The sequence below is a fragment of the Pseudomonas trutticola BRTCR10 genome (genome assembly GCF_056155105.1).
Window position 1 is genome coordinate 5,021,623 of sequence record NZ_CM149552.1, and the last position, 230,686, is coordinate 5,252,308.

At 59.5% G+C, this 230,686-nt stretch carries 190 protein-coding genes, 1 tRNA gene and 2 pseudogenes (1 of these 193 cut by a window edge); 99 read left to right on the top strand and 94 right to left on the bottom strand.

The features are described 5' to 3' along the window. Window positions 1–49 precede the first annotated feature (49 nt). The 4 genes from ACVVH8_RS22865 to edd form a co-directional block, all read right to left on the bottom strand. Window positions 50–1,519 (bottom strand): ATP-binding protein, encoded by a 1,470-nt coding sequence (locus ACVVH8_RS22865; RefSeq protein WP_103303986.1) that lies wholly within the window; start codon window positions 1,517–1,519, stop codon window positions 50–52. Beyond that, window positions 1,509–2,240 carry a response regulator gene (locus tag ACVVH8_RS22870; RefSeq protein WP_025112821.1) on the bottom strand — a complete coding sequence of 244 codons (732 nt, stop codon included), beginning with the start codon at window positions 2,238–2,240 and terminating at the stop codon, window positions 1,509–1,511. The genes ACVVH8_RS22865 and ACVVH8_RS22870 overlap by 11 nt, the downstream gene beginning before the upstream one ends. Before the next feature lie 290 nt (window positions 2,241–2,530). Then, window positions 2,531–3,481, bottom strand: a complete 951-nt coding sequence (locus ACVVH8_RS22875) for a glucokinase (RefSeq protein ID WP_401302371.1) — start codon at window positions 3,479–3,481, stop codon at window positions 2,531–2,533. Beyond that, window positions 3,478–5,304: a phosphogluconate dehydratase gene (edd, locus tag ACVVH8_RS22880; RefSeq protein ID WP_315445613.1), complete on the bottom strand. Its 1,827-nt coding sequence runs from the start codon at window positions 5,302–5,304 to the stop codon at window positions 3,478–3,480. The genes ACVVH8_RS22875 and edd overlap by 4 nt, the downstream gene beginning before the upstream one ends. Before the next feature lie 220 nt (window positions 5,305–5,524). Here edd and gap point away from each other — a divergent pair, with 220 nt between their 5' ends. The 9 genes and pseudogenes from gap to ACVVH8_RS22925 all read left to right on the top strand — a co-directional run bounded on the left by gap (window position 5,525) and on the right by ACVVH8_RS22925 (window position 16,331). Next, window positions 5,525–6,526, top strand: a complete 1,002-nt coding sequence (gene gap / locus ACVVH8_RS22885) for a type I glyceraldehyde-3-phosphate dehydrogenase (protein WP_047300149.1) — start codon at window positions 5,525–5,527, stop codon at window positions 6,524–6,526. A gap of 188 nt (window positions 6,527–6,714) precedes the next feature. Continuing rightward, entirely contained in the window at window positions 6,715–7,233 is a 519-nt protein-coding gene (locus ACVVH8_RS22890) for an RNA polymerase sigma factor (RefSeq protein ID WP_103303982.1), read from the top strand. A gap of 125 nt (window positions 7,234–7,358) precedes the next feature. Further along, complete coding sequence (locus ACVVH8_RS22895; RefSeq protein ID WP_475226504.1) at window positions 7,359–8,324, top strand: FecR family protein; 966 nt, start codon at window positions 7,359–7,361, stop codon at window positions 8,322–8,324. 122 nt (window positions 8,325–8,446) lie between these two features. Next, complete coding sequence (locus tag ACVVH8_RS22900) at window positions 8,447–11,032, top strand: TonB-dependent hemoglobin/transferrin/lactoferrin family receptor (RefSeq protein WP_315445611.1); 2,586 nt, start codon at window positions 8,447–8,449, stop codon at window positions 11,030–11,032. 111 nt (window positions 11,033–11,143) lie between these two features. Further along, window positions 11,144–11,740, top strand: a complete 597-nt coding sequence (locus ACVVH8_RS22905) for a biliverdin-producing heme oxygenase (protein ID WP_475226507.1) — start codon at window positions 11,144–11,146, stop codon at window positions 11,738–11,740. A gap of 162 nt (window positions 11,741–11,902) precedes the next feature. Then, window positions 11,903–12,298, top strand: coding sequence for a YbaN family protein (locus ACVVH8_RS22910; RefSeq protein WP_213026394.1), 396 nt, complete (start codon window positions 11,903–11,905; stop codon window positions 12,296–12,298). Between the two features lie 675 nt (window positions 12,299–12,973). Next, window positions 12,974–13,981 (top strand): annotated as a pseudogene (locus ACVVH8_RS22915) (methyl-accepting chemotaxis protein); the annotation flags it as partial. 102 nt (window positions 13,982–14,083) lie between these two features. After that, window positions 14,084–14,839, top strand: a complete 756-nt coding sequence (locus tag ACVVH8_RS22920) for a methyl-accepting chemotaxis protein (protein WP_371919311.1) — start codon at window positions 14,084–14,086, stop codon at window positions 14,837–14,839. A 145-nt stretch (window positions 14,840–14,984) separates the two neighbouring features. Further along, window positions 14,985–16,331 carry a CoA transferase gene (locus tag ACVVH8_RS22925; RefSeq protein ID WP_475226509.1) on the top strand — a complete coding sequence of 449 codons (1,347 nt, stop codon included), beginning with the start codon at window positions 14,985–14,987 and terminating at the stop codon, window positions 16,329–16,331. Window positions 16,332–16,466: 135 nt separating this feature from the next. Here the strand turns inward: ACVVH8_RS22925 and ACVVH8_RS22930 are convergent, their stop codons facing one another. After that, window positions 16,467–17,330, bottom strand: a complete 864-nt coding sequence (locus tag ACVVH8_RS22930; RefSeq protein WP_475226511.1) for a DNA-3-methyladenine glycosylase family protein — start codon at window positions 17,328–17,330, stop codon at window positions 16,467–16,469. Next, window positions 17,327–18,754, bottom strand: a complete 1,428-nt coding sequence (gene arcD, locus ACVVH8_RS22935; protein ID WP_103303974.1) for an arginine-ornithine antiporter — start codon at window positions 18,752–18,754, stop codon at window positions 17,327–17,329. The genes ACVVH8_RS22930 and arcD (ACVVH8_RS22935) overlap by 4 nt, the downstream gene beginning before the upstream one ends. Window positions 18,755–19,357: 603 nt before the next feature. Here arcD (ACVVH8_RS22935) and arcD (ACVVH8_RS22940) point away from each other — a divergent pair. From arcD (ACVVH8_RS22940) to ACVVH8_RS22995, 12 genes are all read left to right on the top strand, one after another. Next, complete coding sequence (arcD, locus tag ACVVH8_RS22940) at window positions 19,358–20,785, top strand: arginine-ornithine antiporter (protein WP_103303973.1); 1,428 nt, start codon at window positions 19,358–19,360, stop codon at window positions 20,783–20,785. 35 nt (window positions 20,786–20,820) lie between these two features. After that, window positions 20,821–22,077 carry an arginine deiminase gene (gene arcA, locus ACVVH8_RS22945; RefSeq protein ID WP_103303972.1) on the top strand — a complete coding sequence of 419 codons (1,257 nt, stop codon included), beginning with the start codon at window positions 20,821–20,823 and terminating at the stop codon, window positions 22,075–22,077. Between the two features lie 68 nt (window positions 22,078–22,145). Continuing rightward, a complete protein-coding gene (locus ACVVH8_RS22950; RefSeq protein WP_064588896.1) occupies window positions 22,146–23,156 on the top strand; it encodes an ornithine carbamoyltransferase in 1,011 nt (336 codons plus the stop codon). Window positions 23,157–23,316: 160 nt separating this feature from the next. Continuing rightward, the gene (arcC, locus tag ACVVH8_RS22955) at window positions 23,317–24,246 is read left to right on the top strand and encodes a carbamate kinase (protein WP_475226514.1); all 930 of its coding nucleotides are present in this window, start codon (window positions 23,317–23,319) and stop codon (window positions 24,244–24,246) included. Between the two features lie 62 nt (window positions 24,247–24,308). After that, complete coding sequence (locus tag ACVVH8_RS22960; protein WP_103303970.1) at window positions 24,309–24,671, top strand: DUF5064 family protein; 363 nt, start codon at window positions 24,309–24,311, stop codon at window positions 24,669–24,671. A 253-nt stretch (window positions 24,672–24,924) separates the two neighbouring features. Continuing rightward, entirely contained in the window at window positions 24,925–26,433 is a 1,509-nt protein-coding gene (locus ACVVH8_RS22965) for a sigma-54-dependent transcriptional regulator (RefSeq protein WP_475226517.1), read from the top strand. Between the two features lie 431 nt (window positions 26,434–26,864). Further along, window positions 26,865–27,248, top strand: coding sequence for a glycine cleavage system protein GcvH (gene gcvH / locus ACVVH8_RS22970; RefSeq protein ID WP_103303967.1), 384 nt, complete (start codon window positions 26,865–26,867; stop codon window positions 27,246–27,248). 10 nt (window positions 27,249–27,258) lie between these two features. Next, window positions 27,259–30,111, top strand: a complete 2,853-nt coding sequence (gene gcvP / locus ACVVH8_RS22975; RefSeq protein WP_475226520.1) for an aminomethyl-transferring glycine dehydrogenase — start codon at window positions 27,259–27,261, stop codon at window positions 30,109–30,111. A 200-nt stretch (window positions 30,112–30,311) separates the two neighbouring features. After that, entirely contained in the window at window positions 30,312–31,688 is a 1,377-nt protein-coding gene (locus ACVVH8_RS22980) for an L-serine ammonia-lyase (RefSeq protein ID WP_475226524.1), read from the top strand. A gap of 141 nt (window positions 31,689–31,829) precedes the next feature. Continuing rightward, window positions 31,830–32,954 carry a glycine cleavage system aminomethyltransferase GcvT gene (gcvT, locus tag ACVVH8_RS22985; RefSeq protein WP_475226526.1) on the top strand — a complete coding sequence of 375 codons (1,125 nt, stop codon included), beginning with the start codon at window positions 31,830–31,832 and terminating at the stop codon, window positions 32,952–32,954. A 405-nt stretch (window positions 32,955–33,359) separates the two neighbouring features. Next, window positions 33,360–33,572, top strand: a complete 213-nt coding sequence (locus ACVVH8_RS22990; protein WP_003175786.1) for a cold-shock protein — start codon at window positions 33,360–33,362, stop codon at window positions 33,570–33,572. 96 nt (window positions 33,573–33,668) lie between these two features. Then, window positions 33,669–34,157 carry an RDD family protein gene (locus tag ACVVH8_RS22995; RefSeq protein WP_475226529.1) on the top strand — a complete coding sequence of 163 codons (489 nt, stop codon included), beginning with the start codon at window positions 33,669–33,671 and terminating at the stop codon, window positions 34,155–34,157. 135 nt (window positions 34,158–34,292) lie between these two features. Here ACVVH8_RS22995 and nadA read toward each other — a convergent pair whose 3' ends face one another. From nadA to ACVVH8_RS23090, 19 genes are all read right to left on the bottom strand, one after another. Then, window positions 34,293–35,351 (bottom strand): quinolinate synthase NadA, encoded by a 1,059-nt coding sequence (nadA, locus tag ACVVH8_RS23000; protein ID WP_016773509.1) that lies wholly within the window; start codon window positions 35,349–35,351, stop codon window positions 34,293–34,295. Window positions 35,352–35,622: 271 nt separating this feature from the next. Continuing rightward, window positions 35,623–35,698: transfer RNA gene (locus ACVVH8_RS23005), tRNA-Lys, on the bottom strand. A 62-nt stretch (window positions 35,699–35,760) separates the two neighbouring features. Next, on the bottom strand, window positions 35,761–36,453 hold the full coding sequence (gene queC, locus ACVVH8_RS23010; RefSeq protein WP_103303961.1) for a 7-cyano-7-deazaguanine synthase QueC: 693 nt from the start codon (window positions 36,451–36,453) through the stop codon (window positions 35,761–35,763). Between the two features lies 1 nt (window position 36,454). Continuing rightward, window positions 36,455–37,102 (bottom strand): 7-carboxy-7-deazaguanine synthase QueE, encoded by a 648-nt coding sequence (gene queE / locus ACVVH8_RS23015; protein ID WP_475226533.1) that lies wholly within the window; start codon window positions 37,100–37,102, stop codon window positions 36,455–36,457. Between the two features lie 166 nt (window positions 37,103–37,268). Further along, on the bottom strand, window positions 37,269–38,102 hold the full coding sequence (gene ybgF, locus ACVVH8_RS23020; protein WP_007912724.1) for a tol-pal system protein YbgF: 834 nt from the start codon (window positions 38,100–38,102) through the stop codon (window positions 37,269–37,271). 6 nt (window positions 38,103–38,108) lie between these two features. After that, window positions 38,109–38,606, bottom strand: a complete 498-nt coding sequence (pal, locus tag ACVVH8_RS23025) for a peptidoglycan-associated lipoprotein Pal (RefSeq protein ID WP_003178634.1) — start codon at window positions 38,604–38,606, stop codon at window positions 38,109–38,111. Between the two features lie 52 nt (window positions 38,607–38,658). After that, window positions 38,659–39,939, bottom strand: a complete 1,281-nt coding sequence (gene tolB / locus ACVVH8_RS23030; RefSeq protein WP_171057245.1) for a Tol-Pal system beta propeller repeat protein TolB — start codon at window positions 39,937–39,939, stop codon at window positions 38,659–38,661. Between the two features lie 17 nt (window positions 39,940–39,956). Next, window positions 39,957–41,021 carry a cell envelope integrity protein TolA gene (tolA, locus tag ACVVH8_RS23035; protein WP_103303958.1) on the bottom strand — a complete coding sequence of 355 codons (1,065 nt, stop codon included), beginning with the start codon at window positions 41,019–41,021 and terminating at the stop codon, window positions 39,957–39,959. After that, window positions 41,021–41,473: a protein TolR gene (gene tolR / locus ACVVH8_RS23040; RefSeq protein WP_161806672.1), complete on the bottom strand. Its 453-nt coding sequence runs from the start codon at window positions 41,471–41,473 to the stop codon at window positions 41,021–41,023. The genes tolA and tolR overlap by 1 nt, the downstream gene beginning before the upstream one ends. Window positions 41,474–41,496: 23 nt before the next feature. Then, on the bottom strand, window positions 41,497–42,192 hold the full coding sequence (gene tolQ, locus ACVVH8_RS23045; RefSeq protein ID WP_008080223.1) for a protein TolQ: 696 nt from the start codon (window positions 42,190–42,192) through the stop codon (window positions 41,497–41,499). After that, on the bottom strand, window positions 42,182–42,649 hold the full coding sequence (gene ybgC / locus ACVVH8_RS23050; RefSeq protein ID WP_077574280.1) for a tol-pal system-associated acyl-CoA thioesterase: 468 nt from the start codon (window positions 42,647–42,649) through the stop codon (window positions 42,182–42,184). The genes tolQ and ybgC overlap by 11 nt, the downstream gene beginning before the upstream one ends. Before the next feature lie 127 nt (window positions 42,650–42,776). Further along, entirely contained in the window at window positions 42,777–43,838 is a 1,062-nt protein-coding gene (gene ruvB, locus ACVVH8_RS23055) for a Holliday junction branch migration DNA helicase RuvB (RefSeq protein WP_047599519.1), read from the bottom strand. Further along, window positions 43,839–44,447, bottom strand: coding sequence for a Holliday junction branch migration protein RuvA (gene ruvA / locus ACVVH8_RS23060; protein WP_008080221.1), 609 nt, complete (start codon window positions 44,445–44,447; stop codon window positions 43,839–43,841). It lies immediately after the preceding gene. Window positions 44,448–44,562: 115 nt separating this feature from the next. After that, window positions 44,563–45,090 (bottom strand): crossover junction endodeoxyribonuclease RuvC, encoded by a 528-nt coding sequence (ruvC, locus tag ACVVH8_RS23065; RefSeq protein WP_103303956.1) that lies wholly within the window; start codon window positions 45,088–45,090, stop codon window positions 44,563–44,565. 141 nt (window positions 45,091–45,231) lie between these two features. After that, complete coding sequence (locus ACVVH8_RS23070; RefSeq protein ID WP_007912738.1) at window positions 45,232–45,978, bottom strand: YebC/PmpR family DNA-binding transcriptional regulator; 747 nt, start codon at window positions 45,976–45,978, stop codon at window positions 45,232–45,234. Window positions 45,979–46,109: 131 nt separating this feature from the next. Continuing rightward, a complete protein-coding gene (gene aspS, locus ACVVH8_RS23075) occupies window positions 46,110–47,885 on the bottom strand; it encodes an aspartate--tRNA ligase (protein WP_103303955.1) in 1,776 nt (591 codons plus the stop codon). A 99-nt stretch (window positions 47,886–47,984) separates the two neighbouring features. Then, window positions 47,985–48,206: an FmdB family zinc ribbon protein gene (locus tag ACVVH8_RS23080; protein ID WP_103303954.1), complete on the bottom strand. Its 222-nt coding sequence runs from the start codon at window positions 48,204–48,206 to the stop codon at window positions 47,985–47,987. Window positions 48,207–48,337: 131 nt separating this feature from the next. Then, window positions 48,338–48,676 (bottom strand): ribbon-helix-helix domain-containing protein, encoded by a 339-nt coding sequence (locus ACVVH8_RS23085; protein WP_103303953.1) that lies wholly within the window; start codon window positions 48,674–48,676, stop codon window positions 48,338–48,340. A gap of 181 nt (window positions 48,677–48,857) precedes the next feature. Continuing rightward, window positions 48,858–49,328 carry a Dps family protein gene (locus tag ACVVH8_RS23090; RefSeq protein ID WP_103303952.1) on the bottom strand — a complete coding sequence of 157 codons (471 nt, stop codon included), beginning with the start codon at window positions 49,326–49,328 and terminating at the stop codon, window positions 48,858–48,860. Between the two features lie 312 nt (window positions 49,329–49,640). Here ACVVH8_RS23090 and ACVVH8_RS23095 point away from each other — a divergent pair, with 312 nt between their 5' ends. Further along, a complete protein-coding gene (locus ACVVH8_RS23095) occupies window positions 49,641–50,243 on the top strand; it encodes a cold-shock protein (RefSeq protein ID WP_103303951.1) in 603 nt (200 codons plus the stop codon). A gap of 71 nt (window positions 50,244–50,314) precedes the next feature. On the opposite strand, the gene ACVVH8_RS23100 is transcribed toward ACVVH8_RS23095, so the two are convergent. Both ACVVH8_RS23100 and ACVVH8_RS23105 read right to left on the bottom strand, forming a co-directional pair. Further along, window positions 50,315–50,521, bottom strand: coding sequence for a SlyX family protein (locus ACVVH8_RS23100; RefSeq protein WP_103303950.1), 207 nt, complete (start codon window positions 50,519–50,521; stop codon window positions 50,315–50,317). A 3-nt stretch (window positions 50,522–50,524) separates the two neighbouring features. Further along, entirely contained in the window at window positions 50,525–50,950 is a 426-nt protein-coding gene (locus ACVVH8_RS23105) for an HIT domain-containing protein (protein ID WP_475226537.1), read from the bottom strand. Window positions 50,951–51,837: 887 nt separating this feature from the next. On the opposite strand from ACVVH8_RS23105, the gene ACVVH8_RS23110 reads away from it, so the two are divergent. Beyond that, window positions 51,838–53,163, top strand: a complete 1,326-nt coding sequence (locus ACVVH8_RS23110; protein WP_315445599.1) for an OprD family outer membrane porin — start codon at window positions 51,838–51,840, stop codon at window positions 53,161–53,163. A 233-nt stretch (window positions 53,164–53,396) separates the two neighbouring features. On the opposite strand, the gene ACVVH8_RS23115 is transcribed toward ACVVH8_RS23110, so the two are convergent. Further along, the gene (locus ACVVH8_RS23115) at window positions 53,397–54,236 is read right to left on the bottom strand and encodes a mechanosensitive ion channel family protein (RefSeq protein WP_103303947.1); all 840 of its coding nucleotides are present in this window, start codon (window positions 54,234–54,236) and stop codon (window positions 53,397–53,399) included. Between the two features lie 120 nt (window positions 54,237–54,356). Then, window positions 54,357–54,842, bottom strand: a complete 486-nt coding sequence (locus tag ACVVH8_RS23120; protein WP_008080210.1) for a YajQ family cyclic di-GMP-binding protein — start codon at window positions 54,840–54,842, stop codon at window positions 54,357–54,359. 141 nt (window positions 54,843–54,983) lie between these two features. Here ACVVH8_RS23120 and ACVVH8_RS23125 point away from each other — a divergent pair, with 141 nt between their 5' ends. Genes ACVVH8_RS23125 through ACVVH8_RS23135 form a run of 3 tightly spaced genes read left to right on the top strand, consistent with a single transcriptional unit; the run spans window position 54,984 to window position 58,571 of the window. Then, entirely contained in the window at window positions 54,984–55,901 is a 918-nt protein-coding gene (locus ACVVH8_RS23125; RefSeq protein ID WP_475226539.1) for a putative 2-dehydropantoate 2-reductase, read from the top strand. 45 nt (window positions 55,902–55,946) lie between these two features. Then, window positions 55,947–57,983: a sensor histidine kinase gene (locus ACVVH8_RS23130; protein ID WP_213026406.1), complete on the top strand. Its 2,037-nt coding sequence runs from the start codon at window positions 55,947–55,949 to the stop codon at window positions 57,981–57,983. A 3-nt stretch (window positions 57,984–57,986) separates the two neighbouring features. After that, entirely contained in the window at window positions 57,987–58,571 is a 585-nt protein-coding gene (locus ACVVH8_RS23135; RefSeq protein ID WP_475226541.1) for a cob(I)yrinic acid a,c-diamide adenosyltransferase, read from the top strand. Window positions 58,572–58,691: 120 nt separating this feature from the next. On the opposite strand, the gene ACVVH8_RS23140 is transcribed toward ACVVH8_RS23135, so the two are convergent. The 4 genes from ACVVH8_RS23140 to secA all read right to left on the bottom strand — a co-directional run bounded on the left by ACVVH8_RS23140 (window position 58,692) and on the right by secA (window position 64,522). Then, window positions 58,692–59,639, bottom strand: a complete 948-nt coding sequence (locus tag ACVVH8_RS23140; protein WP_103303943.1) for a Nudix family hydrolase — start codon at window positions 59,637–59,639, stop codon at window positions 58,692–58,694. Continuing rightward, window positions 59,636–60,268, bottom strand: a complete 633-nt coding sequence (locus ACVVH8_RS23145; RefSeq protein WP_401299779.1) for a glutathione S-transferase family protein — start codon at window positions 60,266–60,268, stop codon at window positions 59,636–59,638. The genes ACVVH8_RS23140 and ACVVH8_RS23145 overlap by 4 nt, the downstream gene beginning before the upstream one ends. A gap of 178 nt (window positions 60,269–60,446) precedes the next feature. After that, window positions 60,447–61,664 (bottom strand): bifunctional glutamate N-acetyltransferase/amino-acid acetyltransferase ArgJ, encoded by a 1,218-nt coding sequence (gene argJ, locus ACVVH8_RS23150; protein ID WP_134176729.1) that lies wholly within the window; start codon window positions 61,662–61,664, stop codon window positions 60,447–60,449. Window positions 61,665–61,786: 122 nt separating this feature from the next. Beyond that, window positions 61,787–64,522 carry a preprotein translocase subunit SecA gene (secA, locus tag ACVVH8_RS23155; RefSeq protein WP_103303940.1) on the bottom strand — a complete coding sequence of 912 codons (2,736 nt, stop codon included), beginning with the start codon at window positions 64,520–64,522 and terminating at the stop codon, window positions 61,787–61,789. Window positions 64,523–64,830: 308 nt separating this feature from the next. Between secA and ACVVH8_RS23160 the strand changes: the two genes are divergently transcribed. Further along, on the top strand, window positions 64,831–65,286 hold the full coding sequence (locus tag ACVVH8_RS23160) for a DUF721 domain-containing protein (RefSeq protein WP_100845263.1): 456 nt from the start codon (window positions 64,831–64,833) through the stop codon (window positions 65,284–65,286). Window positions 65,287–65,428: 142 nt separating this feature from the next. Here the strand turns inward: ACVVH8_RS23160 and ACVVH8_RS23165 are convergent, their stop codons facing one another. Continuing rightward, window positions 65,429–66,916, bottom strand: coding sequence for a helicase HerA-like domain-containing protein (locus tag ACVVH8_RS23165; RefSeq protein ID WP_213026411.1), 1,488 nt, complete (start codon window positions 66,914–66,916; stop codon window positions 65,429–65,431). A gap of 189 nt (window positions 66,917–67,105) precedes the next feature. Between ACVVH8_RS23165 and ACVVH8_RS23170 the strand changes: the two are divergent. From ACVVH8_RS23170 to ACVVH8_RS23190, 5 genes and pseudogenes are all read left to right on the top strand, one after another. Continuing rightward, a pseudogene (locus ACVVH8_RS23170) lies at window positions 67,106–68,137 on the top strand (HAMP domain-containing protein); the annotation flags it as partial. Window positions 68,138–68,230: 93 nt separating this feature from the next. After that, window positions 68,231–68,995: a methyl-accepting chemotaxis protein gene (locus ACVVH8_RS23175; RefSeq protein WP_371043227.1), complete on the top strand. Its 765-nt coding sequence runs from the start codon at window positions 68,231–68,233 to the stop codon at window positions 68,993–68,995. 277 nt (window positions 68,996–69,272) lie between these two features. Then, window positions 69,273–70,364: a glycosyltransferase family 4 protein gene (locus tag ACVVH8_RS23180; RefSeq protein WP_475231222.1), complete on the top strand. Its 1,092-nt coding sequence runs from the start codon at window positions 69,273–69,275 to the stop codon at window positions 70,362–70,364. Then, a complete protein-coding gene (locus ACVVH8_RS23185; RefSeq protein ID WP_475226545.1) occupies window positions 70,357–71,133 on the top strand; it encodes a DUF2334 domain-containing protein in 777 nt (258 codons plus the stop codon). The genes ACVVH8_RS23180 and ACVVH8_RS23185 overlap by 8 nt, the downstream gene beginning before the upstream one ends. Continuing rightward, on the top strand, window positions 71,130–72,125 hold the full coding sequence (locus tag ACVVH8_RS23190) for a lysylphosphatidylglycerol synthase transmembrane domain-containing protein (RefSeq protein WP_103306443.1): 996 nt from the start codon (window positions 71,130–71,132) through the stop codon (window positions 72,123–72,125). Before ACVVH8_RS23185 ends, ACVVH8_RS23190 begins: the two co-directional genes overlap by 4 nt. 43 nt (window positions 72,126–72,168) lie before the next feature. On the opposite strand, the gene ACVVH8_RS23195 is transcribed toward ACVVH8_RS23190, so the two are convergent. Then, a complete protein-coding gene (locus tag ACVVH8_RS23195) occupies window positions 72,169–72,345 on the bottom strand; it encodes a hypothetical protein (RefSeq protein WP_177431453.1) in 177 nt (58 codons plus the stop codon). 86 nt (window positions 72,346–72,431) lie between these two features. Next, window positions 72,432–73,280: a formyltetrahydrofolate deformylase gene (gene purU / locus ACVVH8_RS23200; RefSeq protein WP_007912774.1), complete on the bottom strand. Its 849-nt coding sequence runs from the start codon at window positions 73,278–73,280 to the stop codon at window positions 72,432–72,434. Window positions 73,281–73,617: 337 nt separating this feature from the next. Here purU and mvaT point away from each other — a divergent pair, with 337 nt between their 5' ends. Then, window positions 73,618–73,995, top strand: coding sequence for a histone-like nucleoid-structuring protein MvaT (mvaT, locus tag ACVVH8_RS23205; RefSeq protein WP_103306441.1), 378 nt, complete (start codon window positions 73,618–73,620; stop codon window positions 73,993–73,995). Between the two features lie 96 nt (window positions 73,996–74,091). On the opposite strand, the gene sbcB is transcribed toward mvaT, so the two are convergent. Beyond that, entirely contained in the window at window positions 74,092–75,522 is a 1,431-nt protein-coding gene (gene sbcB / locus ACVVH8_RS23210; protein WP_103306440.1) for an exodeoxyribonuclease I, read from the bottom strand. Between the two features lie 181 nt (window positions 75,523–75,703). Here sbcB and ACVVH8_RS23215 point away from each other — a divergent pair, with 181 nt between their 5' ends. Genes ACVVH8_RS23215 through ACVVH8_RS23240 form a run of 6 tightly spaced genes read left to right on the top strand, consistent with a single transcriptional unit; the run spans window position 75,704 to window position 82,473 of the window. Beyond that, complete coding sequence (locus tag ACVVH8_RS23215) at window positions 75,704–76,426, top strand: RDD family protein (protein WP_103306439.1); 723 nt, start codon at window positions 75,704–75,706, stop codon at window positions 76,424–76,426. Then, window positions 76,423–77,400: a stage II sporulation protein M gene (locus ACVVH8_RS23220; RefSeq protein WP_401299761.1), complete on the top strand. Its 978-nt coding sequence runs from the start codon at window positions 76,423–76,425 to the stop codon at window positions 77,398–77,400. The genes ACVVH8_RS23215 and ACVVH8_RS23220 overlap by 4 nt, the downstream gene beginning before the upstream one ends. After that, complete coding sequence (locus tag ACVVH8_RS23225) at window positions 77,387–78,934, top strand: DUF4129 domain-containing protein (RefSeq protein ID WP_475226549.1); 1,548 nt, start codon at window positions 77,387–77,389, stop codon at window positions 78,932–78,934. The genes ACVVH8_RS23220 and ACVVH8_RS23225 overlap by 14 nt, the downstream gene beginning before the upstream one ends. Beyond that, entirely contained in the window at window positions 78,931–80,094 is a 1,164-nt protein-coding gene (locus tag ACVVH8_RS23230) for a DUF4350 domain-containing protein (RefSeq protein WP_475226552.1), read from the top strand. The genes ACVVH8_RS23225 and ACVVH8_RS23230 overlap by 4 nt, the downstream gene beginning before the upstream one ends. Beyond that, window positions 80,091–81,092: an AAA family ATPase gene (locus ACVVH8_RS23235; protein WP_103306435.1), complete on the top strand. Its 1,002-nt coding sequence runs from the start codon at window positions 80,091–80,093 to the stop codon at window positions 81,090–81,092. The genes ACVVH8_RS23230 and ACVVH8_RS23235 overlap by 4 nt, the downstream gene beginning before the upstream one ends. Before the next feature lie 49 nt (window positions 81,093–81,141). After that, entirely contained in the window at window positions 81,142–82,473 is a 1,332-nt protein-coding gene (locus ACVVH8_RS23240) for a DUF58 domain-containing protein (RefSeq protein ID WP_475226554.1), read from the top strand. A gap of 26 nt (window positions 82,474–82,499) precedes the next feature. Here ACVVH8_RS23240 and ACVVH8_RS23245 read toward each other — a convergent pair whose 3' ends face one another. The 5 genes from ACVVH8_RS23245 to ACVVH8_RS23265 all read right to left on the bottom strand — a co-directional run bounded on the left by ACVVH8_RS23245 (window position 82,500) and on the right by ACVVH8_RS23265 (window position 99,353). Then, complete coding sequence (locus ACVVH8_RS23245) at window positions 82,500–84,560, bottom strand: hypothetical protein (protein WP_475226558.1); 2,061 nt, start codon at window positions 84,558–84,560, stop codon at window positions 82,500–82,502. Further along, entirely contained in the window at window positions 84,553–88,335 is a 3,783-nt protein-coding gene (locus ACVVH8_RS23250) for a transthyretin-like family protein (RefSeq protein WP_475226561.1), read from the bottom strand. The genes ACVVH8_RS23245 and ACVVH8_RS23250 overlap by 8 nt, the downstream gene beginning before the upstream one ends. After that, window positions 88,328–92,404, bottom strand: a complete 4,077-nt coding sequence (locus ACVVH8_RS23255; RefSeq protein ID WP_475226564.1) for a Tc toxin subunit A-related protein — start codon at window positions 92,402–92,404, stop codon at window positions 88,328–88,330. Before ACVVH8_RS23255 ends, ACVVH8_RS23250 begins: the two co-directional genes overlap by 8 nt. Window positions 92,405–92,474: 70 nt before the next feature. Next, window positions 92,475–96,125 carry a Tc toxin subunit A gene (locus tag ACVVH8_RS23260; protein WP_475226568.1) on the bottom strand — a complete coding sequence of 1,217 codons (3,651 nt, stop codon included), beginning with the start codon at window positions 96,123–96,125 and terminating at the stop codon, window positions 92,475–92,477. Window positions 96,126–96,275: 150 nt separating this feature from the next. After that, window positions 96,276–99,353 (bottom strand): Ig-like domain-containing protein, encoded by a 3,078-nt coding sequence (locus ACVVH8_RS23265; protein ID WP_475226574.1) that lies wholly within the window; start codon window positions 99,351–99,353, stop codon window positions 96,276–96,278. Between the two features lie 472 nt (window positions 99,354–99,825). Between ACVVH8_RS23265 and ACVVH8_RS23270 the strand changes: the two genes are divergently transcribed. After that, the gene (locus ACVVH8_RS23270) at window positions 99,826–100,200 is read left to right on the top strand and encodes a DUF6124 family protein (protein ID WP_475226576.1); all 375 of its coding nucleotides are present in this window, start codon (window positions 99,826–99,828) and stop codon (window positions 100,198–100,200) included. Window positions 100,201–100,469: 269 nt separating this feature from the next. Here ACVVH8_RS23270 and ACVVH8_RS23275 read toward each other — a convergent pair whose 3' ends face one another. Together ACVVH8_RS23275 and ACVVH8_RS23280 are read right to left on the bottom strand one after the other, a co-directional pair. Continuing rightward, window positions 100,470–100,829 carry a PilZ domain-containing protein gene (locus tag ACVVH8_RS23275; protein ID WP_103306426.1) on the bottom strand — a complete coding sequence of 120 codons (360 nt, stop codon included), beginning with the start codon at window positions 100,827–100,829 and terminating at the stop codon, window positions 100,470–100,472. Between the two features lie 233 nt (window positions 100,830–101,062). Further along, window positions 101,063–101,449, bottom strand: coding sequence for a tetratricopeptide repeat protein (locus ACVVH8_RS23280; RefSeq protein WP_007951249.1), 387 nt, complete (start codon window positions 101,447–101,449; stop codon window positions 101,063–101,065). Between the two features lie 187 nt (window positions 101,450–101,636). Between ACVVH8_RS23280 and pyk the strand changes: the two genes are divergently transcribed. The 3 genes from pyk (at window position 101,637) to ACVVH8_RS23295 (ending at window position 106,003) form a co-directional block, all read left to right on the top strand. Then, on the top strand, window positions 101,637–103,088 hold the full coding sequence (pyk, locus tag ACVVH8_RS23285; protein ID WP_103306425.1) for a pyruvate kinase: 1,452 nt from the start codon (window positions 101,637–101,639) through the stop codon (window positions 103,086–103,088). Between the two features lie 228 nt (window positions 103,089–103,316). Beyond that, window positions 103,317–104,606 (top strand): hypothetical protein, encoded by a 1,290-nt coding sequence (locus ACVVH8_RS23290; RefSeq protein ID WP_475226578.1) that lies wholly within the window; start codon window positions 103,317–103,319, stop codon window positions 104,604–104,606. A gap of 104 nt (window positions 104,607–104,710) precedes the next feature. Beyond that, a complete protein-coding gene (locus ACVVH8_RS23295) occupies window positions 104,711–106,003 on the top strand; it encodes a hypothetical protein (protein WP_475226580.1) in 1,293 nt (430 codons plus the stop codon). A 213-nt stretch (window positions 106,004–106,216) separates the two neighbouring features. On the opposite strand, the gene ACVVH8_RS23300 is transcribed toward ACVVH8_RS23295, so the two are convergent. The 3 genes from ACVVH8_RS23300 to ACVVH8_RS23310 all read right to left on the bottom strand — a co-directional run bounded on the left by ACVVH8_RS23300 (window position 106,217) and on the right by ACVVH8_RS23310 (window position 109,173). Continuing rightward, a complete protein-coding gene (locus ACVVH8_RS23300) occupies window positions 106,217–106,966 on the bottom strand; it encodes an enoyl-CoA hydratase-related protein (RefSeq protein ID WP_475226583.1) in 750 nt (249 codons plus the stop codon). Between the two features lie 172 nt (window positions 106,967–107,138). Beyond that, window positions 107,139–108,074 carry an iron-sulfur-binding ferredoxin reductase gene (locus ACVVH8_RS23305; protein WP_103306421.1) on the bottom strand — a complete coding sequence of 312 codons (936 nt, stop codon included), beginning with the start codon at window positions 108,072–108,074 and terminating at the stop codon, window positions 107,139–107,141. Continuing rightward, on the bottom strand, window positions 108,067–109,173 hold the full coding sequence (locus ACVVH8_RS23310; RefSeq protein WP_475226585.1) for a GGDEF domain-containing protein: 1,107 nt from the start codon (window positions 109,171–109,173) through the stop codon (window positions 108,067–108,069). The genes ACVVH8_RS23305 and ACVVH8_RS23310 overlap by 8 nt, the downstream gene beginning before the upstream one ends. A 536-nt stretch (window positions 109,174–109,709) precedes the next feature. Between ACVVH8_RS23310 and ACVVH8_RS23315 the strand changes: the two genes are divergently transcribed. The 6 genes from ACVVH8_RS23315 (at window position 109,710) to ACVVH8_RS23340 (ending at window position 123,573) form a co-directional block, all read left to right on the top strand. Next, window positions 109,710–111,233, top strand: a complete 1,524-nt coding sequence (locus ACVVH8_RS23315; protein WP_016773454.1) for a fumarate hydratase — start codon at window positions 109,710–109,712, stop codon at window positions 111,231–111,233. A 210-nt stretch (window positions 111,234–111,443) separates the two neighbouring features. Then, window positions 111,444–115,943 carry a SpvB/TcaC N-terminal domain-containing protein gene (locus ACVVH8_RS23320; RefSeq protein ID WP_475226587.1) on the top strand — a complete coding sequence of 1,500 codons (4,500 nt, stop codon included), beginning with the start codon at window positions 111,444–111,446 and terminating at the stop codon, window positions 115,941–115,943. Beyond that, window positions 115,940–118,654 carry an RHS repeat domain-containing protein gene (locus ACVVH8_RS23325; RefSeq protein WP_475226591.1) on the top strand — a complete coding sequence of 905 codons (2,715 nt, stop codon included), beginning with the start codon at window positions 115,940–115,942 and terminating at the stop codon, window positions 118,652–118,654. Before ACVVH8_RS23320 ends, ACVVH8_RS23325 begins: the two co-directional genes overlap by 4 nt. A 135-nt stretch (window positions 118,655–118,789) precedes the next feature. Next, window positions 118,790–120,550, top strand: a complete 1,761-nt coding sequence (locus ACVVH8_RS23330) for an ATP-binding protein (RefSeq protein ID WP_103306417.1) — start codon at window positions 118,790–118,792, stop codon at window positions 120,548–120,550. Then, window positions 120,550–121,878 (top strand): sigma-54-dependent transcriptional regulator, encoded by a 1,329-nt coding sequence (locus ACVVH8_RS23335; protein ID WP_475226593.1) that lies wholly within the window; start codon window positions 120,550–120,552, stop codon window positions 121,876–121,878. The genes ACVVH8_RS23330 and ACVVH8_RS23335 overlap by 1 nt, the downstream gene beginning before the upstream one ends. A 375-nt stretch (window positions 121,879–122,253) precedes the next feature. After that, window positions 122,254–123,573 carry an MFS transporter gene (locus tag ACVVH8_RS23340; RefSeq protein WP_103306415.1) on the top strand — a complete coding sequence of 440 codons (1,320 nt, stop codon included), beginning with the start codon at window positions 122,254–122,256 and terminating at the stop codon, window positions 123,571–123,573. 148 nt (window positions 123,574–123,721) lie between these two features. Here ACVVH8_RS23340 and ACVVH8_RS23345 read toward each other — a convergent pair whose 3' ends face one another. Continuing rightward, the gene (locus tag ACVVH8_RS23345; protein WP_475226595.1) at window positions 123,722–124,477 is read right to left on the bottom strand and encodes a COG4705 family protein; all 756 of its coding nucleotides are present in this window, start codon (window positions 124,475–124,477) and stop codon (window positions 123,722–123,724) included. Between the two features lie 341 nt (window positions 124,478–124,818). On the opposite strand from ACVVH8_RS23345, the gene ACVVH8_RS23350 reads away from it, so the two are divergent. After that, on the top strand, window positions 124,819–125,073 hold the full coding sequence (locus tag ACVVH8_RS23350; RefSeq protein WP_103306413.1) for a hypothetical protein: 255 nt from the start codon (window positions 124,819–124,821) through the stop codon (window positions 125,071–125,073). Window positions 125,074–125,347: 274 nt separating this feature from the next. Then, a complete protein-coding gene (locus ACVVH8_RS23355) occupies window positions 125,348–125,977 on the top strand; it encodes a flavin reductase family protein (protein WP_095121359.1) in 630 nt (209 codons plus the stop codon). Window positions 125,978–125,981: 4 nt separating this feature from the next. On the opposite strand, the gene ACVVH8_RS23360 is transcribed toward ACVVH8_RS23355, so the two are convergent. Together ACVVH8_RS23360 and ACVVH8_RS23365 are read right to left on the bottom strand one after the other, a co-directional pair. Continuing rightward, a complete protein-coding gene (locus tag ACVVH8_RS23360) occupies window positions 125,982–126,224 on the bottom strand; it encodes a hypothetical protein (protein WP_207983792.1) in 243 nt (80 codons plus the stop codon). A 43-nt stretch (window positions 126,225–126,267) separates the two neighbouring features. Then, window positions 126,268–126,621, bottom strand: coding sequence for an antibiotic biosynthesis monooxygenase (locus ACVVH8_RS23365; RefSeq protein WP_315445572.1), 354 nt, complete (start codon window positions 126,619–126,621; stop codon window positions 126,268–126,270). A gap of 337 nt (window positions 126,622–126,958) precedes the next feature. Between ACVVH8_RS23365 and ACVVH8_RS23370 the strand changes: the two genes are divergently transcribed. Then, the gene (locus tag ACVVH8_RS23370; RefSeq protein WP_213026435.1) at window positions 126,959–127,888 is read left to right on the top strand and encodes an AraC family transcriptional regulator; all 930 of its coding nucleotides are present in this window, start codon (window positions 126,959–126,961) and stop codon (window positions 127,886–127,888) included. Between the two features lie 151 nt (window positions 127,889–128,039). On the opposite strand, the gene ACVVH8_RS23375 is transcribed toward ACVVH8_RS23370, so the two are convergent. From ACVVH8_RS23375 to ACVVH8_RS23400, 6 genes are all read right to left on the bottom strand, one after another. Next, window positions 128,040–129,095, bottom strand: coding sequence for an ATP-binding cassette domain-containing protein (locus ACVVH8_RS23375; protein WP_315445570.1), 1,056 nt, complete (start codon window positions 129,093–129,095; stop codon window positions 128,040–128,042). 13 nt (window positions 129,096–129,108) lie between these two features. Beyond that, window positions 129,109–129,957 carry an ABC transporter permease gene (locus ACVVH8_RS23380; protein WP_213026437.1) on the bottom strand — a complete coding sequence of 283 codons (849 nt, stop codon included), beginning with the start codon at window positions 129,955–129,957 and terminating at the stop codon, window positions 129,109–129,111. Next, a complete protein-coding gene (locus ACVVH8_RS23385; RefSeq protein WP_475226598.1) occupies window positions 129,954–130,862 on the bottom strand; it encodes an ABC transporter permease in 909 nt (302 codons plus the stop codon). Before ACVVH8_RS23385 ends, ACVVH8_RS23380 begins: the two co-directional genes overlap by 4 nt. Before the next feature lie 185 nt (window positions 130,863–131,047). Next, window positions 131,048–132,151, bottom strand: coding sequence for an ABC transporter substrate-binding protein (locus tag ACVVH8_RS23390; RefSeq protein WP_213026438.1), 1,104 nt, complete (start codon window positions 132,149–132,151; stop codon window positions 131,048–131,050). A gap of 218 nt (window positions 132,152–132,369) precedes the next feature. Next, window positions 132,370–133,821 carry an aldehyde dehydrogenase family protein gene (locus ACVVH8_RS23395; protein WP_475226600.1) on the bottom strand — a complete coding sequence of 484 codons (1,452 nt, stop codon included), beginning with the start codon at window positions 133,819–133,821 and terminating at the stop codon, window positions 132,370–132,372. After that, the gene (locus ACVVH8_RS23400) at window positions 133,818–135,455 is read right to left on the bottom strand and encodes a 5-guanidino-2-oxopentanoate decarboxylase (protein ID WP_475231224.1); all 1,638 of its coding nucleotides are present in this window, start codon (window positions 135,453–135,455) and stop codon (window positions 133,818–133,820) included. Before ACVVH8_RS23400 ends, ACVVH8_RS23395 begins: the two co-directional genes overlap by 4 nt. Before the next feature lie 228 nt (window positions 135,456–135,683). On the opposite strand from ACVVH8_RS23400, the gene ACVVH8_RS23405 reads away from it, so the two are divergent. Continuing rightward, the gene (locus tag ACVVH8_RS23405) at window positions 135,684–136,565 is read left to right on the top strand and encodes a LysR substrate-binding domain-containing protein (RefSeq protein WP_103305524.1); all 882 of its coding nucleotides are present in this window, start codon (window positions 135,684–135,686) and stop codon (window positions 136,563–136,565) included. 361 nt (window positions 136,566–136,926) lie between these two features. On the opposite strand, the gene ACVVH8_RS23410 is transcribed toward ACVVH8_RS23405, so the two are convergent. Beyond that, window positions 136,927–137,541 (bottom strand): NAD(P)-dependent oxidoreductase, encoded by a 615-nt coding sequence (locus ACVVH8_RS23410; protein ID WP_475226602.1) that lies wholly within the window; start codon window positions 137,539–137,541, stop codon window positions 136,927–136,929. A gap of 45 nt (window positions 137,542–137,586) precedes the next feature. Continuing rightward, window positions 137,587–138,465, bottom strand: coding sequence for an MBL fold metallo-hydrolase (locus tag ACVVH8_RS23415; protein ID WP_475226605.1), 879 nt, complete (start codon window positions 138,463–138,465; stop codon window positions 137,587–137,589). Window positions 138,466–138,579: 114 nt separating this feature from the next. Here ACVVH8_RS23415 and ACVVH8_RS23420 point away from each other — a divergent pair, with 114 nt between their 5' ends. Together ACVVH8_RS23420 and ACVVH8_RS23425 are read left to right on the top strand one after the other, a co-directional pair. Continuing rightward, on the top strand, window positions 138,580–139,485 hold the full coding sequence (locus ACVVH8_RS23420) for a LysR family transcriptional regulator (protein WP_213026441.1): 906 nt from the start codon (window positions 138,580–138,582) through the stop codon (window positions 139,483–139,485). 281 nt (window positions 139,486–139,766) lie between these two features. Next, window positions 139,767–139,943: a hypothetical protein gene (locus ACVVH8_RS23425; RefSeq protein WP_007912636.1), complete on the top strand. Its 177-nt coding sequence runs from the start codon at window positions 139,767–139,769 to the stop codon at window positions 139,941–139,943. Window positions 139,944–140,088: 145 nt separating this feature from the next. Here the strand turns inward: ACVVH8_RS23425 and ACVVH8_RS23430 are convergent, their stop codons facing one another. Next, window positions 140,089–140,973 carry a helix-turn-helix domain-containing protein gene (locus ACVVH8_RS23430; RefSeq protein ID WP_103305520.1) on the bottom strand — a complete coding sequence of 295 codons (885 nt, stop codon included), beginning with the start codon at window positions 140,971–140,973 and terminating at the stop codon, window positions 140,089–140,091. Window positions 140,974–141,151: 178 nt separating this feature from the next. On the opposite strand from ACVVH8_RS23430, the gene pobA reads away from it, so the two are divergent. Then, window positions 141,152–142,345, top strand: a complete 1,194-nt coding sequence (pobA, locus tag ACVVH8_RS23435; protein WP_475226607.1) for a 4-hydroxybenzoate 3-monooxygenase — start codon at window positions 141,152–141,154, stop codon at window positions 142,343–142,345. A 79-nt stretch (window positions 142,346–142,424) separates the two neighbouring features. Further along, entirely contained in the window at window positions 142,425–143,942 is a 1,518-nt protein-coding gene (locus ACVVH8_RS23440) for an MDR family MFS transporter (protein ID WP_475226609.1), read from the top strand. 121 nt (window positions 143,943–144,063) lie between these two features. On the opposite strand, the gene ACVVH8_RS23445 is transcribed toward ACVVH8_RS23440, so the two are convergent. The 4 genes from ACVVH8_RS23445 to ACVVH8_RS23460 form a co-directional block, all read right to left on the bottom strand. Further along, window positions 144,064–144,912, bottom strand: a complete 849-nt coding sequence (locus tag ACVVH8_RS23445) for a cache domain-containing protein (protein WP_475226612.1) — start codon at window positions 144,910–144,912, stop codon at window positions 144,064–144,066. Between the two features lie 242 nt (window positions 144,913–145,154). After that, window positions 145,155–146,009, bottom strand: coding sequence for an ATPase (locus ACVVH8_RS23450; protein WP_103305516.1), 855 nt, complete (start codon window positions 146,007–146,009; stop codon window positions 145,155–145,157). Window positions 146,010–146,135: 126 nt separating this feature from the next. After that, window positions 146,136–147,128 carry an NAD-dependent epimerase/dehydratase family protein gene (locus ACVVH8_RS23455; protein WP_103305515.1) on the bottom strand — a complete coding sequence of 331 codons (993 nt, stop codon included), beginning with the start codon at window positions 147,126–147,128 and terminating at the stop codon, window positions 146,136–146,138. A 96-nt stretch (window positions 147,129–147,224) separates the two neighbouring features. After that, the gene (locus tag ACVVH8_RS23460; protein ID WP_475226614.1) at window positions 147,225–148,124 is read right to left on the bottom strand and encodes a LysR family transcriptional regulator ArgP; all 900 of its coding nucleotides are present in this window, start codon (window positions 148,122–148,124) and stop codon (window positions 147,225–147,227) included. Window positions 148,125–148,220: 96 nt separating this feature from the next. Here ACVVH8_RS23460 and ACVVH8_RS23465 point away from each other — a divergent pair, with 96 nt between their 5' ends. The 10 genes from ACVVH8_RS23465 to ACVVH8_RS23510 all read left to right on the top strand — a co-directional run bounded on the left by ACVVH8_RS23465 (window position 148,221) and on the right by ACVVH8_RS23510 (window position 162,406). Beyond that, complete coding sequence (locus ACVVH8_RS23465) at window positions 148,221–148,622, top strand: ACT domain-containing protein (protein ID WP_475226616.1); 402 nt, start codon at window positions 148,221–148,223, stop codon at window positions 148,620–148,622. A gap of 5 nt (window positions 148,623–148,627) precedes the next feature. Further along, window positions 148,628–149,230: a LysE/ArgO family amino acid transporter gene (locus tag ACVVH8_RS23470; RefSeq protein WP_103305512.1), complete on the top strand. Its 603-nt coding sequence runs from the start codon at window positions 148,628–148,630 to the stop codon at window positions 149,228–149,230. Window positions 149,231–149,406: 176 nt separating this feature from the next. Further along, entirely contained in the window at window positions 149,407–150,003 is a 597-nt protein-coding gene (locus ACVVH8_RS23475) for a superoxide dismutase (RefSeq protein WP_042560704.1), read from the top strand. Window positions 150,004–150,380: 377 nt separating this feature from the next. After that, complete coding sequence (locus ACVVH8_RS23480; protein WP_475226620.1) at window positions 150,381–152,432, top strand: putative bifunctional diguanylate cyclase/phosphodiesterase; 2,052 nt, start codon at window positions 150,381–150,383, stop codon at window positions 152,430–152,432. Window positions 152,433–152,653: 221 nt separating this feature from the next. Then, on the top strand, window positions 152,654–154,000 hold the full coding sequence (locus tag ACVVH8_RS23485; RefSeq protein WP_103305509.1) for an imelysin family protein: 1,347 nt from the start codon (window positions 152,654–152,656) through the stop codon (window positions 153,998–154,000). Window positions 154,001–154,292: 292 nt separating this feature from the next. After that, a complete protein-coding gene (locus ACVVH8_RS23490) occupies window positions 154,293–155,720 on the top strand; it encodes a di-heme oxidoreductase family protein (protein WP_475226622.1) in 1,428 nt (475 codons plus the stop codon). A gap of 26 nt (window positions 155,721–155,746) precedes the next feature. After that, complete coding sequence (locus ACVVH8_RS23495; protein ID WP_103305507.1) at window positions 155,747–156,811, top strand: imelysin family protein; 1,065 nt, start codon at window positions 155,747–155,749, stop codon at window positions 156,809–156,811. 14 nt (window positions 156,812–156,825) lie between these two features. Next, entirely contained in the window at window positions 156,826–157,926 is a 1,101-nt protein-coding gene (locus ACVVH8_RS23500) for a DUF1513 domain-containing protein (protein ID WP_103305506.1), read from the top strand. A gap of 282 nt (window positions 157,927–158,208) precedes the next feature. Then, window positions 158,209–159,357, top strand: coding sequence for an efflux RND transporter periplasmic adaptor subunit (locus ACVVH8_RS23505; protein ID WP_475226624.1), 1,149 nt, complete (start codon window positions 158,209–158,211; stop codon window positions 159,355–159,357). Window positions 159,358–159,370: 13 nt separating this feature from the next. After that, on the top strand, window positions 159,371–162,406 hold the full coding sequence (locus ACVVH8_RS23510; protein WP_475226627.1) for a multidrug efflux RND transporter permease subunit: 3,036 nt from the start codon (window positions 159,371–159,373) through the stop codon (window positions 162,404–162,406). A 165-nt stretch (window positions 162,407–162,571) separates the two neighbouring features. On the opposite strand, the gene ACVVH8_RS23515 is transcribed toward ACVVH8_RS23510, so the two are convergent. The 5 genes from ACVVH8_RS23515 to colR form a co-directional block, all read right to left on the bottom strand. Next, window positions 162,572–162,799, bottom strand: a complete 228-nt coding sequence (locus tag ACVVH8_RS23515) for a hypothetical protein (RefSeq protein ID WP_034153490.1) — start codon at window positions 162,797–162,799, stop codon at window positions 162,572–162,574. A 2-nt stretch (window positions 162,800–162,801) separates the two neighbouring features. Continuing rightward, window positions 162,802–163,518, bottom strand: coding sequence for a lipopolysaccharide kinase InaA family protein (locus tag ACVVH8_RS23520; RefSeq protein ID WP_103305503.1), 717 nt, complete (start codon window positions 163,516–163,518; stop codon window positions 162,802–162,804). 4 nt (window positions 163,519–163,522) lie between these two features. Next, window positions 163,523–164,191, bottom strand: a complete 669-nt coding sequence (locus tag ACVVH8_RS23525; RefSeq protein ID WP_103305502.1) for a class I SAM-dependent methyltransferase — start codon at window positions 164,189–164,191, stop codon at window positions 163,523–163,525. Window positions 164,192–164,343: 152 nt separating this feature from the next. Next, the gene (locus tag ACVVH8_RS23530) at window positions 164,344–165,627 is read right to left on the bottom strand and encodes a sensor histidine kinase (RefSeq protein ID WP_103305501.1); all 1,284 of its coding nucleotides are present in this window, start codon (window positions 165,625–165,627) and stop codon (window positions 164,344–164,346) included. Next, window positions 165,617–166,300 carry a two-component system response regulator ColR gene (gene colR, locus ACVVH8_RS23535; protein ID WP_103305500.1) on the bottom strand — a complete coding sequence of 228 codons (684 nt, stop codon included), beginning with the start codon at window positions 166,298–166,300 and terminating at the stop codon, window positions 165,617–165,619. Before colR ends, ACVVH8_RS23530 begins: the two co-directional genes overlap by 11 nt. Window positions 166,301–166,520: 220 nt before the next feature. On the opposite strand from colR, the gene ACVVH8_RS23540 reads away from it, so the two are divergent. Continuing rightward, window positions 166,521–167,264, top strand: coding sequence for a phosphatase PAP2 family protein (locus ACVVH8_RS23540; protein WP_103305499.1), 744 nt, complete (start codon window positions 166,521–166,523; stop codon window positions 167,262–167,264). Window positions 167,265–167,642: 378 nt separating this feature from the next. On the opposite strand, the gene groL is transcribed toward ACVVH8_RS23540, so the two are convergent. The 4 genes from groL to ACVVH8_RS23560 all read right to left on the bottom strand — a co-directional run bounded on the left by groL (window position 167,643) and on the right by ACVVH8_RS23560 (window position 171,166). After that, window positions 167,643–169,289 (bottom strand): chaperonin GroEL, encoded by a 1,647-nt coding sequence (groL, locus tag ACVVH8_RS23545; protein ID WP_103305498.1) that lies wholly within the window; start codon window positions 169,287–169,289, stop codon window positions 167,643–167,645. Window positions 169,290–169,338: 49 nt separating this feature from the next. Beyond that, on the bottom strand, window positions 169,339–169,632 hold the full coding sequence (locus ACVVH8_RS23550; protein WP_003227685.1) for a co-chaperone GroES: 294 nt from the start codon (window positions 169,630–169,632) through the stop codon (window positions 169,339–169,341). A 260-nt stretch (window positions 169,633–169,892) separates the two neighbouring features. Further along, window positions 169,893–170,369, bottom strand: coding sequence for an FxsA family protein (locus ACVVH8_RS23555; RefSeq protein WP_122606802.1), 477 nt, complete (start codon window positions 170,367–170,369; stop codon window positions 169,893–169,895). 65 nt (window positions 170,370–170,434) lie between these two features. Then, window positions 170,435–171,166: a HugZ family pyridoxamine 5'-phosphate oxidase gene (locus ACVVH8_RS23560; protein ID WP_475226629.1), complete on the bottom strand. Its 732-nt coding sequence runs from the start codon at window positions 171,164–171,166 to the stop codon at window positions 170,435–170,437. 160 nt (window positions 171,167–171,326) lie between these two features. Here ACVVH8_RS23560 and ACVVH8_RS23565 point away from each other — a divergent pair, with 160 nt between their 5' ends. Further along, complete coding sequence (locus tag ACVVH8_RS23565) at window positions 171,327–172,085, top strand: SDR family oxidoreductase (RefSeq protein WP_475226631.1); 759 nt, start codon at window positions 171,327–171,329, stop codon at window positions 172,083–172,085. Between the two features lie 131 nt (window positions 172,086–172,216). Here the strand turns inward: ACVVH8_RS23565 and apbC are convergent, their stop codons facing one another. Next, a complete protein-coding gene (gene apbC, locus ACVVH8_RS23570; RefSeq protein WP_475226633.1) occupies window positions 172,217–173,311 on the bottom strand; it encodes an iron-sulfur cluster carrier protein ApbC in 1,095 nt (364 codons plus the stop codon). A gap of 365 nt (window positions 173,312–173,676) precedes the next feature. Here apbC and metG point away from each other — a divergent pair, with 365 nt between their 5' ends. The 8 genes from metG to ACVVH8_RS23610 all read left to right on the top strand — a co-directional run bounded on the left by metG (window position 173,677) and on the right by ACVVH8_RS23610 (window position 180,698). Next, on the top strand, window positions 173,677–175,728 hold the full coding sequence (gene metG, locus ACVVH8_RS23575; RefSeq protein ID WP_213026453.1) for a methionine--tRNA ligase: 2,052 nt from the start codon (window positions 173,677–173,679) through the stop codon (window positions 175,726–175,728). 123 nt (window positions 175,729–175,851) lie between these two features. Further along, window positions 175,852–176,421, top strand: a complete 570-nt coding sequence (locus tag ACVVH8_RS23580; protein WP_401298514.1) for an electron transport complex protein RnfA — start codon at window positions 175,852–175,854, stop codon at window positions 176,419–176,421. After that, window positions 176,418–177,626, top strand: coding sequence for an electron transport complex subunit RsxB (gene rsxB, locus ACVVH8_RS23585; protein WP_475226636.1), 1,209 nt, complete (start codon window positions 176,418–176,420; stop codon window positions 177,624–177,626). The genes ACVVH8_RS23580 and rsxB overlap by 4 nt, the downstream gene beginning before the upstream one ends. Then, window positions 177,613–178,596 carry an RnfABCDGE type electron transport complex subunit D gene (locus ACVVH8_RS23590; protein ID WP_213026456.1) on the top strand — a complete coding sequence of 328 codons (984 nt, stop codon included), beginning with the start codon at window positions 177,613–177,615 and terminating at the stop codon, window positions 178,594–178,596. The genes rsxB and ACVVH8_RS23590 overlap by 14 nt, the downstream gene beginning before the upstream one ends. Next, the gene (locus ACVVH8_RS23595) at window positions 178,593–179,198 is read left to right on the top strand and encodes an RnfABCDGE type electron transport complex subunit G (RefSeq protein ID WP_213026457.1); all 606 of its coding nucleotides are present in this window, start codon (window positions 178,593–178,595) and stop codon (window positions 179,196–179,198) included. Before ACVVH8_RS23590 ends, ACVVH8_RS23595 begins: the two co-directional genes overlap by 4 nt. After that, window positions 179,195–179,776, top strand: a complete 582-nt coding sequence (locus tag ACVVH8_RS23600) for an Rnf-Nqr domain containing protein (RefSeq protein WP_475226638.1) — start codon at window positions 179,195–179,197, stop codon at window positions 179,774–179,776. The genes ACVVH8_RS23595 and ACVVH8_RS23600 overlap by 4 nt, the downstream gene beginning before the upstream one ends. Continuing rightward, window positions 179,773–180,411 carry an endonuclease III gene (gene nth / locus ACVVH8_RS23605; protein WP_315445549.1) on the top strand — a complete coding sequence of 213 codons (639 nt, stop codon included), beginning with the start codon at window positions 179,773–179,775 and terminating at the stop codon, window positions 180,409–180,411. The genes ACVVH8_RS23600 and nth overlap by 4 nt, the downstream gene beginning before the upstream one ends. Window positions 180,412–180,518: 107 nt before the next feature. Continuing rightward, entirely contained in the window at window positions 180,519–180,698 is a 180-nt protein-coding gene (locus ACVVH8_RS23610) for a PA3496 family putative envelope integrity protein (protein WP_103305487.1), read from the top strand. Window positions 180,699–180,787: 89 nt separating this feature from the next. Here ACVVH8_RS23610 and ACVVH8_RS23615 read toward each other — a convergent pair whose 3' ends face one another. Continuing rightward, the gene (locus ACVVH8_RS23615; RefSeq protein ID WP_007916656.1) at window positions 180,788–181,414 is read right to left on the bottom strand and encodes a response regulator transcription factor; all 627 of its coding nucleotides are present in this window, start codon (window positions 181,412–181,414) and stop codon (window positions 180,788–180,790) included. Window positions 181,415–181,915: 501 nt separating this feature from the next. On the opposite strand from ACVVH8_RS23615, the gene ACVVH8_RS23620 reads away from it, so the two are divergent. Further along, window positions 181,916–182,629, top strand: coding sequence for a hypothetical protein (locus tag ACVVH8_RS23620; protein ID WP_475226640.1), 714 nt, complete (start codon window positions 181,916–181,918; stop codon window positions 182,627–182,629). A 136-nt stretch (window positions 182,630–182,765) separates the two neighbouring features. Here the strand turns inward: ACVVH8_RS23620 and ACVVH8_RS23625 are convergent, their stop codons facing one another. Then, complete coding sequence (locus tag ACVVH8_RS23625) at window positions 182,766–183,983, bottom strand: argininosuccinate synthase (RefSeq protein ID WP_003227714.1); 1,218 nt, start codon at window positions 183,981–183,983, stop codon at window positions 182,766–182,768. A gap of 129 nt (window positions 183,984–184,112) precedes the next feature. Further along, complete coding sequence (locus ACVVH8_RS23630; protein WP_103305485.1) at window positions 184,113–185,021, bottom strand: flagellar protein MotY; 909 nt, start codon at window positions 185,019–185,021, stop codon at window positions 184,113–184,115. A gap of 160 nt (window positions 185,022–185,181) precedes the next feature. On the opposite strand from ACVVH8_RS23630, the gene pyrC reads away from it, so the two are divergent. After that, window positions 185,182–186,228, top strand: a complete 1,047-nt coding sequence (pyrC, locus tag ACVVH8_RS23635; RefSeq protein WP_093430577.1) for a dihydroorotase — start codon at window positions 185,182–185,184, stop codon at window positions 186,226–186,228. Continuing rightward, window positions 186,225–186,902 carry a ribonuclease T gene (gene rnt, locus ACVVH8_RS23640; RefSeq protein ID WP_007916667.1) on the top strand — a complete coding sequence of 226 codons (678 nt, stop codon included), beginning with the start codon at window positions 186,225–186,227 and terminating at the stop codon, window positions 186,900–186,902. Before pyrC ends, rnt begins: the two co-directional genes overlap by 4 nt. A gap of 57 nt (window positions 186,903–186,959) precedes the next feature. On the opposite strand, the gene ACVVH8_RS23645 is transcribed toward rnt, so the two are convergent. The 3 genes from ACVVH8_RS23645 to ACVVH8_RS23655 form a co-directional block, all read right to left on the bottom strand. Next, window positions 186,960–187,373 (bottom strand): hypothetical protein, encoded by a 414-nt coding sequence (locus tag ACVVH8_RS23645; protein ID WP_401298496.1) that lies wholly within the window; start codon window positions 187,371–187,373, stop codon window positions 186,960–186,962. Between the two features lie 3 nt (window positions 187,374–187,376). Continuing rightward, entirely contained in the window at window positions 187,377–187,847 is a 471-nt protein-coding gene (locus ACVVH8_RS23650; protein ID WP_103305482.1) for a Panacea domain-containing protein, read from the bottom strand. 189 nt (window positions 187,848–188,036) lie between these two features. After that, window positions 188,037–188,639, bottom strand: coding sequence for a peroxiredoxin (locus ACVVH8_RS23655; RefSeq protein WP_003227723.1), 603 nt, complete (start codon window positions 188,637–188,639; stop codon window positions 188,037–188,039). 314 nt (window positions 188,640–188,953) lie between these two features. Here ACVVH8_RS23655 and ACVVH8_RS23660 point away from each other — a divergent pair, with 314 nt between their 5' ends. Both ACVVH8_RS23660 and bfr read left to right on the top strand, forming a co-directional pair. Next, a complete protein-coding gene (locus tag ACVVH8_RS23660; protein ID WP_003227725.1) occupies window positions 188,954–189,172 on the top strand; it encodes a bacterioferritin-associated ferredoxin in 219 nt (72 codons plus the stop codon). A gap of 201 nt (window positions 189,173–189,373) precedes the next feature. After that, window positions 189,374–189,847, top strand: coding sequence for a bacterioferritin (bfr, locus tag ACVVH8_RS23665; RefSeq protein ID WP_103305481.1), 474 nt, complete (start codon window positions 189,374–189,376; stop codon window positions 189,845–189,847). 177 nt (window positions 189,848–190,024) lie between these two features. Here bfr and grxD read toward each other — a convergent pair whose 3' ends face one another. The 3 genes from grxD to ACVVH8_RS23680 form a co-directional block, all read right to left on the bottom strand. Continuing rightward, window positions 190,025–190,366, bottom strand: coding sequence for a Grx4 family monothiol glutaredoxin (gene grxD, locus ACVVH8_RS23670; protein WP_016773402.1), 342 nt, complete (start codon window positions 190,364–190,366; stop codon window positions 190,025–190,027). A gap of 97 nt (window positions 190,367–190,463) precedes the next feature. Next, window positions 190,464–192,569, bottom strand: coding sequence for a molybdopterin oxidoreductase family protein (locus ACVVH8_RS23675; protein ID WP_475226642.1), 2,106 nt, complete (start codon window positions 192,567–192,569; stop codon window positions 190,464–190,466). A gap of 133 nt (window positions 192,570–192,702) precedes the next feature. Next, the gene (locus ACVVH8_RS23680) at window positions 192,703–192,993 is read right to left on the bottom strand and encodes a hypothetical protein (RefSeq protein ID WP_103305479.1); all 291 of its coding nucleotides are present in this window, start codon (window positions 192,991–192,993) and stop codon (window positions 192,703–192,705) included. A 403-nt stretch (window positions 192,994–193,396) separates the two neighbouring features. Here ACVVH8_RS23680 and argF point away from each other — a divergent pair, with 403 nt between their 5' ends. Together argF and ACVVH8_RS23690 are read left to right on the top strand one after the other, a co-directional pair. Beyond that, window positions 193,397–194,317: an ornithine carbamoyltransferase gene (gene argF / locus ACVVH8_RS23685; protein ID WP_045123046.1), complete on the top strand. Its 921-nt coding sequence runs from the start codon at window positions 193,397–193,399 to the stop codon at window positions 194,315–194,317. After that, on the top strand, window positions 194,314–195,423 hold the full coding sequence (locus tag ACVVH8_RS23690) for an ABC transporter ATP-binding protein (protein WP_475226645.1): 1,110 nt from the start codon (window positions 194,314–194,316) through the stop codon (window positions 195,421–195,423). Before argF ends, ACVVH8_RS23690 begins: the two co-directional genes overlap by 4 nt. Before the next feature lie 115 nt (window positions 195,424–195,538). Here the strand turns inward: ACVVH8_RS23690 and ACVVH8_RS23695 are convergent, their stop codons facing one another. Next, on the bottom strand, window positions 195,539–196,321 hold the full coding sequence (locus tag ACVVH8_RS23695; RefSeq protein WP_213026465.1) for a PhzF family phenazine biosynthesis protein: 783 nt from the start codon (window positions 196,319–196,321) through the stop codon (window positions 195,539–195,541). Window positions 196,322–196,419: 98 nt separating this feature from the next. Further along, window positions 196,420–196,890 (bottom strand): Cys-tRNA(Pro) deacylase, encoded by a 471-nt coding sequence (gene ybaK, locus ACVVH8_RS23700; protein ID WP_475226647.1) that lies wholly within the window; start codon window positions 196,888–196,890, stop codon window positions 196,420–196,422. Between the two features lie 362 nt (window positions 196,891–197,252). Here ybaK and ACVVH8_RS23705 point away from each other — a divergent pair, with 362 nt between their 5' ends. The 4 genes from ACVVH8_RS23705 to glpD all read left to right on the top strand — a co-directional run bounded on the left by ACVVH8_RS23705 (window position 197,253) and on the right by glpD (window position 202,345). Then, complete coding sequence (locus tag ACVVH8_RS23705; RefSeq protein WP_475226651.1) at window positions 197,253–198,104, top strand: MIP/aquaporin family protein; 852 nt, start codon at window positions 197,253–197,255, stop codon at window positions 198,102–198,104. Window positions 198,105–198,181: 77 nt separating this feature from the next. After that, complete coding sequence (gene glpK / locus ACVVH8_RS23710) at window positions 198,182–199,684, top strand: glycerol kinase GlpK (protein ID WP_103305474.1); 1,503 nt, start codon at window positions 198,182–198,184, stop codon at window positions 199,682–199,684. 95 nt (window positions 199,685–199,779) lie between these two features. Next, window positions 199,780–200,535, top strand: coding sequence for a DeoR/GlpR family transcriptional regulator (locus ACVVH8_RS23715; RefSeq protein ID WP_201236967.1), 756 nt, complete (start codon window positions 199,780–199,782; stop codon window positions 200,533–200,535). A 274-nt stretch (window positions 200,536–200,809) separates the two neighbouring features. Continuing rightward, on the top strand, window positions 200,810–202,345 hold the full coding sequence (glpD, locus tag ACVVH8_RS23720) for a glycerol-3-phosphate dehydrogenase (RefSeq protein WP_103305473.1): 1,536 nt from the start codon (window positions 200,810–200,812) through the stop codon (window positions 202,343–202,345). Window positions 202,346–202,549: 204 nt separating this feature from the next. Here the strand turns inward: glpD and ACVVH8_RS23725 are convergent, their stop codons facing one another. Beyond that, window positions 202,550–203,437, bottom strand: a complete 888-nt coding sequence (locus tag ACVVH8_RS23725; RefSeq protein ID WP_213028832.1) for a LysR family transcriptional regulator — start codon at window positions 203,435–203,437, stop codon at window positions 202,550–202,552. Window positions 203,438–203,542: 105 nt separating this feature from the next. Here ACVVH8_RS23725 and ACVVH8_RS23730 point away from each other — a divergent pair, with 105 nt between their 5' ends. The 9 genes from ACVVH8_RS23730 (at window position 203,543) to ACVVH8_RS23770 (ending at window position 212,544) form a co-directional block, all read left to right on the top strand. After that, window positions 203,543–204,910 carry a DHA2 family efflux MFS transporter permease subunit gene (locus ACVVH8_RS23730; RefSeq protein ID WP_475226653.1) on the top strand — a complete coding sequence of 456 codons (1,368 nt, stop codon included), beginning with the start codon at window positions 203,543–203,545 and terminating at the stop codon, window positions 204,908–204,910. Beyond that, window positions 204,891–205,304, top strand: a complete 414-nt coding sequence (locus tag ACVVH8_RS23735) for a DUF4440 domain-containing protein (RefSeq protein ID WP_475226657.1) — start codon at window positions 204,891–204,893, stop codon at window positions 205,302–205,304. Before ACVVH8_RS23730 ends, ACVVH8_RS23735 begins: the two co-directional genes overlap by 20 nt. Before the next feature lie 260 nt (window positions 205,305–205,564). Next, window positions 205,565–206,479: a glutamate/aspartate ABC transporter substrate-binding protein gene (locus tag ACVVH8_RS23740; RefSeq protein ID WP_103305470.1), complete on the top strand. Its 915-nt coding sequence runs from the start codon at window positions 205,565–205,567 to the stop codon at window positions 206,477–206,479. Window positions 206,480–206,672: 193 nt separating this feature from the next. Next, the gene (locus tag ACVVH8_RS23745) at window positions 206,673–207,419 is read left to right on the top strand and encodes an amino acid ABC transporter permease (protein WP_103305469.1); all 747 of its coding nucleotides are present in this window, start codon (window positions 206,673–206,675) and stop codon (window positions 207,417–207,419) included. Then, the gene (locus ACVVH8_RS23750) at window positions 207,419–208,090 is read left to right on the top strand and encodes an amino acid ABC transporter permease (protein WP_103305468.1); all 672 of its coding nucleotides are present in this window, start codon (window positions 207,419–207,421) and stop codon (window positions 208,088–208,090) included. The genes ACVVH8_RS23745 and ACVVH8_RS23750 overlap by 1 nt, the downstream gene beginning before the upstream one ends. Further along, entirely contained in the window at window positions 208,087–208,821 is a 735-nt protein-coding gene (locus ACVVH8_RS23755; protein ID WP_007927141.1) for an amino acid ABC transporter ATP-binding protein, read from the top strand. The genes ACVVH8_RS23750 and ACVVH8_RS23755 overlap by 4 nt, the downstream gene beginning before the upstream one ends. Before the next feature lie 158 nt (window positions 208,822–208,979). Continuing rightward, entirely contained in the window at window positions 208,980–210,881 is a 1,902-nt protein-coding gene (gene aauS, locus ACVVH8_RS23760) for a two-component sensor histidine kinase AauS (protein WP_401298467.1), read from the top strand. Then, window positions 210,878–212,206, top strand: a complete 1,329-nt coding sequence (gene aauR / locus ACVVH8_RS23765; protein WP_475226659.1) for a two-component response regulator AauR — start codon at window positions 210,878–210,880, stop codon at window positions 212,204–212,206. The genes aauS and aauR overlap by 4 nt, the downstream gene beginning before the upstream one ends. An 8-nt stretch (window positions 212,207–212,214) precedes the next feature. Beyond that, on the top strand, window positions 212,215–212,544 hold the full coding sequence (locus tag ACVVH8_RS23770; protein ID WP_177431437.1) for a GlpM family protein: 330 nt from the start codon (window positions 212,215–212,217) through the stop codon (window positions 212,542–212,544). Between the two features lie 209 nt (window positions 212,545–212,753). Here ACVVH8_RS23770 and ACVVH8_RS23775 read toward each other — a convergent pair whose 3' ends face one another. Beyond that, window positions 212,754–213,419 (bottom strand): DsbA family oxidoreductase, encoded by a 666-nt coding sequence (locus ACVVH8_RS23775; RefSeq protein WP_103305464.1) that lies wholly within the window; start codon window positions 213,417–213,419, stop codon window positions 212,754–212,756. A gap of 162 nt (window positions 213,420–213,581) precedes the next feature. Further along, a complete protein-coding gene (locus ACVVH8_RS23780; RefSeq protein WP_475226662.1) occupies window positions 213,582–214,616 on the bottom strand; it encodes an alpha/beta fold hydrolase in 1,035 nt (344 codons plus the stop codon). A gap of 209 nt (window positions 214,617–214,825) precedes the next feature. On the opposite strand from ACVVH8_RS23780, the gene ACVVH8_RS23785 reads away from it, so the two are divergent. After that, entirely contained in the window at window positions 214,826–220,357 is a 5,532-nt protein-coding gene (locus tag ACVVH8_RS23785) for a dermonecrotic toxin domain-containing protein (protein WP_475226665.1), read from the top strand. Between the two features lie 76 nt (window positions 220,358–220,433). Here the strand turns inward: ACVVH8_RS23785 and metE are convergent, their stop codons facing one another. After that, complete coding sequence (gene metE / locus ACVVH8_RS23790) at window positions 220,434–222,746, bottom strand: 5-methyltetrahydropteroyltriglutamate--homocysteine S-methyltransferase (protein WP_475226667.1); 2,313 nt, start codon at window positions 222,744–222,746, stop codon at window positions 220,434–220,436. 113 nt (window positions 222,747–222,859) lie between these two features. On the opposite strand from metE, the gene metR reads away from it, so the two are divergent. Next, window positions 222,860–223,777 (top strand): transcriptional regulator MetR, encoded by a 918-nt coding sequence (gene metR, locus ACVVH8_RS23795; RefSeq protein ID WP_103305460.1) that lies wholly within the window; start codon window positions 222,860–222,862, stop codon window positions 223,775–223,777. Window positions 223,778–224,067: 290 nt separating this feature from the next. Here the strand turns inward: metR and ACVVH8_RS23800 are convergent, their stop codons facing one another. The 6 genes from ACVVH8_RS23800 to nosR all read right to left on the bottom strand — a co-directional run. Beyond that, window positions 224,068–224,427 carry a DUF6124 family protein gene (locus tag ACVVH8_RS23800; RefSeq protein ID WP_213026473.1) on the bottom strand — a complete coding sequence of 120 codons (360 nt, stop codon included), beginning with the start codon at window positions 224,425–224,427 and terminating at the stop codon, window positions 224,068–224,070. Window positions 224,428–225,102: 675 nt separating this feature from the next. Further along, window positions 225,103–228,795, bottom strand: a complete 3,693-nt coding sequence (locus tag ACVVH8_RS23805) for a hypothetical protein (protein ID WP_475226669.1) — start codon at window positions 228,793–228,795, stop codon at window positions 225,103–225,105. Window positions 228,796–228,973: 178 nt separating this feature from the next. Then, on the bottom strand, window positions 228,974–229,471 hold the full coding sequence (locus ACVVH8_RS23810; RefSeq protein ID WP_475226672.1) for a GNAT family N-acetyltransferase: 498 nt from the start codon (window positions 229,469–229,471) through the stop codon (window positions 228,974–228,976). A gap of 2 nt (window positions 229,472–229,473) precedes the next feature. After that, a complete protein-coding gene (locus ACVVH8_RS23815; protein WP_103304603.1) occupies window positions 229,474–230,112 on the bottom strand; it encodes a LysE family translocator in 639 nt (212 codons plus the stop codon). A 24-nt stretch (window positions 230,113–230,136) separates the two neighbouring features. Then, window positions 230,137–230,568, bottom strand: a complete 432-nt coding sequence (locus ACVVH8_RS23820; RefSeq protein ID WP_475226674.1) for an NUDIX hydrolase — start codon at window positions 230,566–230,568, stop codon at window positions 230,137–230,139. A gap of 69 nt (window positions 230,569–230,637) precedes the next feature. Continuing rightward, on the bottom strand, window positions 230,638–230,686 hold the 3' end of the coding sequence (nosR, locus tag ACVVH8_RS23825) for a response regulator c-di-GMP phosphodiesterase, NosR family (protein ID WP_103304601.1). It continues 1,310 nt past the right edge of the window; only the last 49 of its 1,359 coding nucleotides appear in the window; its start codon lies beyond the right edge, outside the window; the stop codon is at window positions 230,638–230,640.

Below are 230,686 nucleotides of genomic sequence, written 5' to 3' on the forward strand. Positions count from 1 at the left end.
GTCGAATGTGGGAGCGAGCCTGCTCGCGAAGAACGATAACGCGGTCTGACTAGTCAGCGCTGCGCGGCAGTTGCAGGGTCACCCGCAACCCACCCTCGCGCAAATTCTGCAACGTCACCTCACCGCCATGGCTATGGGCAATGTTGCGCGCAATCCCAAGCCCCAACCCATACCCCTGCTGCTGCCCCGCCAAGCGAAAGTGCGGTTCGAACACCTGTTCCAGCCGCTGCTCCGGCACCCCCGGCCCTTCATCATCGACGTGCAGGACAAACGCACTCTCATCGTCATCGATATGCAAATGCGCGTTCTGCCCGTACTTCAGCGCGTTGTCGATCAAGTTGCCAATGCAACGCTTCAGCGCCAAAGGCTTGCCCGGATACGCGGCCAACGCCCGCCCCTGCTGCGTCACGCGTCCATTGCCGTTGGGCGCCAGATACGGCTCGACGAGGCAGTCGAGCACATGGTTCAAATCCACCGGCTCGATGTTCTCGTGGATATCGGTGTCTTTCACGCACTGCAACGCGCCTTTGACCAGCAGTTCCAGCTCATCCAGATCACGGCCGAACTTGGCTTGCAGCGTTTCGTCTTCCAGCAGCTCGACGCGCAAGCGCAAGCGGGTGATCGGTGTGCGCAGGTCATGGGAGATAGCACTGAACAACTGGCTGCGCTCGGTCAGGTAACGGCTGATGCGTTCGCGCATGGTGTTGAACGCACGGCCCACTTCGACCACTTCACTGCCGCCACCCTCGGCCACCGGCTCGACGTCGGCGCCCAGCGACATGTCGCGTGCGGCCCGCGCCAGACGCTTGAGCGGCCGGCTCTGCCAGTGCACCAACAGACCGATGAACAGCAGCAAAAATCCACTGGTGAGAACGATGAACCACACCTGCTGCGAGGGCAGGCCTTGCTCTTCGAGACTGGTGTACGGTTCCGGCAACAAAGATGCGATGTACAGCCATTCGCCCGGCGCCATCTGGATCTGCGTGACCAGCACCGGCGGGTTTACCGGTTCCAGCGTCAGCGCGTAATGCGCCCAGGAGCGCGGCAGTTCATCGAGCTTCAACCCGGCGTTGAAAATCCGCAGGTCCTCTGGGCTGACAAATGTCACCGAAATATCCGTGTCATTGCCGAGGGTCTGGCGCAGCACTTCGTCCACAGCTTTCATCACCGCAGCCTTGCGCGGCGTCACCGGCAACACGTCCATGCCCAGCGGTTTATCGTTGAGCGTCACCACGAACCGGGTGCCGCCCATGCTGCGCAACTGGTCGAGCACCAGCGGCCGATAAGCCACCGGCAACGAGCGGAAATAACTGACGCTGGCCGTCATCGAATGGGCGAGGCTGCGGGCACTGGTGACCAGACCTTCAAGCTGGGTGGCGCGCAGTTGCGAAACCCAGATCACGCTGGACAACGTCTGTGCGAACAACACCGCGAGCAGGGTCAGCAGCAGCATCCGCCCGAGCAGCGAACGCGGCACCGGCACCCTGGCCGCGAGTTTGCGCAGCGAATCAGTGACCATTGCCGGCAACCACGTTGGCTGCCAGTTGGTAGCCGCTGCCGCGTACGGTGCGGATCAGCCGCGGCGGTTTCTCGGTGTCGCGCAGGCGCTGACGCAAACGGCTGACCGCCATGTCGACGATGCGATCGAGCGGCATCAGATCACGGCCACGGGTGGCATTGCCGATGGTGTCGCGGTCGAGGATTTCCTGCGGGTGGTCGAGGAACAGTTTCAGCAGGGCGAAGTCGGCGCCGGACAGAATCACTTCTTCACCGTCGGTGTGGAACAGCCGATGGCTGACCATGTCCAGCCGCCACTCATCGAAGGCCAGCACTTCACTGCCGCTGCGCTCCTGACCGAACTGCGCACGGCGCAGCAAGGCCTTGATGCGGGCTTGCAGTTCGCGGGGGCTGAAGGGTTTGCCGAGGTAGTCGTCGGCGCCGAGTTCCAGACCGATGACCCGGTCGGCTTCGTCGGAACTGGCGGTGAGCATGATGATTGGCACCTGCGCCTGACGCGGATGCTGGCGCACCCAGCGGCAGAGGCTGAAGCCGTCTTCGTCGGGGAGCATGACATCGAGGATCACCAGATCGCTCGGCGCCTCGTTGAGTGCCTGGCGGAAACTGGCGCCATCGGCCGTGGCACGCACCTGAAACCCGGCGCGGGTCAGGTAGGTTTCCAGCAACTCGCGTATTTCCTGGTCGTCATCGACCAACAATATCGACTTGTTGACTGAGCTCACTTCGAAGGCATCCTTGTTGTTGGAATTGGGGCGGATTATGCCTGATGTGTAGACCGATCGTTCCCACGCTCTGCGTGGGAATGTATCAAGGGACGCTCCGCGTCCAGTGACGCAGAGCGTCACGGGCTGCATTCCCACGCAGAGCGTGGGAACGATCTTCAACCTTGGAAATTTGTTGTCTGTTCTGGCCTCATCGCTGGCAAGCCAGCTCCCACAAGGTCTTGTGCACATCCTGAGAATGTCTTCAATCCTGTGGGAGCTGGCTTGCCAGCGATGAAGGCGACTCGGTATCAAGCCTGTTCGAGAGCCACGCCGGCACCGACAAGCCCGGAATACGGCGCCGTCACCAGCCACACCGGAATGCCCTTGAAATAATCGCTCATGCAGCCCTTGTCAGCGAAGCTGCGAGCAAAACCGCTTTCGACGAAGAAATCGGCGAAGCGCGGAATCACGCCCCCCACGATGTAAACCCCGCCGCGCCCGCCCGTGGTCAGCACGTTGTTGCCCGCGACACGCCCCAGCCAGCAGCAGAACTGTTCCAGCACTTCCAATGCTATCGGATCACCCGCAAGGCCTGCCGCCGTAATCGCTTCCGGCGTATCGAGTGTCGGCTCATGCCCGTCCACCGCACAGATCGCCCGGTACACACGAGGCAAACCACCGCCACTCAACGCAGTTTCCGCGCTGACGTGACCGATCTCATTGTGGATGTGCTGCCACAGCTGTGTTTCACGCGGGCTGCTCAGCGGCAGATCAACGTGACCGCCCTCGCCCGGCAAAGCGGCAAACCGGCCTTCACCCAGATCAAGCAAGGTGCCGACGCCCAAGCCTGTGCCCGGGCCAATCACCACCGCTGGACGCAACGGCTCCGGCGTGCCTTCGCAGACCACGCGGAATTCGCCGGGCTGCAAACGGGTCATGCCCAGCGCCATCGCCGAGAAGTCATTGACCAGCAACAGCTGCTCGACCTGCAAGGTTTTGCAGAACGCCGTGCGGCTCAGGCGCCAGTGGTTGTTGGTGAACTTGAATTCATCACCACTCACGGGACCGGCCACCGACAGGCACACCGAACCGATCGAACCCGGCACCAGACCGAGCCCGCTCAGATAGAGGCTGATCGCCTCCTCCGGGCTGGCGTGGTCGGCCGTGGCCAGCACTTGAATCGATTCGAGTTGCTGATTTTTCCACAACGCAAACCGCGCGTTGGTGCCTCCGATGTCACCGACCAAAGCCAGTTTCAATTAAGCGTCTCCAGGGCAGAAGTGAAGGCGCTGGCGCCCTGCTCCGCCGAGCTGAAGGCCAAACGCATGAAGCCGAACAGTTCGCGACCGCTGCCGATGTTGTTGCCCAACAGGCCTTTGGCAGGTTCGCGCGCGGCAAATTCTTCGGCGTCCACTTTGAGTTCCAAAGTACCTTTGACGCCATCGACGCGGATGATATCGCCCTCTTGCACCCGCGCCAAAGCGCCGCCGACATAAGCTTCAGGACTGACGTGGATCGCCGCCGGGATTTTGCCCGAGGCGCCGGACATGCGCCCGTCAGTCACCAGCGCAACTTTGAAGCCGCGATCCTGCAGCACGCCGAGGAACGGCGTCATCTTGTGCAGCTCCGGCATGCCGTTGGAGCGCGGGCCCTGGAAGCGCATCACCGCGACAAAATCCTTTTCCAGCAGACCGGCCTTGAACGCGTCGGCCAGATCCTGTTGATCCTGGAAGACCATGGCCGGTGCTTCGACGATCTGGTTTTCCAGCGCCACAGCGGAAACCTTCATCACACCGCGACCGAGGTTGCCTTCCATTACGCGCAGACCGCCCTCTGCCGAGAACGCACGGGCGACCGGGCGCAGAATGTTTTCGTCGAGGCTGTCGACCGGGCCTTCGCGCCACACCAGTTGACCGTTATCGAGGAACGGTTCTTTGGTGTACTGGCTCAAGCCGTGGCCAAGCACGGTGTTGACGTCTTCGTGCAGCAGGCCCGCCGCGAGCAGTTCGCGGATCAGGAACGACATGCCGCCAGCGGCCTGGAAGTGGTTGATGTCGGCTTTGCCGTTCGGGTAGACGTGGCTCAGGGTCGGAACGACTTCGGAGAGGTCGGCCATGTCCTGCCAGGTCAGTTGAATGCCCGCGGCCATGGCGATGGCCGGCATGTGCAGGGTGTGGTTGGTCGAGCCGCCGGTGGCGTGCAACGCGACGATCGAGTTGACCAGCGACTTCTCATCGACGATTTCGCCGATCGGCATGAAGTTGCCATTTTGCTTGGTCAGGCGCGTGACTTGATGCGCCGCTTCGCGAGTCAGGGCATCACGCAGCGGCGTGTTCGGGTTGACGAACGAGGCGCCCGGCAAGTGCAGGCCCATGACTTCCATCAGCAACTGGTTGGTGTTGGCGGTGCCATAGAAGGTGCAGGTGCCCGGGCTGTGGTAGGACTTCATCTCCGATTCCAGCAGCTCTTCGCGAGTCGCCTTGCCTTCGGCGTACTTCTGCCGAACGTCGGCTTTTTCCTTGTTGGAAATGCCCGAGACCATCGGCCCGCCCGGAACGAAAATAGTTGGCAGATGACCGAAGCGCAGCGAGCCCATCATCAGGCCCGGCACGATCTTGTCGCAGATGCCCAGCATCAGCGCGCCGTCGAACATGTTGTGCGACAGCGCCACCGCCGTCGACATGGCAATCACTTCGCGGCTCGGCAGGCTCAGTTCCATGCCCGGCTCGCCTTGGGTCACACCGTCGCACATCGCCGGAGTGCCGCCCGCGAACTGGCCGACCGAACCGATTTCGCGCAGGGCATTCTTGATTTGTTCAGGGAAGACTTCGTACGGCTGGTGCGCCGAGAGCATGTCGTTATACGAAGAAACAATGGCGATGTTCGCCGAGTTCATCATCCGCAGGCTGTGCTTGTCTTCGCTGCCGCACCCGGCCACACCGTGGGCGAAGTTGGCGCATTGCAGCTTGCCGCGCATCGGGCCATCCGTCGCGGCTCCGCGAATCAATGCAAGGTAAGCCTGACGCGTGGCGCGGCTGCGGGCGATAAGCCGTTCGGTGACCTCAAGGACGCGGGGATGCATGTGTAGAACTCCAGGCTAACGGATGTGGCGACCTGATTGTCTATGCTGATCAAACGCCGTTGTTGTTGGAATGACAGACGGCTTTTTTGACCATTCGGACCAGTTGATTCAGGTCACTCGTTGTAGATAAAACAAAATATTGCCACTAAAAAGGCTTGTTTTCTATTTTTATGCGAATAATCTTGTAATTCCAACAACAAAACGACGGCGGCGCTGTTCCATGACTCTTCGAATCGCAATCAATGGTTTTGGCCGCATCGGCCGTAATGTCCTGCGCGCACTGTATACCCAAGGCTACCGACAGGATTTGCAGATCGTCGCCATCAACGATCTGGGCGACAGTTCGATCAACGCGCATCTGCTCAAATACGACACCGTTCATGGCACGTTCGACGCCGAAGTGGCGCATGACAACGAAAGCCTGACCGTCAACGGCGACCGCATTGCGGTCAGCGCCATTCGCAACCCGGCCGAGCTGCCCTGGGCTGCGGAAAAAATCGATGTGGTGTTCGAGTGCACCGGTCTGTTCACCGACCGTGCCAAAGCCGCTGCGCATATTACTGCCGGCGCACGCAAAGTGATCATCTCGGCTCCGGCCAAAGGTGCCGACGCCACCGTGGTTTATGGTGTGAACCACGACATTCTGCGCCAGTCGCACCAGATCATTTCCAACGCGTCGTGCACCACCAACTGCCTGGCGCCGGTGGCGCAGGTGTTGCACCGCGAGCTGGGGATCGAAAGCGGTCTGATGACCACCATTCATGCCTACACCAACGATCAGAACCTGACCGACGTTTACCACACCGACCCGTACCGCGCGCGCTCGGCCACGCAGAACATGATCCCGAGCAAGACCGGCGCCGCTGAAGCGGTGGGCCTGGTGCTGCCGGAACTGGCGGGCAAACTGACCGGCATGGCCGTGCGGGTGCCGGTGATCAATGTGTCGCTGGTGGATCTGACCGTTCAGTTGAAGAAAGAAGCCACTGCCGAAGAAGTGAATGCCCTGCTGAAAGCGGCCAGCCAGCATTCGAAAATTTTGGGTTACAACACTTTGCCGCTGGTTTCCAGCGACTTCAACCACAACCCGCTGTCGTCGATCTTCGACGCCAACCACACCAAATCCAGCGGCAAACTGCTGAAGGTACTGGCCTGGTACGACAACGAGTGGGGCTTCTCCAACCGTATGCTGGATAACTGCCTGGCGCTGTGCAACGCGGAATAATCCCCCGCCCCTGATTCCTGTGGGAGCTGGCTTGCCAGCGATGAGGTCGGCACATCCATCTGCTGACCCACCGCCATCGCTGGCAAGCCAGCTCCCACAAGGTCAATTATTCCAATTTGAAATCAGTACTTGACCATTCAGCTAGATGATAAGCATTATCATTCGCTCAAAATGGATCAGGTCCTCCCGTGAGTCAATCGCGCTTCAACCACGTCTTCCTCACCCAGCGCACTTCACTGCTGCGCACGCTGGAACGGATGGTCAACAATCACAGTACCGCTGAAGACCTGTTGCAGGAAACCTACCTGCGCGTGACGCGGGCGCTGAGCGAGCGGGCCATCGATCATCTCGAACCCTTTGTCTTCCAGACTGCGCGCAACCTGGCGCTGGATCATCTGCGCGCGCGCAAGATTCATTCGCGGACCATGGTCGATGACGTGCCGCAGGACGTCGTGCACAGCGTCGCCGCCCCGGCCAGCAGCGCAGAAGACGCCGCCCACGCCGAACAACTGCTGGAGCGCTTGAACGTGAGCCTCAGTCAACTCAGCCCGCGCCAGCAGCAGATTTTCATCCTCAGCCGCCTGCACGGGCACAGCTATCAGGAAATCGCCGATGAACTGAATGTGTCCCTCAGCACGGTGCAAAAGGAACTCAAGCTGATCATGTCGATCTGCATCGGTGTCGCCGAACGCTTGAATGGCGACTGAGGCTGTAGGGCTTTTCTGTAAGTGTCAGGATCGACTGCACTGGTCATCGGGCTTTGTTACCCTTGCCCGACTTTTACGCTTCACTTAAAAAAACAGCCGTGCGCAGACACTGCCGAGGAAACACCGTGACGGACACCCACCGCTCGCCTTCGCCTTCATCGGCGCAGGACGCTGCAAACGCAATGGACCAGGCACTCGACTGGCTCATCGTGCTCGGCAGCCCGGACGAGGAGCAGACCCGGCAATTCCATGCCTGGCTGGCGGCTGATCCGTTGAACGCCCAGGCTTTCGCCAAGGCGCAGGCGATCTGGGACGGTCCGCAAATCGCCCAGTGTGCAGAGAAGCTAGCGACGCCACCTGCGAAAGTCACCGCCCTCAAACGTCTGCGCCCGCACTGGAAACCGCTGGCCACCGCTGCCGTGCTGATTCTCGGTCTGTTCAGTTTCAGTAACCTGCCGATGCGCATTCAGGCCGATCATCTGACCGTGGTCGGCGAACGTCAGCGCCTGCAACTGGAGGACGGTTCGAAAGTCCTGCTCAATACCAATTCGGCCTTCTCCAGCACCATCAACGATCAACAACGCGTCGCACGGTTGTATCAGGGCGAAGCGTTTTTCGAGGTCGCGGCCAATCGCAATCAGCCACTGGAAATCGATGTCGGCCCGGTCAGGGCGAGTGTGCGCGACACCGCGTTCGCCGTGCGCTACCTGGATGGCGTGGCGCAGGTCAACGTGCAACGCGGCGACGTCGATTTGCGCGCCACTCACAATGATGCCCGGGTGCGTTTGAGTGCCGGTGAAAGTGTCCGCATCGGCCCGAACGGTTTCGATCGCCCGGCCAAGCTCGACACCAACACTGACCTTGCCTGGGTACAGGGCCGACTGGTGTTCGAGAACTGCCCGTTGAATCAGGTCCTGGCCGAACTGCGCCGCTACTATCCGGGCTGGATCATCAACACCAACGAGCAGTTGGCCGACGTTGCCGTAACCGGTAATTATCGCCTCGACCAACCGCTCGACGTGGTGCGCTCCCTCGCCCACATCACCTCGGCGCGCTTGCAGGAATTCCCCGCGCTGGTGATCTTGAACTAAATGAGAATTATTTTTACTCGATAGCGAAAGCCCGTTCGTCTCGTTATAGCCAATGCAATTGATTCGCATCCTCGGAAGCGGATCAGCACCTATAAAGATTCGTGCGACACGGAGCGCTATCGATGTCCTCACGCCTTACCCGCCAGACTTCTTCCCCATCCCGCGTATTGTCGCTGCTGACCGCTGCCATCCTGATGGCCGGTACCGCACCGCTGATGGCTGCCACCGAACAACCGGCGCGCAACATGGGCGATTACTCGTTCTCGATTGGCCAGCAACCGCTGGTGTCGGCCCTCAACGCCTTCACCGCCGTGACAGGCTGGCAGGTCGGTTTGCCGGCGGAGCTGGGTCAGGGCGTATCGTCGCCGGGCGTGCGTGGTTCGCTGCCACCGGAAAAAGCCCTCGAGCGCCTGTTGGTGGGGACCAACCTGAGCTTCCGCAAGCTGAGCAACAACAACGTCGTGCTGGAAAAACGCAGCACCAGCGGCGCACTCAATCTGGATCAGGTGACCATCAGCGCCACTCGCCAGGAACAGTCGGTGAACAGCGTGCCGAGCACCGTCACCGTGCATACCCGCGAAGAGCTGGACCGTAACAATGTCAACACCATCAAGGATCTGGTGCGCTACGAACCGGGCGTGTCCGTCGGCGGCGCCGGCCAGCGTGGCGGCATCAGCGGCTACAACATCCGTGGCATCGACGGCGACCGCATCCTCACGCAGGTCGATGGCGTGGAGATACCGGACGGGTTCTTCAACGGCCCTTACGCCAAGACCCAGCGCAATTACGTTGATCCGGAAATCGTCAAACGCGTGGAAATCCTCCGTGGCCCGGCCTCGGTGCTGTACGGCAGCAACGCCATCGGCGGCGCGGTCAGCTATTACACCCTTGATGCCGACGACATCATCAAACCCGGCAAAGACGTCGGCGCTCGCCTGAAAACCGGTTACAGCTCGGCCGATGACAGCTGGCTGAAGTCCGCCACCGTAGCCGGCCGGGCCGACCAGTTCGACGGTTTGCTGCACTACAGCCAGCGCGATGGCCACGAAACCGATTCCTACGGCAGCAACAACGGCACCGGCCTCGAACGCACCGCTGCCAACCCGGAAGACGTCCGGGCGACCAACGTACTGGCCAAGATCGGCTGGAACTACAACGAAGATTCGCGCCTGGGCCTGACCTACGAAAAGTACAAGGATGATCGCGACACCGATCAGAAAAGCGCCTACGGCGGCCCGTTCTTCAACGGCGCGCCGACCATTCCGGACAGCATGTTGCCGGGTGGCATGTACCAGTGGCGCACCGGCAACGACACCATCACCCGTGAGCGTTTCGGCATCGAGCACCGCTTCGCCCTCGACAGCCTGCTGGTCGACAACGTGAAGTGGAGCCTGAACCACCAGATCGCCAAAACCGACCAGAGCACCGAAGAGTTCTACTACCCGATGACCCGTAAAGTGCTGCGCACCCGCGACACGATTTACGAGGAAAAACAGTGGGTGTTCGATGCGCAACTGGACAAGGCGTTTGCCATCGGTGACACCGATCACGTGCTGACTTACGGCACCACCCTCAAGCAACAGAAAGTCACCGGTTCGCGCAGCGGCGACGGCAAGTGCCTGGCCGTCGGGCGTGGCTGCACCGCCATCGGTGCGACCAGTACTGCTGACGTGTTGGCCAAAGCTACCGACTTCCCGGACCCGACCATCAACACTTACAGCGTGTTCGCTCAGGATCAGATCAGCTGGAACGACTGGACCTTCCTGCCGGGCCTGCGCTACGACTACACCCAGCTCAAGCCGCACATCACTCAGGAGTTCCTCAACACCGTGGCGGCGGATGGCCAGGGCACGGTCAGCGACAAGAACAAGACCTGGCATAAAGTCTCGCCGAAATTCGGCCTGACCTACGCCCTGACCGAGAACTACACCTGGTACGGTCAGTACGCCGAAGGCTTCCGCACGCCGACCGCGAAAGCGCTGTACGGCCGCTTTGAAAACAGCACCACCGGCTACAGCGTGACGCCGAACCCGGATCTGGAACCGGAAAAAAGCAAAAGCTATGAGACCGGTCTGCGCGGTAACTTCGAGCAAGGTTCGTTTGACGTGGCGGTGTTCTATAACAAGTACCGCGACTTCATCAACGAAGACGCTGTGACCCCGGGCCGCAACGAGCTGACCTTCCAGTCGGCCAACATCAAGCACGCCACCATCAAGGGTGCGGAAGTCAAAGGTCGTCTGAATCTGGATGCGTTTGGCGCCCCGCAAGGCCTCTACACTCAGGGTTCGATTGCCTACGCCTACGGTCGCAACAACGACAACGGCGAGCCGATCAACAGCGTCAACCCGCTGACCGGCGTGTTCGGTCTGGGTTACGACCAGGACAACTACGGCGGCCTGCTGAGCTGGACCGTGGTGAAGAAAAAAGATCGCGTCGACGACAGCAACTTCAAGTCGCCGGACGGCGTCAGCAGCCAGTTCAAAACGCCGGGCTTCGGCATTCTTGATCTGGCCGGTTATTACAAAGTCACCGACGACGTCACCGTCAGCGGCGGCATTTACAACCTGACCGACAAGAAATACTGGCTGTGGGATGACGTGCGCGGTTACGACAGCGTCGGCGAAGCCTCGGTCACGCAACCGGCCAACCTCGATCGCCTGACCCAACCGGGCCGCAACTTCGCGATCAATCTGATCTGGGACATCTGATCCCGTCGACCTCACTGCGCGTGTTCAGCCACCGCGCAGTGAGGTTTTTTTACGCTCACGCGTCTTCTTGTTCGTCTCGTTATCAAGCGCCTCTTTTATCAAGGACACCCCATGACCACTTCGGAAAAAGCCCTGCGTTCACAACGCCTGAACCAGATCACCCACGAGCCGCACAGCAAGCTCGACGCCCTGGTCAAAGCCCACGCGCCGTTCGAGACTCGCGCCAACTTCGCCCGTTTCGTCGTGGCGCAATACCTGTTCCAGTCGGAACTGGTCGAGCTGTACAACGATGCCGAACTGACGGCGATCGTGCCTGACCTGCCGGCTCGCTGCCGCGCTGAAGCGGCCAAGGCTGACCTGGCGGATCTGCACACCGAAGTCCCGGCGCCGGTGGCCGGGGCGGTGAAGAACCTGAGCAAGGCCCGTGCCCTGGGCTGGATCTTCGTCTCCGAAGGTTCGAAGCTGGGTGCCGCGTTCCTGATCAAACGCGCCGTGGCGCTGGAGCTGAGCGAAACCTTTGGCGCCCGTCATTTGGGTGAGCCGGAAGGTGGCCGCGCCGAAGGCTGGAAAAGCTTCGTGCGTACGCTCGACTCGCTGCAGTTCAGTGCTGAAGAAGAAGCCGAAGTGGAGCAAGGCGCGATTGACGCGTTCAACCGCTTCACGGTGCTGCTGGAACAGGCTTACGCCACCGAAGCCGAACCAGCCTGAAGCAACACACATCCTCCCTGTAGGAGTGAGCCTGCTCGCGATGGCGTCCTGTCATTCAACATGATGTCGACTGATACACCGCTATCGCTGGCAAGCCAGCTCCCACAGGGATCTCCACAAGTCTGTAAGATCCCCTTCTCGCCTCACAGCAATCCCGAGCCCATGCCGCAACCCGCCTCTTCCAAACTCGCCCGTGTGCTGTTCGGCCTGCTCGCCTATGTCAGCCTCGGCATCGGTCTGATCGCCATTGTCGTGCCCGGCCTGCCGACCACCGAGTTCATCCTTCTCGCCGCCTGGGCCGCCACCCGCAGCTCGCCGCGCCTGAGTGCCTGGCTGGAAAACCATCGGTTGTTCGGGCCGATCCTCAGTAACTGGCGTAACGGCAAGATCATCGCGCGCAAAGCCAAGGTCAGTGCCACGGTGAGCATGTTGCTCTGCGCAACGCTGATGCTGGTGATGCTCGATCACGGCTGGCCGGTTTATCTGGCGATTGTCGGGATGGGTTTGGGCAATCTGTGGATCTGGTCGCGCCCGGAATCTATCGTCACGTCTTCCTGACTCACACAATCACCAAGTGAATGGGGTCTTTGTGGTGAGGGGATTTATCCCCGATGGGCTGCGCAGCAGCCACCAGGCAGACAACCCCAATATGTCAGAAAGAGTCGGTTCTCAGGTTTTGGGCCTGCTTCGCAAGCCATCGGGGATAAATCCCCTCACCACAAAAGCTCTCACCTCCCCATATCCAGACACACCATTTTCATCCCCGTGAAACTTCCCTGTAATTAATCCCCTTTTCAGCACTTTCCCCTGCGCAAACGTTTAGCGATGACCGTTCGTCGGCATCCAGCTCATGCGCCCTCGCCTCACGCCGATGAGCATTGAATGGCGCTGAATGGATTTGGCGAACCGGGTAACTCCAAACCCCGTGGCCACCGGTTTATTCATTCACGAGATCGCCCCATGTTCGACTCTCTTTCCATTCGCCTGAAAATCGTTCTGCTCTCCGGTCTGTGCCTGCTCGGCGTGGTTGCGCTGATCGTCGGCATGAACATCTACCAGACCAACCAGAACGACGAACTGGTCAGCCACTCCAGCAACCAGTTGCTCACCGCCAGTGTGCAGAACCTGCTGCAGGCCAAAGCCGCCGAGCAGGCGGTGCGGGTGCAGAAGACCTTTGGCGAGAGCCTGACGGTGATCACTGCGCTGGCCGACCAGATCAAGGACATGCGCGTGATGGCGGCCAAGCGTTCGCTGGAGGCTGGCGCCTTGCGCGAAGAGTTGAACCTGAGCCTGAAAACCGCTTTCGAGCGCAACGACAAAGTGCTCGGCATCTGGCTCGCCTTCGAACCCAATGGCCTGGACGGCAAGGACAGCGAGTTCGCCAACGATGCGGCGCGCCAGTCCAACGAAGCCGGACGTTTCGCCACGTACTGGAGCCGCGCCGCCGGTTCCGCGCTGAACACGATCATGGTCGAAGAAGACATGACCAAGACCACCCTCAGCCTCAGCGGCACGCCGTACAACAGCTGGTACACCTGCCCTCGCGACAACAAACGCACCTGCCTGCTCGACCCGTATGCCGACACCGTCGGTGGCAAGGAAATGCTCATGACGACCATTTCCGTGCCTTTGATCGTCGACGGCAAAGCCATCGGCGTGGTCGGCGTCGACATCGCCCTCGATGCCCTGCAAGCGGCGGCGGTGGATTCGCAGCGCAACCTGTTCAACAACGCCGGGCACATGCTCATCGTTTCCGGCAGCGGCGTGCTGGCTGCCGACAGTTCCGACGCTGCCAAAGTCGGCAAGAAAATCAGCGACACCCTCGCTGCCGATGGCAAGGATGTGCTGCAACTGCTCAGCACTGGGACGCCAAAGATTCTGGAACAGGGCGATCTGATCCGCGCCGTGTACCCGGTCGATCCGATTGGCAACTCGCGCGCCTGGGGCGTGGTCATCGATTTGCCGAAACAGGTGCTGCTGGCCGATTCGGTCAAGCTGCAAGCCGTACTTGATGATGCTCAGGAAACCGGTGTGCTCACCGCATTGGCGGTGGCTGTGGTTGCCGGTCTGCTGGGGTTGCTGCTGATCTGGCTCACCGCTTCCGGCGTCACCCGGCCGATCAACAGCGTCGCAGAGATGCTGAAGAACATCGCCAGCGGCGAAGGCGACCTGACTCAACGTTTGAACTACAGCAAGCAAGATGAACTGGGCGAACTGGTGAACTGGTTCAACCGCTTCCTCGACAAGCTGCAACCGACCATCGCGCAGATCAAACAGAGCATCAGCGAGGCGCGCGGCACTGCCGATCAGTCTTCGGAAATCGCCCGTCAGACCAGCGAAGGCATGCAAGTGCAGTTCCGCGAGATCGATCAGGTCGCCACCGCGTCCAACGAAATGAGCGCCACCGCCCACGACGTCGCCAACAGCGCCTCGAACGCCGCCAACGCGGCGAAAGGTGCCGACCAATCGGCCAAGGACGGCATGTCGATCATCGAGCGCAGCACCCGCGACATCAATCAGTTGGCCGACGAAGTCAGCAAAGCCGTGACCGAAGTCGAAGCGCTGGCGGTCAACAGCGAGCAGATCGGTTCGGTGCTGGAGGTGATCCGCAGCATCGCCGAACAGACCAACCTGCTGGCGCTCAACGCGGCCATCGAAGCGGCCCGCGCCGGTGAGAGCGGTCGCGGGTTTGCCGTGGTCGCCGACGAAGTGCGCAATCTGGCCAAACGTACGCAGGATTCGGTGGAGGAAATCCGTGTGGTCATCGAGCGGATTCAGACTGGTACGCGCGGCGTGGTCGCGACCATGCATTCGAGCCAGACCCAGGCCCACAACAACGCCGGGCAGATCCGTCAGGCCGTGGATGCACTGGGCAAGATCAGCGATGCGGTGACCGTGATCAGCGACATGAACCTGCAAATCGCCAGCGCCGCCGAACAGCAGAGCGCGGTGGCCGAAGAGGTCAATCGCAACGTTTCGGCGATTCGTACGGTGACTGAAACCCTGACTGAACAAGCCACTGAGTCGGCAGCGATCAGCAGCCAGTTGAATGCGCTGGCCAGTCAGCAGATGAAACTCATGGACCAGTTCCGCGTGTAACCGCCGACCAAAAATCACTACAAATCACTGTGGGAGCTGGCTTGCCAGCTCCCACAGGGTCAAGTGGCAACTCTGGAATCGGGGATTTCATCTGACCCGATAAGTTTTTGCACTATCATCGCCCTCTCGTTCCGGAGGGCCTTTGATGACTGATTTCCTCACGTCCATTCAAGCCGCACTCGGCTTGCCCCGCACGCCGATTCCGTTCACTGCCAGCGGCGCCCTGCCCTCGGCGTTCGCCGTCACCGATCTGGCCTGCGCCAGCATCGCCGCCGCCGGGCAAGCCATCTGCGAACTCTTGAATCAGCAAACCGGTCGCCTGCCCGAATTTGAAGTCAATCGCCGCCTGGCCTCGTTCTGGTTCGCCACCTCGATCCGCCCGATCGGCTGGCAACTGCCGCCGCTATGGGATCCGGTCGCCGGCGACTACGCGACGCAGGACGGCTGGATCCGCCTGCACACCAATGCCCCGCATCACCGCGCCGCCGCTGAAAGCGTACTCGGCGCCTGTACCGACCGCGCGGCGATGGCAGCCAAAGTCGCGCAATGGGCCAGCAAAGACCTGGAGCAAGCGGTGGTCGATGCCAAGGGCTGTGCCGCCGAGATGCGCAGTTGGGCACAGTGGCAACAACACCCGCAGGGGCTGGCAGTGAATGCCGAACGACTGGTGCAGTTCACTCAGGAGCAGGACGAAAACCCTCAAACCTGGCAAGGCTCGGTGACGCGACCGCTGGCGGGAATCAAGGTACTCGATCTGACCCGCGTGCTCGCTGGCCCGACCGCCAGCCGCTTTCTTGCCGGCCTCGGCGCCAATGTGCTGCGCATCGATCCGCCAACCTGGAACGAGCCAGGTGTGGTGCCGGAAGTCACCCTCGGCAAACGTTGTGCGCGGCTGGATCTGCACGATCCGACAGATCGCAGCGTGTTCGAACAGCTACTGAAAGACGCTGACATTCTGCTCCACGGCTACCGCGCCGATGCACTGGAGCAGCTCGGTTTCGCTGCCGAGCGCCGTCGGCAACTGGCACCGGGGTTGATCGACGTCTGCCTCAACGCCTACGGCTGGAGCGGCCCGTGGCAGAACCGCCGTGGCTTCGACAGCCTGGTGCAGATGAGCAGCGGCATCGCCGAGGCCGGGCAGCGCTGGAAGCAGGAGGACCAACCGACGCCGCTGCCGGTGCAGGCGCTGGATCATGCGACCGGGTATCTGATGGCGGCGAGCGCGATCCGTCTTTTGACGGAACGTTTGAAGACTGGCAACGGTGGCTCGGCGCGTTTGTCACTGGCGCGAACTGCCAAGTTGCTGATCGAGCATGGGCCGGGGACGAGTGAGGCATTGCGCGCTGAGGATGAGCAGGATCAGGGTTTACAGGTTGAGCAGACACCGTGGGGGCCGGCGCACCGGTTGCAGGCGCCGCTGCAGATCAGCGGCACGCAGGTGCAGTGGGCGTTGCCGGCCACAGAATTGGGTTCACATCTCCCACAGTGGTAGTGACTGCTCGGGCCCCATCGCTGGCAAGCCAGCTCCCACAGTGTCCGTGTCGCCCCCCTAATCTGTGAGCGCCCGGAAACCTGTGGGAGCTGGCTTGCCAGCGATGAGGCCAGTATTGGCAGCACACACTTCGGATCAGTCACCCCGGCTCAAGGACGTCCACAAAAGCTGCGCCGCATACCCTCGCCAAGGCCGCCAAGCCTCTGCGCGAACGGCCAATTCCCGCGCCGTCGGCCGTTGCCCTTCCAGTACTTCCAGCGCCCGCAACAACCCCACATCACCATGGGGAAACCCATCCATATCACGCAACTGCCGCAGCGCAATGTATTGCGCCGTCCAATCACCAATGCCGTGCAGGGCCAACAAGCGCGCCACCCCGCCATCGCGATTCGGTTCAAACAATAACGGATCATCGAGCAACGCCTGCGCCACGCCCGACAGCGTTCGCCCACGACTTCTGGGCATGCCCAGTGCGGCCAGATCCGCCGCTGCCAAAGCATCCGCCTGAGGAAAAACGTGAGTCAAACCCGCAAGCGTCGAACGCAACGGCACGCCATATTGCGCAACCAGTTTCCCCGCCAGCCGAATCGCCGCCACCACGCTAATCTGCTGCCCAAGCACCGCGCGAAACGCCAGTTCCAGCCCGTCCCACGCACCGGGAACCCGCAACCCCGGACGCTCGGCGAGCAACCGCGCCAGCAACGGATCTTGCACCAGATGCCGCTGCATCAACGACAGATCCGCATCCAGATCAAACATCCGCCGCAGCCGCGCAACGATCTCCGGCAGCACCGTTGAATCAGGAAAATCCAGCGTCACCTCCAGCGCATCAGCGGCACCAGGGCCGACCGAAACCGTGCCATGAACACCGTTCAAGCCGATGCTGCGTGAATAAACGCCATCGACCACGGTCTCCATCCCGACCACCGCCCGCGCGGCGAGAAAGCCCGACATCGCCGCCCAGTCATACGGCGGCTGATACTCAAGCGACAACCTCACAACGACAACAGCCCGCTGTACAAACCATACGCCGCCAGCCCGGCGCCGATGATCACGCAGGTAAAAATCCCTTTCTCGACCGTGGTGAACAACGGCTCGCCCTGCTCATGTTTGGCCTTGGCAAACAGGATCACCCCGGGCGCATACAGCAGCGCCGACAACAGCAAATACTTGACCCCGCCGGCATACAACAACCACACCGCATAGCACAGGGCGATGCCGCCGATCAGCAGATCCTTGGTGCGTTCGGCCGAGGCGTGTTCGTAGGTTTCACCGCGACCGCTCAGCAGCACTGCGTACGCCGCCGACCACAGGTACGGCACCAGAATCATCGACGAAGCCAGATAAATCAGGCTGGTGTAAGTGCCGGCCGAGAACAGCGTGATCAGCAGGAAAATCTGGATCATCACGTTGGTCAGCCACAACGCATTGACCGGTACATGGTTGGCGTTTTCCTTTTTCAGGAACGCCGGCATGGTCTTGTCCTTGGCCGTGGCAAACAGGATCTCGGCGCACAGCAGCGCCCAGGACAGCAACGCACCGAGCAACGAAACCGCCAGGCCAATGCTGATCGCCAGCGCGCCCCACGGCCCGACGATGTGTTCCAGCACCGCCGCCAGCGAAGGGTTCTGCAGGGTGGCCAGTTCCGGTTGGCTCATGATCCCCAGCGACAGCACGTTAACCAGTACCAGCAACGCCAGCACACCGATAAAGCCGATCACGGTGGCGCGGCCGACGTCGCTGCGTTTCTCCGCCCGCGCCGAGTACACGCTGGCGCCCTCGATGCCGATGAACACAAACACGGTGACCAGCATCATGTTGCGCACCTGATCCATCACCCCGCCGAAACTCGGGTTGCTGCGGCCCCAGATGTCGCGGGTGAAGATGTCAGCCTTGAACGCCACGGCGGCGATGACAATGAACATGATCAGCGGCACGATCTTCGCGACCGTGGTCACTTGATTGATGAAGGCCGCCTCCTTGATCCCGCGCATCACCAGAAAATGCACGGCCCACAACAAGACCGAGGCGCAGCCGATGGCGACGGGCGTGTTGCCCTGGCCAAACACCGGAAAAAAGTAACCGAGGGTGCTGAACAGCAAAACGAAATAACCGACGTTGCCCAGCCAGGCGCTGATCCAGTAACCCCACGCCGACGAGAAGCCCATGTAGTCGCCGAACCCGGCCTTGGCGTAGGCATACACGCCGGAATCCAGCTCGGGTTTGCGGTTGGCGAGGGTTTGAAAGACGAACGCCAGGGTCAGCATGCCGATGGCAGTGATGCCCCAACCGATCAGAATCGCCCCGGCATCGGCGCGCGCCGCCATGTTCTGCGGCAACGAGAAAATCCCCCCGCCAATCATCGAACCCACGACCAGGGCGATCAACGCACCCAGGCGCAGCTTTTGCGTGGTTTGCGACATTCCAGTCTCCCTTTTCCAAACAACTGGTTCTCAGAACCTGTTTACACCTGTGGCGAGAGTGACTCTCTGTGGCGAGGGGATTTATCCCCGATGGGTGGCGAAGCCGCCCTTAAATTCAGTTAGCGCGGTTTGGGGGCGGCTTCGCCACCCATCGGGGCGATACGACGTTTCGCTAAATCCCCTCGCCACAAGATAGACGTGTTCATCGAACATTAACTAAATGGATAAACACTAATAACGTTTATTGGATAACACCGAAAAACGCCCACTTATATATAGCCGATGACGCTAACGCCTAGCACGTTAAGACAGTTTTGTGCGCTGATCCTAATAAATCAATTCTGTACTGAAAACAGATGCCGAAAATTTGCCAAAAGCTGAAAACGAACTAGCGTGATAATTCAAAAGTAATAATAGCCATTCCCAAAAACCTACAGCAAACCCTTCTAGGACGGGGCTTCCAGACAATAGCTTTATGCCTGCACCCGAGACCTAAGTCATTCATTAACAATGGAATGTGGCCATGCACTGATCTATGTCAGTTGTTCGAACAGTCAACAGTCCTACGCTGTGAACTCTTCTCTCCTGCAATGGAGTCATGCAATGTCTGAAGCTCCCGGAAAACTACGATTAGGTGCACTGGTTGCATTGGTAGTCGGCTCGATGATCGGTGGCGGGATATTCTCTTTGCCACAAAACATGGCCGCCAGCGCCGACGTCGGCGCGGTGCTGATCGGTTGGGCCATCACCGCTGTCGGCATGCTCACCCTCGCTTTTGTCTTCCAGACCCTCGCCAATCGCAAGCCTGACCTCGACGGCGGTGTCTACGCCTACGCCAAGGCCGGTTTTGGCGACTACATGGGTTTCTCATCCGCCTGGGGTTACTGGATCAGTGCCTGGCTGGGCAACGTCGGTTACTTCGTTCTGTTGTTCAGTACCCTCGGCTATTTCTTCCCGGTTTTCGGTGAAGGCAACACCGTTGCCGCGGTGATCGGCGCTTCGGTGCTGCTCTGGGCCGTGCACTTTCTGGTGCTGCGCGGGATCAAGGAGGCGGCCTTCATCAACCTGGTGACCACGGTGGCCAAGGTCGTGCCGCTGCTGCTGTTTGTATTGATCGCGCTCTTCGCGTTCAAACTGGACATCTTCACCGCCGACATCTGGGGCGTGAAAAACCCCGATCTGGGCAGCGTGATGAACCAGGTGCGCAACATGATGCTGGTCACCGTGTGGGTGTTCATCGGCATCGAAGGCGCGAGCATCTTCTCGGCCCGTGCGGAAAAACGTTCGGACGTGGGCAAGGCCACCGTCATCGGTTTCATCACTGTGCTGCTGTTTTTGGTGCTGGTGAACGTGCTGTCGCTGGGCATCATGACCCAACCGGAACTGGCCAAACTGCAGAACCCGTCGATGGCCGCCGTGCTTGAGCACGTGGTCGGTCACTGGGGTGCGGTGCTGATCAGCGTCGGCTTGATCATCTCGTTGCTGGGGGCCCTGCTGTCGTGGGTGCTGCTGTGCGCGGAGATCATGTTCGCCGCCGCCAAAGACCACACCATGCCGGAGTTCCTGCGCAAGGAGAACGCCAACCACGTACCGGTCAACGCCCTGTGGCTGACCAACGCGATGGTGCAGATTTTCCTCATCATCACCCTGTTCTCGGCCAGCACTTACCTGTCACTGATCTACCTCGCCACCTCGATGATTCTGGTGCCGTACCTGTGGTCGGCGGCGTATGCCCTGCTGCTGGCGGTACGTGGCGAAACCTACAAAGGCTTCGCAGCCGAGCGGCGCAAGGATCTGATCATCGGCGGCATCGCCCTGATCTACGCGGTCTGGCTGCTGTACGCCGGCGGCGTCAAGTACCTGCTGCTCTCGGCCCTGCTCTATGCGCCCGGCGCGATCCTGTTCGCCAAGGCCAAGCTCGAACTCAAACAAGCAATTTTCACCAACGTCGAGAAGCTGATTTTCGCCGCGGTGGTCGTCGGTGCCCTGGTGGCAGCCTACGGTCTCTACGACGGCTTCCTGACTCTGTAACACCTGATTGATTTGTTATCTGGAGGATCACTGCAATGACCACGGAAAAAGTTAAGTACGGCGTCCATTCCGAAGCCGGCAAACTGCGCAAAGTCATGGTCTGCTCCCCTGGTCTGGCCCATCAGCGGCTGACCCCGAACAACTGCGATGAACTGCTGTTCGATGATGTGCTGTGGGTTGCCCAGGCCAAACGCGACCACTTCGACTTCGTCACCAAAATGCGTGAGCGCGGGATCGACGTGCTGGAAATGCACAACCTGCTGACCGACATCGTCGCCATCCCGGAAGCACTGGACTGGATTCTCGAGCGCAAGGTCACCGCCGACTCGGTGGGCCTGGGCCTGATCAGCGAAGTGAAATCCTGGCTGAAAAGCCTGGAGCCGCGACACATCGCCGAATTCCTGATTGGCGGCGTGTCCGCCGATGATCTGCCGGACAGTTTCGGTGGCAAGACCATCCAGATGTTCCGCGACTTCCTCGGCCACTCCAGCTTCATTCTGCCGCCGCTGCCGAACACCCAGTTCACCCGCGACACCACCTGCTGGATCTATGGCGGCGTGACGCTGAACCCGATGTACTGGCCGGCGCGTCGTCAGGAAACCCTGCTGACCACTGCCATCTACAAATTCCACCCGCAGTTCACCAACGCCGATTTCGAGATCTGGTACGGCGACCCGGACAAGGACCACGGCAGCTCCACCCTTGAGGGCGGTGATGTGATGCCGATCGGCAACGGCGTGGTGTTGATCGGTATGGGCGAGCGCTCATCCCGTCAGGCCATCGGCCAACTGGCGCTGAACCTGTTCAAGAACAAAGCCGTGGAAAAAGTCATCGTCGCCGGTCTGCCGAAGTCCCGTGCAGCAATGCACTTGGACACCGTGTTCAGCTTCTGCGACCGCGACCTGGTGACGATTTTCCCGGAAGTGGTGAACCAGATCGTCGCCTTCACCCTGCGCCCTGACGAAAGCAAACAGGGCGGCATCGACATCCGCCGCGAAGAATCGAGCTTCCTCGACACCGTCGCCAAAGCCCTCAACCTGCCGAAACTGCGCGTGGTGGAAACCGGCGGCAACAGCTTCGCCGCCGAACGCGAGCAATGGGACGACGGCAACAACGTGGTGGCTGTGGAACCGGGCGTGGTCATCGGCTACGACCGCAACACCTACACCAACACCCTGCTGCGCAAGGCGGGTGTGGAGGTCATCACCATCAGCGCCGGCGAGCTCGGCCGTGGCCGTGGCGGCGGCCACTGCATGACCTGCCCGATCATCCGCGACCCGATCGATTACTAAACCTCTGAGCCCTGATCGCACTTATCCAGTGCGATCAGGGGGATAACCGATACCGAAGGAGATCCATCATGGCTTTCAACATTCACAACCGTAACCTGCTCAGCCTGGAACACCACACCCCACGTGAGCTGCGTTACCTGCTCGACCTGTCCCGCGATCTGAAGCGCGCCAAATACACCGGCACCGAGCAGCAACACCTGAAGGGCAACAACATCGCCCTGATCTTCGAAAAAACCTCGACCCGCACCCGTTGCGCGTTCGAAGTCGCCGCTTATGACCAGGGCGCCAACGTCACTTACATCGACCCGAACTCCTCGCAGATCGGCCACAAGGAAAGCATGAAGGACACAGCCCGCGTGCTGGGTCGCATGTACGACGCCATCGAGTACCGAGGCTTCAAACAGGAAATCGTCGAAGAGCTGGCCAAGTTCGCTGGCGTGCCGGTGTTCAACGGTCTGACCGACGAATATCACCCGACCCAGATGATCGCCGACGTGCTGACCATGCGTGAGCACGCCGACAAGCCAATCCACGAGATCAGCTACGCCTACCTCGGCGACGCGCGCAACAACATGGGTAATTCGCTGCTGCTGGTCGGCGCCAAACTCGGCATGGACGTGCGCATCTGCGCGCCGAAAGCGCTGTGGCCGCATGACGATCTGGTCGAGCGCTGCCACAAATACGCGGAAGAAAGCGGTGCGCGCATCACCCTGACCGAAGACCCGAAAGCCGCAGTCAAAGGCGTCGACTTCATTCACACCGACGTTTGGGTATCCATGGGCGAGCCGGTGGAAGCGTGGGCCGAGCGTATCCAGCAATTGCTGCCGTACCAGGTCAACAAAGAGCTGATGAAAGCCACCGGCAACCCGCGCACCAAGTTCATGCACTGCCTGCCGGCGTTCCACAACAGCGATACCAAGGTCGGCAAACAGATCGCCGAACAGTATCCGCACCTGGCCAACGGCATCGAAGTCACCGACGACGTGTTCGAATCGCCAGCCTGCATCGCCTTCGAGCAAGCGGAAAACCGCATGCACACCATCAAGGCGATTCTGGTCTCGACCCTGGCTGATCTGTAATTGATCGACACGGTCACTGTGGGAGCTGGCTTGCCAGCGATAGCGGTGTGTCAGCCGACAGAAATGCTGACGGATACACCGCCATCGCGGGCAAGCCCGGCTCCCACAGGGATCGCATTCGTCCTGCACGAACTCACTGTTTTCCAGAAGGACATGCACCATGCGTATCGTCGTAGCTCTGGGCGGTAACGCCCTGCTCCGCCGTGGCGAACCGATGACCGCTGACAACCAGCGCGCCAACATCCGCATCGCCACCGAGCAAATCGCCAAGATCCATCCCGGCAACCAACTGGTCATCGCCCACGGCAATGGCCCGCAAGTCGGCCTGCTGTCGCTGCAAGCGGCGGCCTATACCTCCGTCTCCCCCTACCCGCTGGACGTGCTCGGTGCAGAAACCGAAGGCATGATCGGCTACATCATCGAACAGGAACTGGGTAACTTGCTGGACTTCGAGGTCCCGTTCGCCACCCTGCTCACTCAGGTCGAAGTCGACGCCAACGACCCGGCCTTCAAGAACCCGACCAAGCCGATCGGCCCGGTCTACGACAAGGCCGAAGCGGAAAAACTCGCCGCCGAAAAAGGCTGGGCCATCGCGCCCGACGGCGACAAGTTCCGCCGTGTGGTCGCCAGTCCACGGCCAAAACGCATCTTCGAAATCCGCCCGATCAAGTGGCTGCTGGACAAGGGCAGCATCGTCATTTGCGCCGGTGGCGGCGGCATTCCGACCATGTATGACGAGAACCGCAACCTCAAGGGCATCGAGGCGGTGATCGACAAGGACCTGTGCTCCTCGCTGCTGGCTGAACAACTGGCAGCGGATTTGCTGGTGATCGCCACCGACGTCAACGCCGCGTTCATCGACTTCGGCAAAACGAGCCAGAAAGCCATCGCCGAGGCGCATCCGGACGAACTCGAACGACTGGGTTTTGCCGCAGGTTCCATGGGACCAAAGGTTCAGGCAGCCTGCGAATTCGCGCGCCATACTGGCAAGGTTGCGGTGATCGGTTCGCTGGCAGACATCGAAGCCATCGTCCAGGGCACCGCCGGTACTCGGGTCAGCACGGCGAAGCCCGGCATCAGCTATCGATAATTAGAAACTCCGGGGGCAGGCGTGAGGTCTGCCCTTCTCCCATGCCTTGAAAGGAGAAAACCATGGCCCAGTTCGAACCCGGTCATTTGCATATCGAGCGACATGCGTTGACTGACGACGACGTCAATTACAACGTGTGCCTCGACTATGAAGTGTTCACTGATCCCCAGAAAGGCAAAGGGATACAGTTCACTCTGCATGGCAACATGCAGGGCAAGGACATGAAGGAAACGTTTTTCCTGCCCAAGGAAGAGGCTTACAACTTCGCCCGCGACGTGACACGAATCGCCGAAAAATACGGGATTCCCAAGACTCACAGCCAGATCGGCTCGGTTCACAAACATTACGACTTGATGTTTGAAGACATCCGCAAGCAGCTGGATATGCATTCCGGGGATCCGGTCAATCTTGAGCATTTCGAGTAACCACCCATTGAGCGTTCCCACGCGGACGGTTCGACGCCTCGACATGGGAACGATCAGCGCAGAACACAGGATCGTTCCCACGCTCTGCGTGGGAACGCCGCCACGGACGCTCCGCGTCCGCTGTGACGCAGAGCGTCACGAGATGCATTCCCACGCAGAGCATGGGAACGATCAGCGGGGACACAGGTTTCACCATTAGCCCGCCCCAAGGCATACTTGCCACCCTCCGCAATCCAGAACCCAAAACCGCCCCATGCGTATCCACGTCAGCTTCATCGACCGCGTCGGCATCACCCAGGAAGTCCTGGCTATCCTCGGTGGGCGTAATCTCAATCTGGATGCGGTGGAGATGATCCCGCCCAACGTCTACATCGACGCGCCGACCTTGAGCCCGCAAGTACTCGAAGAACTCAAAGATGCGCTGTTTCGTGTGCGCGGCGTGGAAGCGGTGACCGTGGTCGACATCCTCCCCGGTCAGCGTCGGCACTTGCAGCTCGACGCGTTGCTCGCGGCGATGACTGATCCCGTTTTGGCGCTCGACAGTGCCGGCAAAGTCTTGCTGGCCAATCCGGCGTTGATCGCGTTGTACGGTCGCGAACCGGCCGGCGAAAGCGTCGCGGAACTGTTCAACGATCCCGGCGTGCTCGACACCCTGCTCGAACACGGCTTCCGTCTGCCGCTGCGCGAGATCACCGTCAACGGCCAGACCCTGTTGCTCGACGCCACGCCGATCACCGACGCTGGCGCCCTGCTGACCTTGTATCAACCGAACCGCATCGGCGAACAGCTCTCGGCGTTGCACCATGACCACGCCGAAGGCTTCGATGCCCTGCTCGGCGAATCTCCGGCGATTCGTACCCTCAAGGCTCGCGCTCAAAGAGTGGCAGCCCTGGATGCGCCGCTGTTGATCCAGGGTGAAACCGGCACCGGTAAAGAACTGGTGGCCCGCGCCTGCCACGCCATCAGTGCGCGACATAGCGCACCGTTTCTCGCGCTGAACTGCGCGGCTCTGCCGGAGAACCTCGCCGAAAGCGAACTGTTCGGCTACGCTCCCGGCGCCTTCACCGGCGCGGCGCGGGGAGGCAAACCGGGGCTGATGGAACTGGCCAACCAGGGCACGGTGTTTCTCGACGAAATCGGTGAGATGTCGCCGTACTTGCAGGCCAAGTTGCTGCGCTTTTTGAATGACGGCAGCTTCCGCCGCGTCGGTGGCGATCGTGAGGTGAAGGTCAACGTGCGCATCCTCAGCGCGACTCACCGTGATCTGGAAAAAATGGTCAGCGAAGGCCTGTTCCGCGAAGACCTGTTCTATCGCCTCAATGTGCTCAACGTTGAAGTGCCGCCACTGCGCGAACGCGGTCAGGACATTCTGCTGCTGGCGCGATATTTCATGCAGCAGGCCTGCGCGCAGATCCAGCGCCCGGTCTGCCGCCTCGCCCCCGGTACTTATCCGGCCCTGCTCGGCAACCGCTGGCCAGGCAATGTGCGCCAGTTGCAGAACGTGATCTTCCGCGCCGCCGCGATCTGCGAAAGCAGCCTGGTCGACATCGGCGATCTCGACATCGCCGGCACCTCCGTTGCACGGCAGACTGACAGCGACGTCGACAGCCTCGAACAAGCGGTCGAGTCGTTCGAAAAGTCGCTGCTGGAAAAACTCTACGTCAGCTACCCCTCGACCCGGCAACTGGCGAGCCGCTTGCAGACCTCGCACACCGCTATCGCCCATCGGTTGCGCAAGTACGGCATTCCCAACAAGCTCTGAGCACAATGCAAAACCTGTGGGAGCTGGCTTGCCAGCGATAGCGGTGCGTCAGTCACCTGCAATATCACAGGTAAAGACGTTATCGCTGGCAAGCCAGCTCCCACAGGGTTATGTGACGGATTCGAAATCCGCTCAAAAACGACCTCCATCTGTACTGAAAGCGCTACAGCGGAACGATATCGCTACACCCTCCTCCGGTCACCGCTGTGCAAGGCTTTGATCCCGTTCAGCTTTTTTCCTCGCTCCACGCTGTAGCGATTTCGCTACACTCTACTCAATCAATCATCTCGACCAAATAGATAACCCATTGATTTATATGGATAAATAAACCTTGGCCGCGTTCTTGCTAATGAACCCTTCATAAATAAGGGCTTCCCTGCCCACGCCTTCAACCGCGTCCACCAGACGAGTCTGGCCCCTGAGGAGTTTCCATGAGCGAGTTGCGTTTTACTGAAGATCACGAATGGCTGCGCGCCGAAGCTGACGGCTCTGTCACTGTCGGCATCACCGCTTTCGCGCAGAACGCCTTGGGCGACGTGGTGTTCGTGCAACTGCCTGAACTGCAGGCTTATGAAAAAGGCGCTGAAGCCGCCACCGTGGAATCGGTAAAAGCCGCCAGCGGCGTGTACATGCCGCTGGACGGTGACGTACTGGAAGTGAACCCGGCACTGGAAGACGCCCCGGAACTGGTCAACGAAGATCCGCTGGGCCAAGGCTGGTTCTTCCGCTTCCAGCCAAGCGACGCCGCCGCTGTCGGCAAACTGCTGGATCAAGACGCTTACGACCGTCTGATCAAAGCCCAAGCCGAAGCCTGAGGAACCTGACATGACCCAAGTACAACTCGGCACCGCCAACGAATTCATCGCCCGTCACATCGGCCCGCGCGCCGGTGACGAGCAAGCCATGCTCAACAGCCTCGGATTCGATTCGCTCGAAGCCCTGAGCGCCAGCGTCATCCCGGAAAGCATCAAGGGCACCAGCGTGCTCGGCATGGACGACGGTCTGAGCGAAGCCGATGCCCTGGCGATGATCAAATCGATCGCCGGCAAGAATCAGCTGTTCAAGACCTACATCGGCCAGGGCTACTACAACTGCCACACGCCGTCGCCGATCCTGCGCAACCTCCTGGAAAACCCGGCCTGGTACACCGCTTACACGCCGTACCAGCCAGAAATTTCCCAGGGCCGTCTTGAAGCGCTGCTGAACTTCCAGACCCTGATCAGCGACCTCACCGGCCTGCCGATCGCCAACGCTTCCCTGCTCGACGAAGCCACCGCCGCTGCCGAAGCCATGACCTTCTGCAAACGTTTGAGCAAGAACAAAGGCAGCCACCAGTTCTTCGCCTCGATCCACAGCCACCCGCAAACCCTCGACGTGCTACGCACCCGTGCCGAGCCGCTGGGCATCGAAGTCGTTGTGGGCGATGAGCGTGAACTGACCGACGTGACGCCATTCTTTGGCGCGCTGCTGCAATACCCGGCCAGCAACGGTGATGTGTTCGACTACCGCGAACTGACCGAACGCTTCCACGCCGCCAATGCGCTGGTTGCGGTCGCCGCTGACCTGCTGGCCCTGACCCTGCTGACCGCCCCGGGCGAGTTCGGCGCGGACGTCGCTATCGGTTCGGCACAACGCTTCGGCGTGCCGCTGGGCTTCGGTGGCCCGCACGCGGCTTACTTCTCCACCAAGGATGCATTCAAGCGTGACATGCCGGGCCGTCTGGTCGGTGTTTCGGTTGACCGTTTCGGCAAACCGGCGCTGCGTCTGGCGATGCAGACCCGCGAGCAACACATCCGCCGCGAGAAGGCCACGTCGAACATCTGCACCGCGCAAGTGCTGCTGGCCAACATCGCCAGCATGTACGCCGTCTACCACGGCCCGAAAGGCCTGACGCAGATTGCCAATCGCGTGCATCACCTGACCGCGATTCTCGCCAAGGGCTTGACCGCGCTGGGCCTGAAGGTCGAGCAGGAAAGCTTCTTCGACACCCTGACTCTGGCCACCGGCGCGCAAACCGCCGCGCTGCACGACAAGGCTCACGCTGCGCAGATCAACCTGCGCGTGATTGATGCCGAACGTCTGGGCCTGTCGGTCGACGAAACCACCACCCAGGCTGACATCGAAACCCTGTGGAGCCTGTTCGCCGACGGCAAGACCCTGCCGGACTTCGCTGCGCTGGCCGCTTCGGTGCACAGCACCATCCCGGCTGCGCTGGTACGTCAGTCGCCAATCCTCAGCCACCCGGTGTTCAACCGTTATCACTCGGAAACCGAGCTGATGCGCTACCTGCGCAAACTGGCGGACAAGGACCTGGCACTGGATCGCACCATGATCCCGCTGGGCTCGTGCACCATGAAACTCAACGCCGCCAGCGAAATGATCCCGGTGACCTGGGCCGAATTCGGCGCCCTGCACCCGTTCGCTCCAGCAGCGCAAAGCGCCGGTTATCAGCAACTGACCGATGAACTGGAAGCGATGCTCTGCGCCGCCACCGGTTACGACGCGATCTCGCTCCAACCGAACGCCGGTTCGCAAGGTGAGTACGCCGGCCTGCTGGCGATCCGCGCCTACCACCAGAGCCGTGGCGATGAGCGTCGCGACATCTGCCTGATCCCGTCGTCCGCCCACGGCACCAACCCGGCCACCGCCAACATGGCTGGCATGCGCGTGGTTGTGACTGCGTGCGATGCGCGCGGCAACGTCGACATCGAAGACCTGCGCGCCAAGGCCATCGAGCACCGCGAACACCTCGCTGCCCTGATGATCACTTACCCGTCGACCCACGGCGTGTTTGAAGAAGGCATCCGCGAAATCTGCGGGATCATTCATGACAACGGCGGCCAGGTGTACATCGACGGCGCCAACATGAACGCGATGGTCGGCCTCTGCGCACCGGGCAAGTTCGGCGGCGATGTTTCGCACTTGAACCTGCACAAGACCTTTTGTATTCCGCACGGCGGTGGCGGCCCGGGCGTCGGCCCGATTGGCGTCAAGTCGCACCTGACACCGTTCCTGCCGGGCCATGGCCAGATGGAACGCAAAGAAGGCGCGGTGTGCGCGGCACCGTTCGGCAGCGCGAGCATTCTGCCGATCACCTGGATGTACATTCGCATGATGGGCGGCGCCGGTTTGAAGCGTGCTTCGCAACTGGCGATCCTCAACGCCAACTACATTTCCCGTCGTCTGGAAGAGCACTACCCAGTGCTGTACACCGGCAGCAACGGTCTGGTGGCGCACGAGTGCATCCTTGATCTGCGTCCGCTCAAAGACAGCAGCGGCATCAGCGTCGATGACGTCGCCAAGCGTCTGATCGACTTCGGCTTCCACGCTCCGACCATGTCGTTCCCGGTGGCGGGCACGTTGATGATCGAGCCGACCGAAAGCGAATCCAAGGAAGAACTGGACCGCTTCTGCGACGCCATGATCCGCATCCGCGAAGAAATCCGCGCCGTGGAAAACGGCACGCTGGACAAGGACGACAACCCGCTGAAAAACGCTCCGCACACCGCGGCAGAGCTGGTTGGCGAATGGGCCCACCCGTACAGCCGCGAGCAAGCGGTGTATCCGGTGGCGTCGTTGATCGAAGGTAAATACTGGCCGCCGGTCGGTCGCGTCGACAACGTGTTCGGCGACCGCAACCTGGTGTGCGCCTGCCCGTCGATCGAAAGCTACGCTTAAAGGAATGGGGGGCATTCATTTGCCCCCACTCCCGACAACACCGCAAAACCTGTGGGAGCTGGCTTGCCAGCGATGAGGGTGGATCAGTCTCCACTTCTATTGCCTGACACACCGCCATCGCTGGCAAGCCAGCTCCCACAAGGAACGCATCAAGCCTGATATTCCGCCAATTCCTATAACAAGAAACCGGAGAACCACTCATGTCGTTAAGCGTGTTCGACCTGTTCAAGATTGGCATCGGTCCCTCCAGCTCCCACACCGTCGGCCCGATGCGCGCTGCTGCGCGCTTCGCTGAAGGCCTGCGACGTGAAAACCTGCTGACTAGCACCGCCAGCGTTCGCGTTGAGCTCTACGGATCCCTCGGCGCCACCGGCAAGGGGCACGGCAGCGACAAAGCCGTACTGCTCGGCCTCGAAGGCGAACACCCGGACACCGTCGACACCGAAACCGTCGCCGCGCGCCTGCAAGACATTCGCGGCAACGGCCTGCTGAATCTGCTCGGCGAGCACAGCATTGCGTTCAACGAAAAAGAACACCTGGCGATGATCCGCAAGCCGCTGGCCTATCACCCCAACGGCATGATCTTTCGTGCATTCGATGCGGCAGGCATTCAGATTCGCAGCCGCGAGTACTACTCGGTCGGTGGCGGTTTCGTGGTCGACGAGGATGCGGCCGGTGCCGATCGCATCGTCGAAGACGCCACGCCGCTGACCTTCCCGTTCAAAAGTGCCAAGGATTTGCTCAGTCATTGCGCCACCTACGGTCTGTCGATCAGTCAGGTGATGCTGACCAACGAAAGCGCCTGGCGCCCGGAAGCGGAAACCCGTGCCGGTCTGCTGAAGATCTGGCAGGTGATGCAGGACTGCGTCGCGGCGGGTTGCCGTAACGAAGGCATCTTGCCGGGTGGTTTGAAGGTCAAACGACGTGCGGCGGCGCTGCATCGGCAACTGTGCAAGAACCCGGAATCAGCGCTGCGCGATCCGTTGTCGGTGCTCGACTGGGTCAACCTCTACGCCTTGGCGGTCAACGAAGAAAACGCCAACGGCGGGCGCGTGGTCACGGCGCCGACCAACGGTGCGGCGGGGATTATTCCTGCTGTTTTGCATTACTACATGCGCTTTATTCCCGGTGCGAATGACGACGGCGTGGTGCGATTTCTGCTCACTGCGGCGGCCATCGGCATTCTCTACAAGGAAAACGCCTCCATCTCCGGCGCCGAAGTCGGTTGTCAGGGTGAAGTCGGCGTTGCCTGCTCAATGGCGGCCGGCGCGTTGTGTGAAGTGCTCGGCGGCAGCGTGCAGCAAGTCGAGAACGCTGCGGAGATCGGCATGGAACATAACCTGGGCCTGACCTGCGACCCGATTGGCGGCCTGGTACAAGTGCCGTGCATCGAGCGCAATGCGATGGGCTCGGTGAAGGCGATCAACGCGGTGCGCATGGCCATGCGTGGCGACGGTCAACATTTCGTCTCCCTCGACAAAGTCATTCGCACCATGCGCCAGACCGGCGCCGACATGAAAAGCAAATACAAAGAGACCGCCCGCGGCGGTCTGGCGGTCAACATTATCGAATGCTGAACCTTATTTAACTCCGCCTCCCTCAGGGAGACGATCGTACTTAGCCCCCTCTCCCTCCGGGAGAGGGCTGGGGTGAGGGGCTTTTGATCTTGATCTCAATCTTGCCCCTCATCCCAAACTCAAATTTTCAAGGAGCCACGCATGTCCACCGAACAACTGTCGAAAACCCCGCTGCACGCTCTGCACATCGAACTTGGCGCCCGCATGGTGCCGTTCGCCGGCTACGACATGCCGGTGCAATACCCGTTGGGCGTGATGAAAGAACACCAGCACACCCGTGAGCAGGCCGGGCTGTTCGACGTTTCGCACATGGGCCAGATTCGCCTGACCGGTGCCAACGCCGCCAAAGCCCTGGAAACCCTGGTGCCGGTGGACATCATCGACCTGCCAGTGGGCATGCAGCGTTACGCGATGTTCACCAATGAAACCGGCGGCATTCTCGACGACCTGATGGTCGCCAACCTCGGTAACGACGAACTGTTCCTGGTGGTCAACGCGGCGTGCAAGGATCAGGATCTGGCGCATCTGCAAAAACACATCGGCGATCAGTGCACCATTACGGAGCTGTTCGAAGCCCGTGCCCTGCTCGCTCTGCAGGGTCCAGCAGCGGTTACCGTGCTGGCGCGCCTCGCGCCTGAGGTCGCGAAAATGACCTTCATGCAGTTCAACCGCGTGCAACTGTTGGGTGTGGATTGCTTCGTCAGCCGTTCGGGTTACACCGGTGAAGACGGCTTCGAAATCTCGGTGCCAGCCGCCGATGCGGAAAAACTCGCTCGCGCCCTGCTCGCCGAGCCAGAAGTCCAGGCCATTGGCCTTGGCGCTCGCGATTCGCTGCGCCTTGAAGCCGGTCTGTGCCTGTACGGCCACGACATGAACACCGCCACCACGCCAATCGAGGCCAGCCTGTTGTGGGCGATCTCCAAGCCGCGCCGCGCCGATGGCGCACGGGCCGGCGGTTTCCCGGGTGCAGAACAAGTCTTTGCTCAACAAGAGAACGGTGTCGCGCGTAAACGCGTCGGCCTGCTGCCGCAAGAACGCACGCCAGTGCGTGAAGGCGCGGAGATCGTCAACGAAGCGGGCGAGATCATTGGCAGCGTGTGCAGCGGCGGTTTCGGACCGACCCTGGGCGGGCCATTGGCGATGGGCTACCTCGACAGTGCTTATGTCACCCTCGATACAACCGTTTGGGCCATCGTGCGTGGGAAAAAGGTGCCAATGCTTGTAAGCAAAATGCCATTTGTTCCACAACGCTACTATCGTGGTTGACTGACTGTTTCTATAAGTAACGCGATTGCGTTATGCGTGCACTAATGTGTAACGCAATCGCCACAAAAAAGTGCATTTTCTAACAGTCGATTCGAATATGAACTTTGCTTATAACGTTCGAAAAGATTTGAACAAGCTAATCGTCTAAGCCTGCACTAGTGGACCGACTAACTGCCAGCAAGTGCAGCAAAACCGGGCCCTTGCGGGGGCTTGTTTTTTCTCCCGTAGTTGGCGTAGAGTTTGTCCACTGTGTTTGCATGGGTCAGCTTGGAATCGTGACCTGGGCAGTAGCCTACAAGTTAGCTACATCCCGTTCGACGTCTTCTTACTCTCCTGCAACCAGCCCCAGTACTCTTTCATGAGAAAGAGACTGTCATCAATTTATTGCGTCAAAGGAAATAAGAAATGTCCCAACGTCAGAGCGGTACCGTCAAGTGGTTTAACGACGAGAAAGGTTTTGGTTTTATCACTCCTGAAAGCGGTCCGGATCTGTTCGTGCATTTCCGCGCTATCCAGGGCAACGGCTTCAAGAGCCTGAAAGAAGGCCAGAAAGTGACTTTCGTTGCTGTGCAAGGCCAGAAAGGCATGCAGGCTGACGAAGTACAAGCAGAAGCCTGATCTCTGTAACGAAAAAGCCCCTGATATTGATATCAGGGGCTTTTTTGTGCGCGCGAATCCGTAAAATGGCGCTTCATTTTGCGTCCAGAGGCTGCCATGTCGAAAAACCTGCTCACCCCCGAGGGCGACTTTCCTCCCGTTGGCCTCGGCCGTCGTCTGGCCGCGATGTTCTATGACTTTCTGCTGTGCACCGCTCTGCTGATCGTGACCGGCTTCGTTTACAAGTTGATCCAGGCGGCGATCATCGGCGAAGAACGTCTGCGCGCAATGACCGACGCCGGCAAACTCGACGGCGATCCGCTCTACTCGACAGTGCTGTTGCTGGTGCTGTTTGCCTTCTTCGCCAAATTCTGGACCCATGGCGGGCAGACACTGGGTATGCAGGTGTGGGGGATTCGCGTACAGAACGCCAATGGCGAGGCGATCAGCCTGTGGCAGGCGCTGCTGCGCTTCATGGTGTCGATTGCTTCGTGGCTGTGTGTGGGGCTCGGATTCTTCTGGTCGCTGTACGACAAGCAGAAGCGCACGTGGCACGACATCTATTCCGACACCCGCGTGGTGCGGATTCCGAAGAAGACCAAGTAATTTCCAGACGCCAGAAACCACAGTAGGAGTGAGCCTGCTCGCGATAGCGGTGTGTCAGCAAACATAATTGCTATCTGACACACCGCTATCGCAAGCAGGCTCACTCCTACAGGTTTGTTTGTTGCCTGAAAGACCTCAGGCGTTACCGGCCAGCTTCATCCGCGCCGCTTGCGTAAAGTCCAGCATCCGCTTCAACGGCCGAATCGCCTGCGGAATCAACGCCGGATCAACAAAGATCTCGTTCGTCCCTTCCTTCAAGCTCTTGAGCGTGCGCTCAAGGGTATTCATGGCCATCCACGGGCAATGTGCGCAACTGCGACACGCGGCGCCGTTACCGGCGGTTGGCGCCTCGATGAAGACCTTGTCCGGGCACAGCTGCTGCATCTTGTAGAAGATGCCTCGGTCGGTGGCGACAATCAGCGTCTTGTTCGGCAGGCTTTGCGCGGCAGCGATCAATTGACTGGTGGAGCCTACGGCATCGGCCAGTTCGATCACCGAAGTCGGCGATTCCGGGTGCACCAGAATTGCCGCGTCCGGGTACAGCGCTTTCATGTCTTCGAGCTGCTTGGACTTGAACTCTTCATGGACGATGCAGGCACCGTCCCAGAGCAGCATATCGGCGCCGGTCTTGCGTTGGATATAAGTGCCCAGATGCTTGTCCGGCCCCCAGATGATGGTCTCGCCGTTGTCCATCAGGCTTTCGACGATTTCCAGTGCGCAGCTCGATGTCACCACCCAGTCGGCCCGCGCCTTCACGGCAGCGGAAGTGTTGGCGTAAACCACTACCGTGCGCTCTGGATGCTGATCGCAGAACGCCGAGAACTCGTCCACCGGGCAACCCAGGTCGAGCGAGCAAGTCGCTTCCAGAGTTGGCATCAGCACACGTTTTTCAGGATTGAGAATCTTCGCGGTCTCGCCCATGAACTTCACGCCGGCGACCACTACGGTCTTGGCCGGATGAGCATTGCCGAAGCGAGCCATCTCCAGGGAGTCGGAGACACAGCCGCCGGTTTCTTCGGCCAGAGCCTGAATCACCGGGTCGCAATAAAAGTGGGCAACCAACACCGCGTCCTGAGCCTTGAGCTCGGCGGCGATGGCAGAACGGTAATAAGCCTCTTCCTCGGCCGTCAGCGGTTTGGGCTGTTTGGCATCGAGGTGGGCTTGAACCAGAAGGCGTTCGGAAATCTGCGTCATGTTCGCAAGACCTGCAGGCGCTTTCGCGCGAAAGTCGAGTATACACCCGGCTCCGGACCGCTTGAGGGTACCGCCGGGAGAGTGAGTTTTATCAGGCACGGACAGCGTTGAAGCTGCGCAAGGCTACAGAATATCCCGTTGATACAAAAGATGATTCTGACCTGCGTCAGCGCCGCTGGCACTGAAAGAGCAGACGCCCGAATTGCAGGCAAAAAAAAACCCGGAAATCCTCACTTTCGTGGGCCTTCCGGATTTTCTAAACCGCCAAATATGGTGGGTCGTGTGGGATTCGAACCTACGACCAATTGGTTAAAAGCCAACTGCTCTACCAACTGAGCTAACGACCCGCTGTGTGGTGGCGCGTATAATACTGATTTTTAAGGACTATTCAACACCTTTTTGAAAAAAATCAAAAATAAGGTGTTGGATCCTCCACACCGGCTGCCGCAAAGCCTTCTGCACGCAGGCGGCAGCTGTCGCATTTGCCGCATGCGCGGCCGTCATTATCGGCCTGATAGCAGGAAACGGTCAGGCCGTAATCGACACCAAGCTTCACGCCTGCCTGAACGATTTGCGCCTTGCTCAAATTCTGCAACGGCGCCTGGATACGGAAGCCATTGCCCTCGACACCGGCCTTGGTCGCCAGATTCGCCATGCGCTCGAACGACTCGATGAACTCGGGACGGCAATCCGGGTAACCGGAATAGTCCACGGCGTTCACACCGATGAAGATGTCGCGAGCGCCGAGCACTTCAGCCCAACCCAGCGCCAGAGACAGAAAAACGGTATTGCGCGCCGGCACATAAGTGACCGGGATGCCCTCGCCCAGCTCCTCCGGAATGTCGATGCTGCTATCAGTCAGTGCCGAGCCGCCCATGCCGTTCAGGTTGAGGCCGATCACCTTGTGTTCGACCACACCCAGATCCCGGGCAACGCGGGCAGCAGCGTGCAATTCTGCGTGAGAGCGCTGGCCATAATCGAAACTCATTGTGTAGCAGCTATAGCCTTCGGCGCGGGCCATGGCCACGACGGTTGCCGAGTCGAGGCCGCCGGACAGCAGGATGACCGCACGTTTTTCGGTGGTGTTCAGTTGTTCGGTCATGTCAGCGCCCCGGCTCATCGTTCCAAAGATATTTATGCAACTGCAATTGCAGGCGTACCGGCAAATTGTCTGCCACCACCCAGTCCGCCAGATCCCGAGCATTCAGGTCATGGTGGCTAGGCGAGAACAGCACTTCGCCGGCGCGTCGATCCAGTCCGTACTGAATCAGCTTGGAAACCGCCCAGTCGTAGTCTTCCCGCGAGCAGATGACAAACTTCACCTGATCGTTCGGGGTCAGCAGTTCGATATTTTCGTAACGGTTGCGGTGAGCTTCTTTCGAACCCGGCGTCTTCAGGTCGACCACGCGACTGACGCGCGGATCGACAGCCGAAACGTCAAGGGCGCCGCTGGTTTCCAGCGAAACCTCGTAACCGGCATCACACAACTGTTTGAGCAAAGAAATGGCGTTCGGCTGTGCCAATGGCTCACCGCCGGTGACGCACACGTAGCGCGGTCGAAACCCGGCTACTTGTTCAAGGATGTCGTCGAGGGTGCGGATTGTCCCGCCACTGAACGCATAGGCACTGTCGCAGTATTGGCAACGCAATGGGCAACCGGTCAGGCGCACAAAAACCGTGGGCAGCCCGGCGGTCCGCGTTTCCCCCTGCAAAGAGTAGAAAACTTCGGTAATTCTCAATGTGTCTTGCATAGTCGCCACGGGCGTAACAGCTAAACAGGCTGTCCGCCTCCGTCAGGCACTTCAGGCAATCCCGCCAACGCGTAGACCACAAGAAGCGTGTTTCAGAAAAAGGGCGTGAATTCTAACGAAAAAACCCGCGACAAGCGCGGGTTTCTTCCAAACGGGTAAAGCTGCGTTACATGCGTTGCAGATCGCGCTGGGCCAACTGCGCGGCGGACGTGCCCGGATATTGGGCCACCACCTGCTGCAGGATGCCTTTGACCTTGTCGGTGTGACCGAGACGGCGCTCTACATCGGCGAGCTTGTACAGCGAATCCGGCACTTTGGCATGCTTGGGATACAGCTGCGATACCTTGGCAAACGCCTGACCTGCACCTTGCAGATCACCTTTGGCCAGGTTCACTTCACCCAACCAGTACTGAGCATTGCCCGCGTATTGGCTGTTCGGGTATTTGCGCAGGAAAGCGGCGAAAGCCTGACTGGCCTTGTCGAAATCCTTGGCTTTGATCAGGTCGAAAGCGGCATCGTAATACAGCTTTTCCTTGGCCGGATCACCCGGTTCACTACTTGCAGCAGGTGCCTGGGCAGCAGCCCCGGCGCCAGCGGCAGCACCGGCAGCAGCACTTGCATCGCCACCGGCAGAAGAATTCTCAGGAGTCGCGGCAGGTGCAACACCGGATCCTATGCGCCGATCAAGATCCTGGTATCGCTCCAGGGATTCTTGCTTCATGCGCGCAACCTGATTCTGCAGTTCTTCAATCACGCCTTGCTGGCGCGAAATCTGATCCTGCATTTGTTGCAGTTGGTTGAACAGCATGCCTTGTGCCGAGGCAGGGGCCGAAGCCGCTCCCCCGGCATAGGCGCCGTTCGTACCGTAACCCGCAGGCGGATAACTACTCCCGCTATTGTTATAACCGGAGTTGTCATCGACCACAGGAACCGCAGCCCACGCCGCAAGCGGCGCGAGGCTGAGAGCCAGAACAGTTACAGCACGACGGCACGTTCGCATATCGAATTACTTACGCAGTTCGACACGACGGTTTTGAGCCCAGGACTGCTCGTCGTTGCCGGTAGCAACTGGACGCTCTTCGCCGTAGGAAACCAGTTCCAGCTGAGCTGGGGAAACACCTTGCAGTACCAGGTAGCGTTGAACGGCTTTCGCACGACGCTCGCCCAGTGCCATGTTGTACTCACGAGTACCACGTTCGTCGGTGTTGCCTTCCAGAACAACGCGAGCGCCGTTAGCTTTCAGGTCTTTGGCGTGAACGTCCAGAGCGCGCATGGCTTCTGGCTTCAGGTCCGAGCTGTCGTATTCGAAGTAGAAGGTGGTGATTGCGCGCAGAGCAGCTTCTTCGCTCAGGGAACCGTCAACGGCACCAGTGTTTGCGCCGTAACCAGCGTTTGGATCAACAGCGCCTTCACCGGCGTTGTCGCCGCCTTTGGACGAGCAACCTACAGCTACAGCCATGGCCAGAGCCAGCGCAGCAAATTTACCAAACTTCAGCATTTCCATCGTGAAACTCCTAATGAACCCCAGTGTGTTAAGTAAAACGTAAAGCGCCGCGTCAGTTCAGGTAAGGGGACCAGGACGGTTCTCTGACTTCGCCTTGAGCGGTAGGAAGCGGGAGCCTCACGCGTCCATTAATGGACACGAGCATCAAGACTCCCCGGCCCTGCTGGCGGGTGGCGTAGATTACCATGGTGCCGTTGGGCGCAACAGTAGGTGACTCGTCCAGAGTGCTATCAGTGAGGATCTTTACACTACCTCGCTGCAAATCCTGGGCCGCCACCTTGAAATTGGTGAAGCCATCCTGGCGATGGATCATCACCAGAGTCTTTTCGTCAGCCGACAGTTTCGGGTTGGCGTTGTAGTTACCGATGAAGGTCACTCGCTCCGCACCGCCACCGCTGGCGCTGGTTTTGTAGATCTGTGGCTTGCCGCCACGGTCGGACGTGAAGTAGATGGTCGAGCCATCCTTGCCCCAGTACGGTTCGGTGTTGATGCCAGGGCCCGCGGTTACACGGGTGATCTGACGCGAACCGAGGTTCATCACATAGATGTCCGGGTTACCGTCTTTCGACAGTACGAACGCCAGGCGATTGCCATCCGGCGACCAGGCTGGCGCGCCGTTCAGGCCTTCGAAGTTGGTGATCTGCTCACGGCGACCGGTGTCGATGTTCTGCATGAAGATGCGCGGACGCTTCTGTTCGAACGACACGTAGGCGATACGCTTGCCATCTGGTGCAAAACGCGGCGACAGAATCGGCTCGCGCGATTGCAGCAGAGTCACGGCGCGGGCACCGTCGTAGTCCGAACGCTGCAGGGTGTAACGGGTGTTCTTCTCGGAGAAGCGCTCAGCCGTTACGTACAGCAGACGGGTGGAAAACGCACCTTTGATGCCGGTGAGTTTTTCAAACGACTGGTCCGAGATGTAGTGCGCCATGTCGCGCAGCTGCTCGGTAGTACCGGAGACACTGCCGTCGGCCACTTTCTGCTCGGTGGCGACGTTGAACAGTGCCCATTGCACCTGCAGACGACCGCCTGCTGGAACGATGCTGCCAACCATCATGTATTGAGCACCCACCGCCTTCCAGTCACGGAAGATGATTTCGCTCGGCTGGCTTGGCTGGCTGATCATGTTTTGCTTTGGAATCGGCGAGTAGTAGCCCGAGTTGCGCAAATCGTTACCAATGATTTCAGCCATGTCGTCCGGCAGGACTGCACCGCCCTGGAAACCGAACGGTACAACAGCGATCGGCGTTGCCCGATCGCTACCACTGGTGACCAGAATGTTCTTTTCATCAGCCATCGCGATCCCTGCCATGCAGCAGATCACGACCAGCATTCCTCGAAGAAGGTTTCTCACAAGGCTAAGTCCTCAGGTGTGAATGTCATCTTGAATGAACGATATGGAGCGAAATCGCTCGCCTTCATTCCCTGCATTTCTGTCAAACGTCCAATATTCTTCACTGCCGCCACTGCCGAAGCATCGAACGGACCGTCGCCACTGGATTTGGCCACGCTGACCGAAGTCACCGTACCGTCCGGCAACATGCCGATTTGCAGCACGACCGTCATGCCTTTGCGTGCCGAAGGTGGACGAGCCCAACCTTCTGCTGCTCGCGCACGAATCAGGTCATCGAAACTGCCCGCGACTTCGTCACCCTGCTCATCGGCCAAGGCCTGCTGGCGCTGCGGCGTGTCGGAAAGCAAATCAGCCAAGGCCTGAGCCTTTTTGTCTTCGGTCGATTTACGTGCCGCATCCTGCGCTTTCTTCTTCGCAGCATCGGCAGCAGCTTTCTTCTTCGCTTCGTCGGCGATCTTCTTCTTCGCCTCTTCAGCTTCTGCTTTCTTCTTGGCGTCTTCGGCGGCTTTCTTCTTCGCGTCTTCGACGATTTTCTTCTTGGCTTCTTCAGCGGCTTCTTTCTTGGCTTCTTCCTTAGCCTCTTCTTCAGCCTTCTTCTTGGCTATATCAGCCAATTGTTTCTCTTCTGCCTTCTTGGCCTCGGCTTTCTTCGCGTCGTCGGCTTTCTTGGCATCATCAGCCTTCTTCGCCTCGTCCGCTTTTTTAGCCTCGTCGGCCTTCTTGGCTTCCTCGGCCTTTTGAGCCGCTTCTTCTTTCTTTTGTTCCGCAGCTTTCACCGCTTCCTGCTCGACCTTTTTTTGCTCCATCTGCTCGACTTCGGTCTGGCGCGCGGCGGATTTCTTCGCCTCACCCGCAATCTTCTGATTGGTCTGGGTGGTTGCCTGACTTTTCGATTTCAGTTGGTACAGGGTCGCCTGGACAATCGGCTTGGCCGGCGGCAGCTCTGGTGTGAAGGCGAAACTGACAAACAGCATGCCGAACACCAGCACGTGCAAGACAATCGCCCAGACACTAGGCCAGAAGTAGCTTTCCGAGGCGGACGGCTCTCGCAGTTGCTGCATCAGGGGGCCTCGGTAATCAAACCAACATTACCGACCCCGGCTTTCTGCAATCCGCCCATGGCGCCCATGACGGAACCATAATCAACGGTTTTGTCGCCGCGGATAAAGACCTGCGTACGCTTGCCGCCTTCGGTGCCGGCGCGAATGATCTTGGTCACCGCATCGGTCATTTGCGGCAGGGTCATGGCCCTGTCCTGCTGCTTCTCGGTGTCGACTTCGCTGCCAAGGTTCCAGTAGTAGGTCTTGTCAGCCTTGATCGAAATGGTCAGGACCTGAGTGTTGTTGTCCTGCGGCAAGGCTTCGCTGGAAACCTTGGGCAGATCAACTTTCACGCCCTGATTGAGCATCGGCGCGGTCACCATGAAGATGACCAGCAGTACCAACATCACGTCGATGTAAGGCACTACGTTCATCTCGGCGACCGGCTTGCGCTTTTTGCGAGCTCGAGCGATTAAAGCCATTGGAAATTACCTGCTTATTCTTCGCTGGTGTGCACTTTGCGGTGCAGGATCGCCTGGAATTCATCGGCGAAGGTGTAGTAACGGCCCAGCAAGGTTTCGCTGCGAGCAGCAAAACGGTTGTAAGCGATGACCGCAGGGATCGCGGCGAACAGACCGATCGCGGTGGCGATCAGGGCTTCGGCGATCCCCGGGGCTACGGTGGCCAGGGTCGCTTGCTGGGCGCTGGCCAGACCGCGGAAGGAGTTCATGATGCCCCACACGGTACCGAACAGACCGATGTACGGGCTGACCGAACCGACGGTGGCAAGAAACGGCAGGCTCTGCTCCAGTTTCTCTTCTTCACGGGAGATGGCGACGCGCATGGCCCGGGCCACACCTTCCATCACCGCTTCAGGGTCGACACCTGGCTGCTGACGCAGACGGGAGAACTCTTTGAAACCGGCACGGAAGATCTGCTCGACGCCCGAATCCGGGTCAGGGTTGCTGCCGGCCTGACGGTACAGTTTGGACAGGTCGATACCCGACCAGAAGCGCTCTTCGAAGCTCTCCAGGGCACGTCGACCGGCACGCAGCAGGTTGCTGCGCTGAAAGATCATGATCCATGAGGTCACCGATGCGGCCACCAGAGTCAACATTACCAACTGCACCACGATGCTGGCATTGCTGACCAGGCTCCACATGGAGGAATGGTCGACGACGTTAGCTTCCACGCTTTATCTCCTGCTTTGAGTGTGTACCCGGACCGACCGCGTCGGCGAAGGCCGCACGCAAGTCTTCGGGAAGGGCCCGGGGTTTCAAACTGTTAGTGCGCACACAGGCCACCAAAAACTGCCCTTCACAGAGCAGCACATTATCCGTCGCCCGCCTGACCTGCTGTTTGAAGCGCAGGCTGGCACGGTTCAATTCGATTACATCAGCGCTTACCAGCAGTTCGTCGTCCAGTCGCGCCGGCGCGTGGTAGCGCGCTTCGCTGGAGTGCACGACAAACAACAGATCCTCCCCGGCAAGCTGCGATTGAGCAAAGCCCAGCTCGCGGAGCCGCTCGGTTCGAGCCCGTTCCATAAACTTGAGGTAATTAACGTAATACACGATGCCGCCCGCATCGGTGTCCTCGTAATAAACGCGACAACGATGTGCGAACGGCTCAAGCCCGTTTTGCGCGCGCATACTCTAGTGCTTACTCCTCAGGTTGCCAATCCGGCGAGGCAACTGTTTTTCATTGTTCAAAGGCTTTACCGCAAAAGTACCGTCGTCAGACAGTACAAACCCTGAATAAATCGACAACAAATGTGTATTAATCGTCCACGGCATCGAGAAACTCGTCTGCCACGGGCATCTCACCCATTCGTGACGGAATGTTTAAACCGAAATGCAGATACGCATGCCGCGTCACCACCCTGCCCCGTGGTGTGCGCATGATGTAGCCCTGCTGGATCAGGTACGGTTCCAGCACATCTTCAATGGTGTGGCGTTCTTCACTGATTGCCGCAGCGAGACTGTCGATCCCGACCGGACCGCCATCGAACTTCTCGATCATGGTCAGCAGCAGACGCCGGTCCTGGTGATCGAAACCGTGCTCGTCGACATCCAGCAGGTTCAGCGCCAGATCGGCCACTGACTTGGTGATGTGCCCCTTGGCGCGGACTTCAGCAAAATCGCGCACCCGACGCAGCAGACGGTTGGCAATTCGCGGCGTACCACGGGCGCGACGAGCGATTTCGAAAGCGCCCTCCGGATCCAGCGGCAGACCGAGAATATTCGCTGAACGCCCGACAATCGTTGCCAGATCCGCCGTGCTGTAGAACTCAAGACGCTGGACGATACCGAAGCGGTCACGCAACGGATTGGTCAGCATGCCGGCGCGCGTGGTTGCCCCGACCAGGGTAAACGGCGGCAGATCGAGCTTGATCGAACGCGCCGCAGGGCCCTCGCCGATCATGATGTCGAGCTGGAAATCTTCCATCGCCGGATACAGCACTTCTTCAACGATCGGCGACAGGCGATGAATTTCATCGATGAACAACACGTCGTGCGGTTCAAGGTTCGTCAACAACGCGGCCAGATCACCCGGCCGTTCCAGCACCGGCCCCGACGTGCTCTTGATCGACACGCCCATTTCCTGGGCAATGATGTTGGCCAGCGTGGTTTTACCCAGACCCGGCGGGCCGAAAATCAGCGTGTGATCAAGGGATTCACTGCGGCCACGGGCAGCCTGGATAAACAGTTCCATCTGCTCGCGCACGGTCGGCTGGCCGATATAGTCGGCCAGGCTGACCGGGCGAATGGCCCGGTCCTGGACTTCTTCGCGCTCGCGCGGACTGTGCGCGGCGGCGATCAGACGATCAGCTTCAATCACTTAAATCATTCCCTTCAGGGCGCGGCGGATCAGGTCTTCACTGCTCAAATTCTTGTCCTTGATGGCGGTAATCGCCTTGCTCGCTTCCTGAGGCTTGTAGCCCAGGGAAATCAGCGCACTCACAGCATCGTTCTCGGCGGTGTTGACCGGCGCCGGGCCGTCAGGCTGGTTCGGCACCAGGGCAAACATGGCCGGCGAGGTTTCCCAGGCCTTGAAGCGATCCTTGAGTTCAACCAGCAGACGCTCGGCGGTTTTCTTGCCCACGCCTGGCACCTTGGTCAGCGCCGAGGTGTCCTGGGATTGCACGCAGCGCACCAGCTCGTCGACTTCCAGGCTCGACATCAATGCCAAGGCCAATTTAGGCCCGACACCATTGAGACGGATCAACTCGCGAAAAAAGTCTCGCTCACGCTTGCCGGCAAAACCATAGAGTAACTGCGCGTCTTCGCGTACGACCAAGTGGGTGTGCAGGGTCAGTGGTTCACCGACCGACGGCAACCGATAAAGCGTGGTCATGGGCACTTCCAGCTCATACCCGAGGCCGTTTACATCGAGAATCAGGTGCGGCGGCTGTTTTTCAGCCAGGGTGCCGCGCAAGCGTCCAATCACGTTTCAGATCCTTGAGCGTTGGCCAGCCGTGGGCTGGCGACTGACGAAAGGTGCGCTACAGGCCGACGACCCAGGCATGAAACTCACCTTGCGAAAAATTTGATTGCTGATGCTATCAGAGACGCAGGCGCCCGCCACGACTGCGTGCCGTTCCCAAGCCGTGCGGCAACAGACTGGAGCGGGTATGCGCGTGACAAATGGCAATAGCCAAGGCATCGGATGCGTCGATTTGCGGTTTGCTGGTCAGCTTGAGCATGTGCATGACCATCATCTGCACCTGCTCTTTGTTCGCCGCGCCGGTGCCCACTACCGCTTGCTTGACCTGAGTCGCGGTGTATTCGGCGATTTCCAGACACTCTTCGGCGCCAGCGACAATGGCAGCTCCACGGGCCTGCCCGAGCTTGAGTGCCGAATCGGCGTTTTTCGCCATGAACACCTTTTCGATGCCCATGGTCACGGGGCCATAGGTCTGAATGATTTCACGCACGCCGCGATAGACGATTTGCAAACGCTCATGCAGTTCGCCGGCGCCGGTGCGAATACAGCCCGAGGCCACGTAAATGCAACCACCACGCCCGGTATCGCGAACAACGCCGTAACCGGTGATACGCGAACCGGGGTCGATACCAAGAATTAAAGTCATAACGCCTGCGGGTTCGAAATAACACAAAAACAAATGTGGGAGCTGGCTTGCCAGCGATGACGGAGTGTCAGACGCCATCATTGTCTGATGTGCCGACGCCATCGCTGGCAAGCCAGCTCCCACATTGAAGCCTAGTCGCTCTTAACCGAGCTGAGCGGCCACGTCTTCCGGAATATCCGCGTTCGAATAGACGTTCTGCACGTCGTCCAGATCCTCAAGCATATCGATCAGCTTGAGCACCTTCTCGGCGCCCTCCAGGTCCAGTTCGGCGCTGGTGGTCGGTTGCATGACGATTTCGGCGTCATCACCTTTGAAACCAGCGGCCTCCAGCGCATTACGTACCGCGTAGAAGCTGGTGAACGAGGTAAACACATCGATCGAGCCGTCTTCGTGGCTGACCACGTCATCGGCATCGGCTTCCAGCGCCGCTTCGGTCAGTGCGTCTTCGTCGACACCCGGCGCGAAGCTGATCTGGCCCTTGCGCTCGAACAGGTACGCTACCGAACCGTCAGTGCCGAGGTTGCCGCCACACTTGCTGAACGCATGGCGCACGGCGGCGGCGGTACGGTTGCGGTTGTCGGTCATGCACTCGACCATCACCGCCACGCCACCCGGGCCGTAACCTTCGTAGGTCAGCTCTTCAACGTTGTCCGCTTCGGTTGCACCGGCGCCGCGCGCAACCGCGCGATCGATGATGTCGCGACTCATGTTCGCGCTCAACGCTTTGTCCAGGGCCAGACGCAAACGCGGGTTGGAACCCGGATCGCCGCCACCCTGACGGGCCGCAACGGTCAGCTCACGGATCCACTTGGTGAAGATCTTGCCTCTCTTGGCATCCTGACGTTCTTTGCGGTGCTTGATGTTCGCCCACTTGGAATGACCTGCCATAACTCGCTCCGAATTCTCTTTGAAACGTTGCCCGCCGCGCAAAACCGCGCCGGCCGGCAAACAAAAAAATCTCGACCTGATCTCTATAGAAAGAAAAAAGGCGCATCCGAAGATGCGCCTTCAGGCCCGTCTTACTCAGCCTTTGGCGTTTCGCGCAAACGAATGTGCAGCTCGCGCAGCGCCTTGGCGTCCACCACACCCGGCGCTTGCGTCATGACGTCGGCAGCGCTCTGGGTTTTCGGGAAGGCGATCACTTCACGGATCGACTGGGCGCCGGTCATCAGCATCACCAGACGGTCCAGACCGAAGGCCAGACCACCGTGCGGCGGTGCACCGTACTTCAGCGCATCGAGCAGGAAGCCGAACTTCTCTTCCTGTTCCGCTTCGTTGATACCCAACAGGCGGAACACTGCTTGCTGCATTTCCTTGCGGTGAATACGGATCGAACCGCCACCCAGCTCAGTGCCGTTCAGCACCATGTCGTAAGCACGGGACAGCGCGCCGGCCGGGTTGGCTTCCAGCTCTTCCGGCGTGCACTTCGGTGCGGTGAACGGGTGGTGCAGTGCGGAGAAACTGCCGTCGTCGTTCTCTTCGAACATCGGGAAGTCGACGACCCACATTGGCGCCCACTTGCAGGTCAGCAGGTTCAGGTCGTGACCGAGCTTGATACGCAGCGCGCCCAGAGCTTCGCTGACGATCTTGGCCTTGTCGGCACCGAAGAACACGATGTCACCATCGACTGCGCCGACGCGATCGAGGATCACGTTCAGCTTGTCTTCAGGGATGTTTTTCACGATCGGCGATTGCAGACCGTCAACACCGGCAGCGCGCTCGTTGACCTTGATGTACGCCAGGCCCTTGGCACCATAGATGCCGACGAACTTGGTGTAGTCGTCGATCTGCTTGCGCGGCATGCTCGCCCCGCCCGGAACGCGCAGTGCGGCGATACGGCATTTCGGATCGTTGGCCGGGCCACTGAAGACCTTGAATTCAACTTCCTTGAGCTGGTCGGCAACGTCGACCAGTTCCAGCGGAATACGCAGGTCTGGCTTGTCGGAACCGTAGCGGCGCATGGCTTCTTCGAAGGTCATGTGCGGGAATTCGCCGAATTCCAGATCCAGCACTTCCTTGAACAGGTTGCGGATCATTTGTTCGGTGAGGCCCATGATGTCTTTTTCATCGAGGAAGCTGGTCTCGATGTCGATCTGGGTGAATTCTGGCTGACGGTCGGCACGCAGGTCTTCGTCGCGGAAGCACTTGGCGATCTGGTAGTAACGGTCGAAGCCAGCAACCATCAGCAGTTGCTTGAACAGCTGTGGCGATTGCGGCAGCGCGAAGAACGAACCCGGGTGGGTACGACTCGGCACCAGATAGTCACGAGCGCCTTCCGGAGTCGCACGGGTGAGGATCGGCGTTTCGACGTCGAGGAAGCCGTTCTCGTCGAGGAAGCGACGGATGCTGGTGGTCATGCGCGAACGCAAACGCAGCTTCTCGGCCATTTCCGGACGACGCAGGTCGAGGAAGCGGTAGCGCAGACGGGTTTCTTCGCCCACGTCGGAGAACTCGTTGAGCGGGAACGGCGGGGTTTCCGCTTCGTTCATGACTTCCAGTTCGTAGCCCAGCACTTCGATCATGCCCGACGCCATGTTGGCGTTGGTGGCACCGGCCGGACGCGGACGTACCTTACCGGTGATCTTCACCACGTATTCACTGCGCACGCGATCGGCGGCGGCGAAGCTCTCGGCGCGATCCGGATCGAACACCACCTGGGCCAGACCGTCACGATCACGGATATCGAGGAAAATCACCCCGCCGTGGTCGCGGCGACGGTGAACCCATCCGCAAAGGGTAATTTCCTGGCCTTCCAGGCTTTCGTTCAGTTGGCCGCAATAGTGGCTGCGCATCATGATAATGGTTCGCTTCTCGTCATTCGATATTCGGTGGAGATCCCGGCGCACTGAAGCGGCCCGGAAACTCACGCGTGTCGTTCAACCTGGGTTTGAACCCTAGTCAGCTTTGTCGCCACCGGCCAGGTTCTTCTTGGTTCCGGTCTTGAAATCGGTTTCGTACCAACCGCTGCCGCTGAGGCGAAAGCCCGGCATGGACAGCTGTTTCTTGAGCTCTGGCGCCTGGCAGGCAGGGCAGTCGACCAGCGGAGCCTCGCTGATCTTTTGAATGGCTTCCAACTGATGACCACAGGAAGCGCATTGGTAATCGTACATCGGCATGGGGGTGTCTCGGCGATCAGATTGCCACCGCGCGCAGGGCTTTGCGGCGAAAGAGCGGGATTATATCCATTAAATGCGGCCTGTGCAGCCGTAAGACTGCACAGGCCGCCACCTCCTTTGCAACCGCTGTTTCAGGCTGGTTTCGCCGATTTGGCTTCCCTGACCCCATTCATGACACACACCACTCGCACCAGCGCGCTGAAATTTTTCACCCCGCCGTGACGCAAATGCACCTCACGGTCGACGTGGGACAACAGCGAACTGATCGAACAGCAATTGTCTGCGGCCATGTTGCCGAGGATATTCCAGTAAATCTGTTCCAGCCGCAGGCATGTCGCGTAGCCGTTCAATCGCACGGATCGTGACAACGGCTGAATCAGTGACATGTCGAATTCATTGGCGAACGGATCGAATTTCAGCTCATGCGGCAAGCCGACGATCCTGTCGCCTCGCCTGTCTCCCTCTACCATATCGGTGACACTCCTTTGTCATCTCTACCTGTTTGCAAAGCCACATCCTGTGACCTCATCAAAACGCAGACACAAAGTTATATCCAGATGACTTATTGACCATCACCGTAGGATAAGCCGACGACAGAGGTAAGATTCCGGACGTCGCGGGCACGCCCAAGGCATGCCCGCGCGCCGGGGGTCAGGCTTCCAGCAAGGCGCGCAACATCCACGCGGTTTTCTCGTGGACCTGCATGCGCTGGGTCAGCAAGTCAGCCGTCGGTTCATCGCTGACCTTGTCGAGCAGCGGGAAGATACCGCGCGCGGTGCGGGTCACCGCTTCCTGACCGTCGACCAGTTGCCTGATCATGTCCTCGGCACTCGGCACACCGACCTCCTCCTTGATCGAAGAAAGACGTGCATAGGTGGCATAGGCGCCCGGCGCCGGAAAACCCAGCGCGCGAATGCGCTCGGCGATCAGGTCAACGGCCAGCGCCAACTCGTTGTATTGCTCTTCGAACATCAAGTGCAGCGTTCGGAACATCGGACCGGTGACGTTCCAGTGGAAGTTATGGGTTTTCAGATACAGCACATAGGTGTCCGACAGCAGACGCGACAGTCCTTCGACGATGGACTTGCGATCCTCTTCACTGATACCGATATCGATTGCCATGTTTACCCCCTAACGGCGATTGAATTCATCCAACAGGTGCAGACCCACTCTAGCAAGGCTGTCGACACCCCGCAGCCCCGAATCAGCGCACACCCTGCGACAAATCGACCGGCCGCCTTGCCGCTGGCCGGGCTGATTTGAGTAGCCGCAGGCTTTGCTGTTAAATAGGCAGTGTGTCGCCATGCCCCATTTTCCGGGGTGTTGCGCATAGGCTGATGCCGTGTACGTGCCTACCGCCTCTTATTTTGTTGCGAAGCGAACCGTGCGCCTTCAGCTCTTCCTTGTGAGCCGTCATAACGTGAGCCAATCAAAATGTTGAAAATCGTCCACCTGCTAATGGGCGCAGCGGCCTTGCTGCTGTCGTTCATACCTAGCTTGAAATCCGAAGCCGTTCCCTACCTGCAACAACCCGATGCACTTTACCTGGCCTTCTTCGGCCTGCTGAACCTGATCATTGCTCCCGTAATTCCTTACTGGAACAAAGGTCCACGCCAGCATCTGCAAAATCTGGCCAGCGCTCTTCTGGTGCTGACCGTCGTCCTGCAAACCCTGACCCTGATCGCGCCGATGCCCGTCATCGCCGGCCAGCCAGCAGTGTTGTTCAGTCTGGTGATTGCCCTGGTTGCCGTGGTTGTACACCTGGCCGTCAGCTTCTATCGATCTTCACCGGCTGCCGCGCCAACCAACTACGACATGACCAACCGCGATACCGGCACCGTCAAGTGGTTCAACACGTCCAAAGGCTTCGGCTTTATCTCCCGGGATTCCGGCGATGATATTTTCGTGCACTTTCGTGCAATCCGTGGCGAAGGCCACCGCGTTCTGGTTGAAGGCCAGCGCGTGGAGTTCTCGGTAATGAACCGGGACAAAGGCCTGCAAGCCGAGGACGTGATCGCCGCTCTGCCGCGTCGCTGATCCAAGGCATAAAAAAACCGCGAGCAGCGTGCTGTTCGCGGTTTTTTTTCGCCTGGCGGAAAGTGCCCGCCTCAATAATGCGGCGGCGGCGCCTCTTCTTCGAAGGACTCGAACTGCCCCACCATTTCTTCCTGACGCTTGAGCAGCGCGGCCATCTGCAATTGCAGACGCTCGACCACGCGCTGCTGCGCCACCAGCACGTCGTTCAACGCCTGAATGGTGTCGTCCTGAAACGCCAGACGGCTTTCCAGTTCGGTAACACGTTGTTCCAGGCTCATGATTCAGCCCTCCACAAAGGTGAAATCTTCGGTCAGCACCACACGCAACCGCGCGCGAATGGCTGCCACCTGCTCGCTGCTATAAGGCTTTGCCGGATGCCTGCCCCAGACCGGGGCCGGCCATGCAGCGTCGTCACGTTTACGAACGATCACATGCATGTGCATCTGGCTGACCACGTTACCCAGAGTCGCGACGTTCATTTTGTCGGCATCGAACAAGTCCTTGAGCAACTCGGCCAATGCTGTGGTTTCCAGCCATAGCTGTTGCTGATCAGCGACATCCAACTGAAACAACTCGCTGATATCGTCGCGACGAGGCACCAGGATGAACCATGGGTAGTTGGCGTCGTTGGACAGCAGCAGGCGGCAGAGCGGGAAGTCGCCGATTGCCAGCGTGTCCTGTTGAAGTCGTGAATCTAAAACAAACACTGCGCGCACTCCCGGCTGATCTACATAATTGAGCTTAGCGGCCCCGCCCAAGTGCGGCGCGCCAAGCGACAGACCGGCAGCATACCTGCGAAAGCGCTCGCCTTCACGACGGCAGTACCGATTGAGCGCCCCGAGATGTGACATTTATCGAAACCCTGCACCAGTACGGAACCCGAAACGGGAGCATCACGCTGAAATGGTTGAAAAAACCTGAGGTGAGCACAAAGCACCCGTAACCTGAACTGTATGAATACGGTACAGCGGGTAAATTTTTTTGCACCAAAACCGCACAGTGCGTCTACGCTCAGTGCGTCGGGCATCCGCCGAATACTCACTGGTGGGGTGAACCGGTAACGTTTTTGGTTGTCGCGCGCTTGAAGCTGTGCGGCAACACCATAGAAACAATGGCGTCAAGCCCTGATAGAAAGGGGCTTGGCGCCCCGTATTCATGAGGCTTTTACAGGTAAAGATATGCGTTCTAAAAAATAACCGCACCGATATTGCGGTTTGTGCACGCTTGTTGCATTCGTACTCATATGGACTATAAGCGCACCACGGGAAGTGGGAGCCTTAAGCCCGAAGAAAATAGTGGCAGGGTTGCCCGATGGAGATTCAAGTGTTTTGCCAGGGACTCTTTTTTAGCGATGCAAAAGGCTAGAAAAACAGCGAAAAAGTTGTCGGTCCGATTGCATCGGTACTGTGAATTTGCGACATCTACACAGCCAATTGCGACAGCGTCGTAAAGAAGGTGAAAGGTTAGATTCGCAAGTATCGCCAACAATGTCGGCGTGATATAAGTTTGCGCCGACACAAAAAGAAAGAGCCGCCCAGATAATAAAACAGGTGGGACGGCAGTACTCTTCTAAAAACCAAAGGAGCAAATCACGATGCGCGTGATGAAGTGGAGCATGATCGCCCTGGCTGTTGCAGCAGGCACCTCGCAGTTCGCAATGGCGTCTTCCCAGGATGATTCCAAAGGTTTCCTGGAAGACCAGAGTCTGAAACTGAAGACTCGTATGGAATACATGAACCGCGACTATAAGAACGGTGCAGGCAACAGCACTTCCGGCACTGCTGGCTATCGTCAGGACACCGGTGTCAGCCAACTGCTGACTTACGAGTCGGGCTTCACTCAAGGCACCGTTGGCTTCGGTCTCGACGCAATGGCAATGGGTTCGGTCAAACTGGACGGCGGTTCGGGCCACCGTGGTAACGGCCTGTTCGCCAACGACAGCGATGGCAACCCGGAAAAATCTCAAGGCAAAATCGGCGGCGCAGTCAAGTTCCGCGTATCCGACACTGTTCTGAAATACGGCCAGCAGTTCGTTGCCAGCCCGGTTTTCGCCACTGACGACAGCCGTCTGCTGCCAGAAGTCGCCACCGGTACCCTGATCACTTCCAAAGAGATCAAAGGTCTGGAACTGAGCGCAGGTCGCTTCACTTCCCTGAGCAAGCAAACCGGTATGGGCCGTGACAGCATCGGCGGTCTGCCAGATGAAAATGGCAATGGCGGCAAAGGCCTGACCAACATCAACATCTTCGGTGCCAGCTACTCCTTCACTGATAACTTCACCGGTGCATTGGCTGCTTCCGACGCTGACGACTACTTCAAGAAGTACTACGTCAACCTGAACTACACCTTGCCAATCAACGACGAACAGTCGCTGAACTTCGACTTCAACGGCTATCACACCAAAGGCGAAAGCCGTGGTGATCTGGTTGATGCAATCGGCGACGGCACTACTGGCGTAGACAACAATCTGTGGTCCCTGGCCGCTGCGTACAGCATCGGTGCTCACAAATTCACCCTGGCGCATCAGCGTTCCAGCGGCGACAACGCTTACTACTATGGCGTTGACGGTAACAGCACCATTTTCGTTGCCAACTCCATTCAGATCTCCGACTTCGTGGGCCGCGACGAGCGCTCCTGGCAAGCTCGCTACGACCTGAACATGAAGACCTATGGCGTGCCTGGCCTGAGCTTCATGACCCGTTACGTCATGGGTGATCACATCACCACCAACGGTCTGGGTGAAGGTAAAGAGAACGAGTGGAACGCCGAATCCAAGTACGTGATCCAGGAAGGTCCAGCCAAAGACCTTTCGTTCCGTCTGCGTTATGCCATGTACCGCTCCAACGGCGCGTACAGCGGCTACTCGTCTGACAACAACGACACCCGTCTGATCGTTGAGTACCCACTGAACATCCTCTAATAGGGATGCACAGCTAAAGTACTGTAGAGCGCTGCTCTAACTAGAACCGTCCACCTGTTTCAGGTGGGCGGTTTTTTTATGGCTCTGGCAACTCACCTTTATACAATAACGTTTAGCCAGCTATCTATTAGCCAGCAAACTTTTACCTTGCCCATAAAAAAACCCAAGAGTGCGAACAACTCTTGGGCTTTTCATTAATTAACTGACCGCGGGGCCAGCTCTCAACGTTGTTTCTATACCGCAGTTTCCTGAACTACCCGAATCACCCGTTGCGGAAACGGGATATCAATGCCGGCAGTCTTTAAACGATCGCGGGACTGTTCGTTAAACATGAACATCACATCCCAATAGTCTGCGGTTTTCACCCACACACGCAGGGAAACCGTGATCGAACTGTCGCCCAAAGTCGAAATGACTGCCTGTGGCGCAGGATCCTGCAACACGCGCTCATCCTTGGCCAAATCCAGTAACACTTGACGGGCCTTTTGCAGATCGGCTTCGTAATCCACACCCACATCGAACACAACCTTGCGGGTCGGCTGACGGTTGGTGTTGGTGATGATGCCGTTGGACAGGTTGCCGTTTGGCACGATGATGGTCTTGTTGTCGCCGGTACGCAGCACCGTGTGGAAAATCTGAATGCTGTCGACGGTACCCGACACACCTTGCGCTTCGATCCAGTCGCCGATACGGAACGGGCGGAACAACAGAATCAGCACACCGCCGGCGAAGTTTGCCAGGCTGCCCTGCAAGGCCAGACCGATGGCCAGACCGGCAGCACCGATCGCGGCAACGAACGAAGTGGTTTCGACACCGATCATCGAGGCGACGCTGACGATCAGCAACACCTTGAGAATGATGTTGGCCAGGCTGCTGATGAAACCTTGCAACGCCAGATCAGCGTTACGCAGAGCCAGCAGACCGCCCAGTTTTTGCGTGACCTTGTTGATCAGCCACCAGCCTATGGCCAGGGTGATTACCGCCAGCAGCACGCGGCTGCCGTATTCCATGATCATCGGGATCCACGCCTGGGATGCCTTGACCAGGTTGTCTACCTCAGCATTCAAATCCATGTTTTAACTCCTGATTTCCGGCCATTCGGCACGCGAGAGATGAACGGCAGAAAACCGCCGGGGTGTACATAAATCCAATGTGGGAGGGGCTTTGCTGTCTCCCACAGGGTAACGAGGTGCTTAGTCGCGGAAGTTGTTGAACTGCAGCGGCATGCCGAATTCCTTGGCACGCAGGGCGGCGATGGCTTCTTGCAGATCGTCACGCTTCTTGCCGGTCACACGTACCTGCTCGCCCTGAATGGCGGCCTGCACCTTGAGCTTTGCGTCCTTGATGTGGCCGACGATCTTCTTCGCCAGCTCTTTGTCGATACCTTCCTTGAGGATGGCGTCCTGCTTCATCAGCTTGCCCGAAGCGTAAGCGTCCTTGACCTCAAGGCACTGCACGTCGATCTTGCGCTTGACCAGCGCCAGCTTGAGGATTTCGATCATCGCTTCCAGCTGGAACCCGGCTTCAGCGGTCAGGCTGACGGTGAGGTCCTTTTCCTTGAACTCGAAACTGCCTTTGCCTTTCAGGTCATAACGACGATCGAGTTCCTTCACGGCGTTCTCGACCGCGTTGGTGAGTTCGTGTTTGTCCAGTTCGGATACCACGTCGAACGACGGCATGTAATCTCTCCAATAAAAAAGGCGCGCTCGATGTGCATGGAGCGCGCTTGGCTTGCGGTTAAAATCGGGCTCATTATAACGGGTCTTTTCCTGTCGACACGGCGAGCCGCACATGCCTGCAACCAATCGAGCAAAAAACTGATGTCTACCCCCTGGCATGTTCTCGGCGCCGGCAGTCTCGGCACACTTTGGGCTACACGACTGGCTCGGGCCGGAGTGCCGGTCAGGCTGATCGTGCGCGACGCGGTGCGCTTGCAAAGCTACAACGCGGCGGGCGGTTTGACGCTCGTGGAACAGGGACAAGCGAATACCTATGCAGTTCCCGGCGAAACCCCGGACAGCCCCGAACCGATCCGTCGCCTGCTGGTGGCCTGCAAGGCCTACGATGCTGAAAGTGCCGTCGCCCTCCTCGCTCCGCGCCTGACAACCGATGCCGAGCTGATCCTGTTGCAAAACGGTCTCGGCAGTCAGGACGCCGTTGCCGCAAAAGTGCCGCAGGCGCGCTGCATCAGCGCCTCCAGCACCGAGGGCGCGTTCCGCGACGGTGACTGGCGTGTGGTGTTCGCCGGCCACGGTTTCACCTGGCTCGGCGATGTCGCGCATCCGGTCGCGCCGATCTGGCTGGACGATCTGGAGGCAGCGAAAATCCCCCATGAATGGAGCACCGACATCCTCACGCGGCTGTGGCGCAAACTGGCACTCAACTGCGCGATCAATCCGTTGACCGTGTTGCACGGTTGCCGTAACGGCGGATTGCAGGCCCATCATTGTGAAGTCGCCACACTGTGCGCCGAGCTGGCCGAATTGCTGGAGCGTTGCGGCCAACCGGCAGCGGCGGACAATCTGCAACAGGAAGTCGAACGGGTAATCCAGGCCACCGCCGCCAATTACTCGTCGATGTATCAGGACGTGGCCAACCAGCGTCGCACCGAAATCAGCTATCTATTGGGCCACGCCTGCAAAGTCGCTGAGCGCCACCAATTGAACCTGCCGCACCTCAATCAATTACAGCAACGCCTGATGGCGCATCTGCACAGCCTTGGATTGCCCAGCGACTGAGCAGCGGCTACGCTGGCCACTTGTTCCTTTGCTGCGATAACCCTGATGCCATTGCGCCAGCGCCTCGAAAACCTGCCGGTCGGCCAGAAACTGCTGGCTGCCCTGCTGGTGCTGTTGACCACTGTCTTGCTGGTCGCCAACCTGACCTTTATCAGCGCCGCCTATTACATCTCCCAGGAAAGCATGGCCCCGCAGGCCTTGCAGACCATCGGCCGGCTGATTTCCAACCCGAGTCTGGTCAGTGAAGCCCTGCAATCGCCACAAAGTGCCGAACGCCTGCTCAAGGAACTCGACAGCTATTCGCCGCTGCGCGCCGCCGCACTGTATGACGGCAAAGGCGAACGGCTCGCGCAAGTGCAACACGGTGACAAACTCGCTCTGCCGGAACGCTACCGGCACATCGAAGCCTGGCAACTCACCGAGTTTCGCAGCAACCAACTGATCACCCTGCCCCGTCCCGGGACCGCGCCGGGCCATCTGCTGCTGGTGGCCAGCAGTGAGCTGCCGATGGCGTTCTACACTGGCACGCTGACGGCGAGCCTGGGCATCCTGATTTTCAGCGTGCTGTTGTGGCTGGTGATTGCCCGGCAGATCAAACGCCTGATCACCCGGCCGATCCATCAGCTTGAAGAGTTGTCCCGGCAGGTCACGCGCGAAGAGAACTACGCCCTGCGCGCCTCACGCGGCAATCATGACGAAATCGGCAGCCTCGCCGAGGCGTTCAACACCATGCTCTCGCGCATCGAAGCCCGCGAGCAGCAACTCAAACGCGCCCGCGATGACTCACAAGCGGCTTACGATCAGGCCCAAGGGCTGGCCGAAGAAACCCGTCACACCAATCGCAAGCTGGAACTGGAAGTGCAGGTGCGCAGCAAGATCGAGAAGAAACTCACCGGCTTCCAGAACTACCTCAACAGCATCATCGACTCGATGCCGTCCGCGCTGATCGCCCTCGATGAGCAGCTCTACGTCACGCAATGGAACCAGGAAGCCAGCGCGCTCTCCGGCACGCGGCTGGACGAAGCGCTGAACCAGCCGATCTTTCTTGCCTTCGAACCGCTCAAGCCATTTCTGCCGCAACTCAAGCAAACCGTTGAACAACACACCGTGGCGAAAGTCGAGCGCGTTACCTGGTTCAAGGATGATGAGCCCAAGCATTACGCCCTGACCTTCTACCCGCTGATGGGCGGTGCCGGCCGTGGTGTGGTGATCCGTATCGACGACATCACCCAGCGCCTGTCGCTGGAAGAAATGATGGTGCAGTCGGAAAAAATGCTTTCGGTCGGCGGCCTCGCCGCCGGCATGGCCCACGAAATCAACAACCCGCTGGGCGCGATCCTGCACAACGTGCAAAACATCCGCCGGCGCTTGTCGACGGAACTGCCGAAGAACCTCGAAACCGCCGAGCAACTGGGCATTGAACTGGACACGGTCAATCGTTACCTGCAAGGGCGGGAAGTCCCGCAACTGCTCGACGGTATTCAACAGGCTGGGGCACGGGCGGCGAAAATCGTCACGCACATGCTCAGTTTCAGCCGCCGCAGCACTCGGCAAATGGCGCCGTGCGATCTGCCGGCACTGATCGATCAAGCGGTGGAAATCGCCGGCAATGATTTCGATCTGGCCATCGGTTTCGACTTCAAGGGTCAGGCGATCATCCGCCAGTTCGACCCGGCGCTCGGGCCAGTGCCAGGCACGGCCAACGAGCTGGAACAAGTGCTGCTCAATCTGCTGAAAAACGCCGCGCAAGCGATTCACCAGCGCGAAGACGACAGCGAGCCAGGACGGATTATTCTGCGCACCAAGCTTAATCCGCCGTGGGCGGAGATTCAGGTCGAGGACAACGGCATCGGCATGAGCGAGAACGTGCGCAAACGCACGTTCGAGCCGTTCTTCACCACCAAGGAAATCGGCCAAGGCACGGGCCTTGGTTTATCCGTGTCGTATTTCATCATCACCAACAATCACAAAGGGCAGATGGAAGTGCAGTCGGCGCCCGGGCAAGGCACCTGTTTCACCTTGCGCCTGCCGCTGACCCAGCCACTGCCCATCGCTGCCGAAACCAATCAACTGACGAGGTAACCCATGGGCTTTCGCCTGTCGAAGATCTACACCCGCACTGGCGACAAAGGCGAAACCGGCCTGGGCGATGGTCGCCGCGTGCCTAAGGATCACCCGCGCATCGAGGCGATTGGCGAAGTCGATACGCTGAACAGTCAGGTCGGCGTACTGCTTGCCGGATTGATTGCCGGGCGTGAAGCGACGCCCGGGTTGAATGAATTGATCGAAGTACTGGCGCCTTGTCAGCATCGGCTGTTCGACCTCGGTGGCGAGTTGGCCATGCCGGAATATCAGGCGCTGAACGCGGCGGAAATCGAGCGTCTGGAAGCGGCGATTGATGTCTGGAATGAAGAGTTGGGGCCGCTGGAGAATTTCATTCTGCCGGGCGGCTCGATGCTGATTGCGCAGGCCCATGTGTGCCGGAGCCTGGCGAGGAGTGCCGAGCGACGCTGTCAGCATTTGAATGCGATTGAGCCGTTGGCTGGGGTTGGCCTGGCGTATATCAATCGGTTGTCGGATTTGTTGTTTGTAGCCGCAAGGCTGATTGCACGGCGGCAGGGGGTGGCGGAGATTCTCTGGCAGCCGGCGGCGAAACCCACAGAGATGTAGCGTCTGAACGGACGCCATCGCCGGCAAGCCAGCTCCCACAGGGCTTTGTGTCGTTCACAAATGCTGTGTAAACCCAAAAACCTGTGGGAGCTGGCTTGCCGGCGATGAGGCCAGCCGCCTTTACAAAGAATCAGGCCAGAATGCGCGAATCCCCGCCACACCCTGGGCCCCGCAGTTCCAGGCTTTTTCGCGCTCTGCCGGGCCAACTCCGCCCAACAAGAACACCGGTTTACTGAATCCCTCGATCAACGTCGAAGCCTGCTCCCAACCCAGCGGCTGCGCATCCGGGTGAGTCAGCGTCGGCTGCACCGGCGACAGGGTCACGAAATCCACACCCATCTGCTCGGCCAGCGCCAGTTCTTCGGCATTGTGGCAAGACGCTGCCAACCAGCGCTCCGCCGGCAATGGACGCCCCGCTGCCGCATATTTACGCAACTGCGCGGCGGTGATGTGCCAACCGGCGGACGGGAAATCTCCCAACCATTCGAATGGCCCCTTGATCATCAACTGCGCCTTGCCCGCGCACAGACCCGCCGCGTCCACTGCCAGATCGCGATACTTGGGGTCGTAACCGTTCGGCGCGCGCAGCTGGATCAATTTGATCCCGCCCGCGATTGCCTTCTGGATGCCACGCAGCAAGGCTGGCGTTTCGAGGTCTTCCGGAGTGATCAGGTATTCAGCGGGCAAACGCGCCGCCGCCACAATCGGCTGATTGGCGGCCGGGAACTCGTAATTCGCCAGCTCCTTCGCGGTGACCCAGGCCAACGGTTGACCTTCTGCGCCGTGGGGTTCGCCGCTGAAGCTCGACACTTCCCAGACATCCAGCAATACCTGTTTGTCGGGGTAGTCGTGGCGCACCTTGATCAAGGGTCGGGCAGCACCCACGACAATGCCCAACTCTTCGTGCAGCTCGCGGGCCAGTGCGGTTTCGACCGACTCTTCAGGCTCGACCTTGCCACCGGGAAATTCCCACAGACCACCCTGATGCTGGGTGTCGGCACGACGAGCGATGAGAATTTTGCCAGCCTCGTCACGAATGACAGCGGCGGCGACGTGTACGCGTTTCACGGATTCAACTCCTCCAGTCCAGCCTTTTGCCAGGCCTTGAAGGCCGGCCATTGGTAGACGGTTTCAACATAGGCTGCGTCGGTGGCCGGCAACGTCACCTGATAGGTGCGCAGACGCACGGCAATCGGGGCGAAGAATGCATCGGCCAGGCTCACACGGCCAAACAGATACGGCCCTTCTTCAGTGGCGACGGCACGGCATTCGGCCCACAGCGCGAGCATGCGTTCGATATCGACCTTCACCTCCGGCGGCACCGGGTTCAGCGGCGCGTCGTGGCTGAGGTTGAACGGCATGTGATTGCGCATGGCGAAGAAGCCGCTGTGCATTTGTGCGCAGGCGGATCGGGCCTGAGCACGGGCGAAGAGATCGGTTGGCCAGAGCTGCTCGGACGGGAACTGCTCGGCGAGGTATTCGGCAATCGCCAAAGAGTCGGCAATGGTGCCGCGGGCGGTTTTCAGCAGTGGCACCTTCGCGGTCGGCGAAAGCTTGAGCAGTTGCTCGCGGGTGTCGGGCTTGCCGAGTTTGATCAGCTCTTCGGTGTAGGGCGCACCGGTCAGTTCAACGGCCAGGGCGGCGCGCAGGGACCAGGAGGAAAGCAGTTTGTCGCCGATGATCAGGTGCAGGGACATGGTTGGGTGCCTTCTCGTCAGGGAAACAATCCAGAATGTCTGGCGTCTGGTCGTCCGTCATCGCGGGCAAGCCCGCTCCCACAGGTAGTTTTGTGTGCGCAATATTTGTGAACGACAAAAACCCCTGTGGGAGCTGGCTTGCCAGCGATGAGGCCGGAAACCGCTCCCACCTTATGGATCAGGTGCGGTATTCGGCGTTGATCTTCACGTATTCATGCGACAGGTCGGTGGTCCAGATGGTTTCGCTGCAATCGCCACGACCCAATTCGATGCGGATGGTGATTTCTTCCTGCTGCATCACCGCCGAGCCCTGCGCTTCAGTGTAGGTCGCAGCGCGCGCGCCACGGCTGGCAATGCACACGTCCCCGAGGAACACGTCGATCTTGCTCACGTCCAGATCCGGCACGCCGGCACGGCCGACAGCGGCGAGGATACGGCCCCAGTTCGGGTCGGAGGCGAACAACGCAGTCTTGATCAGCGGCGAGTGCGCCACGGTGTAGCCGACGTCCAGGCATTCCTGGTGATTGCCGCCGCCATTGACTTCAACGGTGACGAACTTGGTTGCGCCTTCGCCGTCGCGCACGATGGCCTGGGCCACGTCCATGCACACTTCGAACACCGCTTGTTTCAGTTTGGCGAACAACTCGCCTTCGGCACGGGTGATTTCCGGCAGCGCAGCCTTGCCGGTGGCAATCAGCATGCAGCAGTCGTTGGTCGAGGTGTCGCCGTCAATGGTGATGCGGTTGAACGACTTGTTGGCGCCGTCGAGCATCAGGTTGTGCAGCACATCGCGGGAGACTTTGGCGTCGGTGGCGATGTAACCGAGCATGGTCGCCATGTTCGGACGGATCATGCCTGCGCCTTTGCTGATGCCGGTGACAGTGATGGTCACGCCATCATGTTCGAACTGGCGGCTGGCACCCTTTGGCAGGGTGTCGGTGGTCATGATGCCAGTGGCGGCCGCTTCCCAGTTGTTTTCCGAGAGATCGTCCAGTGCGGCTTGCAGTGCGCCTTCGATCTTCTCGACCGGCAGTGGCTCGCCGATCACCCCGGTGGAGTACGGCAGAATCTGGCTGGCATCGACGCCCGTCAGCTCGGCCAGTTTCGCGGTGGTGCGCTCGGCAGCAGCCAAACCAGGCTCGCCGGTGCCGGCGTTGGCATTGCCGGTGTTGGTCAGCAAATAACGCACGGCGTTGTGTACGCGTTTTTTCGCCAGAATTACCGGCGCCGCACAAAAGGCGTTCAAGGTGAACACGCCCGCGACGGTGGAGCCTTCGGCGCAGCGCATCACCACGACATCCTTGCGCCCTGGGCGCTTGATGCCGGCCGAGGCGATACCGAGTTCAAAACCGGCAACCGGGTGCAACGTTGGCAAAGGACCAAGACCAACAGCCATGAATGCGCTCCTTACTCAATGATGTCAGCACCGCCACTCGCAGCGACGGTGGTTTAAATGGCAAAACGCCGCGACGGCAGAAGCCGGTCGCGGCGCGGGTATTTCAGCGATTGAAACGGGTTTTACTGGATCTGCCCGTGGCAATGCTTGAATTTCTTGCCCGAACCGCAGTAGCACAGTTCGTTGCGGCCCAGCTTCTGCTCGTTGCGGACCGGGGCAGTGGCGAGGGCCACATCGACCTCCTCACCCAAGGCTTCCGGTTGATCCAGACCAGGCGCTTCGGCGTGTTCGAACTGCATGCGGGCGGCCAGCGCTTCGGCTTCCTGACGCAGGCGTTGCTCTTCGGCTTCCGGATCTTCGCGGCGAACCTGAACGTGCGACAGCACACGGATCGAGTCGCGCTTGATCGAATCCAGCAGCTCGGAGAACAGCGTGAACGACTCGCGCTTGTATTCCTGCTTCGGGTTCTTCTGCGCATAACCACGCAGGTGGATGCCGTGACGCAGGTGGTCCATGGTCGACAGGTGGTCTTTCCACAGATCGTCGAGTACGCGCAGAACGATTTGTTTCTCGAAGGAGCGCAGTGCGTCGGCACCGGCCTGGTCTTCTTTCTCGTTGTACGCCGCCATCAGCTCGGTCATGAGCTTCTCGCGCAGGGTTTCTTCGTACAGGTGATCGTCTTCGTCGAGCCATTGCTGGATCGGCAGTTTCACGCCGAAGTCGCTGGCAATCGACGCTTCCAGACCGGCTACGTCCCACTGCTCAGGCAGCGATTGCGGCGGAATGTGCGCGCTGACGGTGGCGTTGAGCACGTCCTGACGGAAATCGGCGATGGTTTCGCCGATGTTATCAGCGGCCAGCAACGTGTTACGCATGTGATAAATCACTTTACGCTGTTCGTTGTTGACGTCGTCGAACTCGAGCAGTTGCTTGCGAATGTCGAAGTTGCGGCCTTCAACCTTGCGTTGCGCCTTCTCGATCGCGTTGGTCACCATGCGGTGTTCGATCGCTTCGCCCGGCTGCATGCCCAGAGCTTTCATGAAGTTCTTCACCCGGTCAGAGGCAAAGATGCGCATCAGGCTGTCTTCCAGCGACAGATAGAAGCGGCTGGAACCGGCGTCACCCTGACGGCCGGCACGGCCACGCAGCTGGTTGTCGATACGACGGGATTCGTGACGCTCGGAAGCAATAACCTGCAGACCGCCGGACTCCAGCACTTGCTGGTGACGCTTCTGCCAGTCGGCCTTGATCTGGGCGATTTGCTCAGGGGTCGGGTCTTCCAGCGAAGCCACTTCCACTTCCCAGTTACCGCCCAACAGGATGTCGGTACCACGACCGGCCATGTTGGTGGCGATGGTCAGCGCGCCCGGACGACCGGCCTGCGCGATGATCTCGGCTTCTTTTTCGTGGAACTTGGCGTTCAGAACCTTGTGTTCGATGCCTTCCTTCACGAGCAGGCTGGACATGTGCTCGGAGGTTTCGATGGTCGCAGTACCCACCAGCACCGGACGACCAGCGGCCATGCTTTCCTTGATGTCCGCCACGATGGCCGCGTACTTCTCTTCGGCCGTGAGGAACACCAGGTCGTTGAAGTCTTTACGCGCCAACGGTTTGTTCGGCGGAATGACCATGACTTCCAGACCATAGATCTGGTGGAATTCGAACGCTTCGGTGTCAGCGGTACCGGTCATGCCGGACAGCTTGGTGTACAGGCGGAAGTAGTTCTGGAACGTGGTCGAAGCCAGCGTCTGGCTCTCGGCCTGGATGTTCAGACCTTCTTTCGCTTCGATGGCCTGGTGCAGGCCTTCGGACAAACGACGGCCCGGCATGGTACGACCGGTGTGTTCGTCAACCAGCACGACCTGGCCGTCCTGCACAATGTATTCGATGTTGCGGTTGAACAGCTTGTGCGCACGCAGACCGGCGTAAACGTGGGTCAGCAGGCCCAGGTTGTGCGCCGAGTACAGGCTCTCGCCTTCAGCCAGCAGGCCGACGCGGGTGAGCATGTCTTCGATGTATTGGTGACCGGCTTCGTTGAGTTCGACCTGACGGGTCTTCTCGTCAACAGTGTAGTGGCCAGCCTTGGTGACTTCGCCTTCGACTTCTTCGACGTGCAGTTCCAGCTGCGGGATCAGTTTATTGATCTCCATGTACAGCTTGGAGCTGTCCTCGGCCTGACCGGAAATGATCAGCGGAGTACGCGCTTCGTCGATGAGGATGGAGTCGACTTCGTCGATCACGGCAAAATTGAGTTCGCGCTGGAATTTTTCTTCCATGCTGAACGCCATGTTGTCGCGCAGGTAGTCGAAACCGAATTCGTTGTTGGTGCCGTAGGTGATGTCGGCGGCGTAAGCCTGGCGCTTCTCTTCCGGCGGCTGGAACGGCGTCACGACGCCGACGGTCAGGCCGAGGAATTCATACAGCGGGCGCATCCAGTTGGCGTCACGGCGGGCCAGGTAGTCGTTCACCGTCACAACGTGCACGCCCTTGCCGGACAGTGCGTTGAGGTAAACGCCCAGGGTAGCCACGAGGGTTTTACCCTCACCGGTACGCATCTCGGCGATCTTGCCTTCGTGCAAGGTCATGCCACCGACGAGCTGCACGTCGAAGTGGCGCATACCCATGATGCGCTTGCCGGCTTCGCGGGCGACCGCAAAGGCTTCTGGCAGCAGCTTGTCGAGGGTTTCCCCTTTGGCGATGCGGGCCTTGAACTCATTGGTCTTGGCGCGCAATTGATCGTCCGAAAGGGCCACCATTTGCTCTTCGAAGGCATTGACGAGCTGCACCGTCTTGAGCATGCGTTTGACTTCACGCTCGTTCTTGCTTCCAAAAAGTTTCTTTAACAAAGGCGCAAACATATCGGCAGGATCTTCCACACTAAAGGGATGGAGGGCGGCCCCGTGAGCGTCGCCCGTGCAGCCCTCATGGCCGCATGCGAACGAGCATTCTACCCGGAAACGGAAGTGAGGAAAGTGGCGATGTTCCACGATGCTGGCACTGCGCTTTGACGGGGCTCACTTAAAATAGGGGCGTTTTGCTCAACTTCAAGTCATGAAAGGCAGAAGTTAGTCGTTGATTTAATGGGTAAAGCGGGGGCAAAAGCAATGGGCGAGTGATTTCGGCCTTTCTGCTACCATGGCGTTTCTGTTACTTCAGGTGTTCGATCATGGCATTTCGCCCTCTTACGGCCAGAGCACCCGCCGTTCTCCTGCGCGAAGCCAAGCCGCTCAAAGCCATCCTCGGCCATGCCCAACGGCTGGGGCATTTGCAACGCCTGCTCGAAAGCCAACTGCAACCCGCCGCCCGCGAACATTGCCATGTGGCGTCGTGGCGTGAAGGCAGCCTGTTGCTGATTGTCACCGATGGTCATTGGGCGACACGTCTGCGTTATCAGCAGAAGCGTCTGCAACGTCAGTTGCAGATGTTTGACGAGTTCGCCAGCCTGACGCGAATTCTGTTCAAGGTACAGCCGCCGACGGTGCAGCGCGGGGTTGTCGGCAATACGATGGATTTGTCGACGGATGCCGCGGCAACGATCCAGGCCACAGCAGACGGGATCAGTGATCCGGGGTTGCGCGCGGCGCTAGAGCGGTTGGCGGCGCACGCCAAAGACAAATCCTGAGATCTATCTAAATGTGCGCGCCGGCCCAATGTGGGAGCGGGCTTGCTCGCGAAAACGGTGTGTCATTCAACGAATATGGCGTCTGACACGGCGCCTTCGCGAGCAAGCCCGCTCCCACAATTGGATCTCCTGCAACATGGGATCAGCGGCGTTTGCTGCCACCGAGTAATGAGCCCATCAAACCGCGCACCAGTTGTTTACCGAGGTTATTGGCAGCCTGGCGCATCGCCGACTTCAGCGCCTGACCTGCTGCCGTACCGAGGAACTCCCCTGCCCTGTCGGCGAGACTTGGCTCTTCGGCCGCCGGCTTGCCTGCGGGCGTTTCAGCTTCCGGCGCCAGATCTTTGCGGCCCATCAGGATTTCGTACGCCGACTCGCGGTCAATCGGCTTGTCATAGCGCCCCTTGAACGGCGAACCGGCAATCAGCATCGTGCGCTCGGTTTCGGTCAACGGCCCGATCCGCGATTGCGGCGGTGCGACCAGCACGCGCTGTACCATTTCCGGCGTGCCTTTTTCCGCCAGGGTGCCGACCAGCGCCTCGCCAATCCCCAACTCCGTCAGCACCGACAGGCTGTCGAACGCCGGATTCGGCCGGAACCCGTCCGCCACGGCGCGTAAGGATTTCTGCTCCTTGGCGGTAAACGCGCGCAAGCCATGCTGGACACGCAAACCGAGTTGCGCCAGCACATCGTCCGGCAAGTCGGTCGGCGACTGGGTGACGAAATACACACCCACGCCTTTCGAACGGATCAGCCGCACCACCTGCTCCAACCGCTCCTGCAAGGCCTTCGGCGTATCGCCGAACAACAAATGCGCCTCATCGAAAAACAGCGCCAGCAGCGGTTTGTCAGCATCGCCACGCTCCGGCAACTGCTCGAACAACTCGGCCAGCAGCCACAGCAGGAACGTCGCGTAGACCTTAGGTGCCTCGTGTACCAGGCGACTGGCATCGAGCAGATGAATGCGCCCACGGCCGTCAGCCGCCGGTTGCAGGATGTCTTCGAGTTGCAATGCCGGCTCGCCAAACAAGGCTTCGGCGCCCTGCTGCTCCAGCGTCGCCAGACGCCGCAACAGCGCCTGACTGGAACCGGTGGTCATCAGCGCCGCGTCTTCACCCAACAGTTGCGGATTGTCCTTGAGGTGATTGAGCAGCGCTTTCAGATCTTTCAGATCCAATAACAACAGCCCTTCGCGGTCGGCAACTTTGAACGCGGCGTACAGCGCCGACTGCTGGCTGTCAGTGAGTTCGAGCAGACTGCCGATCAGCAGCGGGCCCATTTCACTCAGCGTGGTCCGCAACGGATGACCGGACTGACCGTGAATGTCCCACAAGGTCACTGGATACGCCTGCGGCTGGTAGTTGAGCCACGGCATGCCGGCGATGCGCTCGGCGACCTTGCCCTGCGGATTGCCGGCGGCACCGAGACCGCACAGGTCGCCCTTGATGTCGGCGGCGAACACCGCGACACCGGCGTCGCTGAAGGCTTCGGCCAGACGCTGCAAGGTCACGGTTTTACCGGTGCCGGTCGCGCCGGCGATGAGTCCATGGCGGTTGGCCAGGCGCATGGCCTGGGCGATCGGTTGCCCCGCGAGATCGGCGCCGATTACGAGTTGCGATGAGTCAGGCATTTTGTCACCCAATGGTTAATCTTTATTTCGCGATGGCCGATAAATAGAGGCGAGAACCTGACTGAAAAGTCGGGTCGGACATTTCCCTAAGGAGAGACGGAAATATCAGCTTGTATTCACCCTTGCCCATATTGCGCGTCTTTATAAAAGCACGCCCAGGACATTAAGACCTTAGCGGAACCCCAAGCCATGAACAAAAATCTGCGCTTCAGCCATAAAATTTTGCTTGCCGCCGCCCTCATCGTCATCGCCGCTTTCGCCTCGTTTACGCTGTACAACGACTGGCTCCAGCGCAACGCGATTCGCGATGACCTGAACAACTATCTCAACGAGATGGGCGAGGTCACCGCCGGCAATATCCAGACCTGGCTCAGCGGCCGCATTCTGCTGGTCGAGAACGCCGCTCAGAACATTGCCATCAATCCCGAACCCGCCAACGTCGCCAGCCTGCTGGAGCAGAAAACCCTGACCTCGACGTTCATGGCCACCTACCTGGGCGATGCCACCGGCCACTTCACCATCCGCCCGGACGTGAAGATGCCGGACGGTTTCGATCCACGGGTACGGCCTTGGTATAAAGGCGCCGAAACCAGCAGCACCTCGACCCTGACCGAACCGTACATCGACGCGGCCACCGGGCAACTGATCATCTCCATCGCCACAGCCTCGAAAAAGGCCGGTCAGAGCGTTGGCGTGGTCGGCGGCGACCTGAGCCTGCAATCGTTGGTGGACACCCTCGCCGCCCGGGATTTCGACGGCATGGGTTATGTGTTCCTGGTCAGCGCCGACGGCAAGATCCTCGTGCACCCGGACAAAGCGCTGGTGATGAAATCGCTTAAAGAAGCGTATCCGCAGGACACCCCGCGCATCAGCAGCGACTTCAGTGAAGTCACCGTCGATGGCAAGACCCGCATCGTCACCTTCGCCCCGATCAAGGGCCTGCCGTCGGTGAACTGGTACATCGGCCTGTCGGTGGACAAGGATCAGGCCTTCGCGATGCTCAGCCAGTTCCGCACCTCGGCGGTGATCGCGACGGTGATTGCCGTGGCAATCATCATTGCCCTGCTCGGTATGCTGATCCGCATCCTGATCCAGCCGCTGCACGTCATGACACGCGCCATGGAAGACATCGCCGATGGCGAAGGTGACCTGACCAAACGTCTGAACATCGTCAATAACGATGAATTCGGTGTTCTCGGTACGGCGTTCAACCGCTTCGTCGAGCGTATTCACGGCTCGATCCGCGAAGTGTCGTCGGCTACCGGGCAGGTCAACGAAGTCGCCCTGCGCGTGGTCGCGGCGTCGAACTCGTCGATGTACAACTCTGATCAGCAGGCTTCGCGCACCAGCAGTGTTGCCGCCGCGATCAACCAGCTCGGCGCCGCTGCTCAGGAAATCGCCCGCAACGCCGCGCAAGCCTCGAACCAGGCCAGCGACGCTCGCGGTCTTGCCGAAGATGGCCAGCAGGTGGTGGATCGCAGTATCAAGGCGATGAATCAGTTGTCGAGCATGCTCAGCGCGTCGAGCAGCAACATCGAGTCGCTGAACAGCAAAACCGTGAACATCGGCCAGATTCTCGAAGTGATCACCAGCATTTCCCAGCAAACCAACCTGCTGGCGCTCAACGCGGCCATTGAAGCGGCGCGTGCCGGTGAGGCCGGCCGTGGTTTTGCCGTGGTGGCTGATGAAGTGCGTAATCTGGCGCACCGCACCCAGGAATCGGCGCAGCAAGTGCAGACCATGATCGAGGAGCTGCAAGTCGGCGCCCGCGAATCGGTGAGCACCATGAGCGACAGCCAACGCCACAGCCAGGACAGCGTGGAAATCGCCAACCTGGCCGGTGAACGCTTGAACAGCGTGACCCAACGCATTGGCGAGATCGACGGGATGAACCAGTCGGTGGCGACGGCGACCGAAGAGCAGACGGCCGTGGTCGAATCGATCAACGTCGATATCACCGAGATCAATACGCTGAACCAGGAAGGCGTGGAGAACTTGCAGGCAACGTTGCGCGCTTGTTCGGATCTGGAGCAGCAGGCTTCGCGCCTGAAGCAGTTGGTGGGCAGTTTCCGCATCTGAAGATCAAAAGCATACCCCCTCAACCCAACCCTCTCCCCCAAAGGGGGCGAGGGGGAAAGGGAGCCGATCTTCAAGCCTTTCAAAACTGAGTTCGGCTCGGTATTTCAGGTCGGCGTAACTCGAAAAAACAACTCGATCAGTCCCCTCTCCCCCGGGAGAGGGTTAGGGTGAGGGGCCCACCGCGTAATCCCGACCGAACATCTATTCTGGATAAAGGTCAACCAAGGGAGAACAACGCAGCGGAGGGACGATCACCGTGCACATCGCCGACATCACCATGTTCTACGCCCCGGCCAGCGGTGGCGTACGCACTTACCTGGATGCCAAGCACCGACGGCTGGGCGTCAAGGCAGGGATCCGCCACAGCCTGCTGATCCCTGGTGCGCATTTCGGTGAACACGATGGCATTTACACGGTTCCCGCTCCCGCCCTGCCCTTCGGCAAGGGTTACCGCTTCCCCGTCCGACTAGCCCCTTGGCGCAACGTCCTGCAGGATTTGCAGCCGGATCTGATCGAAGTCGGCGACCCTTACCTCACAGCTTGGGCGGCACTGGATGCCCGGCGGCAGCTGGATGTGCCGGTGATCGGTTTTTATCACTCCGACCTGCCGCTGTTGGTCAGCAACCGCATGGGCCATTGGCTTACGCCGAACGTCGAGGCCTATGTCACCAAGCTCTACGGCAACTTCGACCGGGTACTGGCGCCCAGCCAGGTGATGGCCGACAAACTCACCGGTCTCGGCGTGCGTAATGTTTTCGTGCAGCCGCTGGGCGTTGACTTGCAAACCTTCCACCCCGACGCCCGCGATCCGGGGCTGCGCGCCGAGTTGGGCATCGGTGAAGACACACGCCTGCTGATCTTCGCCGGACGCGGCTCAAAAGAGAAAAACCTGCCAGTCCTGCTCAAATGCATGCAACGCCTTGGCCCTCGCTATCACCTGCTGCTGGTCGGCTCGGCGATGCCCGCCGTGGTGCCGGACAACGTCAGCGTCATTGATGAGTTCTGCAAGGCTCCGACCGTCGCTCGTTTGATGGCCAGCGCCGATGCGCTGGTACATGCCGGCGATCAGGAAACCTTCGGGCTGGTAATCCTGGAGGCCATGGCCTGCGGTATTCCCGTGGTCGCGGTGGCGGCTGGCGCGTTCACCGAAATCGTCAACGACAGCTGCGGCCTGCTCTGCACGCCGAACAATCCGCAAGCGATGGCCAATGCCGTGCGTGAGCTGTTCAGTCGCGGCAGCTACGTCCTCGGCCAACAGGCGCGCCAGTATGTCGAGCGCCATTACGCCTGGGACGCAGTGGTCGACAGCCTGCTCGGTCACTATCACGCGGTACTCGGCAATTCGACTCCGAAGGTGGCCAATGGCTGAAGCCTGCGAGCGTCCCGCGATCCTGCTGGTCCTGCACGATGTGGCGCCATCGACGTGGGCGGATTATCGCCCCTTTGTCGAAGCCGTCGATGCGCTGGGCAGTATCCCCATGACCTGGCTGGTGGTACCGGACTTTCATGGGCACGACGCCCTCGACGCCCATCCCGCGTTTTGCCGGATGCTCAGCGAGCGAGTCGCCCGTGACGATGAACTGGCTTTGCACGGCTATTTTCACAGTGATGACGGGCCGCCACCGAGCTCGCCCCGGGACTGGTTCATGCGCCGGATTTACACCCATGAAGGTGAGTTTTATAAGTTGCCCCATAGCGCCGCCCTCGCGCGTCTGCGTTCCGGCATCGAAGTGTTCCAGCGCTACGACTGGCCGCTGCACGGTTTCGTCGCCCCGGCGTGGCTGATGAGCGATGGCACCCGCCAGGCGCTGCGCGAACTGCCGCTGCACTACACCAGCGATCCGCAACATCTTTATCGTTTGCCGGATTTTAGCCCGGTCGAGGCCCCGGGGCTGGTCTGGAGCGCCCGCAGCGCCTGGCGTCGAGGCCTGTCGAAAATCCTCAGCGAGCAGCGTCAACAACGCTGGCGCCAGGCGCCGGTGATTCGGCTAGGCTTGCACCCGGTGGACATGCGCCACAACTTCTCCCGCGATTACTGGTTTAACACCCTGCAACGGCTACTGAATGAAGGACGCGTACCAATGACCAAAACAAACTGGCTCGCTCAACAGCGCGGTCAACCGGGACGCGCCGCATGAGTCGCGGCATCGTCTTGCTGGTCGGCCTGCTCGCCGCCGTACTGATCCCGCTGCTGCTCGGTGGCAGCGATATCTGGGCGCGTCTGCAAAGCTTTCCGCTGCCCTGGCTACTGATCATGTTCGGCATGATTTTGCTGTGCTGGGGCATCAATACCCTGCGCTTGCGGCTACTGCTGGGCGATCAACGGGATCAAGTCACCCCGCTAAAAAGCCTCGGCGTAGTGATGGCCGCCGAGTTCGCCTACTGCGCGACACCCGGCGGCAGTGGCGGCCCGCTGACGATCATGGCGCTGCTGGCCCGAAGCGGCGTGCGCCCGGCCCGGGGCAGCGCGGTGTTTGCCATGGATCAGCTCAGTGATTTGCTGTTCTTTCTCTGCGCCCTCAGCGGGATTCTGATTTACGCGCTGTTCCAGCACCTCAGCGATCGCATGGAAGGGTTGCTGATTGTCAGCGCCGTTTCGCTGTTCGGCGGCTTGTGCAGTTGCGTGCTGCTGGCGCGCTATCACCGCCAACTGATTCGACTCAGCGGACGCTTGCTGATCCGCCTCAACGTGCGGGCCAGTACTCGCCGCCGCTGGGCGCGCAAGCTACTGCACTTTCTCGCAGCGTTCATCGATACGCTGAAGCTGCCGTGGCAGACACTGAGCAAAGTCTTCGCCCTGACCTGCGTGCACTGGTTGCTGCGCTACAGCGTGCTGTATCTGGCGCTACGCGGATTGGGCGCGGATTTGCAGTGGGCGTGGAGCTTTCTGGTGCAGATGGTCTCGCTGGGCGCCGGGCAATTCAGTCTGTTGCCCGGTGGCGCAGGTGCGGCGGAACTGACTTCGGCGGCACTGCTGGCGCCGATGGTCGGCAAATCCACCGCCGCAGCGGCGATTCTGATTTGGCGGGTGGTGACGTTCTACTTCTATCTGGTGGTGGGTGGGCCGGTGTTTTTGATGATGCTCGGGCGGCCGTTGCTGAGGAAATTGATGAAGGTGCGTCAAGCCTGAAAGATCGCAGCCTTCGGCAGCGCCTACATTGAACGGCGGTCTTTCAATTCGACTCGGTACTTTCGTCGGACTCCGGTTTCACCTGCTCCCACAACTCGGCAGCACCCGGAAACTCCGTGCCGTCCTCAGGGCTCATGTCTTCGGGGTCATAACGACTCAAACAGCCTTCACCCAAGGTGGCGGGTGCTTTCGATGTGGCTTTGTCGAGTGGATCGCTCATGAGCTTTTCCTCAGGTCTGAAACGGCGAAGGGCCTGGAGCGATTGAACGCCCAGGCCCTTCGATTTTCAAGCACGCGAGGGTTCGATCAGAACACCACGGTCTTGTTGCCATGCACCAGCACGCGATCTTCGAGGTGATAACGCAGGCCGCGCGCAAGCACCATTTTCTCGACGTCACGCCCGAAACGCACCATGTCTTCGATGCTGTCGCTGTGGCTGACACGGACCACGTCCTGCTCGATGATCGGGCCGGCATCCAGCTCTTCGGTCACGTAGTGGCAGGTCGCGCCGATCAGCTTCACGCCTCGCAGGGACGCCTGATGGTACGGCTTGGCGCCGACGAACGACGGCAGGAAGCTGTGGTGAATGTTGATGACTTTGTGCGCGTATTCGCGGCACATGTCCGGCGGCAGGATTTGCATGTAGCGCGCCAGCACCACCACTTCGGCGTCGTGCTGTTTGACCAGGCGCGACACTTCATCGAAGGCCGGTTGCTTGTCCTGCGGATTGACCGGGACATGGTAATAAGGAATGCCATGCCACTCGACCATGCTGCGCAGGTCGTCGTGGTTGGAAATCACGCAGGAGATCTCGCAATCCAGCTCATCGCTATGCCAGCGATGCAGCAGGTCGGCCAGGCAATGGGACTCGCGGCTGGCCATCAGCACTACGCGTTTTTTCTGCTCGGTGTCAGTGATGCGCCAGTCCATCGAGAACTCTTCGGCAATCGGCGCAAACTTCTCACGCAGAACTTCGATACCGAATGGCAGCGAGTCGGCACGAATTTCGTGACGCATGAAGAACCAGCCAACCTGATTATCCGAGTGGTGGCTCGCTTCGGTGATCCAGCCATTGTGGGCTGCCAGAAAATTACTGACTTTGGCAACGATGCCAACGCGGTCCGGGCAAGAAATCACCAGCCGAAAAGTGCGCATGAGGGGGAAACTCCAGAACTTCGCAAAGGCCGCCATTCTAGCGACTGCGCAACAAAACTGCAGTATTGATCAACGTCGGCGTGGACATCGCCCCGGCCGCAGGCTTTTTGACGGACTGAAACGTCAACGTGATGGCGGTGCAGTGGCAGTGCCTGATCAGATCACTGTGAATATCTGTGATGACTGCATCACACTATTTAACTGAACATTCAATTGGCTGCTAATTCTCGTAACTAATTTAAATAAAAAGTCCGCTTAAATGTTTACTTGATGAAACAGCCTGACTATTATTGCGGCACTGTCCCCTGCCATCCAGCACTCTACTAAGGTAGTAATCATGTCCTTGATCAACGAATATCGCGCCACCGAAGAAGCTATCAAAGAGCTGCAAGCCCGTTTGAAGAACCTGTCGCAAGACGACAAACTGCAAACCGAGCTGGAATTCGAAGGCAAACTGCGCACCCTGATGGGCGAATACTCCAAGTCCCTGCGTGACATCATCGCGCTGCTGGACCCGGAATCGAAAACCAAAGCTCCACGCGGCGGTGTAGCAAAAACTACCGGCACCAAGCGTGCTCGCAAAGTTAAACAATACAAAAACCCGCACAACGGCGAAGTCATCGAAACCAAAGGTGGCAACCACAAGACTCTGAAAGAGTGGAAAGCCAAGTGGGGCGGTGACGTGGTTGAAGGCTGGGCTACCCTGCTGGGCTAAGCCGTAACGTCTTCGCAGAGCAATCCGCGAAAAAAGAAACGCCAGCGAATGCTGGCGTTTTTTTATGCCTGGGATTTAGTCCCGGCATGTTCGATTTCAAAGATTCAAACGTTTGCGTAATGCCTGGACATAATTCTGCCATTCATTAAGCACGGTTTTCTGCATCGGTGTCGCACTAAGCGCCCATTGCTCTGCGGCTTCTGTAAAAGATTGCAAGGTATTCGGCGCGCCCCATTCCGGCGCGGATAAACGCTGCTGACAAAATATTCGCCAGCGTTCCTGCTCTTCAAAACTCAACGTATCGGCAAAGTTACGCGCTCGATATCGAAAGAGTAATTCAGGCAAACGTTCGTCATCGAAAGGCCATTGCTCTTGCGCCAATTGCGCAGGATCGGCGTTTCTCACTTGCTCACATAGACGCCGGTCGCGGTCACCGATAAATCCGTCGTACAACTGTTGCTCCGGATCCTCGCTCGGGGTGAAATCTTCGCTGGCATAAATGGCCGCAACTTTATCTTTCCAAACTTGTTGTGCGTCAGTTAGTCGCAGTGTTCGCTCCTGATAAAGCGCCATGTCCAGCCCCAGTCTCTGCTGATCCGGTGCACGCAATACCGACAATGGCGCCACCACCGGGCAGCGGTTGATATGAATCAGCTTGAGCGGCACTGGCAACTCACCTTCGAGCAAGTCGTCGCGACGGGTGTAGAGGCGCTGGCGCAGCGTTTGTGCATCCAGATCAAGCAGGCCCTGCGGATCCAGGTGCAGGTCGCAGACGATCAAGGCGTTACGGTTTTTCGGGTGCCAGGCCAATGGCAACACCACGCCGACATAACTGCGTGCCGCCGAAAAGCGCCCGGAAATATGCACCAGCGGTTGCAACAGGCGAATCTGGTCCATGACCTTTTGCTTGCTGCGCAACTGGAACAGCCAGTCATACAGCTTTGGCTGCTTCTCGCGGATCAACCGTGCCAGTGCGATGGTCGCACGCACATCCGACAACGCTTCGTGAGCATGCCCGTGATCGATGTTGTTGGCGGCGGTCAGGCGTTCGAGCTTGAGCGTTACCCGCCCTTCGTCATCGGTCGGCCAGACCAGACCGTCCGGGCGCAATGCATAGGCGGCACGCACCACGTCGATCAGATCCCAGCGACTGTTACCGCCCTGCCATTCGCGGGCATACGGGTCGAAGAAGTTGCGATACAAGCTGTAACGCGTCATCTCGTCATCGAAACGCAAGGTGTTGTAACCCGCACCGCAAGTGCCGGGCGCGGCCAGTTGCGCGTGGACGCGGGTCATGAAATCGGCTTCGCTCAAGCCCTTTTCAGCGAGCTGGCCCGGCGTGATACCCGTGATGGCGCAAGCGGCCGGATGCGGCAGGATGTCTTCGCTGGGCTGGCAATAGAGATTGACCGGCTCATCGATTTCGTTGAGGTCGTGGTCGGTGCGAATCCCTGCAACCTGCAGCGGGCGGTCGCTGCGGGGATTGATGCCAGTGGTTTCGTAGTCGTACCAGAAGATGGAAGTCACGGGCGGTTCCTGAACTGAAGATCGGCGAAGTCTAGGCGTACAACCGCAGTCGCGGCCAGCCTCGCGTCATTCAAACACCTGGCGCCACATGCTGTGCAATACATAGTTATGTCGTTTTCCCCCGAGAGGCTGCTAGCATCGACCCCACTTGCACCCCGAACAGGCGAACATCAGGTAGCCCATGCTCGAGCCCACAGCGCCAAGGAAAGCACCGCTGGCCCCGCCGCTGGATACGCGGCATCAGGTCGAAACGCCGGAAGGCATCGACTTGCCGTTGCGCCCGGCCGGGCTGATGGTACGAGCCGTGGCCTTCACGATCGATCTGGGTCTGCGCGGCCTGATCATGGGTGCGCTGTTCATTGTGCTGGCGTTCCTCGGCAAGCTCGGCATGGGCCTCGGCTCGTTACTGCTGTTTGCGATCAGTTGGTGGTACATGGTGCTGTTCGAAGTGCTGCGCCAGGGACGCTCGCCGGGCAAACAATGGATGGGCCTGCGCGTGGTGCACGATGACGGCACGCCTATCGGCTGGTCGGCGTCGTTGCTGCGCAACCTGCTGCGCTTTGTCGATCTGCTGCCGTTCGGCTACTTTCTCGGCGCCATCAGTTGCCTGCAACACCCGACTTTCAAACGGCTGGGCGATATCGCCGCCGGTACGCTGGTGGTCTACAGCGAACAGCCAGTCAGCCGCCCGCAATTACCCGCCGCGGAACCCCGTCGCGCACCGATTGCCCTCACCCTCAGCGAACAACGCGCCCTGCTCGGCTTTGCCGAACGTCAGGCCGAACTGACGCCGGCACGGGTTAACGAACTGGCGGCGCTGCTGGCTCAGCCACTGCATATTTCCGCGCCCAAAGCCGTTGCTGAACTCAACGGTATCGCCCGCGGCCTGCTGGGGCCAACATGAAGCAAAGCCTTTTCGAAAATCGTCACAAGGCCGAATGGGAGCGTTTTGCACTGGCCCTTGAACGCCTCGAACGGGGCAAGGAAACCTCGCAAGTGGCCGGTTTCCCCAAAGCCTATCGACGCCTTTGCCAGCATCTGGCACTGGCGCAGGAGCGCGGCTACAGCAGTTTCCTCATCGATTCCCTGCAACAGCAGGTCTTGCGCGGCCATCAGCAGCTTTACCGGCATCGCAGTCGATTGGGCGCCAACCTGCTCAGCTTCATCCTCGCCGACTTCCCGCGACTGGTGCGCGCCGAATGGCCTTTTGTGCTGGTGGCGTGCCTGCTGTTTTTCGGCAGCCTGATCGGCGTCGGTGTGCTGGTGTATGTGTTTCCCGAGTTGGTCTACAACCTGATCCCCGCCGATCAGGTGCGTGAAATGCAAGGCATGTACGACCCGGTGGCCGGCCACCTCGGGCGCCCCGCCGATCGCGCCGCCAGTGAAGACTGGGTGATGTTCGGTTACTACGTGATGCACAACATCGGCATTGCCTTCCAGACCTTCGCCAGCGGTTTGCTGATGGGCGTGGGCAGTGCGTTTTTCCTGTTCTATAACGGTCTGGTCATCGGTGCGGTAGCCGGGCACCTGACAGAAATCGGCTTCGGTCAGACCTTCTGGTCATTCGTGATTGCCCACGGCGCCTTCGAACTGACGGCCATTGCGCTGGCCGGCGCGGCAGGCCTGGAACTGGGCTGGGCATTGATCGCGCCGGGACGCCTGAACCGCGCCGAAGCCTTGAAACGCGCCGCGCGCAAAAGCGTACTGCTGATTTGCGGGGTCATGCTGTTCCTGTTGATCGCCGCGTTTATCGAAGCTTATTGGTCATCGAAAACCAGCGTTGCCCCACTCACCAAATACCTGGTCGGCGCCACGCTGTGGGCGTTGGTGGCGAGCTATTTGCTGTTCGCCGGGAGGTCCCGTCATGCGCCTGAGTGACGCAACGGTGGTGATCCGTCCGCGCACCGCCTGGGAAGCCATGGATCTGGGCGTGCTCATGAGCCAGCAACACCGGCGCTTGTTGATGACCAGTTGGGCGATCGTCACCCTGCCGCTGTTCGTCTTGCTCAGCCTGTTGCTATGGGATTCGCCGTCACTGGCGTTGTTTATCTTCTGGTGGCTGAAACCGGCGTACGAACGCCTGCCGCTGTACATCCTGTCCAAAGCCCTGTTCGGTGAAACCCCGACACTCAGGCAAGCCCTGCGCGAGTGGCCACGTCTGCTCAAACCGCAACTCCTGGCCAGCCTGACCTGGCGCCGGCTGAGTCTGAGCCGAAGTTTCCTGATGCCTGTGGTGCAACTTGAAGGCCTGGATGGCAGTGCACGGCAACAGCGACTGCACGTGCTGTTGCAACGCAATGCCGGCGCCGCGCAATGGCTGACCATCATTGGCATGCACCTGGAAACGGCGTTGTGGATCGGCCTTATGGTGCTGTTCTACCTGCTGTTGCCGCAACAGATCGAAACGGACTGGGACTGGCAATCGTTGATCCTCGCGGCAGACCAGGACTGGCGTTGGCTGGAACACCTGACTAACGCTTTCTATGCGCTGGTGCTGGTGGTGTGGGAACCGATTTACGTGGCCTGTGGTTTCAGCCTCTATCTGAACCGGCGCACGCAACTGGAGGCGTGGGACATCGAACTGGTGTTCCGCCGCTTGCGCCAACGGTTGAACAGCAGCGTGCTCGGCGTGCTGCTGGCGGTGTGCCTGCTACTGCCGAACGTGCCCTCGGTGTGGGCCGCTGAAGCTGACAGCAGCCCGGATACGCCGCGCTTGTTGAATCAGCCGCTGACCAGTCAGGCCTCGCACGACAGCATCAAGGCTTTGCTCGAACAACCGCCGTTCAAAAACAAGGAGTCCGTCACTCGCTATCGCTTTGGCGAAGATCCGGCAACTCCGGCCAAATCCGACAAGGAGGGTGAAGCGCCGCAATGGCTGAAAACCCTGCTCGGCTGGCTCGAAGGCCGACAATTCAATACCTTGGCCACCGTCATCGAAGTGGTGCTGTGGGGCGCAGTGATTGCCACCGTCGGCTGGTTGATCTGGCGCTATCGCGAGTTTCTGCAAGCGTTCGTCAGCCGCCGTCCGGCGCTGCCTGCGCGAGCGAAAAGACCAGTGCCGCAACAGGCCTTTGGTCTCGACCTTAACCGCGAAACCCTGCCCGAGGACATCGCCGCCCACGCCGAACAACTCTGGCAGAGTCAGCCACGCGCCGCGCTGAGCCTGCTCTATCGAGGCCTGCTCAGCCATTTGCTCCACGACTTCGATCTGACGCTCAAGGACGCCGACACGGAAAACCAGGTACTGGCGCGGGTCGAACAACTTCAACGACCGGAACTGCTCGCCTTCAGCCGCATCCTGACCACTCACTGGCAGAACATGGCCTATGGGCATCGCGTACCGGCGGCGCATCTGCAACAGGAACTGTGCGATGGCTGGCGCGCCCTGTTCGGTCACGGAGTCTCGCGTTGAATCGGCGCAGCCTGTGGTGGCTCGGCGGATTGCTCTTCGCGCTGCTGGCGGCGTTGAGCGTGTATCTGTTCATGGCCGCCAAGCCTTATCAGGAGGAAGTCGATCACGGCCCCTCACCCGTCGCGCAGGCCAACCCCTACCTGGCGGCAGAAATATTTCTGCGTGAGCGCGGCATCCACGTTGACCATGCCGAAAGCCTCGCGGTGCTGCCGGATATCGATCCACGCGGGCACACACTCTTGCTGTTCAACGATCGATCGCGGATGCCCCCGCGTCAGGTCGATCAAGTGTTGAACTGGACCCGGGCCGGTGGGCGGCTGGTGTTCGTCGCCGAAGCACTGTGGGACCCGCAGACCAGACAAAGCAACGATCTGCTGCTTGATCGTGTGCAACTGCATCAGGCCCTGACCAAGGATCTGAAGGACCCGCCCGAAGGCCTGCCCCATGAGCCGTACCCCGCCCTGACCAAACTGTACCTGGAAGACGAAGACGCACCGGCCTACGCAGGCTTCGATACCGACTTTCATCTCGACGACCCGAAGAATCTTGCGCATGCCTGGGCCAACAGCGCCAAGGCCACGCACATGATGCAACTGCCCTACAGCCTCGGTTCGATCACCGTGGTCACCGATGCCGAGCTGTGGAAAACCACGGCGATTGCCCAGTACGACAACGCTTGGCTGCTCTGGTATCTGAGCGCCGACACCGACGTCACGCTGATCTACAACACCGAGCACGATGGCCTGCTGACGCTGCTCTGGCGCTACTTCCCGCAAGCCATCGTCGCCCTGCTCGCGTTGATCGGCCTGTGGTTGTGGCAGGCCAGTGTGCGCCATGGCCCGCTTCAGGCGCCCGTGCCGAGTGGTCGCCGCCAGTTGCAGGAACACCTGCGCGCCAGTGCCGATTTCATGCTGCGCCACAACGGTCAGCAATCGCTGTTGCAAGCTCTGCAACAAGACGTGTTGCGCCGCGCCCGACGCCGCCATCCCGGCTTCGATCAATTGAACGTTGCCGAGCAATGGCTGGCGTTGTCGCGCCTGACCCGGCAACCGACCCGTGCCATTAGCCAGGCCTTGAGCCCGGTGCCGAAGCGGCGGATGTCCAATGCCGATTTCTGCCGCCAGGTCGCCCACCTGCAAACCTTGAGGAACACGCTATGACTGAACAGATCGAGCCCGGCAGCGCCAGCCACGCCGCCCAGCAGCGCCAGCGTGCCAGTCAACTGGCGCAGGCCGTGCGCAATGAATTACACAAGGCTGTGATCGGCCAGGACGCAGTCATCGACGACGTGCTGACTGCGCTGATCGCCGGCGGCCATGTGTTGCTGGAGGGTGTTCCGGGACTGGGCAAAACCCTGCTGGTGCGCGCCTTGGCACGTTGCTTCGGCGGCGAGTTCGCACGTATTCAGTTCACCCCGGACCTGATGCCCAGCGACGTCACCGGCCACGCCGTGTACGACCTGCACACCGAGCAGTTCAAGCTGCGCAAAGGGCCGCTGTTTACCAACCTGCTGCTGGCCGACGAAATCAACCGCGCCCCGGCAAAAACCCAGGCTGCTTTGCTCGAAGCGATGCAGGAACGTCAGGTCACGCTGGAAGGCCGCGCCTTGCCGATTGCGCAGCCGTTCATGGTCCTCGCCACGCAGAACCCGATCGAGCAGGAAGGCACGTATCCACTGCCGGAAGCCGAACTCGATCGCTTCATGCTCAAGGTGCGCATGGATTATCCCGATGCCGATCAGGAGCTGAACATGGTGCGCCAGGTCAGCCGTTCGACCCGCGCTGACATGCTCGACGTGCAGCCATTACGCACCGTGTTGCAAGCCAAGGACGTGCAGGCGTTGCAGCGTATCGCCAGTGATTTGCCGCTGGACGATCAGGTGCTCGATTACGCCGTGCGCCTGGCGCGCAGCACCCGCACCTGGCCGGGCCTGACCTTGGGCGCTGGGCCTCGGGCCTCGATTGCGCTGGTGCGCTGCGCCCGCGCCCGGGCCCTGCTGCGCGGCGGTGAATTCGTGATTCCCGATGACATCAAGGGCTGCGCGCTGGCGGTGTTGCGCCATCGTGTGCGCATTGCGCCGGAACTGGATATTGAGGGCCTGCAAGTCGATCAAGTGCTGCAGCAGTTGCTTGATCAGATTCCGGTGCCGCGCCTGTGAACGCAAAAGATCGCAGCCTTCGGCAGCGCTTGCAGGGGATCGCGTTGCCATGAAACCTTCGCGTCTGCTGCTGATCTGGCTGATCATCCTGCTCGGCATCGGCCTTGTGCTGGGCACCTTGCAGGCATTGGCAATCGATGTCCCGGAGAGCCTGCTGTCAATCAACTGGGGATTGCTGCTGGCACTGTTGGCGCTGGCGACGCTCGATGCGTTGCGCCTCAAGCGACTGCCGACGGTGCGGATCAAACGGCAGATGCCCGGCAGCCTCGCGCTTGGCCGCTGGGGTGAGGTGCAGTTAACCGTTGAACACGACTTCAGCGCGCCACTGAACCTGCAGATTTTCGACCATGTCCCGGAGGGACTCAGCTTTGAAAACCTGCCACTGGACGTCGAATTGCAGCCCGGCCAGATCAGCCTGATCAGCTACCGCGTGCGCCCGCTCAAACGCGGCCACTTCAGCTTCGAACACTGCGAAGTGAACCTGCCGAGCCCGCTGGGGTTATGGTCAGGTAAACGCCTGCTCAACGTGATCGACAGCACCCGCGTCTACCCGGATTTCGCCCGTCTCTACGGCGGTGAACTGCTGGCGGTGGACAACTGGCTCAGCCAACTCGGCGTGCGCCAGCGGCAACGGCGCGGGCAAGGGTTGGAGTTTCATCAGTTGCGCGAATTTCGTGAAGGCGACAGCCTGCGCCAGATCGACTGGAAAGCCACCGCCCGCCAACGCACGCCGATTGCCCGCGAGTATCAGGACGAGCGCGATCAACAGATCATTTTCCTGCTCGACTGCGGCCGACGCATGCGCAGTCAGGATGATGAGCTGTCGCACTTCGACCATGCGCTCAATGCCTGCCTGCTGCTCAGCTACGTTGCGCTACGTCAGGGCGATGCCGTTGGACTGAGTACCTTCGCCAGTGATCAACCGCGCCACCTCGCCCCGGTCAAGGGCAGCGGCCAACTGAACGTGCTGCTCAACGCGGTATACGACCTCGACAGCACCCAGCGCCCCGCCGACTATCAGGCCGCTATCAACCAGTTACTGGCCCGGCAAAAACGCCGGGCGCTGGTGGTGTTGGTGACCAATTTGCGTGATGAGGACGATGATGAACTGCTCGGTGCCGTCAAACGTCTGAGCCAGCAACACCGGGTGCTGGTGGCGAGCCTGCGCGAAACAACACTCGACACCTTGCGCCAAGTGCCGGTGCAGACCTTGCCGGAAGCGCTGGCCTATTGCGGGACAGTCAACTACCTCAATGAACGCACGGAACTGCATGAGCGAATTGTCGCCCACGGTGTTCCGGTGATGGATGTTCGGCCCGCAGAATTGGGGGCCGAACTGGTGACGCGGTATCTGGCGCTGAAGAAGGGTGGAGGTTTGTGACTGACACAAAAACGAATCCGCAAAGGTCAGACGACACTTCCATCGTATGGATTGTTGACACTAAATTTAACGCTATCTCCGACAACTTGAAAAACTACCTCCCCACGCGAGTCGGTGTCTCTATATTGCAGTAATTCGTTACGCAGAACCGTGACTTTGACACCCGGTGCTGGAGTGTTCAGGTATGTGGAAGTTGCCCTGACCCCATACTCTTCATAAAAATAAACTGGCCCATCAAATATTTTCGTCCAGCGCTCAGCTTTTACCAGGTTATGCCCCAACGACATGGCTAGCGGCAAAGTGACCCATTGATGCTCCCCGGTACTCAGCTTCAATGAAAACTCTGAGTTTTTGGTGCTTCGTTTAAAATCCAGCTCCCAAGTCAGCCATTCCCCATCAAGTGTCTGCTCCAACTCCAGCGCAGGGGTCACCACCACGCCGAGATCCTCGGCGTTTTCACCCTCCCATTTCAAAATCACGCGCCTGCCTGAAAGTGGGCTGTCCGGCTTTAGCCGCAAAGATACTTTATGGACCGCACCGTGACAGGGATAGGCATCGCGTCCAAAGTTCAAGGAAAACGCGTCGAACATAAGCTCTAGCTCTTGCTGTAGATCTGTTTTTCTCCCCGGCAAAGAGGGTGACTTCAGCATCGTGGCAAATTCAGGCAGGGCAAACTGCAATTCAAATGAACCGCTTTGCCCCTGCTCGCTGGCAATCGTCCAACTCAAGGAGCTTGTTCCTTCAGCCATTTCACACGCCGTCCCCAATGGCGGATCAAACACCAGTCCCTGCCCTTCTGCGCCCGGTGTGTATTCAAGTGCAAGAAAACCAGCCGGATTACCAATCAGCCAATTGTCTTTAAAGTCGAGCGCCAGCTTGATGGTCTCTCCCGCCATGAAGTCGAGCTTGAGGTCAGTCCACTCGACTTGCTTTCCGTTCACGAGCGGTGAGAACCCTTCCAGCCAACTGTCAACCAATCGTCCTGGTGATGACGGTGACTTCGGTACACCGGCCAACTTTGGCAACGCAAACTGCAATGCAAAAGGACCGCTTTGCGCCTGCTCGCTGGTGATCGTCCAACTCAAGGACGTTGTTCCTTCAAGCATTTCACACGCCGTACCCAATGGCGGATCAAACACCAGACCCCGCGCCTCCGCGCCCGGCGTATATTCGAGAGTCAGAAAACCACCTGGATTACCAATCAGCCCATTGCGCTTATATTCCAGCGCCAACGTGATGCTCTCTCCCTTCATCAAATCGAGTTTGATGTCAGGCCACCCGACTGGCTGTCCGTTAACGAGCGGTGAAAACCCTCCCAGCCAGCTATCGATTGATCTTCCTGGGAATGACGGAGACTTCGGTACATCAGCTAACTTTGGCAGCGCAAACTGCAGTTCAAAAGGCCCCCTTCTCGCCTGCTCGCTGGTGATCGTCCAGCTCAAGCAAGTTGTTCCCTCAGCCATTTCACACGCCACCCCCAATGGCGGATCAAACACCAGCCCCTGCCCCTCTGCACCCGGCATGTAATCAAGCGCTAGAAAACCAGCCGGATCACCAATCAGAGAGCTGCCTTCATAGCTCAGCGCCAACGTGCAAGTCTCTCCCTGCATCAAGTCCAGCTTCACATCGGACCAACTGACTCGCTGCCCGTTAACCCAGGGAACGAAGCCCTCCGACCAACTTTCAATAACTCGCCCCGGCACAGGCGGCGATTCCGATATTTGCGGGTCCCGTGGAAGGGTAAATACCAGTTCAAAGGCTCCGCCAGGGCCTTCTACGGCAGAAAGAGTCCAGCTCAAGGAAAGGCTTCCCTCAGCCATTTCACACTCCACCCCCAACAGCGGATCAAAAACCAGTCCCTGCCCCTCTTCGCCCGGCTTGTAATTTAGGGCGAGAAATCCTTCCGGCGCGCCGATGTAGTAGCTGTATTCATACTCCAGCGCCAGAGTGCACTTTTCTCCCTTCATCAACACCACGCTCAGGTCATCCCAGCGCACTGGCTTGCCATTGATGAGGGGTCTGAATTCCTTCTTCCAGGTCAGAGAATCAGGCGTGGACGAATCATCCGTTTCAATTGATTTATTCATTGACTGGCACCAATTCAAATTCAAGAAATTGAACATCCCACCCCGCATACCCGCCGCGCACGGCTGCTTGCAGCCAGGTACGTCTGATACCGGCCAATCGGAACCTCACCCCGGCGTTACCGTTCTCGTCGGTGTAGGTCGAATCAAGTATTCGGTCCGGGTATTCCCATTCCACCTCGACACCCTGCAATGGCTCACCCGTCAGGGCCGACACCACGTTAACGGTCGCTGAGACCCACGCGCCCTCTGGTCCACTTGGCTGCGGGCTGGTCAGTGAATCGATTTTCCGAGGTTCATTGAGGAAAAACGGCAACGACACCGAGGCCGAATGCAGCTCTCCCCCCACCGACGCCGTCAGTTCAAGCGGCCCGGGTGTCGTCGGCACAAAAGCAATCTTCGCTACCCCATAAAAATTGCTGGTCGATTGCTTCACGCCAAGATCCGGGCTGCGCCAGGTCACGGTCACCCCGACCATCGGTCGGCCGCTGATCGCCGAGATCACAGTGATCTGCTCCGACACCTCTGTGCCCCAGAGCAACGTCTGATAGGCTCGCTGGCGTTCGGCGATCTTTAAGGCCTGTTCACCCTGGCCCAGCGACATCGCATTCACCGGGGACAAACTGGCCAGCCGGGCGGACGAGAAGCGCAACCCAAAGCTTGCGTCCTTCAAATCGCCGGTCTTGAAGGAATAGGTCTGTCCGGCTTGAGGAAATAATCTGGGCTCCCCAAGCCTCGGCTCTTCAAAGCGAATGCCCAGTTCCGCGGGACCGGTCCCGGTCATGCCCAATGTCATCTCCTTGTCAAACAGAACACTGCCGGCCGGCGCAGTCACATCCAGCCAGTGCTGCGTATTGCGCCGCGGGAAGAACGTCTGCGTGCCCAAGGGCTGGGGCGACTGTCTGTCGAAGCTGACCAGCACCCCCTCCCACGGATCACTTGCCAGTGCTTTAACCATCATCGGCCGAGTATCCGGGTAATCGTCATAGCGACTGATGACAGTCGCTGTGACCCGCTGCTCACCCGCGGTTTTCGGCGCAAAGTCGAAACCGCTCCAGCCATCGACAGTGGTTTGGATATCGCGTGGGCCGGTGTCGCCGGTCCAGGTCACCGGCGCCTGATCCACGGGACGTTGGGTGTAATGCGAATACACCTGAACCCACATCCAGGCAGGCGCCTGGCCAATGACCGGATCGACCGCCGCTCCCCGCCATGTCTCGATCCTGACCCGGTTATGGGCCAGCGTCATCGGCTTGGCGATCGCCTCGAATTTCAGCTGCGGTAACGCCAGGCTCAGGGCAAACTCGCCAGGCGCCGTACTGGCGGTAAAGTCCAGCGTCCAATTCGCGCCACCGTCGCTCAGCACCTGTGGGCGATCCAGCGTAGGCTCAACCGTCGCCCCCAATGAGTTGGCCGGAGCGCCCGACCATTTCAGTGATGCGTCCAGCCCCACCAGCGGGCTCAATGCATTGGGTAAAACCTTGAAACGGTGAACAGCCCCCAGGCACGGATACAGGTTTCGGGCATCCAGCGACGCGCGAATCTGATCGAGCATCAGCGCCACTTCTTCCGTCAAATCCTCGGACAGCAGGCGTCCCGACAGTTCTCGCACGCTGGCCAGGCCGGCCAGACGCAGCTCCAGTTCAAACAAGCCGCTACTGCCGTCGTCTTTGTTCGAGACGAGTTTCCACTCCACCCCGCCCGCCAGCAGAGCTTTCGGCGTTGTCAGGTCTTCGGGCGTTAATCCAATGGCCGGATCGTTTCCGCGCCAATGCAGGCTGATGTTGCGTCCGATCCAGGCACTGCCAGCCTTCGGCACGACTGTCAGCGTATGGGTCTGCCCACGTCGACAGAGCATCCCCAGCGGACTCTCCACCTTTACTGCGTCCAAGCGGATTTCGACTTCACCTTTCCATGGGCTCGTGGCAACGGGTTTGACCGTAAAATCCTGTTGCACAGCTGTATCGTCCGGGTGCGCCTTGAGGAACGCCGTGACGGTCTTGTCCCCTGTGCTTTTGGGCGTATACAACAAACTGGTCCAACCGCCCGCCCCCGTCACGTCCTGCACAGCGTCACCGTCGGGGGTCACCCATTCGACCAGCGCATTGCTGACGGGATCACCATCGCCTGCGGTCAGATAATGGACCGCCTGCACCCGCAGCAGCACGCTTTCCTCTTCGTCGACTATCGGAAATTTGTTGGCCTCACGGACCTCACCCACCCGGAGCCGATTGCGCGCCAGCGACATGGGTTTGCCCGGTGATGGCAGCAACAGTTTCGAGCACTGCAGGGTCAGTTCGAAACGACCGTCGAGCCGATCCTCGCTGGTCAGCGTCCAGAGCACATCGCCCCCGTCGAATGGCAGCGGGTCCTCGAGCGGCGGATTGACCGTGACCCCCAGCTGCTCATGCCCTACACCGCTCCAGTGCAGCGAAAACTCCGTTCCCCGCAAGGGACTATCGGACGGCAAGCGCACGATGACGGGATGGTTGCTGCCCCGATTGGGGTAGCCAGTCGCCTCCCATGCTGTTTCTTGCGTTCCGACAACGGCCCGCAGAGCCTTCCACGGATCGGTCGCCAACACCTTCACGGCAAAATCGCACGTCACTTGGCCTGAAGCGTAATAAGGGCTGTCGACCGAAGCCGTGATGACAACATCACCCGCCGTCTTCGGCTCGAAATCAAAGAAAACCCAGCCTTGCTCATCAGTGACACCCGCGCCAATCACACCTTGCCCGGCACTCGTCCAGTTCACCGTCCGGGCATCCAGCGCCTGTCTGGTGTAATGGGAAACGACCTGCACACCCAGCCGCACACTCTGCGCATATTCAAGAACGGGGTAAAAGGTCGCTTTCTGCTCGTCGCCAAACGCCAGACGGTGATGCCCCAACGACACGTCAATCGGATAAGGCTCGGCGTCATACTGGTTGAACAGGATGATCGAGAACTCGTAGGTCTTGTCTTCCGCCATCCACGGGCAGTCGAGCGACCATGGCAATGTCAGCGCCTGGTCGACACCCCAATCTGGCGCGGCCTTGACCGCTTCCATCGGATTGCCGGGACTGGTCAACGCCATCTTTGTGCCCTGCCAGGCATTGCCATCGCCCGGTTCAAACGACAGGTAGTGCGGCATGTCGAGCGGGTCATCCATCCCGTTGCCGAGGGTTGCGCCCAGACACAGGTACAACGTGCGATCAGGCGCCAGGTCTTGCTCATCCAGGCGCATAGTCTGGAGTTTCAGTGGCTCCAGTTTCAGTTGCAGGTCGATCCGGGTGATAAGCACGGACGAGCGCCTGTCTGATGGATTATTCGGTACCCCGCGAACCTCGAAAGTCAGTGTGTCGTCACTATCGAAGCTCAGTTGATCCAATGACTCCCGATAGCGGATCGGTTTGAACTCCAGCGGCTGCCCTGCCGCCAGGCGAGCTTGATCTTGCTCAAGGCTGCGTGAATCGCCGGCCTTGAGTTCAATGCTCATCAACACTTCGCTACCGCCAAGAATGCACAACCAGCCTGAATCGCCCGACCACTCAACTCCAGGGCGCAGCTCGCAGAGAAACGTCAATTCGTAACTGGCGCTCACGTCGGCTTTTTTAGGGGCGATTACATCCTGTTTAGCCGAGGCGCCGACGCCGACATTCATAAAAGGGATTAAGAAATTCTCATACAACTCCTTCTGTATTCCCACTTTCCCTTTGTCAATCCAGTGGTTAAGCAGATCGTTGAAATCACCATTGCGCAGCAGGCTTTCTTTCGCCTGGATGACCGGCTCACTCATGACTGCCCACTCCTTCGACCTGCTGGTTCAGCCTGGCGTTTTCAGCCTGAGTGACCAGGTCTTCAACCTTTTGCACAAACGGCGGTTCGCCAGCCTTGGCGGTATAGCGGATGCGCAGGATGCAGTCGGTCATCGATTCAAGCAGCGCGGTTTGCTGCGGCTTTTTGAACCACGGGAAAGACAATTTCCAACTGGAGATCGCGCCGGTGTTTTCGAACGGGTTGAGCAGGCCTTCATCGGGTTTCATGGCCGTCAGGCCGTTGTCGGCCAGCCCGATCGACAATGCAATCTGCTGAGCGGCGCGCAGGTTGATCACCACATCCGAAGGCGCCCCGAGCCCGGGATTGTGCAGGTACTCGACCGATTGTGTGGTGGGCCGGGTCGCCGTCATGCTGCTGATCTGGAGCAAGGTCGCCCGTACATTCTCGAACGGCCCGGTCAAAACCGGCAGATCGACCTCCACCGAACTGATCTGCCGGCAGAAATGCCCCGGATGATCACGATCAAACAGTAGTTGGGTCAGTTTGAATTCCAGCGTGCCGGTCTTTTGCAACTGATCCAGTGCATCGGCCCAACTATCGATCCCGACCTGACCTTCAACCTTGTCGTCGAACAACTGCCGCAGAGAGATGGTTTTCACCAGTTCCAGCCGGCGTTCGTGGCGTTGCAGGTATTCACGTTCCAGCCGTAGCAGATGCCCACGTAATTGATCACCGGCGGTCAGGCCATGACGGTGGTCGAGCCAGACCTGCGGCAACGCGATCTGCGCATCGTAATCACCGGTTTCGGCGGCCAGCGAAGCCTGGGCACTGAGGCACAGGCTGATCACCGCATCGTAGGCCTGATAGTGCAATGCCTTGAGCTGGCCGAGCATCCAGCCGAACAACTCGGCATTGCTCGCACGTTTTTTCAGGTAGTTGTAAACCGCCAGCGCCTGAGTATTGGCCCTGAGGGTTTGCGCCAGATTGGACCGGGCAGCGGTGACCGCGTGATTCTGCGCAGCGATCTGCGCATCCATGGCCCGCACCTCGGCCAGCGCCTGATCACGTTGCAACGCCCAGTCACTGCGGCGACGACGGTAACCTTCCGTGGTGCTCTGTCGGTCGGCATCGATTTGCTGCAGTGACGAGGCGATTTCCAGACCGAATATCACCGCGTCCGCCAGTTTCTCGAGCCGATGCCCGCCGTTGGAAAAGCCCAAAATATTCGGCAACGAGGCCAGCACCGCGCCCGCCGGTTTGATCGACCTGGCCACCAGGGAGAACACCTTGGACTGATGCAGGCTGTCCATGACCTGATATTCAATCGTCGAAACGTTTTCGTCATAGCGTTTTGCGTAAGCATCGGCGCGTTCCTGCGCCACCGAACGGCTTTGCCGCAACGCCGTCACACTCGCTTCCAACTGAGCGATGGACTGCTCCTGCACCGTCTCGGCGTAGCTGCCCAGTTCCACCATATGGTTTTGCTGCAACTCTTCCTGCTCGGCACGATCGCGCCGTTCAAGCAGGCTCAGCACCTGAGTGCCGTTATCCTGCAACGCTTGCACCGCGCGCAACGCGACCTCGAACATCACTCGCCAGCGGAAAGCATTGATCACCAGCCGCCCGCCCATCGGCCTCGGCCCGGCCACGCCACCGGAAGCCAGGTCACGCAGCAATTGATTGGGGTCCGTAGGCGGGCTGAACAGCGGAATGTCCAGCGGTTTGCCGTCGAGGGTGAGATTGTTGCGCAAGTTATGCAGGCGTTGATCCGGCGCTGCAAACAAGTCGAGCAACGACTGATTGATCGGAATTTCAAACGGCCCGCACGCCAGCAGCCCCAGCATTGGCGCGGCGTCGGAGGCGACCGGGAAATCCGCCAGGCTGAACTTCAGGTTTTTTTCAAACTGCTCGAGCCTCGGCCGGGTGCTGCTTTTTTCCAGAAGGTCTTGAACCTTCTCGGGTTGCCAGCGAGTACCGGTGTTGGCCGTAGGTGCCTTGCCCATCAAAAACCCGGCCTGGACGTAGCACAGCTTGGCGGCCACCAGGCTGTCCCGGGTCAGCTGTCGGTAATACCAATCGCCCCACGCCATCAGGTTTTTCACGTAGTCGGTGAACACCAGGATCTGGAAGTGCGCGGGCGCCGCGTAACCGATGGCATCCGGGTCCGTGGGGTTCTGCGTTTCACAACCAGGGTCGCCCGGTTCCTCGACGATATTCAGGGGCCGGCAGCGCCAGTACTTCGGCTTGGGATTGGGCAGAGGCGGGGTGGGTGGATCAGCAGGTGCCTGCGGATCGAACAGGTAATGCAGCCAGTTCTGTGCCTCCGGGAAGCGCTCTTCGTCGCGCAGGCGTGTGGCCATCAAATGTGGCAGGTGGAAAAAGATCTCCCAGAAGAACAGCCCGTTGGCACCGTTGAAGGCACCACTGGGCTCATTGATCACTTGGCCGGTCGGCGGCGGCTCCGGGATGAACTGAGTGTCCCAGTCCAGCACACTCGCCACGGAATAGTTCGAGCGCTGCACCAGCTCGGGACCAAACAACGAATTGAGCCGGGTGTATTTCAACGCCAGTCCAGTCTGGTTGAAAGACAGAAACTGTGCGGCATCAACGGTGTTTTTCACCAGGCTGGGCGGGACGAAATCCGTAAGGTTGACAATCGTCAGGTCAAACAGACTTCTTTGCGTCTCCGGTGAGGTTATTACGGGGCCCAGTGAGAATATAGTCGGATTGGGCCATGAGCCTTTATCTCGCTCGCCTACCCAAGGTCCGATGTTCCAGTCACCCGCGAGAGACAGGTTTTTGGCCTCAACCACGTTTTCATCGTCAAAAGCCAATCCCAGACGTATGTCTGCGGTACCGCGATGTCCCGTGGGCCAGCAATAACCTTTGACCGTCAGCTTATCCTTGTCCCCTACCCGCAACGCCGTGACGTCCAGTTCCAGATACGGCGCTATCACCCCCTCTGCTGGATGGGGAACAACCGTCACCTCAGGGAGCAATGGATGTTGAACCGTTTCATTGCTGACAAACCGGTCGAGTGCTGCATCCAGCCAGAACCCGGAATCGCGCTGTACGGGGCGCATCAGCACGTCGTAGACCGCATGTACCCTCAACGGGTCTCCAGCCGTAGCCTTGCCATACACCAGAATGCCCAGCTTGCCCTTGGGGTGAAGAGTGTCGACTTGCACGCTCGCGATCAACCGGGTGCCCGGCGGAAGCTCATGCTCAAGGTCCTTGATAGACACCGTCAGCGGTGCCAGCCACTGGCCGTTTTGCATCATGAGCGCCAGCTTGACGGTCAGTTTGTTGGGGATGTACTCACCCGTCTCCTGGCCGGCAACCTTGTCTTGCCATTCAGTCCAGACCAGACACAAGCGGCCATTCCAGACCACCGGGCGGATGTTCGGCACCTTGTCAGCGATGGGAACTTCAATGGCTTGCCATTCGCTCCACGCAGCCGGATTGACCGCCACACTGTCAGGGCCGAGTTCAATATCCGCCGAGCGCCAGAAGTACTGAAAAGGCTGCACCCGTTGACGCCCGACAAAATAGTATTTGGCGTTGGCAGGCGTCGTGCCGTCCATGTAGCAACTGATCACCTCAAGGTCGCAGGTCTGCTCGAAGGCTTGCAGATACTCTTGCAGCGCGGTCTGCACGGAATCGTTGTTCAGACGCGCCTGATTGAGGTTGTTTTCCAGGTTCTTGAACAGGCTGGTCTTGCGTTGACGCACAAAGGGATTGATGAAGTTTTCCGGGTAGCACGAAATCAGCTGCACCGCGGCCCAATCGGGGTAGTTGCTGTAGAGCGCCCACGCGGCAAGATCGTCCGGGTCGAACTCGTGCGAATCAAGGCCCGGCTCAAGCTTGCGATACGCCGCATGAATGAATTGCTGCGTACAGCTGATCGCTTCGGCCACCCGGGAACTCTGCACCTGATAGCTGTCCAGCGGATCCATGCGCAGCAGTTCGAACAGATCGGCCGGTGTTTTCAGAAAAGTGTATTTCTCACTGCCTGCTTTGCCGATGCAGTATTCCAGCAGCGCCGAACGACGCTTTTCCAGCAGCCCGCCAATATTATTCAATGCCATGATCCTGCTCCTTGGGGTAGGCCCCGGGGACACGCGGTCGCCAAGAGATACCGTTGACCGCGATATCTGCTCATTCGAAGGTGATGGGCTTGACGAAGACGGTTTCACTTTCGCCAGACTGGGTTCTGACGCTGAAAACAAAGGTGCCCCCCGTTTCGCTCGACACAAAGACCCGGGTCAGCCCCTGCTTGTCGGTGAAACCCTGCCTTGGCCGGATAGTCGCGCTGGTGAATATCCCGGGTTCGTAGGACTCGAATTCCCACTCCACGAGCGAGTTTTTCCCAAGGTTGCCGTAGGCGTCCTCAAGCAGCGCATAGAGCTCGACTTCCTGGCCTTTTGGCACAATCCCCAACGGCGTTGGCGACAATTCTGCCGGCGGAAAATTCAGGGTACTGGACTCGGCGACGATATCGATGGAAGGCGCGTACTCAGGCTCAAACAGATCCAGCCAGTAAACGGGCGTGTCCGTGCCCATGATCGCTCCCGGAGTGAAGGTGGCCAGCAGCGTACCGTTCACCTCGGTAGCGCCCGTTTCGATGTTGCCCAAGGCCGCTTGCCAGTAAACGTTGACGCCGCTCAACGGCCTCCCCTCGGCATCGATGAGCGTCACCTTAAAGGTGACTTTCTCTCCACGCTTTCTGGCCACCACCGTGGAAGAACCCTCTACGGTGCACGTGGTCTTGACCAGCGCCTTGAGATCACCCGGCACGTGCACCATGGGTGCGCGTGAACGTTGCTCACCCAGCAGGACGAGTTCGGCGGCATCGGCATAGGCTCTTTTGTCGCCGCTCTCGGGCAAACTGCCGACCAGAAAAATCGTCAACGCGTCCATGCCGGTTTCAGCCGATAGCACACGAACGCGCATCAACAGATCGAGTTGACTGAGGTTCTTCAATATCTTGAGGTCGGTGGTGTCGATGCGGCTGACGCACTCGCGCACTTCCTGCACACTCCAGCCAAAAAAATCGGCCAGTTTGATGGCGGCGGCCTGTTGCGCCAGCCTCCGCGCATCACCCGTGACAGTGGGCAATGCATTGACCTGACGCAGATAATCCAACAGCTTTTGCGCCGGTTGCTCGCTTAAGTCGAATGCCCGGGTCAACGTTGTCAGGTAATACAGTGTGCGCACCGACAACTCATGTTTGTCGGCCTGATCAAACCAGGCCAAGTGACCATACTCCAGATAGTCCAGCAACAGCGTGGCGCTCAAGTCCAGCGTCACTACGACCTCGCTGCGCCGTCGTACTTCAGCCAGCAGATCAAGCAGCGGGCTGGCGTTGCGGCTGGCTGGTCGGCGCGATGCCTCGGCGCTCACGTCGTAATGCTCAAGCACTTCTTGCAACAGATAATGGACCGTGGCATCGGCCCAACTCAGAACGGGTATGGCCAGTTCCACAGCGATACCGGCATAAACGGCCAGCGTCTCTTTGACCAGCGACGCCTGAGCGTCCCGCACCTGCAAAACCACACCTGACATGGTTTCGATGATGGACTGGCGCAATGGCACATCGATCGCCCCCAAGCCGGCTTCGACGGCCCAAGTGACTTTTTCACGAACAACAGCCGAGTAATGCTCCGCTGTCCCGTCAAAGGGTAAAAGCAGGCCATCGGCATCGACAATCGGACCCAGACCGTCCGCGCCGGTCGCCAGGAAATCGAGCCAGTCAGCGGCGCCGGCCGGCGGCACACCCGCCATCAGAAAAGTGCTGTTGGATAACAGCGCGGTCGGCAACAAGTTGCGAATCTGTTCAAAAAACTGCAGATCCTGCTCGGACGGCTCCAGTGCCGGTTGCGCTGCGACCACGTGTTGCAACGTCCACAAAATCGACGGACTGTTTTGCGTCGACCACTGTTCACCGCTGCGCATGGCTTCGATCAGTTCCAGCACATCCGGAGCGCTGCCCGGCACGGTGTGGATAAGTGGAATGCCTGCCAGGCCGTTGACCCATGCATCCCCGCCGAGTACCGACAGCATCAGCACACCTTCAACCGGTGTGATGCTCAGCAACCGCGGCAGTCTGACCAAACGGTAAAAGCTTGAGATGATCGCCGGACTGCGCCTCAGCGTGTCGGTCAATCCATGAGCCTTGGCCACCGTGGTTGCCAGATAAAAATACGTCTGCAGGTCGATCGCCAGACCGCTGCACAGTTGGCTGATCGTCAAATCGACCTGGCCCGGCGCCGGTAACAGGGGAAACGGACCATTGTCGAGCACCAGCGGTTGAAGATAACCGTTCTGACCGTTGAAGATCTGGTCGAACTGCGAGAGCGCTTCGCCGCGACCGTACAGTGACAGTTCGCCGATAAACACGGCAAAGTCAGCGGCGGTGCAGCCATAGCGCTCGTTCAGGGTCTGAAATAGTCCGAAGGCGTGAACTACGCCGTCCGAGATAATCATCTCGCTCCCATCGGGAGGTGCATTGCCACGCTCTACAGCCCTGATGGCCGCCACCAGCAACGCATCGACCTGGTCGTAAGGCAATCCCGTCCAGTTGGCCAGACGCACCATCCGGTTCATCCGGTCGTAGTGATTGAAACCGGAGACTGTGTCGGGGTTTGCCGTCAGTCGATGTCGGTCCTGGCCATCGTCGTAAATACCCAACGCCGGTACGGTGTTGTTGTTGATGTAGACCGAGCCCGAACGCTCGCTTTCACGCGCATCTGGCTCCTCCGGAATGTTGCCGGGGTAGGTTTGCACATTGGGCGAGCGCACCGGAGCAAAATCGCGAATCGACAACAAGGCTTCGATTTGTGTGCTGCCCAACTTTGTGCGTTCGCCGAAAAAAGCGACCTGATTCAGATTGCCGTATTTATTGTTGGCATCATCCGTGCCGAAGTTACGGGCGTAAAAACCTTCGCGACCTTCTTCATAATCCACCCGTTCCTCAGTCAGCAATTGCCGCTGATAAGGGCCGAGCCTTGAAGCCTTGGCGAAGCCGCGACCGGTATTGGCGCCACGGGCATTGGCTTGCAGAAAATAGGGGTACGCCAGGTCAACTTTGTGCTCGAAGTCCCCGACCGAAAGACCGTGCAACTGCACAACGCCGTCAATCGTGACCCAGTGCTGGTAATACGGCAGGCCATTGGGGTAGCGGGCTTCGATCAAGCCATCCTCGATCGACGTCTCTTGCAGGTTCCTGGTGATGAACGCCTCCAGCACCGCAATGATGATGTCCACCGACGATATCGACTGATACACCGCGTTGAAGTCGACCTGCAGGGGTAGCAGATCCATACGGCGCTCATGCAGTTCGTATTTTTTCTCGCGCCCTGGAATAGACTCGATGCGGTCGCGAATCCAGCGCAACAGTTCGATCAGGTAGGCCACCGGCGACAAGATCGACTCCAGCGCATCCACCGGGCACAACGCGGCAAAATCAGTGCCGATCAGATTGTGATAATCGGGACCTTCAACCATCGACAACAAGCCGCTCGAAGGCCGTGCAGCGGCCGTTTTGTCGCCCGTCAGGGTCTGCTCGATAAACTGGCGACGCACGTACGTGGCCATGCTGTTGGCCCTGCGCAAAAACCGCTTTGCGTCATCCGGGCGCAATTCAAGCTCCCTGACCAGGCCCTGAACGCCCTTCTCCACCAGAGGAAAAATCGACCCCTCCTGCTCAAGGTAGGACTGCAGGTTTTTCAGCCCGGTGTCTTGTACGTGTTGGCCCTCACCAAACAACTGAGCGAACAGTTGCAGGGCGGGACGACGCGAATCAGCCATGATCAGGTTCCTTGAGTCGACAACTGGCCCGAACAGCCTGGCGTCTTCGCCAGGCTGTGCTTTCAGTGAGTACGATTTGGCGCTTGGACGCGGTCCGCGTCTACTGTCAGATCTGACAGGTTTTAAGACCGTTCGTCGGGAAACGCAGACTCAGGTATCTACCGAAGGCGGCCGCGCGGGCTCGACTTCAAAGCGTTGGCTGTCGACCCAATCGGAAACCGTCGCGCCGTCCGCACCGTCAGTTATGTCCTGCTGGAATCGGTACCAGTTGCCCGCGCCCGGCAAGGACTGCGTCGACTCACCGGACCATTTGTCACTGGCGATGGGCACCTCCGGCACCCACTTCACATCCGGGTTGTACCAGCTCACCACCTTGCCCCTGCCCTTGCGGCCGCGGCCGGCAAACTGCAGCGGATGACTGACCCAGCGGCCCGCCGCCGGCTCGTCGAGGGTGGGCAGATAAGTCCCCAGCACGACGGGGCGCGTTGCGGCGAGCGAGGCAAACTCACCCAGCGATGCCACCGCTTCAAGTGTGCGCCGCCCACCCACGAGTGAGCTGAAATCTCGCGTCACCGACCAGGTGCGATCCTCGAGCACGCGTGTATTGGCCTGTATCGAACGCCCGCCGGCGGCCACTGTCACCGTGACACTGTCGCCCGGCACACCGAAGCCTGACACCACCGTCGACCGCCCGATGTGGCCGTCCGCGACCGGCGTCTCGATAAACGGCGCGGCCGGGACGACGTCATAGTTCAACAACGCGGTAATGTCCGATTCCCGCAACTTGCCACCTTCATCCATAAACGTTTGCCGCGCCCAGATGGTTTTGCTGCCCACTGGCAACGTGACGTCGACTTGCCACTCGCCGTTCCCGCCCACCGCGATGTCCGTGAGCCAAGGCCCGGGGCGCCCCTCCAGAAAGACCTCGACGCGCCCGTTCACCATGCCCTTCCCCATAAGCGTCGCCGTGCGGGGCAGCTTGCCTTCGGGGGTTGGCTGGGTAATTTCCGGGGGTAACAGCACCACTTCAAAACTGTGCCGGTCACTGGGCTCCGAAGGCCGGCCCTTGAGGGTTTGCCGGGCATCGATGGTGTAGATCGCAAAATCCAGTTGGCTCAGGTCAATCGACCAGACGCCGTCCTGACTCAGTACTTTGGGCGCACCGAGAGGACGGTCGAAACGGACATCTCGCAACTGCAGCGTCGCGCCCGCCATTCCGTTTTCGCCCCCGACAGTGACCACACGACCGACTTTCGAATCGGCATCCGGCTTGGTGATAGTCGGTTTGAGCATGGCCACGAGAACCGTGAAGGTCTTGCTCGCTTTTTCTGATGTTTGCTTGCCAACGACCTGAAAGACCTCGACGGTATGCAATATATCCGGAGCGAATTCCTTGGTTCGCTGAAAAGCCCAGTTGCCGTTCGAGACGGTTGCCAGATGCTCTTCGGGGCTGTCGCTGAATTTGACCTTCACCACCGCTCCCGGCCAGCACGTGCCGCTGAGCCTGGGTGAAAGGCCATCCTCGACCGGGTCGTTCAGGCCGGGGGCCAAGGGGGGGATAGTGACGGTGTGATTAATGCCCTTGGTGGTCTGTGCATCCTTTGATTGCCTGATCAGAAGGACGCGCTCAAACGTCGGGCCCCATTCCGTCGGCGCCGTGCTTATCCATAGGGTATTCCTCACAACAACGTCGGGCAGGTCTGTGATGCTCCCATCACTGTTCAACAGCTTGACCGTGGCGCCGTCCATGCCTGTGCCGCTGATGGTTGGTTTATAGCTGGAGGTGGAGATCACATTGCTGACTTCAGGCAGAACTTTACTGAAGCCGGGTCTTATGGGTGCCGAAGGGATCCAGCCGCTTGCGCCGTCGTCAACCTTTTGAATGATGCTGAGCGAGTAAATGCCGAAAGGCCAGTTGGACACCGTGACCTCCCACTTGCCATCTACCACTGGAACAGAAGGTATCGCAGGTGCATCAGGCCCACTGACACGAGTGATCTCGACTGTTGCCCCCGAGTATCCGCTCCCCGCAAATTTTATCGAGCCGTCAAGGGGGGTGTTTATTGAGACATTCGAGACCGGGGCGGGGCGGACTTTGAACGCTCGCGCATCAGTTCTGCCGGAGTGCTCGTCGACGCCAGCAACAAACTGTTCTGCCTTCAGACTCAGAGGACCCGGCGTCATGTCCGGGACAGTGACACGCCATCCTTCTGTACCCCCTATAACCGGGCCGGTGGCAACAACACTGTGCCCCTCCGTATCGCGCAGAATCTCGACAGTAGCCCCACGCATGCCTTTTGAACCTTCAATTGTGAAGGTTGTATCCACCACTGCGCCTGCATCAGGGTAAAGAATCAAGGGGGGATGGATGACATTAAGCCATATCGCATCGGACTCAACGTCAATGCCCCCCATTTGCGCTTTGACAAGCAGCCGAACCCGACCTTCTGGCAAATAATCATTTGGTGGTCTGTACCAATTACCATTGCTAACGTTAGCTTGGCCGTATTGCTTGGTTCCGCCCGGTTCAGTACTGAAAAGAGTGACGCTTGAACCGTCCAGACCATTACCCCGAAATAACGGCGTTTTTCCCACAATCGCTTCGTTAGCGGGAAGCTCAATCTGCGGGGTCAAAACCCGTACCGTTATAGTTTCCGAAACAGCACTACTCACGTCCTGATGCCAAAAAACGAAGAGGCTCAGAGTTCTCGGTTGTCCTGAAGTCGAGATCTGTATTGAAAATCTGCCGGCGCCATCAGCGGTCCCTTCACCAATAGGTTGATGATCCTGGCGCTCACACACCACCTTCGAATGAGGTGCACAACCACTCCCCGTGAGCTGGAATGTGCGCCCGACGACCTGGTTGGCATGCTTCGGGTCGATGACGGGGGCCGAGGTGTTATAAACCGTCCACACTGCGGTATACATATAAGAGCCCGGATACATCTCCCATTGCAGAACCCGAAATTGGTTTCTCCCGGGGGGCAGGGGATTTCTGAACGTCAGTTCAAATAGCCCATTTCCGTCCATTTGCCGCTCATCACCCAAGTCTGTTTCTACGTAGGCCCCGATAATTTTTACGTTGCGTCCACCATGGCCACCGCCAGTGACCTTGACGGGGTTTCTCACGCTCTCACCGTAGGAAGGTGTACGGATATAAGGCGGTGAGTCGAGGGTTTCGGCATCATCGGATGCGCCTTTTACAGGCTCTTCCTCAAAGGTCGCCATGGTCAGTTCCTTCTGGTGGGTGGGGGCGGGATGGCTTGCCGGAAGCCATTAAATACGCCCTCGCACCTGCGCTGCGCACCTGTAAAATCTGACAGTCCCGACGAACGGTCGCGTACGAAAAAAGCCGTTTTGCCCCCACCGGCAACGTCCTCATCCGCAGGCTACGCCGGGTTGCGCCTTTGCCTACACATCCCTCAGAATCCGCCGGCTTGTGCGCTTTGCCGATGCCCCGTAACTTGATCCGTGCCGCTGCCAATCAGTGGTCGGGTTTAGTCGCCCGGTGGTTGAAATGATGTGTATAAGCGTCATCCAGTCGGGTATTCCCTATCCCCGCACTCGATGGTGGCTGTACGCAGGGCGCCTTCGGGTGCGCCGGGATTCATTTCTCCACCGGTCGACTAACCTGCGTCCAGCCGCCACCCTCATTCGTTTAGTCGCGAACCGGAGGCGGCCCATTACCGGAGAAATGACTATGTGCAAAGAGACGCCAAATCCCCCCGAAACCGACGACTCGGTTTCCCCTTACAAATCAGCCCAATCAAAAAAACTCCACGAGGCCGCCGAAAAAGCCCTCGACCACTACCTCAAACCCACCGGCTCATCCTCACGCAATTCCGTGGATCGCGGCATGCAGATGTTCATGATCGCCCCCGACCTCAACCGCGAAGCTGTGGCCATTCAGACGTACGAAACGTTTTCCTCGGTGAGCATTCTGTTGCTGGATCTGGCGGACAGCCTCGACGACAAGCCGCGACATCTGGCGATGGCGATTTATCAATTGAGCGAGATGGGATTGTTGCTGGCGGAGCAGGCGCTGGATAACGAGCGAGCGATTGCCGTGACCTGATCGTCAACCCGGCGGCGCCTGAACTGACGCCATCGCGGGCAAGCCCGCTCCCACAGGTTCTGCGAGCGGACACAGCATCAGTGAACGACGCAAAACCCTGTGGGAGCTGGCTTGCCAGCGATGCCGTGACCTGACTGTCAACCTTGCGGCGCCGGAACTGACGCCATCGCGGGCAAGCCCGCTCCCACCGGTTTACAGCATAATTGAACGACGCAATCTCTGTGGGAGCTGGCTTGCCAGCGATAGCAATGGTGAAGGCGCCGCAGCACTCAGGCCGAAGCCGGCAACGGCTGAAAACTGAAGTATTGCTTCAATGCCCCGACCAGTTGCCCGTATTCCGGCGGCGGTCGTTGCAGGCTGAAGCCGGCATCGTAATGCAGGGGTGTGGCGTCTTCATGGCACCACAGGCAACACGCGGTGAGGTCGATCACCTGCTGGCAGCCGTCGTCGCATGGGATTTTCAGACGCAGATTGAAATCCGCCCCGATCATCATTGGCAACTGGCTGATCAACATCAGCCCGTCTTCGGACACATTGCCGAGAAAGCCGATGGGTTTGTCGGTGACGCTGTTGAATACCCTGAGGAAATACGGCAGCTGATGCCGTTCGATTCGGCGGTCGGTAAACATGCGCAGTTCGCCATGCAAGGCTCCATCACAGAGCCGCACCTTTGCTTCGGAACGCGCCTGTTAGGCAGACGCGCTCTCCCCGCTTCCGGTGTGACGGTCGCTAAATCGCCGTCACCTGACAACTCGCCAGTCGCAGGTGTTGCACGGGCACATTAGAGACTCGGCTCTAAACCCGATTGATTCGACTATAGCTCAGGCTGTACAACCGGCCAGCTTTTGTATGACAACTGCCATCAAAAGCGCGTCGGACGCACCACGGCAGCGGCGCTGCGCGTCGGGTAATGACCCAGGCTCTGCAGGGTTTCCAGACGGGCGCGGGCGCGGTAGGCGTATTCGCTATTGGGGTACGAGGCGATGATGAATTGATAGGTCTGCGCCGCATCGACAAACATCTTTTGCCGTTCCAGGCACTGGCCGCGCATCATCGACACTTCCGGCCACACATACGGGCGGGCACGGCTGGCACGTTCGACCTTGGACAGTTCGAGCATCACCTGCTCGCAATTGCCGCGATCGTAGGCGCTGTAGGCATTGTTCAAATGATGGTTCATCGACCAACGGGTGCAGCCCGTCACGGCGAGGACGCTGAGGGCAAGGGCGGCAATGGGTACGAATCGCATGAGGGTTCTCCTGTCTTGTGCTCTGTATCGACCCATCGTCGGAAATCTTCAGAACCGTTTGCGCCGATTGTCGCGTTGGTGCGGTAGTCGCGTTCAATAAAGAAAACGATAAGTAGTGCAAACGAACAATGACTACACCCTTCGAGCATAGTAGCCTTCGCTAGCGCTTGAACTCAGGAGTCTTTGCATGTCCGTCCGTCGTACCAAAATCGTCGCTACCCTTGGCCCGGCCAGTAACTCGCCGGAAGTTCTCGAACAGCTGATTCTGGCTGGTCTGGACGTTGCCCGTCTGAACTTCTCCCACGGCACCCCCGACGAGCACAAGGCTCGCGCGAAACTGGTGCGTGACCTCGCCGCCAAGCACGGCCGCTTCGTCGCCCTGCTCGGTGACCTGCAAGGCCCGAAAATCCGTATCGCCAAATTCGCCAACAAGAAGATCGAGCTGAAGATCGGTGACAAGTTCACCTTCTCCACCAGCCATCCGTTGACCGAAGGCAACCAGCAAGTGGTCGGCATCGACTACCCGGACCTGGTGAAAGACTGCGGCGTGGGCGACGAGCTGCTGCTCGACGACGGCCGCGTGGTAATGCGCGTTGAAACCGCCACCGCCACAGAATTGCATTGCGTGGTGACCATCGGCGGCCCGCTGTCCGATCACAAAGGCATCAACCGTCGCGGTGGCGGCCTGACCGCGCCGGCCCTGACTGAAAAAGACAAGGCCGACATCAAGCTCGCCGCAGAAATGGAAGTCGACTACCTCGCGGTGTCCTTCCCGCGTGACGCCGCCGACATGAACTACGCCCGTCAACTGCGCGACGAGGCCGGCGGCACTGCCTGGCTGGTGGCGAAGATCGAACGCGCCGAAGCCGTGGCCGACGACGAAACCCTCGACGGTCTGATCCAGGCTTCCGATGCAGTGATGGTTGCCCGTGGTGACCTCGGTGTGGAAATCGGCGACGCCGAGCTGGTAGGCATTCAGAAGAAAATCATTCTGCACGCACGCCGCCACAACAAGGCTGTGATCGTTGCGACCCAAATGATGGAGTCGATGATCCAGAACCCGATGCCGACCCGCGCCGAAGTGTCCGACGTGGCCAACGCCGTGCTTGACTACACCGACGCCGTGATGCTCTCGGCTGAATCCGCCGCTGGCCTGTACCCGCTGGAAGCTGTGCAAGCGATGGCGCGTATCTGCGTCGGCGCTGAAAAGCACCCGACCGGCAAGACCTCCAGCCACCGCATCGGCAAGGAATTCACCCGCTGCGACGAAAGCATCGCGCTGGCGACCATGTACACCGCCAACCACTTCCCGGGTGTCAAAGCGATCATCGCCCTGACCGAAAGTGGCTACACCCCGCTGATCATGTCGCGCATCCGTTCCTCGGTGCCGATCTACGCCTACTCGCCACACCGCGAGACTCAGGCGCGCGCCGCGATGTTCCGTGGCGTGTACACCATCCCGTTCGATCCGGCTTCGCTGGAACCGCACGAAGTCAGCCAGAAAGCGATCGACGAACTGGTCAAACGCGGCGTTGTGGAAAAAGGCGACTGGGTCATCCTGACCAAGGGCGACAGCTACCACACCACCGGCGGCACCAACGGCATGAAGATCCTGCACGTGGGCGACCCGCAGGTCTGACGCGGGCAAGCCCGCTCCCACAGGTTTTGCGTGGGACCGAGTGATCGGTGGTTCGAAAAACGAAAGCCTCGGCATGTGAATGCCGGGGCTTTTGTTTTTCTCAGGCAGACGCTGCGGAGGCTGCGATCACTTTGCGTGAAGGGGTTTGTCAACTGTCAGTTCTGACAGTTGACCAGAGTCGCTATCAAGTAGCTACTCGCGTAAACCCGTTCACTGAAGGAGTGCCACATGGACAGTACATCTCTACCAACCCGCCAGGCCGGCACCTTTGATGAGAGCTTCGCCGACGGCGGCGTCTTTCTTTTGAATACCCAAGAGGCGGGACTGAACCGCATCATGGGTGTAATGGCGACATCCAGTCATCTGTACTTCTGTGGCTCCAGCACGTTGAATCCGCTCAATAGTCGCTACCTGCTAGGTCGAATGTGGCCAGATGGATCGTTGGACGACACCTTCGGGGCGAACGGCATTGTCCGAGCTTCTTTTGGCGGCACACAAGCATCCACCGGTCGATCCATTGCAATTTGCAGTGACGGGAAATTGCTCCTGACTGGCTCGGTTGCCTACAGAAGTCCTGCACTGGCGCGTTACTACCCTGACGGCAGGCTGGATCGCAGTTTTGGCACCGAAGGGCACGTCATCCTGCCACTGCCGGAAGAGATTGATGAGCAGGTGGCACTCGACATCCAAGGCGAGAGTCAAGACTCTGCTTGCACGGTGACACCACTGGCAGACGAAAAAATCCTGGTAGTACGCAACTATGTCATCACTCATGGAGCAGCTACACGCGCCTTCGTTTTTCTGCTCAACAGCGATGGTTCGCTCGATACAACCTTCAATCAAAAAGGCTATGTGCAAGTCCTTTATCCCGGTGCAACGGCAGCGGACGTGGGACTTGCCAGCGGGTCGACTGACTCGAACGGGCGCATCATGGTGTGTGGCCGATTGATGCTCAGCGATGAGTCAACCTATACGCCCTTGTTGGCCCGATACACCCGCGATGGTCGCCTTGATACCAGCTTCGGCGAGAAAGGCTTTGTCGTTTATTCTGATGCGCCGCGGTTAAAGGCAGGCCTGGTGGCTGTTATCGGGCAACCGAACAATCGATTGCTGGGGATCGGCATCACCGAAGATGGCGAACAAGGTGTACTGGTCAGCCTCGAACCGGATGGCAGCGCGAATATTCAGTTCAATCGTGGCCAACCACTGCTCACTCGCCTGGATAACACCACTACCCGCTGGAAAAGTGGGGTTATGCAGGCCGATGGCAAGATCGTCTTGGCGGGCCAGATCAAGCACCCGGATCAACGTTCCGAAGCCGTGGTGGTGCGCTTGCTCAGCGATGGATTGTTGGATTCGACGTTCAATAACGTCGGATGGACCAGCACACCGGTGAACGAGGAGCCCCTCACCCACGCAGTGGTCCTGCAGGCAGATGGAAAAATAGTCGTTGCAGGCGAGACGGGCACCACTAGAAATACGCAGGGGTTCCTGCTCCGTTTCCATGCCAGCAATTAGTGCGGCTCTGCCCCTCATTACCCTCCCAGGCGATATCTGAACCCACCTTCCAATTGTTTGGTACGAGTTTGGGCGCGCCTGGATATTTCATGAAGGCAATAGACATGAACATGACTCTTAATACAGTACTGGTCGATGGTCAATTTGATCCGTCTTTTGGCGAGGCCGGGACTGTACGCCTGGATAAAGTGGACCCGAACGGTGTTTTATTGAACCCCGAAACATGCATTACTGACCCAATGGGGCGAATTTATATTGCGGGATCACTCGGTGACGGGCCAAATTATAATAATTACTTTTGTCTGCGACTGACCTCAGAGGGTATCGTCGACACTGCCTTTGGCATTGCGGGATATGCCAGTGGAAGTTTTTATAACGGCGGCAACCACGATAAAAATTTGGCGGCTACCAAGATAGACATACTCGCAGATGGCAAAATATTGCTGACTGCTGCTCTTTATAATCCGCCGACGCTTCGAGGTCTGGTACGTCTGAATCTGGATGGCAGCCTGGATCTCGGGTTTGGCGAAGAGGGCAAAGTTGTTATCGACTTTACCGACAACGATTCAACAAATGCTCCCTCTCCTCGCTCATCGCAAGATCAACAGCACAGCGGTACCTTGGCCCTTCCTGACGGAAAGATAATGCTGTGGAAAGACATCTGGAGTCGCGAAGAAATCTATACGGTTGTCGCGCGGCTCCACGAAAATGGAGCTATTGATACCGGCTTTAACCAAACCGGCTTCGTAAAAATACCGGGTATCGCCGGTTTTAAAGAAACATACGTGCAGTCAATATTGCTGGAAAACGACGGGACGTATACGGTGAGTGGTTTCTGCCACCCAGTATATAATCAGATATTATCGATGGTCACCAGACTACTGCCTGATGGGAAAACAGACCTTTCTTTTGCCGACAACGGCTATTTAATTATCAGTTCGCAAGATTATAGGCTGAGCACTGCTGGAGCTATTCGACAGACCAATAATCGACTTTTGGCTTTTGGCGGTGCAACTCAACACCCTGAGTCGTCAGGATTATTAATCAGTCGAGAAGTCGACGGCAGCGAAAATATCCAATTCAACCGTGGCTTACCCTTGATAACCCATTTGGCTGACCGAAGATTGGCATGGAGAGGCGCCCTGATTCAAAGCGACGGCAAGATTCTTGTCCATGGATATTCAGAAGCTGAACATCACGTTACAACAACCGTTGTCGCTCGATTTACGGATGCCGGTGAACTTGATCCAGACTTTGGCGCTGGCACTGGCGGGTTGATGTTCGAGCTTCGCTCCTCATCGCTGGCATGGCTTAAAGATAATAAAGTTTTGATTCTCGGGTTTGAATCCGACGGAATCGTCATTCGTCATTTCATTGCGCGGGGCCTGCTTGGATAACGGATCTTCTAGGTCTGGTTTGCATTTTCACGGGCGTAGCTGACTTAAAACCGGTTGCCCTGCCATGTGGTTGACAGGGCTTTTTTGATACTGCCCCACAAGATGTGGTGTTTGATCGGACCTGTTGGCGAGCAAGCCTCCTCCCACAGTTGAAATCCGTTCTGCTGTGGGAGGGGGCTTGCTCCCGAAGAGGCCGGCACAGTCAGCGAAGATTCAATGCCGTTTGATAAACCCGGTCAACGCCGCCAATGCCTCCGGCGAACGCAGTCGCTGAGTGAACAACGCGCCCTCCTCCTCGATCACTGTACGGATCAACTCACGGTCCGGTGCTTTCATCAATTGCTTGCTGATGCGGACAGCTTCCGGCGGCAGCTCATCAAAACGCAACGCCATCTCCCGTGCCTTGGCCAATGCAGCTTCGCCGCTGCCCAACGCCTCTGTGGCGATGCCCCACTGGGCGGCCTGTTCGCCGCTGAAACCTTCGCCGAGCAGCAACAACTCTGCCGCTTTGGCCTGCCCTAGCAAGCGCGGCAAGATCAGGCTGGAAGCGAACTCCGGGCACAACCCGAGGTTGACGAACGGCATGCGCAAGCGCGCATCGCGGCTGACGTAAACCAGATCGCAATGCAGCAACATTGTCGTACCAATCCCCACCGCCGCCCCAGCCACGGCGGCGATCACCGGTTTGCGGCATTCGAGCAGATTGAGCATGAAGTGGAACACCGGGCTGTCGAGATCACTCGGCGGTTGCTGGATGAAATCGGCAATATCGTTGCCGGCGGTGAAGCATTCGCTGCTGCCAGTGATCAACACGGCGTTTATTTGCGGATCGCTGTCAGCCTGTTTCAACGCCTCGGCGAGATGGCTGTACATGGCCCGGGTCAGGGCGTTTTTCTTGTCCGGGCGGTTGAGACGCAGGGTCAACAAACCGCGTTCGCGTTCCAGCAAAATGGCTTCGGTCATGACATCTCTCGACAGTTCAGGCCAGCGAAGATCACTGTGGTGAGGGGATTTATCCCCGATGGGCTGCGCAGCGGCCCCAGACTATTGTGAGTGCTGCAGACTCAATCGGGGCGGTGCGACGTTTCGCTAAATCCCCTCGCCACAGGATCTCTCGAACAAATGAATTCAGCGTTCAACCACGGGACAAGAACACATCGGCCAGCAGTTGATTGCGCGGCAGTCCAGCCAGGTACAGGCGTCGGGCGAAGGCGTCGACACTGGCCGTCGAGCCGCAGACTAAGGCCAGGGTTTGCCGGGAAACAAGGCGCAGTTGCGCCAAAGCGGCGGCTGACTCGGCCGCTGTCCACAGCTCGACGCTGAGGTTTTCGCGCTGCGCGGCCAATGCCGCGAGGGGTTTGGCCAGATAGTGCCCTTCGGCATCATGGGCCAGGTGAATGACGCGGATGGCGCCTTGGTGATCCTGCCGCAAGGCTTCGCGCAGTACGCCGAACAATGGGCCCAGGCCCGTACCGGCAGCCAGCAGCCACAGCGGTCGGGTGTGCCAGTCAGCGTCGTAATGCAGCGCGCCGCCGCGCAGTTCGCCAAGACGGATCGAGTCGCCGATCTGCAAGCGCCGCGCCGCATCGCTGAATTCGCCAGGCTGGCGACAGTCGAGGTGGAACTCCAGAAAGCGGTCTTCTTCCGGCAGGCTGGCCAGCGAATACGGCCGGGCAATGTGATCGATCCATAACACCAGATGTTGCCCGGCGCTGTAGCGCAGCGGCCGTTGCGGGGTCAGGCGCAGGCGCAGAACACTGTCGCTGAGCCAGTCCAGTGCTTCGACCACCGCCGGGCGACCGTCGGCGAGCGGGTCGAAGGTGTGCACCTGCAAGTCTTCGATCACCTGACACTGGCAGGCCAGCCGCCACCCCTGCTGGCGCTGCTCGGCGCTCAAGGCATCCGGGCGATTGTCGGCAGGCAGGCCTTGGACGCACTGAACCAGACACGCATGGCAACTGCCGGCACGACAGCTATAAGGCACAGCCACACCGTTCTGATTGAGGGCGTCGAGCAGATTGCTGCCCGCCGCCACCGACCATTGCCGTTCTGCGACACGAAGTTCAGGCATCGACGTTCTCCCACGCGGCCGCACAGCGATTGCGTCCGTCACGCTTGGCCCGATAGAGCGCCTGATCGGCACGCTGCAAGGCGTCATCCAGATCATCGCCCAACGCCAACAGGGTCATGCCGGCCGACAGGCTGAGGTTGCGTACATTCAGGCCGATCAGTTCGACATCGGTGAAGGCGATCCGCAGACGCTCGCAGCAAGCGGTCAGCCGTTCGGCATTGCAGTCGGGCAGCAACACGACGAATTCTTCACCACCATAACGTGCCAGCACATCGCCGTCGCGCAAGCAGGCCTGAGCGACGCCGGCAAACGCCTGCAACACCTGATCGCCGGCGGCGTGGCCGTGCAAGTCGTTGATGCGTTTGAAATGGTCGAGGTCGATCAGTGCCAGGCCGTGCACGATGTCGCTGTCCATCGCATTCAGCTCGCGCGAGGCCAGGCGCAGAAAATGCCGGCGGTTGAACAGGCCGGTCAGTTCGTCGGTGGCCACCAGATCTTCAAGCTGGCGCATCATCCCGCGCAACGTGTCTTGGTGTGCTTGCAAGGCAAAGCGGCGCTGGCGCATGCGTTGGCGCGACACCTGGACGAAACGCGCATAAATCACCAGCCATGCCAGCACCATGGCGAGGATGCACACCTGCAAGGCGGCGAGCGCGGGCTCACGCAAGCGGTAGTGATAAGCGTCCCACAGGGTGATTGCGCAGAAGCTGAAGAACACCAGCAGCGCACAGCGGATAAACGCCCGCCGGCTCAGATGGAACAGACCGAACAGCAGAATCAGCACATAGAACACCAGGAAGGCACTGCGCGCTTCATCCAGATGGGCGATCAGCCAGGTCTGCCAGCCGAGTCCGAGCAAGACTTGCCCCTCGGTCAGGCTGGGGTCGGCGAAGCGCAGGTTGCGCCCGCTCCAGAACAGCACGAACAGGACGGCCTGACTGATCACCACCAGCGCGCTGCCGATGGCGATGGCACTCAGGGACTGCTCGTAATGACCGGTGAAAAACGCCAGCCACAGCAGCAGCAAAGCCAATCCATAGGTGGCTGCAGCGAGGGCAAAGCGTTTGAGCAAAAGACGTTGAATGGCGTTATGGGTCAATCGTTGACTCACCGTGCGATTGGAGGCTGACCGAGTGTCCTACTCTACAGACCGGCTGCCACTTTAGTGGCGTAGTCGATAAATGACCACCGATTTTCGGGCTCGAAATTTGACGTCAAAAAAGCCCCTTTAAAAGCCCCTCACCCTAGCCCTCTCCCGGAGGTAGAGGGAACTGACCGAGTTGTTTATCTGAGGTACACCGACCTGAAACATCGCGCCGAACTCAGGTTTTGAATAGCACGAAGATCGGCTCCCTTTCCCCCTCGCCCCCTTGGGGGCGGTCCGACGTTTCGGGAGGGCTGGGGTGAGGGGGTAGCTCTTGAAGTGCAAACCCCATGTCCGATATTCGCCCAGCCATGCGACCAACGAATGACTGCCGGCGCGTGTATGCCCCTGTGATGCGCGGTATACTGCCGCGCCTTTTTAGCGTCGCGCCAGCAGCCCCGGCGTGCCTTGAAAGGTGCTTGCGACCGACCGATGCACCCAAGCCGCAGGCACCTTATTGAATGTTCCCGTCTTTTAGAGGAGCGCGACTCATGACCGTGATCAAGCAAGACGACCTGATTCAGAGCGTTGCCGACGCCCTGCAGTTCATTTCCTATTACCACCCCGTGGATTTCATCCAGGCGATGCACGAAGCCTACCTGCGCGAAGAATCGCCAGCGGCGCGTGACTCGATGGCGCAGATCCTGATCAACTCGCGCATGTGCGCCACCGGCCACCGCCCGATCTGCCAGGACACCGGTATCGTTACCGTGTTCGTGCGTGTCGGCATGGACGTGCGCTGGGATGGCGCCACCATGGGCCTGGACGACATGATCAACGAAGGCGTGCGTCGCGCCTACAACCTGCCGGAAAACGTCCTGCGTGCCTCGATCCTCGCCGACCCGGCGGGCGCTCGCAAAAACACCAAGGACAACACCCCTGCCGTGATTCACTACTCCATCGTCCCGGGCAACACCGTGGAAGTGGACGTGGCGGCCAAGGGCGGCGGTTCCGAGAACAAGTCGAAAATGGCCATGCTCAACCCGTCCGACTCGATCGTTGACTGGGTGCTGAAGACCGTTCCGACCATGGGCGCCGGCTGGTGCCCACCGGGCATGCTCGGCATCGGCATCGGCGGCACCGCCGAGAAAGCCGCGGTCATGGCCAAGGAAGTGTTGATGGAATCCATCGACATCCACGAACTGAAGGCCCGTGGCCCGCAGAACCGCATCGAAGAAATGCGTCTGGAGCTGTTCGAGAAGGTCAACCAGTTGGGCATCGGCGCCCAGGGCCTCGGTGGCCTGACCACCGTGCTCGACGTGAAGATCATGGACTACCCGACCCACGCCGCCTCGCTGCCGGTGTGCATGATCCCGAACTGCGCCGCCACCCGTCACGCGCACTTTGTGCTCGACGGTTCCGGCCCGGCCTCGCTGGAAGCGCCACCACTGGACGCCTACCCGGAAATCGTCTGGGAAGCCGGCCCGTCGGCCCGTCGCGTCAACCTCGACACCCTGACCCCGGAAGACGTGCAGAGCTGGAAGCCGGGCGAAACCGTGCTGCTCAACGGCAAGATGCTCACCGGTCGCGACGCCGCGCACAAACGCATGGTCGAGATGCTCAACAAGGGCGAAACCCTGCCGGTCGACCTGAAAGGTCGCTTCATCTACTACGTTGGCCCGGTTGATCCGGTCGGTGACGAAGTGGTTGGCCCGGCTGGCCCGACCACCGCAACGCGAATGGACAAGTTCACCCGGCAGATCCTTGAGCAGACTGGCCTGTTGGGCATGATCGGCAAGTCCGAGCGCGGCCCGACCGCCATCGACGCGATCAAGGACAACAAGGCCGTGTACCTGATGGCTGTCGGCGGCGCCGCTTACCTGGTTGCGCAAGCGATCAAGAAGTCCAAGGTGCTGGCGTTTGCCGAGCTGGGTATGGAAGCGATCTACGAGTTCGAGGTCAAGGACATGCCGGTCACCGTCGCGGTGGACAGCAAAGGTGAATCGGTACACATCACCGGCCCTGCGATCTGGCAACAGAAGATCAGCGAAAGCCTGGCGGTAGAAGTGCAGTAAGCACTTAAACCGTAAAAAACAAGGCCGGCCCGTCCCACGACGAGCCGGCCTTTTTTGTGCCCGCACTTGCATAAGCCCTTTGGCGATAAAAACCGCGACAAAGCATACAAAACGGTCTTGCGCACCTGTCAGATCTGACAGGTTACGCGCCGCCCGGTTCTTGATAGCGTCAGTCCACCCCCGATCACTGCGTGCGCAACGGACAGGACCATGGCCGATCAAGACCTGAGCATCACTACGCCTTCCATCGCCAAAAGCTCATCGATTGCTACCATCGGCAAGAGTTGGGGCGCCGTCGGCCCGACGGGTGCTGCGTCGTTCGAGCTGCCGATTCCCCTGTCCGCCGGGCGTGGCTGGGATCCGCAATTGTCGCTGACCTACAGCAGCCAGACCGGCAACGGCCCGTTTGGTATCGGCTGGAATCTCGGCCTGGGGCAGATCAGCCGGCGCACCAACAAAGGCGTGCCACGCTACACCGAACACGATGAAATCATCGGCGCCGACGGTGAGGAGTGGATGCCCGAACTTGAGGCTGATGGTTCGCTCAAGTCGCGCCTCGAAACCCATTACGGCGGCGAGGACATCGGCTCACACCGCGTGGTGCGTTACTGGCCCCGGGTGGAAAGCGATTTTGCCCTGCGCGAGCTATGGCAACCGACGAAGGATCAGCCGCCCTTCTGGCTGATCCACGGCGCCGACGGCTCGTTGCATCTGTATGGCAAGACGCCTGACTCACGTCGTGCCGATCCGGGTGATCAAACCAGGATCAGCAGCTGGCTGCTTTGCGAAAGCATGAATACCCACGGTGAGCACATCTGTTTCGCTTACAAAGCCGATGACCAGGACTCCGACCCGATTCACGACTACCGTGCCCAACGCTATCTGGAGCGGGTGTGTTACGGCAACTTCACCGCCAGCAAGGATTTGTACGCCTGGACAGTGGAACAGCCTGCGCAGCTGAACTGGCATTTCCAGCTGATCTTCGACTACGGCCAACGCAGCGCATCGTTGACGGAAGTCCCGGTGTATGACGGCGACACCTTGCTGCCCTGGCCAGTTCGCCCGGATCCTTTTTCGACGTTTGGCCAGGGCTTTGCAGTCGGCACGCGCAGGCTTTGTCGGCAAGTGCTGATGTTTCACCATTTCCCGGTGAGCCTGCGTGGCAAACCGGTGCTGGTACGACGCCTGTTGCTGGAGTACCGAAATCCACAAAGCGCAACTCAATGGACCCAGAGCCAGATCAGCGCCGCCCACTATCAGGCCTTCGATGCCAGCGGCGCCGTGGAACATACCCCGCCGGTGGAGTTCGACTACTCCGCGTTCGAGATCAATAAAACCCCGACACGCCTGTTCGCCATGGACACACAGCCAGGCATCGAAGACGGTGGGTTCTACCAGTGCGTCGACCTCTACGGTGAGGGCGTTCCAGGTTTTCTCTGTCGCTATGACCAATGCTGGTACTACCGCGAGCCGCTGCGTGGCGACGCCGGCGGTGATGAGATCGGTTATGGGCCGTGGACAGCGCTGGAGAGGATTCCGGTTGCCGATCGCAGCCGGCCGGTGCAGCAACTGCTCACCGACCTGACCGGTGATGGCCGCCTCGACTGGATCACCGCGCAACCGGGCGCCAGCGGTTTTCGTACGCTGAATGCGCAACGCGAGTTCGCCGATTTCGTGCTGTTCAATGCATTCCCGCTGGAGTTCTTCAATACCCTGGCGCAACTGGGCGACCTCAGCGGTGACGGGCTCAGCTCCATCGCCCTGATCGGCCCGCACGCGGTGCGTCTGTACGCCAACCAGCGCGAGCAAGGGTTCGCCCGCGCCGAACACGTGCCGCATACCCCGGTCCACGACCGCTTGCCGTTATTCAGCAATTCGCCCACCGAGCTGGTGCTGCTTGGCCATCTGCTGGGCAGCGACATGCCCGAACTGTGCCGCATCCGCCATGACGGAATCACCTGCTGGCCGAACCTGGGTCACGGCCGGTTTGGCGAAGGCCGCAAGATCAGCTCCCTGCCCTTCGCCTACGAGCAGTTCGATTCGGCACGGGTACGCCTTGCCGACCTCGACGGCTCCGGTGCACCCGCCTTGATCTATCTGAAGTCGGATGTGTTCGAGATCTATCTGAATCGCGGTGGCAACGGCCTGGAGCAGATCCCGGTCATCGTGCCCTGGCCCGCAGGCGTGCGTTACGACCGCTTCAGCCAGGTGAGTTTCGCCGACCTGCAAGGTCTGGGCTGCGCCAGCCTGATCCTGACGGTGCCGCACATCAATCCAGAGCATTGGCGCTACGATTTTGTCGCGGCCAAGCCTTATCTGCTGACCGCCAGCAATAACAACATGGGTTGCAGTACCAGCGTGGTCTACCGCAGCTCGGCTCAGGAATGGCTGGATGAAAAACAACGATTCCTCAAGCTGAAACGTCTGCCGGTTTCCCACCTGCCGTTCCCAGTGGCAGTGGTCAAAAAACAACAGCAACTGGATGAGATCACTGGCAACTGTCTGACCCAGGCGTTTACCTGGCGCGAAGCTTTTTACGACAGCAAGGAGCGCGAGTTCCGCGGCTTCGGCCGGTTGCAGCAAACCGATAGCGAAAGCGCCACGGCGGATGACGACGTCGGCTTCAGCGCACCGGTGCGGGTGTGCACCTGGTTCCACACCGGGCAAGCGCTGGATCGCCAGCGTGACGGCTATTTCAATGCAGACCCGCATGCCGTGCCGCTGGGCAAAACATTGTTCAGCCGCTACCACGCCGGTGACGAAATAGATGAACCGATCGCCCCCCATGACGCCGACAGTGAGTACCAGATCGCCCGGGCGCTGGTTGGCTCAATCACGCGCATAGAAACTTATGCCGATGCGGACATGGACTTGCCGGGCATGGCTACACCCTATGCCGTGGAAGAACGGCGCTATCTGGTGCGTGAAGTCCGATCTCAAGATCACTCTGCGGCCGCCGTGTTGCTGCCGTTGGTGCTGGAGAAAATCAGCTACCAGTACGACCGTTTCATTGACGATCCGCTGTGTCGCCACGACGTCAATCTGCGCTGGAACGACCACGGCCTGTCGACTCATGCATTGGCAGTCAGCTACGCGCGCAGGCTGACTGAACGTGATCAACCGCCGTTCAGCGACCCGGATGAACAACAGTGGTGGCGCGACGCCCATGACGAGGCGCAACAATCGTTCTACCTGAGCGAAACCCGTGCGCAATACATCAACCTGACCAGCAATCTCCAGCAATGGCGTCTGGGCTTGCCGTGGCAACAGCGCGGCAATGCGCTGGTGTTGCCAAAAGGCACCCTGCCTGAAGGATTGTCCCCGGTTGAAGTGAGTTTCGAGCAACTCGCGCTGCATCAGGATTCGCCGCACTGGAACACTCAGCGGGTGCTGACGACGCAGTCGGTGCAGCGTTATCTAAGCTCCGACGGTTTGCCGCTGGACGACGGTGACGCCGAATTCGAAGCACTGGCGGGGCCGCTGGAACTGGCGCAACTTGACAAGACGGCGCTAGACGCTTACGACGTTCTGCCGCCGCCCTTCAATATCCGAGATGAACTGAAAAATATCGGTTACACGCCGATGCGGTTGCAGTTCGAGACCGAGCCGGACGATGCCGAAGAAAATCTGTGGTCATCCACCTTCGGTTTCGCCGATTACGCCGATATCGAAGGTTTTCATCAGGTGCGCAGCTACCGCGAAACCCCCAGCCATGGGCTCACCACCGCCGAATACGATGATTACCGACTGGCGATCACCCAGGTCGTGTTGCCGAATGGCTGCACCACCCGGGTCACCTACGACTATCACGCACTGCAACCGCTGACGATCACCGATGCCAACGACAATATCGAGGAGGCGATCTACGAACCTTCCGGCCAGCCGCTGACGACCAGTTTCCACGGCACTGAATACGGCAAGGCTGCGGGTTTCGAAACGTTGAGCAACTACGTGCGTCCGGAGGATCATCGCCCCGATCCAGCGATAGAAAAGCCACACGATGCCGTGCAAAAAGCTGCCAGTACGCTGCGCAAGGACTTGTTCAGCTGGATGGGAATGAGCCCGACCGACAGCCCTGCCGCCGGCGAATGGCTCGCCAGCGGTGACATCCTGCCCAGCGGCTACATTCGTGCCAGCGCCCGCCGACGACTCACTGGGCTCGCCCCACTGACGGCGGCAGAACAGGCATTGCACGAGGTGATCGTCACGACCCGTCGCGAACCGGTGCACACCGTTGTCCTCAGCGCCGACCGTTACCCCGATGACCCCGTGAAGGCGCAGATCCAGATCACCAAGGCCTGCGTCGACGGTTTTGGTCGAGCGCTGCAAAACCAGCAGTTGGCCGACCCGGGCCTGGCCTATGCGGTGGACGCTGACGGCTCGTTGATTGTCGAGGACGGTCAGTTCGTTGAAGTCCATGCCGATCCGCGCTGGCGCATCAGCGAGCGCATCGAATACAACAACAAAGGCCTGGCGGTGCGTCAGTTCCGACCGTTTTTTGCCAACGCCCACGGTTATATCAATGACCAGTCGCTGCACACGCTGGGTCACTACGATCAACTGTTCTACGACCCGCTGGGGCGTGCGGTCAAACTGCTCAACGCCAAGGGTGACTTTTCCCGTGAGACGTATCATCCGTGGTATCACGCCAGCGAAGACTTCAACGACACCGCTGAAGCGGTGCCGTCACAACGGAGATCACGGCGTTGACCGCCACCGTGCATTCGCGCACGCCCTCACTCGCGGTGAGTGATGGCCGGGGCCTGCCGATTCGTCAGGTCGGCTATTTGCGCAGTGTCGCGGGCGCAGAGGTAACGGCCCTGATCAGCCGTCAGTGCCACGACGTGAATGGGCGGTTGGTGGAGCAATGGGATCCGCGTTTGCCCGCGCCCAATCTCTCAACGGTTTACGGTCTGGCCGGCGAGGCACTGAAAGTCGCCAGTGTCGACGCCGGCTGGCGCCTCAGCCTGCCGGGGCTGGCCGCTGAGCCGCTGCAGCGCTGGGACGAACGCGGCGGTCATTGGCGTTCGACCTTCGATGATCAGTTGCGCGTGGTGGCGGTCGAGGGCCGTGATGCAACCGATGTCGATAGCTTCATTTACGCCGATGCCAGCGCCGATGCCGGACTCAATCTTCGCGGCCAATTACTGGAGCAGAAGGATCCGTCCGGCGCGTTACGCCTGAATGGCTATGCCTTGTCCGGCCAGCCGTTGAGCGAAACCCGTTCATTTCTCGATGGCGAAGCTTTCACCAGTCGGCGCGTGTTCAATCCGTTGGGGGCGGTGCTGGAACAGATCGATGCGGGCGACCATCGCCAGCAGTCGAACTATGGCTTGGCCGGGCAGCTCAGGCAGGTGCAACTGCTGGTCAATGGCAAGACCAAAAGCGAAGAGGTATTGCTCGACGCGCAGTACAACGCCGAGGGGAAGATCATCGAACAACTGGCGGGCAACGGGGTGCGCAGCCGCTGGACTTACGATCCGGCCAATGGTCGCTTGCGCAGCCAGTCCAGCCACAAAGACGCCAAGGCTCTGCAAGACTTCGAATACTTTTATGACCCGGCCGGCAACATTACCCGTATCGAAGACCACGCCTTCCAGCCAATCTGGTTTGCCAACCAACTCGTCGACGGCCACCGCGACTTCAGCTACGACTCGCTGTACCGGCTGATCAGCGCCAGCGGTTACGACGACGGGCCGCTCTCGGACATTCCGGGGCTACCGCAGCCCACCGATCCGAACAACCGCCTCAACTACACCCAGACCTACACCTACGACGCCGGTGGCAACCTGACCGAACTGGTGCATGTGCGAGCCGGCGCCAGCTACACCCGCCAGATGCGCATTGACCCGACCAGCAACCGTGGCGTGCGCTGGCAACCGGGCGACGCCGAACCTGTCTTCGACAAACTGTTCGACCGCCACGGCAACCTGCTGGCTGTGCAACCCGGTCAGCCCCTGCAATGGAACGCCCGCGACGAACTGCAAAACGTGACGCTGATCCACCGCGAAGGGGGTCAGGATGATGCCGAGCATTACCATTACAGCCAGGGTCAACGGGTGTTCAAACGCCATGAAACCTTCAGCGGCGGCGCCGGACATTTTGCTCAGGTGCGCTACCTGCCGGGTCTGGAAATCCGCAGCAAGGACAACGGCGAAGAACTGCACGTCATCAGCGTCGGCAATGCGCGCTGCCTGCATTGGGCAAAAGCGCCTCCCGCCGACATCGACAACAATCAACTGCGCTACAGCCTCGAGGATCATTTGGGATCCTGTTCGATGGAACTGGATCACAACGCGCAAACGATCAGCGAAGAAGGCTATTACCCGTTCGGTGCCACGGCGTGGATGGCTGCCGCGATCGAGGTCAGCTATAAGTTCGTGCGTTATTCTGGCAAGGAAATGGACGTCAGCGGTCTTTACTACTATGGCGCGCGCTATTACGCACCGTGGCTGCAACGCTGGGTAAGTGCTGACCCGGCAGGGGATGTGGACGGGCTGAATCTGTATGGGTTTGTCGGGAATAATCCGCTGAGGTATGTCGATATCAATGGAGAGGACAGAACGCCCGCGGAACTGAAGGCGGATATTGAGTTTTCGATCAAGTTCCTGAGCGGCGTCAATTCGAAGATGGATATCCTTGAACAGCAAATAGATAACCTGTCGAGTCCGGCTCGCTTTCGCTCAATGATAGGGATGAAATTTATTGATCTGGCCGTCAAAACAGGTCTCAACTTTGTCGCGACAACAATTGGATTTGACAAGTTTCATGACTTTGCGGGGGGCGACCCGTTTAATCCGGGAGAACTAAAGGGCCTGACCATAGGCAACATTGTGGGTGACGAAATATCAGCTCGCATCGACAAAGTGGCATCCAATGTCAAAGCTTTGAATGCAAGCATTATTCCGCATAAGTCCGATATTTCCGCTGAAGCGATCCAGCAACAGATAACCGCTCCCGGGAGCTCTCCTCTAGATATATTCGCAAACCCACAGGCGTTTGGTCCGAGTCAGTTCATTGAAGCGGCCAAGTACATTGTCCCTACTGTACTGGGGTCCCAGCTCTATGGTGTTGGAGAGCTGATGGAACTTGCCAAGGTCGCAGAAGATGGCAGCAGGGCAGAAGAGGGATTGTTTCCTCAAGAAATAAACGCCCATATCGACGAGCTCGCGAAGTTGCATGAGGTCACGACCAAAGTAGCCAACCGCGGACTTGCAGCTTTCAATGAACTTGGTTTGAAAGAATATTACAGCTCGAACTTAAATTACTTTGTCGACCTGTTCCGCGGCACGGTTGGCCACCAACAAGCCGGCTCAGTCAAGTATCAAAACCTGGAAGCGCTGACAGAGCGAGCGCTGTACACCATTAGCGACAGGCAGGCCATGTACAAGAGTTACGCCAGACAAGTGGCAAGGAAGTAGATGAGCATGGTTGAAAGCATTCAGACAATCGTGAACGGGTGCCTGCGCCTGACCTCCGTGGCCTGACCGAACAGAGCGCCGGGCCACGCCCGCCCATGCTATCGTGCCCGCCCGAACTGCCACCGTTAACCCAGCATGCTGCCGACTTCCCGTACCTTGCGTCTGTCGTTGTATACCCTGCTGATCATCGCCGGTGCGGCTGTGGCCGCCACGCTTGCCATTCGCCACGCCGAACGTCAGGCGCTGGAAGAAGACGCGGCCCGCGCCAACCAGCAACTGGCGCTCTATGCCAATTCGTTGCACACCCTGATCGACCGCTATCGCGCCCTCCCCGCCGTGCTGGCGCTGGACCCGCAATTGCGTTCGGCGCTGACAGGTCCGGTCGACGCCGAACAACAGAACGCACTCAATCTGAAACTGGAAAAAATCAACGGCGCGGCGCAGTCCTCGACCCTTGAACTGCTCGATCACAGCGGCCTTGCGGTGGCCGCGAGCAACTGGCGTCTGCCGAGCAGTTATGTCGGCCACAATTATGGTTTTCGCCCGTATTTCAGCCAGACCCGCACCCAGGGCACCGGGCGTTTTTACGCGGTGGGTGTGACCAGCGGGATTCCCGGCTACTTCCTCTCTAGTGCGGTGCTGGGCGACAACGAGCAGTTCCTCGGGGCAATGGTGGTCAAGCTGGAATTCCCCGAGCTGGAACGCGAATGGAGCCAGGGCAACGACACCCTGCTGGTCAGCGATGCGCGCGGCATCATCTTCATTGCCAACCAGCCCGGCTGGCGTTATCGCGCCTTGCGGCCGCTGACCGCCAGCGACATGGCCGAGATCAAAGCCACCCGCCAGTACGACAAACAGTCGCTGGTGCAACTGACTCATTTGTCCCTGCGCAGCTTCGACGACAACAGTGATCTGCGCCGCGTCGAAGGCCCGCAAGGTACGGCGGATTATCTGTGGGAGTCGCTGCCACTGACGGCCGAAGGCTGGACGCTGCATCTGTTGCGCCGTCCGCAAGTGGCCTTCGAAGACCTGCGTAACGCCGGGCTCGCGGCTGCCGGCGTGTGGCTGGCGCTGGTGTTTCTGCTGCTGTTTCTCAATCAGCGCTGGCGCCTGTCGAAAGTCCGCCAGCGCAACCGCGAAGAACTGGAGCGGCTGGTCGAGGAACGCACCCGCGATCTGCGCACCGCGCAGGATGGCCTGGTGCAGTCGGCGAAACTCGCCGCCCTCGGGCAGATGTCCGCCGCCCTCGCCCATGAAATCAACCAACCGCTGACGGCTCAACGCATGCAACTGGCGACGCTGCGGCTGCTGCTCGAGCATGGCCGCGTCGATGATGCCTACAAGGCGCTGAAACCGGTGGACGATATGCTCACGCGCATGGCCGCCCTCACCGGCCACCTGAAAACCTTCGCCCGCAAGAGCCCCGGCGGTTTGCGCGAACGCCTGGATCTGGCGACAGTGGTTGATCAATCTCTGCACTTGCTCGACGCGCGCCTGCATGACGAACAGGTCAGTCTGGTGCTGCACCTGACCCGTCCGGCGTGGGTGCGCGGCGATGCAATCCGCCTGGAACAGGTGCTGATCAACCTGCTGCGCAACGCCCTCGATGCCATGCAGGGCACACCGTGCAAACGTCTGGAAATCCGTCTGGAAGCCGACGAGCAACTGTGGCGCCTGAGTGTCAGCGACAATGGCGGCGGCATCCCCGACGAACATCTGGGCCAGGTGTTCGATCCGTTCTTCACCACCAAGCCTGTGGGCGATGGCCTGGGGCTGGGGCTGGCGGTTTCGTTCGCTATCGTGCATGAATCAGGCGGACGTCTGAGTGTGGAAAATGGCGCGAGCGGCGCGGTGTTCACCCTGACCTTGCCGATCGATCTGGAGGCGCATATCTGATGCTCAACTCGGTGATGGTGGTCGATGACGAAAGCAGCATTCGCAATGCGGTCGAGCAATGGCTGAGCCTCTCGGGTTTCGAGGTGCAGCTGTTCAGCCGTGCCGAAGAATGCCTTGCCGCCCTGCCCGCGCACTTTGCCGGGGTGATCCTCAGCGACGTGCGCATGCCCGGCCTCAGTGGTCTGCAACTGCTGGCCGAAGTGCAGCGCCGCGACGCCGACTTGCCGGTAATTCTGCTCACCGGTCACGGCGATGTGCCGATGGCGGTCGAAGCCATGCGCGACGGCGCCTACGACTTTCTGGAAAAACCGTTCAGCCCGCAAACCCTGCTCGGCAGCTTGCGCCGGGCCCTGGAAAAACGCCGGCTGGTCCTGGAAAACCGCGCCCTGCACGAGCAGGCCGACAACCGCGCGAAACTCGATGCGACGCTGCTCGGCGTGTCCCGTGGCATGCAGACCTTGCGCCGGCAGGTGCTGGATCTGGCGGCGTTGCCGGTCAACGTGCTGATCCGTGGCGAAACCGGCAGCGGCAAGGAACTGGTTGCCCGTTGCCTGCATGATTTCGGGTCACGGGCGGACAAGCCGTTCGTGGCGCTGAACTGCGCGGCGATTCCTGAACAATTGTTTGAAGCCGAGCTGTTCGGCCATGAGAGCGGCGCGTTTACCGGCGCCTCCGGCAAGCGCATCGGCAAACTGGAATACGCCGATGGCGGCACGCTGTTTCTCGATGAAATCGAAAGCATGCCGTTGGCCCAGCAAGTAAAACTGTTGCGAGTGTTGCAGGAGCAGAAACTCGAACGCCTGGGCTCGAACCAGAGCATTCGCGTTGACTTGCGCATCGTCGCCGCGACCAAACCCGATCTGCTCGACGAAGCGCGGGCCGGGCGTTTTCGCGAAGATCTGGCGTATCGTTTGAACGTTGCCGAACTGCGGCTGCCACCGTTGCGGGATCGCCGGGAAGACATTCCGTTGTTGTTCGAGTCGTTTGCCCAGAGTGCGGCGCAGCGTCTGGGGCGTAATTTTCCACCGTTGACGGGCGGCCAGTTGAGCCACCTGCTCAGCCACGACTGGCCGGGCAATGTGCGCGAACTGGCGAACGTTGCCGAACGCCAGGTGCTGGGGCTTGATGAGCCGGCGCCGGGGATTGATCCGGGCCAGTCTTTGGCGGCGCAGCAGGAAGCGTTTGAAGCGCAGTGTTTGCGCGCGGCACTGACCCGGCACAAGGGCGATGTGAAAGCGGTGCTTGAAGAGTTGCAACTGCCGCGCCGGACCTTCAATGAAAAGATGCAGCGGCATGGGTTGAGTCGGGAGATGTTTTTGCTTGAGTGAGACTTGAGATGTTTCCTGTGGCTGAAAACCAGCCCCTCACCCCAGCCCTCTCCCAATGGGAGAGGGGGAAGGGAGCCGATCTTCAAGCTTTTCAAACCTGAGTTCGCCTCGCAAATTCAGGTCGATGCACCTCGAACAAACCACTCGATCAGTCCCCTCTCCCTCAGGGAGAGGGTTAGGGTGAGGGGCTTTTGACTGTAGTTGCCATAAGCGGAATTCCGCTCACCCCGACACCAGCATCGGCATAAATCCGCTCACCGAATTCCGTCCCCCCCTCTAGACCGCCCCTCTCCCCGTTGGCACACCTCCTGCTATAGCCCCAGCAGGCTGCGTTCCCACGCGCTCCACAAAAACAATTAAACGAAGGATCCTTCAATGGATAACTCCAACGCCCTGCCACTTGGGTCGGCTGCCGTGCCGGCCAAAGAAAGAACCACCGCCAGCCGGATCAAATCGATCTTCAGCGGTTCCGTCGGCAACATGGTCGAGTGGTACGACTGGTATGTGTATGCCGCCTTCTCGCTGTACTTCGCCAAGACATTCTTCCCCGCCGGCTCCTCCACCGCGCAACTGATGAACACCGCTGCGATCTTCGCCGTGGGCTTCCTGATGCGTCCGATCGGTGGCTGGCTGATGGGGCTGTACGCGGACAAGGTCGGTCGCAAGAAAGCCTTGATGGCCTCGGTCTATCTGATGTGCTTCGGCTCGCTGCTGATCGCCCTCAGCCCGAACTACGAGACCATCGGCATCGGCGCGCCGATCCTGCTGGTGTTCGCCCGTCTGCTGCAAGGCCTGTCAGTCGGTGGCGAGTACGGCACCTCGGCCACCTATCTCTCGGAGATGGCGACCAAGGAACGTCGCGGCTTCTTCTCCAGCTTCCAGTACGTGACCCTGATCTCCGGTCAGCTCATCGCGCTGGGCGTACTGATCGTGCTGCAGAACGTGCTGACCACTGAACAGCTGTATGCATGGGGCTGGCGCATCCCGTTCGCCATCGGCGCACTGTGCGCAGTGGTGGCGCTGTACCTGCGTCGCGGCATGGAAGAAACCGAGTCGTTCACCAAGAAAGAAAAGTCCAAGGAAAGCGCCATGCGCACCTTGATGCGCCATCCGAAAGAGCTGTTGACCGTGGTCGGCCTGACCATGGGCGGCACCCTGGCGTTCTACACTTACACCACTTACATGCAGAAGTACCTGGTGAACACCGTTGGCATGAGCATCTCCGACTCGACCACCATTTCTGCCGCCACGCTGTTTCTGTTCATGTGCCTGCAACCGATCATCGGCGGCCTGTCGGACAAGATCGGTCGTCGTCCGATCCTGATCGCTTTCGGCGTGCTGGGGACGATTTTCACCGTGCCGATCCTGATGACCCTGCACACCATCCAGACCTGGTGGGGCGCGTTCTTCCTGATCATGGCGGCGCTGATCATTGTCAGCGGCTACACCTCGATCAACGCGGTGGTGAAGGCCGAACTGTTCCCGACTGAAATCCGTGCACTGGGCGTCGGCCTGCCGTATGCACTGACCGTGTCGATCTTCGGCGGTACTGCCGAATACATCGCGCTGTGGTTCAAGAGCATTGGCATGGAAACCGGTTATTACTGGTACGTGACGGCGTGTATTGCCGTGTCGCTGCTGGTGTACGTGACCATGAAGGACACCCAGAAACATTCGCGGATCGTCACTGACTGATCGGGTGTTCACAGCCACTGCAACGGTGGCTGTTCTGGCCCCATCGCTGGCAAGCCAGCTCCCACAGGTTTCTCGGGCGGTCACAAATTTTGTGATCAGCACAACACCCTGTGGGAGCTGGCTTGCCAGCGATCGAGGCAACTCGGTATCAGGTCATTTCGGCAGCCTGCTGCTTGCCATAGCGCTTCTGCGCATACGATGCACCCACAATCATCACCAGCAGAATCCCCGCCAGCACCGCCGACGAACCGATGGTGCCGAAGTCCAGCCCGCCCTTCTCATGGGGCTTGGTCATCAAGTCCCCCAGGGTCGCACCGAACGGCCGGGTCAACACGAACGCCACCCAGAACAACACCACTGTGGAAATCTTCGTGAAGTACTTGAGCAGCACGACCACCGCGATGGTCGAGCCGATCAGCAAAGCACCACCGGCAAACCCCAGCCCCGAATCATCGGCCAGGTAATCGCCGAGCGCTGTACCGAGGGTGTTAGAGAATAGAATCGCCATCCAGTAAAACATCTCGCCGCGAAAGCTCTGCACCTTGCTGACGTTGAGCGAATCACCGCTCAGGCGCCACGCCGTAAAGATCGCCAGCAGAATTGCAATCAGGATCATCGAGCCCGTTGCATACCCTAGCTCCAGCGTGCGGTCCATGAAATCAGACATCGTGGTGCCGGCGGTGCTGGTGGACAAAATCACGATCCAGTACAGCAGCGGCTTGTAGGTCTTGGCCATCAATTGGCTGATCAGCGTCAGGACGAACACGCTGATCAGAATCAGCGAGCTGATGGCATAGCCGACGTTGAGCGTCATCGACAGCAAATCCCCCGCAGTTTCCCCCAGGGTCGTCGCGCAGATTTTCATGACCCAGAAGGCCAAGGTGATTTGAGGAAGTTTATTCATCGCAGGGAACGCTCCAGTGTGTGACGGCCGGTTCTTGGTTTTCTGGCCGTGGGCAGACTGGCGTTGCGCGCGTGAAAAAGCGGTCGGGAATCTATGAAAAATCTGTCACACAACGAAAACAGCGATTAATCAGCGTTTAATGCTCAGCTTTCATCCTGTGCTCACCTGATCGATTACCTGCGCGACGTTCGCTCCTGATGATGGAAGCCTTTCAATGCGTCGCTCTTAATATCTATTTAATCGATGGTTTTTAGCATTATTTTGCGCTTTTTAATCAAAATAGTTGGCGTAGCATGAACCCCATGCAAGACACACCCGCCAACGAATCTGGAGTAACGAATATGAAAACCAAACTGATCCTCGCGCTGACCCTGTCTGTACTGGCTGCCAACACTTTTGCTGCCGACGGTTTCGACCGCACGGGCTCCGCGGTGGCTGCCGATGGCTATGATCGCACTCAATCGGCCACGGTCGCCGAAGACGGCTTCGACCGTACCGGCTCGGCCACCTTCGCTGAGGACGGTTATGACCGTACCGGCTCGGCCACTTTCGCAGCTGACGGTTACGACCGCACCCAATCCGCTGCCATCAGCTGATTGCAGTTGTAAAGCGCACAGCCCGGCTTCGGCCGGGCTTAGTCATTTCTGGGGGAATGATATTTTTTAGCTCAGCACAAAGACCTGTGGGAGCTGGCTTGCCAGCGATGGCGATCTGTCAGTCGACATTTACATCGGCTGAAAAAATGCCATCGCTGGCAAGCCAGCTCCCACAGGGTTTTGATTGGATGGAATATCAGTGCCTGACTGGAAATTGTTTGATCGTGCTTGCACTATTGGCCACCTGATCCAGCCATCTCCAAGAGCCCCAGCCATGCCCGATGACATCCACTTCTACGAACCCGCCAACGGCCACGGCCTGCCCCACGATCCGTTCAACGCCATCGTCGGCCCACGCCCCATCGGCTGGATTTCCTCGCAGGATGCCAATGGCCAGTTGAACCTGGCGCCGTACAGTTTCTTCAATGCGTTCAACTACATTCCGCCGATCATTGGTTTCTCCAGTGTCGGGCGCAAAGACAGCCTGAACAACATCGAGCAGACCGGCGAATTCGTCTGGAACCTCGCCACCCGCCCACTCGCCGAACAAATGAACCAGAGCTGCGCGATGGTCGCGCCTGAGGTCAACGAATTCGAGCTGGCGGGACTGACCACGGTGGCGTCGAAAGTGATTTCAGTGCCACGGGTCGCCGAAAGCCCGGTGTCCTTCGAGTGCAAGGTCACGCAGATCATTCAGTTGCAGCGTGCCGACGGCGAGACGGTGCCGAGCTGGCTGATCCTCGGCGAAGTGGTCGCCGTGCATATCGCCAAGTGGCTGTTGAAGGACGGCATCTACGACACCGCCGCGGCAGAACCGATTCTGCGCGGCGGCGGGCCGGCGGATTATTTCCAGCTGGGGCCTGAGGCCCTGTTCAAGATGTGGCGTCCGGGCGCAACGAAGTAACGCGTTACCAGATCAACTCGGCGTCGTCAGTGACGCCCTTGAGTTTATCCAGCTCATTGATGGCGGCCTCGTCGGCAGCGATGGCGCCGGGGAACACCTGATCATCCAGCAGTTTGTGAAAGCGCGGTGCACCGCCATCGACCAGGGCTTTCACCGCGATTGCCGCGTGATAACCCTTGTTGCCACCCAGTTCGACGGGGACGACTGCGGATACTGCTTCGAAGTGTTCGAACTCTTTACGTGCCATGTCGCAAGTCCTGGCTCAGTCAATTAAGCCGGACATTAAACCCTCAACCGGCGAGTTTGTGTACCGGTGCCGGGCATTGACCGAGGGCTTGCGCCGCGGAGACATCCTTGAACGTGTGGAAATCCAGACTGTTGACCACCAGTTCCTGCACCAGCTCGGCGAAGATTTCCATCGACGGACTGTTGAAGTACGCGGTCATCATCTGCTGATTGCTCCAGAACCCGGAGACCAGCCACAACTCGGGATCACACTGCGAATGCTGCAAGGCAAAGCTCAGGCAACCGGGGGCGGCACGGGACGGTTCGATCAACGCGCTGAGGCGTACACCGAGTTCCGCCGAACGCCCGGCGCGCGCTCGAACGAAGGCCATATGACTGACGGGAATCTGCTTGGACATGTTCAACCCTCCCAGGGAGTCGCGTGGCAGCCGGGGGACGGGCTGCGACAGGATCCAAGGTTAAGGGCCGGATGACCGACGCCGTTAGTCGATTCCTGCCGCCGCATTGCACAATCCTGCGAGACTGCAAACAGGACGTGTAACAACCTGTAAATCCGTGTCATACCGCTGTCATACGCCGATCATGCAAGTTTGCCGGTCGGCGTCCCGTTATGGCTGGGCACGCTGGTAACCCCAAGCAGAATCAGGCAAGCATTTCGCAGGATGTGTCTACCGCTCTCGCTTGCACAAACATATGCTCTGCTCCATTCCACCTCCCCTGCCGAGGATACCGTGCATGACGTCATTCGATCGTTTTCAAGCCCCACCCGACGCCGACATGGAAAAACAGCGCGCGGAACTGGCGGCAATCATCCGCCGCAACACCACCGACGATGGCAGCTATGAGACCGCCATCGGCTCGCTGTTCATGTCGCGCCACACCCAATCCCACGACTTTGCCCCGGTGCTCGCGCAACCGGCGCTGTGCATCATGGCGCAGGGTCGCAAAGAAGTGCGTCTGGCCGATGAGTACTTCAATTACGATCCGCTGAATTATCTGGTGGTATCGGTTTCGATGCCGTTGAGTGGGCGTGTGGTCAATGTTTCGCCGCAGGAGCCGATCCTCGCGGTTCGCCTGGATATCGACCCGGCGGAAATCACCGCACTGATCGCCGACGCCGGCCCCATGGGCGTGCCGACCCGGCCGACTGGACGGGGTTTGTACGTCGAACAGATCGACAGTTCGATGCTCGATGCCGTGCTGCGTCTGGCGCGTTTGCTCGATGCACCGAAGGACATCGCCATGCTCGCGCCGCTGATTCGCCGGGAGATTCTCTATCGTCTGCTGCGCAGTCCGCAGGGCCATCGTTTGTATGAGATCGCGATTGCCAACAGTCAAAGCCACCGCATCAGCCAGGCGATCAAATGGCTCAACGGCAACTTCGAACAGCCATTGCGCATTGATGATCTAGCCAAGGAAGTGAACCTCAGCGTGTCGACCTTGCATCACCGCTTCAAGGCGATGACGGCGATGAGTCCGCTGCAATATCAGAAGCAACTGCGCTTGCAAGAGGCGCGGCGTTTGATGTTGGCCGAAGGGCTGGAAGCGTCGGCGGCGGGGTATCGGGTGGGGTATGAAAGTCCTTCGCAGTTCAGCCGCGAGTACAGCCGCTTGTTTGGTGCGCCACCGTTAAGGGATCTGGCACGGTTGCGGCTGTCGGTCTGATACCGACATTGCGCTGTGTCGACTGACGCCATCGCTGGCAAGCCAGCTCCCACAGGGTTTTATGCTGAACAGAGAATTTGTGCTCACCCGAAAAACCTGTGGGAGCTGGCTTGCCAGCGATGGGGCCAGTCAAGACAACCTCAATCCAAAATCAGGCACCGAGTACCCGACACGCCTCCACCGGCAACGTCACCGACACTGGATGCCCGATCCCCAAGCCAATCCCCTGACACGGCGTACTCAACGCCGTAAACGTCACCCCTGAACACTCCACCGTCGTCTCGATAGTTGCGCCGATATCACGCACGAACGTCACCTTGCCGAGCAGACGATTGCCCGCCGTTGCCTGCGGCGCGGACAGTTGCAGGTCTTCCGGACGGATCAGCATTTTCACTTTCTGCCCGACCACGATGCTGCTGCAGATCGGCACTTGCAGCGCGTCACCACCCGGCAGGCTGACCTTGCCGTCGCCCAGCACCGTGGCCGGGAAGATGTTGCCCGAACCGATGAAGTCAGCGACGAATTCGTTGGCCGGATGCCGATAGATTTCAATCGGCGTACCGACCTGCTGCACCTTGTGCTCGCCCAACACCACGACGATATCGGCCATGGTCATGGCCTCACGCTGATCGTGGGTAACCATGATCGTGGTGATGTTCAGGCGTTGTTGCAGTTGGCGGATTTCCACCTGCATCGACTCGCGCAATTTGGCGTCGAGCGCCGACAGCGGTTCGTCGAGCAAGAGGATTTTCGGGTGCGAAGCAATCGCCCGGGCAATCGCCACGCGTTGGCGTTGACCGCCGGAGAGCTTGGCCACCGGCCGGTCGATCATCGCCTGCAACTGGATCAGTTCCAGTAACTCCACCACCCGCGCCTGCTGATCGGCCTTGCTCACCCCGCGCAGTTTCAGCGGGTAGGCGATGTTCTCACCGACGGTCATGTGCGGGAACAATGCCAGCGACTGGAACACCATGCCGAAATTGCGCAGATGCGCCGGGGTATGGCCGATGTCTTCGCCGTCCAGGCGAATTTCGCCGCCGCTGAGGGTTTCCAGCCCGGCGATCATCCGCAGCAAAGTGGTTTTGCCACACCCCGAAGGGCCGAGGAAACACACCAGTTTGCCTTCCGGCAAATGCAGGTTGACGTCTTGTACCGCGCAAGCCGAGCCGTAGAATTTCTCGACGTTTTCCAGAATCAGACCAGTCATGTTGCACCTCAAATCAAAAGGAAACGCCGCCCTCGCCCACCAGCTTCTCCAGCGCCCAGATCAGGACGAAGTCGATCAGCACGATCAGCACGGCAAACGAGAACACGGTAGGGTCGAGCGATGACACGGTGCGGCTGTACATCCAGATCGGCACGGTCATAACGTCGATGGTGTAGAGGAAATAGGTCACGGTGAATTCGTTGAACGAGACGATGAACGCCAGCAGCATGCCCGCCAGAATTCCCGACTTCATCAACGGCACCACCACATCGACAATCGCCCGCAATGGCGAGGCGCCGAGCATGCGCGCGGCTTCTTCGACTTCACTGCCGATGGACAGCATCGCCGCCGTGCAGTTTTTCACCACGAACGGCAGCGCCAGAATCACGTGGGCAATCACCAGCCGCGACGTGGTCATGTGGAACGGCAGGCTGTCGAACACCAGCAGCAACGCCAGGCCCAACACCACCATCGGGAACACCAGCGGCAGCGACATCAATTGCAGCGCCACGGCTTTGCCACGGAACTCGCAGCGGGTCAGCGCATACGCCGCCGGCACCGCGATCAGCGTGGCGAAGACCATGGTCAGGCACGACACCAGCAGGCTGGTGGTCATCGCCTGACCGAGGCTCAACACATCACTGGCGTCCGGCGACACGAAGGTGTGCCAGGCCGCCTTGTACCATTGCAGGCTGTAGCTGCTCGGCGGGAAATCGAGGTTCGACGCGCCGCTGAACGACATCACGATCATGGTCAGGATCGGCAGCACCGCCAGCAGCAGGATGAACCCGGAAAGGATCCCGGCAAACTTGCCGGTGTCACCGGGCAACAGCGCCATGCGCTTCTTGGTCAGGGCACTCATTGCGAAGCCTCCAGCAACCGGCGACGGCGGCCGGTGATGTATTCGGACAAGGTCATGATCGCCAGCGTGGTGATGATCAGCACCACCCCGGCAGCCGACGCGGCGGGCCAGTTCATCAGCGGGGCGATCTGGTCATGCACCATCACCGCGAGCATCGGCACGCGCCGGCCACCGAGCAGCAATGGCACGACAAAACTGCTGGCGTTGTAGGCGAACACCAGCGTCGCGCCAGTGATGATCCCCGGCAGGCTCATCGGTAAAACCACCTGACGGAACACCTGAAAACGACTGGCGCCGAGGGTCGCGGCGGCCTCTTCGTATGAACGTGCGACGCCGCGCATGGCGCTGGCGATCGGCAGCACGGCCAGCGGAAACGCGGTCTGCACCAGGCCCATCAATACGCCGTTCTGGTTGTACAGCAACATGATTGGCCGCTTGATCAGGCCCAGCCCCATCAGCGCCTGATTGAGCATGCCGCCGGGGCCGAGAATCACCAGCCAGCCGTAGCTTTGCAGCAACAGATTGACCAGCAGCGGCAGCAGCACGGCGGCGAGGAAAATCCGCCGCAGAAACGGCGACGTCAAACGCGACATGGTGTACGCCACCGGGATCGCCAGCACCACGGCGATCACCGCGCTGATCAGCGCCAGACGCAAGGTCAGCAGCAAGGATTTCAGGTAATAGGGTTCGAGCAATTGCGCGTAACTGGCGAGGCTGAACCCGCTCCATTCCGCGCCTTTGGTGCCGACGCTCATGCGCAACACCAGCAGGCTGGCGGCGATCAGCACGCCGAGAAACAGCATCGAAGGCGTGAGGAAAAGCCACGCCCGCGCGGTCGGCGAAATACCGCGCGCCGGGCGCACGTCAGCGGCGCCGACCGGTTGGGTCAGGGATTGATGTTCCATAGCAATGATCTCGTCAATGGAAAACAACTGACAAACACAGGTCTCCAAAGCACCGCGCCCCCTGTGGGAGCTGGCTTGCCAGCGATAGCAATCTGTCAGTGACATCATTGTCGACAGGAAGGCCGTCATCGCTGGCAAGCCAGCTCCCACAGGGATTTGCGGTGTTCTGAAGGTTTGTATTCGGATCAGGAAGAAAAGATTTCCGTATAGCGACGAATCCATTGGTCATGCACGGTGGCCAGGAAGGCGTTGTCGTGCATGATCGCCTTCTCGGCAATCTGCTCGGGCGTGAGAATGAACGGGCTCTTGCGCGCTTCGGCGGAGATGATCGCCTTGGCGTTGACCGGTCCGTTGAAGATGTCTTCGGCCATCTTGCCCTGCACCAGCGGGTCGAGAGAGTGGTCGATAAAGGCGTAGGCCAGATCAGTGTCGCCCGGACGATTTTTCGGCATCACCGAGAGCATCAGGTCGGTGTAGAAACCTTCCTTCATGCCGAACGTGGCGCCGAGGCCATAGTTAGGATCGCGGATCTGCTTGGGGAAAAATGCCGGGGCGTACAAGCCGCCCATGTCCAGCGAACCGGTGCGGAACAGCTCGGCGATCTGGTTCGGGTTCTCGCCCAACGTCACCACGCGGTCCTTGAGTTCAGCGAGTTTCTTGAAGCCCGGCTCGATGTTGTGCTCGTCACCGCCAGCCAGTTTCGCGGCGATGATGATCAGGTCCATGGCCTCGGTCCAGTTCGGCGGCGGCAGGAAAATGTTCGGTGCCAGATCGGCGTCCCACAGCGCGGCGTAACTGTCCGGTGCTTCTTTCAAGGTGCGGGTGCTGTAGACCAGACTGTTGCACCACAGCAGATAGCCGATGCCGTGACCGTTGGCCCCGGTACGGTATTTCTCCGGCACGTCGACCAGATTGGGAATGCGGTTGAGGTCGGGTTTTTCCAACAGCCCGGCAGCCGCCAGGCCTTCGGCGCCGACGCCCGCCAAGGTGATGATGTCGTATTGCGGACGGTCACCGCCGGCCTTGAGTTTGGCGACCATTTCCGAGGTGCTGCCGGTACGGTCGGCGATAACCTTGGCGCCGGTTTTGGCTTCGAAGGTTGCAGCGATGTTACGCAGTGCAGCGAGGCCGGTGTCATCCGACCAGGTCAGTAAACGCAGGGTCTTGCCGGCGAAACGCGTGTCGCTGGCGCTCGCCCGGATGAAGGGCATGCTCATGGCGGCTGCCGCCACCGACGCCACGCCAACGGTTTTAATGAATTGACGCCTGTTCAGATCGTGCTCGCCCATGACGGACTCCCTTTGTTTTTTTAAGTATGAGGTTGGTCGCAACCGTTGCATCCGCGCGGCCGGATCCGCGCCAGGCCCCGTATTACAAGGGCTTTAGCGCTGCCGACGGGTTCATCCTGAGGTCGTGCAAAACACCTGACTATCGATAAAAACTCATTGAAGCCATGACGCCAATGCATGCCTCGTTGCGAGGCATGCGCTGACCTTTTTCGGGCGTTTCAGAGCGCCCGGATCACGTGTTTGATTTCCTGAAACGCGGCCAGGCCCCACGGCCCCAATTCGCGGCCGATGCTGCTCTGCTTGTAACCGCCCCACGCCGTCTGCGGGAAGATCACTTGCGGCGCGTTGAGCCACACCAGCCCCGCCTGCAGGGCGTTGGCGACACGATCAGCGGTCTCGGCGTTACGCGTCACCACACTGGCGACCAGACCGAACTGGCTGTCGTTGGCCAGCGCGATCGCTTCGGCTTCGTTGCGGAAACTGCGCACGCACAGCACCGGGCCGAAAATCTCTTCGCACCACAGCGCACTGTCGAGGGGCACGTCGGTGAACACGGTCGGCTGCAAAAAATAGCCGCGTGGCAAATGCGCCGGACGATTACCGCCACACAACAGCTTCGCTCCGGCGCTCAGACCACGGTCGATGTGGCCGAGCACGCGCTGGTATTGCGCCTGGTTGACCAGTGCGCCCATCTCCACGTCGGGATCGAACGGGTCAGCCACGCGAATCGCCTGGGCACGCTTTTGCAGACGGCTGAGGAATTCTTCTTCCAGTTCTTCGGCGACCAGCACGCGGCTGGTGGCCGAGCACATCTGTCCGGCGTTGAAGAAACCGCCGCCGCAGGCCAGCTCCACGGCCAGATCCAGGTCAGCATCTTCCAGCACCAGCAACGACGATTTTCCACCCAGTTCGAGGCTCACGCCCTTCACGGTTTCCGCCGCACGCTGCATCACCTGAACGCCAACAGCGTTGCTGCCGGTGAAAGAGATTTTGGCGATGCGCGGATCGGCGGACAGCGGCGCGCCCACCGCCAGACCGGTACCACAAACAACGTTGAACACGCCTTTGGGCAGACCGGACTCGGCAATGATCGCCGCCAGTTCCAGCTCCGGCAGCGGCGTGACTTCCGACGGTTTGAGCACCACGCAGCAACCGGCGGCCAGGGCCGGGGCGAGTTTCCACGCGGTGGTAACCATCGGGAAATTCCACGGCACGATCAGCCCGACCACACCGCACGGCTCGCGACGCAGACGCGCACTGAAATCGTCGCTGGGCAGCGCCACGTTGCTGTCGAGTTTTGCATCGAGGCCTTCGGCCAACCCGGCGTAGTATTCGAAGGTGGCAATCACGTCATCGACGTCGATGGCCGCTTCGAATTGCGGTTTGCCATTGTTGCTCGACTGCAACTTCATCAAGTGATCACGACCGTTGCGCACGCCGTTGGCGATGTTGCGCAGGATCACAGCGCGTTCGGTGCCGGTGGTTTGTGACCAGGTCTTGAACGCGTCAGTGGCAGCGGTCACGGCTTGCTGTACGGCTTGTTCGTCACCGCCATTGACCGTGGTCAGCAGCGCTTCAGTGGCCGGGTTGATCACCCGCAAATGCTCGCGGCCAGCAGACCATTGGCCGTTGATGTAGAGGCCATCGAGGGTGGTTGGGAAACTGATCATTTGTTCACCGCCTGCATCCACTGGTTCTGGTCGATTTCAATCAGCGTCGGGCCTTGACGATCCGTCGCCGCACGCAGCGCGCCGCGCAGTTGCTCCACCGAACTGATCGCTTCGGCAGCGCAGCCCAGCGCCTTGGCCACCCCAATGAAGTCCGGGGTGTAGATGTCGACGCCGACCGGCTCGATGGCGCGGTTGACCATGTACTTCTTGATCTCTTCGTAGCCCTGGTTATTCCACAGCAGGACGATCACCGGGGTGCGCGCCTCCACGGCGCTGGCCAGTTCCGGCAGGGTGAATTGCAAACCACCGTCGCCGATCAGGCACACCACTGGCGGACGAGTGCCGCCCTCGATGCTGCCGCCGAGCCACGCGCCGATGGCCGCCGGCAAGGCGTAACCGAGGGTGCCGTAACCGGTGGACGAGTTGAACCAGCGGCGCGGCCGCTCCGGGTTGAACGTGAGGTTGCCGGTGTACACCGGTTGCGTGGAGTCGCCGACGAACACTGCATCGGGCAACTCGTGCAGGACGGTTTCGAGGAAACGCGTCTGCGCCAGTGTTGGTGCATCCCAGGTTGCGGCCAGATCATCACGCAGCCACGCGGCACGCACCTGGCCCCAATCGTTGCGACGTTCGGCCAGCGGCTTGTGCGACAACGCGCTGAGCAGCGCTTGTGCGGCGTTGCGCGAGTCGGCAACCAGGGCGACGTGCGGCGGATAGTTGCGCACGGTCTGGTCGGCGTCGATGTCGATGCGCAGCAACTTGCCGGGAATCTCGAAACCGCCGGCGAATGTCACGTCGTAATCGGTCTCGGCCAGTTCGGTGCCGATTGCCAGCACCACGTCGGCGTCGGCCACCAGTGCACGGGTGGCAACCAGACTTTGCGTCGAGCCGATCAGCAGTGGATGGCTGGAAGGCAACATGCCTTTGGCGTTGATGGTCAGCGCCACCGGAGCATCGAGCAGTTCGGCAAGTTCGGTGATTTCGGCAGCGGCATCGATGGCACCGCCACCGGCAAGGATCAGCGGGCGTTGAGCGCCGGCCAGCAACTCGCTCATGCGGCTGACGGCAGCGGGTGCGGCACCGGCGCGGTCGATGTTGACCGGGACGCTTGCGAGCAAGTCATCGGCCTCTTCCACCAACACGTCCAGCGGGATCTCGATGTGCACCGGACGCGGGCGCCCGGCCTGGAACAAAGCGAATGCGCGAGCGAGAACGCCCGGTAACTCCGACGCCGACATCAGCGTGTGGGAAAACGCAGCAACGCCGCCGACCAATGCGCTCTGGTTCGGCAGCTCGTGGAGCTTGCCACGGCCGCCGCCCAACTGGTTGCGGGTCTGCACGCTGGAGATCACCAGCATCGGGATCGAGTCGGCGTAGGCCTGGCCCATCGCCGTGGTGATATTGGTCATGCCCGGCCCGGTGATGATGAAGCACACCCCCGGTTTGCCGCTGGTGCGGGCGTAGCCGTCAGCCATGAAACCGGCGCCTTGCTCATGCCGTGGGGTGACGTGGTTGATGCTCGAACGGGCCAGCCCGCGATACAGCTCCACGGTGTGCACGCCGGGAATGCCGAACACCTGCTCGACGCCATAACCTTCGAGTAACTTGACCAGTACTTCGCCACACGTCGCCATGTCATTGCCCTTCTTGTTCATTTGAGACACAAGGCCTTTGTGTAGGAGTAAGCCTGCTCGCGAAGGCGTCTTCGCATTCAACATTACGGTGACTGACACACCGCTATCGCGAGCAGGCTCACTCCTACAAAGGGCCCTTCAATGGGCTCATTGAACGGTGGGCAGGTAGCCGCAACAATCGATTAAAAGTCATACTAGCCATGTCCTCACGTCATACCTTGGATCCACATGAAACGACTGCCACCCCTGCCCGCCCTGCATACGTTTCTGATCACCGCGCAGTGCTGCAACTTCACCCGGGCCGCCGAGCAGTTGCACATCACCCAAGGCGCGGTGAGCCGGCAGATTGCCGGGCTGGAAGATCATCTGGGGTATGAGCTGTTCATTCGCCTGGCCCGAGGTCTGGAACTGACGGCCGAAGGACGCGAATGGCTGCCACGGGTGGAGAAGGTGTTCGGCCTGATCAGCGAAGCCACCGAGCAGATCGGCCTCAAACGCGAAACCCTGCAACTCAAGGCGCCGAGCTGTGTGATGCGCTGGCTGGTGCCGCGCCTGCTGCAGTGGCAGAAAGAGCGCCCGGATGTGCCGGTCAAACTGACCACCACACTGGCGCATGGCGTCGACTTTCAACGCGAGCAATTCGATGCGGCGGTGATTTATGGAACGCCACCGGATAACTCGGCGACCGCGCTGCATCTGTTCGATGAACAACTGACCCCGGTCTGTTCACCGGCATTGTTGAAAGGCCCGCCAGCGTTGTCCGAGCTGGCCGATCTGCAACAGCACTTGTTGCTACATCCGACTGCCGACACGAAGGACTGGAAGGTGTGGCTGACGGCGGCGGAGTTGCAGCTCAATAACGTGAACATGGGCCAACATTTCGAGACGCTGGATCAAGCGATGTCGATGGCGTCGCACGGGACGGGAGTGGCGATCGGCGACTGGTCGTTGATCGGCGATGACTTGCGTGCCGGACGACTGGTGATGCCGTTTGAGTTGAAGGTGAAGACGGGGCTGGCGTATTACGTGGTGGTGCCTGCGGGAACCGAGCCATCGCCGCAGCTGGAAGAATTGATGATCTGGCTGGTTGAGCAGGCCCATTTGCGCTGAGGCTTTTCCCCTCACCCTAGCCCTCTCCCTGTATGTACCGGAGACATGGTGGACAGGTGTTCGGAGACATGGTGGACACTTTTTAATAGACACATTGCTCATCACCAAGGAGATGACNCGGCAGGTAAGAAGATCTAAAACCGTCCACCATGTCTCCGAACATGTGTCCACCATGTCTCCGGTACATACACTCCCCGAGGGAGAGGGGACTGATTGGGGGATGTTATAGAAATACGCCGACGTGAAATTACTGTGTTGAATCCATAATCGACTCGGTTTTTCAGGTCGATGTATGAAGCAATACACCTCGGTTGGCTCCCTCTCCCTCGGGAGAGGGCTGGGGTGAGGGGCAAGGATTCACTCAGTACCCGACAGTAAACCGCTGACGCGAATGCTTCGGCGTTTCCACTTCGTCGATCAGCGCAATCGCGTAATCGGCAAAGGTGATCCAGCTGCGCCCTTCAGCGCTCACCAGCAAGTGATCCTGGCCAACGCGGAACCTGCCGCTGCGCTCCCCTTCGACAAACTCCGCCGAGGGCGACAGGAAGGTCCAGTCCAAGGTCTTCTCCTGACGCAACGCCTCAAGAAATGCAGCACCCGCGCTGGCTTCGGCTTTGTACTCCGCCGGGAAACCTGCACTGTCGATCACCCGGGTGTTGTCCGGCAGCAACAACGAACCGGCGCCGCCGACCACCAACAGACGCGGCACACCTGCCTGCTTGAGCGGACCAACGATAGCGCTGGCCGGCACAGTGGCGAAGTGCGCGGCGGTAATCACGACATCGTGCCCGGCCACCGCGTCTTGCAGCGCCGCCGCATCCAGCACATCGACATTCTTGCTGACCACGCCGGCAAGGGCGCCGATCTTCGAAGTATCGCGGGCGATAGCAGTAACGCTATGGCCGCGACGCAGGGCTTCTTCCAGCAGTTGGCTGCCGGCACGGCCGGTGGCACCAATGATTGCGATCTTGCTCATGACATTCTCCAGTTGGCTTGAGAGTGCTGCGTTTTCAGATTCGGCTTACCACTGCATTTCGCCTTTGGCGACTTTCGCGCTCAGCTCCAGCGAGCTCTCCTCGCCCAGTGTCGGGTAGCGCTTTTTCATTGCCGCGATCAGCGCAGCGGAGTCTTTGGCCTTGGCCGTTTCCTGATCGAAAGCCTTAATGTAGTCGGCGGTGAATTTCACGCTGGCCAGCGAGCGGCTGCTTTCACCCAGGTAATGCCCCGGCACCACGGTTTTCGGCTTGAGGGTTTCGATCGAGTGCAGGGTTTGCAGCCAGTCGGCGTGGGATTGCGCGGTCTGGGTATCGGCCATCCAGACATGGATGTTCTCGGCGACAACCACGCCACCGACCACAGCCTTGAGCGATGGAATCCACACGAAGCTGCGATCCGGTTGTTTGCCGTCAAGGCCGACCACCTGCAATTTCTGCCCTTCGAGCATCAGGCTGTCGCCCTTGAGCACGCCCGGCACGATGGTTTTCGCTGGCACGTCGGTGCCCATTTTCGGACCCCAGAACGCCAGTTTGCCTGCGACGGTTTTGGTGATGTGATCCACGGTCGGTTGCGAGGCCAGTACCTTGGCATCGGGGAAGGCTTTGGTCAGGGTGTCGAGGCCGAAGTAGTAATCCGGATCACCGTGGCTGATGTAAATGGTGGTCAGGTGCTTACCGCTGGCGCGGATCTTTTCCACCACTTGCTCGGCCTGGGATTTGCCGAATTGCGCATCGACGAGGATCGCGTCTTTTGCGCCGCTGACCAGTACCGAGGTCACCGGAAAGATGGCGTTGGTGCCCGGGTTGTAGACATCCAGGGTCAGGTTGGCAGCGGCGGCATGCGCGGCAAAGCCAAGGGAAGCGGTGGCGAGTAGAACGCGTTTGAGTGTGGTGAAACCGATCATCTGTTGCTCCGGTGTCCGAATGCCATGTCTGGCGATGGGACAGAGCTTAGTTGCCTGACTCAGTACAAAAAATGCGATGCTTGAACATAGTTTGTTTCTGAAAGCGGGCAAATCATGGATCGTCTCCAAGCAATGCGGGTGTTTGTCACGGTGGTGGACCTGGGCAGCCAGTCGGCGGCGGCCGATCATCTGGATCTCTCACGCCCGGTGGTGTCGCGTTATCTGGCGGAGCTGGAGGACTGGGTCGGCGCGCGCCTGATGCACCGCACCACGCGCAAATTGAGCCTGACAGCCGCTGGCAGTGAAATCCTGCCACGTTGCCGGCAGATGATTGAACTGTCGACCGATATGCAGGCCGCCGTCAGCGAACCCCACGATGCGCCGCGCGGACTCCTGCGGATCAGCGTCAGCACCTCGTTCGGCCAGGCGCAACTGGCCGATGCGATGGCGGCTTACGTCAAGCGCCAGCCAGGCGTGAGTATCGACATGCAAATGCTCGATCGAACGGTGAATCTGGTGGATGAGCGGATCGACCTGGCGATCCGCACCAGTAATGACCTGGACCCGAACCTGATCGCCCGACGCCTGACCGTGTGCCGCTCGGTGGTGTGCGCCTCCCCGGCCTATCTGCGAGAGCATCCGGCGCCGCAGCGAGTTGAAGAACTGAGCCGGCACAATTGCCTGACTCACTCGTATTTCGGTAAAAGCCTGTGGCATTTCGAGGAAGATGGCGAACCCGTTTCGGTACCGGTGCAGGGCAATATCAGCGCCAACGAGGCCAGCACCTTATTGCGCGCGACGCTGGCCGGCGCGGGCGTGGCGATGCTGCCGACGTATCAGGCCGGGGTGCATATTCATTCAGGAGAGTTGATTCGCTTGCTGCCGCAGGCTGAGCCGCGTCAGATGAACATCTATGCGGTCTATGCCTCGCGCAAGCACATGCCGGCGGCGCTGCGCAGCATGCTGGATTTTCTCGTGGAGCGCTTTCCTGAAAATCCGCAATGGGACGTTGATCTGTAAACCCGATCCCCTGTAGGAGTGAGCCTGCTCGCGATAGCGGAGTGTCAGGTAACCTCTATCCGACTGACACTCCGCTATCGCGAGCAGGCTCANGATAGCGGAGTGTCAGGTAACCTCTATCCGACTGACACTCCGCTATCGCGAGCAGGCTCACTCCTACAGGGGGGCTATCAGCGTGCTGAATGGCCGGTTACAAGCTCAAGCACACTCGCTGGCAACTCGCCGCCGCTGACCTATGCTGAAAGTAATACCGCAGGGTATGTCGTTCAGAGGTCTACGCCATGAACATCAAAACAAGAAGGTACGTCGCGATTTTCATCACCTGCGCCGCCACGCTGGCGCTGTACGGCACCGCCGCCTGGCGGGTCGAACAGCTGCGACAGCTGCCGCGCGAGTATGCAAGCTGCAACTTCGAGCGCTGCATTCCGCACAATGCCACGCTGAACGCATTGCGCTGAGGCTGAGGCTGAGGCTGAGGCTGACTCATTACCTGTGGGAGCTGGCTTGCCAGCGATTGCGGTCTGACATTCACCATTGAAGGTGACTGGGCCACCGCTATCGCTGGCAAGCCAGCTTTCACAGGTTTTTGTGGTGGTTATGAAATTACTGCTCGGCCTTCAGCCGGTCGCGGAAAGCCTTCGGTGATATCCCCACCCTGCGCCGGAACAGGCGCGTGAAGTTGGTCGGATCGGAAAACCCCAGCAATTCCGACATTTCGTAAATCGTCATGCTGGTGTACGTCAGCAAGCGCTTGGCTTCCAGCAGCTGACGCTCGTGCATGATCTGCAACGCCGGTTGCCCCGCCAGTTCACGGCAGGTGCCGTTGAGGTGCGACACCGAAATCCCCAGTCGATGCGCGAGATCCTCTACCTTCACATGCTGGCGATAAGTCTCTTCCACCAGTTGAATAAACCCATTGAGGTACTCGCGCTGGCGCTGTGGTCGCTGGCTGGCGTTATGGCGCACGATGGCCTGACGACTGACCCAGACCATGATCACACTGACCAGCGAATGCATGAGCATTTCCCGCGCCGGTTGATGGCCGTTGTACTCGGCCTGCAACGCCGTAAACAGGCTGTTCAAGTAATCGCCGTCCTTGCCCGCCGGATAGCTTTCGGCTCGGGCCAGCGCATGCACGGCATCACCCAGTTGCGCCTGCAGGTGATTGATCAGCGGTGTTGCCAGCGTGACGACGAACCCTTCGACGTCTTCGGAAAAACGAAAGCCATGCACCGACAGCGGTGGCAGGACTTGAATCGCAGGGGTGTGCAGTTGTGTGCGCTGGCCTTCGATCTCAAGCTCTGCCTGACCTTTGAAAACGAAGAGCAGCTGACACAGATCAGCATGGCGGTGGGGTTTGATTTCCCATTGATGTTCGCGACTGCGTGAGGAAATGGTTTCACAGTGCAGCAAGTCAGGGGTCGGCCAGTCCAGGCTTTCACCGTAGAGCTTGAACACCGGAATCGAAGGCAGCTCGGGCTTGTTCATCACTTCAATCCAGGCCTCTTGTCTTGCGGGCGATAATCGCACCGATTGGCAGAATGTACAGGTATCGGCTCAGTTTTCACCTTCAATTGACAGACCCGCAAGGGAAAAATGCAAGCACTCGATCCATAAAAAATATTCACCGGCCCTGGTCGCGTGAAGCTTGCGAGCCATAAAAACAATGAAAACGCTGAAAACCCAAGTCGCCATCATTGGCGCCGGCCCGTCCGGATTACTCCTCGGCCAGTTGCTGCACAACGCTGGCATCGACACCCTCATCCTCGAACGTCAGACCCCCGATTATGTCCTCGGCCGAATCCGTGCCGGCGTGCTTGAACAGGGCATGGTAGAGCTGTTGCGTCAGGCAGGCGTGGGTCAGCGCATGGACGCCGAAGGACTGGTGCATGGCGGTTTCGATCTGGCGCTGGAGGGGCGTCAGGTACACATCGATCTGCAGGCATTGACCGGCGGCAAGACCGTGATGATCTACGGCCAGACCGAAGTCACCCGCGACCTCATGGCCGCTCGTCGGGAGGCTGGAGCGCTGTCGTTTTATGAAGTGAGCAATGTCGTTCCCCACGGCATGAAAAGCGACGAAGCCTTTGTCACCTTCGAAAAGGACGGGGAAACCTGGCGCGTCGATTGCGATTACATCGCCGGTTGCGACGGCTTCCATGGCGTCGCTCGGCAGTCGATTCCTGATGACTGCCTGAAGGTCTTCGAACGGGTTTATCCGTTTGGCTGGCTGGGGATTCTGGCCGACACGCCACCGGTGCACGACGAACTGGTCTACGCCCGCCACGAACGCGGTTTCGCCCTGTGCAGCATGCGTTCGGCGGTTCGCACCCGTTACTACCTACAGGTGCCTGCGGATGAGAACGTGGACGACTGGAGTGATCAGCGCTTCTGGGATGAGCTGAAAACGCGCCTGCCTGCGGAGCTGGCGGAGAAACTGGTCACCGGCCCATCCATCGAAAAAAGCATCGCGCCGCTGCGCAGTTTTGTCGTCGAGCCGATGCAGTACGGACGGATGTTTCTGGTCGGTGACGCGGCGCATATCGTCCCTCCCACCGGCGCCAAGGGTTTGAATCTGGCCGCCAGCGACGTCAGCACGTTGTTCAATATTCTATTGAAGACTTACCGCGACGGTCGCACCGATCTGTTGGAGAAATACTCCGAGATCTGCCTGCGCCGGGTGTGGAAAGCCGAGCGGTTTTCCTGGTGGATGACCTCGATGCTGCATCGCTTCGATGACCACGATGCGTTCAGCCAACGCATCAGTGCCTCGGAACTGGACTACTTTGTCAGTTCAGAAGCGGGCCGAAAAACCATTGCAGAAAATTACGTCGGACTTCCTTATGAGGCTATCGAATAGCCTGCTACCGACTTACACTGGCGAGCACTTACCCGCTCGCCCTCGCCTTGCGGGTCAATCAATGCCCGCAGGTTCGCCCGTGACCAATCTCAATCACCCCGAAACGCCCAAACCGGCCATTCGCAGCGTGCTGGTCGCGCTGATGATGGCGATCTTTCTTGGCGCGCTGGACCAGACCATCGTCGCCGTATCGATGCCGGCCATTTCCGCTCAGTTCAAGGATGTCAGCCTGCTGGCCTGGGTGATTTCCGGGTACATGGTGGCGATGACTGTGGCGGTGCCGATCTACGGCAAGCTCGGCGATTTGTACGGGCGACGCAAACTGATGTTGTTCGGCATGGGCCTGTTTACCCTGGCGTCGCTGTTCTGCGGCATGGCCCAGAGCATGGAGCAACTGGTGCTGGCGCGGATCCTTCAGGGCATCGGCGCCGGCGGGATGATTTCGGTGAGTCAGGCGATCATCGGCGACATCGTGCCGCCGCGCGAACGCGGGCGCTATCAGGGTTACTTCAGCAGCATGTATGCAATGGCCAGCGTTGCCGGCCCGGTGCTCGGCGGCTACATGACCGAATACCTGTCGTGGCGCTGGGTGTTTCTGATCAACCTGCCGCTGGGCCTCGGCGCCTGGTGGGTCGCCCATCACAATCTGCGCGGGCTGCCGATTCCCAATCGTAAACCGATCATCGATTACCTCGGCACCGTGCTGATGATCATCGGCCTGACCGCGTTGTTGCTCGGCATCACCGAGGTCGGTCAGGGCCACTCGTGGCGCAGCAGCGAAGTGCTTGGGCTGTTCGCTTGCGCGGTAGTGGTGCTGGCGATTTTTGTCTGGTATGAACGGCGTGCGCGCGAACCGTTGCTGCCGATGCACCTGTTCGCCAATCGCAATGCCTTGCTGTGCTGGTGCACGATTTTCTTCACCAGTTTCCAGGCGATTTCGCTGATCGTGCTGATGCCATTGCGCTTTCAAACGGTCACCGGCGCAGGCGCCGACAGTGCTGCATTGCATTTGCTGCCGTTGGCCATGGGCCTGCCGATCGGTGCTTTTTTTGCCGGGCGTCGCACCTCGGTGACCGGCCGTTACAAACCACAGATTCTGACCGGCGCGATTCTGATGCCGATCTCGATTCTCGGCATGGCCTTCAGTCCGCCCGAAGCAACCTCGATGAGCGGTCTGTTCATGCTGCTCAGCGGCATCGCCAGTGGCATGCAGTTCCCGACTTCACTGGTCGGCACGCAGAACTCGGTGGAACAGCGCGACATCGGTGTGGCGACGAGCACCACCAATCTGTTCCGTTCACTGGGCGGCGCGGTGGGCGTGGCATTGATGTCGGCGCTGTTGCTGGCGTTGTTGCAGGATTCGAGTTTCGCCCATCTGGCGAGCAGTTCGCTGATCAACGAAGGCCATTCCGGCAATGTGCTGCTGGATGGTTTGAATGCCGCGCCGGGAGAGGCGCAAAACGCCTTGCGCGCAGAGCTTGCGGTAACGTTCCGGCATTTGCTGTGGGTCAGTGCGGCGGTGTCGCTGCTGGGCCTGGCGGCGGCGATTGCGATGCCGAACAACCTGCTGCGCGGCCGCGAACACGGCGCCAAATAAAACAAGCACCACGAAACTCTGTAGGAGTGAGCCTGCTCGCGATGAGGGCGTGTCATACAACAATGACGTCGACTGACACACCCTCATCGCGAGCAGGCTCACTCCTACAAGGGCCGATCATTCACGGACTGTAGTAACCCACCGCCACAAGGAAATGCCCGACCTTCTTCAGGTAGGCATGCTTGTCCTCGATCTTGCCGGTGACCGGGTTCTTCCAGCGGTATTCGTATTCGCCGTCATCCTGTTTGGCGATCAGCGCCAGAATCGGCTCGCCCACCGGTTTGCCTTCCGGGTCCTTGATCTTGCTGAAGTCGGTGTTGATCAGGCGCAGATTGGTGCCGTGGGCGACGTAGCGCTGGGTATCGAGATCCACGACAAACACGTACAGGTCGTCCTGCAAGTAGCCGCCCTTGAGCGAGTTGATTGCCGTCAGCGTGCCTTTCTCGTTTTTACCCAGGTCAGTGGCGGCTTTGTCGAGCAGCGCTTTGGCTTGCTCGGCCGAGGCTCGTGGCAGGTAATAACCGACGGCGAGAATCCGCTGGCCGATGCGCTGATAAAACACATGCTTGCGTTCGACCTTGCCGTCGGCCCAGTTCTGCCAGCGGTATTCGGCCTGCTGAATGCCGTTGCCTTCCGGCACTTTCAGGGCGTCCTTGAACGCTTTCTGCAAATCCGCCGGCAGCACTTCGCTGACGTCGCGGCCAATCAAGGCTGACGATGGCCCGCCGCTGGCGAGCATCACGCCTTTGGTGTCGACCACGAACACGTATCGATCCTTGTCGACGAATTCGCCTTGGCGGCTGAACGCGGCGAGTGCCTTGTCACCGTTGTCGTGGTAATAGGCCAGCGCTTTTTCCAGCAGGGCGATGGCGGCCTTGCTGTCATCCTTTTCCGTTGTCGCCGCGTTGACCTGGCCGAATCCGACCAATAACAGCAAACAGAGCCAAGCGAATTTATGCACAAACCCCATGACGCATCCCTCGTTCCTGTTGGTGTTTCAAGAGCGTAGACGGGTTGGGGTTATAAGGAGGTTGAAGTTGAATCCAGAGATTGCTGCGGCCTCTGTGGCGAGGGAGCTTGCTCCCGCTCGGCTGCGCAGCAGTCGTAAACCCTGCTAACTCGGTTCACCTGCAAGAATGCAGGGGAGTGCTTCGCACTCCAGCGGGAGCAAGCTCCCTCGCCACAGAGGCCCACTCGACATCGAACCGGCGCTTATGGTCGGGCATTGATCTGCTGTTGCAAGTTCTGGATCTGCGCCTGAAGCGTATTGATGTTGCGGGTCATCTGAGCGCGAAAAGCGTCGAATTCGGCGGTGTTACCGCCACCCTGCGGCGCTGCCGGGCGGTTGTCCTGTTCGCTTTTGAGGACGACGATTTCCTGCTCAAGACGATCAATCGCCGCGCTCGGATTGCCCTGCTTCTTCAATGCCGCGATGTCCGCGCCAAGGCTCTTGAACTGGGCATCGAAGCCCTTGAGCTGCGCATCGACCTTGCTGGTATCAGCCGGCGTACTTTTCACCGTCGCCAGTTCTGCGCCAAGGGCTTTGACCTGTGCCTGCAATTGGGTATTGGCGGTCTGCAGCTCGGTGGTCTGCGCGGTCATCTGCGCCAGACGCTTGTCCAGATCGCTGGCCTGACCGGCCACGCCTTGCTGCTGCTTGCTCTGATCGAGCAACTTGCCTTCCAGCTGCTTGATCTGCAGCTTCAAGGCTTCGCTATCGCTGGTGACATTGCTCTGGCTGGCCACGACCTTGCCGGAAATGTCTTGCAGGCGCCCCGCCGCTTCCTCACTGATGCGCGCAAAACTTTCCTGGGTCGCCACCAGTTGCTGTTCCATCAGCGAAATCTGCTGGAAGCTCCACCAGGCCAGACCGATGAACGCAAAGAACAGCGCGCCAACCAGTGCCCACAACGGCCCGGTGCTAGCGGCCTTGACCTTGACCACAGGCGGCGTGCGCGAGTGCACGGAGGTGCGGCTGGTGGTCGGAATGTCATCGTCGTCGAAGGTGTCGGCACGCAAGCTCGGAACATCATCGAAATCGTCGTGGGCATCATTACGCATGGACATTGAGGCAACCTTTGTGAAACGCGGTGATGGCTAAATGCTGCGAAGTATAACCGCCGCAGCCGCAGGGATTGACCCTCAACCTGCGGTGCGGTTCATTGCCGGCCGGCCGAATCGTTGCAATGCGTTTCAGCGAATGTCCTGAGCCTTCCACCAGCCGCAGAACTCGTCGAGGGCCGTCCACAGGCTGACTTTCGGATCGTAGTCCAGATAATGCCGGGCACGACTGATGTCGAGGGTGAAATTTTTTTTCATCACTTGCATGCCCAAACGCGACAGGGTTGGCTCCGGACGTCCGGGCCAGAGCTTGCATGCACCCTCGTTGAGCGCCGCGACGCTGTAGGCCAGCCCATAGGAACGGTACTTGGTGACCTGCGGGACTTCCATTTTGCGCATCACGTAATTGACCACATCCCACAACGGCACAGGCGCGCCGTTGCTGATGTTGTAAGCCTTGCCGAGCGCGGAACCGGCGGCCAGCAGACTGCTGAGCATGGCTTCGTTGAGGTTGTGTACGCTGGTGAAATCGACCTTGTTCAACCCGTTGCCAATGATTGCCAGACGCCCCTTGCGCTGCATGTTGAGCAGACGCGGGAAGATGCTCATGTCGCCGGCACCGGTGACGAAGCGCGGACGCAGCGCGATGGTTTCCAGACCGAATTCCTGCGCGCCGAAGACCTTTTGCTCGGCCAGATATTTGGTCGCGGCATAGTGATGCTTGAAGCGCTTGGGCACTTGCTCTTCGGTCAGGTTGAAGTGGTCACGGCCATCGAAGTAGATCGACGGCGACGACAAGTGCACAAGACGCCGCACTCGCTGCTTCAGGCAAGCCTCGACAACGTTTTCGGTGACCTGCACGTTGCCCTGATGGAAGTCTTGATAACGGCCCCACAAGCCAACTGCGCCCGCGCAGTGCACCACGGCTTCGACGTCGGCGCAAAGTTCGCGCACCAGATCCGGATCTGTCAGGTCGCCGGAGACAAATTCGGCGCCACGGCGCACCAGATGCTCGACGCTCTCGGCCCGGCGACCGTTGACCCGCACGTCCAGGCCCTGCTCCAGGGCGAAACGCGCAAAGCGTCCGCCAATGAAGCCGCTTGCGCCGGTGACCAGAATTTTCATGCAAAACTCCAACAGAAAAGCAGCCTCAAGCGTCAAGCCTCTAGCTGTAAGTTTAAAACGGTACGCAGCGCTTGCTTGCCGCTTGCAACTTGACGCTTATGGCTGTTTCCAAGGCACCAGCCATTGCGCCGATGAACGCACCAACTGCTCGGTCAACAAGCCCAGCAACTGACCGCCGTTGCGCCAATGATGCCAGTACAAAGGCACGTCGATCGGTTTATCTGGCAACAACTCGCGCAACGCCCCGCGCTGCAACTGATCGTGCACTTGCAGTTCCGGCACCAGGCCCCAGCCGAGTCCGGCCTCGGTCAGGCGGATGAAGCCTTCGGAGGACGGGCATAAATGGTGCTCGAATCCGCCGTCGACACCCAGTGATGCGAGGTACCGATGCTGGAGGAAATCGTCCGGGCCGAATACCAGCGCCGGCGTACGCGGTAACTGCTCGGCACGCACGCCATCGGGAAAATGCCGTTCGATAAAAGCCGGACTGGCCAACGCCCGATAGCGCATCGCGCCAAGCAAAACGCTACGGGCGCCCGCCACCGGGCGCTCACTGGCACACAGACACGCCGCCACTTCACCAGCGCGCATGCGCTTGAGGCCAACGGTCTGGTCCTCGACGATCAGATCCAGCAACAAATGTTGTTCGGCACAGAAATCGCCCACCGCCTCGGCCCACCAAGTGGCGAGGCTGTCGGCATTGAGGGCAATGCGCAGGCGTTCCGGCAATCCTTCTTCGTCCAATGCCGGCACGAGGGTTTGCAGATCGCGCTCAAGCAGGCGCACCTGTTGAACGTGGTTGAGCAGGCGCCGGCCAATGTCCGTCGGCGACGGTGGCGTGCCGCGCACCAGCACCGGTTGGCCGACCCGCGCTTCCAGCAGTTTGATCCGCTGCGAGATCGCCGATTGCGACAGGCCCAGCACCTGCGCGGCACGTTCGAATCCGGCCTGCTCGACAACGGCGGCCAGAGCGGAAAGCAATTTGTAGTCGAACATCAGTTTTCCTAATGAGCGATCAGCACTATTGGTTTTTCTTATACCGCGTTGAGCCGGAGAATAGCCAGCAAGCACTCTTTATCAAGGACTACCCCAATGGCTGGCGAAACCTCACTCAGCACTTTGCTGCGCAGCATGAGTCCGCAGATCAATGCCGGCGAATACGTGTTCTGCACCCTGCGCGACGGGCGGATGCCCAATGATCTGGAGATTGTTGGCAGTTTTCGCGAACAGGAAGGCCTGACAGTGATTCTCGAACGTTCCCACGCTGAAAAGGCCGGTTTCAGTTTCGACTACGTCGCCGCGTGGATCACGCTGAACGTGCATTCGGCGCTGGAAGCCGTCGGTCTGACGGCGGCGTTCGCCACCGCACTGGGCAAGGCCGGGATCAGTTGCAACGTGATCGCCGGTTACTACCACGACCATCTATTCGTCGGTCAGACCGACGCCGAACGCGCCATGCAAGTGCTGCGTGATCTCGCAGCCAACGCGGAGTAACCGTTATGTGGCAAAGCTATATGAATGGTCTGTTGGTGGCGCTCGGGTTGATCATGGCGATCGGCACCCAGAACGCGTTTGTCCTGGCACAAAGTCTGCGGCGTGAGCATCACTTGCCGGTCGCTGCGCTGTGTGTGGCCTGCGATGCGTTGCTCGTGGCGGCCGGGGTGTTCGGCCTGGCGACCGTACTGGCGCAGAACCCGACCTTACTCGCGGTCGCACGTTGGGGTGGCGCGGTGTTCCTGATCTGGTACGGCAGCCAGGCGCTGCGTCGGGCGTGCTCGAAACAGAGTATGAATCAGGGCGAGAACCAGACCGTGCGCTCATTGCGGGCAGTGATGCTCAGTGCGCTGGCAGTGACACTTCTCAATCCGCACGTTTATCTGGATACGGTTTTGCTGATCGGCTCGCTCGGCGCCCAGCAATCGGTGCCGGGCGCTTATGTAGTGGGCGCGGCGAGTGCGTCGCTGTTGTGGTTTTTCACCCTGGCGCTGGGCGCGGCATGGCTGGCTCCGTGGCTGGCTCGGCCGAGTACCTGGCGGATTCTTGATCTGGTGGTCGCACTGATGATGTTCACAGTGGCGGGTCAGTTGATATTGGCATCATGATTTATTCCAAACAGCTCTGGAACCTCTATCCCACACAGTTGTTGCGTGGTTAAGCCGCAACCCCGGTGCTATGATCCGAACCCTGCGCCGCAAAGAGTAAAAACTCGCCGGTGCATTTCTGGCCGCCCGTGATCGGCCTTGCGCTCACCGCAACAGACCTGATTAGGAGAATCATCATGGCTTTCGAATTGCCGCCGCTGCCTTACGCACACGATGCCCTGCAGCCGCACATTTCCAAGGAAACCCTGGAATTTCACCACGACAAGCACCACAACACCTACGTCGTGAACCTGAACAACCTGGTGCCAGGCACCGAGTTCGAAGGCAAGACCCTGGAAGAAATCGTCAAGACTTCCTCGGGCGGCATCTTCAACAACGCCGCTCAGGTCTGGAACCACACTTTCTACTGGAACTGCCTGGCGCCAAACGCCGGCGGTCAACCAACCGGCGCGCTGGCTGAAGCCATCAACGCGGCTTTCGGTTCGTTCGACAAGTTCAAGGAAGAGTTCAGCAAAACTTCGATCGGCACCTTCGGTTCCGGCTGGGGCTGGCTGGTGAAAAAGGCTGACGGTTCCCTGGCTCTGGCCAGCACCATCGGCGCCGGCAACCCGCTGACCAGCGGCGACACCCCGCTGCTGACCTGCGACGTCTGGGAACACGCTTACTACATCGACTACCGCAACGTCCGTCCAAAGTATGTCGAAGCGTTCTGGAACCTGGTCAACTGGAAGTTCGTTGCTGAGCAGTTCGAAGGCAAAACCTTCACCGCTTAAGCTGCGCGCCAGACAAAAAACCCGGCTGATGCCGGGTTTTTTTATGCCTTTGATTTCTGTAGGGGCTGCCGCAGGCTCGGGCCGCGGCAGCTCCTGTAGGGAATAGCGTTTTTCTCACGATGAAAGCTGGCACCGACTGCTTGCCGGTGCAGCGCAGAGGGCTAACATCAAACAGAGGAAAATTTGTCTCGCCGCGCTCAAGTTGAGGACCGAAACTACCGACATAGTACAAATAGGGCTAATACTCCAGACAGCAGCATTCTGGCCAAGGCCACCAGCGAATGCTCCGGGGTCTGATTGTCCCTTTGACTGCCAACACGGGATTGCCAATACTCATGGCAAACTGACGCTACCCGCACGGAACAAGGAATAACCCTTTGAAGCTGGAACTCAAGAACAGCTTGTCGGTGAAGTTGCTCCGGGTCGTGCTCCTGTCGGCATTGATCGTCGGCGTGGTCTTGAGCTGCGCGCAAATTGTTTTCGACGCCTATAAAACCCGTCAGGCCGTGGCCAACGACGCTGAGCGCATCCTCGACATGTTCCGTGACCCCTCCACTCAGGCCGTCTACAGCCTGGATCGTGAGATGGGCATGCAAGTGATCGAAGGTCTGTTTCAGGACGACGCGGTGCGCCAGGCCTCTATCGGTCACCCCAACGAAGCCATGCTCGCGCAGAAATCCCGCGACCTGCAGCATTCCAACAGCCGCTGGCTGACCGACCTTATTCTGGGTCAGGAACGCACCTTCACCACGCAGTTGGTGGGTCGCGGCCCCTACAGCGAGTATTACGGCGACCTGAGCATCACCCTCGATACCGCCACCTATGGCGAGAGTTTTATCGTCAGCTCGGTGATCATTTTCATTTCCGGCGTTTTGCGTGCACTGGCGATGGGTCTGGTGCTGTATCTGGTCTATCACTGGCTGCTGACCAAACCGCTGTCGCGGATTATCGAACACCTTACCGAGATCAATCCGGATCGCCCCAGCGAACACAAGATTCCGCAGATCAAGGGCCACGAAAAGAACGAACTGGGTATCTGGATCAACACCGCCAACCAGTTGCTCGAATCCATCGAACGCAATACCCATCTGCGCCACGAAGCGGAAAACAGCCTGCTGCGCATGGCTCAATACGATTTCCTCACCGGCCTGCCGAACCGCCAGCAATTGCAGCAGCAACTGGACAAGATTCTGGTCGATGCCGGCAAGCTGCAACGCCGGGTCGCGGTGCTGTGTGTAGGGCTGGATGATTTCAAAGGCATCAACGAGCAGTTCAGCTATCAGACCGGCGACCAATTACTGCTGGCACTGGCTGATCGCCTGCGCGCCCACAGCGGCCGCCTCGGCGCCCTCGCCCGGCTCGGCGGCGACCAGTTCGCGCTGGTGCAGGCCGATATCGAACAGCCTTACGAAGCGGCGGAACTGGCGCAGAGCATTCTCGACGACCTGGAGGCGCCGTTCGCCCTCGACCATCAGGAAATCCGTCTGCGCGCGACCATCGGTATCACCCTGTTTCCGGAGGATGGCGACAGCACCGAGAAGCTGTTGCAGAAAGCCGAGCAGACCATGACGCTGGCCAAGACCCGCTCACGCAATCGCTATCAGTTCTACATCGCCAGCGTCGACAGCGAGATGCGCCGCCGTCGCGAACTGGAAAAAGACCTGCGTGATGCACTGGTGCGCGATCAGTTCTACCTGGTTTATCAACCGCAGATCAGCTACCGCGACCACCGCGTGGTCGGGGTCGAGGCGCTGATTCGCTGGCAGCACCCGGAACACGGTCTGGTGCCGCCCGATCTGTTCATTCCACTGGCCGAGCAGAACGGCACGATCATCGCCATCGGCGAATGGGTGCTCGATCAGGCCTGCAAGCAGTTACGCGAGTGGCACGATCAGGGCTTCGTCGATCTGCGCATGGCGGTCAATCTGTCCACCGTGCAACTGCACCACGCCGAGCTGCCACGGGTGGTCAACAACCTGCTGCAGATGTATCGCCTGCCGCCGCGCAGCCTGGAACTGGAAGTCACCGAAACCGGCCTGATGGAAGACATCAGCACCGCCGCCCAGCATTTGCTGAGCCTGCGTCGCTCCGGCGCGTTGATTGCCATTGACGACTTCGGCACCGGTTATTCATCGCTCAGTTATCTGAAGAGTCTGCCGCTGGACAAGATCAAGATCGACAAGAGCTTCGTCCAGGATCTGCTCGATGACGACGACGATGCGACCATCGTTCGCGCGATCATCCAACTGGGCAAAAGCCTCGGCATGCAGGTGATTGCCGAGGGCGTGGAAACCGCTGAACAGGAGAGCTACATCATCTCCGAAGGTTGCCACGAAGGTCAGGGTTACCACTACAGCAAACCACTGCCGGCGCGGGAGTTGAGCGCTTATCTCAAGCAGGCGCAGCGCAGTAATGCGGCCATTCTTTAGAAGATCAAAAGATCGCAGCCTCGTTTCACTCGACAGCTCCCACATTTGAAATGCGCCCCCTGCAGAAGCTGCCAAAGGCTGAGATCTTTTGATCCTGGTGTGCGAATAGGAAATATTTCCAAGCACTACCCTTTACACATAATGCGAAAGATTTGCATTATGTCGCAGTTTTGCGCACCCCCCGCGTGAGTCCATTCAATTACCGAAGCAGGATGTTCGCCATGATTCGTATGCCTCTGGCTACCGCCAGTCTGCTGGCCATCGCTATTTCCCTCGCCGGTTGCGGCGAAGGCAAAGACAAGGCTGCCGCCCCGGCCACGCCGACTCCAGCCGCCAGCACCGCTGCTCCAGCGGCCGCGCCAGCCGCTGCCGGTAAAGTCGACGAAGCCGCTGCCAAGGCTGTGGTTGCACACTACGCCGACATGGTCTTCGCCGTTTACAGCGATGCCGAATCCACCGCGAAAACCCTGCAAACTGCCGTCGACGCGTTCCTCGCCAAGCCGAACGCTGACACCCTGAAAGCCGCCAAGGCTGCCTGGGTTGCCGCTCGCGTGCCTTACCTGCAGAGCGAAGTGTTCCGCTTCGGCAACACCATCATCGACGATTGGGAAGGTCAGGTTAACGCCTGGCCACTGGACGAGGGTCTGATCGACTACGTCGACAAATCCTACGAGCACGCACTGGGCAACCCGGGCGCCACTGCCAACATCATCGCCAACACCGAAGTACAGGTCGGCGAAGACAAGGTCGACGTTAAAGACATCACTCCGGAAAAACTCGCCAGCCTCAACGAGCTGGGCGGTTCCGAAGCCAACGTCGCCACCGGCTACCACGCCATCGAGTTCCTCCTGTGGGGCCAGGATCTGAACGGTACCGGCCCTGGCGCTGGCAACCGTCCTGCTTCCGACTACCTGGAAGGCGCCGGCGCCACTGGCGGCCACAACGACCGTCGTCGTGCCTACCTGAAGTCCGTGACTCAACTGCTGGTCAGCGACCTGGAAGAAATGGTCGGTAACTGGAAGCCGAACGTGGCTGACAACTATCGCGCTACCCTGGAAGCCGAGCCGGCTGAAACCGGTCTGCGCAAAATGCTCTTCGGCATGGGCAGTCTGTCCCTGGGCGAACTGGCGGGCGAGCGCATGAAGGTTTCCCTGGAAGCCAACTCCCCTGAAGACGAGCAGGATTGCTTCAGCGACAACACCCACAACTCGCACTTCTACGATGCTAAAGGCATTCGTAACGTTTACCTGGGCGAGTACACCCGTGTTGATGGCACCAAACTGACCGGCGCCAGCCTGTCGTCGCTGGTGGCCAAGGCCGATCCGGCTGCCGACACCGCACTGAAAGCCGATCTGGCCGCCACCGAAGCGAAGATCCAGGTCATGGTCGATCACGCCAACAAGGGTGAGCACTACGACCAGTTGATCGCTGCCGGCAACACGGCGGGCAATCAGATCGTTCGCGACGCCATCGCCTCGCTGGTCAAGCAGACCGGTTCGATCGAAGCCGCTGCCGGCAAACTGGGCATCAGCGACCTGAACCCGGATAACGCTGATCACGAATTCTGATCACAGCGTCCGCGTCAAAAAAAGGCGACCTTCGGGTCGCCTTTTTCATACCTGCTTTTTGCGGTGATGCTGATGGCCTCATCGCTGGCAAGCCAGCTCCCACAGTTTTCGCGGCGTTCACACACTCCGGGTACAACACAAATCCTGTGGGAGCTGGCTTGCCAGCGATGGCTGCGCCTCGGTCTCGAGTGAAACCCTGCCGCAAATCAAGCAAACGATAATTCCTCTTATTCAATCCCCCCGGCCCTGTTAGACTTTGCGCCTTTGTTTTCGCCCGTCCGCAGGATGTCTGATGCCCTCGCTGCCTCTTCGCTTGTCCGCACTGTTTCTGGCCCTGAGCCTGAGTGCCTGCGATGACGCCCCGCGTTTCACCAAGGCCGAGCCCGGTGAAGCACGCTCGGGGGGCGCGGCGACCGTGCGCAAGACCGATCAGAACGCATTCTCCCTGCCCTCGGCCAACCTGCCGCCGTCGCGGCGGGTGGACTTCAGCGTCGGCAACAGCTTTTTCCGCAGCCCGTGGGTGATCGCGCCGTCGACCACCACCGCCCGCGATGGCCTCGGCCCGCTGTTCAACACCAACGCCTGCCAGAACTGCCACATAAAGGACGGTCGCGGTCATCCGCCAGCGCCCGACGCCGCCAACGCCGTATCGATGCTAGTGCGCCTGTCGATCCCCGATGCGCCGGAGTTTGCCAAACTCATCGAGCAGGTGGGTGTGGTACCAGAGCCAGTCTACGGCGGGCAATTCCAGGACATGGCGGTGCCCGGCGTCGACCCCGAAGGCAAGGTCCGTGTCGATTACACGCCGGTGCTGATCCGTTTCAAGGACGGCAGCGAAGTCGAACTGCGCAAACCGCTGTTGCAGATCACCCAGCTCGGCTACGGCCCGATGCACCCGGACACGCGTTTCTCGGCCCGCGTCGCCCCGCCAATGATCGGCCTCGGCCTGCTCGAAGCGATTCCGGAAGAGGCGATCCTCGCCAATGCCACCGCGCAGGCCAAAGACAAAAACGGCATCAATGGCCGGCCGAACCGCGTTTGGGATGACGAATTACAGAAAACCGTGATCGGCCGGTTTGGCTGGAAAGCCGGACAACCGAACCTCAATCAACAGAATGTTCACGCGTTTTCCGGTGATATGGGCCTCACCACCAGTCTGAGACCGTTCGATGACTGCACCGCCGCGCAAACCGCCTGCAAACAGGCGCCGAACGGCAATGGCCCGAAAGGCGAGCCGGAAGTCAGCGACAACATTCTGCGTCTGGTGCTGTTCTACAGTCGCAACCTCGCCGTACCCGCGCGTCGCGGCGTCAACGATGAGCAGGTGCTGGCCGGCAAGAGCCTGTTCTTCCAGGCCGGTTGCCAGTCGTGTCACACACCGAAATACACCACCGCTGCCAACGCGGCCGAACCTGAACTGGCCAATCAAGTGATTCGCCCGTACAGCGATCTGCTGCTGCACGACATGGGCGACGGTCTGGCCGACAACCGCACGGAATTCCAGGCCTCCGGCCGCGACTGGCGCACCCCGCCGTTGTGGGGGATCGGCCTGACCCAAGCGGTCAGTGGCCACACCCAGTTTTTGCATGACGGCCGCGCACGCAATCTGCTCGAAGCGGTGCTCTGGCACGGCGGCGAAGCTGCAGCTGCGCAGCAACAGGTTTTAGCTTTCAATGCCGAGCAGCGTGCCGCGCTGCTGGCGTTTCTGAACTCACTTTAAACACTTAAAAGAATCGGGAGCCCGACATGTTCCGTCCCAAGTTGTTGTTCACCAGCCTTGCCGCGCTTGCCCTCGGTGCTTGCTCGCCACAGGACCCGCAAGCAGTAACCTCGGCGGCCATCGCCAAATCGGTGATCCTGCCGACCTACACCCGTTGGGTCGAAGCCGACAAGCAACTGGCGGTCAGCGCCCTCGCCTACTGCCAGGGCAAAGAGAGCCTGGAAACCGCTCGCGCCGACTTCCTGCACGCGCAGAAAGCCTGGGCCGAGCTGCAACCATTGCTGATCGGCCCGCTGGCCGAGGGCAACCGTTCGTGGCAGGTGCAGTTCTGGCCGGACAAGAAAAACCTCGTCGGCCGTCAGGTCGAGCAACTGGTCGTCGCCCAGCCGCAGATCGATGCTGCCGCCCTGGCCAAATCCAGCGTAGTGGTTCAGGGCCTGTCGGCTTACGAATACATCCTGTTCGACGCCAAGCCTGATGTCGCCAACGCCGAACAGAAAGCCAAGTACTGCCCGCTGCTGATCGCCATCGGCGAACGTCAGAAGCAACTGGCCGAAGAGATTCTGCAGAGCTGGAACAACAGCGACGGCATGCTCGCGCAGATGAGCAAATTCCCGAACCAGCGCTACGCCGACTCCCATGAAGCGATCGCCGATCTGCTGCGTGTGCAAGTTACCGCGCTCGACACCCTGAAGAAAAAGCTCGGCACGCCAATGGGCCGCCAGAGCAAGGGTGTGCCACAACCGTTCCAGGCCGATGCATGGCGTAGCCAGTCGTCGCTGACCGCGCTGGAAGCCAGCCTCGCCGCCGCCAAAACCGTTTGGGAAGGCGTCGACAACAAAGGCCTGCGCGGTCTGTTGCCAGCCGAGCAAAAACCACTGGCGGACAAGATCGACGCCGCTTATGCCGCCTCGCTGAAACTGTTCGACAGCACCCAGCGTTCGCTCGGCGAAATGCTCGAGGACGACGCCGGTCGCCAGCAACTCAACGATATCTACGACAGCCTCAACGTCGTCCATCGCCTGCACGAAGGCGAACTGGCCAAGGCGCTGGGCATTCAACTGGGCTTCAACGCCAACGACGGTGACTGATGAGGGCAAGTGCCATGCTGCGACGCCAGGCTCTGACTTTAGGTAGTTTGCTGCTGGGAGCAGTGACACTGGGCGGCTGGACGCTGTTCAAGCGCAAGGATCAGAGCCCGCTGTTGCTCTCGGCTCGCGATGACACCGATGGCAAGCATTACGCCGTCGGTTATCGGCTCGACGGCACGCGGCTGTTCGCCACGCAAGTCGGCCAGCGTTGCCACGACATCATCAACCACCCGACGCTGCCGATTGCGTTGTTCGTCGCCCGCCGGCCGGGCACCGAGAGCTACCTGATCGACCTGCGTGACGGCACGTTGTTGCAGACCGTGACGTCGCAGCCGAACCGGCATTTCTACGGCCACGCGGTGATTCACAAGGATGGCGAGTACCTCTACGCCACCGAAAACGACACGACCGATCCGGGTCGTGGCTTGCTCGGGGTGTACAAATTTGAAGGCGAGCGGCTGGTGCACAGCGGCGAGATTTCCACCCATGGCCTCGGCCCGCACCAAGTGTCGTGGATGCCCGATGGCGAAACCCTGGTGGTGGCCAACGGCGGGATTCGGACCGAGGCGGAAAGCCGCGTCGACATGAACCTCAACGCCATGGAGCCAAGCCTGGTGCTGATGCAGCGCGACGGCACCTTGCTGAGCAAGGAAACCCTCGCCCAGCAGATGAACAGCGTGCGGCATCTGGGGATCGCCAGTGACGGCACCATCGTCGCCGGTCAGCAATTCATGGGCGCGTCTCACGAACGTTCGGAGTTGCTGGCGATCAAGCGTCCGGGGCAGCCATTCGTGGCGTTCCCGGTGCCGGACCATCAGTTACAGTCGATGGGGCATTACACCGCCAGCGTCGCGGTACACAGCGATTTGCGTCTGGTGGCGCTGACGGCGCCGCGTGGCAACCGCTTCTTCATCTGGGATCTGGACAGCGGCGAAGTACGCCTCGATGCACCGCTGGCCGATTGCGCGGGCGTTGGTGCGGTGAAGGACGGTTTTGTCGTGACCTCCGGTCAGGGCCGCTGCCGGTATTACGATTGCCGCCAGGATGAGCTGCTGGCCAAGCCGCTGGAACTGCCGGCGGGACTCTGGGACAACCATCTGCATTTGATCGCATAACCCACCTGTTCTGAGTACGACTCATAACCTGTGGCGAGGGGATTTATCCCCGATCGGCTGCGCAGCAGTCGCAAAACCATCGCACACGGTTCAGTTGACAGACCGCGGTTGCAGGTTTTGGGGCGTCTTCGCCACCCATCGGGGATAAATCACCTCACCACAGGTTTTGTGTTCAGACTTCTTCACTCCGTCCTCACTGTAATAACTGCCAGTTGGAATCCCCCCTGAACTCGGAGTAATGTGCCCGCCTGTCTCACCTGATTTATCCAAGGAACTGGAAATATGCTGCGTCGCCGCATGCTGATCATGTTGGGTGTTGTGTTGCTGATCGTCCTGGTTCTGGGCGGGTACAAAGCCTTTTCGATCTATACGATGATCCAGGGCTTCTCCAAGCCGAAACCGCCGATCAGCGTCGCCGTGGCCAATGCCACCGAGCGCCCGTGGCAGATGCGTTTGCCCACGGTCGGCACGCTCAAGGCGTTGCAAGGCGTCGAGCTGAGCCTGGAAGTCGCCGGCACCGTTACCGAGCTCAAGTTCGAATCAGGGCAGAAGGTCAAAGCCGGGCAACCGTTGCTGCAACTCGACAGCGCCGTTGAAACCGCCCTGCTGGAAACCGCCAAGGCTGACCTTGGTCTGGCGCAACTGGACTTCGGCCGGGGCAGCCAACTGGTCGACAGCCGCGCGATCTCCAAAGGCGAATACGACCGGCTCTCCGCTGTTCTGCAAAAGAACCGGGCCACGGTCAATCAGCTCAATGCCTCACTGGCGAAAAAACGCATCCTCGCCCCGTTCAGCGGCACCATCGGCATCCGTCAGGTCGACGTCGGCGACTACCTCGCCAGCGGTACCAAAATCGCCACATTGCAGGACCTGAGCAGCCTCTACGCCGACTTCTACCTGCCCGAGCAGTCGGTGCCGAAACTAGCGATCGGCCGACCGGTGAACGTCTCGGCCGGCGCTTACCCCGGCCAGAACTTCCCGGGCAAAATCAGCGCGATCAACCCTATCGTCGAAAGCACAACGCGCAATATCCTCGTCCGCGCCACCCTGGCCAACCCCGACGGCAAACTGCTGCCGGGCATGTTCGCCAGCCTCGAAGTTTTGCTGCCGGATCCGCAGACCCACGTCGTGGTGCCGGAAAGCGCGATCACCTACACCCTCTACGGCAATTCGCTGTACGTGGTCGGGCAGAAAAAAGCCGAGGATGGCAGCGTCGAAAAAGACGACAAAGGTCAACCGGTGCTGATCGCCGAGCGGCGCTTCATCGAAACCGGTGAACGCCGCGATGGCCTGGTGATGATCAACAAGGGCGTGCAGAGCGGCGAACAAGTGGTGACGGCCGGCCAGATCAAACTGGACAACGGCGCACACATTGCCATCAGCGACGACAAGACCCTCGGCGAGCAGAACAGTCCGCCCCGCGCCGACTGATCAAGGAATCCCCATGGCTTTTACTGATCCGTTCATCCGCCGCCCGGTGCTCGCCACCGTGGTCAGCCTGCTGATTGTGCTGCTGGGCTTTCAGGCCTGGAGCAAGTTGCCGCTGCGCCAGTATCCGCAAATGGAAAACGCCCTGATCACCGTGACCACGGCGTACCCCGGGGCCAACGCCGAGACCATTCAGGGCTACATCACCCAGCCGATGCAACAGAGCCTGGCCAGTGCCGAAGGCATCGACTACATGACCTCGGTCAGTCGGCAGAACTTCTCGGTGATCTCGATCTACGCACGCATCGGCTCCAACACCGACCGCTTGTTCACCGAGTTGCTGGCCAAGGCCAACGAGGTGAAGAACAAACTGCCGCAGGACGCCGAAGACCCGGTACTGAGCAAGGAATCCGCTGACGCCTCGGCGCTGATGTACATCAGTTTCTTCAGCAAGGACTTGAGCAACCCGCAGATCACCGACTACCTGTCACGGGTGATCCAGCCAAAACTGGCGACCCTGCCGGGCATGGCCGAGGCGGAGATTCTCGGCAATCAGGTGTTCGCCATGCGCCTCTGGCTCGACCCGGTGAAACTCGCCGGTTTCGGCCTCAGCGCCAGCGACGTGACCAACGCGGTGCGCCAGTACAACTTCCTCTCCGCCGCCGGCGAAGTGAAAGGCGAGTACGTGGTCACCAGCATCAACGCCAACACCGAACTGAAATCCGCCGAGGCTTTCGCCGCGATTCCGCTCAAGGTCAGTGGCGACAGTCGCGTGCTGCTCAGCGATGTGGCGCGGGTGGAAATGGGTGCGGAAAACTACGATTCGATCAGCTCGTTCGGCGGCACCCCCTCGGTGTACATCGGCATCAAGGCTACGCCGGGGGCCAACCCGCTTGATGTGATCAAGGAAGTGCGCAAGCTGATGCCGGAGCTGGAAGCTCAACTGCCACCGAACCTGAAAAGCGAGATCGCCTACGACGCCACACTGTTCATTCAGGCGTCCATCGACGAAGTGGTGAAAACCCTGTTCGAAGCGGTGCTGATCGTCATCGTCGTGGTGTTCCTGTTCCTCGGCGCGCTGCGTTCGGTGGTGATCCCGGTGGTGACCATTCCGCTGTCGATGATCGGCGTGATGTTCTTCATGCAGATGATGGGCTACTCGATCAACCTGCTGACCTTGCTGGCGATGGTGTTGGCAATCGGTCTGGTGGTGGACGATGCGATTGTCGTGGTGGAGAACATCCACCGCCATATCGAGGAAGGCAAGACGCCGTTCGACGCGGCACTCGAGGGCGCTCGGGAAATCGCCATGCCGGTGGTGTCGATGACTATCACCCTGGCAGCCGTTTACGCACCAATCGGCTTCCTCACCGGGCTGACCGGTGCGCTGTTCAAGGAATTCGCCCTGACCCTGGCCGGCGCGGTGGTGATTTCCGGGGTCGTCGCGCTGACACTGTCGCCGATGATGTGCGCCTTTTTGCTGCGTCACGAGGAAAACTCCAGCGGGCTGGCGCATCGCCTCGACCGCATCTTCGACGGCCTCAAACGGCGTTACCAAAGCATGCTGCACGGCACGCTGAACACCCGGCCGGTGGTGCTGGTGTTCGCCGTGATCGTGCTGTGTCTGATTCCGGTGTTCCTCAAGTTCACCAAATCGGAACTGGCGCCCGACGAAGACCAGGGCATCATTTTCATGATGGCCACCGCCCCGCAGCCAACCAACCTTGATTACCTGAGCACCTACACCGACGAGTTCATCAAGATCTTCAAGGAGTTTCCGGAGTACTACTCCTCGTTCCAGATCAACGGCTACAACGGTGTGCAGGCGGGGATCGGCGGCTTCCTGCTCAAGCCATGGAACGAGCGCAGCCGCACGCAGATGGAAATCCTTCCCGAGGTGCAAGGCAAACTGGGCGCCATCCCGGGCTTGCAGATTTTTGGATTCAACCTGCCTTCCCTGCCCGGTACCGGTGAAGGTTTGCCGTTCGAATTCGTGGTCAACACCGCCAACGATTACGAACTGCTGTTGCAAGTGGCCGACCGGATCAAGAAGCGCGCCATGGAGTCGGGCAAGTTCGCTTTCGTCGACCTCGATCTGGCGTTCGACAAACCGGAAGTGGTGGTCGACATCGACCGCGCCAAAGCCGCGCAGATGGGCGTGTCGATGCAGGACCTCGGTGGCACTCTCGCCACTCTGCTGGGCGAGGCGGAAATCAATCGTTTCACCATCGAAGGGCGCAGCTACAAGGTCATCGCCCAGGTTGAACGTCCCTACCGCGACAACCCGGGCTGGCTGAACAATTACTACGTCAAGAACACTCAGGGCGAGTTGCTGCCCCTGTCGACGCTGATAAAGGTCAGCGACCGCGCACGACCGCGCCAGCTCAACCAGTTCCAGCAACTCAATGCGGCGAAGATCTCCGGCTTCCCCTTGGTGAGCATGGGTGAAGCAATCGATACGGTATTGCAGATCGCCCGGGAAGAAGCGCCAGCCGGTTTTGCGTTCGATTACGGCGGCGCGTCACGGCAGTTCGTGCAGGAAGGCAGTGCCCTGTGGGTGACGTTTGCCTTGGCGCTGGCAATCATTTTTCTGGTGCTGGCGGCGCAGTTCGAGAGCTTCCGCGATCCGCTGGTGATTCTGGTGACGGTGCCACTGTCGATCTGTGGCGCATTGATTCCGTTGTTCCTCGGCTGGTCGAGCATGAACATTTACACCCAGGTCGGGCTGGTAACGCTGATCGGCTTGATCAGTAAGCACGGGATCCTGATCGTCGAATTCGCCAACCAGTTACGCAAGGACAAAGGCCTGAGCGCGCGTGAGGCGGTGGAAGAAGCCGCCGCGATTCGTCTGCGGCCGGTGCTGATGACCACGGCGGCAATGGTGTTCGGCATGGTACCGCTGATTCTGGCGACCGGCGCGGGAGCGGTAAGCCGGTTTGATATCGGTACGGTGATTGCGACGGGGATGTCGATCGGCACGTTGTTTACGCTGTTTGTGTTGCCTTGCATCTATACCCTGCTGGCGAAACCGGATCCCAAAGAACACGCGTAATTCCTGTAGGAGTGAGCCTGCTCGCGAAGCGGTGTGCCAGTCACCCTGGTATTGACTGACACACCGCTATCGCGAGCAGGCTCACTCCTACATAGAGATCTGCGTTGCCCAAGGATAAAAAAAGGCCTCGCATCTGCGAGGCCTTTTATGTGGGCTTCAATCGGTTCAACTTTGCGGCCTCATCCCTTGCGAAAGTCCGAACATGAACAGCAACAAATCATGGTCGGGTTTGGTCGCCACGGAGGCTTTCGCCACCCGTGGTACCGCGCAGTGAGCATCGTCTACAGACGCGCCAACAACCTGCATGCGGGGCTGCTCCCAGGCAGCCACCGCCAGTGAAGCAACTGCCAAGGCCCCTACCAGGAACAAACCTCGTGCAATTTCGAGTTTCATCGCTATAAACCTTTGATAGCGCTGCCAAACGCCGTCTCGTAAAAATAGACGAGTTTCTTCCAGTCCGCGTCGCGGAACGACGAATGGCGGCGCAGTTGTTTCATGTCATGGGAGGCGGCGCGATAAGCGGTCAGGCGCTGGCGGCATTTCTCCAGATCAATCAATGCCACTTCAACTTTTGCCGATTCGCCCTCGCCCGTCACCCGTACGAAAACGTGTTTGATGTAGATGCAGCTGTGTTGCCAGCGACCCTTGTGCATACGCGCGAGGTTTTCGGCGAGATCCTTGAGCACACGCTCATAGATCGCATCGCCGCACTGATCGCGGCCACCGGCAGCAGCCAGCCAGTGTTCCAGTTCCTGGAAACCGTCCAGGGACTTGGTCACCAACAATGCCCGCCACTTGTGCTGCGGATCGGGCTGAGCGCCGCAGAAAACGATTTGCGGGACCCGCACCCCGAGTTTGCTGACGCCGGTCAGCGCATCGAGTTCGCGCAGCACGGTCGGGCGGCCGAACGGATGCAGCCAGCTACGGTAAATATGTCCAGTCTGGCGTTTGGCATAGAGCAATTGGCCATCCCGGCCGACGATCCTTTGCACGCCACTTTCACCACCACGGCGAACATTCGGTTCTTCCACCCACTCACCGCGCTGACTCCAGTAGTAGTCGAAGCGATCCTGGGGAGCGACTTCCGTTTCTGCTGCAAATTGCACTGCCATCCTGTTACCTCTTGCGTAATACGTAAACCCGCCACATCGCATAGAGCGGAATAAAGTCCAGTTGTTCCTGAATGCGGAAACCCGCCTGTTCAAATTCTTTTTCAACCGTAGCAACCGGTAACACAAAGCGATTCTGGTAGTCGCGGTTGGGACGATCCTGCTCAGCTCGTTTGCGCTTCCAGGCCTTGAAATTGCCGTCGACCCACAAAGAAACGATCACGCTGTCGCGGGTGACGCGCTCGAATTCGCGCAAAATCGCCCGGCGGTGCTCGGCTTCACCAATGTGATGCAGCAGCCGCATGCAAAAAATGCTGTCGACGGCGTTATCCGGCAAAGCGATGTCGAACGCTGAGGTGTGCAAGGGTTGTACCCGTTTCACCACGTCGGCCGGTTGAGCTTGCAATGCCGTCTTGATCATCGACTCGGAGTTATCCGCACCGATGATCACCCGGTTGTGCTTTTCCGCCAGCAATGGCCAGAAGCGTCCGGCACCGCAGGGTAGATCCAGCACCAGACCAGGTTCACCGGCGAGTGTCAGAGCCTTGCGGGCCAACTGCTCGTCACGCCAGTGGGACAGGCGACGGCCAAGACTTTCTTTGTGTTTGCGCAGGTACTTCTGCGCATGTTGATCGTCGTACTTTTCTGAAAAATCGAGCTTGATCGGGCCGGCCATCACCAGGACTCCTGAGTTACTGATGACGCCACCTTAAGCAGCGGCGTGTCAGCGTCAGGTCATCCGGTTGTGAAAAAAATGTCAGGTAAACCGGCAAAGTATTACAGCGTTATACAGGATTTAGACAGGTTGGCGGGAGTAGCATAGAGCCACTATTTGCGCCCGATATTGCCAAGATCCACCTCGAAGCGGCAGCCATTGGGCTTCATCGTGCTCAAGCTGACCGTCCAGCCCTGGTTCTCGCAGATGCGCTGCACAAGAGACAAGCCGAGGCCCAGACCTTCTCCGCGCTTTTCACTGCCACGCACGAAAGGCTCGAACATGGCCTCGCGTTTCTCCTCGGGAATCCCCACGCCCGAATCCTCGACCACAAAGCCATTGCCCGTCAGCGTCAGACGAATGAACCCCTGCTCGGTGTAATGGCAGGCATTGCGCAGCAGATTGCCCATCACCGCCGTCAGCAACGTGGCGTTGTAACAGTCGGCGGGAGGGTTGCCGGGCTCGAACTGCAAGGTCAGGCCTTTGCTTTCGATCGGTTCGCGCCATACGCACAGCAGGCTGTCCGCCACTTGCGCAAGATTCTGTTGCGGCGATGCCCCGGAGTCCTCGCGTTGGGCGCGGGCCAACATCAGGAAGGTCTGCACCAGCTCACGCATTTCCTCACTGGCGCGAGCAATGCGCTCGACCTGCGAGCGACCGCGTTGATCGATCGCGGGATTCTCGAGCAGCAACTCGCAGGAGCTGGCCAACACCATCAGCGGAGTGCGCAACTCGTGGCTGACGTCGCTGGTAAACAAGCGCTCGCGAGTCAGGGCCTGACGCAATCGCCCCAGCGTGGCGTCAAACGCCACCGCCAGTTCGCCGACTTCGTCAGCCGCGTAGTCCGGTGCCAACGGTGGCGCCAGCCCCAGTAACTGATCGCGATGACGCACCTGCCGTGCCAGCCGCACCACCGGCGCCATCACTTTGCGCGCGAGCACCCAGCCGAGGAACACCGCCAACGCCAGACTGAGCACAAAGCCCACCAGCACCACGGCAAACAGCACACGCTCGCGCTCTTCGAAATCGCTTTGATCCTGCAGCAACACGTAGCGCCGACCGTCGACGATCTCGACCATCGCGTGATACGACAATTGTTCGCGGAAGACTTCGTGGAATCCGGAATCGAGGTGACGCAAATCTTTCGGCAGTTCGAAATCACCGGGCCCGCCGCTGAAATAGAACAACTGATCGGGCTCCGGACGATGACTCCAGTCGGAGACATTGTCCATCAGCAACAGGCGCTGCAAATCGCCACCCAGCCCTGCCGAAATCAGTTTTTCCTCGACCAGGTGCACCGTTGCGACGATGCCCATCGCGAACGCCCCGGCCACCAGTGCGCTCATCAATGCAAAGGCAATGATGATCCGCTGGGAAAGGCTTTGCTTAAACTCCATCACGACCCTCGGCCAGGCGATAACCGACGCCGTGCACGGTGTGCAGCAATGGTTTGGCGAACGGTTTGTCGATCACTTGGCGCAATTGGTGAACGTGGCTGCGCAGGCTGTCGCTGTCCGGGCAGTCATCGCCCCACAGCGCTTCTTCGAGAATTTCCCGGCGCAGCACGTGTGGGCTCTTCTGCATCAACACGGCCAGCAACTTCAGGCCGACCGGGTTTAGTTTCAACAGCTTGCCTTCGCGGGTCACTTCCAGGGTATCGAGGTCGTAGCTCAGATCGCCGACCTGCAAGGCACGTCGACCACCGCCCTGAGCCCGACGCATCACCGCTTCAATGCGCGCGGCCAGCTCGGACAAGGCAAATGGCTTGATCAGATAATCGTCAGCCCCGGACTTGAAGCCCTGCAGGCGATCGTCGAGCTGATCGCGGGCGGTGAGCATGATCACCGGGGTGTCGCGGCGGGCATCTTCGCGCAGGCGTTTGCACAGCGTGTAGCCATCAATACCAGGCAACATGATGTCGAGCACGATCAGGTCGTAATGCTCGGTGGCCGCCAGATGCAGGCCCGACAGACCGTCCTGGGCGCAATCGACGGTGTAGCCCTTGAGCCCCAGGTAATCGGCCAGATTGGCCAGGATATCGCGGTTGTCTTCGACCAATAGAATTCGCATGGGCACCTCTTCCGTACACAGTAACGGCCGTCATGGCCCGCGCAGCTTACGGCCAAGTGTGGCTCAGGGCTAGGCGTGTGTAGGGTTGTTTATCGATAAAGATGTTCATTGCGCCAACCAACGTTTTTTTCACTTTCGGTTAACAAATCGGCGACGCCATCGCGCGCAGACTCCGCGCATTTACGCTCTTCGAACACACTTACCGACCAAGGAATTACCCATGGCGTCGACCTCTGCCCGTCCCGTTTCAAGGCCGCTGAACTTCTGGTTGTGCCTGGGCATTCCCGCCGTCGCGGCGGTCATTCTGGTACTGCTTGAACTGACCGATCTGGACATGGATCTGGCCAGGCTGTTTTACGACCCAGTCGCGGGCGACTTCATCGGTCGCCACAGTTTCTTCCTGGAGGACATCCTGCATGACCGCGCCAAGCAGGTGGTGATTGCGTTCTCGGTGTTTGCCATCCTCGGTTTCATCGGTGCGTTCTTCATCGACCGGCTCAAACCGTTCAAGCGCGAACTCGGCTGCCTGGTGCTGTCGCTGGGGCTGGCGACTTCGTTCGTTACACCGGTCAAAGCCGTGACGGCAGTGCAATGCCCATGGAGCCTTGAGCAGTTCGGCGGCCATGAGACCTACAGCAAACTGCTCGATCATCGTCCGCCTACCGACAAACCCGGCCGTTGCTGGCCTGGAGGTCATGCCGCGACCGGCTTCACGTTGTTTGCGCTGTTTTTCGTGCTGCGTGATCGCCGTCCGCGTCTGGCGCGGCAGGCGTTTGTTTTTGCGTTTGCCTTGGGTTCGGTGTTTTCGATCAGCCGGATGATGCAGGGTGCGCACTTCTTTTCGCACAACGTGTGGACGGCGATTTTCTGCTGGCTGATTTGTCTGGGGTCGTATTACTGGGTGTTGTATCGCCCGGCGGTGAAGGCTGAGGCGGTGGTAAAAGCACAACCAGTCAGCGTCTGAGCTGACGCTATCGCTGGCAAGCCAGCTCCCACAGGATTCACTGCTGCCCACAACATCTGTGATCACTGGCAATCCCTGTGAAAGCCAGGCTTGCCAGCGATGGCCGTACCTCGGACTCCCACAGGATTCACTGCTGCCCTTTACATTAATGATCACTGCCAATCCCTGTGGGAGCCTGGCTTGCCAGCGATGGCCGCACTTCGGTCTCCCACAGGATTCACTGCTGCCCACAACATCTGTGATCACTGGCAATCCCTGTGGGAGCCTGGCTTGCCAGCGATGGCCGCACCTCGGTCTTGAGCAGCATCAATTCGAAGGCAATAAAAAACCCCGCTGGCTTTCGCCAGCGGGGTTTTGCGTTACGGGGGTAAGGCTGGCTTACATCATGCCGCCCATGCCACCCATGCCGCCCATGTCTGGCATGCCGCCACCAGCGCCACCGTCTTTCTTCGGTGCGTCGGCAATCGCAGCTTCGGTGGTCAGGATCAGACCGCCGATCGACGAAGCAGCTTGCAGAGCCGAACGGGTCACCTTGGTTGGGTCCAGGATGCCCATTTCGATCATGTCGCCGTACTCGCCAGTCGCAGCGTTGTAACCGAAGTTACCTTTGCCGTTCTTGACTTCGTTGACCACAACGCTTGGCTCGTCGCCGGAGTTGGAAGCGATCTGACGCATCGGTGCTTCAACAGCACGACGCAGAACAGCGATACCCACGTCCTGATCGGCGTTGTCGCCTTTCAGGTCCAGGATAGCTTCCAGAGCACGGATCAGCGCTACGCCGCCGCCAGGTACCACACCTTCTTCAACGGCTGCACGGGTTGCGTGCAGGGCGTCTTCAACGCGGGCTTTCTTCTCTTTCATTTCGACTTCGGAACCAGCGCCAACCTTGATCACTGCAACACCGCCGGACAGTTTGGCCAGACGCTCTTGCAGTTTTTCACGATCGTAGTCGGACGAAGTTTCGGCAACCTGAGCACGGATCTGAGCGATACGCGCCTGGATGTCGGTTTCTACGCCAGCACCGTCAACGATGATGGTGTTTTCCTTGGAGATGGTCACACGCTTGGCGCTGCCCAGGTTTTCCAGGGTGGCGCTTTCCAGGCTCAGGCCGATCTCTTCGGAGATAACGGTACCGCCGGTCAGAACAGCGATGTCCTGCAGCATGGCCTTGCGACGGTCGCCGAAGCCTGGAGCCTTGACGGCTGCGACTTTAACGATGCCACGCATGTTGTTCACGACCAGAGTCGCCAGGGCTTCGCCTTCAACGTCTTCCGATACGATCAGCAGTGGACGGCCGGCTTTGGCAACGGCTTCCAGTACTGGCAGCATTTCGCGGATGTTCGAGATCTTTTTGTCGACCAGCAGGATCAACGGGCTGTCCAGCTCGGCAACCATGGTTTCCGGCTTGTTGACGAAGTACGGGGACAGGTAGCCACGGTCGAACTGCATGCCTTCTACAACCGACAGTTCGTTTTCCAGGCCAGTGCCTTCTTCAACGGTGATCACGCCTTCTTTACCGACTTTTTCCATGGCTTCGGCAATGATGTCACCGATGGAGTTGTCGGAGTTGGCGGAGATGGTGCCAACCTGAGCGATTGCCTTGGTGTCAGCGCATGGCTTGGACAGGTTTTTCAGCTCTTTGACAATGGCGATGGTCGCCTTGTCGATGCCGCGCTTCAGGTCCATCGGGTTCATGCCGGCAGCGACGGCTTTCAGGCCTTCGTTGACGATCGACTGAGCCAGAACGGTAGCAGTGGTAGTACCGTCACCGGCGTCATCGTTGGCACGGGAGGCAACGTCTTTGACCAGCTGCGCGCCCATGTTTTCGAAGCGATCTTCGAGTTCGATTTCTTTGGCGACGGAAACGCCGTCCTTGGTGATGGTCGGAGCGCCGAAGCTCTTCTCGATGATCACGTTACGGCCTTTCGGGCCCAGGGTCGCTTTTACTGCGTCAGCCAGGACGTTGACACCGGTGAGCATTTTCTTGCGGGCGGAATCGCCGAATTTAACTTCTTTAGCAGCCATGATCGATATTCCTTAAATACTTTGTAGTAGCGGGAAAATGAGCGGGAAATCAGCCTTCCAGTACGGCGAGAATCTCGTTCTCAGCCATTACCAGCAGGTCTTCGCCGTCGACTTTCACAGTGTTGCTGCCGGAGTAAGGACCGAACACAACCTTGTCGCCGACTTTAACGGCCAGCGCACGCACTTCACCGTTTTCCAGAGTCTTGCCTGGGCCTGCAGCGACAATCACACCGTGGTTGGCTTTTTCAGCAGCCGAACCTGGCAGGACGATACCGCCAGCGGTTTTCTTTTCTTCTTCGCTGCGACGGATAACGACGCGGTCATGCAGAGGACGAAGCTTCATTGTCGATCTCTCCTAATTGTGGTTTTCATCGGCCGGTGTAGTCCCGGCGGGTTTAACAAATCCGGCCTGCGCCGGTTGCGATTCGTCGAGCGAACCGCGGAAGTCTGTCCGACTCGAATGTCGGAAACCTTTCGGTGACCGTTACATAGGGGCGCATAAGCTTATTACAAGGGCGAGGCTAAAATTTTTTCGCGAATGTTGATCACAAAAGCAGCCCATAAACGAACACGGCACCCGAAGGTGCCGTGTCGTTGAACAGGTTATTTGCTGTCGCGATGTTCGAACTCACCTTCGATCACATCACCCTCGCGGCCCAGAGGCTGGCGCGGTGCAGGACCGCCACGGGGTTGCAGGTCGTCGGCGAATGCACGCTGGCGCATGGCCTGATCTTCGGCGCGCTGGCGCATCTTGTTCGCCAGCAGACGACGGGTGAACGGCAGCAACATCACCAGACCGACCACATCGCTGATGAAACCCGGCAGGATCAGCAAGCCACCCGCCAGTGCCAGCATCAGGCCTTCAAGCATGGTTTGCGCAGGCAGCTCGCCGCGGTTCAGGCTTTCCCGGGCACGCAGTGCCGTGGCCAGACCGGCGACGCGCAGCACGAACACACCGAACATCGAGCCGAGAATGATCAGCAACAGGGCCGGGAAAAACCCGATAGACCCTGCCACTTTGACGAATACGAAGAGCTCCAGCACCGGAAACAGCAGAAAGAGCAACAAAAAAGGGCGCATCAAAATTTCCTCAACGCAAGAAATGCCTTGCAGTAAGCCTTAGATGACGTCGCCCTTTCGTGAATTCAAGCGTCGGCCACTGTCTTTTTTGGCCAGACCTCAGCGTGAGCCAGAGAAACCAAGGCTTCGCGCACTTGTATCGGCGTATGACAAGGCGCTTGAAACGGCAACCAGTAGAGCGCCTGACCGATGCGCAGGTGCATACCCTCGGTGTCGATCCCGGCCAGTTGCGCCGGTACGGTTTTCGGCAGGCCGGCCAGGTCGACGTAATGCGCGATGGCTTTGGCATGGTCGCTGTTCATGTGCTCGACCATGCTGATTTCAGCTTTGCCGGCGAACGGATTGGCCAGGGTCAACTGATCGATCCAGTGAATCGCGCCGAAACCGCCAATGTAACGATGACGCACAGGCTTCAACACCCAGAAATCGAAATCGTGGGCCTTGTGGTAGTTCTGTGAATCCGGGAAAAAGCGGTAGTAGCGCTCGGCGGCGGCGTCAATGGCAGCGGCGCCTTCGAGTTTTTCGGCTTCGGCCAGATAGGTCAGGCGACCAACGGCTTGCACGTCATCGGCCTCGCGCTCACCCACCAGCATCGAGCATTTCGGGTCTTTTTGCAGATTATGGGTGTGCTGGGCGATGCGGCTGATCAGGATCAGCGGCCGACCCTGCTCGTCCAGGCAATAAGGCACGACGGAGCCAAAGGGAAAACCGGGCATCGATTTGGAGTGGGTCGACAGCACTCCGCGGTATTCCTTGAGAAGCAATTCTCGGGCATTCTTGGCCACTTCAACGCTCAATTTATGACTCCTTAAATAGAATCCGTCGAAAAAACGGACAGGCGTGCGGGATAAGTTCCGCTCACCTTCGGGCAACTCTCATGTGCAGCCAGGCCACATCGGGCGCAGATCGAGAGGCTCTCCAAGGAAAACCACTCTGACCTGCTATCGGGGCATGCGAATGCAACTCAACGACAAAGTAATCATTATCACCGGCGGTTGCCAGGGTTTGGGCCGCTCCATGGCTGAGTATTTCGCCGGTAAAGGCGCGAAGCTGGCACTGGTCGATCTGAACCAGGAAAAACTCGACGACGCGGTTGCCGCCTGCAAAGCCAAAGGTGTCGAGGCGCGCAGCTATCTATGCAACGTCGCCAATGAAGAACAGGTCGAGCACATGGTCGCCCAAGTGGCGGCAGATTTCGGCGCGATTCACGGTTTGATCAACAACGCCGGGATCCTGCGCGATGGCCTGCTGCTCAAGGTCAAGGACGGCGAAATGACCAAGATGAGCCTGGCCCAGTGGCAGGCGGTGATCGACGTCAACCTGACCGGCGTGTTCCTGTGCACCCGTGAAGTGGCGGCAAAAATGGTCGAGCTGAAGAACAGCGGCGCGATCATCAACATCTCGTCGATCTCCCGCGCGGGCAACGTCGGCCAGACCAACTACTCCGCCGCCAAGGCCGGTGTAGCGGCGGCGACCGTGACCTGGGCAAAAGAGCTGGCGCGTTATGGCATTCGCGTGGCGGGCATTGCGCCGGGCTTCATCGAGACCGAGATGACCCTGGGCATGAAGCCGGAAGCGCTGGAGAAAATGACGTCGGGTATTCCGCTCAAGCGCATGGGCAAACCGGAAGAGATCGCCCATTCGGCGGCGTACATCTTCGAGAACGACTACTACACCGGGCGGGTTCTGGAGATGGATGGCGGGTTGCGCATCTAACATCCACCGCAAAACAACTGTAGGAGTGAGCCCGCTCGCGATAGCGGATTAACATTCAACAGAAGTGTTGAATGATCGACCGCTATCGCGAGCAGGCTCACTCCTACAGGATTACCGGTGTTGCTGATGGATCAATCGTCGCTGATGGTGATGTTCGGCATGGCCGGCGTTGCCGCCTCCTGCAACACGATTCGTGCGCCCACATGGCGGGCCAGTTCCTGATAGACCATGGCAATCTGGCTGTCCGGTTCGGCGATAACCGTCGGTTTGCCACCATCGGCCTGTTCGCGGATCAACATCGACAACGGCAGCGACGCCAGCAGTTCGACGCCGTATTGAGTCGCCAGCTTCTCGCCACCGCCCTCACCGAACAGATGCTCGGCATGGCCGCAGTTCGAGCAGATGTGCACGGCCATGTTTTCCACCACGCCCAGCACTGGAATGTTGACCTTGCGGAACATTTCCACGCCTTTGCGCGCATCGAGCAGTGCCAGATCCTGCGGGGTAGTGACGATCACGGCACCGGCCACCGGGACTTTCTGCGCCAGGGTCAGTTGAATGTCGCCGGTGCCTGGCGGCATGTCGATGACCAGATAATCCAGATCGCCCCACGCGGTTTGCGTAACCAGTTGCAGCAGCGCGCCGGAAACCATCGGACCACGCCAGACCATCGGCGTGTTGTCGTCGGTCAGGAAGGCCATCGACATGACTTCCACGCCGTGGGCCTTGAGTGGCACGAACCACTTCTGATCCTTGACCTCAGGGCGGGTACGCTCGGGGATGCCGAACATGATGCCTTGGCTCGGGCCGTAGATATCGGCGTCGAGAATGCCGACCTTGGCGCCTTCGCGGGCCAGGGCCAGCGCAAGGTTGGCCGCGGTGGTCGATTTACCGACACCGCCCTTGCCCGACGCTACGGCGACCACGTTCTTGACGTTGGCCAGCCCCGGAATCTGCGCCTGGGCCTTGTGCGCGGCGATCACGCTGTTGACCTCGACCCTGGCGATAACCACACCGTCGATGTTTTCGATGGCCAATTGCAGCAGTTGCGCCCAGCCGCTCTTGAACAGACCGGCGGCGTAACCGATTTCCAGCTGAACATTGACGCGGTCACCGAGGATCTCGATGTTCTTTACGCAACCGGCGCTGACCGGGTCCTGATTCAGGTAAGGGTCAGTGTATTGGCTGAGGACGGCTTCCACCGCTGCGCGAGTGACGGCACTCATGGGCAACTCCGATAACAAGACTGGGAAAAGATGGCGGGTATCGTACGCTGGACATTGATTTGAGGCGAACAGATTGCTCGAGCTGGAAAACCTTTGTAGCGAGGGGATTTATCCCCGATCGGCTGCGCAGCAGTCGTGAAACCATTGAACGCGATCTGCCTGATTTACCGAATTGTCTGGTTTAGGGGCGGCTTCGCCACCCATCGGGGATAAATCCCCTCGCCACAGGGGCCCATTCACATAGAAAGGTTTCATAGGCTGAAATTAAGTGACTGGCGTATCCGGAAACAGGTGCACAGGGTGAAAAATATACGCCAGCGCTTTATAGTGGCCGACCTCCGTTTCATCAAGTAGCGAAGCCCCACATGTCCGAACCACGCAAGATCCTCGTCACCAGCGCCCTGCCCTACGCCAACGGTTCGATTCACCTTGGCCATATGCTGGAATATATCCAGACCGATATGTGGGTGCGCTTCCAGAAGCATCGCGGCAATCAATGCATCTATGTCTGCGCCGACGACGCCCACGGTTCGGCGATCATGCTGCGCGCGGAAAAAGAAGGCATCACCCCGGAACAACTGATCGCCAACGTGCAGGCTGAACACAGCGCCGACTTTGCCGAGTTCCTGGTCGACTTCGACAATTTCCACTCCACTCACGCCGAAGAAAACCGTGAGCTGTCGAGCCAGATCTATATCAAGCTGCGTGATGCCGGGCACATTGCCCAGCGCTCGATCACCCAGTATTTCGACCCGGAAAAGAAAATGTTCCTGGCCGACCGCTTCATCAAGGGCACCTGCCCGAAATGCGGCACCGAAGACCAGTACGGCGACAACTGCGAAAAATGCGGCGCGACCTACGCGCCAACTGATTTGAAGGATCCGAAGTCGGCGATCTCTGGCGCCACACCGGTGCTCAAGGATTCCCAGCACTTCTTCTTCAAGCTGCCGGATTTCCAGCAGATGCTGCAAACCTGGACCCGCAGCGGCACCCTGCAAGACGCCGTCGCCAACAAGATCGCCGAATGGCTGGACGCCGGCCTGCAACAGTGGGACATCTCCCGCGATGCGCCGTACTTCGGCTTCGAGATCCCGGACGAGCCGGGCAAGTATTTCTACGTATGGCTGGATGCGCCGATCGGCTACATGGCCAGCTTCAAGAACCTTTGCGATCGCACGCCGGAGCTGGACTTCGACGCGTTCTGGGGCAAGGACTCCACCGCCGAGCTGTACCACTTCATCGGCAAGGACATCGTCAACTTCCACGCCCTGTTCTGGCCGGCGATGCTCGAAGGCGCGGGTTACCGCAAGCCAACCGGGATCAACGTTCACGGCTACCTGACCGTCAACGGCCAGAAGATGTCCAAGTCCCGTGGCACCTTCATCAAGGCCCGCACGTACCTGGATCACCTGTCGCCGGAATACCTGCGCTACTACTACGCGGCCAAACTGGGCCGTGGCGTCGATGACCTCGACCTGAACCTCGAAGACTTCGTGCAGAAGGTCAACTCCGACCTGGTCGGCAAAGTTGTCAACATCGCCAGCCGTTGCGCCGGTTTCATTCAGAAAGGTAACGCCGGCCTGCTGGTCGACAACAATGCCGCGCCAGAACTGACCGAGGCTTTCCTCGCCGCCGCACCAAGCATTGCCGACGCCTATGAAGCCCGCGACTTCGCCCGTGCCATGCGCGAAACCATGGCTCTGGCCGACCGCGCCAACGCGTGGATCGCCGACAAGGCGCCATGGTCGTTGAACAAGCAGGAAGGCAAGCAGGATGAAGTCCAGGCGATCTGCGCCACCGGTATCAACCTGTTCCGCCAACTGGTGATCTTCCTCAAACCGGTATTGCCGCTGCTGGCTGCCGATGCCGAGGCGTTCCTCAACGTCGCCCCGCTGACCTGGAACGACCACACCACCCTGCTGGCCAACCACCAGCTCAACGAATTCAAGCCGTTGATGACCCGCATCGACCCGGTAAAAGTGCAAGCCATGACCGACGCCTCGAAAGAAGACCTGACCGCCAGCCAGACCGACACCGGCGCTGCCGCACCGGCGGGCAACGGCGAACTGGCCAAGGATCCGCTGTCGCCGGAAATCGACTTCGACGCCTTTGCCGCGATTGATCTGCGCGTTGCACTGATCGTCAAGGCCGAACACGTGGAAGGTGCTGACAAGCTGTTGCGCCTGACGCTGGACATCGGTGACGAGCAACGCAACGTGTTCTCCGGGATCAAGAGCGCTTACCCGGACCCGTCCAAACTCGATGGTCGCCTGACCATGATGATCGCCAACCTCAAGCCACGGAAAATGAAGTTCGGTATTTCCGAAGGCATGGTGATGGCGGCAGGTCCTGGCGGTGAAGAAATCTACCTGCTGAGCCCGGACAGCGGCGCCAAGCCGGGTCAACGCATCAAGTAAGACGCGGCGACCAATCGATCCCACCGACGTGCCCTGCATGCCGGTGGGATTTTTCATATCTGGCCCACCCTGCCGGATAATGCCTAACCTTAAGAGACACCCGCCCGTTTCGCCGGCAGAACCATGACCGAACTTGTGCTTACGCTTTTCAGTGCCGCGCTGCTCAACAACTTCGTGTTGCACTGGCCGCTGGGCGTCGATCCGCTGCTGGCGGGCAGTCGCCGTCAGGTGCATGCGCTAGGGCTGGCGACGTTGTGCCTGATGCTGATCGTAGGCGTAATCAGTCAGGCCATCTGGCACTGGCTGCTGGTGCCATTGCAACTGCAAGCCCTGCGTCTATTCGTTTTTCTGCCGTTGAGCGTGCTGTTGATCGCACCGCTGCTGAAAGCGCTGGCTCGCGGGCTGCCCGACTGGCCGTTCGAGGGTTTGTGGCCGCTGTTGCTGGGCAATGCCGGCATACTCGGGCTGGCGCTGATCAATGCGCAAAACGATCAAGGGCTGCTGCCTGCAACGGCATTGAGCCTTGGCGCGGGGCTGGGCTTCTGGCTGGTCCTGTGCCTGTTCAGCGATTTGCGCGAGCGCACGGCCGGCAACGACATTCCTCTGCCCTTTCGCGGCTTGCCGATCGACCTGATCGGCGCCGGATTGATCGCAGTGATTTTTCTCGGATTCAGTGGACTGATCAAAACATGAGTCTGATTCAACGCATCGATGCCCTGCTGCCGCAGACCCAATGCGGCAAGTGCGGCCACCCCGGATGCAAACCCTACGCCGAAGGCATCGCCGCCGGCGAGCCGATCAACAAATGCCCGCCGGGCGGTGACGAAACGGTGGCGGCATTGGCCGAGTTGCTGAAAGTGCCGGTGCTGGAACTGGACATCAGCCGGGGTTCGGCACCGCCGCAAGTCGCCTACATCCGCGAAGCCGAATGCATCGGTTGCACCAAGTGCATCCAGGCCTGCCCGATCGACGCCATCGTCGGTGCGGCGAAATTGATGCACACGGTGATCATCGACGAGTGCACCGGTTGCGACCTGTGCGTGGCGCCGTGCCCGGTGGATTGCATCGAAATGCATCCACTGCCGCTCGGCACATTGCCGGTGGTGGGCGGGCTGGCATTCAGTCTTGAAGAACAACGCGCGCGCGCCGTCAAACGCGACCATGCTCGCCAGCGTTTCGAACGCCGTAACGCGCGCCTGCAACGGGAAGAACAGCAGAAACAGGCTGAACGTGAGGCCAGGGCGAAAAAAGCCACGCAATCTGAGGTAACAACGCTCGACCCCGTGCAGGCTGCGCTGGAGCGTGTGCGCGCGCAAAAAGCCGCCACGGCTGATGCTGCGCTGAAGAAAGCCAAGATTGACGTCGCGATGAGCCGCGCGCAATTGCACAAATCGCTGAAAGCCTTCGGCCATCCGCCGACCTTTGAGCAGCAGTCGCAATTGATCGTGCTGCAGCAACAATTCGAAGCAGCCGAGCAGGCCCTGGCGAAACTCGAAAGCGCCACACCCGCCGCTCCGGTCGCGCCAGTCCCGGCGAAGGACGCCGACCTGAAACGAGCAAAGATCCAGTTGGCCATGCGGCGCGCCGAGCTGAAAAAGGCCCAGACTGCCGAGGCGCCACCCGAGCAAATTACGGCGCTGGAGCAATCACTGCGTGAAGCCGAGCAAGCCCTTCACGCCGCCGAAAACTCAAGTGATCAGCCTGTGCCTGACCTTGTGCGAGTGGAAAAACGCCCGATCGACGCCCAGCTTCGTCAGCTGAAAACCGAATTGGCCTACGCCCGCGCCGACTTCAACAAACTCGAACGTCGCGCCGACACGCCCGCCGAAACCCTCGACAAGGCCCGCGCCCGCCTGCAAGACGCCGAGCGCCAGGTGCAAGACCATGTCGCCCCTTGAGGCGCCGGACGATCGCCTGCAACAGGCGATGAGACAGGTACTGCTCGCTACGCTGCCGGGGCTGCTGGCCTTGTTCGCGCTGTACGGCTGGGGCGTGTTGATCAATTTGATTCTGTCGGTCAGCACCGCGTTGATCGTTGAGGCGTGCGTCATGCGTCTGCGCCGCCAATCGTTACAGCCGACGCTGAGCGACGGCAGTGCGCTGGTCAGCGCGACACTGCTGGCCGTCGCGTTGCCAGCGTATTGCCCATGGTGGCTGACGGTGACCGCAATCGCCTTCGGTCTGTTGTTTGGCAAGCACCTGTATGGCGGCGTGGGTAAAAATCCGTTCAACCCGGCCATGCTCGGATTTGCCTTGATCATCGTGATGTTTCCACAGCCGATGACACATTGGCCGGCTCACGGCCTGGCGCTGTTCGACGCCGTGCAGCAGGTGTTCAATCCCGCTCAGGCGCCGGACGCCTGGGTTCAGGCCACAGCGCTGGACAGTCTGCGCATCAATAAAAGTCTGACCATCGATGAGTTGTTCGCCGCCAGTCCGGCATTCGGGCGCTTCGGCGGCCAGGGTGTGGAATGGGTGAACCTGGCATTTCTCGCGGGCGGGCTGTTCCTGCTGCAACGACGAGTGTTCGGCTGGCATGCGCCGGTTGGCATGCTTGCCAGCCTGTTTGTGGTCAGTCTGTTGTGCTGGAACGGCTCGGGCTCGGACTCACACGGCTCGCCGCTGTTTCACCTGCTCAGTGGCGCCACCATGCTTGGCGCATTCTTCATCATTACTGAACCGGTGTCCGGCGCCAAAAGTCCTCTCGCCCGCTTACTGTTTGGCGTCGGTGTCGGCTTGCTGACTTATCTGATTCGCACCTGGGGCGGGTATCCGGACGGTGTCGCGTTTGCGGTGTTGCTGATGAATCTCTGCGTGCCGGCGCTGGAACGGTTTGCCGCCAGTCGACAAGCACAGGTGAGCCCATGAATCGGACGACAAGCGCGCTCACGCTGCTGCTGTTGGCCGTCGTCGGCGTCGGTGCGACGTACTTTGTACAACGCAGCAATGCACCGCAGATTGCCGCTGCGCAACGTCTGTTCGACAGCCGCAAACTGCTCGACGTGCTCGCGGCAGAGACCTATGACAATCAACCGCTGGAACAGCCGCTGGTCCTGGCAAACGTCGCCTTGAGCCACAGCACACTGACCGGCGGCTATCGCGCGACCAAGGCTGGCCAGTCAGTCGCGGTGTTGCTGCGCAGCCAGACCGAGGGCTATGCGGGCAGCATCGAGTTGCTGATCGCCATCGATGCGGAAGGAAAATTGCTCGGTGTGAAAACCCTCAAGCAGACAGAAACCCCGGCACTGGGCGGACATTTGGGCGACTGGCCGAATACGTGGTTGCAGGTATTTACCGGCAAATCGAGCAATCAACCGACGGATTCCGGTTGGGCGCTGAAAAAGGATCAGGGGCAGTTTGATCAGATGGCTGGCGCGACCATTACGTCTCGCGCGGTGATCAATGCAATCCATGATGCACTGCGCTACTTCGATGAGCATCGTGTGCCATTACTGGGGAACGAACCATGACCCGATCGGCGACGCTGGCGAACTCATTGATGCTGATGTTGCTGCTGGGCACCACCGGCTCATTGGCCAGCGCACTGGTAACGGTACTGATGTTCGTCCTGGTCGTGGGTGCTTACGGCATGTGCATGCGCCCGCTGCGGTCGCGCCTGACGGGGACAAACACTTTACTCGCCAGCTTGCTGCTCGCATCTGCATTGACCAGTTGCGCCGAGATTCTCGCGCAACGCTGGTTTTTGCCATGGCATCAGGCCTTGGGGCTTTATGCCGGCCTGATCGCTTTGCAGTGCGTAGCATTGGAACACAATGGATTCTTCCGACAGTCGCGAATCGAGCGCTTCAAACTCGCGGGTCTGTTCGGTGCCTTGATGCTGATCCTCGCCTTGTTGCGAGAGCTCGCCGGTCAGGGGACCCTCGGCCGAGGCATCTTCGAACATTGGCAAGGTCTTGTTTTATTCAGTGAAGGGTTGCATCTGGCAACTCTGGTTCCGGGCGCGCTGATTCTGTTGGGGCTGTTGCTGGCCGCCCGACAGGCGTGGACCCGCTCGAACTCTATTTCCAAGGAAACGCATCGCCCATGAATGCCGCAAAACGTCTTGAGATCTTTCGCCGACTGCATGAAGACAATCCCGAGCCGAAAACCGAACTGGCCTACTCCTCGCCTTTCGAACTGCTGATTGCCGTGATCCTTTCGGCGCAATCGACCGACGTGGGCGTCAACAAGGCAACGGCGAAGCTGTTCCCGGTAGCCAACACCCCGGCGGCGATACATGCGCTGGGCGTCGAAGGTCTGTCCGAATACATCAAGACCATCGGCCTCTACAACAGCAAAGCCAAGAACGTGATCGAGACTTGCCGCTTGCTGGTCGAGCGCCACGGCAGTGAAGTACCGCAAACGCGTGAGGAGCTCGAAGCCTTGCCGGGCGTGGGCCGAAAGACTGCCAACGTGGTGCTCAACACGGCTTTCCGCCAACTGACCATGGCCGTCGACACCCACATTTTCCGCGTCAGCAACCGCACCGGTATCGCTCCCGGCAAGAATGTTGTCGAAGTGGAAATGAAACTGATGAAGTTCGTCCCCAAGGAATTTCTGCTCGATTCCCACCACTGGCTGATTCTTCACGGACGCTATGTGTGCCTGGCACGCAAGCCGCGGTGCGGCAGCTGCAGGATCGAAGATTTGTGCGAGTACAAAGCCAAAACATCGGACGATTGATCAAGCATTAGGTTTATTGATTGATCGATTGAAAAAATCTTTTTTACCCGTCGCTGCATTACCGATATAAGGAGCGCCAAAGGCAGTCTTAGCCGGGAGTCAGCTTTATGAGTACCGAAAAAGAGCGATTGGACGTAGAAGACGATTTCACCCCCACTGAGACCGATGACCCGGAACCGGTTGTCGAGGTGGCCAAAACCAACCTCAGCAAACGTCGCACAATCGATAACCTGCTGGAGGAGCGCCGACTGCAAAGGCAATTGGCCGATTACGATTTTGATCTCTGATGCTTGAAAGCCTCCCGAAACGGAGGCTTTTCACTTTCTGCGGCTAGCTGAACTCGATCGGCCCATGACCCCGTCAGCTGATAAAACATTCAGACGAGTCCATTGCGTTGCGCCAGCTCGATCAAATCAACCAGTGAACGCGCATTGAGTTTCAGCAATAAGCGGGTCTTGTAGGTACTCACGGTTTTGTTGCTCAGAAACATGCCGTCGGCGATTTCCTTGTTGGTCTTGCCTCGCGCCAATTGTTGCAACACCATCATTTCGCGCCCGGACAGACGATCCACCATGTCTGCTTCACTGGCATTACCCAGACTGGTACGCACTGTATGCAACGCCTGATTTGGAAAGTAACTGTAGCCGGACAAAACGGCCTTGATTGCGCTAAGCAATTCAGTCAGGTCCTGTTGTTTACACACATATCCCGCCGCTCCCGATTGCATGCAGCGCATTGAAAAATGTCCAGGCGCCTGGGAGGTCAGTACCAGAACTTTAATTGGCATGGCGGTCGAGGTCAGACGCGCAATAACTTCCAGTCCATCAAGTTTGGGGATTCCAATATCCAGAATTACAATATCCGGCATCTGCTCGCGCGCAAGTTGCAATGCATCCACGCCGTTATCAGTTTCTGCAATGACTTCGTAGCCATGACGTTCCATCAGCATACGTACCGCAAGACGAATGACAGGGTGGTCATCCACGATCAGCACTTTATTCATGGGCAAGTCCAGTTTCGCTGTTCGAATTTTTAGAACACGCACCATATCCCAGTCACTTGCGCAGTGGCATGTCGGGGCTCTCATGCACTTGCATCGAAAGACATTCCCTACAACCATTGAAGATAATTCCTACAAAAAATCCTTTTCACTCTATAAATCCGACGCTGTAACGCACTAACTCCCTCGTTATATTCCCCACTTTAACTTGTAACAGATTACGACCCTTGTGCCATGCAGCGGCCATTCCACACTCCGACTCCATTACGGATGGACGACATATACCTAACAAGAATGATCACGCGTGCAAACTGGAAACATCAAGCAATAACACTCTCTTTCACAACTTTCATGCACCTCCACGCCCCACAAACACTTGAAACAAGATATTTATACTCAATCAAACACTTTTGCTATAAATACAACAACACTCTCTCAACTATCACAACCTCACAAAACATGAACAACCCATCTATGAGAAAAGCCAAACACAAGAGCACAAGCATGTTAAAGATAAAAAACAAAATCACCAATCCAATGACGGTAATCGCTATATTCGCTGGCATCTCAGAAGCATCTGCAGCGATATCCTTGCCGTTCCTCAACAGTGAGGATCGCGCCATCTATGTATGGTTCCTGATCAGCTTTCCGTTCTATTTGTTATTTCTTTTTTTTATAACTTTGAACTTCAATTATCGCTCACTCTATTCACCTTCCGACTTCGGTAAGGACGCGACTTTCTTGAAAGCCATGGACAGCAATGACCGCGACAACAAACGCAACACATCCAAAGAGGGATCCACCACACACCATACTTTCGGAATTTCGAGTCGCGTCGTACCTCATGATACCGCCGCACAATGCGCGGACTCGTGCGAAATCCACAACGCGCCCGATCCGCCAACGCCCCCCCGTGCGAGGTCAAACCTGACGGTCCAACACAATATTCAGTTGCCCGTTTGCGTCAGCAACCTGCACATCATTGATGCCCGTGACATCGATGCGTCGAGAGAACTCGCCACAATTGTGCAAAGAATCCGGCTCAACGAGAGGAAAACCACCCGCGTCATCGTGTTTCTTTCCAATCATGTGTCAGACGCTTCACTGACGAAGAGTGCGCTGCTACAGATCAAACACGCCAGGAAAGACTCAGGCACCACACTGTGTATTGTTTACAACCTGTGCTCACAAGCGGTGACGCTGTTGGGACGGACTTGAAGGATGGGGTCGTTGTCGCGCAAGCGGACAGACCAGAGACATTGCTCGATGAGCGCCGAAAAAAAGAATCATGTAAAAAAGGGCGGCCCTGTCTCGAAGACAAGGCCGCCCTTTTACTGCGCGTCAGTCTGAAAAATCAGAACAGCTTGCGGCCCTTGTTGGCAGCAATGCGCATGCGCAGCGCGTTGAGCTTGATAAAGCCTGCCGCGTCGGCCTGGTTGTAAGCACCGCCGTCTTCTTCGAAGGTCGCGATGTTTGCGTCGAACAGCGAATCGTCGGACTTGCGGCCAGTGACAATCACGTTACCTTTGTACAGTTTCAGGCGAACCACACCGTTCACGTTGACCTGCGAAGCGTCGATCATCTGTTGCAGCATCAGACGCTCAGGGCTCCACCAGTAGCCGGTGTAGATCAGGCTGGCGTATTTCGGCATCAGCTCGTCTTTGAGGTGAGCGACTTCGCGATCCAGGGTGATCGATTCGATGGCGCGGTGAGCGCGCAGCATGATGGTGCCGCCCGGGGTTTCGTAGCAGCCACGGGACTTCATGCCGACGTAACGGTTCTCGACGATGTCGAGACGGCCGATACCGTGAGCACCGCCGATCTTGTTCAGCGTCGCCAGTACGGTGGCCGGGGTCATTTCGACGCCGTCCAGGGCAACGATGTCGCCGTTACGATAGGTCAGTTCCAGGTATTGCGGGGTGTCAGGCGCGTTCTCCGGGGAGACGGTCCAACGCCACATGTCTTCTTCGTGCTCGGTCCAGGTGTCTTCCAGCACGCCGCCTTCATAGGAGATGTGCAGCAAGTTGGCGTCCATCGAGTACGGAGACTTCTTCTTGCCATGACGCTCGATCGGGATCGCGTGCTTCTCGGCGTAGTCCATCAGCTTCTCGCGGGACAGCAGGTCCCACTCACGCCAAGGGGCAATTACTTTCACGCCTGGCTTGAGCGCGTAGGCGCCCAGTTCGAAACGCACCTGGTCGTTGCCCTTGCCGGTGGCGCCATGGGAAATGGCGTCAGCGCCGGTTTCGTTGGCGATTTCGATCAGACGTTTGGCGATCAGCGGACGTGCGATGGAGGTACCCAGCAGGTACTCGCCTTCGTAAACGGTGTTGGCGCGGAACATCGGGAATACGAAATCGCGCACGAATTCTTCGCGCAGGTCGTCGATGTAGATTTCTTTGACGCCCATGGCCTGAGCCTTGGCGCGGGCCGGCTCGACCTCTTCGCCTTGACCGAGATCAGCGGTGAAGGTCACCACTTCACAGTTATAAGTATCCTGCAGCCACTTGAGGATCACCGAAGTGTCCAGGCCGCCGGAATACGCCAGAACGACCTTGTTTACGTCCGCCATGCCATCACTCCACGGGGTTCTACGGAAAGCCGAGGAGTCTACCGCTCAAACGCGATAATTTACAGAGGCGCGACAGCTTAAGACGACAAAGCGACAGAATCTGTCGAGAGCGCGACGATGACCGGCGGGTCAGGAAGTCGCCGCAGTGTTGGCTGGAGTGCTCGCTTGTGGTGCCGGGGCCGTGACTGGAGCCACGCGCGCGAGTTTTACGTTAACCCGACGATTCTTCGCCCGATTAGCCGCATTGGTGTTCGGCACAATGGGATATTGCTCGCCATGGAAACGCACGGTGATCTGCGATTCCTGAATGCCGTTGGCCTTGAAGAAGTCGACCACCGCCAGCGCCCGACGGCGCGACAGTTCACGGTTGGTCAAACGATTGCCGCTGTTGTCGGAATGCCCATCGAGCTCAATGTGATTGACCGTCGGATCAGCCTTCATGAATTCGAGCATCACTTGCAGCTTGGCCTTGGCGGCAGCGTCCAGGTCAACGCCCTCGCCGGGGAAGCCGATCTGCGACTGCTTGATCTGGTCGAAATTCTGCGGCAGCAATTTCGCCACACAGGTTTGATAGTCGTTAAACGCCTTACTGAATTTCACCGGCAACAAACGCACTTCCGACACGCGGCCATCGCCCGAAGCACGACGCACGACCGGGCTACGACCGTCCAGCAGACCGCTGATCAGGCCACCGGCCTGGGACTGCGAGCTGCTGAACAAGACATTGCCACTGCCGAGCCTGACGCTGCCCAGATTGATGTCACCGCGCCCCGGCTGCCAAGGCGCGGCGGCTGCCAGCAAAGTCGCCGAACCGCCGCCGAGCATGGCGTTGTAGGCATTCAGACGAAAGATCGCCTGTTCGCCAGCCTTGCGCACGAATTCACCCGAACCGAAATCGGTGATCGGCTGTGTCAGGCGGCACTCGAACTTGTCGCCGGCGACCGTCCACTCAATGTTCTCCAGGCGAGTCTGGTAGGTGAGCGCCATCGCGGGAAGGCTGGCAAACACACTGAGCAAGGCTAAATAACGCTGGCGCACGGGAGGCTCCATTGGCTTCTGAAACACAAAGACCGATTCACACTATGTTTACGGCATACCTACGGGATATCGGAAGCATCCCGCAAAACTTGATAGCGAGTGCCTGCAAGAGTCTTTTCCGGTAGCATTCGCCTCAGTTTGACCCGCCTGGAATCCCCTCATGTCCGACCGCCTGACCCTGCTGCGTCCCGACGACTGGCACATTCATCTTCGCGATGGTGCCGTGTTGACCAATACCGTTGCCGATGTTGCGCGCACCTTTGGCCGCGCCATCATCATGCCCAACCTGGTCCCGCCAGTGCGCAACGCCGCTGAAGCCGACGGCTATCGCCAGCGGATTCTCGCTGCCCGCCCGGCCGGCAGTCGCTTTGAGCCGCTGATGGTGCTGTACCTCACCGACCGCACCCAGCCCGAAGAAATTCGTGAAGCCAAGGCCAGCGGTTTCGTACACGCCGCCAAGCTGTACCCGGCCGGGGCGACCACCAACTCCGATTCCGGGGTGACCAGCATCGACAAGATTTTCCCGGCGCTGGAAGCCATGGCCGAAGTCGGCATGCCCCTGCTGATCCACGGCGAAGTGACCCGTGGCGATGTCGATGTCTTCGACCGCGAAAAGATCTTCATCGACGAGCACATGCGTCGTGTGGTCGAGCGTTTCCCGACCCTGAAAGTGGTGTTCGAACACATCACCACCGGCGATGCCGTGCAGTTCGTCAACGAGGCCTCGGCCAACGTAGGCGCGACCATCACCGCACATCACCTGCTCTATAACCGCAACCACATGCTGGTTGGCGGGATTCGGCCGCACTTCTATTGCCTGCCGATCCTCAAGCGCAATACGCATCAGGAAGCTCTGCTCGACGCCGCCACCAGCGGCAGCGCGAAGTTCTTCCTCGGTACCGACTCGGCGCCGCACGCCCAGCACGCCAAGGAAGCCGCCTGCGGCTGCGCCGGCTGCTACACCGCGTACGCCGCCATTGAGATGTACGCCGAAGCCTTCGAACAGCGTAATGCGCTGGACAAGCTCGAAGCCTTCGCCAGCCTCAACGGCCCGCGCTTCTATGGCCTGCCGGCGAATACCGATCGCATTACCCTGGTTCGTGAAGAATGGACCGCCCCGACCAGCCTGCCATTCGGCGAGCTGACCGTTATCCCGCTGCGCGCCGGTGAAAAACTGCGCTGGCGCCTGCTGGAGGAACACGCGTGAGTGAAGACCATTTCGACGACGAACTGGACGGTCAAAGTGGCGGTGGCGGTTCCCGTCACCCGATGGCAGCACGCTTTCGTGGCTACCTGCCGGTTGTCGTCGACGTAGAAACCGGTGGCTTCAATTCTGCCACCGATGCGTTACTGGAGATTGCCGCGACCACCATCGCCATGGATGAAAAGGGTTTTGTCTACCCGGATCACACCTACTTCTTCCGCGTTGAGCCGTTTGAAGGCGCCAACATCGAAGCGGCAGCGCTGGAGTTCACCGGGATCAAGCTCGATCATCCGCTGCGCATGGCCGTCAGCGAAGAGACGGCACTGACCGACATCTTCCGCGGAATTCGCAAGGCGCTGAAGGCCAACGGCTGCAAAAGGGCGATTCTGGTCGGCCACAACAGCAGCTTCGACCTCGGCTTCCTCAACGCTGCGGTTGCGCGACTGGACATGAAGCGCAACCCGTTCCACCCGTTCTCCAGCTTTGACACCGCGACGCTGGCCGGTCTGGCGTACGGTCAAACCGTACTGGCAAAAGCCTGCCAGGCCGCCGACATCGATTTCGACGGCCGTGAGGCGCACTCCGCGCGTTACGACACCGAGAAAACCGCTGAGCTGTTCTGTGGCATCGTCAACCGCTGGAAACAGATGGGGGGCTGGGAAGACTTCGACGACTGATCCTCGCCGGGTAAATCCTGCACATGAAAAAACCGGCCACGTGGGCCGGTTTTTCGTTTAATGCTTATAGAGCTTAAATTCTCGATCAATCCACATGACGTAGAAAACCCGATGGTTTTTGTAGCCAACCATCGCTACACGCTCGAAAGCCCGAAACACCAACAATCTGACATCACCTGTTAAAAAATCAGGTATCCCGACTTTCAAGCTGTTTCTCTCAATCGTTTCACAGCCATATCGATGCCTATGCTCCTTGCGCATTTCTCTCCAAGGCATTTTTCCCGGAATCCTCAGACGCTCAAGCATTTTCGAGCGTTCGACGGCCTCGCAATCTTGAATGCACCATCCATTCTGCAAATATTCAAATGAGAAAACCGGAGGTCGTGCTTCCGATGAATCCATTTCGATGGTGGACGTCCTTGCCGTTACTGCAGCCGCCGCATCGCGTTCCCTGCGTTTGAACCTGGCCATTTTTCAGTTCACCAAATGCTCTCGGAAATACTCCTGCATCTCACAGGCGGGAATTTCTCGGCTGAACTCCCCTTCCTTGAAGTTTCTACGCCAAGGGGCTTCTTCATGTGTCAGCTGACGTAGTTTCCACGCCGAGAATTGGCCATAAACGTCGAACACTTCGTTGAGCAAACTTTGTTGTTTGGCACTGAAGACATCTGGATTGAAATCACTTGGAGGAGGAATGGCACTCGATCCAAATTGGCTGAATCTTCGATACAGATCCGGAACCACTGGCCCGTGCATCCACGCTTCCAGCTTTTCAGGGAAGAGAGCCTCGCCATGGACGGCCAGACTGAATCCTTGAGCGTAATAAACCATTTTTTGAATTTTAAGATTGGAGATCTCCCCCTCATGCCCTTCCAGGCAGAGGAAATAATCCGCAACGTCCAGGCTACTCGGCATTTGAATCCCCTTCTGCATCATGCAATCCATTGCACCGTCCTTACTGAAGTGAGGCGACCTGTTATCGCTCGAGCACAACCCTATCCAACCACTGTTCAGTCATCCAGTATTTTTCTCGCGCATTTGAAACAAATGATGCCGAAAGGCTGTTTCAAATAATTCTCCACATAAAAAAAACCGGCCACGTGGGCCGGTTTTTTTGTACCTCGACGTTGCGCCTTACAGGGCAGCAGCGTTCTCGGTCAGGTATGCAGCAACGCCTTCTGGCGAAGCGTTCATGCCTTTGTCGCCTTTTTTCCAGTTGGCAGGGCAGACTTCGCCGTGCTCTTCGTGGAATTGCAGAGCGTCGACCAGACGGATCAGCTCTTCCATGTTACGGCCCAGCGGCAGGTCGTTGATGATCTGCGAGCGGACAACGCCCTTGTCGTCGATCAGGAATGCGCCACGGAAAGCCACGCCGCCTTCGGACTCAACGTCGTAGGCCTTGGCGATGTCGTGTTTCATGTCGGCAGCCATGGTGTATTTCACCTGGCCGATGCCGCCATTGTTCACTGGGGTGTTGCGCCAGGCGTTGTGGGTGAAGTGCGAGTCGATCGACACGGCGATCACTTCAACGTTGCGAGCCTTGAAGTCAGCCATGCGGTTGTCCAGAGCGATCAGCTCGGACGGGCAGACGAAGGTGAAGTCCAGTGGGTAGAAGAACACCAGGCCGTATTTGCCTTTGATGGCCGAGGACAGAGTGAAGCTGTCAACGATCTCGCCATTGCCGAGTACGGCCGGGACGGTGAAGTCAGGGGCTTGTTTGCCTACGAGTACGCTCATTGATATCTCCTGGTGTAAAAACTTGAAGTTCAGGGTCCGGGCCAGCCTGCCACCCTCAGGCGACAGCCCTGTGACACGAACCCCCTTCGCAAGGGCCGACCATCATACACTGCGTTTTTGGCCTGTCCTTAACGGTTTTTTAAAGCAGGCGGATAACGGCGCTGCATTTACGGGGCCAGGCAGATGGCCAGTCATTACCGCTCGTCAGTCACGCGCAAATCCTGCGCAAAGCTTTCCGAAAGCACTTTGACAATCATTCTCGTTAACATTAAGATCCATCGCAATTGAGTCACAACCAGCGACGGTTCTCACTTATGTATGTTTGTCTCTGCACTGGCGTCACCGACGGACAGATCCGCGAAGCGATCTATGAAGGTTGCTGCAGCTATAAAGAAGTCCGCCAGGCCACCGGCGTCGCCAGCCAATGCGGCAAATGTGCCTGCCTTGCCAAGGAAGTCGTACGCGAAACCCTGACCAAGCTGCAAACCGCCCAGGCTGCGATCCCCTATCCTGTAGAATTTACCGCTGCGTAAATTACCCCTATTTCAAAGAACCGGACTTATGTCCGGTTTTTTTATGCCTGAAAATCAATTGGTTAGCGTCTAGACGCGGAACACAAACATTCTTATTCCGATTAATTTTCATATATTATTCAATAACTTAGGTTTGACACTTATAAGTACGAAGCTCAAACTCCGCCTTATATACAGCTATTACAGGGCAGGACTCCGATCATGAAAGGCGACATTACAGTCATCCAGCATCTCAACAAGATCCTTGCCAATGAGCTGGTCGCGATCAATCAGTACTTCCTGCATGCACGCATGTATGAAGATTGGGGCCTGAACAAGCTGGGCAAGCACGAGTACAAAGAATCCATCGACGAGATGAAGCACGCGGACAAGCTGATCAAGCGCATCCTGTTCCTCGAAGGCCTGCCGAACGTGCAGGACCTCGGCAAGCTGCACATCGGCGAGCACACCCGGGAAATGCTGGAGTGCGACCTGCGCATCGAGAAGACCGGCCACGCTGATCTGAAAGCCGCGATCGCTCATTGCGAAACCGTTGGCGATTTCGGCAGCCGCGAATTGCTCGAAGATATTCTCGAATCCGAAGAAGAACACATCGACTGGCTGGAAACCCAACTGGGCCTGATCGATAAAGTCGGTCTTGAGAACTATCTGCAATCGCAAATGGGCGAAGAGTAAGTTAGCGCCCGCTAAACACGAGACACTAAAAAGCCCCGCCCTCTTTCGAGGCGCGGGGCTTTTTATTGGCTGCAGATCAAAAGATCACAGCCTCGTTTCACTCGACAGCTCCTACAGGGAGCAGGTGCCGGGTAAAACCAGTGTGAGAGCCAGATTGCTGGCTCTCACAGAGGCCGATCAGGCTTCCGACTTGTTCGCAGCAGCCGCTTCGACAGCCGCCTTGATGGTGCTTTGCAGCGAACCGTCAGCAGCCATCTCGGTCATGATGTCGCTACCGCCGACCAGTTCACCGCCGACCCACAGTTGTGGGAAAGTCGGCCAGTTGGCGTACTTCGGCAGGTTGGCGCGGATTTCCGGGTTCTGCAGGATGTCCACGTACGCAAACTTTTCGCCACACGCCATCACAGCCTGTGCAGCTTTCGCGGAGAAGCCACATTGTGGGGCATTCGGCGAACCTTTCATGTAAAGCAGAATGGTGTTGTTGGCAATCTGCTCTTTAATCGTTTCGATGATATCCATGGAGCACCTCGGCTGAACTTTCCGACTCATGGGTCGGCACGGTGGCGCATTGTAACGGAATCCCGAGCGCCCTGCTCGGTCTCCCCGACAGACATGCTCACGCCGCCGCGACGGTCACCGGCACGCCATTCAGCGCGGCATTGCCGGACAACTCGTCGAGCTGACATTCATCGGTCAGATCGTTCGCGCTCGAACCCGGCTGGCCGCTGGCAATCGCCATCTGCACCCCCGGCCTTGCATGTCCCCAACCGTGCGGCAGGCTGACCACGCCTTTCATCATGTCCAGACTGCCGAGCACTTCCACTTCGATCTGCCCGACCCGCGAGCTCACACGCACCAACTGCCCATCGTTGAGGCCTCGGCTGGCAAGATCGTCCGGATGCATCAACAACTGATGACGCGGCTTGCCCTTCACCAGACGGTGATAGTTATGCATCCATGAATTGTTACTGCGCACATGGCGGCGCCCGATCATCAGCAGTTCATCGGCGGCTGGCGCCCGTAAGGCGGCGAAGCGTGCGAGGTCGGCGAGGATCTCGGGGGGCGCAGCCTGCACGCGCTGATCAGGCGTTTTTAAACGCTTGGCCAGATTCGGCTTCAATGCTCCAAGGTCTAGCCCGTGGGGATGATCGAACAGTGTCGCCAGCGACAGTTTGTGTTCGGAGGCATCGCCGTAGAAACCCATGCGCAGGCCCATGTCGATCATCTTCGCCGGTGGCATGGTCGGCTTCAGCTCCTTGCCGGTCTTCTCGGCAAAGGCCTTGGCCAGGCCGATGAAGATCTCCCAGTCATGCAGCGCGCCTTCGGGCTTGGCGAGGATTGCGCGATTGAAGCGGGTCACGTTGCGCACCGCGAACAGGTTGAACGTGGTGTCGTAGTGATCGTTCTCCAGCGCCGAGGTCGACGGCAGGATCAGATCGGCGTAACGCGTGGTCTCGTTGATGTACAGGTCGATGCTGACCATGAACTCCAGACCATCAAGCGCTTGCTCCAACTGCCGCCCGTTCGGCGTCGACAGCACTGGGTTGCCGGCGACGGTAATCAGTGCACGGATCTGCCCCTCGCCTTCGGTGAGCATCTCTTCGGCCAGCGCCGAGACCGGTAACTCACCGCCATACTCGGGACGGCCCGACACACGACTTTGCCATTTGTTGAAATGCCCGCCGGAGGTCGACGCCACCAGATCCACCGCCGGCTCGGTGCACAGCGCACCACCGACCCGGTCGAGGTTGCCGGTGACCAGATTGATCAACTGCACCACCCAGTGACACAGCGTGCCGAATGCCTGGGTGGAAACGCCCATGCGCCCGTAACACGCCGCACTCGGCGCGGCAGCGAAGTCGCGGGCCAGCTGACGGATCTGCTCGGCAGGCACGGCGCACAATGGACTCATGGCTTCGGCAGTGAACGACGCCACGGCCGTGCGAACCTCGTCCAGACCCTCGACCGGCAAATGACTGCCGCGGACCAGGCCTTCGTCAAACAGCGTGTTGAGCAGCCCGAACAGCAATGCAGCATCACCACCGGGACGCACGAACAGATGCTGATCGGCCATCGCAGCCGTCTCGCTGCGCCGTGGATCGACCACCACGACCTTGCCGCCGCGCGCCTGGATCGCTTTCAGGCGTTTTTCAACATCTGGCACGGTCATGATGCTGCCGTTGGACGCCAGCGGATTACCGCCGAGAATCAGCATGAAATCGGTGTGATCGATGTCCGGGATCGGCAACAGCAAACCGTGGCCGTACATCAGGTAGCTGCTGAGGTGATGCGGCAACTGATCGACCGAGGTGGCGGAGAAGCGATTGCGGGTTTTCAGCAGGCCGAGAAAGTAATTGCTGTGGGTCATCAGCCCGTAATTGTGCACGCTCGGATTGCCCTGATACACCGCGACAGCATTCTGCCCATGTCGCTCCTGAATCGCCGCCAGCCGCTCGGCTACCAGTGCAAATGCCTCGTCCCACTCGATTGGCAGCCATTCACTGCCGAGCCGGCGCATTGGCTGACGCAGGCGATCGGGATCATTCTGAATGTCTTGCAGGGCGACGGCTTTGGGACAGATATGGCCACGACTGAAGGTGTCGAGGGCATCACCCTTGATCGAGGTGATCGCGACATGGCCGTCGGTTTCAGTGGTTTCGATGGTCAGACCGCAAATGGCTTCGCACAGGTGGCAGGCACGGTAATGGAGAGTCTTGGTCATGGCCAGTCTCTGTTGTGTTCTGGGCAGGCAACAACGCCTGCGGGAACAAAACTATGGCCCGTGCGCCAGCCAGGCGCCAGCGACGTTCGTCTTGTGAATCGACGACCATCAGGCGAGCCGATAGCCCGTCAAATCAGTTCGACGGCAACTGCGGCGGCGCCTGCAACTGGATTTCCTGAATGGTTTCGATCTGCTCGTGAGCGACGTGTACGCCGGTGAGCTCGCCGATCAGGCGCCAGTGCTCGTCAAGCCCGGCACTGATCGTCGCCATGCGGTCGATCATCTGGCGGCTGGCAGCCTTGACCACGTCATCTTCGCTGCGCAACAACTCGAAGGACATGGAGGTGACCGACGCGGTGAGATGGGTCAGGGAGCGAGCCGTGTGGCCCAGCAACTCCATCAACAGTTTTTCTTTCGATTCCATTCAAAGGCTTCCTGCGTCGCTCGAAAGGTAGTTATAACTCAGCACTTTGCTTTAGCAAATGTTTCAGCCTGCGCATCCGACCAAGCGAATCTGCAACCACTCGGTCTCGAACCGACCAAAGCGCTGCATCCGCGTCACGCCGGATTGCCAAGCCCCGGGACGCCAGTGTACAAAGTGCTTCGCTGCTGTCCTGAACCCGGCTTCAAATGCGTTACTGCACCGTGCAGTCCGCCCTCCGAATCCCACAACAAAAGTAGCCTATTGGAAAAACGCGACATTTAGTGTCAATATCGCGCCTTCCCCTATTTCGTCGCCCCCGTGCGGCTTACGCCGCAGGTCTCGCCCGTTGTTCCGTTAAACAAGGCTTTGAGCATCTGCGGTTTGTAGCAAAAGGTAGTCAATGATGAGCGCAAGGCACTTTCTCTCCCTGATGGATTGCACGCCCGAAGAGCTGGTCAGCGTGATCCGTCGAGGCGTTGAGCTCAAGGACCTGCGTAACCGCGGCGTACTGTTCGAGCCTCTGAAAAACCGCGTGCTGGGGATGATCTTCGAGAAATCCTCGACCCGTACCCGGATCTCCTTCGAGGCGGGCATGATCCAGCTCGGCGGTCAGGCGATCTTCCTGTCGCCGCGTGATACGCAACTGGGCCGTGGCGAGCCAATCGGCGACTGCGCCATTGTCATGTCGAGCATGCTCGATGCGGTGATGATCCGTACCTTTGCCCACAGCACCCTGACCGAATTCGCCGCCAACTCGCGCGTGCCGGTGATCAACGGCCTGTCCGATGACCTGCACCCGTGCCAGTTGCTGGCCGACATGCAGACCTTCCTTGAACACCGTGGCTCGATCCAGGGCAAGACCGTGGCCTGGATCGGCGACGGCAACAACATGTGCAACAGCTATATAGAAGCGGCGATCCAGTTCGACTTCCAGTTGCGTGTCGCCTGCCCGGAAGGTTACGAGCCGAATCCTGAATTCGTGGCCAAGGCCGGCGATCGCGTGACCATCGTCCGCGATCCGCAGGATGCCGTGCGCGGCGCGCATCTGGTCAGCACCGACGTCTGGACCTCGATGGGCCAGGAAGAGGAAACTGCCAAACGCCTCAAGCTGTTCGCACCGTTCCAGGTCAACCGTGCCCTGCTCGACCTCGCTGCCGAGGACGTGCTGTTCATGCACTGCCTGCCGGCGCACCGTGGCGAAGAAATCAGTCTCGACCTGCTTGATGACCCGCGCTCCGTCGCCTGGGATCAGGCAGAAAACCGTCTCCACGCACAGAAGGCCCTGCTCGAGTTCCTCGTCGAACCGGCATATCACCACGCATGAGCCATGAATTACTGCTGAACCTGCGCAACCTCGCTTGCGGCTATCAAGATCAACGAGTGGTGCAGAACCTCAATCTGCACCTCAATGCCGGTGACATCGGCTGCCTGCTCGGCTCGTCCGGCTGCGGCAAGACCACCACGTTGCGCGCCATTGCCGGTTTCGAGCCGGTGCACGAAGGTGAAATCACCCTGGGTGGCGAAACCATTTCCAGCGCCGGTTTCACCTTGGCGCCGGAGAAACGCCGGATCGGCATGGTGTTTCAGGACTACGCGCTGTTCCCGCACCTGAGCGTCGCGGACAACATCGCGTTCGGCATTCGCAAACACCCGCAAAAAGATCGCGTCACCGAAGAATTGCTCGAACTGGTCAACCTGAAAAACCTCGGCAAGCGCTTCCCACACGAGCTGTCCGGCGGCCAGCAGCAACGCGTGGCCCTCGCTCGGGCCCTGGCGCCCGAGCCGCAACTGCTATTGCTGGATGAGCCGTTTTCCAACCTCGACGGCGAGTTGCGCCGAAAGCTCAGCCACGAAGTGCGCGACATCCTCAAGGCTCGCGGCACCAGTGCGATTCTGGTGACCCACGATCAGGAAGAAGCCTTTGCCGTGAGCGATCACGTCGGCGTCTTCAAGGAAGGTCGGCTGGAGCAGTGGGACACGCCGTACAACCTGTATCACGAGCCGGCGACGCCGTTCGTGGCAAGTTTCATCGGTCAGGGTTATTTCATTCGCGGCCAGCTCGCCAGCCCGGAATCGGTGCAGACCGAACTCGGCGAACTGCGTGGCAATCGTGCCTATACCTGGCCGATTGGCGGCGCAGTGGATGTGTTGCTGCGCCCGGATGACATTGTTTATGCGCCGGACAGCGCGCTGAAGGCACGGATTGTCGGCAAGACTTTCCTTGGTGCTTCGACGCTGTATCGCCTGCAATTGCCGACCGGTGCGCAGCTGGAGTCGATTTTCCCGAGTCATGCTGACCATCAGCTGGGTGCGCAAGTGGGGATTCGGGTTGCAGCTGAACATCTGGTGTTGTTCCAGGCCTCGGGCAGCACCGCCGCGCAGATTCCGGTGGTGGAAAACGGCGTGCGCCGCTACAGCACTGCACTCTGATCCAACACCATTGCCCTGTAGGAGTGAGCCTGCTCGCGATCGCGGTACATCCGTCACAGAAGATTTGACTGATATACCGTGATCGCGAGCAGGCTCACTCCTACAGGGGGTTGCGTTAACCGAGGATCAGGGTGCCGCTCGCCACGAGCGTGGCATGGCCACCGATCTTCACCCGCTCACCCTCAAGCCGACAGAACAACTCGCCACCCCGCGCCGAGCGCTGGCAGGCGGTCAGGCTCGACTTGCCCAGACGTTTTGACCAATACGGAATCAGGCTGCAATGGGTCGAACCGGTGACCGGATCTTCGTTGATGCCAATTGCCGGAGCGAAGTAACGCGAGACGAAATCGTGCTGGTTGCCGCGCGCGGTGACGATCGCCCCAAGCCACGGCAGCCTGGCCAGTGCGACCATGTCCGGTTTGCAGTCGAGCACGGCCTGCTCCGACTCCAGTACCACAAACAGCTCGTTGGAGCCGAGTACATCCACCGCTTCAACGCCCAGCGCCCGTTCGACATCCAGCGTCACGCCAATTTCCGAAGGCACGATTGACGGGAAGTCCAGCCACAAGCGGCCATCCTCACGACTGACACTCAGCGGCCCGGACTTGCAAATGAAGTCCAGACGCTCAGCAGTTTCCTTGTAGATCTCGAACAGCACATAAGCGCTGGCCAGCGTCGCGTGGCCGCACAACGGTACTTCGGTGGTCGGGGTGAACCAGCGGATATGCCACGCCGAACCTTCACGCACCAAAAACGCGGTTTCCGCCAGATTGTGTTCGGCGGCGATCTTCTGCATCAACTCATCCGCGAGCCACGCGTCGAGCCGATAGACCATCGCCGGGTTGCCACTGAATGGCCGATCACTGAATGCGTCGACCTGATGAAAATCAAGCTGCATAACCTACTCCCTGAGTCAGTCGGCAGAGCATGCAGCGCTGGCCGGGTCAGCGCCAGTGACAGAACCGGCCAATTTTCTTCATACAGCGCTGGTTTCTCTTACGCGCGACCGATGTCGGCGAATTTGGCTTGGGTATGTTCAGCCAGCACGGCAGGTGCCAGTTCAACTTCCAGCCCGCGCCGACCGGCGCTGACATAAATAGTCGCAAAAGCCTGAGCCGAGTTATCGATGAAGGTACGCAGGCGTTTCTTCTGCCCCAGCGGACTGATGCCACCCAACAGATAACCGGTGGAGCGCTGCGCCGCTGCCGGATCCGCCATCTCGACTTTTTTCACCCCTGCCGCATGAGCCAGACCTTTGAGGTCGAGACTTCCGACGACCGGCACCACCGCCACCAACAATTCGCCCTTTTCACTGGCAGCCAGCAGCGTCTTGAACACCTGCGCCGGCTCAAGCCCCAGCTTTTCTGCGACCTCCAGCCCATAGGACGCGGCCTTCGGGTCATGTTCGTAACTGTGCACGCGATGTTCGGCACGAACTTTTTTCAACAAGTCCAACGCAGGGGTCATGGCAGCTCCAGGCTTGGCAGTGGCAGAAAAATCCTGCGCCGGATTCTAGGCGATCAGATCACAAAAGGCTCTAGTTCAACGCCGCGTTTCCCGTGGCCTGCAGACTTTCCAGAACGATGGGGAACACCGCTCATCGAGGATCATTCATGGCGCTAATAGTTTTATTGTGACCGACAGTTCACTTTCGACCTTTGACAGGTTTGTTTCTTGTCTATATTTTTTCGAATCTGAATAATGTAAGAATTATGGTTACCGCAGCACTCAGCAGTAAACCGGGAACAGGATGGGGATCCTGCCCCGGGGAAAATCGCGCCTTGCCCTGTCGGCAAAGCGCCAGACAACAACAAAAATCGAGGTTTTCAATGACAACTGCTTTACAGCAACCAAAGCTCTCGGGCCAATGCCTGGCCGAGTTTCTGGGTACTGCCTTACTGATCTTTTTCGGTACCGGCTGCGTCGCCGCGCTCAAAGTCGCGGGCGCCAGCTTCGGCCTGTGGGAAATCAGCATCATCTGGGGCGTCGGCGTAAGCATGGCGATCTACCTCACCGCTGGCGTTTCCGGCGCACATCTGAACCCGGCCGTGAGCATCGCGCTGACCATCTTCGCCGACTTCGAAAAACGCAAACTGCCGTTCTACATCCTGTCGCAGATTGCCGGCGCCTTCTGCGGCGCGCTGTTGGTTTACACGCTGTACAGCAACCTGTTCTTCGATTTCGAACAAACTCACCAAATGGTTCGCGGCTCGGCTGCCAGCCTGGAGTTGGCGTCGGTGTTCTCCACCTTCCCGAACCCGGTGCTGTCCACCGCCCAGGCCTTTCTGGTCGAGATGATCATCACCGCCATCCTGATGGGCGTGATCATGGCCCTGACCGACGATAACAACGGCTTGCCGAAAGGCCCGATGGCGCCGCTGCTGATTGGTTTGCTGATCGCCGTAATCGGCAGCTCGATGGGCCCACTGACCGGTTTTGCGATGAACCCGGCACGTGACTTCGGTCCTAAACTGATGACTTTCTTCGCGGGCTGGGGTGAAATTTCCTTCACTGGCGGTCGCGATATTCCGTACTTCCTGATTCCGATTTTTGCACCGATTGTCGGTGCCTGCCTCGGCGCTGCCGGGTATCGCGGGCTCATCGCCCGTCACCTGACTGGCGCCACACCTGCTACAAAGGATGCAGAACCGGCCATTGACGGCAAACCAAGAACTTCTTGAAACAGTCGGCGCAGGCTCCTGCCAGATAGAGCCTGCGCCCCGGCCCACTCTCCCTTATTTCGTCCAAGGCAATCGACATGACCGACATTCAGAATAAGAACTACATCATTGCCCTCGATCAGGGTACGACCAGCTCCCGCGCGATCATTTTCGACCGCGACGCGAACGTGGTCTGCACCGCCCAGCGTGAATTCGCTCAGCATTACCCGCAAGCCGGTTGGGTCGAACACGACCCGATGGAAATCTTCGCCACCCAGAGCGCGGTGATGGTTGAAGCGCTGGCTCAGGCTGGCCTGCATCACGACCAGGTGGCCGCCATCGGCATCACCAACCAGCGGGAAACCACCGTGGTCTGGGACAAGACCACCGGTCGTCCGGTCTACAACGCCATCGTCTGGCAGTGCCGCCGCAGCACCGAGATCTGCCAGCAGCTCAAGCGTGATGGCCACGAAGACTATATCCGCGACAATACCGGTCTGGTCACCGACCCGTACTTCTCCGGCACCAAGCTGAAGTGGATCCTCGACAACGTCGAAGGCAGCCGCGAGCGTGCGCGCAACGGCGAACTGCTGTTCGGCACCGTCGATAGCTGGCTGATCTGGAAATTCACCGGTGGCAAGGTGCACGTCACCGACTACACCAACGCCTCGCGCACCATGCTCTTCAACATTCACTCGCTGGAGTGGGACGCGAAGATGCTGGAGATCCTCGACATCCCGCGCGAGATGCTCCCGGAAGTCAAAGCCTCGTCGGAAATCTACGGCCGCACCAAGAGCGGCATCGCCATCGGCGGGATCGCCGGCGACCAGCAGGCAGCACTGTTCGGCCAGATGTGCGTCGAGCCGGGCCAGGCGAAAAACACCTACGGCACCGGTTGCTTCCTGCTGATGAACACTGGCGACAAAGCAGTGAAATCCAAGCACGGCATGCTCACCACCATCGCTTGCGGCCCGCGTGGCGAAGTCGCCTATGCCCTGGAAGGTGCGGTGTTCAACGGCGGTTCGACCGTGCAGTGGCTGCGTGATGAACTGAAAATCATCAACGACGCCCACGACACCGAATACTTCGCCAATAAAGTGAAGGACAGCAACGGCGTGTACCTGGTACCGGCCTTCACCGGTCTGGGCGCTCCGTACTGGGACCCGTATGCCCGTGGTGCGCTGTTCGGCCTGACGCGCGGTGTACGTGTTGACCACATCATCCGTGCTGCGCTGGAATCGATCGCTTACCAGACCCGCGACGTGCTCGACGCCATGCAACAGGACTCCGGCGAACGCCTTAAGGCCCTGCGCGTGGACGGCGGCGCGGTAGCGAACAACTTCCTTATGCAGTTCCAGGCCGACATCCTCGGCACCCAGGTCGAACGCCCGCAAATGCGCGAAACCACAGCACTCGGCGCGGCGTATCTGGCCGGTCTGGCCTGCGGTTTCTGGGGCAGCCTGGACGAACTGCGCGGCAAGGCCGTGATCGAGCGTGAGTTCGAACCGAGCCTGGACGAAGTGGAGAAAGAGAAGCTGTACAAAGGCTGGAAAAAAGCCGTCAGCCGCACCCGTGACTGGGCGCGTGAAGACGCTGAATAAGCCAACCTTCAGATCCAGATAGGCATCTAACTGGTAGGGAGCGGATTCCTGCGGCATCATGGGCAAATTTTGCACGGCAGCCCAAAGGAAGCCCCATGAATCTGCCTCCCCGTCAGCAGCAAATCCTCGAGCTGGTCCGCGAACGCGGCTATGTGAGCATCGAGGAGATGGCCACGCTGTTCGTTGTTACCCCGCAAACCATCCGCCGCGACATCAATCAGCTCGCGGAAGCCAATCTGCTACGTCGCTACCATGGCGGCGCGGCCTATGATTCCAGTGTCGAAAACACTGCCTATGCGATGCGCGCCGATCAGATGCGCGATGAAAAACAACGCATCGGTGAAGCGATCGCCGCACAGATTCCCGATCACGCCTCGCTGTTCATCAACATCGGTACCACTACCGAATCGATTGCCCGCGCCCTGCTCAATCACAATCACCTGAAGATCATCACCAACAACCTGCACGTGGCGTCGATGCTCAGTGCCAAGGATGATTTCGATGTGCTGTTGACTGGCGGCAATGTGCGCCGCGATGGCGGTGTGGTGGGTCAGGCGAGCGTGGACTTCATCAATCAGTTCAAGGTTGATTTTGCGCTGGTCGGTATCAGTGGCATCGACGAGGACGGCAGCCTGCTCGACTTCGATTATCAGGAAGTGCGGGTTTCCCAGGCGATCATTGCCAATGCGCGCCAGGTGATCCTGGCAGCGGACTCGAGCAAGTTCGGGCGTAACGCGATGATTCGTTTGGGGCCGATCAGCCTGATCGATTGTCTGGTGACCGATCAGCCGCCGGTGCCGGCGCTGGCGCAGTTGCTGACTCAGCACAAGATTCGCCTGGAAGTCGTTTAACCCCTCGTTCCCACGCTCTGCGTGGGAATGCCGCCCGGGACGCTCTGCGTCCCATCTCAAAAGCCGACGCAGAGCGTCGATGGATGCATTCCCACGCGGAGCATGGGAACGATCTGCCTGTGAATGTTCGAAAATTTTCCTTTCTTTGATCTTCGATGAGTATTTTCAATCGAAGGCGACTGGCTGTGCGCGTCTTTATGGGCTACCATTTTCGCAAATGAACATTCATGTTCGATTTCCAATACAGAAAATCAAAAGAGCCCGAGGCCAGCCGATGTCCACATCTACCTTGCGTACGCCCCCTATCTCCGAGATCTACGACCTCGCCGTCATCGGCGGCGGGATCAATGGCGTGGGGATCGCAGCGGATGCCGCCGGTCGCGGGCTTTCGGTGTTCCTTTGCGAAAAGGATGACCTGGCCAGCCACACGTCGTCAGCCAGCAGCAAGCTGATCCACGGTGGCCTGCGCTATCTGGAACATTACGAATTTCGTCTGGTGCGTGAAGCCCTGGCCGAGCGCGAAGTGCTGCTGGCCAAAGCGCCGCACATCGTCAAGCCGATGCGCTTCGTGCTGCCGCACCGTCCGCACCTGCGTCCGGCGTGGATGATTCGTGCCGGGCTGTTCCTGTATGACAACCTCGGCAAGCGCGAAAAACTGCCGGGTTCGAAAAGCCTGAAATTCGGCGCCGACAGCGCGCTGAAAAGCGAAATCAAGAAAGGCTTCGAATACTCCGACTGCTGGGTCGACGACGCCCGCCTCGTTGTTCTGAACGCCATGGCCGCCCGCGAAAAAGGCGCCCATGTGCACACCCAGACCCGTTGCGTCAGCGCCCGTCGCGCCAAAGGCCTGTGGCACCTGAACCTGGAACGCGCCGACGGCAGCCTGTTTTCGATCACCGCCAAAGCGCTGGTGAACGCCGCCGGACCGTGGGTGGCCAAGTTCATCCGTGACGATCTGAAAATGGAATCGCCGTACGGCATCCGCTTGATTCAGGGCAGCCACATCATCGTGCCGAAACTGTACGAAGGTGATCACGCGCACATTCTGCAAAACGAAGATCAGCGCATCGTTTTCACCATTCCGTACCTGAACCACTTCACCCTGATCGGCACCACCGACCGTGAATACACCGGTGATCCAGCGAAAGTGGCAATCACTGAAGGCGAAACCGATTACCTGTTGAAAGTGGTCAACGCCCACTTCAAGAAGCAAATCAGCCGCGACGACATCCAGCACAGCTACTCGGGGGTACGACCGCTGTGCAACGACGAATCCGACAACCCGTCGGCCGTCACCCGCGATTACACCCTGGCGCTGTCGGGCAGCAGTGAAGAAGCGCCGCTGCTGTCGGTGTTCGGCGGCAAGCTGACCACCTACCGCAAACTCGCCGAGTCGGCGATGGCGCAGTTGCTGCCGTTCTTCACCCAGATGCGTCCGAGCTGGACGGCCACCGCCACCCTGCCCGGCGGCGAAGACATGACTACGCCGCAAGCCTTGAGCGCACTGATCCGCGACAAGTTCGACTTCGTGCCAACCGAGATCGCCCGGCGCTGGGCCACTACCTACGGCAGCCGTACCTGGCGCATGCTTGAAGGTGTGGAAACCCTGGCGGACATGGGCGAACACCTCGGCGGCGGGCTCTATACCCGTGAAGTCGATTACCTGTGCAGCGAAGAATGGGCGACCACGGCCCACGACATTCTCTGGCGCCGCAGCAAACTGGGGCTGTTCACCACCCCGGCCGAACAGGAAAAACTGGCGGCGTATCTGGGTAAGGTCGAGCAGAACCGCAAGATCGAAGCGGCCTGACTTGAGCAGCGCTTAAACGAAAGCCCCTGAATCGCGAGATTCAGGGGCTTTTTCTTTTCTCAGGATCAGGCGCTGACCTGTGGCGAGGGGATTTATCCCCGATGGGTCGCGCAGCGGCCCCTCACTTGAAACAAAAGCGGGGCTGCTAAGCAGCCCATCGGGGATAAATCCCCTCGCCACAAGGCTGCACCGACACCAGCGATGTCAGCTCCCCAGATGCAACAGCAGAAAATCAATAAACACCCGCGACTTGTGCGGCAAGTGCGCCGTGTTGGGAAACACCACATTGATCGACCGCTGCGGCAACGAATACGCCGGCAACAAGCGAATCAACCGTCCACTGGCAAGGTCATCCTCGATCAGCCACTTCGGCAGCACCGACACCCCAAGCGACGACAGGGCCATCGAACGCATTGCCGCCGAAGAATTGGTTTCGAAGTGATGCACACCGCTGACCTCGACGCCCTGCCCTCGCTCATCGCGCATTAACCACTGGGTCGGCGTCTGCAGATTGCTGTTGGCGATCCATGGCACACCACTCAGGTCCTGTGGCTCGCGCACCGGATGACGACCGAGAAATTGCTCGGTGGCGACCAGGACGATTTCATAGTCAGCAATCTTGCGACTCTTGAACGCCGAGTCGGCCAGGCGGCCCAGACGAATCACCAGATCAAGCTTCTCCGCCACCAGATCATTCAATGAAGAGTTGACGTGGTAGCTCAGCCTGATCTGCGGATAGGTCTGCAAAAACAACGGGATCAACGGCAGGATGTATTTCTCGCCGTACTCACTGGTCGAACTGATCCGCAACTTGCCGGACACCCGATTGCTGCCCTTCAGGACGTTATCAAAGGCACTGTCGATATCGGCGACGATTTCCTTGAACTCGTTATAGAAGCTCTGACCGGTTTCAGTCAGCGCTACCGTGCGGGTCGTGCGGATCAGCAGCGTAGTGGCCAACGCCTCTTCCAGCGCCTTGATGTGCAGGCTGGCCATGGCCCTGCTGATATTCAGGTAATCGGCAGCCTTGGTGAAAGACCCCAGATCGACGATCGCGAGAAACGTCTGGACCCGATTCAAATGCCCGTGCATGGCGCCCTGATTCACTGTCAAATCCCTTCAAACATTGTGTTCAGCCCCATTGCATCGACGCCCGGAGTCTATCGCCCCTAAGCTCGCCGACAAAGGGGAAACACCATGAGTTATCGCTACAAGGTCGCGTCAATCTTCCTGATCGGCTTCTTTATCGACTGCATCAATATCTTCATGTCGGCCGTGGCCTTGCCCAGCCTGTCGGCAACGCTGCACGTCAGCAGCGCGTCCGTGGCGTGGGTCGCCAACGCCTACATTCTCGGGCTGACCCTGATCATCCCACTGAGCACCTGGCTGGCCGCGCGTTTCGGTAGCCGGAATGTGCTCACCGCTTCAATGCTGCTGTTCAGCGTAGCGGTGTGGATGTGCGGGCTGGCGAACAGTTTCGCGGAACTGGTGATCTGGCGTTTCGTGCAGGGCATCGGTGGCGGTCTGTTGATACCGGTCGGGCAGGCGCTGACGTTCAATCTGTTTCAGGGTGAGCAACGAGCGAAGATCTCCACGCTGGTGATGGCGGTTGCGCTGATTGCCCCGGCGATTTCACCGACGGTTGGCGGCTTCATCGTCGACAGCAGTTCATGGCGCTGGGTGTTTTACAGCAATGTGCCGTTCTCGCTGATCGCAGCCGGTTTGTCGTGGTGGTGGATCAAGGAAGCGAAGCCGGGCGACCTCTCACGCCCGGACATCAAAGGCCTGTTGCTGGTGAGTACGGCACTCGCCAGCCTGCTGATGGGCATGTCGCTGTATGGCGGCGACGCCCGGAGCTGGCTGGCCATGGCCTGCATCGCAGCGGGCCTGCTGTTCATAGCGCTGTACCTGCGCCATTACCGCCAGTCGCGCCACGCAATCATCGATCTGAGCTTGCTCAGCAGCACGCGGCTCAGCACGTCGATCTTCATCTATTACGCGATTCCCGGCGTGTTCACCGGGGTCAATCTGTTGAGCATCTTCTTCCTGCAGAACACCCTGCACTTCAGCGCCCGGCTGACCGGCGCATTCATGATTGTCTACGCCATCGGCGCGTTCATCGCGATGACCATTGGCGGCCGGGTCTACAACCGGGTCGGCGCCAGGCGCCTGTTCATCCTCGGCATGCTGTTGCACAGCGCCGGCATCGTCACCCTCACACAGGTAAATGCACCGAGCGATCTCTGGCTGATCGTCATCGCCTACAGCCTGATGGGCATTGGCGGCGGCATCGGTGCGAACACCGCGCAAACCACCTCACTGATGGATTTCAACGGCAGCGACACGCACAAGGCCAGCGTGATCTGGAACATCAACCGGCAGCTGTCATTCAGCCTCGGTGCCGCGCTGTTTCTGATGATTTTCAACCTGCTGCTCAAGCCGTTCGACACCCCCTCGGCCTACCACGCGACGTTTGCGATTGCGGCGTTGGTCGGCCTGTTCCCGCTGTTTTTGATGAGTCAATTGAACCCTGCAAAGGCAAACCATGAACAACAACCCGATTGAACTAGCGCAACACAGCATTCACCACGTGCATGAACTGATTCACCGCGTGTTTACCGATACTGACGGCAGCGGCGCAGCCACCATCGCACCGCTGATGGATGCCTTCGCCAAGGACTTCAGCATGGTCGCCACCTCGGGGGTGACGGTTGATCGGGCGCAGGTAGAACAGTTGTTCAGGAGAAATGTGGGTGGCAGGCCGGGGCTTGAGATCGTCATCAGTGACCTGCACACGGTCTGGCAGGAAGGCGAGACGATTGCGCTGAGCTATACCGAAACCCATCGCCAGGATGAGAACGTCACCTCACGCGTCTCGGTAGCGATTCTGCGAGTCCAGGCAGACCGTGTTGAGTGGCAATACCTGCATGAAACTGCGTTCACCCCGACTAACGGTTAAAAGCTCGTTCGGTTTTCCGAACGCGACTTTGCGGTCGATTCGGTTAACCGGATCAGTTGTGGCGAAAAATACCGCCACAAAAACTTAATCACCTTGTAAATCAGCCAGTTAACCTTCGACGACTGGTCTGGCACGACTCATGCTCTACACTCTCTCGACGAATGCCTGCTGTGCCAACACTTCAGGAGCCGTCAGGCATTCGAAGCACAAAAGGGCCGACAAACTGGCTCCATAAAAAAAACAATGTCGAGGAAAATTTGATGCGCATCGTTCCCCATATCCTGGGCGCAGCCATTGCTGCCGCTCTGATCAGCACGCCAGTTTTCGCCGCCGAACTCACCGGCACCCTGAAGAAGATCAAAGAGTCCGGTGTGATCACCCTGGGCCACCGCGACGCCTCCATCCCGTTTTCCTACATCGCTGATGCGTCGGGCAAGCCAGTCGGCTACTCCCACGACATCCAGCTGGCCATCGTCGAAGCGATCAAAAAAGACCTCGACCTGCCAAACCTGCAAGTCAAATACAACCTGGTGACCTCGCAAACCCGTATCCCGCTGGTGCAGAACGGCACCGTGGACGTCGAGTGCGGCTCCACCACCAACAACGTCGAGCGTCAGCAGCAAGTTGACTTCTCCGTCGGCATCTTCGAAATCGGTACTCGCCTGCTGTCCAAGAAAGGCTCCCAGTACAAGGATTTCGATGACCTGAAAGGCAAGAACGTCGTGACCACCGCCGGTACCACGTCCGAGCGCATCCTCAAGTCGATGAACGCCGACAAGCAGATGGGCATGAACGTCATCTCCGCCAAAGACCACGGCGAATCCTTCCAGATGCTGGAATCGGGTCGTGCCGTTGCATTCATGATGGACGACGCCCTGCTGGCCGGCGAAGCCGCCAAAGCCAAGAAGGCTGATGACTGGGCCGTCACCGGCACCCCACAGTCGTACGAAATCTACGGCTGCATGATGCGCAAAGGCGACGAGCCGTTCAAAAAGGCTGTCGACGATGCGATCAAGGCGACCTACGCATCGGGCGCGATCAACAAGATCTACGACAAGTGGTTCATGCAACCGATCCCGCCAAAAGGCCTGAACCTGAACTTCCCGATGAGCGACGAGCTCAAGGCCCTGATCGCCAATCCGACCGACAAAGCGGCTGACGACAAGAAATCCTGATTTCTGACTAACCTTATCTCCTGAAGGGGCGCAGCCCTTTCAGGAGTTTGTCACTCCCTGCTGGCACTTTTTTGGAAACACTCGAACCGGTGGCTGTCGAGCCGATCGCGTGTGCCTGACCGTCAAGGTCAGGGAGGGAACGGAGTTCCCCAAGCGGGCACTTGTACATCGATCGAATCGAGGGGAGACCCTAATGAATTACAACTGGGACTGGGGCGTGTTCTTCAAGTCCACCGGCGTGGGCAGCGAGACTTATCTCGACTGGTTCATCTCCGGGCTGGGCTGGACCATTGCCATCGCCATCGTGGCCTGGATCATCGCCCTGCTGCTGGGCTCGATACTGGGTGTCATGCGCACCGTGCCGAACCGCATCGTGTCGGGCATTGCGACCTGCTACGTCGAGCTGTTCCGTAACGTGCCGCTGCTGGTTCAGCTGTTCATCTGGTACTTCCTGGTGCCCGATCTGCTGCCGCCGGACCTGCAAGAGTGGTACAAGCAGGACCTCAACCCGACCACCTCGGCTTACCTGAGCGTCGTTGTGTGCCTGGGCCTGTTCACCGCCGCGCGCGTCTGCGAACAAGTGCGCACCGGCATCCAGGCGCTGCCGCGTGGCCAGGAATCGGCCGCCCGTGCGATGGGTTTCAAGCTGCCACAGATCTACTGGAACGTGCTGCTGCCCCAGGCCTACCGGATCATCATTCCGCCGCTTACCTCGGAATTTCTGAACGTGTTCAAGAACTCCTCCGTGGCGTCCTTGATCGGTCTGATGGAACTGCTCGCGCAGACCAAACAGACCGCCGAATTCTCGGCCAACCTGTTCGAAGCGTTCACCCTGGCGACCCTGATCTATTTCACCCTGAACATGAGCCTGATGCTGCTGATGCGCCTGGTCGAGAAGAAAGTTGCCGTGCCCGGCCTGATCTCCGTGGGGGGTAAATAATGGAATTCGATTTCAGTGGCATCGTCCCGGCCATTCCCGGTTTGTGGAACGGCATGGTGATGACCCTCAAGCTGATGGCCATGGGCGTGGTGGGAGGGATCATTCTCGGCACCATTCTCGCGCTGTGCCGGCTGTCGCATAACAAACTGCTGTCGAACGTTGCCGGCGCGTACGTCAACTATTTCCGTTCGATCCCGCTGCTGCTGGTGATCACCTGGTTCTATCTGGCGGTGCCGTTCGTGCTGCGCTGGATCACCGGCGAAGACACCCCGATCGGCGCGTTCACCTCGTGCATCGTCGCCTTCATGATGTTTGAAGCGGCGTACTTCTGCGAAATCGTCCGGGCCGGCGTGCAGTCGATCCCGAAAGGCCAGATGGGCGCGGCGCAGGCGCTGGGCATGAGCTACGGGCAGATGATGCGCCTGATCATCCTGCCCCAGGCGTTCCGCAAGATGACCCCGTTGCTGCTGCAACAGTCGATCATCCTGTTCCAGGACACCTCGCTGGTTTACACCGTGGGCCTGGTGGACTTCCTCAACGCCTCCCGCGCCAGTGGCGACATCATTGGCCGCTCCAATGAGTTCCTGATTTTCGCGGGGCTCGTGTACTTCATCATCAGCTTCGCCGCCTCGCGGTTGGTCAAGCGTCTGCAAAAAAGGTTCGCCGTATGATCTCTATCAAGAACATCAACAAGTGGTATGGGGACTTCCAGGTGCTGACTGATTGCAGCACCGAGGTCAAAAAAGGCGAAGTGATCGTGGTCTGCGGCCCGTCGGGTTCCGGCAAATCGACCCTGATCAAATGCGTCAACGCGCTGGAACCGTTCCAGAAAGGTGACATCGTCGTCGACGGCACTTCGATTGCCGACCCGAAGACCAACCTGCCGAAACTGCGTTCGCGCGTGGGCATGGTGTTCCAGCATTTCGAACTGTTCCCGCACCTGACCATCACCGAAAACCTGACCATCGCGCAGATCAAGGTGTTGGGCCGCAGCAAGGAAGAGGCGACCAAGAAAGGTCTGCAACTGCTCGAGCGCGTTGGCTTGTCGGCCCACGCCCACAAGCACCCGGGCCAACTGTCCGGCGGTCAGCAACAGCGTGTGGCGATTGCCCGTGCGCTGGCGATGGACCCGATCGTCATGCTGTTCGACGAGCCGACCTCGGCGCTCGACCCGGAGATGGTCAACGAAGTGCTCGACGTGATGGTGCAACTGGCTCACGAAGGCATGACCATGATGTGCGTGACCCACGAAATGGGTTTCGCCCGCAAAGTGGCTGACCGCGTGATTTTCATGGATGCCGGCAAGATCATCGAAGACTGCCCGAAAGAAGAGTTCTTCGGCGACATCAACGCCCGCTCCGAACGCGCGCAGCACTTCCTCGAGAAAATCCTGCAGCACTAAAAGCACCGCGATCCCTGTGGAAGCGGGCTTGCCCGCGATGGGGCCCTGTCAATCGACCATGATGTCGACTGTCAGACCGCTATCGCTGGCAAGCCAGCTCCCACAGGGGACGGTGTTCGCTATCAGGTAAGTGTTGTGGTTGACCCAAGGCATCTGTGATGAAATGCGACCCCACTCTCTATCGCGCCGCGCCGCCATCACTTGCCGTGAAGCCCCGTCTGATTCGTCATCTGTTCCTGCCGCCACTGGTCATCGCGCTGATGATCGGCCTGGGTTTTATCGGCTTCTGGACCAGTGAGCATTTCGGCATTCGCAGCCTTAGCGAGAACGGCCAGCGTCAGTTGGAACTGCACGCCCGCGCGGTCGAAAGCGAGATCAGCAAATACACCTACCTGCCCAGCCTGCTGGAACTGGAAACCAGTGTCCCGCAACTGCTGGCCGAGCCGACGCCGGAACACCGGCAAACGGTCAACGACTACCTCGAAGGCCTGAACCGGCGCAGCCGCAGTCGGGCCATCTATGTGATGGACACCACCGGCCGCGTCATGGCCACCAGCAACTGGCGCGATGTCGACAGTTACCTGGGTGAAGACCTGTCCTTCCGCGCCTATTTTCAAAAAGCCGTACGCGGCGAACCCGGCCGTTTCTACGGAATTGGCAGCACCAACGGCGAACCCGGCTACTACCTCGCCCATGGTCTCGAAGAACACGGCAAGATCGTCGGCGTCGCCGTGGTCAAGGTGCGCCTCGAAGCCATGGAAGAACGCTGGCAACGGGCGCGTCTCGAAGCCTTTGTCAGCGATGAAAACGGCATCATCATTCTCTCCAGCGATCCGGCCCGGCGCCTCAAATCGGTAGTGCCGCTCAGTGACGAGACCAAAGAGAAACTCGCCCGCAGCCTGCAGTACTACTGGTTCCCGCTCAACGAACTGCAACCGCTGGCCCGCGAAACATTGGCCGAGGGCGTAGAAAAACTCACCTTCCCGGCCAACAGCGAAGTTGATTCCGACGAAGAAAACATCAGTTATCTGGCGCAGACCCGCCCCTTGAGCGATACGCCGTGGAATTTCACCCTGCTCACGCCGTTGCAGGACCTGCGCCGTGAAGCGATCAACCAAGGGATTCTGGTCGCCGTCGCGTTTGCCTTGGTGGCGTTTCTGCTGATCGCCTGGAACGAGCGACGCAAGGTCATCGCCACCCGCCTCGCCGCCCGCGAAGCCTTGCAGGAAGCCAACAACCAACTGGAGCGTCGGATTACCGAACGCACCGCCGACCTGCGCGCCAGCAACGATCGACTGAAAAGCCAGATCCGCGAACGGCGTCAGGCCGAAGAGACTTTGCGCCGCGCCCAGGATGAACTGGTCCAGGCCGGAAAACTGGCCGCCATTGGCCAGATGTCCACCAGCATCGCCCACGAATTGAATCAGCCACTGGCGGCGATGCGCACGTTGTCGGGTAACACCGTACGTTTTCTGGAGCGTGGGCAGCTCGATGTCGCCAGCACCAATCTCAAGACCATCAACGACCTGATCGACCGCATGGGCCGGATCACCGCCAGCCTGCGTTCGTTTGCCCGACGGGGTGACAATCAGGGCCAGGCCAGCCTCGGCAAAGCCGTGGACGCGGCGCTGCAGTTGCTCGGCGCACGGCTGGAAAACCCGGCATTGCAACTGCACCGGCAATTTATTGATGTGCAGTTGCACATTGACCAGACCCGCCTCGAACAGATTCTGGTCAACCTGATCGGCAATGCCCTCGACGCCATGCAAGCGCAACCGCTGCCACAACTGTGGCTGGAAGGTGAAGAGTTCAACGGCAAATATCGCCTTCGGGTGCGCGACAACGGCCACGGTGTCGATGCCGAAGCGCGCAAGCATCTGTTCGAACCGTTCTTCACCACCAAACCCGGCGAGCAAGGCCTGGGTCTGGGCCTGACCCTTTCCGCCAGCCTCGCCGCCGCCACCGGTGGCCATCTGGGTGTCGAACACCCCGGTGGCGGTGGTACCACCTTCGTCCTCAGTTTACCGTTGGTAAGCCCTACTCCTGCCGAGCCAATATGAACCACGACCTTAGTGTGCTGATCGTCGAAGACGACCCCCATGTGCTGCTCGGCTGCCAGCAAGCGCTGACACTGGAAGACATTCCCTGCGTGGGCGTTGGCAGTGCCGAAGAGGCGCTGGAGCGTGTCGGCGATAACTTTGCCGGGATTGTCATCAGCGACATTCGCCTGCCGGGCATCGATGGCCTGGAGTTGCTGACCCGCCTCAAGCAGCGCGACCGCAGCCTGCCGGTGGTGCTGATCACCGGCCACGGTGACATCTCCATGGCGGTCGGCGCGATGCAGAAAGGCGCCTACGACTTCATGGAAAAACCGTTCTCGCCGGAGCGTCTGGTCGACGTCGCCCGTCGTGCGTTGGAGCAACGCAGCCTCGCGCGCGAAGTCTCGTCGTTGCGTCGGCAACTGGCCGAGCGCGACTCCCTTGAAGGCCGGATCATCGGGCGTTCGCCGGCCATGCAGAACCTGCGCGAGCTGATCGCCAACGTCGCCGACACTTCGGCCAACGTCTTGATCGAAGGCGAGACTGGCACGGGTAAGGAATTGGTCGCCCGTTGCCTGCACGATTTCAGCCGCCGTCACAGCAAGCAGTTCGTCGCGTTGAACTGCGGTGGTCTGCCGGAAAACCTTTTCGAAAGCGAGATCTTCGGCCACGAGGCCAACGCCTTTACCGGCGCCGGCAAACGCCGTATCGGCAAGATCGAACACGCCGACGGCGGCACGCTGTTCCTCGATGAGGTGGAAAGCATGCCGCTGCCGTTGCAGATCAAACTGCTGCGCGTGTTGCAGGAACGCACCCTCGAACGCCTCGGCTCGAACCAGAGCGTGGCGGTGGATTGCCGGGTGATCGCAGCGACCAAATCCGACCTCGACGAGTCGAGCAGGGCCGGCGAATTCCGCAGCGACCTGTATTACCGCCTCAACGTGGTCACGCTGGAATTGCCGCCATTGCGCGAGCGCCGCGAAGACATCCTGCAACTGTTCGAACACTTCACCCAGCAGTCGGCACTGCGCTTCGACCGCGCCTTGCCGGAACTGGACAACCAGACCCTGTCGAGCCTGATGAGCCACGACTGGCCGGGTAACGTGCGTGAATTGCGCAACGTCGCCGAACGTTTCGCCCTCGGCCTGCCGGCCTTCAAGAAGTCCGGCGCGGGCAGTGCGGGTCAGGGTCTGGCGTTTGCCGAAGCGGTGGAAGCTTTCGAGCGCAACCTGCTCAGCGACGCCCTGCACCGCAGCGGCGGCAACCTGACCCAGGCCAGCCTGGAGCTGGGCATGGCCAAGACCACGCTGTTCGACAAAGTCAAAAAATACGGGTTGAGCCACTGATGGATCTGCTGCTGAAAGCCGCACTCGGTGCCGCGGTTGTCGTGATTCTCGCGGCACTGGCCAAGACCAGAAACTATTACATCGCGGGCCTGGTGCCGCTGTTTCCAACGTTTGCGCTGATCGCCCATTACATCGTTGGCAAGGGGCGCTCGGTGGATGATCTGAAGACCACCATCGTCTTCGGGATGTGGTCGATCATTCCGTATTTTGTGTATCTGGCGACGTTGTATGTGATGGTCGACCGGTTAAGGCTGGAGGCTTCGCTGGCAGTGGCGGCGGTAGCGTGGTTGATGGCCGCCACTGTGTTGGTGACCGTTTGGGTGCGCCTGCACAGCTGACCCTCACCCCAGCCCTCTCCCTCCGGGAGAGGGGGCCGATCGAGGTGTCTTGCGTCTGACATCGACCTGAAAAATCCAGTCGATTATGGATTCGCTACAACACCCTCAGGTCGGCGTATCACTCCAGCATCCCCCAATCAGTCCCCTCTCCCTCTGGGCGGTCCGACGTTTCGGGAGGGTCAGGGTGAGGGTGAGGGGCTTTTAGCTTTTCAGTTGACGGTGCCACCTTTTGACTCAGCCATAATCTGCCGAATCGCGCCGACAAACGTCTCCACCGGCTGTCCACCCGTCACCGCGTACTGGCCGTTAAATACCACCGTCGGCACCGAACTCACCCCGCGCTGCAACCACAATTGCTCGTCTTCGCGCACCTGGTCGGCAAATTCATCGGACGCCAGAATCGCCTCGGCACGCTGACGATCCAGCCCGACACTTTCAGCAATCTGCACCAGTTGGCCGTGATCGGAAGGATTGCCGCCATCGCTGAAATAAGCCCTGAACAACGCCTCCTTCAACGGCAACTGCAAACCCTCAAGCCCGGCCCAATGCAGCAAGCGGTGCGCATCGAAGGTGTTGTAGATGCGACTGTTGCCGTTGGTGCGAAAGGCAAACCCGAGTTCGGCGCCACGGGCACGAATCGCCTCGCGATTCTTCTGCGACTGCTCCGGCGTCGAGCCGTATTTCTCGCCGATGTGCTCGGTAATGTTCTGCCCTTGCGGGCCCATCTTCGGGTTCAGTTCGAACGGCTGGAAATGAATGTTGGCCTGCACTTCGTTACGCAGGATCTCCAGCGCCTGCAGCAAGCCGTACAGACCGACGACGCACCAGGGGCAGGAAACGTCGCTGACGAAGTCGATGTTCAGAGTGGAATTCATGACTCACCTCGCACGGCAAAATCCAGACGATACACCTGTCAGGTCTTGCAGCGACAGTGATGGCCCTATCGCTGGCAAGCCAGCTCCCACAAGGATCACACCGAACCTGTGGGAGCGTGGCTTGCCCGCGATGAGGACAGAAGCAACACCACGATATTTCGGTTACAGCAGATTCCCGCCTACCACCGGCTCAATCTGCGCCCAATGCGAGGTGTCTTCACGGTGCGCCTGCAAATACGGCAACACTGCCGCCAGCAGCGGTGCCTTGAAGGCCTCTTGAAAGCGATGCGCCAACCCGGGAATCAGCTTCAACTGGCTGCCACGAATATGCGCCGCCAGATGCACGCCATGCATCACCGGCAGCAACGGATCGGCCGTGCCATGCACCACCAGCGTCGGCACCCGCAATTGATTGAGCAGGGCTACCCGGCTCGGCTCCGCCAGGATCGCCATGATCTGACGTTTGACCCCTTCGGGATTGAACGCACGGTCATACGACGCCGCCGCTTGTTGCAGCAAAACCTGTCGATCATCGGTGACCGCCGGGCTGCCCAGCGCGGCCAGCAAGTCAGCTTGTTGCTCCAGCGCCACCTCGCGGTTGGGCGCGCCGCGTCGCGACAATAACTGCACCAGCGCAGCACTCGGCGCCGGCAAACCTTCGGCACCGGAACTGGTCATGATCAACGTCAGGCTCTCGACCCGCTGCGGCGCCATCGCGGCCAGGTGCTGGGCGATCATCCCGCCCATGCTCGCGCCCAGCACATGGAATTGCTCGACGTGCAACGCATCCATCAAACCCAGCGCATCGTCGGCCATGTCGGTCAACGTGTACGGCGCCGCCACCGGCAACCCGAGTTTGTAGCGCAACACTTCAAAGGTCAGATTGGCCTCGACCGGGGCCTGCCGCCAGGTCGACAGACCGACATCGCGGTTGTCATAGCGGATCACCCGAAAGCCCTGCTGACACAGCGCCACCACCACTTCGTCCGGCCAGTGAATCAACTGCCCACCCAAGCCCATCACCAGCAGCAGCGCCGGGTCCGACGCCCGGCCAATGCTCTGGTAGGCCAGGCTCACCTGCGCCAGATCGACCCGTTCGGTCGGCACATTGACGTCGCACCGTGAGGCGGCGTAGGCCGGCGAGCCGAACAAAAACGCGGCCAGCACGGCCGCGATCGAGAGAAAAAACTTACCCATGAAAAACACCGAAACGCAGAACCCCAGTAGAGCGCGAGTCTGATGAAGTTTGTACAAGCGCGCTGCCACAGTTCGATGACAGTTTGATGAAGAGTGCCGAGCGGTCACCATCACGGCGATAACTATCTACCGCCATGGCCGACCACTTTCGCCCTTGAATGGCTCAGGACCGGAGCGCCTCCGCCGCTCCCCACCGCGAGCCGTTAACCATGCCCGATCGATTATTGTTGAACACCCCCACCCTTGAGCCGCCCGCCCAGTCGACCGCAGGGCGCTTGCCGGCCCACCACGACGAGGGTCTGCTGCTGGATGCCGCCCAGCGCTGGCGAGAAAGCTGCGAGGCGTTGCACCAGTTGTTTGCCCAAGTGCCTGCCGCGCGGGACACGCTGTTACAGGTGCTCAAGCAGCACCTGAATCTGGAACAAACCGGCGTCGGCCTGCTCTTTGACGCGCAGGATCCGCGTCCGCAACGGTTCATCCCGCTGGTGCAGGTGTGTGCCTTTGTCTTGCAGCAGCCATCGGCAACAATTGCCGCCGATGCGTCCTGTCAGGTCACCGGCGTTTCTACCGCTCACAGTTTGTTCGGCATCACGCCGCTGCAATTGCTCGCGAAGCTCAAGGCACTCCCCCTCGAACAGGCCCTAGAGGCGCGCTGGAACACCTATTGGGATGCCCGCGCGCCGGGCAGCCCGGTATCGCGCCGCGAGCGCGCCAGCCAGTTGTACCGCGAACATCTGGACGCGGCCGCGCAGCTCGCCTTCGCCCGGCGCAGCCTGAGCGCCGAACAATTGCTGGCGCTCGCCACGCTACAGGAGGCCAGCGCCGCCACTCCCGCCATCACCACCGAGCAACTGTCACTGGTGCTGAGCAATGGCAGCAAGGTCAAATTGCCCGCTGCCTGGGTCATCAGTTTCGGGACCGAGGCGCCGGTCACCCAGTGGTTGTACTTGCCGTTGCGACCCGAAGCATTCCAGGTGTTTGCCCAACGTCAGGACCTTGAGACCTGGCTATCGACGCAACCGTTGGTACCCGCCGGTCTGCCGCACACCGACCTGAAATTTGAATACACCGGCAGACACCTGCCATTGACGGCAGGCATGACCGATCTGCTGGCTCACCAGTACAAAGCCCAGCTCGATGCGCTGCGCAATGGCAGCGTCGGCAAAGCGGACCTGTACGAACAGGCCAGCCTGGCCCTCGACAACGTCGATCAGACCGATCATCAACGCAAGACCGGCGCGGTGTTTGCCTCGCCGCCAACGCTCGACAACGTAGTGATCGAGCCTGAGCAGCAGGCTCTGTTCGGCAGCCTCTACGCCGACATTCCCTGGCCCCTGCGCCAGGCAGCGCTCAACCGGCACCGCGACGCGCTCGAAACGCTGCTCGACAGCGCCGATGCCAACACCGCCCTGCAACCTTTCAAGCAGGCACACGAGACACTGGAAGCGGCCGAGCAAGCCGCTGACAAGGCTGCGACTGCCTTGCTCGGCCGTGCGCGCGTCCTCGATCTGACGACGTTCAACCGTGAGTTCACCGCCCTGCACCAGGCGCACAAGAGCGGTCTGCACGCCGAAGCCGAATTACAAGGCTTGCTGGCCGAACTGAACCAGGACGAACGAGACCGGATCAAGGCCCTGCTCGACACGCCACAAAACCCCGGCGCCGAGCATGTCGCGGCCAGCCTGATCCTGTCTACCCATGAGCCGAATGCCGAGAGCTCGGCCCCCGCTGAACTCAACGGCCCGTTTGTCATGACCCACCCGCAGGCATTGCTCGATCGGGCGTCTGCGCACAGCGTGTTGCTGTACTGGCCGGGCACCGGCGGTGGTTTGCAACGTTTCGCCAATCGGCGGGCGCTGGAACAGCAGGTATTCAAGATCGCCGAGGTAGACACGGCACTTGCCTTGCAGTTGAAAAAAATCAGCGGTGATCCGCTGCAGCATGGCCTCAACCAACTGACCAGTGACTTCGACGAACAGGCCGGCCTCCTGCGCTCGCGCCTTGCCGACACGAGTAAAAAAGCCGAGTACGACGAACAACTCGCCGACCTGCGCCAGCGCAGCCTCGGCACGTTACAGGTGCCGGTCAACGCCGCTCGCAGCCTGGCGTTCACTCAGGTGCTGGAGCAGGCAAACAGCGGCACGCTCGCCGACACGCTACCGGACTGGCTCGCCCGGCTCGGCAAGACTGAGCGCAGTGCGCTCAAGCAACTGACCGAGACGTTCCTGCTCGCGATGCAACGCAGCCATAAGCAACTGACCCTCGCTCTGGAACCACGGGACGACTTCACCCGCACACATCTGCATGAGCGACTGCGCAAGGACTTCGCACTCAAGGGCAGTTTCGAGATCACCCTCGACTTGCCCGACTCGGTAAAAATGGTCAAACGCTACAAACCCGCTCCCGGCCACTCGGGCTATGAGTTGGTGCTGGAGCCCAGTGCCACCCGCAGCAAAATGTCGCTGGTGGAACTGGCCCAACTGAACATCGACAACACGCCATCGATGCAGCTCGAACCGCTTTCATTGCGCCTGACGTACATGCGGGTGGAGGTCAATGCAAGCGATGCGGTCGAGGCTGAAACCTTGAAAAAAGGTCTCACCCTGACCTGGCTGAAACGCGTGCTGCCGGAACTGGATCTGCCCCAGGCCTACGAAAAACGCATTCGCGAAGCGTTCACCGGCGCGTCCGACGAATCGGCTTTCGTCAGGGAGCATCGCCGCGAATGCCTGATCGAACCCTGGCGCGCGATGCTCAAACTGCAAGGTGAATTCGCCCGTTTGCAACACCATATCAGTCTGGAGGAATTGCAGATCCTCACCATTGCTGCTGACGCCAACACCGCGCAAGCCTGGCGATCCGAGCGCAAACGCGTGGTCATTCTTCCGGCCTATCTCAGCGCCGGCGGCGCGGACACGCCCAATGAAGGTGCGGTCACCTTGTCCGGTGTGACCTTCATCGAGGAGCAGGTCAGCGGCATCACTCTGCTGTACCTGCCCGACAGTCCCGACGACCACTTTCTGCGTCGTTACGACAACCTCGAAGCAGCGCGCATGGCGTTGTACAGAATGTGCACACAGGACACCTGGATCCGCTATCTGGCCGGCCGGGCCTTGCAGGGTAACGTCCGGGCGCACGTGAGCCGGCTCAACCAGGCCGTGCTCAAGCATTTCGACGCGATCATTGGCGTCGGCGAGCGCTGGCCGGCCACTACCTCGTTCGCCGCGCACTTGCTGGATGCGCACATGGGGCGGCTGATCGAAGCCCATCGCGGCACCTCGCGCTCCAACGATGCGCTGTACATGGAACGCCACGCGCTCAAGGGACCGCGCGCGTTCAACTACCTGAAAATGGCCATCGGCCTGCTGCCCTTCATCGGCAGCGCCATCGCCGTTTACGATGCCTGGACGGCCGCCAACCAGGCGGTGGCCGCGTTTCTGCGTGGCGAGGTCGGTGACGGTCTGGCCGAACTGGAATCGGTCCTGCTGTCATTGATCGACGCGGCGATGGATCTGCTGCCCGGTGAACTGGCGTCTTCGGCCTTGTCGCGTGCGGCCCGCTCAGTAACTCGCGCACGCCAGATGCGCGTTTTACTCAGAACCACGGCAGCGCTAAAGAACACATCCCGGCGTCAGGCTCGACATCTCGCGGTACGGTTCTCCGGTTACGAATATGAAAAACCGATTTCCCTGGCCGGCCTGCAACCGGGCCGGGATGGCGTGTATCGCGGCATTTACCGGCATGCCGACGGCGATTTCATTCTGCGTCAGGGGCGGATCTTCGAGGTGCAGCGCAGCAACGATTCACGCAACTGGCGCTTGCGCGGCACGCGCAAGGCCACCTACAAACAACCGGTCGCACTCAATGAAAACGGCGAATGGGACACCTGGTTCGGCGTCTACGGCAGTACGTTCGAGGGCGGTGGTCTGGGTGGCGGAAATGTGGCTGGGCATCTGGCTGATGCGCTTGATCCGATCTGGCCGCAGGCAATTCGTCAACGCCTGCCGCGCTGGTGGGCGGACCGGACCTTTCGTCGTCATCACTACCTGACCGAGCTCGCCGACGACCTTGCCGTGCAACTGGAAAGACGCGGCGGAAACAGCGACGTGACCATCAACCGTTATGGCGCCGCGAAGACGGATGCGGCACGCCAACCCCTTCTGCCTGCCGCCGAAGCTGCCGCCATCGGTGATATTGAACTGGCTACCCGACGTTATCAGGCATTGCTCGAACTGGAACCGCTGACCCACGGCAACAAACGTCGCGCCTTGATCGAGATGCAAAGCAAAAACGCCGCACTGCTGGCTGACCGATACACACGCCGCGCCATTCACAACTCGCACAGTACCGTGCCACTGACAAAACGGATCCTGCAACTGAACAGGCAACTGGATGAACTGCCGCACGATGCTCTCGCGCAACGCCTGACACTGATGGAAGAGCGCCGCCAACTGCGGCTGGAATACCTGCGCAAACTGGACCGGATGGAAGACCTCAGGGTTGACGTCAACCATTGGTATGAACGCGTTCGCGTTGCGGCGGACAAGAAACTGGTGGCCAGCCTTGTCGATGACCTGAACGCCAAACACAGTCCGTTTCTACTGAGCTTTCAGAAGACCTATCAACGCCTTGAGGCGGTACAGCGTGCCGGTAGCGTCGGCGACGCTTCATGGATTTATCTGCTGGGGCAGGCGCGCCGATTACGGGAAAAGGTCGCCCGTGCGCTCAATACCCATCACGATCTGCTCAGCGCCAACGTCACCCGCGTACAGCGCGATGCCATTCTTCAAGACTGCGTCGATACGTACGCGCAATTTATCCGTGAAATGAAAGTCTGGACCGCCAGCTACCCGCAGTATTTCCATGAAGAACTGATAGAGCCGCTGATCTCCGGGATAGAAAAGCTCGGCGAACAGGCGCGCAAAAACATTGGCACCCCGGTGCATGCCACGCCACCGCAAGGCAGTATCAATCGCAAAGTCTTTCCCACCGAAGACGATCAATGGCTGATCGGCGTAGAGCGATGGGACAAGAAAAACAAGAAGCTTCAGTTCGAAATGAACAGCGGCGAAGTCTGGGAACAGACCGCAAGCGGCAAGTATCGACTGACAGAGTCTGCGCCACCGGCGCCGCCTCAACTGAGCCTGTCGACACTGGTAAACGAAGCGCGCAAACGCCTGGACTTTCAGGCGAGTTATCGGGCCCGGGTCGAGTCCTACGCCGACCAGGACATGCTGCCGGTCGACCTTGAACACATGATGGTCAGTGAAGCCGCAGAGCTGAGACACCGCGCCGACCGGATCGCGAACGTCGCGCCGCAGGATCCGGTCATTCCCCAACTACGCAACAAGGCCAACGAGCTGATCGCCACCGGTCGCAACCTGCGTACCCGCCAGTCACTGACCAGTAAAAGGCCCACTGACGGCATGCTGCTGGACCTGATCGAACAGGACGCCGTGGAGATCCGCAAACCCAGCCTGCTGAAAAACCTCAGCAAACCAAAAGCGCGCAAAGACTACCTGCAGGAGTATGAGATCTGGGATCAGACCCTGATCCCCAATGAGCTACTGTGGTATGCCCACTTTCATTACGCCAGCGCAACGCCGGTGATGCGCACATTCGAAAAGGCCCACCTGAAACTGCCTGAACACCGCTTCTTGACTCATGCCGATAACGCCAGCCTGCCATATGCCGATATTGGTAAACAGTCGGCGGTGTTGACGCATTTCGAAGCGCTTTGATCGCCGCCCTTAAAACAAAACACCCGCTGGCTTTTTGGCTCAGCGGGTGTTCTGCATCAACGGACAGGCCAGAGGTTTACGCCAGTTGGCTGCGCAACTGCCGCGCCGCCGCCACCATGTTCACCAGCGCCGCTTCCGTCTCCGGCCACGCACGCGTCTTCAAGCCGCAATCGGGGTTGACCCACAGGCGCTCGGCGGGAATCCGCTTCACTGCCTTGCTCATCAACTTGACCATTTCCGCCGTGTCCGGCACCCGTGGCGAGTGAATGTCGTAGACGCCCGGGCCGATGTCGTTCGGGTAGTCGAACGCTTCAAAGGCTTCCAGCAATTCCATGTCCGAGCGCGAGGTTTCGATGGTGATGACGTCGGCGTCCATGGCGGCAATTGCCTTGATCACGTCGTTGAATTCGCTGTAGCACATGTGGGTGTGGATCTGCGTTTCATCGTTGACGCCGGAGGCCGTCAGACGGAACGCTTCCACCGCCCAATCCAGATACTCCTGCCATTGCGCCCGGCGCAGCGGCAGGCCTTCGCGGAAAGCGGCTTCGTCAATCTGCACGATCTTGATCCCGGCGCGTTCCAGATCCACCACTTCATCACGCAGGGCCAGCGCCAATTGCTGCGCCTGGACTTTGCGCGACACGTCTTCGCGAGGGAACGACCACATCAGCATGGTCACGGGACCGGTGAGCATGCCTTTCATGACCTTGTCGGTCAGGCTCTGCGCGTAGGTGATCCAGTCAACGGTCATGGCGTGCGGACGACTGAGGTCGCCATAAATCACCGCCGGTTTCACACAGCGCGAACCGTAGCTCTGCACCCAGCCAAAACGCGTGAACAGGTAGCCGTCGAGCTGCTCGGCGAAGTACTCGACCATATCATTGCGCTCGGCTTCACCGTGCACCAGCACGTCCAGTCCGAGGCGTTCCTGCACCTGCACGGCGTGGCGGATTTCACTGCGCATGGCGTCGTGATAATCGTTGGCCGACAGCTTGCCCTGCTTGAACGCCTGACGCGCCAGACGGATTGCACCGGTCTGCGGGAACGAGCCAATCGTGGTGGTCGGGAACGTCGGCAATTGCAGGCGCGCCTGTTGCCGGGCGATGCGTTTGGCAAACGGCGAATGACGCTGACTGTCCTCAGCATTGATCGCGCTGATCCGCGCCTGAACCTCGGGTTTATGAATGCGCGACGACTGCGCGCGGCTGGCCTGAATCGCCCGGCTCTGAGCCAGTGCGTTTTGCACTTTGGGCGCTTGTGGATCGTTCAAGGCATCGCGCAGCACCGAGATTTCGCTGCACTTCTGTACAGCAAACGCCAGCCAGCTCTTGAGTTCCGGATCGAGCTTGTCTTCACGCTCGACATCCACCGGGCTGTGCAGCAACGAGCAGGAACTGCTGACCCACAGGTTGTCGCCAAAACGCTCCTGCGCCGGTTGCAGTTGCGCCAGCGCCTGCTCCAGTTCGCAGCGCCAGACGTTGCGCCCGTTGACCAGGCCCACCGAGAGAATCTTGTAGGTCGGCAGGCGATCAAGCACCTGACCGAGCTGCTCCGGCGCCCGCACCGCATCGATGTGCAAGCCTTGTACCGGCAGGCCCACGGCCAGACCGAGGTTGTCTTGCAGACCACTGAAGTAGGTCGCCACGAGTTTCTTCAGCGGCGAATACTGGAGGATGTGATAAGCGCGTTCGAAGGCGCTTTTCCACGCTTGCGGCAAGTCGAGGGTGAGGATCGGCTCATCGATCTGCACCCATTCCACACCCTGGGCAGCGAGGCGGCCGAGGATTTCGTTGTACACCGGCAGCAGGCGTTCAAGCAGATCGAGTTTGTCGAATTCGTTGCCTTTGGCCTTGCCCAGCCACAGGTAAGTCAGCGGGCCGATGATCACCGGTTTGACGTTGTGCCCCAGTGCCCGGGCCTCTTCGACTTCGTCGAACAGCTGTTCCCAGCTCAGCTTGAACGGTTGGTCAGCGGTGAATTCCGGGACGAGGTAGTGGTAGTTGGTGTCGAACCACTTGGTCAGCTCTTGGGCGTACTGAGTCTTGCCGTGCTCGCCGCCGCAGCAGCCTGCCGTCGCGCCGCGAGCCATGGCGAACAGGGTGTCGAGGCTCGGCTGGCCGTGTTCATCGCGCACATTGTCGAAACGCTCGGGGATCACGCCGAAGGTCAGCGAATGAGTCAGCACCTGGTCATACCAGGCGAAGTCGCCGACCGGCAGCAGGTCGATGCCGGCATCTTTCTGCAACTGCCAGTGAGCGGCGCGCAGATCACGGCCGACCTGGTTCAGCGCGGCCTGATCGAGATCGCCTTTCCAGTAGGCTTCGAGGGCTTTTTTCAGTTCGCGGTCGGCGCCGATGCGCGGAAAACCAAGGGTGTGGGCCACGGCCATGTCGAAGGTGCTCCATTTGCGTAAAAGATGGCGCCATTGTCGACAGCCCGACCAACATGAGACAAACTCAACCTTTTCGTGTTGATCACAAGTTTTCTTCATGGAGCCAGCCGGTGCTTGAAATCCGTCACCTGAAAACCCTGCACGCACTGCGCGAAGCCGACAGCCTGGTCGATGCCGCCGACCGTTTGCACCTGACCCAATCGGCGCTGTCCCACCAGTTCAAGGAACTCGAAGAGCGCATGGGCATGCCGTTGTTCGTGCGCAAGACCAAACCGGTGCGCTTCACCAGCGCCGGCCTGCGCCTGCTGCAACTGGCCGACGCCACTCTGCCGCTGCTGCGCGCCGCCGAGCGTGATATCGGTCGCCTGGCCGGCGGCACCGCCGGACGTTTGCACATGGCGATCGAATGCCACAGCTGCTTCCAGTGGCTGATGCCGACCATCGACCAGTTCCGCGATGCGTGGCCGGAAGTCGAACTCGACCTCGCTTCGGGCTTCTCCTTCGCCCCGCTGCCGGCGCTGGCCCGGGGCGACCTGGACTTGGTAGTGACCTCCGACCCGCTGGACATCTCCGGCATTACCTACGTGCCGTTGTTCACTTACGAAGCCATGCTCGCGGTGGCCAATCAGCACGCGTTGGCCAGCAAACCGTACATCGTCCCTGAGGATTTGCTGACGGAAACGCTGATCACCTACCCGGTGGAACGCGATCGTCTGGACATCTTCACGCGCTTTCTCGAACCGGCCGACATCGAACCCGCTCAGGTGCGCACCTCGGAACTGACAGTGATGATGATGCAACTGGTCGCCAGCGGCCGTGGCGTCTGCGGCATGCCGCACTGGGCGCTGCATGAATACAGCTCGCGTGGTTACGTGAAGGGCAAGCGGCTGGGCGAGAAAGGTCTGTTCGCCACGCTGTACGCAGCGATCCGCGCGGACATGCTCGATGCGCCGTACATGCGCGATTTTTTGCTGACGGCCAAGGACACCTCGTTCTCGACCCTGGATGGCGTCAGCGCCGTACGCTGATCGAAACAACGCCACCCTCCCCTGTAGGAGCGAGCCTGCTCGCGATAGCGGTGTGTCAGTCACCTGGATGCAGACTGAAAGATCGCTATCGCGAGCAGGCTCGCTCCACATAGTCATTGTGATGAGAGGGTTTAGCGAACCCTCGCACCGCCCCGATGGGCTGCGCAGCAGCCCCAAACCAGTCGCCGCGAATGTTCAGAATTACCGCGTACTCAGGATTTACGACTGCTGCGCAGCCGATCGGGGCGGTGCGACGGTTCGCTGAATCCCCTCGCCACAGGAGGCAGGTGTCAGTCCGGCACCTGCAAATTATCCAGCACCCGATTCACCGCAAGCTCTCCGAGCATGATCAGCTGCGCAATCCCCAACAACGTTCTGCGCTGCGACGCTGGCAAGAGGTGAGCGAAGTCACTGGCGATGGTTCTTGCCGAAGCAAGGGTCTCGAAGGCATCGGCCAGCATCTCCTCGTTTTTGAAGTCCGCAGTAACGGCGTACATCCTGCGGGTTCTGCGGGGCGGTGGTGTGGACCCGGGCGGGCAGAGATAGTGATCGAGGGCGCGGTCGGCGGCGTCGTTGAGCTTTTTCGAATCGAGGGATTCGTAGGGGGAGGTGAGATCGGTTTCGGGCGGGTTGGGTGTTGGTTTGATCATGGTGAAGCTCCTGAGTTTATGGAGCCACTCTTTCCCTGTCGCTAAACAGGTGAAGGTGGCAGCTGTACGCAGGTTAGCGAACCGGTCTCAGGCACCCCGGTAGACCCAAAGGTCTCCCGCATACAGCCGCCATAACGTAATTGCGGGCGAAGAGTCCCACAACGAAGCCACGAACGCTGATGCACTGAGTTGGTCCGAGTCGCTAAACCCGATCGCTGATTCGTCAGCGACCGGACCACAATAGAACCCGACCCCAAAGCGCACAAGCCGGCGGATTCTGGCGTAGCTGTAGGCAATTACGCAAGGTCGTGTAGCCTGATTACGTGTCTTGCCGTGTCACTTAAACGAAGGTGTTTAAAAACAAAAATCGCAACGTTCGGCAGCGTCTACATCGATCCATGTAGGAACTGCCGAAGGCGGCGATCTTTGATTTTCTCTCCGTCAGATCCGAGCCTGAACATACTGGGCCAACACAGCCATCATGCAGCGACATCACGGCCCTTCGCCGACGTTATATCGAACTGACCAGACTCTCCATCGAAAGCGTTAGCCCATCTCAATAGGACTCATGCTGGTTACTAATCATAAAAAGAGCGACTGTTTCAGGTACAACTTCATCCACTGCCCTAGGAAGGGCAGTGGATGGGACAAATCAAAGTTGTCCTATTAATGCGATCAGGTAGTTTTTTTTTGATCGGGAACGTACATGGCCACACCGTGTTTCTGGTCGTTCAACCGACTGAATTGGAGACTCCAATCTTTTGTAAAAGGAAGATAGCCTGTGCAGAATGCCTGCTCTCTATCCTGAAACGTCTGACTAGGCCCATGCCACCAGACGGCTTCTGGGTAATGCGCGGTAGCGGTGAATTTTGTATTCATGACTTTCATGTGATGAGAGCGTTCGTGAACTGGGATTGGTTCCGCACCAACGCTTTGCGCCCATACGAGGTATTCCTCATGATTGAATTTCTGATTATTGGAAGATACGTAATGGGCCACATTGGAAACGGTGACGGGGAACTCCTTAATTTGATTCGCCTGGTCTCGAACTCTGATAGTGGTGCTTCCGTTGCCTTGACTTCTGACGATACCGAGAAGGCGATCAACCGAAGCAATGCGCTCGTCGAGGGATTCATAAATATAAGGAGGAACCCCGCCTTTGGCACTACGATCGAACGCGGTTCCGATAGGATCGACGCCAGTCAGGACCCATGGCAGTCCCGAGCCTTCGATTGATACGTTGTGCCCGCTGATTCTGAGCAGGGACGGATCCACGATAAGTTCAGGACGCGTCATTACGGTTAATGTCCTTGCGGCAGATGTCTCCCCCGGAGCGTACAGCGCCTTGGCGGTGAAACTGTGCAGCGCGGCGTTCAGTTCTTTCACCTCAAGTTCCCAACGGCCGTTATCGGCACGCACCTCCGCTATACCTTTGGACGTCGGCCCGTCAAAGATCTCGACTTTCAGACGCGGTGTACCGCCGCCGGTCAATTTGAGTGAGGTATCGTACGTCTTGCCGTTAGAGGGAATTTCAATGCCTGTCGAGTCTTTCACCGAGGTGATGCTTGGCTTGATGGCATTCGAAAGGGTGAGGATTCTGCCGAGCGATACCTGCCCCGTACCGTACTGCGCTTTGGCGGTGAACGTGCGAGTGGCAATGCCGGCCAGTGTGATTTCGCAGGTCCAGATGCCACCGGCATTGACCGGGTGTTTACCTTTAGTGGCAGCGCCCTCGAACACCTCGACTTCCTGAAGCGGTGCTGCAGTGCCGGTCAGTTTGATCTTCGGATCGACCGTGCCGCCGTTATGCGGAATGTCTTCACCCTTGGAGTCTTGCACCGTGCTGATCACCGGTTTCACATCCTGCACGGCTTTGACTTTGTAAATGCGCGACGGGAAGGTCACGGCTTTGGCTTCATCGGGGCTGCCGTCGAAAGTGACCTTGAACTCGATTTTCAGTGTCGAGTTGTCCTTGAGACCGCGCAACTCGGCCACCGGTGTCGCCGGGTAAGGCCCTACAATCACGCCATCACCGCGTAGTGTTTCCCCCTCATAAGTCGTCTTTTTGTACTCCGATCCATCGGCTTTGGTGCCGCTGTAGCGCAGCCAGATTTTCTGATTCGCAGCAATCAAAGGCCAGGCAGCCACGCGGGTGGACGCATTGTTGGCCAGGGTGATCACATCGAGATCATCGTTGGACGCGCCATCGATGGTTGCCTTGGGCAGTTGGGCATGTTCATGCGGGATCGTCAGCACCGTCAGCGGCAAAACCTTCGAAGGCACCGGCGCAGCACCACGCGTCACGGTGTAACTCACCGTCACCGCTTTGCCCAGGTTGAAGGCTACAACCGATTTTTTCAGCTCGATCGATTGTGGCCCCAGCGTGGTCACGGTTTTTTTCGCGGAGGTGTCCGAGCCGTTCGGTGGCGTGCCGGTCCAGGTGACGATGATGTCATCACCGATGGCCATACCGGTGTAGTCGACGATGGCAGTCAGGCTGTCCTTGGCCGCTAACGGATTGAGACTGGTGCTGCCATTGGCCTCCTTGATCTTCGGCGCGTCCAGATCCAGCGCCGCGCCAATACGCAACGTCAATTCATGCGAGTTCCCTACCGTCGCCCCCGCCCGCTGAATGCTGTAATCAGCGACCACCGTGCCGTTGAGGTTGGCCGTCACGTATTGCTTGTTTACGGTGATGCGCACAGGTTTGCCGGCGGTGGCGGGGATCAGGTCGATATGGCCGCTGGTGCTGCCGCCGCTGGCCGAACCGCGCCAGCGCCAGGTCACGCGGTCCTTGTCGCGGGTGCCCAAATACGGCACCACCAGCGTGGCGCCGAGCGGCGGCACTTTGTCCGGATCGAGCACGTCATTGTCTGCGCCCTCGACTTCCGGTCGGTCAAACGTCGGCAAGGCCACGCCGACCTGCATCGGAAATACCAGCGATTCGCGCACGCTCAGCAGCGCCGTTTCGCTGTTGGTGACGGTGTAAAAGACCTTGACGTTCAGGCCGTTGAAGCGCCGGATTTCGGCATTGCTCACGTTGCGTTGGACGGGCTGGTTTTCCGCGATGTCGCCGACCGGACGCGGATCTTCGTAATAGACGGTACTACCACCCGGCGCCTGGGCCTGCCAGATCAGATTGATCAGGTCGCTGCTGTTGCGGCCGGGATACCAGGGAATGTTCACCGTCGCCCAAGGTGTCTCCGGCGGCAAAGTCCCACCCGGGGCCTCGTCCACGGTTGGTTCACGCAGTTGGCTGATGTCACCAATCACCGGGACGCTGGCGTTCTTCGAAGGGCGGTCGGCTGCACCGCTGCGCTTACAGACATAGCCGACCGAGGCGCTGCCCTTGGCGATGGCCCTGACCGATGCATTGGGAATGGGAAATTTCAGAGGAAACGATACGACCGCGACCGGCAATTCAAGTGGCCCGACGATGATCTGCGAGCCTTGCGCCGGGGTGCCTGTCCAGGTCAGGAACACCTTGTCACCGACCTTGAAATCAGCTGCCGGCGTGTTGACGAGGACCTCCACATCGTCATCGCCGAGCTGATCGAGATTGATGCTGTTGGCCGGCTGGCCTTTGACCAGCACCAATGGAACGTCCAGTCGATTGCCGCCCAGATCCACCAGCACTTTGCGAATGGCCGACCACGGCGCGCGCTCGTCGGGGTAGTTGCCGCAGCGATCGACGACCTGATAAGCCACCGCCACTTCCGGGCCATCACCCGCCGTCTCGATCACGGCGCGACTGAACACCACGTCGATTGGATGGCGGACCGGGTCCAGGGCCTGTTCCGGCGTGACGACGTGAGTGACTTGCTGACTGCCCCAGCGGGCGAGGATGCGATCGTAGCGGGTGAGGTTGCGGTAGGGCACGATGCGCATCGTCACGCCCTTGGCCGGCAGGTTTTGGTCAACCTCGTCATGGTCGAGGGAAAATTTCAGATCGGAGTGGCCGTCATCGCCAGCGATGTCATCGTATTCGCCGGGACGCGTGAGCTTGACCAGCAGGACCAGTTCGGGTTTGGAATCTTCCGACGTCTGGTTCTTGTAGGTGATCCGGTAGAACACCGGCTTGGCCTCGCCGTCAAGCACGTGGGCCTTGGGAATGGTGAACGACAGGTCCTTGTTGAGCTCGATATCGAAGTCGAGGGTCTTGCTCCAGATTGCCGTCGTGGCATTGCCCCAGAACACCTCGGCCTTGTCGCCAATGTTCATGTTGAACCAGGCGGGAATGATGCCTTGCAGGTCGTCCTCCACCGCCCGGATGGGGATGCCACCGCTGTAATGCTCGGCAGGATTCAGGGCGACCAGCGCGGGAAAGTACAGCGGTTTGAGGGCTAGCGGATGTTGGGACGTGGTCATGGTGGCGGGCTCCGGTCGATGGTGGGGGCGACGGAGTGATTGAACGCGGGATTGGCGGATTGCGCACCTGTCAGATCTGACAGGTGCGGGCGGGTTTTCGACGAACGGTCATTACCAAAAAGCGAAGCTCAAAAGATCGCAGCCTTCGGCAGCTCTTACAGGATGGAACAGTGGAGGGTCAGAGCTCACGCCACATGTGGATCTTGTCGAAGTAGTCTTCGCCGACCCGAACCGCCAGTGGCTCCAGGCCGAACTGGATGAAACCGCAGCGCTGATACAACTTGAACGCGGCGTCATTGCCGGCGGTGACGGTGAGCTGGATGAGCTTCAGCTCGGGATGTTTGCCGGCTTCGGCGAGTGCGGCTTGCACCAGTTCCTGACCGAAACCGTGTTGACGAAAATCCGCCGAAACGTACATGCCGAACAGCGTCACCTTGTGCCGGGCCTTCTCACGCGGCTCAAATGCCAGGCCGACGATGCCGGCCAGCACACCCGCTTCGAATGCGCCCAGCACAGCATCGAGTTTGCTGGTCAGACGCGCCTCCCACCAACTCAACGGCATCACCGCTCGCTCGCGCACGCTGGAAGTAAACGCCTGCGGATGCCGGTCATACGCTTCGAGCATCAGCTCGCGATAGGCCAGCGCATGACTGGCGTCCAGCCGTTCGATCCACATGGTCAGGCCGTCCTGCGTTGCTCAAGCATCAGACGCACAGCCAGACCGCCGAGCACCATCCCCATGAAATAACGCTGCAGCGCCAGCCACGTCGGATTGCGCACGAACCACGAAGCAATGCCCGCCGCAAACAACGCGATCAGCAGATTGACGCAGAAGCTGACGCTGATCTGGGTCAGGCCGAGGATGATGCTTTGGGTGAACACCGAGCCGTGTTCAGGGCTGATGAATTGCGGAAACACCGAGAGGTAGAACACGGCGATTTTGGGGTTCAGCGCGCTGGTGAGAAAACCCATGGTGATCAGTTTGCGCGACGAATCCGGCGGCAACTGCTGGGCTTCGAACGGCGAGCGCGCGCCGGGTTTCACCGCTTGCCAGGCCAGCCACAGCAGGTACAGCGCACCGGCCCACTTCAATACTTCATAAGCCATCGGCACCGCGAGGAACACCGCCGTCAAACCGGCGGCTGCGGCAAACATATGCACGAAGAAACCGGCCACCACACCGAGCAATGACGTGACCCCGGCCTTGCGTCCCTGGCAGATCGAACGCGAGATCAGGTAGATCATGTTCGGCCCCGGCGTCAGTACCATCAGCAACGCGGCGGCAGCGAAGATCAGCAGGTCTTGAAGCGGGATCATGGTGGGCGTCCTTTGCGTGGATGATCAGGCGATGGCGGTGAGCGAATGGCGATAGAACGGCAGGATCAGGTCGCGTGTCAATGGCGCCAGAACCACAGCAGGATCAGTGGTGGGGTCGATCCAGATGACTTCTTCGATTTCAGCGGCCGGAGACACCTCGGCGTCGATGCTCAGCTGGAATATCTCGGCCTGAACGATAAACCCCGGTTCGTTGGCGGCGGGTGCCGAGAACTGCCCGAGGAACGTTGCCTGAGCAGGATCGATCGCCAATCCCAGCTCCTCCTCCAGCTCACGGGCCAGCGCATGCACCGGCAACTCATGCGCCTCGATCTTGCCGCCCGGTTGCATGAACGCCGTGGTGCCGCGCTTGCGTACCAGCAACGTCTGGCCATCGGCACGAACCAGCAGGGCGGCGGCGATACGAATCAGTGGAGGGACAACGGATGCAGAGGTCATGGGTCAGCCAGCAGCCTTGAAAAAACGCAAGGATCCCATGCTTGCCCGATGACGTCACGTTGCCCGGCCTCACCCCTGAGCCTTGAGCGCGGCTTCGACCTCCTCCGGCACCTTGACG

What these genes read in the sequence shown, in the direction of transcription:
- ACVVH8_RS22865 (WP_103303986.1), bottom strand. Translation starts at nt 1,519, where the DNA reads ATGGTCACTGATTCGCTGCGCAAACTCGCGGCCAGGGTGCCGGTGCCG.
- edd (WP_315445613.1), bottom strand. Translation starts at nt 5,304, where the DNA reads ATGCATCCCCGCGTCCTTGAGGTCACCGAACGGCTTATCGCCCGCAGC.
- gap (WP_047300149.1), top strand. Translation starts at nt 5,525, where the DNA reads ATGACTCTTCGAATCGCAATCAATGGTTTTGGCCGCATCGGCCGTAAT.
- ACVVH8_RS22900 (WP_315445611.1), top strand. Translation starts at nt 8,447, where the DNA reads ATGTCCTCACGCCTTACCCGCCAGACTTCTTCCCCATCCCGCGTATTG.
- ACVVH8_RS22905 (WP_475226507.1), top strand. Translation starts at nt 11,144, where the DNA reads ATGACCACTTCGGAAAAAGCCCTGCGTTCACAACGCCTGAACCAGATC.
- ACVVH8_RS22910 (WP_213026394.1), top strand. Translation starts at nt 11,903, where the DNA reads ATGCCGCAACCCGCCTCTTCCAAACTCGCCCGTGTGCTGTTCGGCCTG.
- ACVVH8_RS22920 (WP_371919311.1), top strand. Translation starts at nt 14,084, where the DNA reads ATGCAAGTGCAGTTCCGCGAGATCGATCAGGTCGCCACCGCGTCCAAC.
- ACVVH8_RS22925 (WP_475226509.1), top strand. Translation starts at nt 14,985, where the DNA reads ATGACTGATTTCCTCACGTCCATTCAAGCCGCACTCGGCTTGCCCCGC.
- arcD (WP_103303974.1), bottom strand. Translation starts at nt 18,754, where the DNA reads ATGTCGCAAACCACGCAAAAGCTGCGCCTGGGTGCGTTGATCGCCCTG.
- arcD (WP_103303973.1), top strand. Translation starts at nt 19,358, where the DNA reads ATGTCTGAAGCTCCCGGAAAACTACGATTAGGTGCACTGGTTGCATTG.
- arcA (WP_103303972.1), top strand. Translation starts at nt 20,821, where the DNA reads ATGACCACGGAAAAAGTTAAGTACGGCGTCCATTCCGAAGCCGGCAAA.
- ACVVH8_RS22950 (WP_064588896.1), top strand. Translation starts at nt 22,146, where the DNA reads ATGGCTTTCAACATTCACAACCGTAACCTGCTCAGCCTGGAACACCAC.
- arcC (WP_475226514.1), top strand. Translation starts at nt 23,317, where the DNA reads ATGCGTATCGTCGTAGCTCTGGGCGGTAACGCCCTGCTCCGCCGTGGC.
- ACVVH8_RS22960 (WP_103303970.1), top strand. Translation starts at nt 24,309, where the DNA reads ATGGCCCAGTTCGAACCCGGTCATTTGCATATCGAGCGACATGCGTTG.
- ACVVH8_RS22965 (WP_475226517.1), top strand. Translation starts at nt 24,925, where the DNA reads ATGCGTATCCACGTCAGCTTCATCGACCGCGTCGGCATCACCCAGGAA.
- gcvH (WP_103303967.1), top strand. Translation starts at nt 26,865, where the DNA reads ATGAGCGAGTTGCGTTTTACTGAAGATCACGAATGGCTGCGCGCCGAA.
- gcvP (WP_475226520.1), top strand. Translation starts at nt 27,259, where the DNA reads ATGACCCAAGTACAACTCGGCACCGCCAACGAATTCATCGCCCGTCAC.
- ACVVH8_RS22980 (WP_475226524.1), top strand. Translation starts at nt 30,312, where the DNA reads ATGTCGTTAAGCGTGTTCGACCTGTTCAAGATTGGCATCGGTCCCTCC.
- gcvT (WP_475226526.1), top strand. Translation starts at nt 31,830, where the DNA reads ATGTCCACCGAACAACTGTCGAAAACCCCGCTGCACGCTCTGCACATC.
- ACVVH8_RS22990 (WP_003175786.1), top strand. Translation starts at nt 33,360, where the DNA reads ATGTCCCAACGTCAGAGCGGTACCGTCAAGTGGTTTAACGACGAGAAA.
- ACVVH8_RS22995 (WP_475226529.1), top strand. Translation starts at nt 33,669, where the DNA reads ATGTCGAAAAACCTGCTCACCCCCGAGGGCGACTTTCCTCCCGTTGGC.
- nadA (WP_016773509.1), bottom strand. Translation starts at nt 35,351, where the DNA reads ATGACGCAGATTTCCGAACGCCTTCTGGTTCAAGCCCACCTCGATGCC.
- queC (WP_103303961.1), bottom strand. Translation starts at nt 36,453, where the DNA reads ATGACCGAACAACTGAACACCACCGAAAAACGTGCGGTCATCCTGCTG.
- queE (WP_475226533.1), bottom strand. Translation starts at nt 37,102, where the DNA reads ATGCAAGACACATTGAGAATTACCGAAGTTTTCTACTCTTTGCAGGGG.
- ybgF (WP_007912724.1), bottom strand. Translation starts at nt 38,102, where the DNA reads ATGCGAACGTGCCGTCGTGCTGTAACTGTTCTGGCTCTCAGCCTCGCG.
- pal (WP_003178634.1), bottom strand. Translation starts at nt 38,606, where the DNA reads ATGGAAATGCTGAAGTTTGGTAAATTTGCTGCGCTGGCTCTGGCCATG.
- tolB (WP_171057245.1), bottom strand. Translation starts at nt 39,939, where the DNA reads ATGCTGGTCGTGATCTGCTGCATGGCAGGGATCGCGATGGCTGATGAA.
- tolA (WP_103303958.1), bottom strand. Translation starts at nt 41,021, where the DNA reads ATGCAGCAACTGCGAGAGCCGTCCGCCTCGGAAAGCTACTTCTGGCCT.
- ybgC (WP_077574280.1), bottom strand. Translation starts at nt 42,649, where the DNA reads ATGCGCGCGCAAAACGGGCTTGAGCCGTTCGCACATCGTTGTCGCGTT.
- ruvC (WP_103303956.1), bottom strand. Translation starts at nt 45,090, where the DNA reads ATGACTTTAATTCTTGGTATCGACCCCGGTTCGCGTATCACCGGTTAC.
- ACVVH8_RS23070 (WP_007912738.1), bottom strand. Translation starts at nt 45,978, where the DNA reads ATGGCAGGTCATTCCAAGTGGGCGAACATCAAGCACCGCAAAGAACGT.
- aspS (WP_103303955.1), bottom strand. Translation starts at nt 47,885, where the DNA reads ATGATGCGCAGCCACTATTGCGGCCAACTGAACGAAAGCCTGGAAGGC.
- ACVVH8_RS23080 (WP_103303954.1), bottom strand. Translation starts at nt 48,206, where the DNA reads ATGCCGATGTACGATTACCAATGCGCTTCCTGTGGTCATCAGTTGGAA.
- ACVVH8_RS23085 (WP_103303953.1), bottom strand. Translation starts at nt 48,676, where the DNA reads ATGGTAGAGGGAGACAGGCGAGGCGACAGGATCGTCGGCTTGCCGCAT.
- ACVVH8_RS23090 (WP_103303952.1), bottom strand. Translation starts at nt 49,328, where the DNA reads ATGGCAATCGATATCGGTATCAGTGAAGAGGATCGCAAGTCCATCGTC.
- ACVVH8_RS23095 (WP_103303951.1), top strand. Translation starts at nt 49,641, where the DNA reads ATGTTGAAAATCGTCCACCTGCTAATGGGCGCAGCGGCCTTGCTGCTG.
- ACVVH8_RS23100 (WP_103303950.1), bottom strand. Translation starts at nt 50,521, where the DNA reads ATGAGCCTGGAACAACGTGTTACCGAACTGGAAAGCCGTCTGGCGTTT.
- ACVVH8_RS23110 (WP_315445599.1), top strand. Translation starts at nt 51,838, where the DNA reads ATGCGCGTGATGAAGTGGAGCATGATCGCCCTGGCTGTTGCAGCAGGC.
- ACVVH8_RS23115 (WP_103303947.1), bottom strand. Translation starts at nt 54,236, where the DNA reads ATGGATTTGAATGCTGAGGTAGACAACCTGGTCAAGGCATCCCAGGCG.
- ACVVH8_RS23120 (WP_008080210.1), bottom strand. Translation starts at nt 54,842, where the DNA reads ATGCCGTCGTTCGACGTGGTATCCGAACTGGACAAACACGAACTCACC.
- ACVVH8_RS23125 (WP_475226539.1), top strand. Translation starts at nt 54,984, where the DNA reads ATGTCTACCCCCTGGCATGTTCTCGGCGCCGGCAGTCTCGGCACACTT.
- ACVVH8_RS23130 (WP_213026406.1), top strand. Translation starts at nt 55,947, where the DNA reads ATGCCATTGCGCCAGCGCCTCGAAAACCTGCCGGTCGGCCAGAAACTG.
- ACVVH8_RS23135 (WP_475226541.1), top strand. Translation starts at nt 57,987, where the DNA reads ATGGGCTTTCGCCTGTCGAAGATCTACACCCGCACTGGCGACAAAGGC.
- ACVVH8_RS23145 (WP_401299779.1), bottom strand. Translation starts at nt 60,268, where the DNA reads ATGTCCCTGCACCTGATCATCGGCGACAAACTGCTTTCCTCCTGGTCC.
- argJ (WP_134176729.1), bottom strand. Translation starts at nt 61,664, where the DNA reads ATGGCTGTTGGTCTTGGTCCTTTGCCAACGTTGCACCCGGTTGCCGGT.
- secA (WP_103303940.1), bottom strand. Translation starts at nt 64,522, where the DNA reads ATGTTTGCGCCTTTGTTAAAGAAACTTTTTGGAAGCAAGAACGAGCGT.
- ACVVH8_RS23160 (WP_100845263.1), top strand. Translation starts at nt 64,831, where the DNA reads ATGGCATTTCGCCCTCTTACGGCCAGAGCACCCGCCGTTCTCCTGCGC.
- ACVVH8_RS23165 (WP_213026411.1), bottom strand. Translation starts at nt 66,916, where the DNA reads ATGCCTGACTCATCGCAACTCGTAATCGGCGCCGATCTCGCGGGGCAA.
- ACVVH8_RS23175 (WP_371043227.1), top strand. Translation starts at nt 68,231, where the DNA reads ATGTACAACTCTGATCAGCAGGCTTCGCGCACCAGCAGTGTTGCCGCC.
- ACVVH8_RS23180 (WP_475231222.1), top strand. Translation starts at nt 69,273, where the DNA reads ATGTTCTACGCCCCGGCCAGCGGTGGCGTACGCACTTACCTGGATGCC.
- ACVVH8_RS23185 (WP_475226545.1), top strand. Translation starts at nt 70,357, where the DNA reads ATGGCTGAAGCCTGCGAGCGTCCCGCGATCCTGCTGGTCCTGCACGAT.
- ACVVH8_RS23190 (WP_103306443.1), top strand. Translation starts at nt 71,130, where the DNA reads ATGAGTCGCGGCATCGTCTTGCTGGTCGGCCTGCTCGCCGCCGTACTG.
- ACVVH8_RS23195 (WP_177431453.1), bottom strand. Translation starts at nt 72,345, where the DNA reads ATGAGCGATCCACTCGACAAAGCCACATCGAAAGCACCCGCCACCTTG.
- purU (WP_007912774.1), bottom strand. Translation starts at nt 73,280, where the DNA reads ATGCGCACTTTTCGGCTGGTGATTTCTTGCCCGGACCGCGTTGGCATC.
- mvaT (WP_103306441.1), top strand. Translation starts at nt 73,618, where the DNA reads ATGTCCTTGATCAACGAATATCGCGCCACCGAAGAAGCTATCAAAGAG.
- ACVVH8_RS23215 (WP_103306439.1), top strand. Translation starts at nt 75,704, where the DNA reads ATGCTCGAGCCCACAGCGCCAAGGAAAGCACCGCTGGCCCCGCCGCTG.
- ACVVH8_RS23220 (WP_401299761.1), top strand. Translation starts at nt 76,423, where the DNA reads ATGAAGCAAAGCCTTTTCGAAAATCGTCACAAGGCCGAATGGGAGCGT.
- ACVVH8_RS23225 (WP_475226549.1), top strand. Translation starts at nt 77,387, where the DNA reads ATGCGCCTGAGTGACGCAACGGTGGTGATCCGTCCGCGCACCGCCTGG.
- ACVVH8_RS23235 (WP_103306435.1), top strand. Translation starts at nt 80,091, where the DNA reads ATGACTGAACAGATCGAGCCCGGCAGCGCCAGCCACGCCGCCCAGCAG.
- ACVVH8_RS23240 (WP_475226554.1), top strand. Translation starts at nt 81,142, where the DNA reads ATGAAACCTTCGCGTCTGCTGCTGATCTGGCTGATCATCCTGCTCGGC.
- ACVVH8_RS23245 (WP_475226558.1), bottom strand. Translation starts at nt 84,560, where the DNA reads ATGAATAAATCAATTGAAACGGATGATTCGTCCACGCCTGATTCTCTG.
- ACVVH8_RS23250 (WP_475226561.1), bottom strand. Translation starts at nt 88,335, where the DNA reads ATGAGTGAGCCGGTCATCCAGGCGAAAGAAAGCCTGCTGCGCAATGGT.
- ACVVH8_RS23255 (WP_475226564.1), bottom strand. Translation starts at nt 92,404, where the DNA reads ATGGCATTGAATAATATTGGCGGGCTGCTGGAAAAGCGTCGTTCGGCG.
- ACVVH8_RS23260 (WP_475226568.1), bottom strand. Translation starts at nt 96,125, where the DNA reads ATGGCTGATTCGCGTCGTCCCGCCCTGCAACTGTTCGCTCAGTTGTTT.
- ACVVH8_RS23265 (WP_475226574.1), bottom strand. Translation starts at nt 99,353, where the DNA reads ATGGCGACCTTTGAGGAAGAGCCTGTAAAAGGCGCATCCGATGATGCC.
- ACVVH8_RS23270 (WP_475226576.1), top strand. Translation starts at nt 99,826, where the DNA reads ATGTGCAAAGAGACGCCAAATCCCCCCGAAACCGACGACTCGGTTTCC.
- ACVVH8_RS23275 (WP_103306426.1), bottom strand. Translation starts at nt 100,829, where the DNA reads ATGTTTACCGACCGCCGAATCGAACGGCATCAGCTGCCGTATTTCCTC.
- ACVVH8_RS23280 (WP_007951249.1), bottom strand. Translation starts at nt 101,449, where the DNA reads ATGCGATTCGTACCCATTGCCGCCCTTGCCCTCAGCGTCCTCGCCGTG.
- pyk (WP_103306425.1), top strand. Translation starts at nt 101,637, where the DNA reads ATGTCCGTCCGTCGTACCAAAATCGTCGCTACCCTTGGCCCGGCCAGT.
- ACVVH8_RS23290 (WP_475226578.1), top strand. Translation starts at nt 103,317, where the DNA reads ATGGACAGTACATCTCTACCAACCCGCCAGGCCGGCACCTTTGATGAG.
- ACVVH8_RS23295 (WP_475226580.1), top strand. Translation starts at nt 104,711, where the DNA reads ATGAACATGACTCTTAATACAGTACTGGTCGATGGTCAATTTGATCCG.
- ACVVH8_RS23300 (WP_475226583.1), bottom strand. Translation starts at nt 106,966, where the DNA reads ATGACCGAAGCCATTTTGCTGGAACGCGAACGCGGTTTGTTGACCCTG.
- ACVVH8_RS23305 (WP_103306421.1), bottom strand. Translation starts at nt 108,074, where the DNA reads ATGCCTGAACTTCGTGTCGCAGAACGGCAATGGTCGGTGGCGGCGGGC.
- ACVVH8_RS23315 (WP_016773454.1), top strand. Translation starts at nt 109,710, where the DNA reads ATGACCGTGATCAAGCAAGACGACCTGATTCAGAGCGTTGCCGACGCC.
- ACVVH8_RS23320 (WP_475226587.1), top strand. Translation starts at nt 111,444, where the DNA reads ATGGCCGATCAAGACCTGAGCATCACTACGCCTTCCATCGCCAAAAGC.
- ACVVH8_RS23330 (WP_103306417.1), top strand. Translation starts at nt 118,790, where the DNA reads ATGCTGCCGACTTCCCGTACCTTGCGTCTGTCGTTGTATACCCTGCTG.
- ACVVH8_RS23335 (WP_475226593.1), top strand. Translation starts at nt 120,550, where the DNA reads ATGCTCAACTCGGTGATGGTGGTCGATGACGAAAGCAGCATTCGCAAT.
- ACVVH8_RS23340 (WP_103306415.1), top strand. Translation starts at nt 122,254, where the DNA reads ATGGATAACTCCAACGCCCTGCCACTTGGGTCGGCTGCCGTGCCGGCC.
- ACVVH8_RS23345 (WP_475226595.1), bottom strand. Translation starts at nt 124,477, where the DNA reads ATGAATAAACTTCCTCAAATCACCTTGGCCTTCTGGGTCATGAAAATC.
- ACVVH8_RS23350 (WP_103306413.1), top strand. Translation starts at nt 124,819, where the DNA reads ATGAAAACCAAACTGATCCTCGCGCTGACCCTGTCTGTACTGGCTGCC.
- ACVVH8_RS23355 (WP_095121359.1), top strand. Translation starts at nt 125,348, where the DNA reads ATGCCCGATGACATCCACTTCTACGAACCCGCCAACGGCCACGGCCTG.
- ACVVH8_RS23360 (WP_207983792.1), bottom strand. Translation starts at nt 126,224, where the DNA reads ATGGCACGTAAAGAGTTCGAACACTTCGAAGCAGTATCCGCAGTCGTC.
- ACVVH8_RS23365 (WP_315445572.1), bottom strand. Translation starts at nt 126,621, where the DNA reads ATGTCCAAGCAGATTCCCGTCAGTCATATGGCCTTCGTTCGAGCGCGC.
- ACVVH8_RS23370 (WP_213026435.1), top strand. Translation starts at nt 126,959, where the DNA reads ATGACGTCATTCGATCGTTTTCAAGCCCCACCCGACGCCGACATGGAA.
- ACVVH8_RS23375 (WP_315445570.1), bottom strand. Translation starts at nt 129,095, where the DNA reads ATGACTGGTCTGATTCTGGAAAACGTCGAGAAATTCTACGGCTCGGCT.
- ACVVH8_RS23380 (WP_213026437.1), bottom strand. Translation starts at nt 129,957, where the DNA reads ATGAGTGCCCTGACCAAGAAGCGCATGGCGCTGTTGCCCGGTGACACC.
- ACVVH8_RS23385 (WP_475226598.1), bottom strand. Translation starts at nt 130,862, where the DNA reads ATGGAACATCAATCCCTGACCCAACCGGTCGGCGCCGCTGACGTGCGC.
- ACVVH8_RS23390 (WP_213026438.1), bottom strand. Translation starts at nt 132,151, where the DNA reads ATGGGCGAGCACGATCTGAACAGGCGTCAATTCATTAAAACCGTTGGC.
- ACVVH8_RS23395 (WP_475226600.1), bottom strand. Translation starts at nt 133,821, where the DNA reads ATGATCAGTTTCCCAACCACCCTCGATGGCCTCTACATCAACGGCCAA.
- ACVVH8_RS23400 (WP_475231224.1), bottom strand. Translation starts at nt 135,455, where the DNA reads ATGGCGACGTGTGGCGAAGTACTGGTCAAGTTACTCGAAGGTTATGGC.
- ACVVH8_RS23405 (WP_103305524.1), top strand. Translation starts at nt 135,684, where the DNA reads ATGAAACGACTGCCACCCCTGCCCGCCCTGCATACGTTTCTGATCACC.
- ACVVH8_RS23410 (WP_475226602.1), bottom strand. Translation starts at nt 137,541, where the DNA reads ATGAGCAAGATCGCAATCATTGGTGCCACCGGCCGTGCCGGCAGCCAA.
- ACVVH8_RS23415 (WP_475226605.1), bottom strand. Translation starts at nt 138,465, where the DNA reads ATGATCGGTTTCACCACACTCAAACGCGTTCTACTCGCCACCGCTTCC.
- ACVVH8_RS23420 (WP_213026441.1), top strand. Translation starts at nt 138,580, where the DNA reads ATGGATCGTCTCCAAGCAATGCGGGTGTTTGTCACGGTGGTGGACCTG.
- ACVVH8_RS23425 (WP_007912636.1), top strand. Translation starts at nt 139,767, where the DNA reads ATGAACATCAAAACAAGAAGGTACGTCGCGATTTTCATCACCTGCGCC.
- ACVVH8_RS23430 (WP_103305520.1), bottom strand. Translation starts at nt 140,973, where the DNA reads ATGAACAAGCCCGAGCTGCCTTCGATTCCGGTGTTCAAGCTCTACGGT.
- pobA (WP_475226607.1), top strand. Translation starts at nt 141,152, where the DNA reads ATGAAAACGCTGAAAACCCAAGTCGCCATCATTGGCGCCGGCCCGTCC.
- ACVVH8_RS23445 (WP_475226612.1), bottom strand. Translation starts at nt 144,912, where the DNA reads ATGGGGTTTGTGCATAAATTCGCTTGGCTCTGTTTGCTGTTATTGGTC.
- ACVVH8_RS23450 (WP_103305516.1), bottom strand. Translation starts at nt 146,009, where the DNA reads ATGTCCATGCGTAATGATGCCCACGACGATTTCGATGATGTTCCGAGC.
- ACVVH8_RS23455 (WP_103305515.1), bottom strand. Translation starts at nt 147,128, where the DNA reads ATGAAAATTCTGGTCACCGGCGCAAGCGGCTTCATTGGCGGACGCTTT.
- ACVVH8_RS23460 (WP_475226614.1), bottom strand. Translation starts at nt 148,124, where the DNA reads ATGTTCGACTACAAATTGCTTTCCGCTCTGGCCGCCGTTGTCGAGCAG.
- ACVVH8_RS23465 (WP_475226616.1), top strand. Translation starts at nt 148,221, where the DNA reads ATGGCTGGCGAAACCTCACTCAGCACTTTGCTGCGCAGCATGAGTCCG.
- ACVVH8_RS23470 (WP_103305512.1), top strand. Translation starts at nt 148,628, where the DNA reads ATGTGGCAAAGCTATATGAATGGTCTGTTGGTGGCGCTCGGGTTGATC.
- ACVVH8_RS23475 (WP_042560704.1), top strand. Translation starts at nt 149,407, where the DNA reads ATGGCTTTCGAATTGCCGCCGCTGCCTTACGCACACGATGCCCTGCAG.
- ACVVH8_RS23485 (WP_103305509.1), top strand. Translation starts at nt 152,654, where the DNA reads ATGATTCGTATGCCTCTGGCTACCGCCAGTCTGCTGGCCATCGCTATT.
- ACVVH8_RS23490 (WP_475226622.1), top strand. Translation starts at nt 154,293, where the DNA reads ATGCCCTCGCTGCCTCTTCGCTTGTCCGCACTGTTTCTGGCCCTGAGC.
- ACVVH8_RS23495 (WP_103305507.1), top strand. Translation starts at nt 155,747, where the DNA reads ATGTTCCGTCCCAAGTTGTTGTTCACCAGCCTTGCCGCGCTTGCCCTC.
- ACVVH8_RS23500 (WP_103305506.1), top strand. Translation starts at nt 156,826, where the DNA reads ATGCTGCGACGCCAGGCTCTGACTTTAGGTAGTTTGCTGCTGGGAGCA.
- ACVVH8_RS23505 (WP_475226624.1), top strand. Translation starts at nt 158,209, where the DNA reads ATGCTGCGTCGCCGCATGCTGATCATGTTGGGTGTTGTGTTGCTGATC.
- ACVVH8_RS23510 (WP_475226627.1), top strand. Translation starts at nt 159,371, where the DNA reads ATGGCTTTTACTGATCCGTTCATCCGCCGCCCGGTGCTCGCCACCGTG.
- ACVVH8_RS23515 (WP_034153490.1), bottom strand. Translation starts at nt 162,799, where the DNA reads ATGAAACTCGAAATTGCACGAGGTTTGTTCCTGGTAGGGGCCTTGGCA.
- ACVVH8_RS23520 (WP_103305503.1), bottom strand. Translation starts at nt 163,518, where the DNA reads ATGGCAGTGCAATTTGCAGCAGAAACGGAAGTCGCTCCCCAGGATCGC.
- ACVVH8_RS23525 (WP_103305502.1), bottom strand. Translation starts at nt 164,191, where the DNA reads ATGGCCGGCCCGATCAAGCTCGATTTTTCAGAAAAGTACGACGATCAA.
- ACVVH8_RS23530 (WP_103305501.1), bottom strand. Translation starts at nt 165,627, where the DNA reads ATGGAGTTTAAGCAAAGCCTTTCCCAGCGGATCATCATTGCCTTTGCA.
- colR (WP_103305500.1), bottom strand. Translation starts at nt 166,300, where the DNA reads ATGCGAATTCTATTGGTCGAAGACAACCGCGATATCCTGGCCAATCTG.
- ACVVH8_RS23540 (WP_103305499.1), top strand. Translation starts at nt 166,521, where the DNA reads ATGGCGTCGACCTCTGCCCGTCCCGTTTCAAGGCCGCTGAACTTCTGG.
- groL (WP_103305498.1), bottom strand. Translation starts at nt 169,289, where the DNA reads ATGGCTGCTAAAGAAGTTAAATTCGGCGATTCCGCCCGCAAGAAAATG.
- ACVVH8_RS23550 (WP_003227685.1), bottom strand. Translation starts at nt 169,632, where the DNA reads ATGAAGCTTCGTCCTCTGCATGACCGCGTCGTTATCCGTCGCAGCGAA.
- ACVVH8_RS23555 (WP_122606802.1), bottom strand. Translation starts at nt 170,369, where the DNA reads ATGCGCCCTTTTTTGTTGCTCTTTCTGCTGTTTCCGGTGCTGGAGCTC.
- ACVVH8_RS23565 (WP_475226631.1), top strand. Translation starts at nt 171,327, where the DNA reads ATGCAACTCAACGACAAAGTAATCATTATCACCGGCGGTTGCCAGGGT.
- apbC (WP_475226633.1), bottom strand. Translation starts at nt 173,311, where the DNA reads ATGAGTGCCGTCACTCGCGCAGCGGTGGAAGCCGTCCTCAGCCAATAC.
- metG (WP_213026453.1), top strand. Translation starts at nt 173,677, where the DNA reads ATGTCCGAACCACGCAAGATCCTCGTCACCAGCGCCCTGCCCTACGCC.
- ACVVH8_RS23580 (WP_401298514.1), top strand. Translation starts at nt 175,852, where the DNA reads ATGACCGAACTTGTGCTTACGCTTTTCAGTGCCGCGCTGCTCAACAAC.
- rsxB (WP_475226636.1), top strand. Translation starts at nt 176,418, where the DNA reads ATGAGTCTGATTCAACGCATCGATGCCCTGCTGCCGCAGACCCAATGC.
- ACVVH8_RS23590 (WP_213026456.1), top strand. Translation starts at nt 177,613, where the DNA reads ATGTCGCCCCTTGAGGCGCCGGACGATCGCCTGCAACAGGCGATGAGA.
- ACVVH8_RS23595 (WP_213026457.1), top strand. Translation starts at nt 178,593, where the DNA reads ATGAATCGGACGACAAGCGCGCTCACGCTGCTGCTGTTGGCCGTCGTC.
- ACVVH8_RS23600 (WP_475226638.1), top strand. Translation starts at nt 179,195, where the DNA reads ATGACCCGATCGGCGACGCTGGCGAACTCATTGATGCTGATGTTGCTG.
- nth (WP_315445549.1), top strand. Translation starts at nt 179,773, where the DNA reads ATGAATGCCGCAAAACGTCTTGAGATCTTTCGCCGACTGCATGAAGAC.
- ACVVH8_RS23610 (WP_103305487.1), top strand. Translation starts at nt 180,519, where the DNA reads ATGAGTACCGAAAAAGAGCGATTGGACGTAGAAGACGATTTCACCCCC.
- ACVVH8_RS23615 (WP_007916656.1), bottom strand. Translation starts at nt 181,414, where the DNA reads ATGAATAAAGTGCTGATCGTGGATGACCACCCTGTCATTCGTCTTGCG.
- ACVVH8_RS23620 (WP_475226640.1), top strand. Translation starts at nt 181,916, where the DNA reads ATGTTAAAGATAAAAAACAAAATCACCAATCCAATGACGGTAATCGCT.
- ACVVH8_RS23625 (WP_003227714.1), bottom strand. Translation starts at nt 183,983, where the DNA reads ATGGCGGACGTAAACAAGGTCGTTCTGGCGTATTCCGGCGGCCTGGAC.
- pyrC (WP_093430577.1), top strand. Translation starts at nt 185,182, where the DNA reads ATGTCCGACCGCCTGACCCTGCTGCGTCCCGACGACTGGCACATTCAT.
- ACVVH8_RS23645 (WP_401298496.1), bottom strand. Translation starts at nt 187,373, where the DNA reads ATGGCCAGGTTCAAACGCAGGGAACGCGATGCGGCGGCTGCAGTAACG.
- ACVVH8_RS23650 (WP_103305482.1), bottom strand. Translation starts at nt 187,847, where the DNA reads ATGGATTGCATGATGCAGAAGGGGATTCAAATGCCGAGTAGCCTGGAC.
- ACVVH8_RS23655 (WP_003227723.1), bottom strand. Translation starts at nt 188,639, where the DNA reads ATGAGCGTACTCGTAGGCAAACAAGCCCCTGACTTCACCGTCCCGGCC.
- ACVVH8_RS23660 (WP_003227725.1), top strand. Translation starts at nt 188,954, where the DNA reads ATGTATGTTTGTCTCTGCACTGGCGTCACCGACGGACAGATCCGCGAA.
- bfr (WP_103305481.1), top strand. Translation starts at nt 189,374, where the DNA reads ATGAAAGGCGACATTACAGTCATCCAGCATCTCAACAAGATCCTTGCC.
- grxD (WP_016773402.1), bottom strand. Translation starts at nt 190,366, where the DNA reads ATGGATATCATCGAAACGATTAAAGAGCAGATTGCCAACAACACCATT.
- ACVVH8_RS23675 (WP_475226642.1), bottom strand. Translation starts at nt 192,569, where the DNA reads ATGACCAAGACTCTCCATTACCGTGCCTGCCACCTGTGCGAAGCCATT.
- ACVVH8_RS23680 (WP_103305479.1), bottom strand. Translation starts at nt 192,993, where the DNA reads ATGGAATCGAAAGAAAAACTGTTGATGGAGTTGCTGGGCCACACGGCT.
- argF (WP_045123046.1), top strand. Translation starts at nt 193,397, where the DNA reads ATGAGCGCAAGGCACTTTCTCTCCCTGATGGATTGCACGCCCGAAGAG.
- ACVVH8_RS23690 (WP_475226645.1), top strand. Translation starts at nt 194,314, where the DNA reads ATGAGCCATGAATTACTGCTGAACCTGCGCAACCTCGCTTGCGGCTAT.
- ACVVH8_RS23695 (WP_213026465.1), bottom strand. Translation starts at nt 196,321, where the DNA reads ATGCAGCTTGATTTTCATCAGGTCGACGCATTCAGTGATCGGCCATTC.
- ybaK (WP_475226647.1), bottom strand. Translation starts at nt 196,890, where the DNA reads ATGACCCCTGCGTTGGACTTGTTGAAAAAAGTTCGTGCCGAACATCGC.
- ACVVH8_RS23705 (WP_475226651.1), top strand. Translation starts at nt 197,253, where the DNA reads ATGACAACTGCTTTACAGCAACCAAAGCTCTCGGGCCAATGCCTGGCC.
- glpK (WP_103305474.1), top strand. Translation starts at nt 198,182, where the DNA reads ATGACCGACATTCAGAATAAGAACTACATCATTGCCCTCGATCAGGGT.
- ACVVH8_RS23715 (WP_201236967.1), top strand. Translation starts at nt 199,780, where the DNA reads ATGAATCTGCCTCCCCGTCAGCAGCAAATCCTCGAGCTGGTCCGCGAA.
- glpD (WP_103305473.1), top strand. Translation starts at nt 200,810, where the DNA reads ATGTCCACATCTACCTTGCGTACGCCCCCTATCTCCGAGATCTACGAC.
- ACVVH8_RS23725 (WP_213028832.1), bottom strand. Translation starts at nt 203,437, where the DNA reads ATGCACGGGCATTTGAATCGGGTCCAGACGTTTCTCGCGATCGTCGAT.
- ACVVH8_RS23730 (WP_475226653.1), top strand. Translation starts at nt 203,543, where the DNA reads ATGAGTTATCGCTACAAGGTCGCGTCAATCTTCCTGATCGGCTTCTTT.
- ACVVH8_RS23735 (WP_475226657.1), top strand. Translation starts at nt 204,891, where the DNA reads ATGAACAACAACCCGATTGAACTAGCGCAACACAGCATTCACCACGTG.
- ACVVH8_RS23740 (WP_103305470.1), top strand. Translation starts at nt 205,565, where the DNA reads ATGCGCATCGTTCCCCATATCCTGGGCGCAGCCATTGCTGCCGCTCTG.
- ACVVH8_RS23745 (WP_103305469.1), top strand. Translation starts at nt 206,673, where the DNA reads ATGAATTACAACTGGGACTGGGGCGTGTTCTTCAAGTCCACCGGCGTG.
- ACVVH8_RS23750 (WP_103305468.1), top strand. Translation starts at nt 207,419, where the DNA reads ATGGAATTCGATTTCAGTGGCATCGTCCCGGCCATTCCCGGTTTGTGG.
- ACVVH8_RS23755 (WP_007927141.1), top strand. Translation starts at nt 208,087, where the DNA reads ATGATCTCTATCAAGAACATCAACAAGTGGTATGGGGACTTCCAGGTG.
- aauS (WP_401298467.1), top strand. Translation starts at nt 208,980, where the DNA reads ATGAAATGCGACCCCACTCTCTATCGCGCCGCGCCGCCATCACTTGCC.
- aauR (WP_475226659.1), top strand. Translation starts at nt 210,878, where the DNA reads ATGAACCACGACCTTAGTGTGCTGATCGTCGAAGACGACCCCCATGTG.
- ACVVH8_RS23775 (WP_103305464.1), bottom strand. Translation starts at nt 213,419, where the DNA reads ATGAATTCCACTCTGAACATCGACTTCGTCAGCGACGTTTCCTGCCCC.
- ACVVH8_RS23780 (WP_475226662.1), bottom strand. Translation starts at nt 214,616, where the DNA reads ATGGGTAAGTTTTTTCTCTCGATCGCGGCCGTGCTGGCCGCGTTTTTG.
- ACVVH8_RS23785 (WP_475226665.1), top strand. Translation starts at nt 214,826, where the DNA reads ATGCCCGATCGATTATTGTTGAACACCCCCACCCTTGAGCCGCCCGCC.
- metE (WP_475226667.1), bottom strand. Translation starts at nt 222,746, where the DNA reads ATGGCCGTGGCCCACACCCTTGGTTTTCCGCGCATCGGCGCCGACCGC.
- ACVVH8_RS23800 (WP_213026473.1), bottom strand. Translation starts at nt 224,427, where the DNA reads ATGATCAAACCAACACCCAACCCGCCCGAAACCGATCTCACCTCCCCC.
- ACVVH8_RS23805 (WP_475226669.1), bottom strand. Translation starts at nt 228,795, where the DNA reads ATGACCACGTCCCAACATCCGCTAGCCCTCAAACCGCTGTACTTTCCC.
- ACVVH8_RS23810 (WP_475226672.1), bottom strand. Translation starts at nt 229,471, where the DNA reads ATGTGGATCGAACGGCTGGACGCCAGTCATGCGCTGGCCTATCGCGAG.
- ACVVH8_RS23815 (WP_103304603.1), bottom strand. Translation starts at nt 230,112, where the DNA reads ATGATCCCGCTTCAAGACCTGCTGATCTTCGCTGCCGCCGCGTTGCTG.
- ACVVH8_RS23820 (WP_475226674.1), bottom strand. Translation starts at nt 230,568, where the DNA reads ATGACCTCTGCATCCGTTGTCCCTCCACTGATTCGTATCGCCGCCGCC.